General features: G+C 59.8%; 199 protein-coding genes, 7 tRNA genes, 3 rRNA genes, 1 pseudogene and 1 riboswitch (2 of these 211 only partly in view). Of the genes and pseudogenes, 102 read left to right on the forward strand and 108 right to left on the reverse strand.

Annotated elements, in window-relative coordinates:
• The 24 genes from fusA to tyrS form a co-directional block, all read right to left on the reverse strand.
• Positions 1 to 1,099, reverse strand: the 5' portion of a protein-coding gene (gene fusA / locus HU722_RS26620) for an elongation factor G (protein WP_015886136.1). Its footprint begins 1,007 nt before the window's first position; the window shows 1,099 of its 2,106 coding nt (coding positions 1–1,099); its start codon is at positions 1,097 to 1,099; the stop codon falls past the left edge of the window.
• 30 nt (positions 1,100 to 1,129) lie between these two features.
• Positions 1,130 to 1,600: a 30S ribosomal protein S7 gene (rpsG, locus tag HU722_RS26625; protein ID WP_002555493.1), complete on the reverse strand. Its 471-nt coding sequence runs from the start codon at positions 1,598 to 1,600 to the stop codon at positions 1,130 to 1,132.
• 118 nt (positions 1,601 to 1,718) lie between these two features.
• Complete coding sequence (gene rpsL / locus HU722_RS26630) at positions 1,719 to 2,090, reverse strand: 30S ribosomal protein S12 (RefSeq protein WP_002555494.1); 372 nt, start codon at positions 2,088 to 2,090, stop codon at positions 1,719 to 1,721.
• 217 nt (positions 2,091 to 2,307) lie between these two features.
• A complete protein-coding gene (gene rpoC / locus HU722_RS26635; RefSeq protein ID WP_049711295.1) occupies positions 2,308 to 6,507 on the reverse strand; it encodes a DNA-directed RNA polymerase subunit beta' in 4,200 nt (1,399 codons plus the stop codon).
• A 64-nt stretch (positions 6,508 to 6,571) separates the two neighbouring features.
• Positions 6,572 to 10,645 carry a DNA-directed RNA polymerase subunit beta gene (gene rpoB, locus HU722_RS26640; RefSeq protein ID WP_065872588.1) on the reverse strand — a complete coding sequence of 1,358 codons (4,074 nt, stop codon included), beginning with the start codon at positions 10,643 to 10,645 and terminating at the stop codon, positions 6,572 to 6,574.
• 219 nt (positions 10,646 to 10,864) lie between these two features.
• Positions 10,865 to 11,230 carry a 50S ribosomal protein L7/L12 gene (gene rplL, locus HU722_RS26645; protein WP_003176432.1) on the reverse strand — a complete coding sequence of 122 codons (366 nt, stop codon included), beginning with the start codon at positions 11,228 to 11,230 and terminating at the stop codon, positions 10,865 to 10,867.
• A 78-nt stretch (positions 11,231 to 11,308) separates the two neighbouring features.
• Positions 11,309 to 11,809 carry a 50S ribosomal protein L10 gene (rplJ, locus tag HU722_RS26650; protein ID WP_003210095.1) on the reverse strand — a complete coding sequence of 167 codons (501 nt, stop codon included), beginning with the start codon at positions 11,807 to 11,809 and terminating at the stop codon, positions 11,309 to 11,311.
• Positions 11,810 to 12,008: 199 nt separating this feature from the next.
• Positions 12,009 to 12,704: a 50S ribosomal protein L1 gene (gene rplA / locus HU722_RS26655; protein ID WP_003232403.1), complete on the reverse strand. Its 696-nt coding sequence runs from the start codon at positions 12,702 to 12,704 to the stop codon at positions 12,009 to 12,011.
• Entirely contained in the window at positions 12,704 to 13,135 is a 432-nt protein-coding gene (rplK, locus tag HU722_RS26660; RefSeq protein WP_003210097.1) for a 50S ribosomal protein L11, read from the reverse strand. The genes rplA and rplK overlap by 1 nt, the downstream gene beginning before the upstream one ends.
• Before the next feature lie 116 nt (positions 13,136 to 13,251).
• Positions 13,252 to 13,785 (reverse strand): transcription termination/antitermination protein NusG, encoded by a 534-nt coding sequence (gene nusG, locus HU722_RS26665; protein ID WP_003176436.1) that lies wholly within the window; start codon positions 13,783 to 13,785, stop codon positions 13,252 to 13,254.
• A gap of 9 nt (positions 13,786 to 13,794) precedes the next feature.
• Positions 13,795 to 14,163 carry a preprotein translocase subunit SecE gene (secE, locus tag HU722_RS26670; RefSeq protein ID WP_003194658.1) on the reverse strand — a complete coding sequence of 123 codons (369 nt, stop codon included), beginning with the start codon at positions 14,161 to 14,163 and terminating at the stop codon, positions 13,795 to 13,797.
• A gap of 45 nt (positions 14,164 to 14,208) precedes the next feature.
• Positions 14,209 to 14,284: transfer RNA gene (locus HU722_RS26675), tRNA-Trp, on the reverse strand.
• Between the two features lie 159 nt (positions 14,285 to 14,443).
• Positions 14,444 to 14,519, reverse strand: a tRNA-Thr gene (locus HU722_RS26680).
• A 26-nt stretch (positions 14,520 to 14,545) separates the two neighbouring features.
• Positions 14,546 to 14,619, reverse strand: a tRNA-Gly gene (locus HU722_RS26685).
• A gap of 24 nt (positions 14,620 to 14,643) precedes the next feature.
• Positions 14,644 to 14,728 (reverse strand) — tRNA-Tyr (locus HU722_RS26690).
• Positions 14,729 to 14,870: 142 nt separating this feature from the next.
• On the reverse strand, positions 14,871 to 15,317 hold the full coding sequence (locus HU722_RS26695; protein ID WP_186754936.1) for a hypothetical protein: 447 nt from the start codon (positions 15,315 to 15,317) through the stop codon (positions 14,871 to 14,873).
• Positions 15,318 to 15,324: 7 nt separating this feature from the next.
• Positions 15,325 to 16,074, reverse strand: a complete 750-nt coding sequence (locus HU722_RS26700; RefSeq protein WP_186754934.1) for a pantothenate kinase — start codon at positions 16,072 to 16,074, stop codon at positions 15,325 to 15,327.
• A complete protein-coding gene (birA, locus tag HU722_RS26705; RefSeq protein ID WP_065872591.1) occupies positions 16,064 to 17,023 on the reverse strand; it encodes a bifunctional biotin--[acetyl-CoA-carboxylase] ligase/biotin operon repressor BirA in 960 nt (319 codons plus the stop codon). Before birA ends, HU722_RS26700 begins: the two co-directional genes overlap by 11 nt.
• Positions 17,024 to 17,190: 167 nt before the next feature.
• Positions 17,191 to 17,306 (reverse strand): 5S ribosomal RNA (rrf, locus tag HU722_RS26710).
• 156 nt (positions 17,307 to 17,462) lie between these two features.
• Positions 17,463 to 20,354, reverse strand: a 23S ribosomal RNA gene (locus HU722_RS26715).
• A 249-nt stretch (positions 20,355 to 20,603) separates the two neighbouring features.
• Positions 20,604 to 20,679: transfer RNA gene (locus HU722_RS26720), tRNA-Ala, on the reverse strand.
• Between the two features lie 30 nt (positions 20,680 to 20,709).
• Positions 20,710 to 20,786: transfer RNA gene (locus HU722_RS26725), tRNA-Ile, on the reverse strand.
• Positions 20,787 to 20,868: 82 nt separating this feature from the next.
• Positions 20,869 to 22,405: ribosomal RNA gene (locus HU722_RS26730) — 16S ribosomal RNA — on the reverse strand.
• The 16S, 23S and 5S rRNA genes sit together here with 2 tRNA genes alongside, the layout of an rRNA operon.
• Before the next feature lie 553 nt (positions 22,406 to 22,958).
• A complete protein-coding gene (tyrS, locus tag HU722_RS26735) occupies positions 22,959 to 24,158 on the reverse strand; it encodes a tyrosine--tRNA ligase (protein ID WP_065871761.1) in 1,200 nt (399 codons plus the stop codon).
• A 209-nt stretch (positions 24,159 to 24,367) separates the two neighbouring features.
• Between tyrS and HU722_RS26740 the strand changes: the two genes are divergently transcribed.
• Together HU722_RS26740 and HU722_RS26745 are read left to right on the forward strand one after the other, a co-directional pair.
• On the forward strand, positions 24,368 to 25,786 hold the full coding sequence (locus tag HU722_RS26740) for a peptidoglycan DD-metalloendopeptidase family protein (protein WP_065871762.1): 1,419 nt from the start codon (positions 24,368 to 24,370) through the stop codon (positions 25,784 to 25,786).
• 3 nt (positions 25,787 to 25,789) lie between these two features.
• Positions 25,790 to 26,881 (forward strand): anhydro-N-acetylmuramic acid kinase, encoded by a 1,092-nt coding sequence (locus HU722_RS26745; protein ID WP_065891387.1) that lies wholly within the window; start codon positions 25,790 to 25,792, stop codon positions 26,879 to 26,881.
• A 77-nt stretch (positions 26,882 to 26,958) separates the two neighbouring features.
• Here HU722_RS26745 and erpA read toward each other — a convergent pair whose 3' ends face one another.
• Together erpA and argC are read right to left on the reverse strand one after the other, a co-directional pair.
• On the reverse strand, positions 26,959 to 27,309 hold the full coding sequence (gene erpA / locus HU722_RS26750; protein WP_003176443.1) for an iron-sulfur cluster insertion protein ErpA: 351 nt from the start codon (positions 27,307 to 27,309) through the stop codon (positions 26,959 to 26,961).
• 164 nt (positions 27,310 to 27,473) lie between these two features.
• Entirely contained in the window at positions 27,474 to 28,508 is a 1,035-nt protein-coding gene (argC, locus tag HU722_RS26755) for an N-acetyl-gamma-glutamyl-phosphate reductase (protein ID WP_065871764.1), read from the reverse strand.
• 135 nt (positions 28,509 to 28,643) lie between these two features.
• On the opposite strand from argC, the gene hemJ reads away from it, so the two are divergent.
• The 6 genes from hemJ (at position 28,644) to coq7 (ending at position 33,091) form a co-directional block, all read left to right on the forward strand.
• On the forward strand, positions 28,644 to 29,072 hold the full coding sequence (hemJ, locus tag HU722_RS26760) for a protoporphyrinogen oxidase HemJ (RefSeq protein ID WP_065871765.1): 429 nt from the start codon (positions 28,644 to 28,646) through the stop codon (positions 29,070 to 29,072).
• A gap of 24 nt (positions 29,073 to 29,096) precedes the next feature.
• Entirely contained in the window at positions 29,097 to 30,059 is a 963-nt protein-coding gene (locus HU722_RS26765; protein WP_065871766.1) for an NAD(P)H-dependent flavin oxidoreductase, read from the forward strand.
• 69 nt (positions 30,060 to 30,128) lie between these two features.
• Complete coding sequence (locus HU722_RS26770) at positions 30,129 to 31,091, forward strand: DUF805 domain-containing protein (RefSeq protein WP_065871767.1); 963 nt, start codon at positions 30,129 to 30,131, stop codon at positions 31,089 to 31,091.
• A 62-nt stretch (positions 31,092 to 31,153) separates the two neighbouring features.
• On the forward strand, positions 31,154 to 31,942 hold the full coding sequence (locus HU722_RS26775) for an SDR family NAD(P)-dependent oxidoreductase (RefSeq protein WP_065871768.1): 789 nt from the start codon (positions 31,154 to 31,156) through the stop codon (positions 31,940 to 31,942).
• Between the two features lie 46 nt (positions 31,943 to 31,988).
• Positions 31,989 to 32,327, forward strand: a complete 339-nt coding sequence (locus HU722_RS26780) for a histidine triad nucleotide-binding protein (RefSeq protein WP_003194682.1) — start codon at positions 31,989 to 31,991, stop codon at positions 32,325 to 32,327.
• A 116-nt stretch (positions 32,328 to 32,443) separates the two neighbouring features.
• The gene (gene coq7 / locus HU722_RS26785; RefSeq protein ID WP_065871769.1) at positions 32,444 to 33,091 is read left to right on the forward strand and encodes a 2-polyprenyl-3-methyl-6-methoxy-1,4-benzoquinone monooxygenase; all 648 of its coding nucleotides are present in this window, start codon (positions 32,444 to 32,446) and stop codon (positions 33,089 to 33,091) included.
• Between the two features lie 70 nt (positions 33,092 to 33,161).
• On the opposite strand, the gene HU722_RS26790 is transcribed toward coq7, so the two are convergent.
• Positions 33,162 to 33,584, reverse strand: a complete 423-nt coding sequence (locus HU722_RS26790) for an OsmC family protein (RefSeq protein ID WP_005792019.1) — start codon at positions 33,582 to 33,584, stop codon at positions 33,162 to 33,164.
• 246 nt (positions 33,585 to 33,830) lie between these two features.
• On the opposite strand from HU722_RS26790, the gene crp reads away from it, so the two are divergent.
• Positions 33,831 to 34,475 (forward strand): cAMP-activated global transcriptional regulator CRP, encoded by a 645-nt coding sequence (gene crp / locus HU722_RS26795; protein ID WP_065871978.1) that lies wholly within the window; start codon positions 33,831 to 33,833, stop codon positions 34,473 to 34,475.
• Here crp and HU722_RS26800 read toward each other — a convergent pair.
• The 14 genes from HU722_RS26800 to HU722_RS26865 all read right to left on the reverse strand — a co-directional run bounded on the left by HU722_RS26800 (position 34,472) and on the right by HU722_RS26865 (position 49,667).
• Positions 34,472 to 35,167 (reverse strand): lipoate--protein ligase family protein, encoded by a 696-nt coding sequence (locus HU722_RS26800; RefSeq protein WP_065881616.1) that lies wholly within the window; start codon positions 35,165 to 35,167, stop codon positions 34,472 to 34,474. The two genes, crp and HU722_RS26800, sit on opposite strands and share 4 nt — an antisense overlap.
• A 175-nt stretch (positions 35,168 to 35,342) precedes the next feature.
• Positions 35,343 to 36,179, reverse strand: a complete 837-nt coding sequence (trpC, locus tag HU722_RS26805; RefSeq protein ID WP_065871771.1) for an indole-3-glycerol phosphate synthase TrpC — start codon at positions 36,177 to 36,179, stop codon at positions 35,343 to 35,345.
• The gene (trpD, locus tag HU722_RS26810; RefSeq protein WP_049711281.1) at positions 36,176 to 37,225 is read right to left on the reverse strand and encodes an anthranilate phosphoribosyltransferase; all 1,050 of its coding nucleotides are present in this window, start codon (positions 37,223 to 37,225) and stop codon (positions 36,176 to 36,178) included. The genes trpC and trpD overlap by 4 nt, the downstream gene beginning before the upstream one ends.
• 9 nt (positions 37,226 to 37,234) lie before the next feature.
• Positions 37,235 to 37,828: an aminodeoxychorismate/anthranilate synthase component II gene (locus HU722_RS26815; protein WP_049711280.1), complete on the reverse strand. Its 594-nt coding sequence runs from the start codon at positions 37,826 to 37,828 to the stop codon at positions 37,235 to 37,237.
• A gap of 9 nt (positions 37,829 to 37,837) precedes the next feature.
• The gene (gene trpE, locus HU722_RS26820) at positions 37,838 to 39,319 is read right to left on the reverse strand and encodes an anthranilate synthase component I (RefSeq protein ID WP_065871773.1); all 1,482 of its coding nucleotides are present in this window, start codon (positions 39,317 to 39,319) and stop codon (positions 37,838 to 37,840) included.
• Positions 39,320 to 39,389: 70 nt separating this feature from the next.
• Complete coding sequence (locus tag HU722_RS26825) at positions 39,390 to 40,208, reverse strand: phosphoglycolate phosphatase (RefSeq protein WP_065871774.1); 819 nt, start codon at positions 40,206 to 40,208, stop codon at positions 39,390 to 39,392.
• Positions 40,205 to 40,879 carry a ribulose-phosphate 3-epimerase gene (gene rpe / locus HU722_RS26830; protein WP_034101050.1) on the reverse strand — a complete coding sequence of 225 codons (675 nt, stop codon included), beginning with the start codon at positions 40,877 to 40,879 and terminating at the stop codon, positions 40,205 to 40,207. The genes HU722_RS26825 and rpe overlap by 4 nt, the downstream gene beginning before the upstream one ends.
• 84 nt (positions 40,880 to 40,963) lie before the next feature.
• Positions 40,964 to 42,112, reverse strand: a complete 1,149-nt coding sequence (locus tag HU722_RS26835; protein WP_065871775.1) for an iron-containing alcohol dehydrogenase — start codon at positions 42,110 to 42,112, stop codon at positions 40,964 to 40,966.
• A gap of 202 nt (positions 42,113 to 42,314) precedes the next feature.
• Positions 42,315 to 43,139 (reverse strand): ABC transporter permease, encoded by an 825-nt coding sequence (locus HU722_RS26840; protein ID WP_003176462.1) that lies wholly within the window; start codon positions 43,137 to 43,139, stop codon positions 42,315 to 42,317.
• 12 nt (positions 43,140 to 43,151) lie between these two features.
• Positions 43,152 to 44,399 carry an ABC transporter permease gene (locus HU722_RS26845; RefSeq protein ID WP_065880128.1) on the reverse strand — a complete coding sequence of 416 codons (1,248 nt, stop codon included), beginning with the start codon at positions 44,397 to 44,399 and terminating at the stop codon, positions 43,152 to 43,154.
• 213 nt (positions 44,400 to 44,612) lie between these two features.
• Positions 44,613 to 45,653 carry an ABC transporter substrate-binding protein gene (locus HU722_RS26850; protein ID WP_065871778.1) on the reverse strand — a complete coding sequence of 347 codons (1,041 nt, stop codon included), beginning with the start codon at positions 45,651 to 45,653 and terminating at the stop codon, positions 44,613 to 44,615.
• Positions 45,654 to 45,697: 44 nt separating this feature from the next.
• Complete coding sequence (locus HU722_RS26855) at positions 45,698 to 46,810, reverse strand: ABC transporter ATP-binding protein (RefSeq protein WP_065871779.1); 1,113 nt, start codon at positions 46,808 to 46,810, stop codon at positions 45,698 to 45,700.
• Positions 46,811 to 47,024: 214 nt separating this feature from the next.
• Entirely contained in the window at positions 47,025 to 47,654 is a 630-nt protein-coding gene (locus tag HU722_RS26860) for a response regulator (protein WP_049711271.1), read from the reverse strand.
• 18 nt (positions 47,655 to 47,672) lie between these two features.
• On the reverse strand, positions 47,673 to 49,667 hold the full coding sequence (locus HU722_RS26865; RefSeq protein WP_065880131.1) for a PAS domain-containing sensor histidine kinase: 1,995 nt from the start codon (positions 49,665 to 49,667) through the stop codon (positions 47,673 to 47,675).
• Between the two features lie 77 nt (positions 49,668 to 49,744).
• On the opposite strand from HU722_RS26865, the gene HU722_RS26870 reads away from it, so the two are divergent.
• Positions 49,745 to 50,719 (forward strand): alpha/beta hydrolase family protein, encoded by a 975-nt coding sequence (locus tag HU722_RS26870; protein WP_065880132.1) that lies wholly within the window; start codon positions 49,745 to 49,747, stop codon positions 50,717 to 50,719.
• A 140-nt stretch (positions 50,720 to 50,859) separates the two neighbouring features.
• On the opposite strand, the gene HU722_RS26875 is transcribed toward HU722_RS26870, so the two are convergent.
• From HU722_RS26875 to HU722_RS26885, 3 genes are read right to left on the reverse strand one after another with little or no spacing between them, the layout of a single operon-like run.
• Complete coding sequence (locus tag HU722_RS26875; protein WP_065871782.1) at positions 50,860 to 51,627, reverse strand: TerB family tellurite resistance protein; 768 nt, start codon at positions 51,625 to 51,627, stop codon at positions 50,860 to 50,862.
• Between the two features lies 1 nt (position 51,628).
• Positions 51,629 to 52,303, reverse strand: a complete 675-nt coding sequence (gene murU / locus HU722_RS26880; protein ID WP_065871783.1) for an N-acetylmuramate alpha-1-phosphate uridylyltransferase MurU — start codon at positions 52,301 to 52,303, stop codon at positions 51,629 to 51,631.
• Positions 52,300 to 53,325 carry an aminoglycoside phosphotransferase family protein gene (locus HU722_RS26885; protein WP_065880133.1) on the reverse strand — a complete coding sequence of 342 codons (1,026 nt, stop codon included), beginning with the start codon at positions 53,323 to 53,325 and terminating at the stop codon, positions 52,300 to 52,302. Before HU722_RS26885 ends, murU begins: the two co-directional genes overlap by 4 nt.
• 130 nt (positions 53,326 to 53,455) lie before the next feature.
• Between HU722_RS26885 and HU722_RS26890 the strand changes: the two genes are divergently transcribed.
• From HU722_RS26890 to HU722_RS26940, 11 genes are all read left to right on the forward strand, one after another.
• A complete protein-coding gene (locus HU722_RS26890) occupies positions 53,456 to 56,266 on the forward strand; it encodes an LPS-assembly protein LptD (RefSeq protein ID WP_065880134.1) in 2,811 nt (936 codons plus the stop codon).
• Entirely contained in the window at positions 56,241 to 57,581 is a 1,341-nt protein-coding gene (locus HU722_RS26895; RefSeq protein ID WP_065891384.1) for a peptidylprolyl isomerase, read from the forward strand. The genes HU722_RS26890 and HU722_RS26895 overlap by 26 nt, the downstream gene beginning before the upstream one ends.
• Positions 57,578 to 58,567 (forward strand): 4-hydroxythreonine-4-phosphate dehydrogenase PdxA, encoded by a 990-nt coding sequence (pdxA, locus tag HU722_RS26900; protein ID WP_065891383.1) that lies wholly within the window; start codon positions 57,578 to 57,580, stop codon positions 58,565 to 58,567. The genes HU722_RS26895 and pdxA overlap by 4 nt, the downstream gene beginning before the upstream one ends.
• Positions 58,564 to 59,376, forward strand: coding sequence for a 16S rRNA (adenine(1518)-N(6)/adenine(1519)-N(6))-dimethyltransferase RsmA (gene rsmA / locus HU722_RS26905; RefSeq protein WP_065891382.1), 813 nt, complete (start codon positions 58,564 to 58,566; stop codon positions 59,374 to 59,376). The genes pdxA and rsmA overlap by 4 nt, the downstream gene beginning before the upstream one ends.
• A gap of 106 nt (positions 59,377 to 59,482) precedes the next feature.
• Complete coding sequence (apaG, locus tag HU722_RS26910) at positions 59,483 to 59,863, forward strand: Co2+/Mg2+ efflux facilitator ApaG/CorD (protein WP_049711262.1); 381 nt, start codon at positions 59,483 to 59,485, stop codon at positions 59,861 to 59,863.
• A complete protein-coding gene (locus HU722_RS26915; RefSeq protein WP_065871789.1) occupies positions 59,863 to 60,702 on the forward strand; it encodes a symmetrical bis(5'-nucleosyl)-tetraphosphatase in 840 nt (279 codons plus the stop codon). The genes apaG and HU722_RS26915 overlap by 1 nt, the downstream gene beginning before the upstream one ends.
• A 9-nt stretch (positions 60,703 to 60,711) precedes the next feature.
• On the forward strand, positions 60,712 to 61,041 hold the full coding sequence (glpE, locus tag HU722_RS26920) for a thiosulfate sulfurtransferase GlpE (RefSeq protein ID WP_065871790.1): 330 nt from the start codon (positions 60,712 to 60,714) through the stop codon (positions 61,039 to 61,041).
• Positions 61,042 to 61,325: 284 nt separating this feature from the next.
• Positions 61,326 to 63,248, forward strand: a complete 1,923-nt coding sequence (locus tag HU722_RS26925; RefSeq protein WP_003194732.1) for a PrkA family serine protein kinase — start codon at positions 61,326 to 61,328, stop codon at positions 63,246 to 63,248.
• Between the two features lie 113 nt (positions 63,249 to 63,361).
• Positions 63,362 to 64,633, forward strand: coding sequence for a YeaH/YhbH family protein (locus tag HU722_RS26930; protein ID WP_015886179.1), 1,272 nt, complete (start codon positions 63,362 to 63,364; stop codon positions 64,631 to 64,633).
• A complete protein-coding gene (locus HU722_RS26935; RefSeq protein WP_065891381.1) occupies positions 64,630 to 66,195 on the forward strand; it encodes a SpoVR family protein in 1,566 nt (521 codons plus the stop codon). Before HU722_RS26930 ends, HU722_RS26935 begins: the two co-directional genes overlap by 4 nt.
• Before the next feature lie 63 nt (positions 66,196 to 66,258).
• Positions 66,259 to 67,488: a multifunctional CCA addition/repair protein gene (locus HU722_RS26940; RefSeq protein ID WP_065891380.1), complete on the forward strand. Its 1,230-nt coding sequence runs from the start codon at positions 66,259 to 66,261 to the stop codon at positions 67,486 to 67,488.
• A 55-nt stretch (positions 67,489 to 67,543) separates the two neighbouring features.
• Here the strand turns inward: HU722_RS26940 and folK are convergent, their stop codons facing one another.
• A complete protein-coding gene (gene folK / locus HU722_RS26945; protein ID WP_065871794.1) occupies positions 67,544 to 68,062 on the reverse strand; it encodes a 2-amino-4-hydroxy-6-hydroxymethyldihydropteridine diphosphokinase in 519 nt (172 codons plus the stop codon).
• Positions 68,053 to 68,406, reverse strand: coding sequence for a dihydroneopterin aldolase (folB, locus tag HU722_RS26950; RefSeq protein ID WP_032883867.1), 354 nt, complete (start codon positions 68,404 to 68,406; stop codon positions 68,053 to 68,055). The genes folK and folB overlap by 10 nt, the downstream gene beginning before the upstream one ends.
• Before the next feature lie 74 nt (positions 68,407 to 68,480).
• Between folB and plsY the strand changes: the two genes are divergently transcribed.
• Positions 68,481 to 69,050, forward strand: a complete 570-nt coding sequence (plsY, locus tag HU722_RS26955; RefSeq protein WP_065871796.1) for a glycerol-3-phosphate 1-O-acyltransferase PlsY — start codon at positions 68,481 to 68,483, stop codon at positions 69,048 to 69,050.
• Between the two features lie 33 nt (positions 69,051 to 69,083).
• Here plsY and tsaD read toward each other — a convergent pair whose 3' ends face one another.
• Positions 69,084 to 70,109 carry a tRNA (adenosine(37)-N6)-threonylcarbamoyltransferase complex transferase subunit TsaD gene (tsaD, locus tag HU722_RS26960; RefSeq protein ID WP_065871797.1) on the reverse strand — a complete coding sequence of 342 codons (1,026 nt, stop codon included), beginning with the start codon at positions 70,107 to 70,109 and terminating at the stop codon, positions 69,084 to 69,086.
• 202 nt (positions 70,110 to 70,311) lie between these two features.
• Here tsaD and rpsU point away from each other — a divergent pair, with 202 nt between their 5' ends.
• The 14 genes from rpsU to pqqE all read left to right on the forward strand — a co-directional run bounded on the left by rpsU (position 70,312) and on the right by pqqE (position 87,775).
• Complete coding sequence (gene rpsU / locus HU722_RS26965) at positions 70,312 to 70,527, forward strand: 30S ribosomal protein S21 (RefSeq protein WP_002551877.1); 216 nt, start codon at positions 70,312 to 70,314, stop codon at positions 70,525 to 70,527.
• A 446-nt stretch (positions 70,528 to 70,973) separates the two neighbouring features.
• The gene (gene dnaG, locus HU722_RS26970; protein ID WP_065871799.1) at positions 70,974 to 72,944 is read left to right on the forward strand and encodes a DNA primase; all 1,971 of its coding nucleotides are present in this window, start codon (positions 70,974 to 70,976) and stop codon (positions 72,942 to 72,944) included.
• 67 nt (positions 72,945 to 73,011) lie between these two features.
• Positions 73,012 to 74,862 carry an RNA polymerase sigma factor RpoD gene (gene rpoD, locus HU722_RS26975; RefSeq protein WP_065871800.1) on the forward strand — a complete coding sequence of 617 codons (1,851 nt, stop codon included), beginning with the start codon at positions 73,012 to 73,014 and terminating at the stop codon, positions 74,860 to 74,862.
• 122 nt (positions 74,863 to 74,984) lie between these two features.
• Positions 74,985 to 78,728, forward strand: coding sequence for a bifunctional diguanylate cyclase/phosphodiesterase (locus HU722_RS26980; RefSeq protein WP_065891378.1), 3,744 nt, complete (start codon positions 74,985 to 74,987; stop codon positions 78,726 to 78,728).
• Positions 78,729 to 78,743: 15 nt separating this feature from the next.
• Positions 78,744 to 78,820: transfer RNA gene (locus HU722_RS26985), tRNA-Ile, on the forward strand.
• A gap of 86 nt (positions 78,821 to 78,906) precedes the next feature.
• Positions 78,907 to 79,353 carry an Lrp/AsnC family transcriptional regulator gene (locus HU722_RS26990; protein ID WP_010206997.1) on the forward strand — a complete coding sequence of 149 codons (447 nt, stop codon included), beginning with the start codon at positions 78,907 to 78,909 and terminating at the stop codon, positions 79,351 to 79,353.
• 166 nt (positions 79,354 to 79,519) lie between these two features.
• The gene (locus tag HU722_RS26995) at positions 79,520 to 81,202 is read left to right on the forward strand and encodes a flavin monoamine oxidase family protein (RefSeq protein WP_065871979.1); all 1,683 of its coding nucleotides are present in this window, start codon (positions 79,520 to 79,522) and stop codon (positions 81,200 to 81,202) included.
• Between the two features lie 10 nt (positions 81,203 to 81,212).
• Positions 81,213 to 82,007 carry a carbon-nitrogen hydrolase family protein gene (locus tag HU722_RS27000; protein ID WP_065880137.1) on the forward strand — a complete coding sequence of 265 codons (795 nt, stop codon included), beginning with the start codon at positions 81,213 to 81,215 and terminating at the stop codon, positions 82,005 to 82,007.
• 48 nt (positions 82,008 to 82,055) lie between these two features.
• Positions 82,056 to 84,404, forward strand: coding sequence for a pyrroloquinoline quinone biosynthesis protein PqqF (gene pqqF, locus HU722_RS27005; protein ID WP_065891377.1), 2,349 nt, complete (start codon positions 82,056 to 82,058; stop codon positions 84,402 to 84,404).
• A gap of 159 nt (positions 84,405 to 84,563) precedes the next feature.
• Positions 84,564 to 84,638: a pyrroloquinoline quinone precursor peptide PqqA gene (pqqA, locus tag HU722_RS27010; RefSeq protein WP_003194766.1), complete on the forward strand. Its 75-nt coding sequence runs from the start codon at positions 84,564 to 84,566 to the stop codon at positions 84,636 to 84,638.
• 66 nt (positions 84,639 to 84,704) lie between these two features.
• Complete coding sequence (pqqB, locus tag HU722_RS27015; RefSeq protein WP_065871805.1) at positions 84,705 to 85,616, forward strand: pyrroloquinoline quinone biosynthesis protein PqqB; 912 nt, start codon at positions 84,705 to 84,707, stop codon at positions 85,614 to 85,616.
• Positions 85,617 to 85,627: 11 nt separating this feature from the next.
• Entirely contained in the window at positions 85,628 to 86,380 is a 753-nt protein-coding gene (gene pqqC, locus HU722_RS27020) for a pyrroloquinoline-quinone synthase PqqC (protein ID WP_065871806.1), read from the forward strand.
• Positions 86,377 to 86,652 (forward strand): pyrroloquinoline quinone biosynthesis peptide chaperone PqqD, encoded by a 276-nt coding sequence (pqqD, locus tag HU722_RS27025; protein ID WP_046069808.1) that lies wholly within the window; start codon positions 86,377 to 86,379, stop codon positions 86,650 to 86,652. The genes pqqC and pqqD overlap by 4 nt, the downstream gene beginning before the upstream one ends.
• Positions 86,645 to 87,775 (forward strand): pyrroloquinoline quinone biosynthesis protein PqqE, encoded by a 1,131-nt coding sequence (gene pqqE, locus HU722_RS27030; RefSeq protein ID WP_065871807.1) that lies wholly within the window; start codon positions 86,645 to 86,647, stop codon positions 87,773 to 87,775. Before pqqD ends, pqqE begins: the two co-directional genes overlap by 8 nt.
• Positions 87,776 to 87,780: 5 nt before the next feature.
• Here the strand turns inward: pqqE and HU722_RS27035 are convergent, their stop codons facing one another.
• Together HU722_RS27035 and HU722_RS27040 are read right to left on the reverse strand one after the other, a co-directional pair.
• Positions 87,781 to 87,939 (reverse strand): YqaE/Pmp3 family membrane protein, encoded by a 159-nt coding sequence (locus HU722_RS27035; protein WP_049711246.1) that lies wholly within the window; start codon positions 87,937 to 87,939, stop codon positions 87,781 to 87,783.
• A gap of 184 nt (positions 87,940 to 88,123) precedes the next feature.
• Positions 88,124 to 89,392, reverse strand: a complete 1,269-nt coding sequence (locus tag HU722_RS27040; RefSeq protein WP_065871808.1) for an aspartate aminotransferase family protein — start codon at positions 89,390 to 89,392, stop codon at positions 88,124 to 88,126.
• Positions 89,393 to 89,601: 209 nt separating this feature from the next.
• Here HU722_RS27040 and HU722_RS27045 point away from each other — a divergent pair, with 209 nt between their 5' ends.
• Positions 89,602 to 90,501, forward strand: coding sequence for a LysR family transcriptional regulator (locus tag HU722_RS27045; protein WP_065871809.1), 900 nt, complete (start codon positions 89,602 to 89,604; stop codon positions 90,499 to 90,501).
• A gap of 226 nt (positions 90,502 to 90,727) precedes the next feature.
• Here HU722_RS27045 and HU722_RS27050 read toward each other — a convergent pair whose 3' ends face one another.
• From HU722_RS27050 to bioB, 10 genes are all read right to left on the reverse strand, one after another.
• Positions 90,728 to 92,506: an acyl-CoA dehydrogenase C-terminal domain-containing protein gene (locus HU722_RS27050; RefSeq protein WP_065891376.1), complete on the reverse strand. Its 1,779-nt coding sequence runs from the start codon at positions 92,504 to 92,506 to the stop codon at positions 90,728 to 90,730.
• Positions 92,507 to 92,628: 122 nt separating this feature from the next.
• Positions 92,629 to 94,398: an acyl-CoA dehydrogenase C-terminal domain-containing protein gene (locus HU722_RS27055; protein WP_065891375.1), complete on the reverse strand. Its 1,770-nt coding sequence runs from the start codon at positions 94,396 to 94,398 to the stop codon at positions 92,629 to 92,631.
• A 90-nt stretch (positions 94,399 to 94,488) separates the two neighbouring features.
• Positions 94,489 to 95,775, reverse strand: a complete 1,287-nt coding sequence (locus HU722_RS27060; RefSeq protein ID WP_065891374.1) for a GGDEF domain-containing protein — start codon at positions 95,773 to 95,775, stop codon at positions 94,489 to 94,491.
• A gap of 207 nt (positions 95,776 to 95,982) precedes the next feature.
• Entirely contained in the window at positions 95,983 to 97,788 is a 1,806-nt protein-coding gene (locus tag HU722_RS27065) for a phenylacyl-CoA dehydrogenase (RefSeq protein ID WP_065871813.1), read from the reverse strand.
• A 352-nt stretch (positions 97,789 to 98,140) separates the two neighbouring features.
• Positions 98,141 to 98,422, reverse strand: coding sequence for a pyrroloquinoline quinone biosynthesis protein PqqE (locus HU722_RS27070; protein ID WP_065871814.1), 282 nt, complete (start codon positions 98,420 to 98,422; stop codon positions 98,141 to 98,143).
• 106 nt (positions 98,423 to 98,528) lie between these two features.
• The gene (gene bioD / locus HU722_RS27075) at positions 98,529 to 99,209 is read right to left on the reverse strand and encodes a dethiobiotin synthase (protein ID WP_065891373.1); all 681 of its coding nucleotides are present in this window, start codon (positions 99,207 to 99,209) and stop codon (positions 98,529 to 98,531) included.
• Positions 99,206 to 100,018 (reverse strand): malonyl-ACP O-methyltransferase BioC, encoded by an 813-nt coding sequence (gene bioC, locus HU722_RS27080; RefSeq protein ID WP_065871816.1) that lies wholly within the window; start codon positions 100,016 to 100,018, stop codon positions 99,206 to 99,208. The genes bioD and bioC overlap by 4 nt, the downstream gene beginning before the upstream one ends.
• Positions 100,011 to 100,742 (reverse strand): alpha/beta fold hydrolase, encoded by a 732-nt coding sequence (locus HU722_RS27085; protein WP_065871817.1) that lies wholly within the window; start codon positions 100,740 to 100,742, stop codon positions 100,011 to 100,013. The genes bioC and HU722_RS27085 overlap by 8 nt, the downstream gene beginning before the upstream one ends.
• 18 nt (positions 100,743 to 100,760) lie before the next feature.
• Complete coding sequence (gene bioF, locus HU722_RS27090; RefSeq protein ID WP_186752967.1) at positions 100,761 to 101,915, reverse strand: 8-amino-7-oxononanoate synthase; 1,155 nt, start codon at positions 101,913 to 101,915, stop codon at positions 100,761 to 100,763.
• Between the two features lie 75 nt (positions 101,916 to 101,990).
• Positions 101,991 to 103,046 (reverse strand): biotin synthase BioB, encoded by a 1,056-nt coding sequence (gene bioB, locus HU722_RS27095; RefSeq protein ID WP_065871819.1) that lies wholly within the window; start codon positions 103,044 to 103,046, stop codon positions 101,991 to 101,993.
• Between the two features lie 92 nt (positions 103,047 to 103,138).
• Here bioB and HU722_RS27100 point away from each other — a divergent pair, with 92 nt between their 5' ends.
• The 5 genes from HU722_RS27100 (at position 103,139) to rarD (ending at position 108,817) form a co-directional block, all read left to right on the forward strand.
• Entirely contained in the window at positions 103,139 to 103,876 is a 738-nt protein-coding gene (locus HU722_RS27100; protein ID WP_065871820.1) for a ComFC family protein, read from the forward strand.
• Between the two features lie 58 nt (positions 103,877 to 103,934).
• Positions 103,935 to 104,699: a TOBE domain-containing protein gene (locus HU722_RS27105; RefSeq protein ID WP_065880142.1), complete on the forward strand. Its 765-nt coding sequence runs from the start codon at positions 103,935 to 103,937 to the stop codon at positions 104,697 to 104,699.
• Between the two features lie 79 nt (positions 104,700 to 104,778).
• Positions 104,779 to 106,677 carry a PhoX family protein gene (locus HU722_RS27110; protein ID WP_065880143.1) on the forward strand — a complete coding sequence of 633 codons (1,899 nt, stop codon included), beginning with the start codon at positions 104,779 to 104,781 and terminating at the stop codon, positions 106,675 to 106,677.
• 178 nt (positions 106,678 to 106,855) lie between these two features.
• Positions 106,856 to 107,830, forward strand: a complete 975-nt coding sequence (locus tag HU722_RS27115; protein WP_065871823.1) for a serine/threonine protein kinase — start codon at positions 106,856 to 106,858, stop codon at positions 107,828 to 107,830.
• Between the two features lie 102 nt (positions 107,831 to 107,932).
• Positions 107,933 to 108,817: an EamA family transporter RarD gene (gene rarD / locus HU722_RS27120; RefSeq protein WP_065871824.1), complete on the forward strand. Its 885-nt coding sequence runs from the start codon at positions 107,933 to 107,935 to the stop codon at positions 108,815 to 108,817.
• Positions 108,818 to 109,040: 223 nt separating this feature from the next.
• On the opposite strand, the gene HU722_RS27125 is transcribed toward rarD, so the two are convergent.
• A complete protein-coding gene (locus HU722_RS27125) occupies positions 109,041 to 109,553 on the reverse strand; it encodes a glycine cleavage system transcriptional repressor (RefSeq protein WP_065880144.1) in 513 nt (170 codons plus the stop codon).
• 267 nt (positions 109,554 to 109,820) lie between these two features.
• Here HU722_RS27125 and HU722_RS27130 point away from each other — a divergent pair, with 267 nt between their 5' ends.
• The gene (locus HU722_RS27130) at positions 109,821 to 111,998 is read left to right on the forward strand and encodes a malate synthase G (protein WP_065880145.1); all 2,178 of its coding nucleotides are present in this window, start codon (positions 109,821 to 109,823) and stop codon (positions 111,996 to 111,998) included.
• Positions 111,999 to 112,199: 201 nt separating this feature from the next.
• On the opposite strand, the gene HU722_RS27135 is transcribed toward HU722_RS27130, so the two are convergent.
• Entirely contained in the window at positions 112,200 to 112,646 is a 447-nt protein-coding gene (locus HU722_RS27135; protein WP_065871827.1) for a response regulator, read from the reverse strand.
• Between the two features lie 245 nt (positions 112,647 to 112,891).
• Here HU722_RS27135 and HU722_RS27140 point away from each other — a divergent pair, with 245 nt between their 5' ends.
• The 8 genes from HU722_RS27140 (at position 112,892) to HU722_RS27175 (ending at position 121,769) form a co-directional block, all read left to right on the forward strand.
• Entirely contained in the window at positions 112,892 to 114,814 is a 1,923-nt protein-coding gene (locus HU722_RS27140) for a putative nucleotidyltransferase substrate binding domain-containing protein (protein WP_065871828.1), read from the forward strand.
• Complete coding sequence (locus HU722_RS27145) at positions 114,811 to 115,518, forward strand: 3'-5' exonuclease (RefSeq protein WP_065891371.1); 708 nt, start codon at positions 114,811 to 114,813, stop codon at positions 115,516 to 115,518. The genes HU722_RS27140 and HU722_RS27145 overlap by 4 nt, the downstream gene beginning before the upstream one ends.
• 100 nt (positions 115,519 to 115,618) lie before the next feature.
• Positions 115,619 to 116,137 carry an RNA polymerase sigma factor gene (locus HU722_RS27150; protein WP_065871830.1) on the forward strand — a complete coding sequence of 173 codons (519 nt, stop codon included), beginning with the start codon at positions 115,619 to 115,621 and terminating at the stop codon, positions 116,135 to 116,137.
• Entirely contained in the window at positions 116,134 to 117,102 is a 969-nt protein-coding gene (locus tag HU722_RS27155; protein WP_065891370.1) for a FecR domain-containing protein, read from the forward strand. Before HU722_RS27150 ends, HU722_RS27155 begins: the two co-directional genes overlap by 4 nt.
• Before the next feature lie 198 nt (positions 117,103 to 117,300).
• Complete coding sequence (locus tag HU722_RS27160) at positions 117,301 to 119,733, forward strand: TonB-dependent siderophore receptor (RefSeq protein WP_065891369.1); 2,433 nt, start codon at positions 117,301 to 117,303, stop codon at positions 119,731 to 119,733.
• Positions 119,734 to 119,795: 62 nt separating this feature from the next.
• Positions 119,796 to 120,899, forward strand: coding sequence for a PepSY-associated TM helix domain-containing protein (locus HU722_RS27165; RefSeq protein WP_065871833.1), 1,104 nt, complete (start codon positions 119,796 to 119,798; stop codon positions 120,897 to 120,899).
• A complete protein-coding gene (locus HU722_RS27170; RefSeq protein ID WP_065871834.1) occupies positions 120,896 to 121,078 on the forward strand; it encodes a hypothetical protein in 183 nt (60 codons plus the stop codon). The genes HU722_RS27165 and HU722_RS27170 overlap by 4 nt, the downstream gene beginning before the upstream one ends.
• Before the next feature lie 61 nt (positions 121,079 to 121,139).
• Positions 121,140 to 121,769: a glutathione S-transferase family protein gene (locus HU722_RS27175; RefSeq protein WP_065891367.1), complete on the forward strand. Its 630-nt coding sequence runs from the start codon at positions 121,140 to 121,142 to the stop codon at positions 121,767 to 121,769.
• 175 nt (positions 121,770 to 121,944) lie between these two features.
• Here HU722_RS27175 and creD read toward each other — a convergent pair whose 3' ends face one another.
• Genes creD through rloA2 form a run of 4 tightly spaced genes read right to left on the reverse strand, consistent with a single transcriptional unit; the run spans position 121,945 to position 125,987 of the window.
• Complete coding sequence (creD, locus tag HU722_RS27180; RefSeq protein WP_065880148.1) at positions 121,945 to 123,318, reverse strand: cell envelope integrity protein CreD; 1,374 nt, start codon at positions 123,316 to 123,318, stop codon at positions 121,945 to 121,947.
• A gap of 51 nt (positions 123,319 to 123,369) precedes the next feature.
• The gene (creC, locus tag HU722_RS27185; protein ID WP_065891366.1) at positions 123,370 to 124,809 is read right to left on the reverse strand and encodes a two-component system sensor histidine kinase CreC; all 1,440 of its coding nucleotides are present in this window, start codon (positions 124,807 to 124,809) and stop codon (positions 123,370 to 123,372) included.
• The gene (creB, locus tag HU722_RS27190; RefSeq protein ID WP_065871839.1) at positions 124,809 to 125,477 is read right to left on the reverse strand and encodes a two-component system response regulator CreB; all 669 of its coding nucleotides are present in this window, start codon (positions 125,475 to 125,477) and stop codon (positions 124,809 to 124,811) included. The genes creC and creB overlap by 1 nt, the downstream gene beginning before the upstream one ends.
• 9 nt (positions 125,478 to 125,486) lie before the next feature.
• A complete protein-coding gene (gene rloA2, locus HU722_RS27195; protein ID WP_065880150.1) occupies positions 125,487 to 125,987 on the reverse strand; it encodes a retropepsin-like aspartic peptidase RloA2 in 501 nt (166 codons plus the stop codon).
• 173 nt (positions 125,988 to 126,160) lie between these two features.
• On the opposite strand from rloA2, the gene yihG reads away from it, so the two are divergent.
• Entirely contained in the window at positions 126,161 to 127,048 is an 888-nt protein-coding gene (gene yihG, locus HU722_RS27200) for a 1-acylglycerol-3-phosphate O-acyltransferase, YihG family (RefSeq protein WP_065871841.1), read from the forward strand.
• Here the strand turns inward: yihG and HU722_RS27205 are convergent.
• Positions 127,045 to 127,617, reverse strand: coding sequence for a DUF2780 domain-containing protein (locus HU722_RS27205; RefSeq protein ID WP_065871842.1), 573 nt, complete (start codon positions 127,615 to 127,617; stop codon positions 127,045 to 127,047). The two genes, yihG and HU722_RS27205, sit on opposite strands and share 4 nt — an antisense overlap.
• Before the next feature lie 136 nt (positions 127,618 to 127,753).
• Between HU722_RS27205 and HU722_RS27210 the strand changes: the two genes are divergently transcribed.
• The 3 genes from HU722_RS27210 (at position 127,754) to HU722_RS27220 (ending at position 129,351) form a co-directional block, all read left to right on the forward strand.
• Entirely contained in the window at positions 127,754 to 128,212 is a 459-nt protein-coding gene (locus tag HU722_RS27210) for an anti-sigma factor domain-containing protein (RefSeq protein WP_065871843.1), read from the forward strand.
• A 184-nt stretch (positions 128,213 to 128,396) separates the two neighbouring features.
• On the forward strand, positions 128,397 to 128,798 hold the full coding sequence (locus HU722_RS27215) for a DUF3757 domain-containing protein (protein WP_065871844.1): 402 nt from the start codon (positions 128,397 to 128,399) through the stop codon (positions 128,796 to 128,798).
• Positions 128,799 to 128,958: 160 nt separating this feature from the next.
• Positions 128,959 to 129,351: a hypothetical protein gene (locus tag HU722_RS27220; RefSeq protein ID WP_065891365.1), complete on the forward strand. Its 393-nt coding sequence runs from the start codon at positions 128,959 to 128,961 to the stop codon at positions 129,349 to 129,351.
• Between the two features lie 43 nt (positions 129,352 to 129,394).
• Here the strand turns inward: HU722_RS27220 and fdhA are convergent, their stop codons facing one another.
• The 8 genes from fdhA to HU722_RS27260 all read right to left on the reverse strand — a co-directional run bounded on the left by fdhA (position 129,395) and on the right by HU722_RS27260 (position 139,259).
• Positions 129,395 to 130,594 carry a formaldehyde dehydrogenase, glutathione-independent gene (fdhA, locus tag HU722_RS27225; protein ID WP_049711206.1) on the reverse strand — a complete coding sequence of 400 codons (1,200 nt, stop codon included), beginning with the start codon at positions 130,592 to 130,594 and terminating at the stop codon, positions 129,395 to 129,397.
• A 189-nt stretch (positions 130,595 to 130,783) separates the two neighbouring features.
• On the reverse strand, positions 130,784 to 131,641 hold the full coding sequence (gene purU / locus HU722_RS27230) for a formyltetrahydrofolate deformylase (protein ID WP_065871846.1): 858 nt from the start codon (positions 131,639 to 131,641) through the stop codon (positions 130,784 to 130,786).
• A gap of 10 nt (positions 131,642 to 131,651) precedes the next feature.
• The gene (locus tag HU722_RS27235) at positions 131,652 to 132,284 is read right to left on the reverse strand and encodes a sarcosine oxidase subunit gamma (RefSeq protein WP_065891364.1); all 633 of its coding nucleotides are present in this window, start codon (positions 132,282 to 132,284) and stop codon (positions 131,652 to 131,654) included.
• A gap of 122 nt (positions 132,285 to 132,406) precedes the next feature.
• Positions 132,407 to 135,424, reverse strand: a complete 3,018-nt coding sequence (locus HU722_RS27240; protein WP_065891363.1) for a sarcosine oxidase subunit alpha — start codon at positions 135,422 to 135,424, stop codon at positions 132,407 to 132,409.
• On the reverse strand, positions 135,421 to 135,723 hold the full coding sequence (locus HU722_RS27245; protein WP_065880153.1) for a sarcosine oxidase subunit delta: 303 nt from the start codon (positions 135,721 to 135,723) through the stop codon (positions 135,421 to 135,423). Before HU722_RS27245 ends, HU722_RS27240 begins: the two co-directional genes overlap by 4 nt.
• A gap of 15 nt (positions 135,724 to 135,738) precedes the next feature.
• Positions 135,739 to 136,989, reverse strand: a complete 1,251-nt coding sequence (locus HU722_RS27250; RefSeq protein ID WP_010207084.1) for a sarcosine oxidase subunit beta — start codon at positions 136,987 to 136,989, stop codon at positions 135,739 to 135,741.
• A 22-nt stretch (positions 136,990 to 137,011) separates the two neighbouring features.
• Complete coding sequence (glyA, locus tag HU722_RS27255) at positions 137,012 to 138,265, reverse strand: serine hydroxymethyltransferase (protein ID WP_065871850.1); 1,254 nt, start codon at positions 138,263 to 138,265, stop codon at positions 137,012 to 137,014.
• Positions 138,266 to 138,530: 265 nt separating this feature from the next.
• On the reverse strand, positions 138,531 to 139,259 hold the full coding sequence (locus tag HU722_RS27260) for a TraX family protein (protein WP_065880154.1): 729 nt from the start codon (positions 139,257 to 139,259) through the stop codon (positions 138,531 to 138,533).
• A 90-nt stretch (positions 139,260 to 139,349) separates the two neighbouring features.
• Here HU722_RS27260 and HU722_RS27265 point away from each other — a divergent pair, with 90 nt between their 5' ends.
• Both HU722_RS27265 and HU722_RS27270 read left to right on the forward strand, forming a co-directional pair.
• A complete protein-coding gene (locus HU722_RS27265; protein ID WP_058426659.1) occupies positions 139,350 to 140,390 on the forward strand; it encodes a threonine aldolase family protein in 1,041 nt (346 codons plus the stop codon).
• Positions 140,391 to 140,565: 175 nt separating this feature from the next.
• A complete protein-coding gene (locus HU722_RS27270; RefSeq protein WP_065871853.1) occupies positions 140,566 to 140,763 on the forward strand; it encodes a hypothetical protein in 198 nt (65 codons plus the stop codon).
• Between the two features lie 58 nt (positions 140,764 to 140,821).
• Here HU722_RS27270 and HU722_RS27275 read toward each other — a convergent pair whose 3' ends face one another.
• Complete coding sequence (locus tag HU722_RS27275; protein WP_065880155.1) at positions 140,822 to 142,639, reverse strand: flavin monoamine oxidase family protein; 1,818 nt, start codon at positions 142,637 to 142,639, stop codon at positions 140,822 to 140,824.
• Positions 142,640 to 142,922: 283 nt separating this feature from the next.
• Here HU722_RS27275 and HU722_RS27280 point away from each other — a divergent pair, with 283 nt between their 5' ends.
• Together HU722_RS27280 and HU722_RS27285 are read left to right on the forward strand one after the other, a co-directional pair.
• Positions 142,923 to 144,356 carry a purine-cytosine permease family protein gene (locus HU722_RS27280; protein ID WP_175405802.1) on the forward strand — a complete coding sequence of 478 codons (1,434 nt, stop codon included), beginning with the start codon at positions 142,923 to 142,925 and terminating at the stop codon, positions 144,354 to 144,356.
• A 2-nt stretch (positions 144,357 to 144,358) separates the two neighbouring features.
• On the forward strand, positions 144,359 to 145,174 hold the full coding sequence (locus HU722_RS27285; RefSeq protein WP_065871856.1) for a nitrilase family protein: 816 nt from the start codon (positions 144,359 to 144,361) through the stop codon (positions 145,172 to 145,174).
• Between the two features lie 3 nt (positions 145,175 to 145,177).
• On the opposite strand, the gene gbcB is transcribed toward HU722_RS27285, so the two are convergent.
• Entirely contained in the window at positions 145,178 to 146,278 is a 1,101-nt protein-coding gene (gene gbcB, locus HU722_RS27290) for a glycine betaine monooxygenase reductase subunit (RefSeq protein WP_065871857.1), read from the reverse strand.
• A gap of 280 nt (positions 146,279 to 146,558) precedes the next feature.
• Between gbcB and gbca the strand changes: the two genes are divergently transcribed.
• A complete protein-coding gene (gene gbca, locus HU722_RS27295) occupies positions 146,559 to 147,854 on the forward strand; it encodes a glycine betaine monooxygenase oxygenase subunit (RefSeq protein WP_065871858.1) in 1,296 nt (431 codons plus the stop codon).
• Positions 147,855 to 148,761: 907 nt separating this feature from the next.
• Here the strand turns inward: gbca and etfB are convergent.
• The 6 genes from etfB to HU722_RS27325 form a co-directional block, all read right to left on the reverse strand.
• On the reverse strand, positions 148,762 to 149,532 hold the full coding sequence (etfB, locus tag HU722_RS27300) for an electron transfer flavoprotein subunit beta (protein WP_015886252.1): 771 nt from the start codon (positions 149,530 to 149,532) through the stop codon (positions 148,762 to 148,764).
• Positions 149,533 to 149,542: 10 nt separating this feature from the next.
• Complete coding sequence (gene etfA, locus HU722_RS27305) at positions 149,543 to 150,763, reverse strand: electron transfer flavoprotein subunit alpha (RefSeq protein ID WP_065871859.1); 1,221 nt, start codon at positions 150,761 to 150,763, stop codon at positions 149,543 to 149,545.
• Complete coding sequence (gene dgcB / locus HU722_RS27310; RefSeq protein ID WP_065871860.1) at positions 150,763 to 152,718, reverse strand: dimethylglycine demethylation protein DgcB; 1,956 nt, start codon at positions 152,716 to 152,718, stop codon at positions 150,763 to 150,765. Before dgcB ends, etfA begins: the two co-directional genes overlap by 1 nt.
• 158 nt (positions 152,719 to 152,876) lie before the next feature.
• Positions 152,877 to 154,937, reverse strand: coding sequence for a dimethylglycine demethylation protein DgcA (dgcA, locus tag HU722_RS27315; protein WP_065871861.1), 2,061 nt, complete (start codon positions 154,935 to 154,937; stop codon positions 152,877 to 152,879).
• A 15-nt stretch (positions 154,938 to 154,952) separates the two neighbouring features.
• Positions 154,953 to 155,483 (reverse strand): DUF5943 domain-containing protein, encoded by a 531-nt coding sequence (locus HU722_RS27320; RefSeq protein WP_065871862.1) that lies wholly within the window; start codon positions 155,481 to 155,483, stop codon positions 154,953 to 154,955.
• A gap of 55 nt (positions 155,484 to 155,538) precedes the next feature.
• Complete coding sequence (locus HU722_RS27325; RefSeq protein ID WP_010207105.1) at positions 155,539 to 156,516, reverse strand: dipeptidase; 978 nt, start codon at positions 156,514 to 156,516, stop codon at positions 155,539 to 155,541.
• Between the two features lie 219 nt (positions 156,517 to 156,735).
• Between HU722_RS27325 and HU722_RS27330 the strand changes: the two genes are divergently transcribed.
• Genes HU722_RS27330 through HU722_RS27340 form a run of 3 tightly spaced genes read left to right on the forward strand, consistent with a single transcriptional unit; the run spans position 156,736 to position 158,103 of the window.
• A complete protein-coding gene (locus tag HU722_RS27330) occupies positions 156,736 to 157,137 on the forward strand; it encodes a lysozyme inhibitor LprI family protein (protein ID WP_065871863.1) in 402 nt (133 codons plus the stop codon).
• Between the two features lie 39 nt (positions 157,138 to 157,176).
• Entirely contained in the window at positions 157,177 to 157,659 is a 483-nt protein-coding gene (locus HU722_RS27335) for a hypothetical protein (protein WP_065871864.1), read from the forward strand.
• A gap of 27 nt (positions 157,660 to 157,686) precedes the next feature.
• Positions 157,687 to 158,103: a DUF3010 family protein gene (locus HU722_RS27340; protein WP_065871865.1), complete on the forward strand. Its 417-nt coding sequence runs from the start codon at positions 157,687 to 157,689 to the stop codon at positions 158,101 to 158,103.
• 36 nt (positions 158,104 to 158,139) lie between these two features.
• Here HU722_RS27340 and HU722_RS27345 read toward each other — a convergent pair whose 3' ends face one another.
• Positions 158,140 to 159,318: an ATP-binding protein gene (locus HU722_RS27345; RefSeq protein ID WP_065871866.1), complete on the reverse strand. Its 1,179-nt coding sequence runs from the start codon at positions 159,316 to 159,318 to the stop codon at positions 158,140 to 158,142.
• 68 nt (positions 159,319 to 159,386) lie between these two features.
• Positions 159,387 to 160,331, reverse strand: a complete 945-nt coding sequence (locus HU722_RS27350) for a GlxA family transcriptional regulator (RefSeq protein ID WP_065871867.1) — start codon at positions 160,329 to 160,331, stop codon at positions 159,387 to 159,389.
• 194 nt (positions 160,332 to 160,525) lie between these two features.
• Here HU722_RS27350 and HU722_RS27355 point away from each other — a divergent pair, with 194 nt between their 5' ends.
• The 5 genes from HU722_RS27355 to HU722_RS27375 all read left to right on the forward strand — a co-directional run bounded on the left by HU722_RS27355 (position 160,526) and on the right by HU722_RS27375 (position 164,633).
• On the forward strand, positions 160,526 to 161,470 hold the full coding sequence (locus tag HU722_RS27355) for a choline ABC transporter substrate-binding protein (RefSeq protein WP_065871868.1): 945 nt from the start codon (positions 160,526 to 160,528) through the stop codon (positions 161,468 to 161,470).
• 73 nt (positions 161,471 to 161,543) lie between these two features.
• Positions 161,544 to 162,431: a 3-dehydrocarnitine:acetyl-CoA trimethylamine transferase CdhC gene (gene cdhC / locus HU722_RS27360; protein WP_065871869.1), complete on the forward strand. Its 888-nt coding sequence runs from the start codon at positions 161,544 to 161,546 to the stop codon at positions 162,429 to 162,431.
• Between the two features lie 142 nt (positions 162,432 to 162,573).
• A complete protein-coding gene (locus HU722_RS27365; protein WP_065891361.1) occupies positions 162,574 to 163,539 on the forward strand; it encodes an L-carnitine dehydrogenase in 966 nt (321 codons plus the stop codon).
• Between the two features lie 109 nt (positions 163,540 to 163,648).
• Positions 163,649 to 164,122: a thioesterase family protein gene (locus tag HU722_RS27370; RefSeq protein WP_065871871.1), complete on the forward strand. Its 474-nt coding sequence runs from the start codon at positions 163,649 to 163,651 to the stop codon at positions 164,120 to 164,122.
• A 247-nt stretch (positions 164,123 to 164,369) separates the two neighbouring features.
• The gene (locus HU722_RS27375; RefSeq protein ID WP_065871872.1) at positions 164,370 to 164,633 is read left to right on the forward strand and encodes a hypothetical protein; all 264 of its coding nucleotides are present in this window, start codon (positions 164,370 to 164,372) and stop codon (positions 164,631 to 164,633) included.
• A 96-nt stretch (positions 164,634 to 164,729) separates the two neighbouring features.
• Here the strand turns inward: HU722_RS27375 and gbdR are convergent, their stop codons facing one another.
• Both gbdR and HU722_RS27385 read right to left on the reverse strand, forming a co-directional pair.
• Positions 164,730 to 165,833: a choline metabolism transcriptional regulator GbdR gene (gene gbdR, locus HU722_RS27380; protein ID WP_005792167.1), complete on the reverse strand. Its 1,104-nt coding sequence runs from the start codon at positions 165,831 to 165,833 to the stop codon at positions 164,730 to 164,732.
• 560 nt (positions 165,834 to 166,393) lie between these two features.
• Positions 166,394 to 167,770: an L-serine ammonia-lyase gene (locus HU722_RS27385; protein WP_065871873.1), complete on the reverse strand. Its 1,377-nt coding sequence runs from the start codon at positions 167,768 to 167,770 to the stop codon at positions 166,394 to 166,396.
• Positions 167,771 to 168,185: 415 nt separating this feature from the next.
• Here HU722_RS27385 and HU722_RS27390 point away from each other — a divergent pair, with 415 nt between their 5' ends.
• The 3 genes from HU722_RS27390 to choV all read left to right on the forward strand — a co-directional run bounded on the left by HU722_RS27390 (position 168,186) and on the right by choV (position 171,224).
• Positions 168,186 to 169,133, forward strand: coding sequence for a choline ABC transporter substrate-binding protein (locus HU722_RS27390; RefSeq protein WP_065871875.1), 948 nt, complete (start codon positions 168,186 to 168,188; stop codon positions 169,131 to 169,133).
• 70 nt (positions 169,134 to 169,203) lie between these two features.
• Complete coding sequence (choW, locus tag HU722_RS27395) at positions 169,204 to 170,049, forward strand: choline ABC transporter permease subunit (RefSeq protein WP_010207125.1); 846 nt, start codon at positions 169,204 to 169,206, stop codon at positions 170,047 to 170,049.
• Positions 170,046 to 171,224, forward strand: coding sequence for a choline ABC transporter ATP-binding protein (choV, locus tag HU722_RS27400; RefSeq protein ID WP_065871876.1), 1,179 nt, complete (start codon positions 170,046 to 170,048; stop codon positions 171,222 to 171,224). Before choW ends, choV begins: the two co-directional genes overlap by 4 nt.
• 167 nt (positions 171,225 to 171,391) lie before the next feature.
• On the opposite strand, the gene HU722_RS27405 is transcribed toward choV, so the two are convergent.
• Positions 171,392 to 173,326: a BCCT family transporter gene (locus HU722_RS27405; protein WP_225930712.1), complete on the reverse strand. Its 1,935-nt coding sequence runs from the start codon at positions 173,324 to 173,326 to the stop codon at positions 171,392 to 171,394.
• 390 nt (positions 173,327 to 173,716) lie between these two features.
• Between HU722_RS27405 and betI the strand changes: the two genes are divergently transcribed.
• From betI to yccS, 12 genes are all read left to right on the forward strand, one after another.
• Positions 173,717 to 174,310, forward strand: coding sequence for a transcriptional regulator BetI (gene betI, locus HU722_RS27410; RefSeq protein WP_065871878.1), 594 nt, complete (start codon positions 173,717 to 173,719; stop codon positions 174,308 to 174,310).
• Positions 174,311 to 174,420: 110 nt separating this feature from the next.
• Positions 174,421 to 175,893 carry a betaine-aldehyde dehydrogenase gene (gene betB, locus HU722_RS27415; RefSeq protein WP_065871879.1) on the forward strand — a complete coding sequence of 491 codons (1,473 nt, stop codon included), beginning with the start codon at positions 174,421 to 174,423 and terminating at the stop codon, positions 175,891 to 175,893.
• Positions 175,894 to 176,038: 145 nt separating this feature from the next.
• Positions 176,039 to 177,742 carry a choline dehydrogenase gene (gene betA / locus HU722_RS27420; protein WP_065871880.1) on the forward strand — a complete coding sequence of 568 codons (1,704 nt, stop codon included), beginning with the start codon at positions 176,039 to 176,041 and terminating at the stop codon, positions 177,740 to 177,742.
• A 180-nt stretch (positions 177,743 to 177,922) separates the two neighbouring features.
• A complete protein-coding gene (locus HU722_RS27425) occupies positions 177,923 to 179,365 on the forward strand; it encodes a TldD/PmbA family protein (RefSeq protein WP_065871881.1) in 1,443 nt (480 codons plus the stop codon).
• The gene (locus tag HU722_RS27430) at positions 179,365 to 180,681 is read left to right on the forward strand and encodes a TldD/PmbA family protein (protein WP_065871882.1); all 1,317 of its coding nucleotides are present in this window, start codon (positions 179,365 to 179,367) and stop codon (positions 180,679 to 180,681) included. Before HU722_RS27425 ends, HU722_RS27430 begins: the two co-directional genes overlap by 1 nt.
• A gap of 278 nt (positions 180,682 to 180,959) precedes the next feature.
• On the forward strand, positions 180,960 to 182,372 hold the full coding sequence (locus HU722_RS27435) for a hypothetical protein (protein WP_186752966.1): 1,413 nt from the start codon (positions 180,960 to 180,962) through the stop codon (positions 182,370 to 182,372).
• Between the two features lie 54 nt (positions 182,373 to 182,426).
• Positions 182,427 to 183,158 carry a hypothetical protein gene (locus HU722_RS27440; protein ID WP_065880166.1) on the forward strand — a complete coding sequence of 244 codons (732 nt, stop codon included), beginning with the start codon at positions 182,427 to 182,429 and terminating at the stop codon, positions 183,156 to 183,158.
• Between the two features lie 210 nt (positions 183,159 to 183,368).
• Positions 183,369 to 184,217, forward strand: a complete 849-nt coding sequence (locus tag HU722_RS27445) for an alpha/beta fold hydrolase (protein ID WP_065871885.1) — start codon at positions 183,369 to 183,371, stop codon at positions 184,215 to 184,217.
• Between the two features lie 35 nt (positions 184,218 to 184,252).
• Entirely contained in the window at positions 184,253 to 185,680 is a 1,428-nt protein-coding gene (gene mdtD, locus HU722_RS27450; RefSeq protein WP_065871886.1) for a multidrug transporter subunit MdtD, read from the forward strand.
• 130 nt (positions 185,681 to 185,810) lie between these two features.
• Entirely contained in the window at positions 185,811 to 187,148 is a 1,338-nt protein-coding gene (dbpA, locus tag HU722_RS27455) for an ATP-dependent RNA helicase DbpA (protein WP_231982804.1), read from the forward strand.
• Between the two features lie 158 nt (positions 187,149 to 187,306).
• Complete coding sequence (locus HU722_RS27460; protein WP_065871887.1) at positions 187,307 to 188,485, forward strand: BaiN/RdsA family NAD(P)/FAD-dependent oxidoreductase; 1,179 nt, start codon at positions 187,307 to 187,309, stop codon at positions 188,483 to 188,485.
• A gap of 130 nt (positions 188,486 to 188,615) precedes the next feature.
• Positions 188,616 to 190,799, forward strand: a complete 2,184-nt coding sequence (gene yccS / locus HU722_RS27465; protein WP_065871888.1) for a YccS family putative transporter — start codon at positions 188,616 to 188,618, stop codon at positions 190,797 to 190,799.
• Positions 190,800 to 190,831: 32 nt separating this feature from the next.
• Here the strand turns inward: yccS and HU722_RS27470 are convergent, their stop codons facing one another.
• Positions 190,832 to 191,569, reverse strand: coding sequence for a substrate-binding periplasmic protein (locus HU722_RS27470; RefSeq protein WP_065871889.1), 738 nt, complete (start codon positions 191,567 to 191,569; stop codon positions 190,832 to 190,834).
• Positions 191,570 to 191,769: 200 nt separating this feature from the next.
• On the opposite strand from HU722_RS27470, the gene HU722_RS27475 reads away from it, so the two are divergent.
• On the forward strand, positions 191,770 to 192,222 hold the full coding sequence (locus HU722_RS27475; RefSeq protein ID WP_065871890.1) for a GNAT family N-acetyltransferase: 453 nt from the start codon (positions 191,770 to 191,772) through the stop codon (positions 192,220 to 192,222).
• Positions 192,223 to 192,328: 106 nt separating this feature from the next.
• Here HU722_RS27475 and HU722_RS27480 read toward each other — a convergent pair whose 3' ends face one another.
• From HU722_RS27480 to HU722_RS27490, 3 genes are read right to left on the reverse strand one after another with little or no spacing between them, the layout of a single operon-like run.
• Positions 192,329 to 192,625 (reverse strand): winged helix-turn-helix domain-containing protein, encoded by a 297-nt coding sequence (locus HU722_RS27480; RefSeq protein WP_065880167.1) that lies wholly within the window; start codon positions 192,623 to 192,625, stop codon positions 192,329 to 192,331.
• A gap of 19 nt (positions 192,626 to 192,644) precedes the next feature.
• Positions 192,645 to 193,145: a M48 metallopeptidase family protein gene (locus HU722_RS27485; protein ID WP_065871892.1), complete on the reverse strand. Its 501-nt coding sequence runs from the start codon at positions 193,143 to 193,145 to the stop codon at positions 192,645 to 192,647.
• Between the two features lie 42 nt (positions 193,146 to 193,187).
• A complete protein-coding gene (locus tag HU722_RS27490) occupies positions 193,188 to 195,293 on the reverse strand; it encodes a putative bifunctional diguanylate cyclase/phosphodiesterase (protein ID WP_065871893.1) in 2,106 nt (701 codons plus the stop codon).
• A gap of 312 nt (positions 195,294 to 195,605) precedes the next feature.
• Here HU722_RS27490 and HU722_RS27495 point away from each other — a divergent pair, with 312 nt between their 5' ends.
• Both HU722_RS27495 and HU722_RS27500 read left to right on the forward strand, forming a co-directional pair.
• A complete protein-coding gene (locus HU722_RS27495) occupies positions 195,606 to 196,271 on the forward strand; it encodes a polysaccharide lyase family 7 protein (protein ID WP_065871894.1) in 666 nt (221 codons plus the stop codon).
• 85 nt (positions 196,272 to 196,356) lie between these two features.
• Positions 196,357 to 196,479 (forward strand): annotated as a pseudogene (locus tag HU722_RS27500) (fructose-bisphosphate aldolase); the annotation flags it as partial.
• 59 nt (positions 196,480 to 196,538) lie between these two features.
• On the opposite strand, the gene fba reads toward HU722_RS27500, so the two are convergent.
• From fba to tkt, 6 genes are all read right to left on the reverse strand, one after another.
• Entirely contained in the window at positions 196,539 to 197,603 is a 1,065-nt protein-coding gene (fba, locus tag HU722_RS27505) for a class II fructose-bisphosphate aldolase (RefSeq protein WP_053128086.1), read from the reverse strand.
• A gap of 272 nt (positions 197,604 to 197,875) precedes the next feature.
• Positions 197,876 to 198,208, reverse strand: coding sequence for an MliC family protein (locus HU722_RS27510; protein ID WP_065871895.1), 333 nt, complete (start codon positions 198,206 to 198,208; stop codon positions 197,876 to 197,878).
• Positions 198,209 to 198,268: 60 nt separating this feature from the next.
• Positions 198,269 to 198,496 carry a hypothetical protein gene (locus HU722_RS27515; protein WP_065871896.1) on the reverse strand — a complete coding sequence of 76 codons (228 nt, stop codon included), beginning with the start codon at positions 198,494 to 198,496 and terminating at the stop codon, positions 198,269 to 198,271.
• Positions 198,497 to 198,525: 29 nt separating this feature from the next.
• Positions 198,526 to 199,689: a phosphoglycerate kinase gene (locus HU722_RS27520; protein WP_065871897.1), complete on the reverse strand. Its 1,164-nt coding sequence runs from the start codon at positions 199,687 to 199,689 to the stop codon at positions 198,526 to 198,528.
• Between the two features lie 17 nt (positions 199,690 to 199,706).
• Entirely contained in the window at positions 199,707 to 200,762 is a 1,056-nt protein-coding gene (epd, locus tag HU722_RS27525) for an erythrose-4-phosphate dehydrogenase (protein ID WP_065871898.1), read from the reverse strand.
• A 138-nt stretch (positions 200,763 to 200,900) separates the two neighbouring features.
• A complete protein-coding gene (gene tkt / locus HU722_RS27530) occupies positions 200,901 to 202,898 on the reverse strand; it encodes a transketolase (RefSeq protein WP_065871899.1) in 1,998 nt (665 codons plus the stop codon).
• Between the two features lie 259 nt (positions 202,899 to 203,157).
• On the opposite strand from tkt, the gene HU722_RS27535 reads away from it, so the two are divergent.
• From HU722_RS27535 to HU722_RS27555, 5 genes are all read left to right on the forward strand, one after another.
• Positions 203,158 to 204,153 carry an ArsR/SmtB family transcription factor gene (locus HU722_RS27535; protein WP_065871900.1) on the forward strand — a complete coding sequence of 332 codons (996 nt, stop codon included), beginning with the start codon at positions 203,158 to 203,160 and terminating at the stop codon, positions 204,151 to 204,153.
• A gap of 18 nt (positions 204,154 to 204,171) precedes the next feature.
• Positions 204,172 to 205,362: a methionine adenosyltransferase gene (metK, locus tag HU722_RS27540; protein ID WP_049711157.1), complete on the forward strand. Its 1,191-nt coding sequence runs from the start codon at positions 204,172 to 204,174 to the stop codon at positions 205,360 to 205,362.
• Between the two features lie 222 nt (positions 205,363 to 205,584).
• Positions 205,585 to 205,935, forward strand: a complete 351-nt coding sequence (locus HU722_RS27545) for a hypothetical protein (RefSeq protein ID WP_065871901.1) — start codon at positions 205,585 to 205,587, stop codon at positions 205,933 to 205,935.
• A 95-nt stretch (positions 205,936 to 206,030) separates the two neighbouring features.
• Complete coding sequence (gene ligB, locus HU722_RS27550; RefSeq protein ID WP_065871902.1) at positions 206,031 to 207,695, forward strand: NAD-dependent DNA ligase LigB; 1,665 nt, start codon at positions 206,031 to 206,033, stop codon at positions 207,693 to 207,695.
• A gap of 39 nt (positions 207,696 to 207,734) precedes the next feature.
• The gene (locus HU722_RS27555) at positions 207,735 to 208,130 is read left to right on the forward strand and encodes a DUF1090 domain-containing protein (RefSeq protein ID WP_065871903.1); all 396 of its coding nucleotides are present in this window, start codon (positions 207,735 to 207,737) and stop codon (positions 208,128 to 208,130) included.
• Positions 208,131 to 208,136: 6 nt separating this feature from the next.
• Here the strand turns inward: HU722_RS27555 and HU722_RS27560 are convergent, their stop codons facing one another.
• Positions 208,137 to 208,586 carry a c-type cytochrome gene (locus HU722_RS27560; protein ID WP_065871904.1) on the reverse strand — a complete coding sequence of 150 codons (450 nt, stop codon included), beginning with the start codon at positions 208,584 to 208,586 and terminating at the stop codon, positions 208,137 to 208,139.
• Positions 208,587 to 208,715: 129 nt separating this feature from the next.
• Here HU722_RS27560 and mltA point away from each other — a divergent pair, with 129 nt between their 5' ends.
• Positions 208,716 to 209,900 carry a murein transglycosylase A gene (gene mltA / locus HU722_RS27565; RefSeq protein WP_065871905.1) on the forward strand — a complete coding sequence of 395 codons (1,185 nt, stop codon included), beginning with the start codon at positions 208,716 to 208,718 and terminating at the stop codon, positions 209,898 to 209,900.
• A gap of 72 nt (positions 209,901 to 209,972) precedes the next feature.
• On the opposite strand, the gene HU722_RS27570 is transcribed toward mltA, so the two are convergent.
• Complete coding sequence (locus HU722_RS27570) at positions 209,973 to 210,359, reverse strand: MAPEG family protein (RefSeq protein WP_065871906.1); 387 nt, start codon at positions 210,357 to 210,359, stop codon at positions 209,973 to 209,975.
• Positions 210,360 to 210,551: 192 nt separating this feature from the next.
• Here HU722_RS27570 and HU722_RS27575 point away from each other — a divergent pair, with 192 nt between their 5' ends.
• A complete protein-coding gene (locus tag HU722_RS27575) occupies positions 210,552 to 211,811 on the forward strand; it encodes a cation:proton antiporter (RefSeq protein ID WP_065871907.1) in 1,260 nt (419 codons plus the stop codon).
• Here the strand turns inward: HU722_RS27575 and HU722_RS27580 are convergent.
• The 3 genes from HU722_RS27580 to HU722_RS27590 form a co-directional block, all read right to left on the reverse strand.
• Positions 211,805 to 212,692, reverse strand: coding sequence for a formate/nitrite transporter family protein (locus HU722_RS27580; RefSeq protein ID WP_065871908.1), 888 nt, complete (start codon positions 212,690 to 212,692; stop codon positions 211,805 to 211,807). The two genes, HU722_RS27575 and HU722_RS27580, sit on opposite strands and share 7 nt — an antisense overlap.
• Before the next feature lie 71 nt (positions 212,693 to 212,763).
• A complete protein-coding gene (locus tag HU722_RS27585) occupies positions 212,764 to 214,695 on the reverse strand; it encodes a patatin-like phospholipase family protein (RefSeq protein WP_065871909.1) in 1,932 nt (643 codons plus the stop codon).
• Between the two features lie 99 nt (positions 214,696 to 214,794).
• Complete coding sequence (locus tag HU722_RS27590; protein ID WP_065871910.1) at positions 214,795 to 215,199, reverse strand: acyl-CoA thioesterase; 405 nt, start codon at positions 215,197 to 215,199, stop codon at positions 214,795 to 214,797.
• 198 nt (positions 215,200 to 215,397) lie between these two features.
• A riboswitch (S-adenosyl-L-homocysteine riboswitch) is annotated at positions 215,398 to 215,504 on the forward strand.
• A 21-nt stretch (positions 215,505 to 215,525) separates the two neighbouring features.
• On the opposite strand from HU722_RS27590, the gene ahcY reads away from it, so the two are divergent.
• From ahcY to rhlE2, 5 genes are all read left to right on the forward strand, one after another.
• Positions 215,526 to 216,935, forward strand: coding sequence for an adenosylhomocysteinase (gene ahcY / locus HU722_RS27595; protein ID WP_049711147.1), 1,410 nt, complete (start codon positions 215,526 to 215,528; stop codon positions 216,933 to 216,935).
• A 126-nt stretch (positions 216,936 to 217,061) separates the two neighbouring features.
• Entirely contained in the window at positions 217,062 to 217,907 is an 846-nt protein-coding gene (gene metF, locus HU722_RS27600; protein WP_065871912.1) for a methylenetetrahydrofolate reductase [NAD(P)H], read from the forward strand.
• Positions 217,908 to 217,989: 82 nt separating this feature from the next.
• Positions 217,990 to 219,072, forward strand: a complete 1,083-nt coding sequence (locus HU722_RS27605) for a hypothetical protein (RefSeq protein WP_065880172.1) — start codon at positions 217,990 to 217,992, stop codon at positions 219,070 to 219,072.
• Positions 219,073 to 219,135: 63 nt separating this feature from the next.
• A complete protein-coding gene (locus tag HU722_RS27610; protein ID WP_065871914.1) occupies positions 219,136 to 219,927 on the forward strand; it encodes a substrate-binding periplasmic protein in 792 nt (263 codons plus the stop codon).
• A gap of 221 nt (positions 219,928 to 220,148) precedes the next feature.
• Positions 220,149 to 222,035 carry an RNA helicase RhlE2 gene (gene rhlE2, locus HU722_RS27615; RefSeq protein WP_065871915.1) on the forward strand — a complete coding sequence of 629 codons (1,887 nt, stop codon included), beginning with the start codon at positions 220,149 to 220,151 and terminating at the stop codon, positions 222,033 to 222,035.
• A gap of 369 nt (positions 222,036 to 222,404) precedes the next feature.
• Here rhlE2 and HU722_RS27620 read toward each other — a convergent pair whose 3' ends face one another.
• Together HU722_RS27620 and HU722_RS27625 are read right to left on the reverse strand one after the other, a co-directional pair.
• Positions 222,405 to 222,983, reverse strand: a complete 579-nt coding sequence (locus HU722_RS27620) for a YceI family protein (RefSeq protein ID WP_049711142.1) — start codon at positions 222,981 to 222,983, stop codon at positions 222,405 to 222,407.
• 32 nt (positions 222,984 to 223,015) lie between these two features.
• Positions 223,016 to 223,567 carry a cytochrome b gene (locus HU722_RS27625; RefSeq protein ID WP_065871916.1) on the reverse strand — a complete coding sequence of 184 codons (552 nt, stop codon included), beginning with the start codon at positions 223,565 to 223,567 and terminating at the stop codon, positions 223,016 to 223,018.
• Positions 223,568 to 223,840: 273 nt separating this feature from the next.
• On the opposite strand from HU722_RS27625, the gene HU722_RS27630 reads away from it, so the two are divergent.
• Together HU722_RS27630 and HU722_RS27635 are read left to right on the forward strand one after the other, a co-directional pair.
• A complete protein-coding gene (locus HU722_RS27630) occupies positions 223,841 to 225,247 on the forward strand; it encodes an adenosylmethionine--8-amino-7-oxononanoate transaminase (RefSeq protein ID WP_065871917.1) in 1,407 nt (468 codons plus the stop codon).
• A 30-nt stretch (positions 225,248 to 225,277) separates the two neighbouring features.
• Positions 225,278 to 225,997, forward strand: coding sequence for a 16S rRNA (uracil(1498)-N(3))-methyltransferase (locus HU722_RS27635; protein ID WP_065871918.1), 720 nt, complete (start codon positions 225,278 to 225,280; stop codon positions 225,995 to 225,997).
• A gap of 84 nt (positions 225,998 to 226,081) precedes the next feature.
• Here HU722_RS27635 and HU722_RS27640 read toward each other — a convergent pair whose 3' ends face one another.
• The 3 genes from HU722_RS27640 to HU722_RS27650 are packed head-to-tail and all read right to left on the reverse strand — an operon-like array spanning position 226,082 to position 228,593.
• A complete protein-coding gene (locus tag HU722_RS27640; protein WP_065871919.1) occupies positions 226,082 to 226,984 on the reverse strand; it encodes a transporter substrate-binding domain-containing protein in 903 nt (300 codons plus the stop codon).
• 24 nt (positions 226,985 to 227,008) lie between these two features.
• Positions 227,009 to 227,359 (reverse strand): RidA family protein, encoded by a 351-nt coding sequence (locus HU722_RS27645; RefSeq protein WP_065871920.1) that lies wholly within the window; start codon positions 227,357 to 227,359, stop codon positions 227,009 to 227,011.
• Positions 227,360 to 227,369: 10 nt separating this feature from the next.
• Entirely contained in the window at positions 227,370 to 228,593 is a 1,224-nt protein-coding gene (locus tag HU722_RS27650; RefSeq protein WP_065871921.1) for a D-amino acid dehydrogenase, read from the reverse strand.
• A 108-nt stretch (positions 228,594 to 228,701) separates the two neighbouring features.
• On the opposite strand from HU722_RS27650, the gene HU722_RS27655 reads away from it, so the two are divergent.
• Entirely contained in the window at positions 228,702 to 229,604 is a 903-nt protein-coding gene (locus HU722_RS27655) for a LysR family transcriptional regulator (protein WP_065871922.1), read from the forward strand.
• A 111-nt stretch (positions 229,605 to 229,715) separates the two neighbouring features.
• On the opposite strand, the gene trhA is transcribed toward HU722_RS27655, so the two are convergent.
• A complete protein-coding gene (gene trhA, locus HU722_RS27660; protein ID WP_065891358.1) occupies positions 229,716 to 230,333 on the reverse strand; it encodes a PAQR family membrane homeostasis protein TrhA in 618 nt (205 codons plus the stop codon).
• 145 nt (positions 230,334 to 230,478) lie between these two features.
• Here trhA and HU722_RS27665 point away from each other — a divergent pair, with 145 nt between their 5' ends.
• On the forward strand, positions 230,479 to 230,686 hold the start of the coding sequence (locus HU722_RS27665; RefSeq protein ID WP_065880177.1) for a LysR family transcriptional regulator. It continues 725 nt past the right edge of the window; 208 of the gene's 933 nt are visible here — the first part of the coding sequence; the start codon lies at positions 230,479 to 230,481; its stop codon lies off the right edge, out of view.

Below are 230,686 nucleotides of genomic sequence, written 5' to 3' on the forward strand. Positions count from 1 at the left end.
TTTGCACCATACGACCCACGCGCTCTTTCTTGCCTTTAACCGAGTTGATCACGCCGTCGCCGGAGTTCAACACGCCCGAGTAAACGCGGACGAAGGTCAAGGTACCCACGAATGGGTCAGTGGCAATTTTAAATGCCAGAGCGGAGAACGGTTCTGCGTCGTCTGCATGACGCTCCAGCTCGATAGTCTCGTCATCCGGGTCAGTACCCTTGATGGCAGGAATATCAACTGGTGCCGGCAGGTAGTCGATCACAGCATCGAGAACCAGGGGAACACCCTTGTTCTTGAACGAGGAACCGCAAACAGCCAAGACGATCTCACCAGCGATAGTACGCTGACGGAGAGCGGCCTTGATTTCCACGTTGGTGAGTTCTTCACCTTCGAGGTACTTGTTCATCAGCTCTTCGTTGGCTTCGGCCGCAGCTTCAACCATGTTGTTGCGCCATTCGTCAGCCAGTTCCTGCAGTTCAGCAGGGATAGGCTTGCGAACAGGAACCATACCTTTGTCAGCGTCGTTCCAGTAAACAGCTTCCATGGTCAGCAGATCGATCTGGCCTTGGAAATTGTCTTCGGAACCGATAGCCAACTGGATTGGCACCGGGGTGTGACCCAGACGCTGCTTGATCTGACCGATCACGCGCAGGAAGTTCGCACCAGCACGGTCCATCTTGTTTACGTAAACAAGACGTGGAACGCCGTATTTGTTGGCTTGACGCCATACGGTTTCCGACTGAGGCTCAACGCCCGAGGTACCGCAGAACACAACGACAGCGCCGTCGAGTACGCGCAGGGAACGTTCAACTTCAATGGTGAAGTCTACGTGGCCCGGGGTATCGATTACGTTGAAGCGGTGCTCATCTTTGTACTGCTTCTCGGAACCTTTCCAGAAGGCGGTAATAGCAGCAGAAGTAATGGTAATACCACGCTCCTGCTCCTGAACCATCCAGTCTGTGGTCGCGGCGCCGTCATGCACCTCGCCCATCTTGTGACTTTTGCCGGTGTAAAACAGTACGCGCTCGGTGGTGGTGGTTTTACCAGCATCCACGTGAGCAACGATACCGATGTTACGGTAACGGCTAATCGGAGTAGTACGAGCCATAAAGCCCTCGCAAAATTAGTGAAGCTAAGATTAGAAGCGGTAGTGCGAGAAAGCTTTGTTAGCTTCAGCCATACGGTGCACGTCTTCACGCTTCTTAACAGCAGCACCTTTACCTTCAGCAGCGTCCAACAGTTCGCCAGCCAAACGCAGGGCCATAGACTTCTCGCCGCGCTTACGGGCGAAGTCTACCAACCAGCGCATTGCCAGAGCGTTACGACGGGACGGACGAACTTCAACCGGAACCTGGTAAGTAGCACCGCCTACACGGCGCGACTTCACTTCGACCAGCGGAGCGATGGCGTCGAGAGCTTTCTCGAAGATTTCCAGGGGGTCGCTGTTCTTGCGTTCTTTAACCTTTTCCAGCGCGCCATAAACGATACGCTCGGCAACGGCTTTCTTGCCGCTTTCCATCACGTGGTTCATGAACTTGGCCAGAATTTGGCTTCCGTATTTTGGATCGTCAAGCACTTCGCGCTTGGCTGCTACGCGTCTTCTTGGCATGGATAAGCCCTCAAACGGTCTTCAGGTTCGCTCGGAATTAGCGCCCTTTCGGGACGGCTCCGACCTTACTCTTATCGACTCAGAAAATAAGATGATTCAGTTTTACAAAAAGCCGCTACTACTTAGGCTTCTTGGTACCGTACTTCGAACGACCCTGGTTACGACCTTTAACGCCGGAAGTATCCAAGGAGCCGCGTACGGTGTGGTAACGAACACCTGGCAAGTCTTTTACACGACCGCCGCGGATCAGTACCACGCTGTGCTCTTGCAGGTTGTGACCTTCACCACCGATGTACGAGGAAACCTCGAAACCGTTGGTCAGGCGCACACGGCATACTTTACGCAGTGCCGAGTTAGGTTTTTTCGGCGTAGTGGTATACACGCGAGTGCATACGCCACGACGTTGCGGGCAGTTCTGCAGCGCAGGCACGTCGGATTTCTCGACGATACGCTTACGCGGCTGACGTACCAGCTGGTTGATAGTTGCCATCTACTAGCTCCACTGTTGTCTTGCGACGCTATTGTCTTGCAAGAAAAGCAAAATGGCAGGAACGAATTCCCGCCAAATTTAGGGGTACAAGAGTCTAAAGAGGATCTTGTCCCCAGTCAAGGCAAGGCCCCGACATCCCCGCTCATCGAACCGGGGCAAAACTGCCTCGATCCGACGAATGGGGGCTGCCAGGGCCCAGACTTATTTATCGCAGAACTCAGTTACCGCTAGAGTTCAGCGCTTCGGTCAGTGCAGCTTCCACTTCACTGGCACTCACGCGCAGCGGCTTGTCAGCATCACGGCGGCGCTTGCGCTCGCTGTGGTAAGCCAAACCGGTACCAGCTGGGATCAAACGACCCACAACCACGTTTTCTTTCAGGCCGCGCAGGTAATCGCGCTTGCCGGTTACCGCTGCTTCGGTCAGTACGCGAGTGGTCTCCTGGAAGGAGGCCGCCGAGATGAACGACTCAGTGGACAACGACGCCTTGGTGATACCCAGCAACACACGAGTGAACTTGGAAACGAATTTCTCGTCGCCAGCCAGACGCTCGTTCTCTACCAGCACGTGAGTCAGTTCCATCTGGTCGCCCTTGATGAAACTGGAATCGCCGGATTCAGCGATTTCAACTTTACGCAGCATCTGACGCAGGATGGTCTCGATGTGCTTATCGTTGATCTTCACGCCTTGCAGGCGATAAACGTCCTGGATCTCGTTAACGATGTACTTGGCCAGCGCACTCACACCCAGCAGACGCAGGATGTCGTGTGGATCGCTCGGGCCGTCGGAGATAACTTCGCCGCGGTTTACCTGTTCGCCTTCGAAGACGTTCAGGTGACGCCACTTCGGAATCAGCTCTTCGTACGGATCGCTACCGTCGTTCGGGGTAATGACCAGACGGCGCTTGCCTTTGGTCTCTTTACCGAACGCGATGGTGCCGCTGACTTCAGCCAGAATCGACGCTTCTTTCGGACGACGTGCTTCGAACAAGTCGGCAACACGCGGCAGACCACCGGTGATGTCACGGGTCTTCGAAGTTTCTTGCGGGATACGCGCGATAACATCACCGATCGCGATCTTCGCACCATCCGCTACACCGACCAGGGCGTTGGCTGGCAGGAAGTACTGAGCGATTACGTCAGTGCCTGGCAGCAACAGATCCTTGCCGTTGTCATCGACCATCTTAACGGCAGGACGGATGTCTTTACCGGCAGCTGGACGATCTTTCGCGTCGAGTACTTCAATGTTGGTCATACCGGTCAATTCGTCAGTCTGACGCTTGATCGTGATGCCTTCTTCCATGCCCACGTAGGTCACGGTACCTTTCATTTCGGTAACGATTGGGTGAGTGTGCGGATCCCACTTGGCCACGATTGCGCCAGCGTCGACCTTGTCACCTTCTTTAACCGAAATCACAGCACCGTACGGCAGCTTGTAACGCTCACGCTCACGACCGTAGTCATCAGCGATTGCCAGCTCACCGGAACGGGACACAGCAACCAGGCAGCCATCCACTCGCTCAACGTGTTTCAGGTTGTGCAGACGGACAGTACCGCCATTCTTCACCTGAACGCTGTCAGCTGCGGAGGTCCGGCTTGCCGCACCACCGATGTGGAACGTACGCATGGTCAGCTGGGTACCCGGCTCACCGATGGACTGGGCAGCGATAACGCCGACCGCTTCACCGATGTTCACCTGGTGACCACGAGCCAAGTCACGGCCGTAGCACTTGGCGCAGATGCCATAGCGGGTTTCGCAGCTGATCGGCGAGCGAACGATCACTTCGTCGATGCTGTTGAGTTCGATGAACTCGACCCACTTTTCATCCACCAGGGTACCAGCAGGAACGATAACTTCCTCGGTACCTGGCTTGAATACGTCACGGGCAATGACTCGGCCCAGTACGCGCTCACCCAACGGTTCTACAACGTCGCCGCCTTCGATGTGCGGAGTCATCAGCAGACCGTGTTCGGTACCGCAGTCAACTTCAGTCACAACCAAGTCTTGCGCAACGTCTACCAGACGACGAGTCAGGTAACCGGAGTTAGCGGTTTTCAACGCGGTATCCGCCAGACCTTTACGAGCACCGTGAGTCGAGATGAAGTACTGAAGTACGCTCAAACCTTCACGGAAGTTCGCAGTAATCGGCGTTTCAATGATGGAACCGTCCGGCTTGGCCATCAGGCCACGCATACCGGCGAGCTGACGGATCTGCGCAGCAGAACCCCGTGCGCCCGAGTCGGCCATCATGTACATCGAGTTGAACGACTCTTGATCGACTTCTACGCCATGACGGTCGATAACCTTCTCTTTCGAGAGGTTAGCCATCATCGCCTTCGACACTTCGTCGTTGGCCTTGGACCAAAGGTCGATCACTTTGTTGTACTTCTCGCCCTGTGTTACCAGGCCCGAGGCGTACTGGCTTTCGATCTCTTTCACTTCATCGGTTGCAGCCGCGATGATGCGAGCTTTTTCATCAGGGATAACGAAGTCGTTAACACCGATGGAAACGCCGGAGATGGTCGAATACGCAAAACCGGTGTACATCAACTGGTCAGCGAAGATCACGGTCTCTTTCAAACCAACCACGCGGTAGCACTGGTTGATCAGCTTGGAGATCGCCTTTTTCTTCATCGGCAGGTTGACGACGTCGTACGACAGACCTTTTGGCACAACTTGATACAACAGCGCACGGCCGACAGTGGTGTCGACGATACGAGTGCCGCTCACGCTGCCGCCGTCACGGTCGTTCACGGTTTCGTTGATCCGCACTTTAACCTTGGCGTGCAGTGCGGCTTCGCCGGCACGAAACACACGGTCAACTTCTTGCAAGTCAGCGAACACACGACCTTCGCCTTTGGCGTTGATCGCTTCACGGGTCATGTAGTACAGACCCAATACAACGTCCTGCGACGGAACGATGATTGGCTCACCGTTGGCTGGCGAAAGAATGTTGTTGGTCGACATCATCAACGCACGCGCTTCCAACTGGGCTTCCAGTGTCAGCGGTACGTGCACGGCCATTTGGTCGCCGTCGAAGTCGGCGTTGTACGCAGCACAGACCAGAGGGTGCAGCTGGATAGCCTTACCTTCGATCAGTACCGGTTCAAACGCCTGAATACCCAGACGGTGAAGGGTCGGTGCACGGTTGAGGAGAACCGGGTGTTCGCGAATCACTTCAGCGAGAACGTCCCAAACCTCTGGCAGTTCGCGCTCGACCATTTTCTTGGCCGCTTTGATGGTGGTCGCGAGACCGCGCATTTCCAGCTTGCCGAAGATGAATGGCTTGAACAGCTCAAGTGCCATCTTCTTAGGCAGACCGCACTGATGCAGACGCAGGGTCGGGCCTACGGTAATTACCGAACGACCGGAGTAGTCAACACGCTTACCGAGCAAGTTCTGACGGAAACGACCTTGCTTACCCTTGATCATGTCAGCCAGGGATTTCAGAGGACGCTTGTTCGAACCGGTGATAGCGCGGCCACGACGACCGTTGTCGAGCAAGGCATCGACAGCTTCTTGCAACATACGCTTTTCGTTGCGCACGATGATGTCCGGAGCGGACAGATCGAGCAGGCGCTTCAAGCGGTTGTTACGGTTGATCACGCGGCGGTACAGGTCGTTGAGGTCGGACGTCGCGAAACGACCACCGTCCAACGGTACCAGCGGACGCAGGTCTGGCGGCAGAACCGGCAGAACGGTCAGCACCATCCACTCTGGCAAGTTGCCGGAACCCTGGAAGGCTTCCATCAACTTCAGACGCTTGGACAGCTTCTTGATTTTGGTTTCGGAGTTGGTTTGCGGAATTTCTTCACGCAGACGGCCAATCTCGTGTTCCAGGTCGATAGCGTGCAGCAGCTCACGGACAGCTTCGGCACCCATGCGGGCATCGAAATCGTCGCCGAACTCTTCCAGCGCTTCGAAGTACTGTTCGTCGTTCAGCAGCTGACCTTTTTCAAGGGTGGTCATGCCTGGGTCGATAACGACGTAGCTCTCGAAGTAGAGAACGCGTTCGATATCACGCAGGGTCATGTCCATCAGCAAGCCGATACGGGACGGCAGCGATTTCAGGAACCAGATGTGGGCAACCGGCGAAGCCAGTTCGATGTGCGCCATGCGCTCACGACGAACCTTGGCCAGTGCGACTTCAACGCCGCACTTCTCGCAGATCACACCACGGTGCTTCAAGCGCTTGTACTTACCGCACAGACACTCGTAATCCTTAACCGGGCCAAAGATCTTGGCGCAGAACAGGCCGTCACGTTCAGGTTTGAACGTACGGTAGTTAATGGTTTCCGGCTTTTTAACTTCACCGAACGACCACGAACGGATCATCTCAGGCGATGCCAATCCAATACGGATGGCGTCGAACTCTTCGACTTGACCCTGGTTTTTCAGCAAATTCAGTAGGTCTTTCAAGGCCTTTCCTCCTGGCGGAGCAGAGAGCGGGCTAAACAGCCCCGCTCTCGATTCGCGTCACGTGTTATTCGGTTTCCAGATCGATATCGATGCCGAGGGAACGAATTTCTTTGATCAACACGTTGAAAGACTCGGGCATGCCCGGCTCCATACGGTGATCGCCGTCCACGATGTTTTTGTACATCTTGGTCCGACCGTTCACATCGTCCGACTTCACTGTGAGCATTTCTTGCAGAGTGTAAGCAGCACCGTATGCTTCCAGTGCCCAGACCTCCATCTCCCCGAAACGCTGACCACCGAACTGAGCCTTACCACCCAGCGGCTGCTGGGTAACCAGGCTGTACGAACCGGTAGAACGAGCGTGCATCTTGTCGTCTACCAAGTGGTTCAGCTTCAGCATGTACATGTAGCCAACAGTAACCGGGCGCTCAAACTTGTTGCCGGTACGGCCGTCGAACAGCTGCATCTGGCCGCTTTCTGGCAGGTCTGCCAGTTTAAGCATGGCCTTGATTTCGCTTTCCTTGGCACCGTCGAACACCGGGGTAGCCATTGGAACGCCGCCGCGCAGGTTCTTCGCCAGATCCAGGATTTCCTGGTCAGTGAAGGTGTCCAGCTCTTCGTTGCGACCGCCAATCTCGTTGTAGATCTCGTGCAGGAACTTCCGCAGGTCCGCGACCTTGCGCTGCTCTTCGATCATACGGTTGATCTTCTCGCCCAGACCTTTGGCCGCAAGGCCCAGGTGGGTTTCAAGGATCTGACCAACGTTCATACGCGAAGGTACGCCCAACGGGTTGAGGACGACGTCGACCGGGGTGCCATTGGCATCGTGCGGCATGTCTTCAACCGGCATGATCACGGAGACCACACCTTTGTTACCGTGACGACCGGCCATCTTGTCGCCCGGCTGGATGCGGCGACGGATTGCCAGGTAAACCTTGACGATTTTCAGCACGCCTGGAGCCAGGTCATCGCCCTGCTGCAGTTTGCGCTTCTTGTCTTCGAACTTGTCGTCCAGCAGACGGCGACGATCAACGATGTAAGCCTGGGCTTTCTCGAGCTGCTCGTTCAGAGCGTCTTCAGCCATGCGCAGTTTGAACCACTGGCCATGCTCGAGACCGTCGAGGATTTCGTCGGTGATGTCCTGACCTTTCTTCAGACCTGCGCCGCCTTCAGCCTTGTGGCCTACCAGGGCGGAACGCAGACGTTCGAAGGTCGCGCCTTCAACGATACGGAACTCTTCGTTCAGGTCCTTGCGGATCTCGTCGAGCTGGGTCTTCTCGATGGACAGTGCACGAGCATCACGCTCAACGCCATCACGGGTGAAGACCTGTACGTCGATCACGGTGCCCTTGGTACCGGTAGGTACGCGCAGGGAGGTGTCTTTAACGTCGCTGGCTTTTTCACCGAAGATGGCACGCAGCAGCTTCTCTTCCGGAGTCAGTTGGGTCTCGCCTTTCGGAGTGACCTTACCGACCAGGATGTCGCCTGCGCCTACTTCAGCACCTACATAAACGATACCGGCTTCGTCCAGCTTGTTCAGTGCAGCTTCACCCACGTTCGGGATGTCTGCAGTGATTTCCTCTGGCCCAAGCTTGGTGTCACGCGCCACACAGGTCAGTTCCTGAATGTGGATCGTGGTGAAGCGATCTTCCTGAACCACACGCTCGGACAGGCAGATGGAGTCTTCGAAGTTGTAACCGTTCCAGGCCATGAACGCGATGCGCATGTTCTGACCCAGTGCCAGCTCACCCATATCGGTGGAAGGACCGTCTGCCATGATGTCACTGCGCTGAACCCGATCACCCTTGCTCACCAGCGGACGCTGGTTGATGCAGGTGTTCTGGTTGGAGCGGGTGTACTTGGTCAGGTTGTAGATGTCTACGCCGGCTTCGCCAGTTTCAACTTCGTCATCGGCAACACGAACCACGATACGACTGGCATCAACGGAGTCGATCACGCCGCCACGACGAGCCACGACGCAAACGCCGGAGTCACGAGCTACGTTACGCTCCATGCCGGTACCTACCAGCGGCTTGTCAGCACGCAGGGTGGGTACAGCTTGACGCTGCATGTTGGAACCCATCAACGCACGGTTGGCGTCATCGTGTTCCAGGAACGGGATCAGCGACGCGGCAACCGAAACTACCTGCTTCGGCGATACGTCCATCAAGGTGACGTCTTCCGGCGCCTTGACGGTGAACTCGTTCAAGTGACGAACAGCGACCAGTTCGTCGATCAGCATTTTCTTGTCGTTCATCGTGGCCGAAGCCTGAGCGATCACGTGATCAGCTTCTTCGATGGCGGACAGGAACACGATCTCGTCGGTGACCAGTGCGTCTTTCACCACGCGGTACGGGCTCTCAAGGAAGCCGTACTGGTTGGTGCGCGCATAGGCAGCCAGGGAGTTGATCAGACCGATGTTCGGACCTTCCGGCGTTTCGATCGGGCAAACACGACCGTAGTGCGTCGGGTGTACGTCACGAACTTCAAAGCCAGCACGCTCACGGGTCAGACCGCCCGGGCCCAGTGCAGAGACACGGCGCTTGTGGGTGATCTCGGAAAGCGGGTTGTTCTGGTCCATGAACTGCGAGAGCTGGCTGGAACCGAAGAACTCTTTCACCGCCGCAGCCACTGGCTTGGCGTTGATCAGGTCTTGCGGCATCAAGCCTTCGCTTTCGGCCATCGACAGACGCTCTTTGACCGCACGCTCAACACGCACCAGGCCAACGCGGAACTGGTTCTCGGCCATTTCGCCTACGCAGCGAACACGACGGTTACCCAGGTGGTCGATGTCATCGACGATGCCTTTGCCGTTACGGATGTCGACCAGAGTCTTCAGGACCGCAACGATGTCTTCTTTGCACAACACGCCCGAACCTTCGATCTCGGTACGACCGATACGACGGTTGAACTTCATCCGGCCGACCGCAGACAGGTCATAGCGCTCAGGGCTGAAGAACAGGTTGTTGAACAGAGTCTCGGCAGCGTCTTTGGTTGGCGGCTCGCCAGGACGCATCATGCGATAGATCTCGACCAGCGCTTCCAATTGGTTGCTGGTGGAGTCGATCTTCAGGGTGTCGGAGATGAACGGACCGCAGTCGATGTCGTTGGTGTACAGGGTCTCGATGCGAACGACCTGAGCCTTGGCGATTTTGGCCAGGATCTCGGTGTTCAGCTCGGTGTTGCACTCAGCCAGGATTTCGCCTGTCGCCGGGTGAACGATGACCTTGGCGGTAGTGCGGCCCAGGACGTAGTCCAGCGGCACTTCCAACTCTTTGAGACCGGCTTTTTCGATCTGGTTGATGTGGCGCGCGGTAATACGGCGGCCGGCTTCAACAATGACCTTGCCCTTTTCATCCTGGATGTCCAGAACGGCAATTTCACCACGCAGACGCGATGCGATCAGCTCCAGCTTGAGGGTTTCATCCTTCAGGCTGAATACGTTGGTGGTGTAGAAGGCGTCCAGCACTTGCTCAGTGGTATAGCCAAGCGCGCGCAGCAGTACCGAAGCCGGCAGCTTACGACGACGGTCGATACGCACAAACACGCAGTCTTTCGGGTCGAACTCGAAGTCCAACCACGAACCACGGTACGGAATGATCCGCGCGGAGTACAGGAGCTTACCGGAGCTGTGCGTCTTGCCGCGGTCGTGGTCAAAGAACACGCCCGGGGAACGGTGCAGTTGGGAAACGATTACACGCTCGGTACCGTTGATAACGAAGGTACCGTTTTCAGTCATCAGTGGGATTTCGCCCATGTAGACTTCTTGCTCTTTGATGTCCTTGATCGCTTTGTTCGACGATTCTTTGTCGAAAATGATCAGGCGGACTTTTACCCGCAAAGGTACGGCGTACGTAACACCGCGCAACACGCATTCTTTGACATCAAATGCCGGTTCGCCCAGGCGATAACCGACGTACTCCAGCGCAGCATTGCCGGAGTAGCTGATGATCGGGAAAACGGATTTGAAGGCCGCATGCAGGCCCACGTCGCGGAACTGATCTTTGGTCGCTCCCGCCTGCAAGAATTCACGATACGAATCCAGCTGGATAGCCAGAAGGTACGGGACATCCATGACGTCCGGCAACTTGCTAAAGTCCTTGCGGATACGTTTTTTCTCAGTATATGAGTAAGCCATCAGCGTTCCCCAGCTTGGTCACCTGCTTGTTTGGCCCTCCCGACGGGAGCAGCCAGAAAATCTTGCAAACCCCATGGTTTGCACCACCGCATCGGGTGGCTACAGCGCGTTCATGGCGGCGACCGAGTCGACAGCCAAGAACGGAAAAAGGCCGGTGGCAAGAGCCACCAGCCATCAGCCTTCAGCTTGACGCGTGGGCTGGAGACGCAAGGTCGATGCTTACTTCAGCTCGACTTTAGCGCCTGCTTCTTCCAGAGTAGCTTTGGCTTTGTCAGCGGCGTCTTTCGACACTGCTTCCAGAACCTGGGCAGGAGCGCCGTCAACTACAGCCTTGGCTTCTTTCAGGCCCAGACCGGTCAGTTCACGTACTGCCTTGATCACGTTTACTTTCTTCTCGCCAGCTTCCAGCAGCATAACGTTGAATTCGGTTTGCTCTTCAGCAGCAACAGCAGCAACAGCTGGGCCAGCGGAAGCAGCGGCAGCGGAAACGCCGAATTTTTCTTCGAAAGCTTTGATCAGCTCAACAACCTGCAGAACCGACATTTCAGCTACGGCGTTGAGGATATCGTCTTGGGAGATAGACATTGCTGTATTTCCTGAATTGGGGGACGGCCTACGCGGCCATCGAAATAAACAAAAATACGCGAGAGAATTTGCTCAGCCTTAGGCTGCGGCAGCTTCTTTTTGCTCGCGAACTGCGGCCAGAGTACGAGCCAACTTGCTGGTAGCGCCTTGAATCACGCTCATCAGCTGAGAAATAGCTTCGTTACGGGTCGGCAGTGTTGCCAGTACGTCGATTTGGTTAGCTGCGAGGAACTTGCCCTCGAACGCAGCTGCCTTGATCTCGAACTTGTCCTGACCCTTGGCGAACTCTTTGAACAAACGGGCAGCAGCGCCAGGATGTTCCTTGGAGAAAGCAATCAGGGTCGGGCCTGTGAACACGTCGTTGAGAACACTGTATTCAGTGTCAGCAACAGCGCGCTTGAGCAGGGTGTTACGTACAACACGTACGTATACGCCAGCTTCACGAGCCTCTTTACGGAGTCCGGTCATAGCGCTTACTGTCACACCACGGGCATCAGCCACGACAGCGGACAGAGCAGCTTTGGCAGCCTCGTTGACTTCAGCGACGATGGCCTTCTTGTCTTCGAGATTAATTGCCACGGGTTTAACTCCTGCTTGTTACCGTTTCATCTGGCCGGAGCCGGATGTCGTTTTGGTGTCTGATTCGGTAAGGAACCGGGAGCACCATCTGCGTAGGCTTGTGGTTTAAGACTTGCGTCGCCTACGGTCTTGGATAGCCCCCGCCAGGCAGGGACCCCAATTTTTTCAATTGGCGCAATCGCTCGCGCCAATCTGTGTCTTATACGTCCAACGAGCCTTGGTCGATGACCAGACCTGGGCCCATAGTGGTGCTCAGGGTAACGCGCTTGACGTAGATACCTTTCGAGGAAGCTGGCTTGATACGCTTCAGATCAGCGATCAGGGCTTCAACGTTTTCCTTCAGCTTGACGGCATCGAAGCCGACTTTGCCAACGGAGGTGTGAATGATGCCGTTTTTGTCGGTGCGATAACGAACCTGACCAGCCTTGGCGTTTTTAACCGCGGTAGCTACGTCTGGGGTTACGGTGCCGACTTTCGGGTTAGGCATCAGGCCACGTGGACCCAGGATCTGACCCAACTGACCTACAACGCGCATTGCATCCGGGGAAGCAATAACTACGTCGTAGTTCAGGTCGCCGCCTTTCATTTCGGCAGCGAGGTCGTCCATGCCAACGCGATCGGCGCCGGCGGCCAGAGCAGCTTCAGCTGCCGGGCCTTGGGTGAAGACAGCTACACGTACAGTCTTGCCAGTACCGTGTGGCAGCACAGTTGCGCTACGAACGACCTGGTCGGATTTACGTGGGTCAACACCCAGGTTTACAGCAACGTCAACGGACTCGCTGAACTTGACAGTCGACAGCTCGGTCAGCAGGGCAGCAGCGTCTACAAAGTTGTAGGCCTTGCCTGCTTCGATTTTGCCGGCGATAGCCTTTTGGCGCTTGGTCAGCTTAGCCATTACACACCCTCCACGTTAAGGCCCATGCTACGAGCAGAACCGGCGATGGTACGCACGGCTGCATCCATATCAGCTGCAGTCAGATCCGCGTTTTTGGTTTTCGCGATTTCTTCCAGCTGAGCACGAGTCACGGTGCCAACCTTAACGGTGTTCGGACGAGCGGAACCGCTAGTCAGACCAGCAGCTTTCTTCAACAAAACCGAAGCCGGGGTCGACTTGGTTTCGAAAGTGAAGCTACGGTCGCTGTATACAGTGATGATCACTGGAGTCGGCAGACCTGGCTCAATACCCTGAGTACGGGCGTTGAAGGCCTTGCAGAATTCCATGATGTTCACGCCGTGCTGACCCAGAGCTGGACCGACGGGTGGGCTAGGGTTGGCCTGAGCGGCCTTCACTTGCAGCTTGATGTAAGCGGTAATCTTCTTGGCCATGAGGCACTCCAATTACGGGTTCGAACGCCTCTAAAGGCTCCCCGGTTACTTGCGCGTTTATCCCAGTGACGACAAAACCCCACAGCCTAGGCTGTGGGGTTGGGATGCTTGCTCAGCTAGACCTTCTCGACCTGGCTGAACTCCAGCTCTACCGGAGTAGAACGACCGAAAATAAGCACTGCCACTTGGATCCGGCTCTTTTCGTAGTTAACTTCTTCGACAGTACCGTTGAAATCAGCAAACGGACCATCTGTGACACGAACAACCTCACCCGGCTCGAAAAGCGTCTTCGGCTTAGGCTTGTCGCTACCATCAGCAACACGACGCAGAATTGCTTCTGCTTCTTTATCGGTGATAGGAGCAGGCTTATCAGCGGTACCGCCGATGAAACCCATGACACGAGGAGTGTCCTTGACCAAGTGCCAAGTACCTTCATTCATGTCCATCTGTACCAGCACGTAGCCAGGGAAGAACTTGCGTTCGCTTTTGCGCTTCTGACCATTCCGCATTTCAACCACTTCTTCAGTGGGAACCAGAATTTCGCCGAAGCCATCTTCCATGCCTGCCAGCTTTACGCGCTCTAGCAAAGAGCGCATAACATGCTTCTCGTAACCCGAGTAAGCATGCACAACGTACCAACGCTTAGCCACGGGACACCCTTAGCCAACAATCAAGGAAACAAGCCAGCCGAGCAGGGAATCAAGCCCCCACAACAGCAACGCCATAACCAGAACAACAGCCACAACAATCAACGTAGTCTGCGTGGTTTCTTGGCGAGTCGGCCAAACGACTTTACGTATTTCGGTGCGAGCTTCCTTTACCAGGACCGCGAAAGACTTGCCTTTGGCAGTCTGCAGGCCTACAAAGGCAGCTACAGCAGCAAGGGCAAGCAAAGCGAGCACACGGTACAGGATCGGCGAAGCAGAATAGTACTGATTGCCAACAACGCCTACGACCACCAAGGCGACTACGGCGAGCCACTTGACCAGATCGAAACGAGAGCTTTGAGCTTCAGCCTTAGGAGTCATCTATGAAGATCCTGTGAAAAGAAAGCCAGATACACCACGTGAATCTGGCAGGTCAGGAGGGAATCGAACCCCCAACCTACGGTTTTGGAGACCGTCGCTCTGCCAATTGAGCTACTGACCTAAAACAAAATCAGGCCGACCATTATGCAGGCCTGAAAAAGACTTTACAACAACCAACCTCTAGAGACTTGAAATCACCTGGCAACACCAGGCACAACACCATCAAGCCGAGATTAACTGTTAAAACAAAGGCAGATATTTTCATATCTGCCTTGTTATATGGAGCTCTTGAGCGGATTTGAACCGCTGACCTCACCCTTACCAAGGGTGTGCTCTACCAACTGAGCTACAAGAGCAAAACACCGTGCACAACCTGCAAACTTGGAGCGGGTAGCGGGAATCGAACCCGCATCATCAGCTTGGAAGGCTGAGGTTCTACCACTAAACTATACCCGCGGAGCTTGCAGCTCACGCTAAAAATGGTGGAGGGGGAAGGATTCGAACCTTCGAAGTCGTAGACGTCAGATTTACAGTCTGATCCCTTTGGCCGCTCGGGAACCCCTCCTAAGCGAGCCGGCATTCTACATCACGCCGACCTTCTGTCAAGCATTTTCTCATTAAAAATATGAGGTTAGCTGCGTTGACCTTCGCTTCGCACTGCTGACCTAAAAGGTCTTCACTGCGAAGCGGGCGCCATTCTATGCAAACTATTCGAGAGTTGCAACGCCTTCGCACAACATTATTTTATGTTTTAACTCATTGAATTCCTTGGCAAGGTTTTCAAAGGGCAGGTCGTCAGCCAGGCGTCGGCTTTCAGGGGCAACGCGGAGCCAGTAGCCGGAAGCATCAGCAGTATTCAGCAATTGGACCTTGACGTTTATATCCAGGCTTGTGAGGCGCTGCTCAACGAGTTGCGCCTGGCGTTGATCCGCAAATCCGCCGATGTACAGGCACGTATTTTGTGCCTCAGGCGCTCTTGCTCGCTCCCTGCGCATTACGGTGTCAGAGGATTCACTCAATAGCCGAATATCCTGCTGCGCCCCCTTGTAGAGACTTAGAGGAGTGACATCTTTAGCGCGCAACGGTGCTTCTTGCTGATGCCAAACGTAGTAGAAGGCGTTGAGAACAAGTAAAAGCAAAAACAGCCAACGCATAATCACCTCAGGACAAAGGGCACGCCATCGCCAAACCGACAAAAACCAGATCAGGAACGAGCCGGGCCTGTGGCACCGCATCCGATACCAGATCAGCATCCCCGCCGGTCAGGAACACAGTGAAGTCATCACCCCAGTAGCTTCGCGCCAGTTCCAACTGAGTCAGGACAAACCCTCTCAACATCAACGTACAGCCGCGCTCTACCGCCTCCACAGTCGTACGACCTGGCGAGAGATACTCCAGCGCCCTTTCAGCAGCCGCGTCGTCGTAACGAATCTTGCGCGTGTGAGTCCGCAACTGACTGCGCATTAGAGGCATGCCGGGACATATAAAGCCGCCCAGATGCTCACCATCCGCCGTAATAAAATCTGCTGTTGCCGCGGTGCCAAAATCGAGCACCAGGCAAGCGCCGCGCGCCAGCTTGAATCCACCAAGCATCGCTAACCAGCGATCAAGACCCAGACGCTCGAAATCTTCGTAGCCGTTACGCACTCCGGCCATTTCTCGTGCGGGAGCAGCGCAGGAAACAGCAACGCCGAAAGTCTCATACAGAGCCGCGACTAGTTTGCTTGTTTCTTCCAAGGCACGAACGCTCACCAATCGGCAGCGTGTCAGCAATAATCCAGAAAGCGCGAGCAGGCTTTCAATCAATGCCAGATCCGAACCCACAACACCCTCCGCCGAGGTACTCGCCCTATCCGAATCAAGCACTCGCCATTTAATAAAGCTATTCCCACAGTCGAGCTCAAGAATCATCACGCAGCCTCAGGCTTAACTCACCACCACTGTATATTTTCTCAACACCATCAACGCTCAGGCGCAATGCTCCCTGACGATCTACACCCAATACAATCCCGTCAACCTGGTTAACGCCGGCAATGAGGGATACTGACCGCCCCTGCCATGCGTGATTTTGCTCCCACTCTTCTTGAAGCGCGACAAAACCGTGTGCCCTGTGTCGATCAAGGTAGTTTTGCAACTGCTGGCCCAATCGCGCCGCCAGAGCGTTGCGATCGATAGGAGAGCCCGTCTCGAGCTGCACCGAAGTCCATAGCTGATCGACCTCGTCAGCTCTCTGCATATTCACGTTTATACCTATTCCGAGAACAACGTGACAGATATCAGCAGGGTCTCCTACCAACTCCAGCAAAATCCCGGCAATCTTCTTCTGCCCTACCAAGACATCATTTGGCCACTTCAGTGCCGCCCCCTGCACACCTGACTCGCGCAAGGCCTGCATGACCGCCAGGCCCACCACCAGGCTTAGGCCCTCCAACTGCCGCAAACCAGCCTCGATGCGCAATACGAGGCTGTAATACACATTCTGTGCAAACGGGCTGACCCACTTTCGCCCCCTTCTGCCTCTTCCCGCCGTCTGCTGCTCCGCAAGCACCAAGAACGGAGCCGCGCATCCAGCATCAACAAGACGCAAGGCTTCGGCATTCGTGGAATCAAGGGAGTCAGAGATATGTACGGGCCACGTCAAGGAAGGCGCATTCCGCGCAATGTCCTCAGCACTCAAGAAAACCAGGGGCGACGCCAATTGATACCCCTTACCACGAACCTTATGGATGGGCAGATTCAATTCAGCCTCGAGGTGCTGGAGCTGCTTCCAGACCGCACTGCGACTAACGCCCAGGGCAGCGCCAAGTGCTTCTCCGGAGTGGAATCGGCCATCTTTCAGAAGCTTTAACAACGTCAGCATGCAGGTATCGCCTCACAATGAGGCACGCATGATAGCCATGCGCACGGTCATTGCATAGAAAGGCCGAGCGTTAGCACTGAAGGCCGCCGAGATGAGCTCTTTGCACTTTTCACCCGCCCAAAACAAAACCCCTGTTCGCGTTAGCAAACAGGGGTTCTGGAATTTAATCTTGACGATGACCTACTCTCACATGGGGAAACCCCACACTACCATCGGCGATGCATCGTTTCACTACTGAGTTCGGGATGGGATCAGGTGGTTCCAATGCTCTATGGTCGTCAAGAAATTCGGGTACTGAGTCGTGACCAGATGGCCTCGCTTCAGCAAATTGGGTATGTGACAGCTTTCGGTGTTTTCGTGAGATCGAACTTTCGGTTCTATCGTCTTCACACACCGCAATCTGATGCTCTTTCGAGTAGTCAAATTGCTTGGGTGTTATATGGTCAAGCCTCACGGGCAATTAGTATTGGTTAGCTCAACGCCTCACAGCGCTTACACACCCAACCTATCAACGTCGTAGTCTTCGACGGCCCTTCAGGGGACTCAAGGTCCCAGTGAGATCTCATCTTGAGGCTAGTTTCCCGCTTAGATGCTTTCAGCGGTTATCTATTCCGAACATAGCTACCCGGCAATGCCACTGGCGTGACAACCGGAACACCAGAGGTTCGTCCACTCCGGTCCTCTCGTACTAGGAGCAGCCCCTCTCAAATCTCAAACGTCCACGGCAGATAGGGACCGAACTGTCTCACGACGTTCTAAACCCAGCTCGCGTACCACTTTAAATGGCGAACAGCCATACCCTTGGGACCGGCTTCAGCCCCAGGATGTGATGAGCCGACATCGAGGTGCCAAACACCGCCGTCGATATGAACTCTTGGGCGGTATCAGCCTGTTATCCCCGGAGTACCTTTTATCCGTTGAGCGATGGCCCTTCCATACAGAACCACCGGATCACTAAGACCTACTTTCGTACCTGCTCGACGTGTCTGTCTCGCAGTCAAGCGCGCTTTTGCCTTTATACTCTACGACCGATTTCCGACCGGTCTGAGCGCACCTTCGTACTCCTCCGTTACTCTTTAGGAGGAGACCGCCCCAGTCAAACTACCCACCATACACTGTCCTCGATCCGGATAACGGACCTGAGTTAGAACCTCAAAGTTGCCAGGGTGGTATTTCAAGGTTGGCTCCACGCAGACTGGCGTCCACGCTTCAAAGCCTCCCACCTATCCTACACAAGCAAATTCAAAGTCCAGTGCAAAGCTATAGTAAAGGTTCACGGGGTCTTTCCGTCTAGCCGCGGATACACTGCATCTTCACAGCGATTTCAATTTCACTGAGTCTCGGGTGGAGACAGCGCCGCCATCGTTACGCCATTCGTGCAGGTCGGAACTTACCCGACAAGGAATTTCGCTACCTTAGGACCGTTATAGTTACGGCCGCCGTTTACCGGGGCTTCGATCAAGAGCTTCGCGTTAGCTAACCCCATCAATTAACCTTCCGGCACCGGGCAGGCGTCACACCCTATACGTCCACTTTCGTGTTTGCAGAGTGCTGTGTTTTTAATAAACAGTCGCAGCGGCCTGGTATCTTCGACCGGCATGAGCTTACGGAGCAAGTCCTTCACCCTCACCGGCGCACCTTCTCCCGAAGTTACGGTGCCATTTTGCCTAGTTCCTTCACCCGAGTTCTCTCAAGCGCCTTGGTATTCTCTACCCAACCACCTGTGTCGGTTTGGGGTACGGTTCCTGGTTACCTGAAGCTTAGAAGCTTTTCTTGGAAGCATGGCATCAACCACTTCGCTAACTAAAAGTTAGCTCGTCATCAGCTCTCGGCCTTAAGATCCCGGATTTACCTAAGATCTCAGCCTACCACCTTAAACTTGGACAACCAACGCCAAGCTGGCCTAGCCTTCTCCGTCCCTCCATCGCAATAACCAGAAGTACAGGAATATTAACCTGTTTTCCATCGACTACGCTTTTCAGCCTCGCCTTAGGGACCGACTAACCCTGCGTCGATTAACGTTGCGCAGGAAACCTTGGTCTTTCGGCGTGGGTGTTTTTCACACCCATTGTCGTTACTCATGTCAGCATTCGCACTTCTGATACCTCCAGCAAGCTTCTCAACTCACCTTCACAGGCTTACAGAACGCTCCTCTACCGCATCACTTACGTGATACCCGTAGCTTCGGTGTATGGTTTGAGCCCCGTTACATCTTCCGCGCAGGCCGACTCGACTAGTGAGCTATTACGCTTTCTTTAAAGGGTGGCTGCTTCTAAGCCAACCTCCTAGCTGTCTAAGCCTTCCCACATCGTTTCCCACTTAACCATAACTTTGGGACCTTAGCTGACGGTCTGGGTTGTTTCCCTTTTCACGACGGACGTTAGCACCCGCCGTGTGTCTCCCATGCTCGGCACTTGTAGGTATTCGGAGTTTGCATCGGTTTGGTAAGTCGGGATGACCCCCTAGCCGAAACAGTGCTCTACCCCCTACAGTGATACATGAGGCGCTACCTAAATAGCTTTCGAGGAGAACCAGCTATCTCCGAGCTTGATTAGCCTTTCACTCCGATCCACAGGTCATCCGCTAACTTTTCAACGGTAGTCGGTTCGGTCCTCCAGTTAGTGTTACCCAACCTTCAACCTGCCCATGGATAGATCGCCCGGTTTCGGGTCTATTCCCAGCGACTAGACGCCCTATTAAGACTCGCTTTCGCTACGCCTCCCCTATTCGGTTAAGCTCGCCACTGAAAATAAGTCGCTGACCCATTATACAAAAGGTACGCAGTCACCCAACAAAGTGGGCTCCCACTGCTTGTACGCATACGGTTTCAGGATCTATTTCACTCCCCTCTCCGGGGTTCTTTTCGCCTTTCCCTCACGGTACTAGTTCACTATCGGTCAGTCAGTAGTATTTAGCCTTGGAGGATGGTCCCCCCATATTCAGACAAAGTTTCTCGTGCTCCGTCCTACTCGATTTCATGACTAAGAGATTTTCGCGTACAGGGCTATCACCCACTATGGCCGCACTTTCCAGAGCGTTCCGCTAATCTCAAAGCCACTTAAGGGCTAGTCCCCGTTCGCTCGCCACTACTAAGGGAATCTCGGTTGATTTCTTTTCCTCAGGGTACTTAGATGTTTCAGTTCCCCTGGTTCGCTCCATACACCTATGTATTCAGTGTAAGGTAACCATCTTATGATGGCTGGGTTCCCCCATTCAGACATCTCCGGATCAAAGTCTGTTTGCCGACTCCCCGAAGCTTTTCGCAGGCTACCACGTCTTTCATCGCCTCTGACTGCCAAGGCATCCACCGTATGCGCTTCTTCACTTGACCATATAACCCCAAGCAATCTGGTTATACTGTGAAGACAACATTCGCCGAAAATTCGATAATACTCAAAACTGAGTAACTCACAAATTTTACCTTAGCCTGATCCGTTACCAGTGAAAGTAACGTTCAGTCTATCTTTCTATCACATACCCAAATTTTTAAAGAACGATCTAATCAAAGACTAGAAATCAACATTCACCATCATAACGATGGAATGCTCATTTCTAAGCTTTCATAACGTAGAAGCAGTAGTGGTGGAGCCAAACGGGATCGAACCGTTGACCTCCTGCGTGCAAGGCAGGCGCTCTCCCAGCTGAGCTATGGCCCCGTATTTCTACAGGCGTTTCCCACACAAAATTGGTGGGTCTGGGCAGATTCGAACTGCCGACCTCACCCTTATCAGGGGTGCGCTCTAACCAACTGAGCTACAGACCCAATTTCGGGCTGCTTCTTATCGTCTTCTTCAATGAATCAAGCAATTCGTGTGGGAACTTATGGAGCAGCTGATGTCGTCGATTAAGGAGGTGATCCAGCCGCAGGTTCCCCTACGGCTACCTTGTTACGACTTCACCCCAGTCATGAATCACACCGTGGTAACCGTCCTCCCGAAGGTTAGACTAGCTACTTCTGGTGCAACCCACTCCCATGGTGTGACGGGCGGTGTGTACAAGGCCCGGGAACGTATTCACCGCGACATTCTGATTCGCGATTACTAGCGATTCCGACTTCACGCAGTCGAGTTGCAGACTGCGATCCGGACTACGATCGGTTTTCTGGGATTAGCTCCACCTCGCGGCTTGGCAACCCTCTGTACCGACCATTGTAGCACGTGTGTAGCCCAGGCCGTAAGGGCCATGATGACTTGACGTCATCCCCACCTTCCTCCGGTTTGTCACCGGCAGTCTCCTTAGAGTGCCCACCATGACGTGCTGGTAACTAAGGACAAGGGTTGCGCTCGTTACGGGACTTAACCCAACATCTCACGACACGAGCTGACGACAGCCATGCAGCACCTGTCTCAATGTTCCCGAAGGCACCAATCTATCTCTAGAAAGTTCATTGGATGTCAAGGCCTGGTAAGGTTCTTCGCGTTGCTTCGAATTAAACCACATGCTCCACCGCTTGTGCGGGCCCCCGTCAATTCATTTGAGTTTTAACCTTGCGGCCGTACTCCCCAGGCGGTCAACTTAATGCGTTAGCTGCGCCACTAAAAGCTCAAGGCTTCCAACGGCTAGTTGACATCGTTTACGGCGTGGACTACCAGGGTATCTAATCCTGTTTGCTCCCCACGCTTTCGCACCTCAGTGTCAGTATTAGTCCAGGTGGTCGCCTTCGCCACTGGTGTTCCTTCCTATATCTACGCATTTCACCGCTACACAGGAAATTCCACCACCCTCTACCATACTCTAGTCAGTCAGTTTTGAATGCAGTTCCCAGGTTGAGCCCGGGGATTTCACATCCAACTTAACAAACCACCTACGCGCGCTTTACGCCCAGTAATTCCGATTAACGCTTGCACCCTCTGTATTACCGCGGCTGCTGGCACAGAGTTAGCCGGTGCTTATTCTGTCGGTAACGTCAAAACAATCACGTATTAGGTAACTGCCCTTCCTCCCAACTTAAAGTGCTTTACAATCCGAAGACCTTCTTCACACACGCGGCATGGCTGGATCAGGCTTTCGCCCATTGTCCAATATTCCCCACTGCTGCCTCCCGTAGGAGTCTGGACCGTGTCTCAGTTCCAGTGTGACTGATCATCCTCTCAGACCAGTTACGGATCGTCGCCTTGGTGAGCCATTACCTCACCAACTAGCTAATCCGACCTAGGCTCATCTGATAGCGCAAGGCCCGAAGGTCCCCTGCTTTCTCCCGTAGGACGTATGCGGTATTAGCGTCCGTTTCCGAACGTTATCCCCCACTACCAGGCAGATTCCTAGGCATTACTCACCCGTCCGCCGCTCTCAAGAGAAGCAAGCTTCTCTCTACCGCTCGACTTGCATGTGTTAGGCCTGCCGCCAGCGTTCAATCTGAGCCATGATCAAACTCTTCAGTTCAAACATCTTTGGGTTTTTAAGAAACCCTAAACTTGGCTCAGCAATCGTTGGTTACATCTTTGATTTCTCGCGGAGTAACTTGTGATGCTGATAATCTTGTTGACTATCAGTCTGACTCCACAAGCACCCACACGAATTGCTTGATTCAGTTGTTAAAGAGCGGTTGGTTAAGATCTTTCGTCTCAACCGAGGCGCGCATTCTACAGCAGCCTCATTTGCTGTCAAGTGATTATTTTCAGAAGTTTTCGAAGAATTCTTCAACAACTTCAACCACTTGCGCTTCCGATCTCTCGTTAGCGGGAGGCGAATTCTACAGCGTTACACGCTGCTGTCAACACCTCTTTTTCTCCGCTTTCGACCGAGAGGATCGAAACGTTAATAGAGCCAAACAACACTGCTCTACCAACTCCTTCTGGGCTTCGATGAACTGAAGCAACTCGCTGCCGAATCTCGCATAACTCTTTGTTTACCAAGGAGTTTTCCGTTTCGACTGCGCCGGAAGTGGGGCGAATTATAGACAGATATAAATCGCCGTCAACACTTAATTTCAGGTTTATTCGGATTTAAGCGTAATACGCGCAAATGCCTTCTTTCCAGCCTGGCAAACGTGGGTAGCGCCCAGCTCGTATATAAAGGTGCGATCTACAACCTCACCATCTATACGCACACCACCTGAACCCAACAGATCACGCGCAACCGCCGAGTTCTTCACCAAGCCCACCTTGTTAAGGACAGCAGCGATCGGCATCGCCTCGGCTGCGGACAGCTCAATCTCAGGCAGATCATCCGGCAGCTCGCCATCCTTCATACGGTTACCCGCCGCACGGTGAGCATTGGCCGCAGCCTCTTCACCATGGAAGCGCGCAACGATCTCTTCCGCCAGCTTGATTTTCACGTCACGCGGGTTAGCGCCCGCCTCTACCTCAGCACGCAGCGCGTTGATCTCGTCCATCGAGCGGAAGCTCAGCAACTCGAAGTAGCGCCACATCAGCGCATCAGGAATCGAAACCAGCTTGCCGTACATCACACCCGGCGCTTCCTGGATACCGACATAGTTACCCAGGGACTTGGACATCTTCTTGACGCCATCCAACCCCTCCAGCAACGGCATGGTCAGAATGCACTGAGCCTCCTGCCCATACGCACGCTGCAGTTCACGCCCCATCAAGAGGTTGAATTTCTGATCAGTACCACCCAGCTCAACATCAGCACGTAACGCTACCGAGTCGTAGCCCTGAACCAGCGGATAGAGGAACTCATGAATAGCGATCGGTTGGTTGGTGGAGTAACGCTTGTCGAAGTCATCACGCTCAAGCATGCGCGCAACGGTGTACTGGGAGGTCAAGCGAATGAAGTCCGCCGGCCCCATCTGATCCATCCAAGTGGAATTGAACGCCACCTCGGTCTTGGCCGGATCAAGAATCTTGAATACTTGTGTCTTGTAGGTCTCGGCGTTATCGAGTACCTGTTCACGGGTCAACGGCGGGCGCGTGGCACTCTTGCCACTTGGGTCACCGATCATCCCGGTGAAATCACCTATAAGGAAGATGACCTGATGCCCCAGCTCCTGGAACTGACGCAGCTTATTAATAAGCACGGTGTGACCCAGGTGCAGATCCGGCGCGGTCGGATCAAAGCCAGCCTTAATACGCAGGGGCTGACCACGCTTGAGCTTTTCGATCAGCTCAGCTTCGACCAACAGTTCTTCCGCACCACGTTTTATCAGCGCTAGCTGCTCTTCAACCGACTTCATAACAGACCCGCAAGGCTCAGATTCAAAAGGGAACCAACCATACAAGATCAGGGACTAATTACAAGTTTTGCCCTGCGAACGGACACCGTTCAGCAAGCCCAGCGTTCGCGAGCTTGCGCCACAGATGATTTGGTTATATTTTATACAGTTATTTCATCTTCATCATGTCATTCATCTTTTCCATTTCATCTTCAAAGTCAAAATTACCTATGACCACTGAACCGTCTAAAGCGCCGCCGCTTTACCCGAAGACCCACTTGCTCGCCGCAAGTGGCATCGCCGCCCTTCTCAGCCTGGCACTCCTGGTATTCCCTTCCAGTGACGTAGAAGCCAAACGAACATCCCTGAGCCTTGACCTGGAAAGTCCAGTTGAACAACTGACACAAGATCAAGACGCTTCCGACGCGCAACAAGCCACAAATGCACCCGCCGACTCACCGTTCGCCCAGATAGAAAACAGCCCGGAAGACACACAGCAAGCTGCCGCGACGCAGTCTGCGCCGACTGTTGAGGTGGCCAAGAGTCCTCAGCACCGCGAAGTCATCGTGGGTAAGGGCGATACACTTTCGACACTGTTCGAGAAAGTCGGCCTGCCTGCCGCTACCGTCAACGACGTACTGGCAAGCGACAAACAAGCCAAGCAATTCACCCAGCTCAAACGCGGTCAAAAACTTGAATTCGAACTGACCCCCGACGGCCAGCTCAACAACCTCCACAGTACCGTCAGCGACCTTGAAAGCATCACGCTGACCAAAGGCGCCAAGGGCTTTGCCTTCAACCGCATCACCACCAAACCGGTGATGCGCTCCGCTTACGTTCACGGCGTGATCAACAGCTCCCTGTCGCAATCTGCCGCCCGCGCCGGACTGTCCCACAGCATGACCATGGACATGGCCAGTGTGTTTGGCTACGACATCGACTTCGCACAGGACATCCGTCAAGGCGACGAATTTGATGTGATCTACGAGCAGAAAGTCGCCAACGGCAAAGTGGTCGGCACTGGCAACATCCTCTCCGCACGCTTCACCAACCGCGGCAAGACCTACACCGCCGTGCGCTACACCAACAAGCAAGGCAATAGCAGCTACTACACCGCCGACGGCAATAGCATGCGCAAGGCCTTCATCCGTACTCCGGTAGACTTCGCTCGCATTAGCTCGCGTTTCTCCATGGGTCGCAAGCATCCAATTCTGAACAAAATCCGCGCCCACAAAGGCGTCGACTATGCCGCGCCACGTGGCACGCCGATCAAGGCAGCAGGCGACGGCAAAGTGCTGCTGGCCGGCCGTCGTGGTGGCTACGGCAATACCGTGATCATCCAGCACGGCAACACCTACCGTACGCTGTATGGCCACATGCAAGGCTTTGCCAAGGGTGTGCAAACCGGCGGCACCGTGAAGCAAGGCCAAGTGATCGGCTATATCGGTACCACTGGCCTCTCTACCGGGCCGCACTTGCACTATGAGTTCCAAGTCAATGGCGTACACGTCGACCCGCTCGGCCAGAAGCTGCCGATGGCCGACCCGATCGCCAAGGCCGAGCGTGCACGCTTCATGCAACAGAGCCAGCCATTGATGGCACGCATGGACCAGGAGCGCTCCACCCTGTTGGCTTCGGCGAAGCGTTAAGGTATGGCGCTCTATTTAGGCGTGATGTCCGGGACCAGCCTCGATGGACTGGACATTGCCTTGATCGAGCAAGATCCGGCGATCAAGCTGATCGCCACGCACTACATTCCCATGCCGGAAACCCTGCGCGCGGAGTTGCTTGCTCTGTGCGCCAGCGGCCCAGATGAGATCGCCCGTTCAGCCATTGCCCAACAGAACTGGGTGAGTCTTGCTGCTCAAGGCATTCACACGCTGCTCGATCAACAAAACCTCAAGCCTCAGGACATTCGCGCAATTGGCAGCCATGGCCAGACCATCCGCCATGAACCCGCCCGGGGCTTCACCGTGCAAATCGGCAACCCAGCCCTGCTCACCGAGCTGACGGGTATCACCGTGGTCAGCGACTTCCGCAGTCGTGATGTTGCCGCCGGCGGCCAGGGCGCCCCGCTGGTGCCTGCATTCCATGAAGCACTGTTCGGTGAACACACCGGTAACCGCGCGGTATTGAATGTGGGAGGTTTCAGCAATCTCAGCCTGATCGAGACCGGCAAACCTGTAGCCGGCTTCGACTGCGGCCCAGGCAATGTCCTGCTGGATGCATGGATACACCAACAACGCGGCGAACACTTTGATCGTGATGGACAGTGGGCGGCGAGCGGCAAAGTAGAGCCTCAACTACTCAACGACTTGCTCAGTGACCCATTCTTCGTGACCAAGGGCCCTAAAAGCACCGGGCGCGAAGTGTTCAACCTGGGATGGCTGCACCAACACCTCGGCCACTTACCCGCTTTCGAGCCTGAGGATGTGCAGGCCACGCTGCTGGAGCTGACCGCCCTGACCATTGTCGATTCCCTACAGTCCGCCCAGCCCCAGACAGAAACGCTGCTGGTGTGTGGTGGCGGCGCTCACAACGCCACGCTGATGAGTCGGCTGGCCGCGTTGTTGCCATCAACCCAGGTCAGCAGCACCGCCACCTACGGCGTGGACCCCGACTGGGTAGAAGCCATGGCCTTCGCCTGGCTGGCCCATTGCTGCCTTGAAGGCATTGCCGCCAACCGCCCCAGCGTCACCGGTGCACGCGGGCTTCGGGTACTGGGCGCGATCTACCCTGCCTGACCGCTTCCAGGATCCGCAGACAGCAAAACGCCGCTTGGCCTATCACAGCCAAGCGGCGTTTTTGCATGCCCTGTCGATCAGATCGAGAACGAAGACCCGCAACCACAGGTGGTGGTAGCGTTAGGGTTCTTGATCACGAAACGCGAACCTTCCAGACCTTCCTGATAATCCACCTCGGCGCCTGCCAAATATTGGAAGCTCATCGGGTCCACGACCAAACTCACGCCTTCGCGCTCAACGATGGTGTCATCATCGGCTACATCTTCATCGAAGGTAAAACCGTACTGAAACCCTGAACAACCGCCGCCCGTAACAAATACGCGCAGCTTCAAGCGATCATTACCCTCTTCATCGACCAGGCTCTTCACCTTGTGCGCAGCACCGTGGGTGAATTGCAAAGCCGTGGGGGTGAAGGATTCAACGCTCATGCTGATAATCTCCCGGCGTACCGCCGCCATATGCGTAATGGCGGGCATTATCCGCTTCTCCTAGAAAAGCGGTCAACTATTGTTACGGTATATCAATCTGCGCTGCCGCCATTAAAAACACAAAAGGCCCGATCACGGGCCTTTTGCTTAACCGCTGAACAGCGTTAAGGCAGCATGCCTGCGTGGGACAAGCCCAGCTTCTCATCCAGGCCAAACAAGATGTTCATGTTCTGCACCGCCTGGCCCGACGCGCCCTTGACCAGGTTATCGATCACCGACAGCACCACGACCAGATCGCCATCCTGCGGACGATGCACGGCAATCCGGCACACATTGGCGCCGCGCACGCTGCGGGTTTCCGGATGGCTGCCGGCGGGCATAACGTCGACGAACGGTTCGTTGGCATAACGTTTTTCGAACAGCGCCTGCAGGTCTACCGAGCGATCAACCACCGTTGCGTACAACGTAGAGTGAATGCCGCGAATCATCGGCGTCAGGTGCGGTACGAACGTCAGGCCCACGTCTTTACCGGCCGCGCGACGCAGCCCCTGGCGGATTTCCGGCAAGTGACGATGCCCTTTTACCGCATAGGCCTTCATGCTTTCCGCCGTCTCGGAGTAAAGCGAACCGACCGCCGCGCCACGACCAGCGCCGCTCACGCCCGACTTGCAGTCTGCGATCAAGCGCGAAGCGTCCGCCAACCCAGCTTCCAGCAATGGCAGGAAACCCAGCTGAGTCGCTGTCGGATAGCAACCCGGTACCGCGATTAAACGCGCTTGCTTGATCTGCTCACGATTGACTTCCGGCAGGCCATAGACAGCCTCTTTCAGCAATTCCGGCGCACCGTGAGGCTGGCCATACCACTTGGCCCACTCATCAGCGTCCTGCAAACGGAAATCCGCCGACAGATCGATCACCTTGGTGCCCGCGGCCAGCAGCTCACCGGCCAAGGCATGGGCAACACCATGAGGGGTGGCGAAGAACACCACGTCGCAGGCACCCAGGGTCTTGATGTCCGGAACGCTGAACGCCAGGCCATCGTAATGGCCTCGCAGGTTCGGATACATGTCGGCCACGGCCAGGCCGGCCTCGGATCGGGAGGTGATGACCACCACCTCAGCTTGCGGATGTTGAGCCAACAGACGCAGCAATTCGACACCGGTGTAACCCGTGCCGCCGACGATACCGACCTTGACCATAAACCTGCCCTCAACGAACCACTGGAAAGCCGTCGATAATAGGGGCCGTATCGTCCTGCGACAACCGTCAACGTGACGTACGGGCGCATGAGCCACTACTATCTTCAGTTACCGTGAACCTGGGAATAACTAGAAATGCTCTATCTATGGATCAAAGCCTTCCACATTGTCAGCATCGTCTGCTGGTTTGCCGGGCTGTTCTACCTGCCACGCCTGTTCGTCTACCACGCCCAAAGCGAGGACACCGTCAGCAAGGAACGCTTCAGCGTCATGGAGCGCAAGTTGTATCGCGGCATCATGGGACCGGCGATGGTGGCCAGCCTGGTATTCGGTATCTGGCTGATCGCCCTTAACCCTGGCATCTTTCAATCGGGCGCCTGGATCCACGCCAAGCTGACGCTGGTGGTGTTGCTGATCGGCTACCACCATATGTGCGGTGCGCAGGTAAAACGTTTCGCCCGTGGCGAAAACACCCGCAGCCATGTCTTTTATCGCTGGTTCAACGAAGTACCCGTTCTGATATTGCTGGCTATCGTAATTTTGGTCGTGGTCAAACCGTTCTAACTTCAATTACCCGGGGTACCTCCAATGTCGCTGCCCGCTCTGCTTGAACAACGTCTGCGCCTGCCCGTCGTGGTTGCGCCGATGTTTCTGATTTCCAACCCGCAACTGGTCCTGGCGTGCTGTCGCAATGGGGTGGTCGGGAGCTTCCCGGCGCTTAACCAACGCGAAAGCAGCGGGTTCAAGGCATGGCTGGAGGAAATCGAAGCGGGCCTGGCAGCGCTGGACAATCCTGCGCCCTACGCCGTCAACCTGATCGTGCACAACAGCAACCCGCGCCTGGAGGCAGACCTGGCGATCTGCGTTGAACACAAAGTGCCGATCGTCATTACCAGCCTGGGCGCTGTGAAGGAATTGGTAGACGCCGTGCACAGCTACGGTGGCCTGGTGTTCCACGACGTCACCACTCGGCGCCACGCTGAGAAAGCGGCCGAAGCCGGCGTGGATGGCCTGATCGCCGTAGCTGCAGGTGCCGGCGGCCATGCTGGCACTTGGAGCCCCTTCGCACTGATCGCCGAGATTCGCCAGTTCTTCGACAAAACACTACTGCTGGCCGGCTGCCTCAACCACGGGCACGAGATGCTCGCCGCCCAACTGCTCGGCGCCGACCTGGCCTATTTCGGCACTCGCTTTATCGGTACCACCGAAAGCCATGCCCCGGATGCCTATAAAGAGATGCTGCTCACATCGCGCGCCGCCGACATCGTGCACACTCCTGCTGTCTCCGGCGTCCCCGCCAGCTTTATGCGCCAGAGCCTGGAAAACGCCGGTTTCGACCTCGCAGCCCTGCAAGGCAAAGGCGAAGTCAATTTCGGCTCCAAGCTCAAACCGTTGAGCGACGAGGCTAAAGCATGGAAGACTGTATGGTCTGCCGGCCAAGGCGTCGGTGAAATTGATGATTTGCCAAGCGTCGATGAACTGGTTGCGCGCCTCGATGCCGAATACCGCAAGGCACGCGAACAGGCCGCTCAACTGCGCTGGCCACGCTGACCCAACCGCAAGTCCCGCCAATTGAGCGGGCCTGCACCACCTCCCTGAACAAGTGACAAGGAAGCCCGCATGAGCGACAACCGTTTCAAGATTGTGTTTGATGGGGCCTTGCTCCCGGGTGTCGAAAGCACCACGGCCAAACTGAACCTGGCCGAGCTGTTCAAGAGCGAAGTTGAAGCCATCGAGAAGCTCTTCACCGGCCGCCCGGTTGCGCTCAAACGTGACCTGTCGCGCCCGGATGCGGAAACCTACCTCACCGCGCTGAAAAACGCCGGGGTCGACGCACGCATCGAAGCCGAACAACCCGTAGCCTTCAGCCTCGCCGAAACCCATGAGACGGATTCCGGCGCTTCCGACTTCTCCCGCCCGGCCGCTTCACCCTATGCACCGCCGCGCGCTGCCGTAGGTGAAAACCTGCCGGAGTATTCCACTCTTAAAGTCTTCACTATCCACGGGCGCATCGGGCGACTGCGGTATCTCGCCTGGACCCTGGTGTTGACCCTAGCGATGCTGGTCGCGGGTGGCATCATCAGCACCGTCAGCTTTGCGGTAGCCACCGCCTCGCCAACCGCAGGTACCATCCTTGGGGTGTTGCTGGGTCTCGCGTTGTTTGTTGCGCTTGTGTGGGTCAGTGTACAAATCGGTGTGCAGCGCCTGCACGATCTGGGGTGGTCAGGCTGGCTGTATTTCCTCAACCTGGTACCGCTGGTGAACAGCGTCTTCCCGATCCTGTTGCTGGTATTGCCAGGGAATGCAGGCGCCAATCAATACGGCGCGCCACCACCCCGCAACTCCACGGCGGTAAAAGTCCTGGCCACGCTGTGGTTGGCGTTTATCCCAGTCATGCTCGCCATCGTGGTGACCCTGGGCATGAACGGTTACCTGAACCAACTCGAAGCCAACATGGACAGCAGCTACGAAAGCAGCTCCATCACCGCCGATGAAGATGCCGACCAAGCCACGGCCGTAGAAGAAGACGAAGCGCAAAGTGCTGACGAAGCGGGCGAACCTGTAGACTCTCCAGAACAGTAAAGAAACGCCCCGGCCTGTGATGCCTTTGTCACAGGCGCGGCGGTGTTGCGATGGAGAAAGGCATGACCCGTTACGCTCTGATCACCGGCGCCTCCAGCGGCATCGGCCTGGCCTTGGCCGAAGCGCTGGCCCGTCGCGGCCGCAGCTTGATTCTGGTGGCCCGCCAGCGTGATCAGTTGGAAAGCATTGCAATCGAATTGACTCAACGCTTCGGTGTCGAGGTGCTGTTCCGGGCCTGCGACCTGGGCGAGCCACTGCGCTTGTCCGGGTTCCTGCTGGAGCTTGAAGAAGGCGAACGGCAGATCGACTTGCTGGTGAACTGCGCCGGCATCGGCACCAGCGGCCCCTTCCTGGCTCAGGACTGGATGACCGAGCAGGACCTCATGGAGGTCAACATCCTGGCCCTGACCCGTATGTGCCATGCCCTCGGTAACACCATGGCCCTGCAAGGCGGCGGGCAGATTCTCAATGTGGCGTCCGTCGCGGCATTCCAGCCAGGCCCGTGGATGAGCACCTACTACGCCAGCAAAGCCTACGTACTGCACTTTTCCGAAGGTCTGCGCGAAGAATTGAAGACCTGCGGCATCAAGGTCTCGGTCCTCTGCCCCGGCCCGACACGCACCGCATTCTTCGGCACCGCGCAAATGGACACCGCCAAGCTCGACGGCAGCCAACAACTGATGAGCCCCGAAGAAGTGGCGCTTTATACCGTGCGCGCCCTGGAAAAGAACAAAGCCATCATCATTCCCGGCCGACGCAACCGCTGGATCGCCTTCAGCCCACGTTTCAGCCCCCGATGGCTGACCCGCAAGATCGCCGGCGCCATTAACAAGGCCTATTGCCCGCGCTGACCGGCTGAGTACACTCACCCTGCACATTCATAATGGAGAAACAGCTGTGGATACTCTGTTCACCAAGATCATCAACAGAGAAATACCCGCGAAGATTATCTACGAGGATGACCAGGTCCTGGCCTTCCACGATATTGCACCGCAGGCACCCGTGCATTTTCTGGTCATTCCTAAGAAACCTATCCGCACGTTGAACGACCTGACTGAAGACGACAAAGCCCTAGCAGGCCATATTCTGTTCACCGCCCAGCGCCTGGCCGTTGAGCAAGGCTGCGAAAAAGGTTTTCGTGTGGTGATGAACTGCAACGAAGACGGCGGGCAGACCGTTTATCACATCCATATGCACGTGCTGGGTCAGCGCCAGATGAACTGGCCGCCGGGCTGATCGGCCCTCGAGCAAGGGTCGTGCCCCAGGCTGCGACCCCATGCCCTTGACGCGGCGCAAACGCTTCCCCCTCTCTTGCGGTAAACTGGCCGCCGAGATTCTTCCCGGAGGTCAGCATGACTACCCAACGTCACTACTCGCCGATTGACCGTTTGTTGCTGCAAGCCGACACGGCCATGCGCACGCTGCTGCCATTCAGCGGCCAACCGTATCGCCCCTCGCCCGCCATCGTGCGCCCCGACGCCCAGATGAGTGAGACCGAGACCCGCCACGTCGCCGGCCTGATGCGCATCAACCACACCGGTGAAGTCTGTGCCCAGGCGCTGTACCAGGGCCAGGCGCTGACCGCCAAGTTGCCGCAGGTACGCGCCGCCATGGAACATGCCGCCGAAGAGGAAATCGATCACCTGGCCTGGTGCGAGCAGCGCATTCGCCAACTCGGCAGCCATCCCAGCGTGCTGAACCCGCTGTTTTATGGCTTGTCGTTTGGTATCGGCGCTGCTGCCGGGCTGATCAGCGACAAGGTCAGCCTGGGTTTTGTCGCGGCGACCGAGCGTCAGGTGTGCAAGCACCTGGATGAGCATCTGGAACAACTGCCGGCGGAAGACGAAAAGTCCCGGGCGATTCTTGAGCAGATGCGTATCGATGAAGAACACCACGCCGAAAGCGCACTGGATGCTGGCGGTTTCCGCTTCCCGGCGCCGGTAAGGTTAGGCATGAGCCTCTTGGCCAAGGTCATGACCAAAAGCACCTATCGTATCTAAGCGTATAAAATCCAGGCCAAAAAAAGGGCGCCGTCACAGCGCCCTTTCTTTTTGCCTGCCGATTGAGCGATCAGCCCAATTCGATGATTTCGTAATCATGGGTGATGGCCACACCGGCCGCGCCGAGCATGATCGACGCCGAGCAGTACTTCTCAGCCGACAGCTCGATAGCACGCTTGACCTGGGCTTCCTTCAACGCCCGGCCCTTCACCACGAAATGCATATGGATCTTGGTGAATACCTTGGGATCTTCGGTGGCGCGCTCGGCTTCCAGGAAGGCTTCGCAGCTTTCCACGGCCTGGCGAGACTTTTTCAGAATGCTGACCACGTCGAAATTGCTGCAACCGCCTACACCGAGCAGGAGCATTTCCATCGGGCGTACGCCCAGGTTACGGCCACCGGCTTCCGGCGGGCCGTCCATGACCACCACGTGGCCACTGCCCGACTCACCGAGGAACATGGCTTCGCCCGCCCATTGGATGCGTGCCTTCATCGCCCAGACTCCACTGCTAAAAAAGGGTCGCCAGCTTAGCACAGGGCCCGCACGCGTCAGCGTTTCACGCAAAAGCGATCAATAGCAGGGTTTGCGCTGAAAATGAGCTAATCGAGACAGGATGTGTCTGTTAAGCTGGCGCCAAATGAGTGGCGCATCGCCACCATTTATACAACGTGTATCAATGCCGATACCGACGAATACAACAACTCCAACTACCTCGCGCAGTTTTTTCGGGATACAACCATGGTTGCCCTTACTCCCATATCCAAGATCAAGAATCTCGACAAACTGTTGATGCACTGCCAGCGCCGTCGCCATCCGGCCAAGCACAACATCATCTGCGCCGGCGAACGTTCAGAAACACTGTTCTTCATTATCAAAGGCTCGGTCACCATTCTGATCGAGGATGAAGACGGCCGCGAAATGATCATCGCCTACCTGAACACCGGAGATTTTTTTGGGGAGCTGGGGCTGTTCGAACAAGCCGGCAAGGAACAGAAACGCAGCGCCTGGGTGCGTGCCAAGATCGAGTGCGAAGTGGCTGAGATCAGCTACGCCAAATTCCGCGAACTGGCCCAGCAGGATCCCGACATCCTCTACGCCCTCAGCGGGCAGATTGCCCAGCGCCTGCGTGACACCACGCGCAAGGTCGGCGACCTGGCATTCTTTGATGTCACCGGCCGAGTAGCGCGCTGCCTGCTGGAGTTGTGCAAACAGCCCGACGCCATGACTCACCCCGACGGCATGCAGATCAAGGTCACACGCCAGGAAATCGGGCGCATTGTCGGCTGTTCACGGGAGATGGTCGGTCGCGTGCTCAAGGACTTGGAAGAGCGCAGTCTGGTGCACGTCAAAGGCAAGACGATGGTGGTGTTCGGCACCCGTTAACCCGGCAGGACGCTGGCCAGCATTTGACGATACAAGGTATCCAGCCGGCTGATCGCATCCGGTGCTGGGAAGGCTTCGTGCAGAGCGATATGGCTGTCGGCGCGAACCCGCTGCTCGAGACCGCAGGCTTCGTTGAAGCGGTTGACCGCCGCGATCAACGCATCCCGGTCGTTATCCAGCAACAAGGCACCGTGCACCAACCCCACCGGGCGGCCACCGCTTTGGCGCCAGCGCTGCGCGGTGCCGACCATTTTGCGGCCGTTAAGGTTGACGTTGTAGCGACCGTCGCAAAATGCCCCGTCGATTTCGCCGACAGAGGCGTCGCCACCCAGCTCGATCAGCAAGTCGCAGATCGGCTGGCATAAACGCAAGTAGCCGGTTTCGATGCGGTTCTGATCGCCCTCGCTGCGCGGTGGCGCGTAGACCAGGGCGATATTGACCGTGGCACTTGATTGCGGCACCGGCTCACCACCGGTCTCGCGTAGCAATACAGGCCAACCGGCGGCGGCCGAAACCTGGCTGGCGGTTTCGAACGCCGGCAGCCGACTTAAACGACGTGGCATCACCAAGGCTTGATCGCTGGGTTGCCAGAACAGCAGGCCGAATTCCTGCTCACCAGCGCAAACGGCTGCCAGCAAGGCTTGCTCGGCGGCCAGCCCAGCTTCAACAGTCATCGACACCGGCTTAGCCATCAAACACCTATATCCCTAGGTAAACACAAAACCAGATGTGGGAGCCGGGCTTGCCCGCGATGCAGGCACCTCGGTCCTTCAGTTACTCCGAGGTGATGCTATCGCAGGCAAGCCAGCTCCCACACAAGCCCGCTCCCACATTTAGACCGCACTTCAAATCCTGACCGTGTTCACGTCAGTCTAATGTCGAACCACTGACCGCCACACCACGCTCCGGGAAGAACAGACGCTGCAACTCCGCCCCAGGGTTCTCGGCACGCATGAAGGTCTCACCCACCAGGAACGAATACACACCACTGATCTCCATCAACTCCACATCAGCACGGTTGGCGATGCCACTCTCGGTGATCACCAATCGGTCGCGCGGAATTCGCGGCAGCAGGTCCAGTGTGTTTTCCAGGCTGACTTCGAAGGTGTGCAGGTTACGGTTGTTGACGCCCACCAGCGGTGTGTCGAGGGTTTTAAGTGCGCGTTCCAGCTCATCGCCGTCGTGCACTTCCACCAACACATCCAGGCCGACGCTTTTGGCCACGGCCGCCAGTTCGGCCATCTTCACGTCATCCAGGGCGGAAACGATCAGCAACACGCAGTCAGCGCCCAACGCACGGGCTTCGACGATCTGGTACGGGTCGACCATGAAGTCCTTGCGGATCACCGGCAACTTGCACGCGGCGCGGGCTTGCTGCAGGAACAGGTCGGAACCCTGGAAGTAGTCGATATCGGTCAGTACTGACAGGCAGGTGGCCCCGCCCTTCTCATAGCTCTTGGCAATGTCTTCAGGAATGAAGATCTCGCGAATCACGCCCTTGCTGGGCGAAGCCTTTTTGATTTCAGCAATGACGGCGGGCTGCTTTTCCCTGGCCTGCTTGATAAGCGCATTGGCGAAGCCACGCGGCGCATCAGCGATCTTTGCCTGAGCTTCCAGTTCGGCGAGGCTCACTCGGGCGCGGCGCTCGGCGACTTCTTCAGCCTTGCGCGCCAGGATCTTTTCCAGAACGGTTGGCACACTCATCCTTCATTCTCCATCTTGAATACCGCGGTGAATGCTCCCAGCTCTTCCAGCTTCTCGCGAGCCAGGCCGGTGTGCAGCGCATCGTGGGCCAAGGCGACCCCTTCCTTAAGACTATAGGCATGGTCGGCTGCATAAAGTGCCGCGCCAGCATTCAAAACAATCATCTCAGCGGCTTTTTGACCATTCTCGGTCTTGCGACGCCCCAAGGCATCGCGGATCAGCTCGAGGGACGCCGCCGGGCTTTCCACTGCCAGGCCGTGCAGGCTCTGGCTCTTCATGCCCAAATCTTCCGGCTCGACCCAGTACTCTGTGACTTGGTCATCTTTGAGCTCCGCCACGAAGGTCGGTGCCGCCAGGCTGAATTCGTCCAGGCCATCCTTGGAATGCACCACCAGCACATGCTTGCTGCCCATGCGCTGCAACACTTCCGCCAACGGCCGGCACAGCGCCTGGCTGAATACGCCCACCACCTGGTGCTTCACACCGGCCGGATTCGTAAGCGGGCCGAGCATGTTGAACAGGGTGCGCAGGCCGAGGTCCTTGCGCGGGCCAGCAGCGTGTTTCATTGCGCCATGGTGGGATTGGGCAAACATGAAGCCGATGCCGACGTTATCGATGCAGCGCGCCACTTGGACCGGCGTCAGGTTCAGGTAGATGCCGGCAGCTTCCAGCAAGTCGGCACTGCCGCTCTTGCCAGACACTGCACGGTTGCCGTGCTTGGCCACGGTGCATCCGGCCGCCGCGACCACAAACGATGCGGCCGTCGACACGTTGAAGATGTTGGCACCATCACCGCCGGTGCCGACCACGTCGACCACGCCGTCGAGGGTCTTGAGCTCAACCTTGTCCGCCAGCTCGCGCATCACCGACACGGCGCCGACGATCTCGTCGATGCTCTCGCTCTTCATACGCATTGCCATCATGAAGGCGCCGATCTGCGCATCGGTGCATTGACCGGTCATGATCTCGCGCATCACATCGCTCATTTCAGCGGTGCTCAGGTCCAGATGGCCGACGATACGGCTCAGGGCAGTCTTGATATCCATGGAAAGTCCTTAGCGCGTGCCGCCGCTCTGCTTGAGAAAATTAGCGAACAGCTCGTAGCCCTGCTCGGTCAGGATCGACTCGGGGTGAAATTGCACCCCTTCGATATTCAGTGTCTTGTGGCGCAGGCCCATGATCTCGTCGACCGAGCCGTCTTCCAGCTGGGTCCAGGCGGTCAGTTCCAGGCACTCCGGCAGGGTTTCACGCTTGACCACCAACGAGTGGTAGCGGGTTACCGTCACCGGCAGGTTCAGCCCGTGAAACACACCCACGTCATTATGGAACACCGGGCTGGTCTTGCCGTGCATCACCTGGCGCGCGCGCACCACGTCACCGCCAAACGCCTGGCCGATGGACTGGTGGCCCAGGCACACGCCCAGGATCGGCAGCTTGCCGGCGAAATACTTGATCGCTTCGAGGGAAATACCCGCTTCGGTCGGCGTGCAGGGGCCTGGCGACACCACGATGCGCTCCGGATTCAGCGCAGCGATTTCAGCCACGGTCAGTTCGTCGTTGCGCACTACCTTGACCTCGGCACCGAGCTCACCCAGGTACTGCACAACGTTGTAGGTAAAGGAGTCGTAGTTATCAATCATCAGTAACATGGGGAAACCTCAAGAATTGGGGGTCTGTTCAGCCAGCGCAACGGCGCGGAACATCGCGCGGCGCTTGTTCAGGGTTTCTTCCCATTCGAGGGCCGGCACCGAGTCGGCGACAATCCCGCCACCGGCCTGCACGTGCAGCTCCCCGTCCTTGATCACGGCCGTGCGGATTGCAATGGCCGTGTCCATGTTGCCGTTCCAGGCGAAATACCCCACGGCGCCGCCGTAGACACCGCGCTTGACCGGCTCCAACTCGTCGATGATTTCCATCGCACGGATCTTCGGCGCGCCCGACAAGGTGCCCGCCGGCAGGATCGCGCGCAGTGCGTCCATCGCCGTCAAGCCGGCTTTCAGCTCGCCGGTGACGTTGGACACAATGTGCATCACGTTGGAATAACGCTCGATCACCATCTTCTCAGTGAGCTTGACCGAACCGATTTCCGAGACGCGCCCGGTGTCGTTACGGCCCAGGTCGATGAGCATCAGGTGCTCGGCAATTTCCTTGTCGTCGCTCAGCAGGTCTTCTTCCAGCGCCAAATCCGCCTCTTCAGTCGCGCCACGTGGGCGCGTCCCGGCGATCGGGCGCACGGTGATCAGGTTGTCTTCGACGCGCACCAGCACCTCCGGCGAACTGCCCACCACGTGGAAGTCACCAAAGTTGAAAAAGTACATGTACGGCGTCGGGTTAAAGCAGCGCAATGCGCGATACAGATCGATCGGCGCGGCCTTGAAGTCGATGGACATGCGTTGCGACGGCACCACCTGCATGCAGTCACCGGCGAGGATGTATTCCTTGATGGTATCGACGGCGCGCTCGTAGTCATCCTGGGTAAAGCTGGAGCGGAAAACCGGGTCGGCTGCCGGTGGACGACTGAGGTCCAGGCCGCGACGCGGGGTGATCGGCTGGCGCAGTTTTTCCAGCAGCGCTTCGAGGCTGGCCAGGCCGCTCTCGAAAGCGTCGGCCTGGGCCGGGTCGGCGAGCACAATCGCGTGCATTTTGCCGGCGAGGTTGTCGAACACCACCACCGCGTCGGAGACCATTAGCAGAATGTCCGGGACACCCAATGGATCCGGGTTCGGGCACTTGCCCAGGCGTTTTTCCACGTAACGCACACAGTCGTAACCGAAGTAACCCACCAGGCCACCGTTGAAACGCGGCAGACCCGGGATGGTCGGCACGTTGTAACGCGCTTTGAACGCCTCGACGAACGCCAGCGGGTCTTCTACATCGTGGCTTTCGATCTCGACGCCATCATGGGTAATGCTCACATGATGGTCGTGCACACGCAGCACGGTGCGGCACGGCAGGCCGATGATCGAGTAACGGCCCCACTTCTCGCCGCCCTGTACGGACTCGAGCAAGTAGGAATTGGGCTCGTCGGCCAGTTTCAGGTAGATCGACAGCGGCGTGTCGAAGTCGGCCAGCGTTTCGCAGGCCAGGGGAATGCGGTTGTAGCCGGCAGCGGCCAAACGCAGGAATTCTTCGCGGGTCATGATGTGCCTCGTGGCTTGAGGGTCTAACAGTCAGGTATGCAAACGTGCCGCATAGCGCGGCCAGGATCAGTCAGGCGCGCCAACGCCAGCGGGCCAGGGCCTTGATGACTTTCATCCAGAGTTTGCGAGTGACCACCACGATGGAATTTCCAGAAGGGGACGGATCGGTATCGGGCAACGTTATCTCAGCGCCCGCTCCCAAGCAACCGGGGATTAACAGGCGCAGGTCATCAATTACCAATGAAGGCGACTCTTCGGCAATCGGCCGGCCATGGTTGTAGCCGTAACTGAGGGCCACACACTGCACGCCCGCGGCCTTTGCCGCCAGCACATCACTGCGCGAATCACCCACAAACAGCGACTGCGAGGCCGGGATATTGGCCATTTTCATCACGAAAAAGAGCGCCGCCGGGTCGGGTTTTTTCTGCGGCAAGGTATCGCCACCGATGATCCAGCGGAAATACCGGCCGATTTTCATCTGGTCCAACAGCGGCGCGACGAAGCGTTCCGGCTTGTTGGTGATGAGGGCCATTTCCACGCCCTGCTTGCTCAGCCACTTGAGGGTGTCACGCACGCCGGGGTAAACCACGGTCAGTTCGTGGCCGTCTTCATAGGCGGCGTTGAACAGTTCCAGGGCGTGTTCGGCCTCCACCTCATCCACCCCTTGGGCATCAATGTTGTCGGCCAACGCCCGGCGCACCAGCATCTGCGCGCCGTTGCCCACCCACTCGCGCACCGACTCGATCCCGGCGGGCTTGCGTCCCAGCTTGAGCAGCATCTCGTCCACCGCCGCCGCCAGGTCGGGCACCGAGTCGATCAAGGTACCGTCCAGATCGAACATCACCAGCCGTGGCAATTTGCCGGGGAACAGTTGCTCAAAGCCACTCACGGACGTGCCAGCGCCAATTCGGCGCGCATCTTGGCGATGACTTCCTGGTAGTCCGGCGCGTTGAAGATCGCCGAGCCGGCCACAAAGGTGTCGGCGCCAGCCGCTGCGATTTCGCGGATGTTATTGACGTTGACCCCGCCGTCGATTTCCAGGCGGATGTCACGGCCAGAAGCGTCGATCAACGCACGGGCTTCGCGCAGTTTGTCGAGGGTGCCGGGGATGAACTTCTGCCCGCCGAAGCCTGGGTTGACGCTCATCAGCAGGACCATGTCGACCTTGTCCATCACGTATTTGAGCACGTCCAGCGGGGTGGCCGGGTTGAACACCAGGCCCGCCTTGCAGCCGCCTTCGCGGATCAGTTGCAAGGTACGGTCGACGTGCAGCGAGGCTTCCGGGTGGAAAGTGATGTAGGTCGCGCCGGCTTCCACGAAGTCACCGATGATGCGGTCCACCGGGCTGACCATCAGGTGTGCATCAATGGGTGCAGTGATGCCGTACTTGCGCAGCGCGGCGCAGACCATCGGGCCGATGGTCAGGTTGGGCACGTAGTGGTTGTCCATGACATCGAAGTGTACGAAGTCGGCACCGGCGGCCAACACCTTGTCCACTTCCTCACCCAGGCGGGCGAAATCGGCGGAGAGAATCGATGGAGCAATGACGAAGGGCTGCATGACGCACCTTTTTTGAGCTAAATCACGATGGCGCGCATTGTATACCTCATGCTTTGCCGCGCGCACCGTGACCTGGCTCAATGGCTAGTACGCGGCCCGATAGATTTTCTCGATATCGGTTGCGCTGAGCTTGCGCGGGTTGTTGCGCATCAGCCGTTCAATCCCCGCCGCTTCAACAGCCATGGCCGGGATGGCGTCCTCAGGCACCCCGAAACTGTGGAGCCCCGCCGGGATCTCGACAGCGGCACACAGCCGCGTCATTGCCTCGACGGCTTGGTCGGCGGCATCGTTGACGCTCAACCCCGTGACATTCACGCCCATGGCCTGGGCAATGTCCTGCATGCGCTCCACGCAGGCCAACTTGTTCCAGTGCATGACATAGGGCAGCAACAGCGCGTTGCTCACGCCATGGGCGATATTGAAACGTCCACCCAGCGGGTACGCCAATGCATGCACCGCGCCGACCCCGGCATTCCCAAAGGCCATGCCCGCCATCAGGCTGGCGGTGGCCATGTCGTCGCGGGCCTGCAGGTTGGCCGGGTTGGCGTAGGCCTTGGGCAACGCGTTGGCAATCAGCTTGATGGCGCCAATGGCCAATGCATCGGTAATCGGCGAGGCGTTCAGCGACAGGTAGGATTCAATGGCATGCACCAGCGCATCCACGCCGCTGGCGGCGGTGACACTGCGCGGGCAGGTCAGGGTCATTTGCGGGCTGATCAGCGCCACATCCGGCAGTAGATAATCGCTGACGATGCCCTTTTTCAGCTGCGCGACCTTGTCGGAGAGGATCGCCACATTGGTGACTTCCGAGCCGGTGCCGGCTGTGGTGGGAATCGCGATCAGCGGCGGCCCCTTGCGCGGTACCTGGTCGACGCCGAACAAGTCCGCCAGGGCGCCGTGGTAGCCGGCATAGGCGGCCACGCTTTTGGCAATGTCGATGGCACTGCCGCCGCCCAGGCCGATCAAGCCGTCATGCCCGCCGTCGCGGTAGACGCGCATGCAATCTTCGACAATGGCGATTTCCGGGTCCGGCAGCACGCGGTCGAAGATTTCATAGCTGCGTTCGCCCAGGTGTTCGAGTGCCAACGCCACGGTGCCGGACTTGACCAGTGCGGCGTCGGTGACGATCAGCGGGTTATCCACATCCAGGCGCGTGAGCTCAAAGGCCAGTTGTTCGATGGCGCCCGCGCCGGTCAGCAGTTTATGGGCGATCTTGAATGAGGAAGTACTCATGTGCGCGGCCTCTTATTCGGAAATGGGCTGGGACAAGAGTAGCTGATTGAGGCTGGTTGTCTTGCATTCAGCAACTGAATAGACACAGAACCAATGTGGGAGCGGGCTTGCTCGCGAATGCGGTCTGTCGGTCACTAAATGTTTAGCTGACACACCGCGTTCGCGAGCAAGCCCGCTCCCACATTTTGATTTCTGTGTGGCATCAGACCTGCGCAGTGCGCAGTTTCTCGCTTCGCCCACGCAGCCATTCCAGGGTCAGCAACAGCAACACCGAGAAGGCAATCAGCAAGGTCGCCGCCGCCGCAATCGTCGGACTGAGGTTTTCGCGGATGCCGCTGAACATCTGGCGCGGCAGGGTCGCTTGCTCGGGGCCGGCGAGAAACAGCGTGACCACCACCTCATCAAACGAAGTAGCGAAAGCAAACAGCGCCCCGGAAATCACCCCTGGTGCGATCAATGGCAAGGTCACCCGGCGAAACGCGGTCAATGGCGAAGCACCGAGACTGGCCGCCGCCCGCACCAGGTTATGGTTGAACCCCTGCAAGGTCGCCGACACGGTGATGATCACAAATGGCACGCCCAACACCGCGTGCACCACGATCAGCGAGAAAAAGCTGTTGCCCAGGCCCAGTGGCGCAAAGAACAGGTAACTGGCCACGCCAATGATCACCACCGGCACCACCATCGGCGAAATCACCAGCGCCATAACCAGCGCCTTACCGGGGAAATTCCCACGGGTCAGGCCAATCGCTGCCAAGGTGCCGAACACCATGGCCAGCACCGTGGCCGCTGGCGCAACGATGATGCTGTTCTTGAGTGCACGCATCCACTCGGCCGAGGCGAAGAAGTCGTGGTACCACTGCAGCGAGAAGCCTTGCAGCGGGTACACCAGGAAACTGCCGCTGTTGAACGACAGCGGGATGATCACCAGCACCGGCAGTATCAAAAACAACAGGATCAAGCCGCAGAGGATCCGCAAGCTGTAGAACCAGACCCGCTCAACGGGCGACATATAAGGGCTCAGCATCGCAAGGTCTCCTTAGCTCAGGCGCAGGCGACTGGCGCCCACCAGCCGGTTGTAGATCAGGTACAGCACCACGGTCGCCAGCAGCAGCAAGCCGCCCAACGCCGTCGCCATGCCCCAGTTAATGCTGGTGTTGGTGTAGAACGCCACGAAGTAGCTGACCATCTGGTCGTTCGGGCTGCCGAGCAGCGCCGGAGTGATGTAGTAACCAATTGCCAGGATGAACACCAACAGGCAACCGGCGCCCACGCCGGCGTAGGTCTGCGGGAAGTACACGCGCCAGAAGCTGGCGAACGGATGGCAGCCCAGGGAAATCGCTGCACGCATATAAGTGGGCGAAATACCCTTCATCACGCTGTAGATCGGCAAGATCATGAACGGCAGCAGGATGTGCACCATGGAGATGTAGACCCCGGTGCGGTTGAATACCAGTTCCAGAGGTGTGTCGATCAGGCCCATGCCTATCAGTGCACTGTTGATCAGGCCGCCGGATTGCAGCAGTACGATCCATGCCGCTACCCGCACCAGGATCGAGGTCCAGAACGGCAGCAACACCAGGATCATCAGCAAGTTGCTTTTACGCGCCGGCAAATTGGCCAGCAAATAGGCCAAGGGATAAGCCAGCAGCAGGCAGATGGTGGTGATCACCAGACCCATCCAGAAGGTGCGCGCAAAAATGTCCAGGTAGATCGCTTGGTCTGGCGTGGCCGGCGCCACTTCGCCGAGGTCATCGATACGGTGATCGACGGCCGCCAACAAATAGAACGGCGTCAGGCTGCTGGTGTTACGCCGGATCGCCTGCCAGTACGCCGGGTCGCCCCAGCGTTCGTCGAGGTTTTCCAACGCTTCTTTATAAGAGGCCGGCGTTTCGCTGAACGGCAGCGCCCGCGCGGTTTTGGTCAGCAGGCTGCGGTAGCCGGCCAGTTCCATGTTCAGGCGCTTGGACAGATCGCCCAGGGTCTGGTTTTTGCGCGCTTCGCCCAGGTCTTCACTGAGGGCCTGGTACACCGGCTCGCCCGGCAGGCCGCGACCATCCCAGGCCGTCACCGCCACCACGGTGCGCGGCAGACCGCCCACCACTTCCGGGTTGCCCACGCTTTTGTAGAGCAGCGCAACGATCGGCACCAGGAACACCAGCAGCAAAAACAGCACCAGCGGCGCAATCAAGGCCTGGGCCTTCCAGCGGTTAAGCCGCTCGGCACGCGCAAGGCGCTGCTTGAGGGTGGGGCTGTTGACCTCGTTCGAGGGAACGGCGATGGCCATGGCTGACTCCGAAAATCTGAAAAAAGACTACACCTATGGCTGGGCTCTGATTTGTAGTGAACGGGCTTGCCCCGCGCTGGCGGCGAAGCAGCCCCTATTACAGTCACCGCTTTCCGTCAGACAGAATGCAGTGCCTGGTTTGGGGCTGCTTCGCAGCCCAGCGCGGGGCAAGCCCGCTCACTACAACAAGCCTATCCACCACAGCAGGCGGTGTTACTTGGCAGCCCAGGAATTGAAGCGCTGCTCGAGCTGCTCACCGTTATCCGCCCAGAAGCTCACGTCGATCTGCACCTGGTTGGCGATGTTCTCCGGGGTGGTCGGCATATCCTTGAGGATGTCCTTGGCCAGCAACGGCACGGCTTGGGTGTTGGCCGGGCCGTAGGCGATGTTTTCCGAGTAGATCTTCTGCTGCTGCGGTTGCACCGAGAACGCGATGAATTTCTTCGCTGCTTCGGCACGGTCCTTGGCCAGGCCTTTAGGAATGGCCCATGCGTCGAAGTCGTAGATGCCGCCGTTCCACACCACTTTCAGGTTGCTTTCTTTTTGCACAGCGGCGATGCGGCCGTTGTAGGCCGAGCTCATCACTACGTCACCCGAGGCCAGGTATTGCGGCGGTTGTGCACCCGCTTCCCACCACTGGATCGACGGTTTGAGTTCGTCGAGTTTCTTGAACGCACGGTCCTGGCCATCTTTGCCGGCCAACACTTTGTAGACGTCCTTCGGCGCGACGCCGTCGGCCATCAAAGCGAATTCCAGGGTGTACTTGGCGCCTTTACGCAGGCCACGCTTGCCGGGGAATTTCTTTGTGTCCCAGAAATCCGCCCAACTGGTTGGCGCGGAGGTCAGTTTGTCAGCGTTGTAGGCCAGCACGGTCGACCATACGAAAAAGCCCACGCCGCAAGGCTGAATGGCGCCCTTCACGTAGTCGGCGGTATTGCCGAACAGTTTCGGGTCCAGCGGTTCGAACATGTCCTCGTCGCAGCCACGGGACAGCTCCGGGGATTCCACTTCCACCAGGTCCCAGGACACGCTCTTGGTGTCGACCATGGCTTTGACCTTAGCCATTTCACCGTTGTACTCACCGGCGACGATCTTGCCGTTGCCCGCGCTCTCCCACGGTGCGTAGAAAGCCTTGACCTGAGCGGCCTTATTCGCGCCACCAAAGGACACGACGGTCAGGTCCGGGCCTGCCATGGCCTGTGTCGCGCCCATCAAGCTCAAGGCCAGGGCTGAATATTTAAGGGATCTCAACATTGTTGTTCTCTCCACGTGCAGGGTTGGTGAAGCCATGGGGGCGATCAATTCGCCTCTAGAAGTGGGTCGAGTGCGCGAACGTGCTCGACTTGCCAGCCAATCGGTACCACGTCGCCGACCGCCAATGCTGGGTCCAGCTCGGCAATCGGTTGTTTCACAAAAAAATCGGCTTTGCCGCAGACTTCCAGGCGCACACGCACGTGGTCGCCCAGGTAGATGAATTCCGCCACCCGCCCAGAGAAGCGGTTGACGCAACTTTCGCTGGAACCATTGAGGCTGACGCGTTCCGGGCGCACCGACAGGGTCACCGGGCCGCCGATCTGGCCGACGTTGACCGCCAGTGCCTCGACCTTCTCGCCACGTGCCAGCTCCACCACGCAGCGCTCGCCGGTGTGGCTGTGCAGGCGACCATTGAGGCGGTTGTTCTCGCCGATGAAGTTGGCAACAAAGGTGTTCTTCGGTTCTTCGTACAAGGTGCGCGGCGCGGCGATCTGCTGGATTTCGCCCTGGTGGAACACCGCCACGCGGTCGGACATGGTCAGCGCTTCGCCTTGGTCGTGGGTCACGTACACCACGGTCACGCCGAGGCGCTGGTGCAGGTGCTTGATCTCCATCTGCATGTGTTCGCGCAGTTGCTTGTCGAGGGCGCCGAGAGGTTCGTCCATCAGTACCAGCTGCGGCTCGAACACCAACGCACGGGCCAGGGCCACGCGCTGTTGCTGGCCGCCGGAGAGTTGCGCCGGGTAGCGCTGGGCGAAGGCGTCGAGCTGGACCATGCTCAGCACGCGTTTGACCCGCTCACTGATATCGGTCTTGCTCAAGCCGCGCACCGACAGCGGGAACGCCAGGTTCTCGGCGACGGTCATGTGCGGGAACAGCGCGTAGTTCTGGAACACCATGCCGATGTCGCGCTTGTGCGGCGGCACGTTGTTGATGGAGCGACCGGCCAGCTGGATCTCGCCTGCCGTCGGCGTTTCAAAGCCGGCCAGCATCATCAGGCTGGTGGTCTTGCCCGAACCGGAAGGCCCGAGCAAGGTGAGGAACTCGCCCTTGCGAATCTCCAGGTTGAGGTCTTTGACGATCAGGTTCTCGCCGTCGTAGCTCTTCTGCACGCCACGAAAGCTGACCAGCACATCATTTGAATCCACCTCGCTCATACCCGCACCTTTGTATTTTGGACTGCTGTGAGACAAGCGTAGTCCAGGCGCGAGCCCCCGGAAATCGGGGGCCAGGAGAGAATCGCATCAGCCGGATGGAAGGTTTGGGGTAGGGATCGCCCTACACCGATGGCGGGGATGGGACAGTGCAACGGCGCCATGCGCCGGGAATGGGTTCAGCGCCTCTCACCGGTAGTCGCAAACAGGCATGTCATCACAACAACTTGTGCTCCATGGCGTACTTCACCAGTTCAGCCAGCGAAGTGATATGGAGTTTTTGCATCAACCGCGCCTTGTGGGTGCTGATGGTCTTGCTGCTCAACGCCAACTGCTGGGCGATATCGTTGACGTTGGCGCCCTGGGCCAAGCGTTCGAATACCGAGAACTCGCGCTCCGACAGCAGCGAGTGCAGCGGCCGGGTATCGGTGAGGCCGACTTCGAAAACCATGCGGTCGGCCAGGTCCGGGTCGATATAACGCCCACCGGCCGCCACCTTGCGAATCGCCGTGAGCAACAGCGCCGGATCGCTGTCCTTGGTGGCATAACCCGCGGCGCCGACCTTCAAGGCACGGGCGGCCATTTGCGCTTCGTCGTGCATCGACAGCACGAGGATCGCCGGCGGATTGTTCAGCGCACGGATGCGAGCAATCGCCTCCAAGCCGTTGACGCCAGGCATTGAGATATCCAGCAACACCACTTCACACGGCACATGGCGCAAGGTCTCCAGCAGTTGCTCGCCATTGCTCGCTTCGCCAACGACCAACAGGTCTTTGGCCAGGCCGATCAATTGCTTGATGCCTTCACGAACGATGGTGTGGTCTTCAGCTACCAGTACGCGGATCACAGGGACTTCCTCTTGGTGTTATGCATCCAACGGCACCGTGACACTCAGGGTGGTGCCCTCCCCCAATTCGCTGTCCAGGCTCAGTTGCCCGCCCATGATCAGCACCCGCTCGCGCATGCCCACCAGGCCAAACGACACCGGGCGCCCCTGGGCCTGGACGAAACCGACGCCATCGTCGCTGATGGTCAGCCGCAAATCGGTGCCCTCGACGGCGAGGGTCAGCTCCACAGTATGCGCCTGGGCATGACGCATCACATTGGTCAGCGCCTCCTGCAGGATCCGGAATAGGCCAATGGCCTTGGCATCGCTGAGGGCCGGCAGGTTATCCGGGACTTGTACCAGGCAGGGAATTTGCGTGCGGGCTTCGAAGCGCCGGGCCTGCCATTCGATGGCCGAGGCAATGCCGGCATCGAGAATCGGCGGGCGCAGCGCCGTCGCCACATCGCGCACCAGTTGGAATAGCTGCGCGATCAGGCGCTTCATGCTGTTCAAGCGATCATGCAAACCAGGGTCGAGTTGCGCATAGCTCAGCTCGCACATTGAGGTCTCGAGCTTGAGCACCGTGAGCATTTGCCCAAGTTCGTCGTGCACCTCACGGGCGATGCGCGCCTTTTCTTCTTCGCGCACGGTTTCCAGGTGGGCGGACAGCTCGCGCAATTGCGCTTCACTTTGCAGCAAGGCCGCCAGGGTACGGCGTAGCTCAGTGACATCGTTGAGGTAGACCACCAGGTATTCGGCCTCGGCAAAACGCAGGAAGCTCAAGGACACGTTGGTCGGCAGGATGCTGCCGTCTGCACGCAGGCAATCGGTGGCGAAATTCTGCGGACCGTCTTCGCTGGCCCGCGCGCGCTTCCACAGGTTGAGCCAGCGGTCCATATGCAGGCTTGGATCAAGGTCGACCAACGGCCGCTCGATCAACGCACCGGGGCCGTAGCCGAGCATGCTTTCGGCCGCCCGATTGGCGTAGCGCACATGGCTGTCCCAGTTGACCCAGAGGATGCCGACAGTGCTTTGGTCGATGGAAAACTGCGTCAAGCGCAAGGCTTCGGCACCGGCGGCGCGGGCCGCGCTTTCTTCGCGGGCGGCCAGCAAGCCGTGTTCCAGCACCCGCTGCTGGCGACGCTGCCAGAACACAGTGGCCAGGCTGGCGAGCAACAACAAGCTCAGCAACAGGCTTAGGTTTTGCCACAGTCCTGGGGATTCTGTGAGGTGTGGGTATTTGGGTTGCAGCCAGCGGCTGTGCAGTTGGTCCAGGTCGCGGGCTGGGATGGCGCGCAAGGCGCTTTCCATGATGCTGGCCAACTCTGGCCATTCCCGCCGCGTAGCCACCCGCAGCAATTGCGGCAGGCCAATATCGCCCACCACCGCCAGCCCGGCGAATTCCGCTTCGCCGGACAAACGGCTCAATTGCGCTTCGTCCACCACCGCGTAGCGTGCCTGCTGGCTCACCAGCAACTGCAGAGCCTGGCGCTCCATGGGCACGCCTTGCAGGTTGAGGCCGGGATAGGTGCTGCGCAGGTAATCGGCCACGGCGCTGGGCATGCGCACGGCGACGCGGGATTGCTCATCGAGTTTTTCCAACTCCACGGCCCCACCGCCATCGCGGATACCGACAATGTGCTGCGGCACGCGCATATAAGGGTCGGTGAACAACCACAGACGCAAACCGGCAGGGGTTTGTTGCAGGCCGGGGGCGATGTCCACTTCGCCGTCGCGTACGGCGGCCTCCAACTGCTCCTGATTGGGGAAGTTACGCCACGTCAGCTCGATGTTCAGCGCCTTGGCCAACCCTTGCATCAACTCGACATTGGCCCCGGACAGCCGCTGCAAACGCCGATCGTATTGCGCGTAAGGTGCCTGCAACACCAGGCCCACCCGCAGCTCCGGGTGTTGGGCCAGCCATTCGCGTTGCTGCACATCAAGCTGCGCCTGGGGAACGGCGGGCGCAGGGGCGGCGTTTGCCATCAAGGCAAGGCACAAACAGCCGATAACCAGCAGACAGCGAAAACCCATGATCCACGTCTCACATCACTGACAAACACTGACCAACCCATTAGGCTGCTGGAATCACTTCTGGCCGGGAATTAACGATGCCCTTTTTCCACCGTTCGGCACTGCCAGCATTGTGCCTGTCGCTGCTTTTTACCAGTGCCTTTTCTGTACAGGCCGCTGACGCCCCTGAGCCTGCCGCAGAAAAACCCGTCGAGCGCCAGCCTTTGCCTGAGCGCAGCCTCGCAGAAGCCAGCGCCCTGGAACGCAAAATCCCGCAACAGGAGCAGCAACAATTGCAGGCAGGCAGCGATTCATTCCTCGCCCTGTGGAAACCGGCCAACAGTGCCGAACCCGAAGGCGTGGTGATTATCGTACCGGGCGCCGGCGAGAATGCTGACTGGCCGCAAGCGATCAGTCCGTTGCGGCACAAATTGCCGGATGCCAACTGGGGTAGCCTCAGCCTGTCGTTGCCGGACGTGAGCGTGGATACCCTGCCGCCGCGCGTGATGGAAGCGCCCAAGGCCACCGTCGATACCAGCAGCAAGGAAGCGAGCACCGCCGACAAACCCATCGAACAGGCTGCCAGCGCTGAGGCCGAGGGCACTGACCCGGCAGTGGTTCCTGGGTCCGATGAGCAGGACAAAACCGATGCTTCGCGCATTTTTGCCCGCATCGACGCTGCCGTGGCCTTCGCCCAGACCCAGAGCGCGCGCAGTGTGGTGCTGGTCGGCCATGGCACCGGCGCCTGGTGGGCGGCGCGTTATTTGAGCGAGAAGCAGCCGTCCCAAGTGCAGAAGTTCGTCATGGTCGCGGCGCAGACGCCAACCGGGCGCCATCCGGACATCCAGCAGCTGGCCCCCGGCCTGAAGCTGCCGACCGCCGATGTGTTCTATCAAGATGACCCGCAGTTACGCAAAAACGCCCTGGCCCGCGCCCAGGCGGCCAAGCGTTTGAAGAATGACGGTTATAAACAGGTGTCGTTGACAGCCTTGCCCGGCAACAGCGCGGCTGAGCAGGAGCAGTTGTATCGACGGATTCGCGGGTGGTTGAGCCCGCAGGCGACAGCTGACTGAAACCGGATTGGCAACCCGGTCGAAATGTGGGAGCTGGCTTGCCTGCGATGGCGGGCTATCAGTGCCAAAGGCTTTGCTGACCCGCCGCTATCGCAGGCAAGCCAGCGCCCACAGTAGATCGGTTTTTCACGCAAAAATAATCAGCGAAAATCCCGCCGTTCGCGAATCAATGCATAGGCATTGTGCAGTTCGCGCGTGCGCTCGGTGGCTTCATGCACTTGCGCAGCGCTCGCGCCACTGCCGGCAACCTTGTCCGGGTGATGGCGGCTGAGCAGGCGGCGATAAGCGCGCTTGATCACCGACGGTTCGGTGGTGGCCGTCACACCCAGCAAGCGCAGCGCGTCCTGATAGGTGGGCCCACGACTGACCAGCGGCTTACGCTCCGGTGTGTAGTCGGCGGCCAGCGCCTGGAGCTGTTGCGGCGTCCAGCCCAGCCATTTGCCCCACAGGTCGATCAAGTCACGCTCGGCGTCATCCGCCTTGCCATCTGCCCAGACCATGCGCCAGCACGCGCGCAATACCCCTTCCGCCGCATGGGGTTGCGCCTTGAGCACACGCAAATAGCGGCGCACCCGATCGGAGCCGGCCTTGCCACGATTGAACGCTGCGATGGCACGACGCTGGGCTGACTCGGTCATGTCCAGCGAGCGCATCTCCTGACGCGCCTGTTGAATATGTCCGTCCACCACTCGCCCATTGCTCTTGGCCAAACGCCCCAGCAACACAAACAACAGCTCGTCATTACGCAACGCCGGGCGCCCGCCCAGTCGCTCGCGCAACTGCGCCCAGCTTTGCAGTTGCAGGCGACGGTCCAGCGCCTGCCCCAACAGCGCACCCAACAAGGCCCCCGGAATACTGGCTATGGCAAAGCCAGCCCCCGCGCCGATCAGCGTCCCTGGCCACAGCATGTTACTGCCCCGCTGTCAGCAGGGTTTCGACTTGCGCCAGGCGCTCCAGCGTGCCGACATCAATCCAGCGTCCCGCCATGTGTTCCCCCGTTACCAGACCTTTAGCCATGGCCGCCCGCAACAGCGGCGCCAGCTTGAAGGCACCCGCACTGCAACCCGCGAACAGCTTGGGGTCGAGCACTGAAATGCCACTGAAGGTCAGGTTATCGGCACCGGCCGCAGCATCATGAAGCAAACCTTGATCAAGGTAGAAATCGCCACCTGAAGGGTGATGCGCCGGGTTGTCGACCATCACCAGATGGGCCAGGCCCTTGAGCGGTCGCTTGAGTTGGGTGAAGTCGTAGTCGGTCCAGATATCGCCATTGACCACCAGGAAGGGTTCGTCGCCCAACAACGGCAATGCCTGGAAAATCCCACCGCCGGTTTCCAGCGGCTCGCCCTCGGGGGAGTAACGGATGCGCAAGCCAAACTGCGCGCCGTCCCCCAGATAATGTTCAATCTGCTGGCCGAGCCAGGCATGGTTTATCACGATGTCAGTGAAGCCGGCCTTGGCCAACGCCTCCAAGTGATACTCGATCAGACGCTTGCCGCCGGCCTGCACCAGCGGCTTGGGCGTGTGCAACGTGAGCGGACGCATCCGCTCACCTTTGCCTGCGGCCAGGATCATCGCCTTCATACGCTTGCCTCGGCAGGTGGGCGCAGGCTGGCCAGCAATTCACCCAGTTCGCTCAACTCCGGGCGATCCGCCAATACCGCTTCTATATAAGCAAAGAAGCGCGGCACGTCGGCCAGGTAGCGTGGCTTGCCGTCGCGATGGCAGATGCGTGCGAAAATACCGATCACCTTGAGGTGGCGCTGCACGCCCATCAGGTCGCTGGCACACAGGAAGTCGTCGAAATCGGCCTGCACCGGGATGCCCAGTCGTCCCGCGCGCTCCCAATAGCCGCGCTGCCATTCCCGCACGCGGGCCTGGGGCCAACTGAGGAAGGCGTCCTTGAACAGGCAGGTGATGTCGTAGGTCACCGGGCCGTAGACCGCGTCCTGAAAATCCAGCACGCCGGGGTTCGGCTCGCTGATCATCAGGTTGCGTGGCATATAGTCGCGGTGCACCAGCACCTTCGGCTGCGCCAGGGCACTGTTGATCAGGTGGTCACTGACGCGCTGCCAGAGCGCCCGCTGTTGCGTATCGAGTTCGATACCCAGATGGCGACGCACGTACCACTCCGGGAACAATTCGAGCTCACGGCGCAGCAGAGCAACGTCATAGCTTGGCAATGGCGCGTCCATCGGCAACTGCTGGAAAGCCAGCAAGGCATCGATGGCTTCAGCAAACAAGGGGTCGGCGTTTTTGTCGTCAATCACGTCCAGATAGGTTTTTCTGCCCAGGTCATTGAGCAAAAGAAAGCCTCGCGGCAAATCTTCTGCATAAATTTTTGGAACATTTATCCCTGACTTCGCCAGCAAATGTGCGATATCGACGAAAGGTTTGCAGTTTTCCTGGGGGGGGGGCGCATCCATTACCACGAATGTATGACCGCCACCTTCCCAACGGAAATAGCGCCTGAAACTCGCGTCGCTGCTGGCCGCGGTCAATGTGGCCGGGGGTACGGCACCCCAGCCTTGAGCGTTGAAAAGGATCGGCAACTGCTCATCCAGCCAGACTTGCAGCTGTTGTAAACGTAGATCTTGCTCGGGCATTACAAGGGTCTCCGACGGCGCTAGCCGTCAAGCGGGGCATGCTTTATTATCACGCATCTTTTTCAGACCATCGAGAGGCGTGCGGCCCAAACCGCGGGCAGATGGCACGCAGGAAGCCCGGACTAATAAGATGGCATTGAAATCCCCCGCGTTTCGTAGAAAATTTCCGTTGCTGGTAACCGGCAGTCTGCTGGCCTTGCAACCCTTCGCCACCTCATTCGTGGTCGCCGCGGAACAGTATGACTGCTCAGTCTCTGCTTCGGGTGCCTGGGATTGCGCGCCGAAAACCGCCGCAGCCCCTCTGCCACCACGCCCGGTGCATGACGGCGCAGCCGTCAGCTCCGCCAACAGCACGGCGCAAGCCGATGCTGGCGGCAAAGCCGAGGCCGTGCCGCAGACCGCACTGGTCACCGATTCCAAGGGCCGTGGCCTGCGCTCGCGCAGCGCCGACTACAGCCACCTGGACTGGGTACCGCGCGACAAACTGACCGCCGCACAGTTGGCCGAAACCGGCCCGTACTGCGGCGGTGCGTACATCGAGCCGATTCGTCCTGGCATGAACGACAAGACGAACAAGAGCGATGCGCCCACCTTCATCGGTGCCAAAGCCTCGCGTTACGAGCAGGAGTCGCAAGTCGCGACCCTGGCCGGTGACGTCGTCATGCGCCAAGGCAGCATGCAGCTGGAGTCCGAAGAAGCCAGCCTGTACCAGGCCGAGAACCGTGGCGAGCTGAATGGCAAAGTCCGTCTGCGCGACAACGGTGCACTGATCGTCGGCGACCATGCCGAAGTGCAACTCGACACCGGCGCCGCCCAGATCGACAACGCCGAATACGTGCTGCACAAGTCACGTATCCGCGGTAACGCGCTGTACGCCAAGCGTGCCGAAAACGCGATCATCCGTCTCAAGGACGGTACGTACACGACGTGCGAGCCAGACAGCAACGCCTGGCAGCTGCGAGGCAACAACATCACGTTGAACCCGGCCACCGGCTTCGGTACGGCTACCAACGCGACGCTGCGGATCAAGAACATCCCGATCCTGTACACCCCTTACATCTATTTCCCGATCGACGACCGTCGTCAATCCGGCTTCCTGCCACCGAGCTTCAGCAGCGGCAGCGAAACCGGCTTTACCCTGGTTACGCCGTACTACTTCAACCTGGCGCCAAACTACGACGCCACGTTGTACCCGCAATACATGACCAAGCGCGGCATGATGATGGAAGGCGAATTCCGCTACCTCACCAAGTCCAGCGAAGGTCAGTTCGGCGGTGCGTACCTGAACGACGACAACGACGAGCGCAAGCGTCAGACCGATTACGAAAAAACCCGCTACATGCTCAACTGGCAACACCAGGGCGGGTTGGATTCGCGTGTAATGACCCAGGTCGACTACACAACGATCAGCGATCCTTACTACTTCCAGGACCTCAAGTCCTACCAGGAAGGTGTCGAGAGTCGCGACTACGTCAACCAGCAGGGCTCCGTGACGTATCGCGGCGACACCTTCCAGGCTCGCTTGAACCTGCAGGCCTACCAGCTGGCGACGATTTCCCAGGTCACCCCGTATGACCGCCTGCCGCAGATCACCTTCAACGGTACCCTGCCGTACCACCCAGGTGGCCTGAACTTCAGCTACGAGACCGAAGCCGTACGCTTCGACCGCGACCTGGAAAACGGCAACTTCACCAATGAAAACGGGGACATCGAGCGTCGCCTGGACACCTACGTCCGTGGCCTGACCCGTGCCAACGGTACCCGCCTGAACGTGGCGCCGGCCGTTGAATACCCGATGAACTGGACCTACGGTTTCGTCACGCCGAAGCTCAAGTACGTGTACACCAAGTACGACCTGGACCTGGACAACATCGGCAAGAACCAGATCGTTGCGGATCAAGCTGCAGCAACCGCAGCCAACCCGTACGCGGGCGGCACGTTCAAAAGCTCCCAGGACCGTGCGGTTCCGATCGCCAGCGTAGACAGCGGCCTGTACTTCGACCGCAATACCAACTGGTTCGGCAAAGATTATCGCCAGACCCTCGAGCCGCGTGCGTTCTACCTGTATGTGCCGAACAAGGACCAGGCTGATATCCCGGTCTTCGACACCAGCGAGTACTCGTTCAGCTACGCGTCGTTGTTCCGCGACAACCGTTTCAGCGGCTCCGACCGTATCGGCGACGAGAACAAGCTGTCCCTGGGCTTGACCAGCCGCTGGATCGAAGACAACGGCTTCGAACGTCAGCGCGTAGCCATTGGCCAGGCGCTGTACTTCAAGGATCGTGAAGTTCAACTGCCGGGCATCCTGGCCGCTGACCGTGCCGATGCACAATCGGACGTATCGCCAGTCGCCCTGGACTACGAGTTCCGCTTCAACCGCGATTGGCGTGCCACTGCCGACTACAACTGGGACACCGAGGAACACAGTCCTCGTTCCGGCAGCGCGATGCTTCACTACCAGCCGGAAGACAACCCGAACAAGATCATCAACGTCGGTTATCGCTATCGTAACGACCAAGTCGTCTACAACCAGCTGACCGGCAAATGGCAGTTCGGTGGTGACTACGGCCAGCCAGGCGACGCGAACTACGTGAAGGATTACTACAAAATCCAACAACACGACTTCTCGATGATGTGGCCGATCATTCCTCAGTGGAACCTGATCACCCGCTGGCAGTATGACTACGCTCGCAACCGTACCCTGGAAGCCTTCGGTGGTTTCGAGTACGACAACTGCTGCTGGAAACTGCGCCTCATCAACCGTTACTGGGTTTCCAACGACGAATACAGCCAGATCGCCCCGCTTAACGAAAAGGGTGACCACGGGCTCTTCCTGCAAATCGTCCTCAAAGGACTCGGCGGCCTGACCGGCGCCAAGGTAGAGAGCTTCCTCGACAAAGGCATTGAAGGTTATCGTGAACGTGAAAACCAAGCTTTCTGATTGTCTGCGCCCGCTAGTGCTGGGCGCGCTGTTCCTGGGGACCGCATCGGCGCACGCTGCGGTTCAACAGCTGGATAAGGTAGTGGCCATCGTCGATAACGACGTGATCATGCAGAGCCAACTGGACCAACGCGTCAAGGAAGTCCAGCAAACCATCGCCAAACGTGGCGGTGGCGTGCCACCGACCAGCGTCCTGGACCAACAGGTTCTGGAACGCCTGATCGTCGAAAACCTGCAATTGCAGATCGGTGATCGCTCCGGCATCCGTATTTCGGACGAAGAACTGAACCAGGCGGTAGGCACCATTGCCCAGCGCAACAACATGAGCATTGACCAGTTCCGTGCAGCTTTGGCCCACGACGGTTTGTCCTATGAGGACGCCCGTGACCAGATCCGCCGTGAAATGATCATCAGCCGTGTGCGCCAGCGCCGTGTTGCCGAGCGGGTTCAGGTGTCGGAGCAGGAAGTGAAGAACTTCCTGGCGTCGGACCTGGGCAAGATGCAGCTTTCCGAAGAACTGCACCTGGCCAACATCCTGATCCCTACCCCGGACAGCGCCAACTCTGAGCAGCTCAATGCAGCCGCAGCTAAAACCCAGGCTATTTATGAGCGCTTGAAGGCCGGTGCCGACTTCGCCCAAATGGCGATTGCTCAGTCCGGCAGCGACAACGCCCTCGAAGGCGGTGACATGGGCTGGCGTAAAGCCGCTCAATTGCCGCCGCCGTTCGACCGCGAGCTGAGCGCCATGGAAGTGGGTGGCATTACTCAGCCAGCCCGCACCCCAGGCGGCTTTATCATTCTCAAGTTGCTGGAAAAACGCGGCGGCGAGACCTCGCTGAAAGACGAAGTACACGTTCGTCACATCCTGGTCAAACCAAGCGAAATCCGCACCGAAGCGCAAACCAAGGAACTGGCCCAGAAGATCTATGACCGCATCGAAAGCGGTGAAGACTTTGCCACCCTGGCCAAAAGCTTCTCGGAAGACCCGGGTTCTGCCCTCAACGGCGGCGACCTGAACTGGATCGACCCGAAAGCCTTGGTGCCAGAGTTCCAGCAAGTGATGGCCGATACTCCGCAAGGTGTGCTGTCCAAGCCGTTCAAGACCCAATATGGCTGGCATGTGCTGGAAGTCCTTGGCCGTCGCGCCACCGACAACACCAACCAGGCCCGCGAGCAACAAGCACTGAACGTATTGCGTAACCGCAAATACGACGAAGAGCTGCAAACCTGGCTGCGTCAGATCCGCGATGAAGCCTACGTTGAGAACAAGCTGCCAGGCGCCGAGCAAACAGGCACCGACCAGGCTACTCAGTGAAACCCCAGCGTTTCGCGGTGACACCCGGCGAGCCGGCCGGCATTGGTCCTGACCTGTGCCTGCTGCTCGCCTCGCAATCCCAGCCACACCCCCTGATCGCCATTACCAGCCGTGACCTGCTCCTCGAGCGGGCCGCGCAGCTGGGTGTGGCCGTCAATGTGCTGGACGTGGCGCCGGGTTACTGGCCCGACCTGCCCGCTCCCGCCGGCAGCCTGTATGTGTGGGACACCCCGCTGCAGGCCAAGGTAGTGGCCGGGCAACTGGACAAGGCCAATGCGGCGTTCGTGCTGGAAACCCTGACTCGCGCAGGGCAAGGCTGCATCGACGGCGACTTCGCCGGCATGATCACCGCCCCAGTGCACAAGGGCGTGATCAATGAGTCTGGCATCGCCTTTTCCGGCCATACCGAATTCCTTGCCGAGCTGACCCACACCGCTCAAGTCGTCATGATGCTGGCCACGCGCGGCCTGCGAGTCGCCCTGGTGACCACGCACCTGCCCCTGCGTGAGATTGCGGACGCCATCACTGCCGAACGTTTGGAGCGTGTGACGCGCATCCTGCATGCCGACCTGCAACAGAAATTCGGCATTGCCCAGCCGCGCATCCTGGTCTGTGGGCTCAACCCCCACGCGGGTGAAGGCGGCCACTTGGGCCATGAAGAAATCGACATCATCGAACCAACCCTGGAGCGTCTGCGCCAAGAAGGCATGGACCTGCGTGGCCCACTGCCTGCGGACACTCTGTTTACCCCCAAATATCTGGAGCACTGCGATGCAGTGCTGGCGATGTACCACGACCAGGGGCTGCCGGTGCTTAAATACAAAGGCTTCGGCGCCGCCGTCAACGTGACACTGGGCCTGCCGATCATCCGGACGTCCGTCGACCATGGCACCGCCCTGGACCTGGCGGGCAGCGGCAAGATCGATACCGGCAGCCTGCACGTGGCCCTGGAAACCGCCTATCAGATGGCCGAGACCCGTATATGACCGAGCATTACCAACACCGGGCGCGTAAGCGCTTCGGGCAAAACTTCCTGCACGACGCTGGCGTGATCGACCGTATCCTGCGCTCTATCCATGCCAAGCCCGAAGACCGCCTACTGGAAATCGGCCCGGGCCAGGGCGCACTGACCAAAGGCCTGCTTAACAGTGGCGGCCAACTGGATGTGGTTGAGTTGGACAAGGACCTGATCCCGATCCTCAACCAGCAGTTCGCCGACAAGCCCAACTTCAACCTGCATCAGGGCGATGCACTGAAGTTCGACTTCAACAGCCTCAACGCAGCGCCCAATAGCCTGCGGGTGGTGGGCAACCTGCCATACAACATCTCCACGCCGCTGATCTTCCACCTGCTGAACAACGCCGGGATCATCCGCGACATGCACTTCATGCTGCAAAAGGAAGTGGTCGAGCGCCTGGCTGCAGGGCCTGGTGGTGGTGATTGGGGTCGTTTGTCAATCATGGTTCAGTACCACTGCCGCGTCGAACACCTGTTCAACGTCGGGCCCGGCGCGTTCAACCCACCGCCGAAGGTCGACTCGGCCATCGTGCGCCTGGTGCCTCACGCCGTGCTGCCCCACCCGGCCAAGGATCACAAATTGCTGGAGCGAGTCGTGCGCGAAGCGTTCAACCAGCGCCGCAAAACCTTGCGCAATACACTCAAGAACCTGCTGAGCACCGCTGAAATCGAAGCTGCTGGCGTCGACGGCAGCCTGCGCCCCGAGCAACTGGACCTGGCGGCGTTCGTGCGCCTGGCCGACCAGCTTGCCATCCAGCCTGCGCCAGCCGCGGACTGAAGCCGGCCGTACCTGGGCCAGACACCATGTCTGGCCTAGTGCCCCGTTCTTGGCCTAGACTGACCCGCATCTGCTGTCCTCCGCTTTTGCTTTTAAGGCCTCTTGCATGTCCGATCCTCGCTACCAGATCGACGTCAGCGTCGTCACCCGCTTCCTGGCGGATCAATCGCAACCTGAACAAAACCGCTTCGCCTTTGCCTACACCATCACGGTGAAAAACAACGGGCTGGTGCCGGCCAAGCTGCTGTCCCGCCACTGGGTGATCACCGACGGTGACGGCCAGGTCGAAGAAGTACGCGGCGCAGGCGTGGTAGGCCAGCAACCGCTGATCGACATCGGCGCGAGCCACACCTACAGCAGCGGCACGGTGATGACCTCCAAAGTCGGCACCATGCAGGGCTCCTATCAGATGAAGGCCACCGACGGTAAATTGTTCGACGCCATCATCCCGCCCTTCCGCCTCGCCGTGCCCGGAGCCCTGCACTGATGGCGACCTACGCGGTCGGAGACCTGCAAGGGTGCCTGGAGCCCCTCAAGTGCCTGCTTGACCGCGTAGCCTTCGACCCAGCGAAAGATCGCCTGTGGCTGGTCGGCGACTTGGTCAATCGCGGTCCCGAGTCCCTGGCGACGTTGCGCTACTTATATAGCCTGCGCGATTCCTTGGTGTGCGTACTGGGCAACCACGACCTGCACCTGCTCGCGGCCGGCCGTAACATTGAGCGTCTGAAAAAGGGCGATACCCTGCGGGAAATCCTCGAAGCACCGGATCGCACCGAGTTGCTCGACTGGCTTCGCCGGCAAAAAATCCTGCATTACGACGAAGGCCGCAATATGGCCTTGGTCCATGCTGGCATCCCGCCCCAGTGGACACTGAAGAAAGCGCTCAAGTGCGCCGCGGAAGTCGAAAGCGCCCTGGCCGATGACAACCTGTACACCGCCTACCTCGACGGCATGTACGGCAACGAGCCAGTGAAGTGGGACAACGATCTCACCGGCGTTGCGCGCCTGCGGGTGATCACAAACTACTTCACGCGCATGCGCTTCTGCACCGCCGAGGGCAAGCTGGACCTCAAAAGCAAGGAAGGCGCCGACACCGCATTGCCAGGCTACAAACCCTGGTTCGCGCACAAGGACCGCAAGGCCCGCGACACCCAGATCATTTTCGGTCACTGGGCGGCCCTTGAGGGCAAATGCGATGAGCCCGGCGTGTTCGCCCTAGACACCGGTTGCGTGTGGGGCGGCGCCATGACCCTGATGAATATCGATACCGGCGAGCGCCAGAGCTGCCAGTGCGAATCGCCCCAACCTATCACCGCCAAGCCCTAGGAGCCCGCCATGAGCGAATTCAAACGTATCCCTCCCGAACAAGCCCAGGCCCTGCGCGAAAAAGGCGCCGTAGTGGTCGACATCCGTGACCAGCCGACTTATCTGGCGGCCCACATCCGCGGCGCCCAGCACCTGGACAACGTCAACATCGCCGATTTTATCCGTGCCGCCGACCTCGACGCGCCCGTGATCGTGGCGTGCTACCACGGCAACTCCAGCCAGAGTGCAGCAGCCTATCTGATCAGCCAGGGCTTCTCCGACGTCTATAGCCTGGACGGTGGCTTTGAACTGTGGCGCGCGACTTATCCTGCGGAAATTTCTTCAGGCAATTCGCAATAATTTTTTTCAAACCCCGCTACCCCGCGTGACGCTTGGGCTCGCGCCGTTTCTGACGAACGGCGCAGCCAAACTAATTGCGCATCGCGCCTTGACCTCTCCGATTCCGAACTATCCTTAAGCGCAGGCCATCCGAATCAGGGGAGAGCCGGTACACCGGCGTGCGGGTCATCGGTAGTGTTTCAGGGTGTTTGGGGGGAAAACAGTCATTGGCGTCTGCCAATGTCTGCCAGCATCGACTGATTGATCCGGCGTCGGCTCCACGTATCGAGCGAGGTGACGACGTCATGAGTATCTTTAGCCACTTCCAACAACGCTTCGCGTCCACACAGCAAGAAGAACTCACGCTGCAAGAGTATCTCGAGCTGTGCAAACAGGACCGCAGCACCTACGCGTCTGCCGCCGAACGCCTGCTACTGGCAATTGGCGAGCCGGAGCTGGTGGAAACCGCCAACAACTCGCGGCTGTCGCGAATATTCTCCAACAAGGTGATCCGCCGCTATCCGGCCTTTGAAGACTTCCACGGCATGGAAGAATGCATTGACCAGATCGTCTCCTACTTCCGCCACGCCGCCCAGGGCCTGGAAGAGAAGAAACAGATCCTCTACCTGCTGGGCCCCGTCGGCGGCGGTAAGTCGTCCCTGGCCGAAAAGCTCAAACAACTGATCGAGAAGGTGCCTTTCTACGCCATCAAGGGATCACCGGTCTTCGAATCGCCCCTGGGCCTGTTCAACGCCACGGAAGATGGCGCAATCCTCGAAGAAGACTTCGGCATCCCGCGCCGTTACCTCAACACCATCATGTCGCCTTGGGCCACCAAGCGCCTGGCCGAATTCGGTGGTGACATCAGCCAATTCCGCGTGGTGAAACTCTACCCGTCCATCCTCAACCAGATCGGCGTGGCGAAGACCGAACCGGGTGACGAGAACAACCAGGACATCTCGGCACTGGTGGGTAAGGTCGATATCCGTAAACTCGAAGAATTCCCGCAGAACGACGCCGACGCCTACAGCTATTCAGGCGCACTGTGCCGGGCCAACCAGGGCCTGATGGAGTTCGTGGAGATGTTCAAGGCACCGATCAAGGTGCTGCACCCCCTGCTCACCGCCACCCAGGAAGGCAACTACAACAGCACCGAAGGGCTGGGCGCGATTCCGTTCACCGGGATCCTGCTGGCCCACTCCAACGAATCGGAATGGCACACCTTCCGTAACAATAAGAACAACGAAGCCTTCATCGACAGGATCTACATCGTCAAGGTGCCGTACTGCCTGCGCGTCAGCGATGAAATCAAGATTTACGACAAACTGCTGTTCAACAGCTCCCTGGCCAAGGCCCATTGCGCACCCGACACCCTGAAGATGCTCGCCCAGTTCACTGTGCTGTCGCGCCTCAAGGAACCGGAGAACTCGAATATCTATTCGAAGATGCGCGTGTACGACGGCGAAAACCTCAAGGACACCGATCCCAAGGCCAAGTCGATCCAGGAATACCGCGACACGGCGGGTGTGGACGAGGGCATGAACGGCCTGTCGACGCGCTTCGCGTTCAAGATCCTGTCCAAGGTTTTCAACTTTGACCCCCACGAAATCGCTGCCAACCCGGTGCACCTGCTTTACGTGCTGGAACAGCAGATCGAACAGGAGCAATTCCAGGCGGAAACCCGCGAGCGCTACCTGCGCTTCCTCAAGGAGTACCTGGCGCCGCGCTACATCGAATTCATCGGCAAGGAAATCCAGACCGCGTACCTGGAGTCCTACAGCGAGTACGGCCAGAACATTTTCGACCGCTACGTGCTGTACGCCGACTTCTGGATCCAGGACCAAGAATACCGCGACCCGGAAACCGGCGAGATCCTCAACCGCGTCGCCCTCAACGAGGAGCTTGAGAAAATTGAAAAACCGGCCGGCATCAGCAATCCGAAGGATTTCCGCAACGAAATCGTCAACTTCGTGCTGCGCGCCCGGGCCAACAACAATGGCAAGAACCCGACCTGGCTCAGCTACGAGAAGCTGCGGGTGGTCATCGAGAAGAAAATGTTCTCCAACACAGAGGATCTGCTGCCGGTCATCAGCTTCAACGCCAAGGCCAGCAAGGAGGATCAGCAAAAGCACAACGACTTCGTCACACGAATGGTCGAGCGCGGCTACACCGACAAACAGGTACGGCTGCTCTCCGAGTGGTACCTGCGGGTTCGCAAATCGCAGTAAGGCAGCGACAGGCGTGCGCTGCCGGGCCCCAGGCCTGGCAGCTGACCGCTTGTCTCTAAGCTTCCAGCTCGCGGCTTGAAGCTTGTAACGTGAAGCTGCCCGGAGGGCTCCCCATGAGCTATGTGATCGACCGACGCCTCAATGGCAAGAACAAGAGCACGGTAAACCGCCAGCGTTTCCTGCGGCGTTACCGTGACCACATCAAAAAGGCCGTCGAGGAGGCTGTCAGCCGCCGCTCCATCACGGATATGGAGCATGGCGAGCAAATCAGCATCCCCGGACGGGACATCGACGAACCAGTGCTGCACCACGGCCGGGGCGGCAAACAAACCGTCGTGCATCCGGGCAACAAGGAATTCACCACCGGTGAGCACATCCAGCGCCCACAAGGCGGTGGCGGCGGTAAAGGCCCTGGCAAGGCGGGCAATTCCGGCGAAGGCATGGATGAGTTCGTGTTCCAGATTACCCAGGAAGAATTTCTCGAATTCATGTTCGAGGACCTGGAGCTGCCTAATCTGGTCAAGCGCAACTTGACCGGCACCGACACCTTCAAGACCGTGCGCGCCGGGATCAGCAACGAGGGCAACCCTTCCCGCATCAATATCATCCGTACCCTGCGCTCGGCCCATGCGCGGCGCATCGCCCTGTCAGGCAGCAGCCGCGCCAAACTGAGGGATGCCAAGGAAGAGCTGGCGCGACTGAAGCGTGAAGAACCGGACAACTTCGGCGATATCCAGGAAATAGAGGCGGAAATCGAGAAACTCAGCGCACGTATTCACCGCGTACCATTTCTCGACACCTTCGACTTGAAATACAACTTGCTGGTCAAACAACCCAACCCCAGTTCCAAGGCGGTGATGTTCTGCCTGATGGACGTGTCCGGTTCCATGACCCAGGCCACCAAGGACATCGCCAAACGCTTCTTTATCCTGCTTTACCTGTTTCTCAAACGGAACTACGACAAGATCGACGTAGTGTTCATCCGCCATCACACCAGCGCTCGGGAAGTTGACGAAGAGGAGTTTTTCTACTCGCGGGAAACCGGCGGCACTATCGTCTCCAGTGCCTTGAAGCTGATGCAGGAGATCATGGCCGAGCGCTACCCCGCCAATGAGTGGAACATCTACGCGGCCCAGGCTTCGGACGGTGACAACTGGAACGACGACTCGCCCATCTGCCGCGACATCCTGATCAACCAGATCATGCCATTCGTGCAGTACTACACTTACGTTGAAATCACCCCCCGTGAGCATCAGGCCCTGTGGTTCGAATACGAGCGCATCGGCGAAGCCTTTGCCGACACATTCGCCCAGCAGCAACTGGTCTCGGCCGGCGATATCTACCCGGTCTTCCGTGAACTCTTCCAGCGCAGGTTAGTGACATGACCGCCAAAAAAGAGCATAAGCGCCAACCCATATCCACGGGGTCCGAGTGGACCTTTGAACTGATCCAGGCCTATGACCGCGAAATCAGCCGCATCGCGGCGGGTTATGCCCTGGACACCTACCCCAACCAGATCGAAGTGATCACCGCCGAACAGATGATGGATGCGTATGCCTCTGTCGGCATGCCGTTGGGGTATCACCATTGGTCCTACGGCAAACACTTCCTCAGCACTGAAAAGTCTTACACCCGAGGCCAAATGGGCCTTGCGTACGAGATCGTGATCAACTCCGACCCGTGCATCGCCTACCTGATGGAAGAGAACACCATCTGCATGCAGGCGCTGGTGGTTGCGCACGCCTGCTATGGGCATAACAGTTTCTTCAAGGGTAACTACCTGTTCCGCACCTGGACCGATGCCAGTTCGATCATCGATTACCTGGTATTTGCCAAGCAGTACATCATGCAATGCGAGGAGCGCCACGGCATTGATGCGGTGGAAGACTTGCTCGACTCCTGCCATGCGCTGATGAACTACGGGGTCGACCGCTACAAACGCCCCTACCCGATTTCCGCCGAAGAAGAACGCCTGCGCCAGAAGGAACGCGAGGAACACCTGCAAAAGCAGATCAACGACCTGTGGCGCACTATTCCAAAACGTGCCGGTAAAAACAGCGACAAGGACAATGCGCGCTTCCCCGCCGAACCTCAGGAAAACATCCTGTACTTTCTGGAAAAACACGCACCACTGCTGGAACCGTGGCAACGGGAAATCGTGCGCATCGTGCGCAAGATCGCCCAGTACTTTTATCCACAGCGCCAGACCCAAGTGATGAACGAAGGCTGGGCGACGTTCTGGCACTACACGCTAATGAACGACCTGTACGACGAAGGCCTGGTCACTGACGGTTTCATGATGGAGTTCCTCACCTCCCACACCAGCGTGGTGTTCCAGCCGGGGTTCGACAGCCCGTACTACAGCGGTATCAACCCCTACGCACTGGGCTTCGCCATGTACCGCGATATCCGGCGTATGTGCGAACACCCTACCGAAGAAGACCGCCACTGGTTCCCGGAAATCGCTGGCACCGATTGGTTGTCCACCATCAAGTTCGCCATGAGCAGTTTCAAGGACGAGAGTTTTATCCTGCAGTACCTGTCACCCCAAGTGATTCGGGACCTCAAGCTGTTCAGCATCATGGATGACGACCTCAAGGATGACCTGCTGGTACCGGCCATCCACGACGAGCCCGGCTACCGCACCATCCGCGAAACGCTGGCGGCGCAGTACAACCTGGGCAACCGCGAGCCGAACGTGCAGATCTACAGCATCGATGTGCGCGGCGACCGCTCGTTGACCTTGCGCCATCAGCAGCATGACCGCAAACCCCTGGGCGAATCCACCGAGGAAGTACTCAAGCACCTGCACCGCCTATGGGGCTTCGACATTCATTTAGAAACCCTGCAGGGCGACCAAGTGATGAAGACTCACCATGTACCGCCGCGCAGCGAGCATGGCGACAACGACTACGGCCGACTGGACCTGGCCGTCGTTCATCTCTGAAACAGCAAAGCCTCCATTGGCCAGGCACAGGCGGTATCCTGTGCTGCTAATGGAGGCTTTTTCATGAAAATCTATAAAGTCGGCGGTGCCGTGCGTGACCGCCTGCTGGGCATCAAGGTCACCGATGTTGACCGCGTCGTCGTGGGGGCGACCACCGAAGAGATGCTGGCCAAAGGTTTCAAACCCGTCGGCGCTGACTTTCCCGTGTTCCTCGACCCGAAAAATGGCGATGAATACGCCCTCGCCCGTACCGAGCGCAAGAGTGGCCGGGGTTATGGCGGTTTTGTGTTTCACGCCAGCCCCGAGGTGACCCTGGAAGAAGACCTGATCCGTCGCGACCTGACCATCAACGCCATGGCGGAAGACGATGATGGTAATTTGACCGACCCTTATCATGGCCAGCATGATCTTGAAGCGCGCATCCTGCGCCACGTTTCCCCGGCGTTCGCCGAAGATCCGCTACGAGTGCTCCGCGTTGCGCGCTTTGCTGCACGTTACGCGCACCTGGGTTTTACGGTCGCCCCGGAAACACTGGCGCTGATGCGTCAACTCAGCGAATCCGGCGAACTGGAAGCCCTGACACCTGAGCGCAGTTGGAAAGAAATCTCCCGAGCGCTGATGGAAGACCAACCTCAAGTGTTTATTCAAATACTGCGCGACTGCGATGCATTGAAAACCTTGATGCCCGAGGTCGATGCACTGTTCGGCGTACCTCAACCCGAAGCCCATCACCCTGAAATCGACACCGGCATCCACACCTTGAGCGTGCTGCAACAAGCCGCCGTGCACAAACAGCCGCTGACCGTGCGCTGGGCCTGCCTACTGCATGACTTGGGCAAGGGTCTGACGCCGGCGGATAAGTTGCCGCAGCATATTGCTCACGAACACACCGGCTTGAAGCTGATCAAGACTGTCAATGAACGCTTCAAAGTACCGAAGGACTGCCAGGAGCTGGCGCTGCTGGTGGGCCAATATCACACCCACGGCCATCGGGCGCTGGAGTTGAAAGCCTCGACGTTGCTGGAATTGCTGCACAGTTTCGATGTGTACCGTCGGCCGCAGCGCTTTGAAGAATTTGTGGTCGCCTGCGAGATGGATGCCCGAGGCCGAAAAGGCCTGGAGCAGCGAAGTTATCCACAGGCGGATTATTTGCGCGGGGCGGCGAAGGTGGCGCGCGAAGTGGCCGTCGCGCCCTTGCTGGAGAAGGGCTTCAAAGGCCCGGAACTGGGTGAGGCGCTGAAGCGCGAAAGGCTTAAGGCGTTGAAGGCCTACAAAGAACAGCCCATTCTCTAGACGCTGCCCATCCGTGGCGAGGGCGCTTGCTCCCTCGCCACAGGAAGCTCGGCGCCTATAAGAGTGCGTCTGGGGTGAGTTGCTGGCCTTGCCATTCAAACCCGACAGGCGCGAGCACCTGGTCAATTTGCGCATTGCGCCATAACTCAGCCAGGGTCTTGTCCACCTCAGGGTGCACGCGCTCTGGCGCCATCAACGACAGCGGCCATAGCACAAACGCGTTTTTCAGGATCTCTGCACGCGGCAGGACCAAGCCATCGAAGTTACCCACCAGCTCGCCATACAGCAGCACATCGATATCCAGCGGCAGGCCCTTGCGGTCCGGCGCATAGCGGCCATTGTCGGCTTCGATGAATTTCAACCGGCGATCCAGTTCCATCAGCGGCAGGTCGGTGTAGGCCGATACCACCAGATTGAAAAACGGACCGCTCTTGATGCCCACCGGCTGGCTTTCGAACACTGGCGAGCAGCGCACATCCGTCAAAAAGCTCGCCAGCGCGTCAAGGCCGGCGCGTAGATGGGATTCGCGCTCGATATTGCTGCCTAGGCCAAGGTATACCTGAGTTAGCGACATCCGCGCTCGATCTCCACGCCCACGCCCTTGGCAGCCGGCACGGCGCCGGGCTTGGTCAACTTGAGGTGCAGCCAGGGAATCTGGAACTCACTCATCAGCACTTGCGCCAGGCGTTCGGCAAAGGTTTCCACCAACTGGTACTGGGATTGTTCGGCAAACGCCTGGATGCGCGCGGAGACGCTGGCGTAATCCAGTGCCAAGGTCAGGTCGTCACCGGCGGCGGCCGGGCGGTTATCCCAGGCGAAGCTCAGGTCCAGGCGCAGGCATTGGCGGATTCCGCGTTCCCAGTCGTAGGCCCCGATGACGGTGTCGACTTCCAGGCCTTCGATAAACACTCTGTCCAAGCACTCTTCTCCGCAGCACGACAAGGGCGCAATGCCCCGTTAGAATCAGGGCGTCCTCGCCCGGAATAGTTAGCATGTTTTGGTCACTGGCGATCCTCGCCTACCTGCTCGGCTCGCTGTCCTTCGCCATTTTGCTCAGCCGCCTGACGGGAAACCCCGATCCGCGAATGAGTGGCTCAGGCAATGCCGGCGCCACCAATATGTTGCGCCTGGCCGGTAAGAAACTCGCCGTACTCACGCTGCTGGGCGACGTGTGCAAGGGCTTGCTGCCCGTGCTGATCGCCAGCCTCGCCGGCCTTACCCTGCAACAACAGGCCTGGATCGGTGTATGCGCCGTCCTCGGCCATCTGTTTCCACTGTACTTCCGCTTTCGCGGTGGCAAAGGCGTCGCAACGGCAGCCGGCATGCTGCTGGGGATTTACCCACCGGCGGCATTGCTGGCCGTACTTGCCTGGCTCCTGACGTTCTACCTGACCCGCACCAGCTCACTCGCCGCGCTGATCGCCACCCCGCTCACCCTGCCGCTATTGGCCTGGCAAGAACCGGCGGCGTTGTTGCCGATGAGCGCACTGACACTGCTGATCGTCTGGCGCCACCGGGGCAATTTACGCGACCTGTTTGCCGGGCGCGAACGGCATTTTTAAATACGTCCGATGAGCCCGGCTCACGTTGCGGCCCTAGAGCGGCGACAACTGCTCCATCGGCCAGCGCGCCTGCACGCTGATCGCCAGGCTTTCGTGCTGACCCGCCTGCAAGCGTTGGCAACCGGCATAGGCGATCATCGCGCCATTGTCGGTGCAGAACTCTGGCCGCGCGTAGAACACGTCGCCCTTCATCTCACCGAGCATTTTTTCCAGTGACGTGCGTAAAGCCTTGTTGGCACTGACGCCGCCTGCGATTACCAGGCGCTTCATGCCCGCCTGTTTCAGGGCGCGCTTGCACTTGATGGTCAAAGTCTCTACCACGGCCTGCTGGAACGCCAGCGCGATGTCGCAACGGGCTTGCTCACTGTCGTCCCCGGCGCTGACGCTTTGCTGCCAGGTGTTCAGCGCAGAGGTTTTCAAACCACTGAAACTGAACATCAGGCCAGGCCGATCGCACATCGGGCGTGGGAAGGTATAACGGCCGGCAACACCTTTTTCGGCAAGACGGGCGATTTCCGGACCACCAGGATAATTGAGGCCCATCATCTTCGCAGTTTTGTCGAACGCTTCACCGGCGGCGTCATCCAGGGATTCACCCAAAAGGGTGTATTGGCCGATTCCATCCACCTGAACCAGCTGCGTATGGCCGCCGGAAACCAACAAAGCGACGAACGGGAACTCTGGTGGTGTTTTTTCCAGCATGGGCGCCAATAAATGGCCTTCCATGTGGTGCACACCAAGGGCTGGAATGCCCCAGGCAAAAGCCAGCGCCTGGGCGCAAGAGGCCCCAACCAGCAGGGCTCCGACCAATCCGGGGCCAGCAGTGTAGGCGATCGCGTCGATCTCGGTCGGCACGCAGCCGGCCTCATCCAGCACCTGGCGAATCAGGGGCAGCATGCGTTTGACGTGATCACGGCTGGCCAGCTCCGGCACCACGCCGCCATAGGCGCGGTGCAGGTCGATCTGACTGAACAGCGCATCGGCCAAGAGCCCGCGTTCACTGTCGTAAAGTGCGACACCGGTTTCGTCGCAGGAGGTTTCAAGTCCCAGTACTAGCATGGGTTTGCGCCTTGTAGAGGCTAGATTCGAAGGCGCGCATAATAGTCGCCACTCCCCCTCCCGACTAGCGGTTTTCGATCAGAGGCTTTGCATTCCGGGCAATGAGGGGTTAACATCCGCAACCCTTAAAAACCGACGACCTCAGCCGCGAATTTTTTGCGACGAGAACGTTGATCCCGGTAATGAAAGAAGGTAGCTCTGGATGCCAGCCGTCAAAGTTAAAGAGAACGAACCCTTCGACGTAGCTCTGCGTCGTTTCAAGCGCTCCTGCGAAAAAGCCGGTGTACTGGCTGAAGTTCGTAGCCGCGAATTTTACGAGAAGCCAACTTCTGAGCGTAAGCGTAAAGCAGCAGCCGCTGTTAAGCGTCACGCCAAGAAAGTTCAGCGCGAACAGCGCCGCGCCGTTCGTCTGTACTAATACACAGACGTCCGTAGCAAGCTTCTGCCAAGCCCGGCCCTCAGCCGGGCTAATGGCATTTGCGGATATCGCTTGATGCTTCACTGTTGACGCCGCACATGCGACCGAGACAACTGCTTCACACGTCAGGACTGGCTCTTTTGCCAGCGGTGCACGTCTCTTCTGACGAGCCTAACAAGGCTACTGACGCGCACACTTATTATTCAAGCAGGCGATCAACTGTATCGACTGTGCCCGACAATGCGCTTCCGAGGCCCGCCATTGGCCAAGACCGGAGGCCGGGGCAACATTTCCATGCCGAAAACCTGATTGAAATTAACGTCAGTGAACCATCGGCAGATACACTTCCTGAAAGCCCAAGCAGACAACCGATGATCGAGCCAGACGATACGTGCGCTTGAGCACTTAGCGGGCCCTCATTTACACGCAGTGATGACGAGAACGCCATGGCCGGGCTGATTCCCCAGAGCTTTATTGACGACCTTCTGAACCGCACCGACATCGTCGATGTTGTCAGCTCGCGCGTGCAGCTGAAAAAAGCCGGCAAGAACTACACCGCCTGCTGCCCGTTCCACAAAGAGAAAACCCCATCGTTCAGCGTCAGCCCCGACAAACAGTTCTACTACTGCTTCGGTTGCGGCGCAGGCGGTAACGCTCTGGGCTTTCTCATGGACCACGACAACCTGGATTTCCCCCAGGCGATCGAGGACCTGGCGAAAGCCGCCGGCATGGAAATCCCTCGCGAAGAAAGCGGCCGACCGCACAAACCGCGGCAACCCACCGATTCGCCGCTGTACCCGCTGCTGACCGCCGCTGCCGACTTTTACCGTCAGGCACTTAAAAGCCATCCGCAGCGCAAGGCCGCCGTCGATTACCTCAAGGGCCGCGGCCTCACCGGTGAAATCGCCCGTGACTTCGGCCTCGGCTTCGCCCCGCCCGGCTGGGACAACCTGTACAAGCACCTGAGCAGCGATACCCTCCAGCAAAAAGCCATGATCGACGCCGGCCTGCTGGTTGAAAACGCCGAAACCGGCAAACGCTATGACCGCTTTCGCGACCGCGTGATGTTCCCGATCCGCGACAGCCGTGGCCGCATCATCGCCTTTGGTGGTCGAGTACTGGGAGATGACAAGCCCAAGTACCTGAACTCCCCGGAAACCGCGGTATTCCACAAAGGCCAGGAACTCTACGGCCTGTTCGAGGCGCGCAAGAACAACCGCAACCTCGATGAGATCATCGTGGTTGAAGGCTATATGGACGTGATCGCGCTCGCCCAACAGGGCCTGCGCAACGCCGTGGCCACACTCGGCACCGCCACCAGCGAAGAACACATGAAACGCCTGTTCCGCGTGGTGCCCAGCGTACTGTTCTGCTTTGACGGCGATCAGGCCGGCCGCAACGCCGCCTGGCGCGCGCTTGAGGCAACGCTGTCGAGCCTGCAGGATGGGCGTCGCGCACGCTTCCTGTTCCTGCCTGAAGGCGAAGACCCGGACACCTTGGTGCGCTCCGAAGGCACCGACGCGTTCCGCGCGCGCATCAATCAACATGCACAGCCCCTGGCAGACTATTTTTTCCAGCAACTGACCGAAGAGGCCGACCCGCGCTCCCTCGAAGGCAAGGCACACATGGCCACCCTCGCGGCGCCGTTGATCGATAAAGTCCCAGGCGCCAACCTGAAATCACTGATGCGCATGCGCCTGCTGGAAATTACTGGGCTGAGCGGCGAAGCCGTCAGCCAGCTGGTGCACAACGCACCGCAGGAGGCGCCGCCGGCCTATGACCCAGGCATGGATTACGACGCCATGCCCGACTACGCCGACTTCCACCAACCGCAGGAGGCCTACACGCCCCAGCAGGAGTGGACACCGAAGAAGCCCGGCGCCGGCGGCAAGAAATGGGACAACAAACCCTGGAGCAAGAACGGCAAGCGCGGCGATCGCGATGAGGCCTTCGCCCCGCGAACGCCTGTGGCCGTTGAAGCGCCAACGCTCATTGCGTTGCGTACGCTCATCCATCACCCGCAACTGGCGGGCAAGGTCGAGAGCGCCGACCATTTTGCCAATGCGAGCAACACCTATGCTCAGGTTCTGATCGCCTTGATCGAGGCGGTACAGAAAAATCCTAAGCTAAACTCAATTCAGCTGATGGCTCGCTGGCATGGCACCGAGCAAGGCCGCCTATTGAAAGCCCTCGCGGAAAAGGAGTGGCTAATTGACGGCGATAACCTTGAACAACAGTTTTTAGACACCATTACTAGGTTATCCGCGGGTCAGCACACGCAGACCCTCGATGAACTCATCAAGAGAGCAAGGCAGCCTGGATTATCGGCTGAAGAGCAAATTCAGATAGCAAAACAGATGCGCGACCTCTTAAAACAGAATGTTTCCGCATCAAACCCGACCTCAGCTGGCGTGTGAGGTCATAGCTCGGGTATAATCCTCGGCTTGTTTTTTGCCCGCCAAGACCTTCAGTGGATAGGGTGTTATGTCCGGAAAAGCGCAACAGCAGTCTCGTATCAAAGAGTTGATCGTTCTCGGTCGTGAGCAGGGTTACCTGACTTACGCGGAGGTCAACGACCACCTGCCTGAGGATATTTCAGATCCAGAGCAGGTGGAAGACATCATCCGCATGATTAACGACATGGGGATCAACGTATTCGAAGCTGCGCCAGATAAGGATTCTCTTATGCTGGCGGACGCCGATACCGACGAGGCTGCAGCTGAAGAAGCTGCTGCCGCGCTGGCTGCTGTGGAGACCGATATCGGTCGTACCACCGACCCTGTGCGCATGTATATGCGTGAAATGGGTACCGTCGAGCTGCTGACACGCGAAGGCGAAATCGAAATCGCCAAGCGTATCGAAGAGGGCATCCGTGAAGTGATGGGCGCAATCGCGCACTTCCCTGGCACGGTTGACCATATTCTCTCCGAGTACACCCGCGTCACCACCGAAGGTGGTCGCCTGTCCGACGTGCTGAGTGGCTACATCGACCCGGACGACGGCATTGCGCCGCCTGCCGCCGAAGTGCCGCCGCCTGTCGACCCGAAAGCGGTGAAAGCCGACGACGATTCCGAAGACGACGATGCTGAAGCCAGCAGCGACGACGAAGATGAAGTTGAAAGCGGTCCGGATCCGATCGTGGCTGCCCAGCGTTTCGGTGCGGTTTCCGATCAAATGGAAATCACCCGCAAGGCGCTGAAAAAGCACGGTCGCGGCAATAAGCTGGTCATTGCCGAGCTGGTGGCGCTGGCCGAACTGTTCATGCCGATCAAGCTGGTACCGAAGCAATTCGAAGGCCTGGTTGAGCGTGTTCGCAGTGCCCTTGAGCGTCTGCGTGCACAAGAGCGTGCGATCATGCAGCTCTGTGTCCGTGATGCGCGCATGCCGCGTGCCGACTTCCTGCGCCAGTTCCCGGGCAACGAAGTTGACGAAAGCTGGTCCGACGGCCTCGCCAAAGGCAAAGGCAAATACGCCGAAGCCATTGGTCGCCTGCAGCCGGACATCATTCGCTGCCAGCAAAAGCTGATCGCACTGCAGACCGAAACCGGTCTGACGATTGCCGAGATCAAGGACATCAACCGTCGCATGTCGATCGGTGAGGCCAAGGCCCGCCGCGCGAAGAAAGAGATGGTCGAAGCGAACTTGCGTCTGGTGATTTCCATCGCCAAGAAGTACACCAACCGTGGCCTGCAATTCCTCGACTTGATCCAGGAAGGCAACATCGGCTTGATGAAGGCTGTGGACAAGTTTGAATACCGTCGTGGCTACAAATTCTCGACTTATGCCACCTGGTGGATCCGTCAGGCGATCACTCGCTCGATCGCCGACCAGGCCCGCACCATCCGTATTCCGGTGCACATGATCGAGACCATCAACAAGCTGAACCGCATTTCCCGGCAGATGTTGCAGGAAATGGGTCGTGAACCGACCCCGGAAGAGCTGGGCGAACGCATGGAAATGCCTGAGGACAAAATCCGCAAGGTATTGAAGATCGCTAAAGAGCCGATCTCCATGGAAACGCCGATTGGTGATGACGAAGACTCCCATCTGGGTGACTTCATCGAAGACTCGACTATGCAGTCGCCAATCGATGTCGCCACCGTTGAGAGCCTTAAAGAAGCGACTCGTGACGTACTCTCCGGCCTCACTGCTCGTGAAGCCAAGGTACTGCGCATGCGTTTCGGCATCGACATGAATACCGACCACACCCTTGAGGAAGTCGGTAAGCAGTTTGACGTGACCCGTGAACGGATCCGTCAGATCGAAGCCAAGGCGCTGCGCAAGTTGCGCCACCCGACGCGAAGCGAGCATCTACGCTCCTTCCTCGACGAGTGATACCAGAACCCCCGGCCCAGGCCGGGGGTTTTGTTTTGTATCGATAAAACCTTCCGCAACACCCCTCCCCCCGTAATGCCCGTCTACACTCGAAACATTCCCCGTGCCATAACGAGACCGTTATGCCCAGACTGCCGGCTGTGTTTTTACTGTGGCTGCTGACCTGGACCGCAACGGCTGGCGCGTTGAGTCTCAGCGATGATGAGCGCGGCTGGCTGGCGGACCATCAGGAGTTGCGCCTGGGAGTGGACGCGTCATGGCCACCCTTTGAATACCGTGACGAAGATGGCCGCTACCAAGGCCTGGCGGCGGATTACGTGCGCCTGATCCAGGATCGCCTCGGCGTGCGAGTCAAGTTGATCGAGCCGGCGAACTGGGGCGCCGTGCTGGAGCTGGCCCGGAACAACCAAATCGACCTGCTGCCTGGCATCATGTCCACGCCGGAACGCCAGAGCTACATGGCGTTTACCCGCCCGTACCTTGATTTCCCCATCGTCATCCTGGCCCACGAAGGCGGCGCGAAACCACGCACCCTTAAGGACCTCTACGGATTGAAGATTGCCGTGGTGGAAAACTACGCGCCCCATGAGTTGCTCCGCACCCACCATCCCGACCTCAATCTGGTGGCCATGCCGAATGTCAGCTCGACCCTGCAAGCCTTGGCCACCGATGAGGTGGATGCGGTGGTCGGCGACCTGGCCTCAAGTGTCTGGAACCTGCGCCAACTCAAGCTCGACGGTTTGTACGTCAGCGGTGAAACGCCCTACCGCTACCAACTGGCGATGGGCGTACCGCGCGACAACAAAGTACTGGTGGGCATCCTCGATAAGGTACTGGCCGACCTCAGCCCGGAAGAAACCGATGCGATCCAACAACATTGGGTTGGCAGCCTTACCGATCACCGCACCTTCTGGAGGGATCTGCTGACTTACGGCCTGCCTGCGGTACTGTTGCTGAGTACCGTGCTGGCCGTGGTGATTCGGATCAACCGCCGGCTCAGTTCGGAAATTTCCCGCCGCGGCGCCCTCGAACAGGAACTGCGCAGCAGCGAATATCACTACCGCGGCTTGGTGGAAAGCCTGTCCGCCATCGCCTGGGAAGCCAGTATCACCGATTTCACCTACAGCTATGTTTCGCCCCACGCGGAGGAATTACTGGGTTATCCGCGTGCCCACTGGCTGATCCCGGGGTTCTGGCGCAACATCATTCACCCCGCCGACCTGACCCGCACCGAGGCCTACTGCTACCGGGAAACCCGCGCCAATCGCGACCACAGCATCGACTACCGGGTGATCACCGCCGACGGGCGCTGCTTATGGGTGCGCGACATCGTCAGCCTGATTGAGCACGGCCATGAGCCCGTACTGCGCGGCTTGATGATCGATATCAGCGAGGCCAAGCGCACTGAAGAAGCCTTGCAACTGTCCGAGCAAAAATTTGCCTCGGTGTTCCAGCAATGCCCAGACATGCTAGTGATCGCACGGCTGTCTGATGGCTGCTTGCTGGAGGTGAACAAGGCGTTCGAAGACCAGATTGGCCTGACGGCGCAACAGGTCGTCGGCAAAACCGCCACCGAACTGAATATCTGGGGCATCCAGGGTGTCGGCCCCGACCTGCTGCAACAGGTGCAGACCACCAGCATCCGCAATCTCGAAATGCCCTTTCTGCGCAGCAATGGCCAAGCCTTCACCGGGCTGATTTCCGCCGAGCCGTTCCAATTGGACACCACCGAGGCCATCGTGGTGGCGGTGCGAGACATCACTCAACTCAAGGAAACCCAGCAACAACTGCAAACCTCCGAAGAGAAATTCGCCAAGGCCTTCCACGCCTCCCCCGACGGCTTGCTGCTGAGCCGACAGCATGATGGACTGTTGATTGAAGTGAACGATGGTTTCAGCCGAATCACGGGGTTCACTAGCGCAACATCCCTCGACCAATCAACCCTGGACCTGGGCATCTGGGTCGACCTCAACGAACGCAAACACATGCTGGAACTGATGCAGCGCGATGGCTTTGTGCGTGATTTCATCTGCCATATTCGTCGCAACGATGGGCAGATTCGCCTGTGCGAATTGTCCAGCCGCCCGCTGCCTATCGGCGACGACGACTGCATGCTGACCATTGCGCGGGACATCACCGAACGCCAACTGATGCAGGAAAAACTGCAACAGGCCGCCACGGTGTTCGAGAGCACGGCCGAAGGCGTCTTGATCACTGATATCCGGCAGAACATCAGCGCCGTCAACCGCGCCTTCACCGAGATAACCGGCTACAGCGAGGCCGAAGCCCTTGGCCATACGCCGCGCCTGCTCGCCTCCGGCCTGCATGACAGCGCCTTCTACGCGGCGATGTGGCACCAACTGACAACTCAAGGGCATTGGCAGGGCGAGATCTCCAACCGACGCAAGAACGGCGAGCTGTACCCCAGCTGGCTGACGATCAGCGCAGTGCGTAATCGCGATCAGTTGATCACGCACTTCGTCGCGGTGTTTGCCGACATCTCCAGCCTCAAACTGGCCCAGGCCCGCCTAGATTACCAGGCGCATCACGATCCATTGACCGGCCTGCCCAACCGCACTTTGTTCGAAAACCGACTGCAGGCCGCCCTCAATGGGCATCAAGAAACCGGCAAACAGGGCGCCGTACTGTTTCTCGATCTGGACCGCTTCAAACACATCAACGACAGCCTCGGCCACCCGATCGGCGACTTGCTGCTCAAGGACATCGCGGTGCGCCTCAAGGAACAACTGCGCGACATCGACACCGTTGCTCGCCTGGGCGGCGACGAATTCATCATCCTGCTCCCCGGCTTGCAGCACCCCAGCGATGCCCAATACCTGGCCAATAAACTGCTGGCCTGCTTCACCCCACCCTTCCAGGCAGGTGAACACGAGTTCTTCATCAGCGCCAGCATCGGCACCAGCCTGTACCCGCAGGACGGTACCGACGTCGCGACGCTGGTCAAAAATGCCGACGCTGCGATGTACCGCTCCAAGGCCAAGGGACGTAACCGGGTCGAAAGCTATACCCGCGACCTGACTGCGCAGGCCAACGAACGCGTGGCACTCGAACATGAACTGCGCCGCGCCATCGAGCGCGATGAACTGACCCTGTACTACCAGCCAAAACTGAGCCTGAATACTCAAGCACTGATCGGCGCCGAAGCGCTGATCCGCTGGCGCCATCCCACCTTTGGCGACGTGCCGCCCGAACACTTCATTGCCCTCGCCGAAGAGAACGGCATGATCCTGCAGATCGGTGACTGGGTGCTGGAACAGGCCTGCCGACAAATGCATGCCTGGCAAGGCACTTTCGACGAATTCGGCCCCCTGTCGGTCAACCTGGCCGGCGCCCAACTGCGTCACCCCGGCTTGCTGGCTCGCATCGAACAGCTATTGCGCGACTACCGGCTCGACCCAGGCTGCCTGCAACTGGAGATCACCGAGAACTTCATCATGAGCCAGGCCGAAGAAGCGCTGGAGGTACTGCACCAGCTCAAAGACTTGGGCGTACAACTGGCCATCGATGATTTTGGCACCGGCTATTCATCCCTCAGCTACCTCAAACGCCTGCCGCTGGACTTCCTCAAGATCGATCAATCCTTCGTCCGCGGCCTGCCCGACGACCCCCACGACGCAGCGATCGTGCGCGCCATTATCGCCCTGGGCCACAGCATGCAATTCACCATCATCGCCGAAGGCGTGGAGAACCCCGCACAGCAAGCCTTCCTGGCTGCCGAAGGCTGCGAACAGATGCAAGGCTACATCGTCAGCCTGCCGCTACCGCCCGAGCTTTTTGCCGCGACTTTTCTTCGTATGAGCATTGAGGATTTTTCGGATAGCACAGCGGGGAAACCATCGCTATAATCCGCGACCTACTGAGGGCCTATAGCTCAGTTGGTTAGAGCAGGGGACTCATAATCCCTTGGTCGTAGGTTCGAGTCCTACTGGGCCCACCAAACTAGAAAGCCGCGCAATGCGCGGCTTTTGTGTGTCTGGAAGACTGTAATATGCTCCCATCGCCGCCCTTATCGGAGCCCCCCCCTTGCCCGCCCTAGATGAAATCGACCGCCAGCTAATAGCCGCCCTGCAAATCAACGCGCGCGAAAGCGTGGCCATGCTTGCCCGGCAGCTCGGCATCGCGCGCACCACGGTAACGTCGCGCCTGGCGCGCCTGGAGAAAACCCAGGTGATCACCGGTTATGGTGTGCGTCTCGGCCAGCGGGTGGTGGATGGTGGTTTGCAGGCGTATGTTGGCATCACCGTGCAGGCACGCTCGGGTAAAGAAGTGTTACGCAGGCTGAGTGCCATGGCGCAGGTGCAACAATTGTGCGCGGTCAGTGGCGAGTTCGATTACGTGGCCTGGCTTCGCACTGACTCGCCGGAGCAGTTGGACCAATTACTCGACCAGATCGGCAGTGTGGACGGCGTGGAGAAAACCACGACCTCAATCATCTTGAGTAACAAATTGGATCGCGGACAGCCAATTTGACCACCAACTTCGTCATTATGACTAAAAACAATCCAATCCGACGACACTTTGCGTCTTATTAACGAACGCTACGCTCCCTAAACTGGCTGCCATCTTTTCCTATACTCAGCGGGCCACGTCCGCCCAGTCGCCAGTAAGGTCAGCCATGAGCATTCCGTCCAGCACCATCAGCAAGACCAATCGCCACCCTGCAGACGGTAAGAAACCCATCACCATCTTTGGCCCGGATTTTCCGTTTGCCTTTGATGACTGGATCGAGCACCCGGCCGGCCTGGGCAGCATTCCCGTCGCCAACCATGGCGCCGAAGTGGCGATCGTCGGCGCAGGGATCGCTGGCCTGGTTGCCGCCTACGAACTGATGAAACTGGGTCTCAAGCCGGTGGTGTATGAAGCTTCGAAAATGGGCGGCCGCCTGCGCTCCCAAGCCTTCGAAGGCGCCGAAGGCATCATCGCCGAGCTGGGTGGCATGCGCTTCCCGGTGTCGTCCACCGCGTTCTACCACTACGTGGACAAACTCGGCCTGGAAACCAAACCCTTCCCCAACCCGCTGACCCCAGCCTCCGGCAGCACGGTGATTGACCTGGAAGGCCAGACTCACTACGCACAAAAACTGTCCGATCTTCCTGCACTGTTTCAAGAAGTCGCCGACGCCTGGGCCGACGCCTTGGAAGCCGGCTCGCAGTTCGGCGATATCCAGCAAGCCATCCGCGACCGTGACGTGCCACGCCTCAAAGCGCTTTGGAATAAGCTGGTACCACTGTGGGACGACCGCACCTTCTACGACTTCGTTGCCACTTCCAAGGCTTTCGCCAAGTTGTCGTTTCACCATCGCGAAGTATTCGGCCAGGTCGGTTTCGGCACTGGCGGCTGGGATTCGGACTTCCCCAACTCGATGCTGGAAATCTTCCGCGTGGTGATGACCAACTGCGACGATCACCAACACTTGGTCGTCGGCGGCGTGGCCCAGGTGCCGATGGGCATTTGGCGTCATGTGCCAGAGCGTTGCGCCCACTGGCCGGCCGGCACCAGCCTCAGTTCGTTGCACCGTGGTGCGCCGCGGGCCGGGGTGAAACGCATCGCACACGCCGCCGATGGCCGCTTTGCCGTCACCGACAATTACGGTGACACCCGCGAATACGCCGCCGTGCTCACCACGTGCCAAAGCTGGCTGCTGACCACCCAGATCGAATGCGACGAAACCCTGTTCTCGCAAAAGATGTGGATGGCCCTGGACCGCACCCGCTACATGCAGTCATCAAAAACTTTCGTGATGGTTGACCGCCCGTTCTGGAAAGACAAAGACCCGGAAACCGGCCGCGACCTGATGAGCATGACCCTCACGGATCGCCTGACCCGTGGCACTTATCTGTTCGACAATGGTGACGATAAGCCGGGTGTGATTTGCCTGTCTTACTCGTGGATGAGCGATGCGCTGAAGATGCTGCCGCAGCCCATCGATAAACGCGTGAAACTGGCCCTCGACGCGCTGAACAAGATCTACCCGAAAGTCGACATCAAGGCGCGCATCATCGGCGACCCGATCACGGTGTCCTGGGAAGCCGACCCGCATTTCCTCGGTGCCTTCAAAGGTGCATTGCCCGGCCACTATCGCTATAACCAGCGTATGTATGCGCACTTCATGCAGAAGGACATGCCCGCCGAGCAACGTGGGATTTTTATCGCAGGTGACGACGTTTCCTGGACCCCGGCCTGGGTCGAAGGCGCAGTGCAAACCTCATTGAACGCGGTATGGGGCATCATGACCCACTTCGGCGGCAGTACTCATCCGGAGAACCCAGGGCCGGGTGATGTGTTCGACGAAATCGGGCCGATCGCCCTGGCCGAATAAGGAGCTGAGCATGCGCGTTGCCCTGTACCAATGCCCACCACTGCCGCTGGACGTGGCCGGCAACCTCAAGCGCCTGCACCAACTGGCGCATGAAGCGTCCGGCGCCGATGTACTGGTGCTGCCGGAGATGTTTCTCAGCGGCTACAACATCGGCGCTGAAGCGGTGGGCGCGTTAGCTGAAGCGCAAGACGGGCCGTCCGCACAGGCGATTGCCGAACTGGCCAAAGCCGCCGGGCTGGCAATCTTGTACGGTTACCCGGAACGTGCCGAGGACGGCCAGATCTACAACGCCGTGCAGTTGATCGACGCCCACGGCCAGCGCCTGTGCAACTACCGCAAGACGCATCTGTTTGGCGATTTGGACCACTCGATGTTCAGTGCCGGCGACGACGATTTCCCGCTGGTGGAATTGAATGGGTGGAAGCTCGGCTTCCTGATCTGCTACGACCTGGAGTTCCCGGAAAACACCCGGCGCCTGGCCCTTGCTGGTGCCGAGTTGATACTGGTGCCCACCGCCAATATGGTGCCGTTCGACTTTGTGGCCGATGTCACCGTGCGGGCGCGGGCCTTCGAGAACCAATGTTATGTGGCCTACGCCAATTACTGCGGGCACGAAGGCGAGATCCAGTACTGCGGGCAAAGCAGCATCGCGGCACCGAACGGCGAGCGTATAGCCCAGGCTGGCCTGGATGAAGCCTTGATTGTCGGTACGCTGGAGCGCCAATCGATCATCAATGCGCGCGCTGCCAATCACTATCTGCAAGATCGCCGCCCCGAGTTGTACGGCGCGCTGTACAAGCCCTGACTCAACGGGTTTGTTAGCATAGGCGCTTCCCTCGTTTCGGAAGTGCCCATGCCTGCGCCGGCCCACCTTCATCACCTTCACCTGACCCTGGCCAATGGCTTGCGGGTCTCCTTGCGTCATGCGAAGCGTTTGAAGCGTTGCGCCGCCGTCCTGCAGGTGTCAGCTGGCAGCCATGACGTGCCGTTAGCGTGGCCGGGGTTGGCGCACTTTCTGGAACATTTGTTGTTTCTCGGTACCGAGCATTTTCCCACGAACGAAGGGTTGATAGCCTACGTGCAACGTCATGGGGGCCAAGTCAATGCGAGCACCCGTGAGCGCTCCACGGCGTTCTTCTTTGAGCTGCCGGCGTCAACGTTTACCAGTGGCCTGGAGCGCTTGGCCGACATGCTGTCCCATCCACGCCTGGCGCTGGAGGATCAACTGCGCGAGCGCGAGGTGCTGCATGCCGAGTTCGTCGCCTGGTCCCAGGATGCAGGGGCGCAGCAGCAGATCGCGTTGCTGGAAGGCCTGGCCGCGGACCATCCGCTGCGGGGTTTTCATGCAGGCAACCGTGACAGCTTGCCGGTGGAGCGTGAGGCATTCCAGCAGGCATTGCGGGAATTCCACGCGCATTTCTATCAGAGCGGGCAGATGACGCTGAGCTTGGCCGGCCCACTGTCGCTGGATGAACTGCAATGCCTGGCACAGCAGTTCAGTGAACAACTGACCTCAGGACCTCTACGCCCACAATCTGCGCCACCGGCTTTGATGCAGGGTGAAGCGCGCAGCTATCAGCACATCGCCAATGACCACCTGCACCACGTCATCACGTGTGACGCGCCGCGTGAAGCACTGGATTTTCTCTGTGCCTGGCTGAATGCCTCGGCCCCCGGCGGATTGCTGGCTGAACTGAAAGCGCGGCAACTGGCGAGAGCACTGCAGGCGTCGGTGCTTTATCACTTCGCCGGGCAAGCTGTGCTGGATATCGACTTCACGCTTAGCGCCCAAGATAAGTCGGCTACGCAGATAGAGGCGTTGCTGCACGATTGGCTGAGCTTTTTCGCACAGAGCGATTGGACTTCACTACGGGAAGAGTTCGCGCTGTTGGCCGTTCGTCAACAACAGGTCCAAGGCGCGCTGGCATTGGCCAGACACGACAGCCAGGCGCTTTCGGAACAGGATGTCGTCGCCCTCAAGGCCATGCTTGATTCGCTGCGCCTGCCACCTTCCGCGCACACTTGGCAACTGCCGCCGAACAACCCGTTCCTACGACCATCAGTCAAGGAAGAACGCGCCGGCCTGATTCGCGGCCAGACCAGCGCCCACCGGGGGTTGCGCACCTTCGCCCAGGATCGCTCCCGCGGGCGTCGGGAGGTGTCGGCATTGAACTTCAGCCAGGCGCTGGCGGACGACAGTGGTGAAGGTGCCCTGTATGTGCAATGGCAGTCGGCCCCCACCGGCCTGGAGAGCGCATTGCAGGCGTTGTGTGAAAATGCGCGTCAGGCGGGTGTCGAATTGTCGTTCGAAAGCCTGGGCAATGACGCGCTGGTAAAAATGATAGGGCTGCTGGAACCCATACCCGCCGTGCTGGAGGTTTTGGCGCAGAGTCTGACTCAACCGCAAGAGGCGCAACCTGCCTCACCGCCGATGATCGCCATTCGAGAGTTGCTAAAGGCCCTGCCCGCTTGCTGCTCCGCCAGCACTCCTCGTTCTGAATCGTGGGCCACCGCACGTTGGAAAGGCCTGGGGATGGGTTTCCCCGCGACGTATGAATCCGCAATCAAAACAGCAGCGGCCCGCTTGCCAGGGCAGCCTGCGAGCCTCGATCAAGTACTCCCGTCCCTCAGCGGTCAACGCGTGTGGCATGAGGTGAAAATCGGCTCTGACGAAGCTGCGTTGCTGTTGTTTTGCCCAACACCCAGCCAATCCCTGGCAGACGAAGCCGCGTGGCGACTGCTCGGCCATCTGCTCCAAGGGCCGTTCTACCAAAAGCTGCGGGTAGAACTGCAAATCGGCTACGCCGTGTTCAGCGGCATCCGACAGATAAACGGCCAGACCGCCCTGCTATTCGGCGTACAGTCCCCCAGCGTTTCCCTGGAAGGCATCGCAGATCACCTGCAAACCTTCCTGGCGCAACTGCCAGCACTGATCAATGGCTGCGACGACCTCGGCAACCTGGATCTGGCGCAACAGTTTTCAGCCCAGGCACTGCCCAACGCTCAGGCTGCCGACCTGCTCTGGCATGCCCATCTGGCTGGCCATTCGTCGGGTTACCTGGAGCAGCTTCAATCCAGGATCCAAGCCTGTTCCCGCGAAATGCTGCAGCACGCCGCCCAGCAATTGAACGACGCCACAGGCGGCTGGCGCTGCGTCGCCAACGGCGCGCGCATCTCGGCGACCTGGCAAGCGGCAGACTGATCATTGCCGCCCCTGCAAAAGGCTTTTTCCACCAAGACAGCGCTAACTTGAAAATAATTGCGTAACATTCCCACGCACACCTCTGAACATCTCCGACTGGAGGTGGACTATATGTATTACTTGGTAGTGAACGTCCCATCCCTTCGTAGGAGTAAGAACATGACTTGGTCCAAACCTGCTTACACTGATCTGCGCATCGGTTTCGAAGTCACCATGTACTTCGCCAGCCGTTAATCCGCTGGGTAATACAACGCCTCGGTTCGCCCGGGGCGTTTTTGTTTTGAGCTTGATGGAGCGACCATGTTTGTCCAGATCTTAGGTTCCGCCGCCGGCGGTGGTTTCCCGCAGTGGAACTGCAACTGCGTGAACTGCGCTGGTTTCCGCGATGGCAGCCTGCGGGCGCAAGCGCGTACCCAGTCATCCATTGCGATCTCCGACGATGGCGTGAACTGGGTGCTGTGCAATGCCTCGCCGGATATCCGCGCGCAACTCCAGGGTTTCGCGCCGATGCAACCGGGCCGCGGCCTGCGTGACACCGGCATCAGCGCGATCATCCTGATGGACAGCCAGATCGACCACACCACCGGCCTGTTGAGCCTGCGCGAGGGTTGTCCGCACCAGGTGTGGTGCACCGACATGGTCCATGAAGACCTGAGCACCGGCTTCCCGCTGTTCACCATGCTGACCCACTGGAACGGCGGCCTGGCCTGGAACCGCATCGAGCTGGACGCCAGCTTCAGCATCCCGGCCTGCCCCAACCTGCGTTTCACCCCGCTGCCACTGCGCAGCGCCGCACCGCCTTATTCGCCGCACCGTTTCGACCCCCACCCCGGTGACAATATCGGCCTGATCGTCGAAGACCTGCGCACCGGCGGCAAACTGTTCTACGCCCCAGGGCTGGGCAAGGTCGACGCGCCACTGCTGGAAATCATGGCCGGCAGCGACTGCCTGTTGGTGGACGGCACGATGTGGGATGACGATGAAATGCAGCGCCGTGGTGTTGGCACCCGCACCGGCCGCGAGATGGGCCACCTGGCACAGAACGGCCCCGGTGGCATGCTCGAGGTGCTGGAGCAATTGCCCGAGCAGCGCAAGGTGCTTATCCATATCAACAACACCAACCCGATCCTCGATGAAGACTCCCCCGAGCGAGCGGAATTGGTGCGGCGCAATGTCGAAGTGGCCTACGACGGCATGAGCATTGAATTGTAGGAGCAGACAATATGACTGACGCACCGCTAACGCCCGCCGAATTTGAAGCAGCCCTGCGCGCCAAGGGCGCCTTCTACCATATCCATCACCCGTACCACGTGGCGATGTATGAAGGGCGCGCCACTCGCGAGCAGATCCAAGGCTGGGTCGCCAACCGTTTCTACTATCAGGTGAACATCCCGCTGAAGGACGCCGCGATCCTGGCCAACTGCCCGGACCGTGAAATCCGTCGCGAGTGGATCCAGCGCCTGCTCGACCACGATGGCGCACCGGGTGAGGACGGCGGTATCGAAGCCTGGCTGCGCCTGGGCCAAGCAGTCGGCCTCGACCCGGACCAACTGCGCTCCCAGGAACTGGTGTTGCCCGGCGTGCGTTTTGCGGTGGATGCCTACGTCAACTTCGCCCGCCGTGCCAGTTGGCAGGAGGCCGCCAGCAGTTCATTGACTGAGCTGTTTGCGCCGCAGATCCACCAGTCGCGCCTCGACAGTTGGCCACAGCATTACCCGTGGATCGACCCTGCCGGTTATGAGTATTTCCGCACCCGCCTGGGCCAGGCCCGGCGCGACGTGGAGCACGGCTTGGCGATCACCCTGCAGCACTACACCACCCGTGAAGGCCAAGCGCGCATGCTGGAAATTCTCCAGTTCAAACTGGACATCCTGTGGAGCATGCTGGATGCCATGAGCATGGCCTATGAACTGAAACGCCCGCCGTATCACAGCGTCACCGAGCAGCGGGTGTGGCATAAAGGGATCGCCCTATGAGCTTTGATCGCAGCAAAAAACCCACCTGGCGCCAGGGCTATCGTTACCAGTACGAGCCTGCGCAAAAAGGCCATGTGCTGCTGTATCCCGAGGGCATGATCAAGCTCAACGACAGCGCCGCACTGATTGGTGGTTTGATCGACGGCGAGCGCGACGTGGCCGCGATCATCGCCGAGCTGGATAAACAATTCCCCGGCGTGCCCGAGCTCGGCGAAGACATTGAGCAATTCATGGAGGTCGCCCGTGCTGAGCACTGGATCACCCTTGCCTGAGAAGCCAGCCATCGGCCTGCCGCTGTGGCTGCTGGCTGAACTGACCTACCGCTGCCCGTTGCAGTGCCCGTACTGCTCCAACCCGCTGGATTTTGCCGAGCAGGGCAAGGAGCTGAGTACCGAGCAGTGGATCAAGGTGTTTCGTGAGGCTCGCGAGATGGGTGCCGCACAACTGGGGTTTTCCGGCGGTGAGCCGCTGGTGCGCCAGGACCTCGCCGAACTGATCGCCGAGGCGCGCAAGTTGGGTTTCTACACCAACCTGATCACTTCCGGCATCGGCTTGACCGAGCAGAAGATCAGCGATTTCAAGAAGGCTGGCCTGGACCATATCCAGATCAGTTTCCAGGCCAGCGACGAACAGGTGAACAACCTGCTGGCCGGCTCAAAAAAAGCTTTCGCGCAAAAATTGGAAATGGCCCGTGCGGTGAAAGCCCACGGCTACCCGATGGTGCTGAACTTCGTCACCCATCGGCACAATATCGACAAGATCGACCGCATCATCGAGTTGTGCATTGCGCTTGAAGCGGACTTTGTCGAACTCGCCACCTGCCAGTTCTACGGCTGGGCGCAGCTCAATCGTGTGGGGTTGCTGCCGACCCGGGAACAGCTGGTGCGCGCCGAACGCATCACCAATGAATACCGCGCCAAGCTGGAAGCCGAAGGCCACCCCTGCAAGCTGATCTTCGTCACCCCGGATTACTATGAGGAGCGCCCTAAAGCATGCATGAATGGCTGGGGCAGTATCTTTCTGACAGTCACGCCAGACGGCACCGCCCTACCCTGCCACGGCGCCCGACAGATGCCGGTGCAATTTCCCAATGTGCGTGACCACAGCATGCAGCACATCTGGTACGACTCGTTTGGCTTCAACCGCTTTCGCGGCTACGACTGGATGCCCGAGCCGTGCCGTTCCTGCGATGAAAAGGAAAAGGACTTTGGCGGATGCCGTTGCCAGGCCTTCATGCTCACGGGGGATGCGAGCAATGCCGACCCGGTGTGCAGCAAGTCTGATCAGCACGGCATCATCCTGCAGGCGCGGGAAGAAGCCGAACACGCCACCCAGACCATCGAGCAGCTGGCCTTTCGCAATGAGCGCAACTCACGGCTCATCGCAAAAGGCTGACGGCCTCAGCGCTTGGCGATGATGTACACCGCGTGGATAACGCCAGGGAAGTAACCGCACAGGGTCAGCAGGATGTTCAGCCAGAACGCGCCGCCGAGACCCACTTGCAGGAACACACCCAGTGGCGGCAGCAGAATGGCGATGATGATACGAATGATGTCCATGGGTAAGCTCCAAAAAATCGGCTCGTGCGAGCCGTGTAGCTAATCGACCTTGGGCGTTCGTGAGGGTTCAGTGGATTCTGGCGTTGAGCCATCTTGAAATGAAGAACCAAAAAAATGCCCCCAGCCAAAATAATCAGGCCGGAGGCGCCGCGTATGCCGCGAGACGGTTCAGGAAAATAGGGGGTTAAACGGCGATGCCCTTGCGGCATTGCAGTTGCGCGGTGCGCACGCGGGAGAAGGCGCGGGCCAGACGCAGGAGCATTTCGTCGATGTTGCTTTTGCTCACGGTTAAAGCAGGAGTGAATCGCAGGCAGTTGGGTTGTGGGGCGTTAAGGATCAGCCCTTCGTGCAGTGCTGCTTTTACGACAGCATCTGCGCAATCATCCGACAACATCAGCCCCCACATCAGGCCATCGCCGCGCAGTTGTCCATGGTCGTAGCGGTAGGCCAGGCGGGCGAGGCCTTCGCCGAGATAGACGCCGGACTCACGCACTTGCTCCAGAAAACCGTGTTGCAGCACCGTATCGAGCACCGCCAACCCCGCCGAGGCCATTAGCGCATTGCCATGATGGGTGCCTTCCAGCTCGCCCACTTCAAAACAGCACGCTTTGCCGCGTGCCAGCAGCGCTGCGAGGGGGACGCCGCCGCCCAGGCCTTTGCCAAGGGTGATGATGTCGGCGCGGACGCCGTATTGCTGTTCGGCGAGCAACGTGCCGCAGCGGCCAATGCCGGTTTGCACTTCGTCGAGAATCAGCAGGATCCCCAGTTCGCGACACAAACGTTCTACACCTTTGAGATAGTGCTCCGTCGCGGGAATCACCCCGGCTTCGCCCTGGATCGGCTCGAGCATGATCGCGACGGTTTGCGCGTCGACTGCGGCGTGCAGGGCTGGCAAGTCGTTGAAGGGGACATGGCTGAAGCCCGGCAACTGCGGTTCGAAACGGTTTTCTAAGGCACCCGCCGAGGCCGACATTGCCGCGAAGCTGCGACCGTGACAGGCACTGCTGGCGCTGATGATGCGGTAGGCACCGCCGCGATACAGCTGGCCCCACTTGCGCGCCAGTTTGATCGCGGCTTCGCAGGCTTCCGCACCACTGTTGAGCAGGTACGCCTGATCGCTGCCGGTGCGATGGCACAGGCGGTCGACGAGGTTGAGTTGGGCACGGTTGTGCAGGCCGTTGCCAGGGTTGATCAGTGTCTGAGTCTGGTCGGCCAGCGCTTTGATCAACACTTGCGGGCTGTGGCCGAGGCTGTTGGCGGCGCTGCCCTGGCTGAAATCCAGATAGGCACGGTCGTCGCTGTCCCACAACCAGGAGCCTTGGCCGCGCACAAATACTTGAGGCGGCCGGGCCACCGTGGGCATCAGAGCGGCGCTGGAAAGACTGTCGCGCGGGGCGTCGAGGATCAGGTCGTCCAGGCTCGGCACGGGGCGGCGCAGAGTGAACAGGTTCACAAGCCACCCCCTTTGGCAACCGGACCTTGGTCGGTACTCGCCGTGTAACCTGGTTGAAGATTGTTAGCCTTGCCTATGTAAACGCCATCAACATAAACACTGTTCATTGCCCGATCCGGCCCTGTAAGCCCTGCGAATAGGCGCTAGACTAGGCGGCTCGGGGGCCACCGGCCATTTCGTTTTTTCAGCTTTTTCGATAAGTAAGCCTTATGGATTTCAAGCAACTGCGTTATTTCGTCGCGGTGTATGAGGAAGGCCACGTAGGCCGTGCTGCGGAACGCCTGTCGATCTCCCAACCGGCACTGTCCCAGCAGATTCGCCAGTTGGAACAGAACCTCGATGTGAGCCTGTTCGAGCGCAGCAGCAAGCGGCTATTACCGACACTGGCGGCGCACACGCTGTACAACCATGCCCTGCCGCTGATTGATGGCTTGCAACAGGCGGTCGAGGCGTTGCGTAACTTCAAGGGCCAGGCAATGCGCACGTTGGCTATCGGTGTGCTGCAAACCGTGCACACCAGCCTGGTGCCGCAGATGCTCGAGCGCGTGCGCAAGGCCCAGCCGCACTTGGTGGTGCAGATCTACGAGTTGACCGGGATTGAAATTGAACGGCGCCTGCTCAACGGTTCGCTGGACATCGGTATCAGCTACCTGCCGCCCCGCCAGCCGGGGTTGCACGGCGTGTTGTTGTATGAAGACGAATTGAAGGTGGTCCTCCCGGAGGATCATCCCCTGCGGGAATTCAAGAAGGTTTCGCTGAAACAGGCGGCGGAGTTACCCATGTTGCTGCTGGGCGAGGAGTTCCAGGTGAGGCAGATCTGGCAGGGCCAACTGGCCAACCTCGGCCGTCGCCCGCAAGTGCAGGCCGAGCTCAATACCATGGTGGGGATTCTCGACAGCTTGCCTCACACAAAGCTTGCGACAGTACTGCCAGGGCGTTCCCAGGACGAACACAACAGCCAGTCGCTGTTGTGGAAACCCTTGAGTGAACCCAGGGTGCCGCTGAAAGTGGGCTTGGTGTGTCGCGACGTGCAACGTCAGCAAGCGACAATGGCGTTACTGCGCACCTTGCTGGAAGACGTGATGAATGCACCGCAGGCACCGGCATGACTTTTTCGCAGGCAAAAGAAAACCCCGCCGAAGCGGGGCTTTGCAGACTGTTTCCCTGACATCCATTTCACTCCGCCGTCCTGGCAGAATCCTACGTGTCCGTGTTGTTGCTTTGCGCTTCCTGCGCGACGTCCATGTGAAGTAGATTATCCGTGGATCCAATATGGCGATAGAGGACGAATAGCAGCACGTCATGTAAGAGAATGCTTACACGCCCTCCATTCCCTTAGAACAGGGCTTCATCCAGCAGAAACAGCGATTCGCTGCCGGCTTTTACCGACGCACTCAGCGAATGGATACGTGGCAACAGGCGCGCAAAGTAGAAGCGCGCAGTGCCCATCTTGCTGGCGTAGAAGTCTTCTTCAGACTCCTTGCCCAGCGCCGCCTTGGCCATGCGCGCCCACATATAGGCGTAGGCCATGTATCCAAATGCATGCAAATACTCAACGGACGCCGCGCCGATTTCATTCGGGTCTGTCTTGGCGCGATCCAGGACCCAGGCGGTCAGTTCATCCAGGTTATCCACCGCCGCGCTCAGCGGTGTGGTGAATTCAGCCAGCTCGGCACCGGCCGAGGCAATGAACGCGCGGATCTCATCGGCAAACAAGGTGTAGAACGCCCCGCCGCTGCCGACGATCTTGCGCCCCATCAGGTCCAGCGCCTGGATGCCGTTGGTGCCTTCGTAGATCTGGGTGATGCGCACATCGCGCACCAGTTGCTCCTGGCCCCACTCGCGAATGTAGCCGTGGCCGCCAAACACCTGCTGGCCGAACACCGTGGTTTCCAGGCCCAGGTCGCTCAAGAACGCCTTGGCCACTGGGGTCAGCAACGCCACCAGGTTATCCGCACGTTCGCGGGCCGCGGCATCGTCGCTGAACTTGGCGATATCTAGTTGCGTCGCCACGTAGGTGGAGAAGGCACGCCCGCCTTCATTCGCAGCCTTCATGGTCAGCAGCATGCGGCGCACGTCCGGGTGCACGATGATCGGGTCAGCCGCTTTGTCCTTGGCCTGCGCGCCGGTCGGCGCACGGCTTTGCAGGCGGTCACGCGCGTATTCAATGGCATTCTGGTAAGAGCGCTCGCCGGATGCCAGGCCCTGGATACCCACACCCAAACGCTCGTAGTTCATCATGGTGAACATCGCCGCCAGACCACGGTTCGGTTCGCCCACCAGAAAACCCACGGCTTCGTCGAAATTCATCACACAGGTCGCGGACGCCTGGATCCCCATCTTATGCTCGATCGAGCCACAGCTCACCGGGTTGCGTGCGCCCAGGCTGCCGTCGGCATTCACCATGAACTTCGGCACCAGGAACAGCGAAATGCCCTTGGGACCGGCCGGCGCATCCGGCAGTTTGGCCAGCACCAGGTGAATGATGTTGTCGGTGAGGTCGTGTTCGCCACCGGTGATAAAGATCTTGGTGCCGCTGACTTTGTAGGAACCGTCCGCCTGCGGCTCCGCCTTGGTACGGATCATCCCCAAGTCGGTACCGGCATGGGATTCGGTCAGGCACATGGAGCCTGCCCATTCACCGGAATACATCTTCGGCAGGTAGGCGGCCTTGAGTGCTTCGCCGGCGTGCGTGGCAATCGACACGCAGGCGCCGGAGGTCAGCATCGGGTACAAACCGAATGCCAGGCTTGACGAGTTGATCATCTCTTCGACCTGGGCTGACACGGCCTTGGGCATGCCCATGCCACCGAAGGCAGGGTCGCCGCCTACGCCAACCCAACCGCCTTCGGCGTAGGTTTTGTAGGCCTGCGGGAAACCGTCCGGCGTAAACACCGCGGTGTTGTCCCAGCGGCAACCTTGTTCATCGCCACCGCGGCTGAGCGGGGCGATGGATTTGGCGGTGACCTTGCCGGCTTCTTCGAGGATGGCCTCCACGGTTTCGGCGTCAACGGTGTCTGCCAATGCCGGCAATTGGGCCCACGTGTCGGCGACCTCAAAGACTTCGTTGAGGACGAAGCGCATATCACGCAGCGGCGCTTTGTAATCAGCCATGGCAAACCTCGTAAGAACGTGAAAAGTGATTCGGTAGGATCGGTTTTACAGGCTCCGAGTGTACCCGAACAACTTTTCAGACACATAGGGTCCACTTGTGACTGATAGGTATTTTTAAGTCATCACAGCGCAAATGCCTCCGCAGGCAGACTCATCAGGCATTCGCTGCCCGCCTCCACCGCCGCGCGGTGCGTGGCAGTACGCGGCAGCAGGCGCTTGAAGTAGAAGTCGCAAGTGGCCAGCTTGGCCTTGGCGAAATCAGCGTCTTGCTGGTCAAGGGCAGCAATCGCCATGCGCAGCCACAGGTAAGCGAGCACCACGTAGCCGCTGTACATCAAGTAATCCACTGCCGCCGCACCGACTTCATCGGGGTTCTTCATCGCGGCCATACCGACCTGGGTGGTCAGTTCGCCCCATTCCCCGTTCAGTTGATTGAGCTGCGCTACATAGGCCCTGAGTTGCGGATGCTCGGCATGCGCGGCGCAGAACTTGTGCACGATTTTGGTAAACCCGCGCAGCAACTTGCCCTGGCTGCCCAGCACCTTGCGCCCCAGCAAGTCGAGGGCCTGGATGCCGTTGGTGCCTTCATAGATCGGCGCAATCCGCGCATCGCGGGCCAGTTGCTCCATGCCCCATTCGCGGATGTAACCGTGGCCGCCGAAGACCTGCATGCCGTGGTTGGTCACCTCCAACCCGGTATCGGTCATAAAGGCTTTGCAGATGGGCGTGAGGAACGCCAACAGGTCTTCGGCGTCCTGGCGCTGGGCGGCGTCGCTGCTCAGGTGTGCGGTGTCGAGCAATTGCGCGGTGAAGTAGGTCAGCGCGCGGTTGCCTTCGTTGAAGGCTTTCATGGTCAGCAACATGCGGCGCACATCGGGGTGCACGATGATAGGGTCGGCGGCTTTTTCCGGAGCCTTGGCGCCGGTCAGCGAGCGCATTTGCAAGCGATCGTTGGCGTACTTGATCGCCCCCTGGAAGCTTGCCTCGCCATTGCACAGGCCCTGCATGCCGGTGCCCAGGCGCGCATGGTTCATCATGGTGAACATGCAGTTGAGGCCTTTGTTCGCCTCGCCGATCAGGAAACCTCTGGCACCGTCGAAATTCAGCACACAGGTGGCCGAGGCCTTGATGCCCATCTTGTGTTCGATGGAGCCGCAGTGCACCGCGTTGCGCTCGCCGGAATCGGCATGGAACTTGGGCACGATAAACAGCGAGATGCCCTTGGTGCCCGCCGGCGCATCCGGCAGCTTGGCCAGCACCAAGTGGATAATGTTGGCACTCATGTCGTGTTCGCCGGCCGAGATGAAGATCTTGCTGCCGGTAACCGCATAGCTACCGTCCGCCTGGGGCACGGCGCGAGTCTTGATCAGGCCCAGGTCGGTGCCGCAGTGGGCTTCGGTGAGGCACATGGTGCCGGTCCATTCGCCGGCGGTGAGTTTGTTCAGGAACGTATCTTTTTGCTCGGCGGTGCCATGGGCATGGATCGCCGACATTGCGCCGTGGGTCAGCCCTGGGTACATGCCCCAGGAGGTGTTGCTGGAGCCGATCATTTCGCTGAGCACCAGGCCCAGCGACTGCGGCAAGCCTTGGCCGCCAAACGCCGGGTCCGCCGCCACACCGTGCCAGCCACCTTCCACGTACTGGGCGAAGGCTTCCTTGAAGCCCTTCGGCGTGGTGACGACGCCATTGTCGAAATGGCAGCCTTCTTCATCACCGCTGCGGTTGAGCGGCGACAGCACGTTCTCGCAAAATTTGGCGCCTTCTTCGAGGATCGCATTGACCATGTCCGGGCTGGCGTCGGTTGCTCCCAACGCGGCGTAGTGGCCGTGGAAATCAAATACGTTGTCAATCAGAAAGCGCATGTCGCGCAGGGGAGCTTTGTAGTCAGGCATGGCGATGTCTCCGGCAGCAGATGGTTTAAACCTACTGCCGGCCACGGCCCTCGACAATCACTGTAGGGCTGCTGAATACAGCACCATCACTCAACCGGCAGCGCTTTCCCGCACCGCGCCACGGCGGGTCTGGCCAGCCGCGACCACACAGTTACGCCCGGCGCCCTTGGCAGCGTACAGCGCCTGGTCGGCAGACTTGAGGACTTCCTCCGGTGTGCGCTGCTCAGCCTGGCGTTCGGCCACGCCGATACTGATGGTCACCGAAACACTCGAGGCGCCACTGCCCGCCCGCCGCTGACGGCCTTGGTGGTCGTCTTGAGGGCGGTCCAGGTTGCGTAATTTGATAGCGTAATCGGCGATGATTACGCGGATTTCTTCCAGGTGCGGCAAGCATTCCTCCACCGTCTTGCCGGCGAACACCACGGCAAACTCTTCACCGCCATACCGGTAGGCGCGCCCGCCGCCGTTGACCTTGGACAGCTTGCTTGCCACCAGGCGCAGCACCTGGTCGCCGACGTCATGGCCATGGGTGTCGTTGAAGCGCTTGAAGTGGTCGACGTCACTCATCGCCAGCACATAGTTGCGCCCCAATCGCTGCATACGCTCGTTCAGCGCACGTCGTCCCGGCAAGCCGGTCAGCTCATCGCGGAAGGCCATTTGATAGGCCTCGTGGGCGACGCCAGCGGCGATCATCAGCATCACCTGGCTGCACATGATATTCAGGGTGAACGGCAGGATGAACGTCTGCGGCAACATCCAGAACAACCCCAGCAAACCCACCAGTTGCGCGGCGTGCAGCGGGCGCGGCTGGTACCAGTACTGTGCGGCCAGGGTCAGGAAGCCGATCAGGAACATCGGATACGACAATTGGATCAGGCTCATCCAGGCGCCATGCAGCACGGGCCAGCGAATCTCCGCCAGCCAGTTCAGCACCGCCACGGGGAAACTCTGCTCGAGTGCCAGCGCCACACTGCCTATCGCCAGCAACACAGCGCCACGGGCGACGAAATCACGGAACAGGTGGGTCTTCTCCTGCCACAGCGCGTAAATGCTGAACAACAACGGCAGCAACAAGCAGCACAGGTGAAACACCACGGCCGCGTCTTCGCGCACGCGGCCGTGGTCGCGGTAGAAGTCGGTCTGGGTATCGAGCAGGAAGTAGGCGATATACACCGTGATCATCAGGAACAGTTCACGCTGACGGCGGTACACCGCGCAGTACGAACCGCCGAGCAACAGCACCAAGGTCGGCAACACATTGAACAGTGACGTGAAGAAAACGCTGAGGTCTTTGATATATGCAGCCGAGAGCCCGGCCAGCAACAGCAGTAACGAAGGGAGGAAATGACTGAAACTGACAGCGGACACGCGCGACAAGGGTAAAACTCCGACCCGCAAAAAATAATGGCAATGTGCCTCTACCCGGACAGTTAAGCACAACCCGTCGTGCATGTATCACATTGCCATCACTGTAACGGCAGCCGGCAGCAATCCCTGAGTGCTGTGCTGCGGTTTTTTATCGCGCACAAAAAAGCCGCTGCTCCTGTCACGGAGCAGCGGCTGTGGAAGTGAACCCGGTGAGGCTTAGTAAGCCAGGCCGAAGTCTTCTTCTTTCATGTCCATCAGGTTGTTGGCGCCCGACAGCATGGTGGCTTTATGGGTCTGGGTACGCGGCAGGATTCGCTGGAAGTAGAAGCGCGCGGTCTGCAGCTTGGCGGTGTAGAACGCCTCTTCGGTGGTGCCGGCAGCCAGTTTTTCGGCAGCCAGGCGCGCCATGTCGGCCCAGAAGTAAGCCAGGCACGCATAACCGGAGTACATCAGGTAGTCCACCGAGGCAGCACCCACTTCTTCACGGTCTTTCATCGCGGCCATGCCAACCTTCATGGTCAACTCGCCCCACTCTTTGTTCAGCGCGGCCAGCGGAGTAACAAACTCCTGAACGGCCTCGTTGCCTTCGTTGGCCTGGCAGAACTTATGCACGATCTTGGTGAAGCCCTTGAGCGCTTCGCCCTGGGTCATCAGCACTTTACGGCCGAGCAGGTCCAGCGCCTGGATACCGGTGGTGCCTTCGTACAGCATCGAAATGCGGCTGTCGCGAACGTTCTGCTCCATGCCCCACTCGGCGATGAAGCCGTGGCCGCCGTAGATCTGTACGCCGTGGTTGGCAGACTCAAAACCGACTTCGGTCATGAACGCCTTGGCGATCGGGGTCATGAAGGCCAGCAGGCCGTCAGCCTGTTTCTTGGCTTCGTCGTCGGTGCCGTATTTGACGATGTCCACTTGCTTGGCGGTGAAGTACACCATCGCACGGTTGCCTTCGGCGAAGGCTTTCATGGTCAGCAGCATGCGGCGCACGTCTGGGTGCACGATGATCGGGTCAGCGGCCTTTTCCGGCGCTTTCGGGCCAGTCAGCGAGCGCATTTGCAGACGGTCGCGGGCGTATTTCAGGCCGCCCTGGAAGCCGATCTCGGCGTGGGCCAGGCCTTGCAGCGCGGTGCCCAGGCGAGCGGTGTTCATAAAGGTGAACATGCAGTTCAGACCTTTATTCGCCGGGCCGATCAGGAAACCGGTGGCCGCGTCAAAGTTCATCACGCAGGTGGCGTTGCCGTGGATACCCATCTTGTGTTCCAGGGAGCCACAGGTCACTGCGTTGCGCTCACCCACCGAACCATCGGCGTTTGGCATGAATTTCGGCACGATGAACAGCGAGATGCCTTTGGTGCCAGCCGGTGCGTCCGGCAGGCGGGCCAGTACGATGTGGACGATGTTGTCGGCCATGTCGTGTTCACCGGCCGAGATGAAGATCTTGGTGCCGGAGACTTTGTAGGAACCGTCAGCCTGAGGCTCGGCCTTGGTGCGCAGCATGCCCAGGTCGGTGCCGCAGTGTGGCTCGGTCAGGCACATGGTGCCGGTCCATTCACCCGACACCAGTTTGGTCAGGTAGGCCTCTTGCTGCTCAGGGGTGCCGTGCTCGGAAATGGTGTTCATCGCACCGTGGGATAGGCCCGGGTACATGCCCCACGACCAGTTGGCTTCGCCAACCATTTCGCTGACTGCCAGGCCCAGGGACTCCGGCAGGCCTTGGCCACCGTGCTCCACGTCGTGGGCCAGGCTTGGCCAGCCGCCTTCAACGAATTGTTTGTAGGCTTCTTTGAAACCAGCAGGGGTCTTAACGCCTGACTCACTCCAGGTGCACCCTTCGATGTCGCCCACGCGGTTCAGCGGTGCCAGCACTTGCTCACAGAACTTGGCGCCTTCTTCAAGGATGGCGTCAACCATGTCCGGGGTAGCGTCCTGGCAAGCCGGCAGGCTCTGATAGTGCGCTTCATAGCCGAGCAGTTCGTCACGAACGAAGCGAATATCACGCAAGGGGGCCTTGTAGTCAGGCATAGCGATAAACCTCTGCTGATGTATCTGGAATGAACAACCGCGTGGATGTGTTGTGGCGGTCAAACAGGTGTTTGAAACATACGTTTACCACCTAGGGATGTCAAGCGTCGTCCGGATGCCGTTTGTCATGACGTGGGTCAATGGCGCGCACGGCAACGCTTGCGGCAAGACGCCACATGATTAGAAGAGAGTAGAAGTTCAAAAGGAGAACGCAGGGCAAATGTGGGAGCTGGCTTGCCTGCGATACAGGCGCCGCGGTGTATCAGGATAACTGGGTAGATGCTATCGCAGCGATGCGGCGACCCGACAAGCCAGCTCCCACATAAGAGCCGGCATACCTTGCTAGAGGGAGTTAAGCGTAGGTATCGATCAACGTGCCGAGCATTTCATCCGAAGCCTTGGCGACTTTTACGCCGAGCTCGACTTGGAACTTGCCTTGGGCCATCTCCACCATGTTGCTGGCCGAGTTGGACGGCTGGGCGCGGTCGTTGGCTTGCAGACGGTCGCTTTGCGCATCCGATGGCTGGGTCGTCGCGGCGCTGGCAATCTTGCCCGCAGCCTGGTCGACACGGTTCTGCCCGGCCTGAATAGTGCTCAGCCCCGAGTAAAACGCGCTGCTTCCAGAGATTTCCATGGCGTAAGCCTGCCTTTAGAGAATCGTGAGCGGTGATTGAAGCAGAGTTGCCCACAAAACGCCCGACAAAAACCCTAATGGCATAATGCCTTAGCGATAGCCAAAATCAGTCAAGCAGGTCTAATTGCAGGTACTCCGCCACCGCTTCAGCACCCGCATGCTTAAGTTTCGGCACACGGCCCAGGCATGGCGCAGGCAACCGCTCTGCCAGGGTGGCGAGGTTTTCTTCCAGACGGGAGGTCTTGGGGTCGATGATATTCGCCACCCACCCGGCCAACTGCAAACCGTCTCGCGCGATGGCTTCGGCGGTAAGCAAGGCATGGCTGATGCACCCTAGCCGCACGCCCACCACCAGGATCACGGGCAGTTTGAGCGCCATGGCCAAGTCCGACAAATTCGCCTGATCGGCCAATGGCACACGCCATCCGCCGGCGCCTTCGATCAGGGTGAAATCCGCTTGCCTGGCCAGAACCTGCTGCATAGGTTTGAGCAAAGAGTGAACGGTGAGCGAGACACCCGCCTCCCGCGCCGCCAGATGGGGCGCGATGGCCGGCTCGAATGCCACCGGGTTGACCTCGGCATAACTCAGGGGCAATGAGCATTCGGCCAACAGTGCCAATGCATCGGCGTTGCGCAAGCCTTTGGGGGTGACCTGGCAGCCGGAGGCTACCGGTTTGCCGGCGGCGGTGCTTCTGCCGGCTTGTCGGGCTGCATGGAGCAGGCCTGCAGCGATGGTGGTCTTGCCGACATCGGTGTCGGTGCCGGTGATGAAGTAAGCGGCGGTCATAGCGGTTTCTCCAGTACGGCATACACCACTTGGTAAGTCGCCGGCAGGCCCTGGGCCTGACGGAACTGCTCATAAGCTTGCACCAGTGCAACAATCCGCGCACGCCCCGTCAAGCCTCCCGGCCGGCCGGGGTTGAGGTTGTGCGCGCCCAACGCTTTCAGCTCGTGGGTCAGGCTGCGTACGTCCGGGTAGTGCAACACATGGGGGCGGCGCTCCAGGCTCACTACTCGCAGGCCACTGGCCGCGCACCGCTGCTGATAAGCCTCGAAGGTGCGAAAGCGGTTGACGTGGACCAAGCCATCCGCGGCGCGCCAGCTTTCGCGCAGTTCTTCCAGGGTGCCCACGCAAAGACTGGCAAACGCCAACACCCCCCCCGGTCGCAGCACACGATAGGCCTCACTGAGCACCGCCTCGAAGTTCGCGCACCATTGCACCGCCAGACTGGAGAAGATCAGCCCGCAACTGGCGTCTTGCAGCGGTAAACGCTCGGCGTCCCCCGCAATGAAATGTCCGGCGCCACCCAACGGCCGCGCGTGCTTGAGCATGCCTTCGGCGATATCCAGCGCCACGCCTTGGCTGGCGGGCAACCGTTCACTCAACACACGGCTGAAATAACCGGTGCCGCAGCCCATGTCCAGCCAGCGTTGAGGCGCAATGCCTGCTGGCAGACGCGTCAGCAATTGGCTGCCCACCGCCCGCTGCAACTCGGCAACGCTATCGTAACTGGCCGCCGCACGGGAAAAGGAGGCCGCCACCTGGCGCTTGTTCGGCAAGCCACCCGGCAACGGGGCGTGGGATAAATCAGTCATCGACGCACTCATGCAAAAAGGCCTGGATGGCCCCCGCTACACCGTGGGGGTCTTCCAGAAGAAAAGCGTGGCCGGCCTGTTCAATCAGGCCGATTTCAACATCGGGGAGCAGGGCCAGCAGGGCGCTGGCGGCTTCGGCCGGTACCAGTTCATCCATACCGGCAAACAGGTGCAACTGCGGGCCACGGAAAGCCAGCAAAGCGTCGCGCGTATCGAGTTGGGCGAGCAACTCAAGCCCGGGCATCAACACACTCGAAGGCGTGTTCGGCGCACCACTGACCAGCAGGCGCGACAGCCCGCGTGGATCTTCCGCGCCCTTTGCGCACAACAGGCCGAAGCGTTTGAGGGTGACTTGGGAGTCGGCATGGCAGCCGGCGAGGAAGGCGTCAAAGGTCTCGGCGGGCATCGCGCTCGGCCAGCCGTCATGGGCAACGAAACAGGGGTTGCTGGCCAGGGTCAGCAGGCCGCAGCAGCGCTCTGCGCGTCGCGCCGCCAGCTCCGAAGCCAGCATGCCACCCAGCGACCAACCGCCCAGCCAGGCGTTGTCCGGCAGCGTGGCGTCGAGTTCGTCGAGCCATTCATTCAGGTCACTGGCGTCCAGCGCCGGCAACGGCTCGATCTGCACCCGCAGGTGCTCGTCCAGGCCTTGCAAGGCGGCGGCCAAAGGCTCCAGCGGCGATACGCCAAGGCCCCAGCCGGGCAGTAATATCAGTCGATCACGCATGGCTGGGCTCCGAGGCGCCTAACAAGTGGAAACACTCTCCAATGCATTTAACAATAGCCGCACCTGCGCCTCGCTGTGGCCTGCCGTCAAAGTCACGCGCAAACGCGCGCTGCCGGCCGGCACGGTAGGTGGGCGGATCGCGGTCACCATCAAGCCGCGTTCGCGCAGCATGTGCGACAGGCGCATGGCTTTGGCACTGTCGCCAATCAGGATCGGCTGGATCGGCGTAAAGCTGTCCATCAAGTCCAGGCCGAGCTGCTCCGCGCCCTGGCGGAACTGGCGAATGAGGTTGTTGAGGTGCTCGCGCCGCCAGTGCTCGGTACGCAACAGCTCCAGGCTTTTCAAGGTGGCGCAGGCCAGGGCGGGCGGTTGGCTGGTGGTGTAGATGTAGGGCCGGGCGAATTGGATCAGGCTTTCGATCAGTTCTTCGCTGCCAGCCACAAAGGCCCCCGCCGTACCGAAGGCCTTGCCGAGGGTGCCGACCAGCACCGGCACGTCGTCCTGGCTGAGGCCGAAATGCTCGGCGATCCCGCCGCCGTGGGCGCCCAAAGGGCCGAAACCGTGGGCGTCGTCCACCATCAGCCAGGCGCCTTTGGCCTTGGTTGCACGGGCCAGCGCGGGCAAATCCGCTAGGTCGCCGTCCATGCTGAACACACCGTCGGTGACCACCAGCGTATTACCGGTCGCCTTCTCCAGGCGCTTGGCCAGGCTGTCAGCGTCGTTGTGCAGGTAGCGATTGAAGCGCGCACCGGACAGCAGGCCCGCATCCAGCAACGATGCATGGTTGAGCCGGTCTTCCAGCACCGTGTCGCCCTGCCCCACCAACGCCGTGACCGCACCGAGGTTGGCCATGTAGCCGGTGGTAAACAGCAAGGCGCGTGGGCGACCGGTCAGGTCCGCCAGGGCTTCTTCCAGTTCATGGTGCGGCGTGGCATGCCCGACCACCAAGTGCGAAGCGCCACCGCCGACACCCCAACGGGATGCACCGGCGCGCCAGGCTTCGATCACCTGCGGGTGATTGGCCAGGCCCAGGTAATCGTTATTGCAGAACGCCAACAACGGCTGGCCGTCCACCACCACTTCCGGGCCTTGGGGGCTACCCAGCAGCGGGCGTTGGCGATAGAGGTGTTCGGCACGGCGGGCAGCGAGGCGCGCGGCGAGATCGAAAGACATGCAGGCCTCGGATATATCTGGATGAACACAGTTTCAATGTGGGAGCTGGCTTGCATTCCAATAGAGAGATAGGCGTCAAACCACCGCGTTATAGAACTGCTCGCTGCTCTTCTGCTCCACCAACGCCTGCTCGATCGCGGCCTGATGCACCTCATCCGCGTGCTCTTCCCGCGCTTCCGGCAGGATGCCCAGGCGCGAGAACAGTTGCATGTCCTTGTCAGCCTGTGGGTTAGCGGTGGTCAGCAATTTGTCGCCGTAGAAGATCGAGTTGGCCCCGGCAAAAAACGCCAACGCCTGCATCTGCTCGTTCATCGCCTCACGGCCGGCCGACAGGCGCACGTGGGATTGCGGCATCAGGATGCGCGCCACGGCCAGCATGCGGATGAAGTCGAACGGGTCGATATCCTCGGCATTTTCCAGCGGCGTACCGGCGACCTTCACCAGCATGTTGATCGGCACCGACTCAGGATGCTCCGGCAGGTTGGCCAGTTGGATCAGCAAGTTGGCGCGGTCGTCGAGGGACTCGCCCATGCCAAGGATGCCACCGGAGCAGATCTTCATCCCCGAGTCACGCACATAGGCCAGGGTTTGCAGGCGCTCGCCATAGGTGCGGGTAGTGATAATGCTGCCGTAGAACTCCGGCGAGGTATCGAGGTTGTGGTTGTAGTAGTCGAGGCCAGCCTGGGCCAGGGCCTCGGTCTGGTCCTGGTCCAAGCGGCCGAGGGTCATGCAGGTTTCCAGGCCCATGGCCTTCACGCCTTTGACCATCTGCAGCACGTAGGGCATGTCTTTGGCCGACGGGTGTTTCCAGGCGGCGCCCATGCAGAAACGCGTCGAGCCGATGGCTTTGGCGCGAGCGGCCTCTTCCAGCACCTTCTGCACTTCCATCAGCTTTTCTTTTTCGAGGCCCGTGTTGTAGTGGCCCGACTGCGGACAATATTTGCAATCTTCCGGGCAGGCACCGGTTTTGATCGAGAGCAGCGTCGACACTTGCACACGGTTGGCGTCGAAATGCGCGCGGTGCACGGTCTGCGCCTGGAACAGCAGGTCATTGAACGGCTGCACGAACAGCGCTTTGACTTCGGCGAGGGACCAATCGTGACGCAAAGTGGCGGTGGTGCTGGCGCTCATGGGCGATTCCTTGATTATGCTTTGGCAAACGCTGTGGGAAGGGCAATACCCACAGGTACGACACGGATGCTCGGCATATTTAAGGAAGATTCATGCACTGTCAACCAGAGTACAAACACCAGGTTTACATCTGGTTAAAAACCGTACAAATCTGTTTAATCTGCGATGAAGCGACGGAATCAACCCATTGTGTGTGCAACGTCTGCGAAACCGAGCTGCCCTGGCTGCTGGAGCACTGCGACGTGTGCGCCCTGCCGCTACCGATGGAGGGTTTAATATGCGGCCAGTGCCAGAAACAACCACCGGCCTTTAAACAGGTGATCGCCCCCTGGTCCTACAGCTTTCCCATCGACAGCCTGATCAGCCGCTTCAAACACCAGGCGCGCTGGCCCTTCGGGCAGATGCTTGCACGACTATTGGCGCAACACCTGCAACACCGCCTGGACAACACTGAACTCACACGCCCGGATTGTTTGCTGCCGGTGCCCATGGCGCGCAAACGCCTGCGCGAGCGCGGCTATAACCAGGCCTTGATGCTGACGCGTTGGCTCAGCAGCGACCTGAACCTCCCCCACGATGAACATCTGTTGTTACGCCCTCATGATACGGTCGCCCAGCAAGCCCTCGACGCCAAGACCCGTAAACGCAACCTGCTCGGCGCCTTTGCCCTGGCACCCGGCGCCCAGGTGCAAGGCCGGCACTTTGCCTTGGTGGACGACGTACTCACCACCGGCGCCACCGCCCACAGCCTGGCGCAGCTGTTGATGAATGCCGGCGCGCGCCAGGTCGATGTGTACTGCCTGGCGCGCACGCCCAAACCAGGCAGTTGACTTGACTCCAGCCAACCTTGCCCGCAACGTTCGGCCCATCTCATCGAAGCGTACCCACATGTCTCTGCCAGCGTCCCTCAGCCAGCACATCATCCGTCGCCCACAGCGCATTGCCTTGCTGGCGCATATCGCCGAGCAAGGCTCCATCACTCGCGCGGCGAAAAGCGCTGGTTTGAGTTACAAGGCGGCATGGGATGCCATCGACGAGTTGAACAACCTTGCGCAAAAACCGCTGGTGGAACGCAGCGTCGGCGGCAAGGGCGGCGGCGGCGCCAAGCTGACAGCCGAGGGTGAGCGCGTATTGCGTCTTTACCAACGCCTGCAAGTGTTACAGGCCGAAGTGCTGGGCTCTGATGAAGCCGCCAGTGACTTCAACCTGCTCGGCCGCCTGATGCTGCGCACCAGCGCGCGTAATCAACTGCATGGCCAAGTCGTCGCCATCGAGCATCATGGCCGCAATGATCTGGTGCGCCTGCAACTGGCTGGCGGGCTGTCCCTGGATGCGCAAATCACCCACGACAGCACGCAGCGCCTGGAGCTGGAAACTGGCGTGGAGGTGGTCGCACTGATCAAGGCGGGCTGGTTGGAATTGCTGGCACCCGAGGACTCTGCAACAACTGGACACAATTGCATGGGCGGCACCGTCGACGCCATTCTCGAGGCCGACGACGGCCCCAGCGAAGTCCGCATCGTGCTGCCCAACGGCCAGGTTCTATGCGCCCTGGCGCAACTCGACACGCTCAACGCCATCGGCGCCGCCAGAGGCCAGGCGATCCAGGTACAGTTCGCGCCGAGCAATGTGCTGCTGGGAACACCGGTGTAAGTCGCCACCTTCTTTTAACTGCAACAATTTCGTCACGCCCGCTCCTTAAGGTGTCTGCAAAAACCGCAGGGAGCCTGAGATGAGCCTATTAGAAGAAAACCAAGCCACCGACCTCGAACAGATGGTCGGCCTCACCCGCCGCCGCTTTATCGGCGCCGGCGCTTTGTGCGGTGCCGCGATGTTCCTGGGCGGCAACCTGCTGACCCGTAGCGCCCTGGCCGTCAACGCCGCCACCGCCAGCCCGCTGCTGGGTTTTACCAGCATCGCCGCCGCGACCAGCGACGCTATCACGTTGCCGCCGGGCTACAGCGCTTCGGTGTTGATCAGTTGGGGCCAGCCGCTGAGCAAGAGCGCGCCGGCGTTCGACCCGTCCGGCAACGGCACGGCCAACGCTCAGGAACAGCAGTTCGGTGACAACAACGACGGCATGAGCCTGTTCGCCTTCCCCGGCGACGACAACCGCGCACTGATGGCGATCAACAACGAATACACCAACTACCGCTACCTCTTTGCCCACGGCGGCGCGCCGCAATCGGCCGAAGATGTGCGCAAGGCGCAGGCCAGCGAAGGCGTGTCGGTGATCGAAGTGCGGCGCAAGGGTGACACCTGGCAGTTCGTCCAGGACTCACGCTACAACCGGCGCATCCACGGCAACTCGCCGATCCGCCTGAGCGGCCCCGCCGCCGGTCACGAATGGCTGAAAACCAGCGCCGACAAATCCGGCAAGAAAGCCCTTGGTACATTCCAGAACTGCGCCAACGGTAAAACCCCGTGGGGCACTTATCTGACCTGTGAAGAGAACTTCACCGACTGCTTTGGCAGCAGCAACCCACAGCAAACGTTTGATGCCGGGCAGAAACGCTACGGCGCCGTCGCCGCCAGCAAAGACATCAACTGGCACCAGCACGACCCGCGCTTTGACCTGGCCAAGAACCCCAACGAGCTCAATCGCCATGGCTGGGTCGTGGAAATCGACCCGTTCGACCCGCAATCCACCCCAGCCAAGCGCACCGCGCTGGGCCGCTTCAAACACGAGAACGCCGCCCTCGCTGAAACCCGCGACGGCCGCGCCGTGGTGTACATGGGCGACGACGAGCGCGGTGAGTTCATCTATAAGTTCGTCAGCCGCGACAAGATCAACCACAAAAACCCCAAGGCCAACAAAGACCTGCTCGACCACGGCACCCTGTACGTGGCGATCTTCGACGCGGGCGACGGCAATGCCGACCACCCCAAAGGCAAGGGCCAGTGGGTCGAGCTGACCCATGGCAAAAACGGCATCGACGCCAGCAGCGGTTTCAACAGCCAGGCCGAAGTGCTGATCCACGCACGCCTCGCCGCCAGTGTGGTGAAAGCCACGCGCATGGACCGCCCGGAATGGATCGTGGTCAGCCCCACCGATGGCCAGGTCTATTGCACCCTCACCAACAACGCCAAGCGCGGTGAAGACGGCCAGCCCGTCGGCGGCCCCAACCCCCGTGAGAAAAACGTCTACGGCCAGATCCTGCGCTGGAAAGCCGACGCCGATAACCACGCCAGCATGGCATTTACTTGGGACCTGTTTGTGGTGGCCGGCAACCCTGGCGTTCACGCCGGCACGCCGAAGGGCGGTTCGTCGAATATCAACCCGCAAAATATGTTCAACAGCCCTGATGGCTTGGGTTTCGACAAGGCCGGGCGGCTGTGGATTCTGACCGATGGCGACTACAGCAACGCGGGTGATTTCGCGGGGATGGGCAATAACCAGATGCTCTGCGCTGACCCGACCACCGGGGAAATCCGTCGTTTCATGGTTGGCCCTGTGGCCTGTGAAGTAACGGGCATCAGCTTCTCGCCGGATCAGAAAACGTTGTTTGTGGGGATTCAGCATCCGGGTGAGACCGGCGGCTCCACCTGGCCGGAGCACCTGCCGAATGGCAAGCCGCGTTCGTCAGTGATGGCGATTCGACGGGATGACGGCGGTATCGTCGGCGCCTGATAGGGCCTCATCGCAGACAAGCCAGCTCCCACACTTGACCGCGTTGTCATGACTGACACGGACCAAATGTGGGAGCTGGCTTGCCTGCGATGGCGTCTGCACTGCCGCCCCCTATCTCAAGCCGTGTGCGTTACCATACCCGGCCGGACGCGGCGACCTGCTGCGCGCAGGAGTTCGCATGGCCCATCCGTTTGAAACACTCACCCCCGACCTGGTGCTCGACGCTGTCGAAAGTATCGGCTTCCTCAGCGATGCGCGCATTCTCGCGCTCAACAGCTACGAAAACCGCGTCTACCAAGTGGGCATCGAAGACTCAGAACCGTTGATCGCCAAGTTCTATCGCCCACAGCGTTGGACGAACGAGGCGATCCTTGAAGAACACCGTTTCACCTTCGAACTGGCCGAATGCGAAGTGCCGGTGGTGGCACCACTGATCCACAATGGCGAAAGCCTGTTCGAACACGCCGGTTTCCGCTTCACCTTGTTCCCACGCCGTGGCGGCCGTGCGCCGGAGCCAGGCAATCTGGATCAGCTGTATCGCCTTGGGCAACTGCTTGGCCGTTTGCATGCGGTGGGTTCCACCCGCCCGTTCGAACACCGTGAAGCCTTGGGCGTGAAGAACTTCGGTCACGATTCCCTCACCACGCTGTTGGAAGGCAACTTCATTCCCAAGAGCCTGCTGCCGGCCTACGAGTCCGTGGCCCGCGACCTGCTCAAACGCGTGGAAGAGGTGTACACGGCCACGCCGCACAAGAACATCCGCATGCACGGCGATTGCCATCCCGGCAACATGATGTGCCGTGACGAGATGTTCCATATTGTCGACCTGGATGACTGCCGCATGGGCCCGGCGGTGCAGGACCTGTGGATGATGCTCGCCGGAGACCGTCAGGAATGTCTGGGACAGTTGTCGGAATTGATGGACGGCTATCAGGAATTCCATGACTTCGATCCGCGCGAACTGGCGTTGATCGAACCGTTGCGCGCCCTGCGCCTGATGCACTACAGCGCCTGGCTGGCACGGCGCTGGGATGACCCGGCGTTTCCCCACAGTTTTCCTTGGTTTGGCAGTGAGCGCTATTGGGGCGACCAGGTGCTGGCATTGCGCGAACAACTCTCGGCCCTGAACGAAGAACCCCTGAAACTCTTCTGACGGCTTCTCTGTGGGAGCCGGGCTCCCACAGAAAGCAGATCCCAATGCCTGAGAAATATCCCTACAATTGCGCTTTGTTAGCTGCCTAAGCAAGGATTCCGCATGCAAGCCGCCAACCCCCGCAAGGGATACATTCTAGGCCTGAGCGCCTATGTCATCTGGGGTCTGTTCCCGCTCTACTTCAAAGCCATCGCCAGCGTACCCGCCGCCGAGATCATCGTGCACCGCGTGCTGTGGTCAGCGCTGTTCGGCGGTTTGCTGCTGATGGTGTGGAAACACCCCGGCTGGTTCCGCGAACTGCGTGACAACCCCAAGCGCCTGGCGATCCTGGCCCTCAGCGGTTCGCTGATTGCGGCCAACTGGCTGACGTATGTGTGGTCGGTGAATACGGGGCGCATGCTGGAAGCGAGCCTGGGTTACTACATCAACCCGCTGGTCAATGTGCTGCTGGGCATGCTGATCCTGGGTGAACGCCTGCGCCGTCTGCAATGGGTCGCCGTCGGGCTGGCTGCAGCGGGTGTGGCGCAACAGGTGTGGCAGGTGGGCAGCTTGCCGTGGGTGTCGCTGGTGCTGGCGTTAACCTTTGGCTTTTACGGATTGATCCGTAAACAGGCGCCGGTGAAAGCATTGCCGGGGCTGGTGGTAGAAACCTGGATGCTGGTGCCCATTGCTCTCGCATGGCTGCTGTTCAACCCAACGGCCCACAGTGCGCAGCTGGCGTTTTGGAGCACCTCAGAAGCCTGGTGGCTGGTAGCTGCGGGCCCGGTGACGCTGATCCCGCTGGTGTGTTTCAACGCCGCCGCACGGCATTTGCCTTACACCGCGCTGGGCTTCCTGCAGTATGTGGCGCCGACGCTGGTGCTGCTGGAAGCCGTGCTGCTGTTCGGCGAACACCTGGCGCCGAGCACGTTGACTGCCTTCGCCTTCATCTGGGCGGGCCTGGTGGTGTACAGCGTGGATATCTGGCTGAGCGTGCGCAAACGCTGATCAAATAACGTACAAACCTCTGCAAGGCACGGTCGGCGTGACTTGCAGACACCCATCCCAAGGTTATCCACAACCTGATCCCCGCCATTTGTGCACAACCCCTTGAAACTGCTCGTTTTTTACTCAGTTTACGGAGAAGCCCGGCCGGTCTGGCCTGGCGCCGGGTCTCTACAGGTTATCCACAGGCCCATGCAAGATTTCCATGCATAACCTCGTGGAAAGATTATTCCTCGTGGTGCAGCTCCACCATCAGGTCATCCGCCAGGGTTTCCAGGGATAACTGCAATACATCCAGGGATAATGCTGTCGGCACCTGCAACAGCGCCTCGGCAGTGAACAACGGGTCACCGCTCATGGGAGCCGGGCGAACGTCAGTGCTCAGACTCGCCAGGTTGACCCCCTGCTGGCTCAGCAGCGCCGTGATCTCGCGCACGATGCCCGAACGGTCGTTACCCACCAGCGTCATCACAATCGATTTGGATGCTGAAGCCTGGCCAGTGCTGCCCTCACCCACCAGCACGCGAATGCCGTGTGTGGATAAATCCTCGAGCGCGCCCACCAATGCCTGACGGCTCTCCGCCGGCACACTGACTCGCAGGATCCCGGCAAACTGCCCGGCCATGTGCGCCATGCGGCTTTCGAGCCAGTTGCCGCCGTGGGCGGCGATGTTCTGCGCAATGCGTTCAACCAGCCCGGGTTTGTCGGCGGCGATAATTGTGAGTACAAGATGGTCCATGGCAAAGCCCTCTGGAATTCAATCTACAAGGTGGACCCGGAAGCCCTTGAAAACAAATCGTGTACCATTTTTATATTTATCTGGAACAATCCAATAGTTTTTTGAGAACATCCGATTCTCCGCTGTGACCGTACGACCAAAGTGGGTCGCTAAACGACGTATTTAGTCTAATTTTCACAACCGCAAGTCATCATGTAGTATGCCCAACCGTGCACTACATAATGAAAATCTGAAAAAGCGCATTAGCTCCGCAGAGTGAGGCAAGCAATGACTGAACACGTTCAAGTCGGTGGCCTGCAGGTCGCCAAAGTCCTGTTCGACTTCGTGAACAACGAAGCCATTCCCGGTACGGGCATCACTGCCGACCAGTTCTGGGCCGGTGCCGACAAGGTCATCCATGACCTGGCACCGAAGAACAAAGCCCTACTCGCCAAACGCGACGATTTCCAGGCGCGCATCGATACCTGGCACCAGACCCACGCCGGCCAGGCTCACGACCCGGTGGCCTACAAAGCCTTCCTGCAAGACATCGGATACCTGCTGCCAGAAGCTGCAGACTTCCAGGCCACAACCCAAAACGTCGATGACGAAATCGCCCGCATGGCCGGCCCGCAGTTGGTCGTGCCGGTGATGAACGCGCGCTTCGCACTAAACGCCTCGAATGCGCGCTGGGGTTCGTTGTATGACGCGCTGTATGGCACCGACGCCATCAGTGAAGCCGATGGCGCCGAGAAGGGCCAGGGCTACAACAAAGTGCGCGGCGACAAGGTCATCGCCTTCGCCCGCGCTTTCCTCGATGAGGCCGCCCCGCTCAGCGCCGGCAGCCACGCCGAGTCCACCGGCTACAAGATTGCCGATGGCAAGCTGATCGTCAGCCTCAAGGGCGGCAGCAACAGCGGCCTGCGTGACGACGCGCAGTTGGTCGGTTTCCAGGGCCCTGCGGCCGAGCCGATTGCGATCCTGCTGAAACACAACGGCCTGCACTTCGAAATCCAGATCGACGCCAGCACCCCGGTCGGCCAGACCGATGCCGCCGGCGTCAAAGACGTGCTGATGGAAGCCGCGCTGACCACCATCATGGACTGCGAAGACTCCGTTGCCGCCGTCGATGCCGATGACAAAGTGGTGATCTACCGTAACTGGCTCGGCCTGATGAAGGGCGACCTGGCCGAAGAAGTGGCCAAGGGCGGCAAGACCTTTACCCGCACCATGAACGCCGACCGCGTCTACACCGGCGTGGATGGCCAAGACGTGACCCTGCACGGCCGTTCGCTGTTGTTCGTGCGCAACGTGGGTCACCTGATGACCATCGACGCGATCCTCGACAAAGACGGCAACGAAGTGCCGGAAGGCATTCTTGACGGCCTGCTCACCAGCCTCGCGGCGATCCACAGCCTCAACGGCAACAGCAGCCGCAAGAACAGCCGCACCGGTTCCGTCTACATCGTTAAACCGAAAATGCACGGCCCCGAAGAAGCGGCGTTCACCAACGAGCTGTTCGGGCGCATCGAAGACGTGCTGAACCTGCCGCGCAACACGCTGAAAGTCGGGATCATGGACGAGGAACGCCGCACCACGGTCAACCTCAAGGCCTGTATCAAGGCGGCCAGCGAGCGTGTGGTGTTTATCAACACCGGCTTCCTCGACCGTACCGGCGATGAAATCCACACCTCCATGGAAGCCGGCGCGATGGTGCGCAAGGCCGCGATGAAGGCGGAAAAATGGATCGGCGCCTACGAGAACTGGAACGTCGATATCGGCCTGAGCACCGGCCTGCAAGGTCGCGCGCAGATCGGTAAAGGCATGTGGGCCATGCCCGACCTGATGGCCGCGATGCTCGAACAGAAAATCGCCCACCCACTGGCCGGTGCCAACACTGCCTGGGTGCCGTCGCCAACGGCAGCCGCATTGCACGCGTTGCACTACCACAAGGTCGACGTTTTCGCCCGCCAGGCCGAGCTGGCCAAGCGCGAGCGCGCCTCGGTGGACGACATCCTGACGATTCCTCTGGCCAGCAATACCGATTGGTCCGACGAAGAAATCCGCAACGAGCTGGACAACAATGCCCAAGGCATCCTTGGCTATGTCGTGCGCTGGATCGACCAGGGCGTCGGCTGCTCGAAAGTGCCGGACATCAACGATGTGGGCCTGATGGAAGACCGCGCCACCCTGCGCATCTCCAGCCAGCACATCGCTAACTGGCTGCGCCACGGCATCGTCACTCAGGATCAGGTGATGGAAAGCCTCAAGCGCATGGCGCCGGTGGTGGACCGTCAGAATGCGGGGGACAAGTTGTACCGTCCGTTGGCGCCGGATTTCGATAGCAATATCGCGTTCCAGGCGGCGGTGGAGTTGGTGGTTGAAGGGACCAAGCAGCCAAATGGGTATACCGAGCCGGTGTTGCATCGTCGGCGGCGGGAGTTCAAGGCCAGGAATGGTCTGTAATTAATCGCGGATATGAAAAGCCTTGGTCGTAAGATCAGGGCTTTTTTCAAAACGGCCAAATCAATAATGGCTCAGTACTCATGACAAACTCCTGTTCATAGGGTTTCGAGGCACGGTCATCACACAATGCTCTCCAGACCACTGAACAAAAATTCCCTCTTAACGCCTACGGTCATAAATGACAGTCTCGACCAACGGTCCCTACTGCCCCATCCCCAACTCCCGCTTCACTAATTTCGCCAACTTCACGCTATCAATCGGCTTCAGCAAAAAGTCCACCACACTCAAATGCATCGCATCGATCACATCCGGCGCTTCCGCGTCCCCCGACATGATGATGATCGGCAAAGCCGCGCGAGTGGATTCGCGTACCTGCCTGATCAGCTCCAGGCCGCTGCTCGGCTGCATGCGCAGATCGGTGATCAACAATCCAATGGAGCTGCTGGACTTCAATAAATCCCACGCCGCCTCACCACTGTCGGCAGTCATGCAGCGAATACCGTCCAGCCCCAGGATCTCCGCCAACAATTCACGCGCGTCCTTGTCGTCGTCAACAATCAAAACGCGTTGTGGCGGTAAATCAGGCTCCAGCATCACGGCGCTCAGCGCCTCGCGCTCGGCATCGCTTAAAATATCGTGGTCGGACATACGGTTCTCAGCAGTTCTCATCAATCCCCTCCGCTCAGACGTCAGACATCACAGGAGGGTCGAACAATGTGCACTTCGTCGGAAAGTTTGACTAGTGGGCGTTCTACGGGGTTTGGACGATAGTCATGTAAGGTTTTTCCCTAGGTTTGTGCGGTCTGTATCGACCTAGACTTACGTCCAATGGGCACCCGCCGCGCGGGAGTCGACCATGAGGGACGATAACGACAAAAAACGCGGCCACTGTTATGAGTAAAGCTGATGCCTTCGCCCAGGCGGGGAAAACTGCTGTGTTGCAGAACATTCACGGCACCCTGCAGTTCTTGCAACGCTTTCCGCCCTTCAACCAGATGGAAAACGCACACCTGGCGTTTTTGGTGGAACAGTGCCAGCTGCGCTTTTACGGCCCCGGCGACAGCATCCTTAAACCGTCGGGCGGGCCGGTTGAACATTTTTATATCGTCAAGCAGGGCAGGGTCGTGGGTGAGCGCCCGGACAGCGCAGAAACCACTTTTGAAATCGCGACGGGCGAGTGCTTTCCCCTCGCGGCACTGTTAGGTGAACGGGCAACCCGCACCGAGCACAAGGCGGCCGAAGACACCTTCTGCCTGCAACTGAACAAACCGGCGTTTATCAAACTGTTCGCGCTTTCCAGCCCGTTTCGCGACTTCGCCCTGCGTGGCGTCAGCAGCCTGTTGGACACGGTTAATCAACAGGTTCAACAAAAAGCCGTGGAAACCCTCGGCACTCAATACTCACTGAACACCCGCCTCGGCGAATTGGCCATGCGCCACCCTGTGATGTGCAGCCCAACCACGCCGCTGCGCGAGGCGGTGACGCTGATGCACGAACAACAGGTGGGCAGCATTGTGATCGTCGATGAGGGCCAGGCGCCCCTGGGAATTTTCACCCTGCGCGACCTGCGCCAAGTGGTGGCCGATGGCACCAGCGACTTCACCCAGGGCATCGAAGGCCACATGACCCAGGCGCCCTTCTTCTTGACCCCGGACCACAGCGCCTTCGACGCCGCCATCGCCATGACCGAACGGCATATCGCCCACGTGTGCCTGGTCAAAGACCAACGCCTGTGTGGCGTGGTGTCCGAGCGCGATCTGTTTTCCCTGCAACGGGTGGACCTGGTGCACCTGGCGCGCACCATCCGTAACGCGCCACGCGTGGAAAACCTGGTGGCGATTCGCGGCGAGATCGGCCAGTTGGTCGAACGCATGCTGGCCCATGGCGCGTCGTCTACCCAGATCACCCACATCATTACGCTGCTTAACGATCACACCGTATGCCGGGTGATCGAACTCACGCTGGCTGAAAAAGGCGACCCCGGCGTGCCATTCAGTTGGTTGTGTTTTGGCAGCGAAGGTCGTCGCGAGCAGACGCTGTACACCGACCAGGACAACGGCATTCTGTTCGATGCCAAGGACACCGCCGAAGCGGCGCAGATCCGTGGATTGCTGTTGCCGCTGGCACAGCAGATCAACCAGAGCCTGGCGTTGTGCGGGTTCAGCCTGTGCAAGGGCAACATCATGGCCGGCAATCCAGAGCTTTGCCTGTCGCGGGCGGAATGGGCGCGGCGGTTTGCAGCCTTCATTCGCGAGGCGACGCCGGAGAACCTGCTGGGCTCCAGCATTTATTTCGACCTGCGCGTGGTGTGGGGTGATGAGCGCGGTTGCGAGCAATTGCGCCAGGGCATTCTTGACCAGGTCGCGGATAACCGCTTGTTTCAACGCATGCTGGCTGAGAACGCGTTGCGCCAGCGGCCGCCTGTGGGACGTTTCCGCGAGTTTGTGCTGACGCGTAAAGGCGGCGAAAAAGCCACCCTCGACCTCAAGGTGCAAGGCCTGACGCCGTTTGTCGACGGCGCGCGCCTGCTGGCCCTGGCCAACGGCATCCACGCCAATAACACCCTGGAGCGCTTGCGCCAACTGGTGGTCAAGGAAGTGATCGAGCCCCTGGACGGCGCCGCCTATGAAGAGGCCTACCACTTCATCCAGCAAACCCGCATGCAGCAGCACCAACTGCAAACCCGCGAGAACCAGCCGTACTCCAACCGCGTCGACCCGGACAGCCTCAACCACCTGGACCGGCGCATCCTGCGTGAGTCCTTGCGCCAGGCTCAACGCCTGCAAAGCAGCCTGACATTGCGGTATCAGCTGTGAGCCTGTTCAACTGGCTGCGTACGAAAAAGCCTGGGCTGGATACCGCGCAACAAAAACGCCTGGAGCAACTGCGCAAGCCCACCGCGCTGGGCGACGGCTCCTTGCGCAGTCAGCGCTGGGTGGTGGTGGACCTGGAAACCAGCGGCCTGAACCTCAACCGTGATCAGGTGCTGTCCATCGGTGCGGTGGTGATCGAAGACGGCGCGGTGGACTTTTCTCAATTGTTCGAGCGCACGCTGCAACGCGCCGACACCAAGCTCAGCCCCAGCGTATTGATTCACGGCCTCGGCCCCAGTGCCATTGCTGCCGGCAGCGACCCGGCCGAGGCGTTGCTGGACTTCATGGCGTTTGTCGGCGACAGCCCATTGTTGGCCTTCCACGCACCGTTCGATCAACACATGTTGTGTCGGGCGCTCAAGGACAGCCTGGGTTACCGCCTGACGCATCCGTTTCTTGATGTTGCCGACATTGCCCCGCTGCTGTGCCCCGAGGCGCATATACGCGAAGCCGGGCTGGACGACTGGATCAACCACTTCAACCTGCACGTGGGCGAGCGCCATCATGCCAGCGCCGATGCCCTGGCCACGGCGGAGCTGATGCTCATCCTGTTCAGCCGCGCACGCCAGCAACAGATCGACACCCCCCACACGCTGCAAGAGCGCTTGAGCCAATGGAAGCGGCGTAAACACGCGCCATCGTTTTAATACCATCTCCCGACAGACGCCAATTGCACCCACCCCACGGCTCTGACACAATCGCGAATAATTCTCGTTAGTTTAAACCTCTTGTTTATTCGGTGATGCCTTGTCGTCGGTCCAGAACCCACACAGTGAGCTTGTTGGCGCGTTGTATCGCGACCATCGTGGCTGGCTGCTGGCTTGGCTTCGACGCAACGTGGCCTGCCCAAGCCGCGCCGAAGACCTGAGCCAGGACACGTTCATGCGCTTGCTGGGCCGTGACGAGCTGCGCGAACCCCGCGAACCTCGGGCGTTCCTGGTCGCCATCGCCAAGGGCTTGCTGTTCGACTACTTCCGCCGCGCCGCGCTGGAACAGGCCTACCTCACCGAACTGATGCTGATCCCGGAAAGCGAGCACCCCTCGCCGGAAGAGCAGCAACTGATCCTCGAAGACCTCAAGGCCATCGACCGCCTGCTCGGCAAGCTGTCGAGCAAGGCCCGCGCCGCCTTCCTCTATAACCGCCTCGACGGCATGGGCCATGCAGAAATCGCCCAGCGCCTTGGCGTGTCCGTGCCGCGGGTGCGCCAGTACCTGGCCCAGGGTATTCGCCAGTGCTACATCGCCCTGTATGGCGAGCCGCTGTGACAATGATCAGTTCCAGACCCGTCTCGGCCCGCGTGCTGGATGCCGCGATTGCCTGGCAACTGTCCCTCGATTCGGGTGATGGCAGCCTGGTTGAGCGCGAAGAATTCGATAAATGGCTGGCCAGCAACGAAGAACACGCCCGCGCCTGGCGCCAACTGGGCATGCTCGACCAGCGTTTCAGCGCCGCTTCGGGCCCGGCGCGGGTGGCGTTGTTGCAATCGCGGGAAGGCATTCGCCAGCGCGTGCGCAAGTTGGGCAGCGGCTTGGCGAGCATTGCACTGGTCATTGGCGTGGCGTTGTTTGCCGGTGAGCGCTATGTGCCGATCCACTATTGGCTGGCCGACCAACGTACCGCCACCGGTGAGCAGCGCACGCTGAAGCTGGCGGACGGTACGCTGATCAACCTCAATACCCACAGTGCTATCGACGTGCGTTTTGATCAGAAACGCCGGCTGATTGTGTTGCAGGAAGGCGAGATCCTCGTCGAGACCGGCCACAACGATGCGCGCCCGTTCTATGTACAAACCCGCGACGGCAGCCTGCGGGCGCTGGGCACGCGGTTTATCGTCAAGCGTGAAGACGACGCCACGCGCTTGAGCGTGTTGCAGTCCGCCGTGGCCGCACAGCCTGAGGCACTGCACCAGGAACAGATCTTCAAGGAAGGCCAGCAAGTGCTGATGCGCAGCGACGGCCTCGGCCCGCTGCTGGCTGTCACCCCCGCCACCGACGCCTGGACCCGCGGCATGCTGGTGGTCGACAACGCCCGCCTGGGGGATGTGGTCGAGGAGCTCGGCCGCTACCGCACCGGTTACCTGGGTGTGGATAAAGATGTGGCCGACTTGCGTATCACCGGCAGTTTCCCGTTGCACGACACCACGCTGGCGCTGAATGCGCTGCTGCCGACGTTGCCGGTGCAGATTGAGCAGCACACGCCGTGGTGGGTGACGGTGAAGGGCAAGCCTTAGGTTCGCGGTGCCCGTGCTATCGCTATCGCAGGCAAGCCAGCTCCCACCGTTGAAATGCATTCCAAGGTGGGAGCTGGCTTGCCTGCGATGAGGCCCTCAAGAACACCCTGGAAAAATATTTTCACCTCGCCCTATCACTTTTCGATTCTCGTTCGGCACCTAGGCAATTGAGAAATATTTCCATTCAGGAGCCGCCCTATGTCCCGCACCCTAGACACCTTGTTGCGCCCCAGCCTGTTAGCCGCGGCCATCGCCCTCAGCGCCCCGCTGACCAGCACTGTGCTGATCGCCGCCGAGCAGGCGTCCAGCGTGCGTGCTTACAACCTGCCGGCGGCGCCACTGGCCAGCACCCTGAACCAGATCGCCAGCCAGGGCGGCCTGGCGCTGACCCTCAGCCCGGCGCTCGCCGCCGGCAAGACCTCGGCACCGGTCCAGGGCCAGTTCGATGCGCCGGGTGCGCTGCGTGAAGCGTTGCGTGGGACGGGGTTGCAACTGGAGCAGAGCAGCGCGGGGACTTACACCTTGGTGGCGATTCCGGAGGGCGTGATGGCGCTGCCGGTCACCAACATCACTGGCCAAGACGGCAGCCAGGAAAGTGCCTGGGGCCCGGTGCAAGGCTATCTGGCCACGCGCACTGCCGCCGGCACCAAGACCGACACTGCGCTGGTTGAAGCGCCGCGCTCGATCTCTGTCGCCACCCGCGAGCAGATGCAGGACCGCAACGTGCAGAACCTGGATGACGCCGTCAAATACATGCCGGGCATCGTGTCTGCCAGCTACGGCAGCGACACCCGCTACGATTGGATGCGCGTGCGCGGTTTCGAACCGACCCAGTTCCTCGACGGCCTGCCGCTGCCACGCGGTGTGTACGCCAACCCGAAAGCCGAAACCTGGAACCTCGACCGCCTTGCCCTGCTGCGCGGCCCGGCCTCATCGGTGTACGGCCAGACGCCACCGGGCGGCCTGCTGGACATGGTCAGCCGGCGTCCCAGCGAAGAGTCCAGTCATGCCATCCAAGTGCAATACGGCAGTGACAACTACCGCCAGATCAACTTCGCCAGCACCGGCAAGATCGATGATGAAGGCCAGTTCCTGTATGGCGTCAGCGGTGTGGTACGCGATGCGGGCACCCAAGTCGACCACATCGACAACAAGCGCTACAACATTGCGCCGAGCCTGACCTGGAACATCGACACCGACACCAAGCTGACACTGCTCTCGCAGTTCACGCGTGACGATACTGGCGCCACCAGTCAGTTCCTGCCGATCGTGGGCACCAAGATCAAATCGCCATTGGGCGACGTATCACATCACAAGAACCTGGGCGATCCAGATTACGAGTTCTACGACCGCACTTACTACGCGCTGGGCTATGCCTTCGAGCATCGCTTCAACGATACCTGGCAGTTCAAGCAGAACCTGCGTTACACCAAGTCGGAGTTGTCGTTCCAGCAACTGACCGTGGGTTCCTATGCCTTCGCTCCAGTGGATGCAGCGGGCAACATGGATCGCCTCTCGACCAACGTCGACGAGAACATCGGACAGTTCGCGGTGGATAACAACTTCCAGGCCGACTTCGCCACCGGTGATGTCACCCACACCCTGTTGCTGGGACTGGACCACCAGCGGACCGACACCTCGTACCTGTCGATCTTCGGGGGTGCCGGGCGTGTCAATATCTTCAACCCGGTCAATACCACGCCGGTAGTGCGCCCGGCGCGCTCCGATGCGTTCTACGACTACAACCAGAAAACCGTGCAGACCGGCCTCTACGTGCAAGACCAGATGGCCCTCAACAACTGGCGCCTGACCCTCGGTGGTCGTGAAGACTGGGTGCACCAAGGCACCACGTACTTCAACAAACAAGACGCGACCAACACAGACCGCAACAAAAACTTCAGCGGCAACGCGGCAGTCAGCTATGTGTTCGATTCGGGCTTCGTGCCATACCTGTCCTACGCCGAATCCTTCCAGCCAGCAAGCAACGCCAGCGCCGACCCGGTCAAGTCGTATAAGCCCACCGAAGGTAAGCAATGGGAACTGGGAATCAAGTATCAGCCACCTGGCTCCAATACGTTGCTGAGTGCGGCGATCTATAGCCTCACGCAGAAAAACGTACTGGTCACCAGCACCGGAACGAGCGGCACCCCGATCACCGATCAGACCGGCGAAGTGAAAGTCAAAGGCCTGGAACTGGAAGCCGTTTCTGACGTGACCGAGAACCTCAAGGTTATCGCGGCGTACACCCTGGCCAAATCCGAAGTGCAAAAAGGCGACTTCAAGGGCAACCGCCTGCAACTGATGCCCAACCAGCAGGCTTCGCTTTGGACCGACTACACCTGGCACACCGGCGTACTCGACGGCTTCGGTATTGGCTTCGGCGCCCGCTACACCGGCAACACCTATGGCGACCAAGGCAACACCTGGCTGGGTAAGGCCAACGCCTACACCGTGTTCGACGGTGCGGTGCATTACGATTTGGGCCGCCTCGACAACAGCCTCAAAGGTGCATCGGTCAAACTCAACGCCACCAACCTATTTAACAAGGACTACATCTCCACCTGTGACGGTTCCTACTGCTACTTCGGCGACCAACGCAGCGTAGTCGCCAGCGCCACCTACCAGTGGTAATCGGCTGAGCCAACAACCAGGCCGCTCCCTTGAGCGGCTTGGGTGTGTCTGAAGGTTAGAAAATGAAAAGCAAAACCATCCGCCGCTGGTCCTTCATCCACACTTGGACCAGCCTGATCTGCACGGTATTCCTGCTGCTGCTCGCCCTGACTGGCCTGCCGCTGGTGTTTCACCATGAGATCGACCACCTGCTGGGCAATGAGCCTGAACTGGCGCAGATGCCCGCCGATACGCCACGGCTCAACCTCGAGCAGCTTGTGGCTAAAGCTCAGGCTCATCGCCCCGGCGAAGCCATGCAGTACCTGGCCTGGGACGAAGACGACCAGAACGGCGTGATCGCAATCATGGCCGCTACCGCCGGCACCGAACCCAACTCGTCGCACACTTTCATGCTGGATGCGCGCACCGGTGAAGCGGTGGAAACCCCGGCGGCCAACGGTGGGTTCACCCTGTTCCTGTTGCGTTTGCATGTGGATATGTTTGCCGGTCTGCCAGGCAAGTTGCTGCTGGCGTTCATGGGCATTCTGTTTGTGCTGGCGATTATCTCCGGCACGGTGCTGTACCTGCCGTTCATGCGCCGCCTGACATTCGCCACCGTGCGCCAGGACAAGTCCACCCGTCTGCGTTGGCTCGACTTGCATAACCTGATCGGTGTGGTCACGTTGACCTGGGCACTGGTGGTGGGCGTGACCGGCGTGATCAGCGCCTGCGCCGACCTGATCATCGCCGCCTGGCGCCAGGACAGCCTCAGCGCGATGATCGAGCCCTATAAAAGCGCGCCCCCCCTGACCCAACGCGCCCCGGCCACCGAGTTACTGACCATCGCAGCAAAGGCTGCGCCAGGCATGCAGCCGGACTTTATCGCCTTCCCCGGCACGCGCTTTTCCAGTGAGCACCACTACGCGGTGTTCATGAAGGGCAGCACCCACCTGACGTCGCACTTGCTCACACCGGTGCTGATCGACGCCAGTACCCTGGCCGTCACCGCCATCGCCGAACGGCCGTGGTACATGGACGCCATGGGCATGTCCCAACCGCTGCACTTTGGCGACTACGGCGGCATGCCGATGAAAATCCTCTGGGCCGTCTTGGATGTGCTGACCATCATCGTGCTGGTGAGCGGGATTTATTTGTGGATCGTGCGGCGCAAGGCGGGCAAGGCATGAAGCCGCGCCGGTCGAATTTCTGGAAGGTGTTTGGCATTCCCCTGGGGATTGGCGTGCTCAGCGCCGCCGGGTTGTTTGCGGCGTTGCTCGGGGATGGGATTTGGGATTCGCTCGGTTGGGTGGGTTTAGGGGTGCCAGCAGTTATAGGCGTGTACGCGTTGTTCAAACGGCGCGGCTAAGGGCCTCGCCAGCCGTCTTGCAACCCTCTAGGCTAGCCACTGCCCATCTTGAGGAATGCCCATGTCCGCTCCCAGCATGACCCTGTTCCACAACCCCGCTTCACCGTTCGTGCGCAAGGTCCGTGTGCTGCTGGCCGAAACCGGCCAGCAAGATCGCGTGACCCTGCACGGGTGCATGCCGACCCCGGTCAACCCGGACGCCCACGTGGTGCAAGGCAACCCGGTGGGCAAGATCCCGGCCCTGCGCCTGGCCGACGGCACGGTGCTGCACGACAGCCGGGTGATCCTTGATTACTTCGACCACCAGCACGTCGGCAACCCGCTGATCCCTCGCGACGGCTCGGCCCGCTGGCGCCGCCTGACCCTGGCTTCGATGGCCGACGGCATCATGGATGCCGCCGTGCTGGTGCGTTACGAGACCGCGCTGCGCCCAGCGGAAAAACACTGGGACCAATGGCTCGATGAGCAGCGCAACAAGATCCGTCGCAGCCTCGCTGAGTTAGAAGCGGATGCGATCGCCGAACTGACCAGCCACTTCGACATCGCCGCCATCAGCGTGGCCTGCGCCTTGGGTTACCTGGATTTCCGTCATCCGGATATGCAATGGCGCTCGGATAACCCGCAGCTTGCCGCGTGGTACGCCGAAGTCAGCCAGCGGCCTTCGATGCTGGACACCCAGCCGCCCATCTAAGATTCACCGTCATTCCCCTGTGGGAGCGGGCTTGCTCGCGAATGCGGTGGCTCAGTTGAAACATCTGTGGCTGACATACCGCCTTCGCGAGCAAGCCCGCTCCCACATTGTGCGGCGGCGTTATTGAGGAAGTCGACCATCCTCGCCTTCATTTGCTGGTCCTCTCGCAACCCGATCATTGCACTGCCTCCAGGTCAAACTGCAGTGGCTCGGCCGCTTTGCGCTTGCCCACGCCATACCAATCCAGTTTGCGCGTCAGCACCATCACCGTGCCCAACAAGCCGAACAGCAGCAACGACCCCATCAGCAACGCATAATCTTCGGCACTCAACAGCCCGTACAACAAGCCATACAACGCCGCCAACCCCGCCGAGAAACCCAACCCATGGGCCACGCTGCGCAGCACATGGCACACGTAGAAACCAATCAACAACACACAGGCACTGGCGGAGATGAGGTAGGCCATGGCGAAGCCTATGTGCTCGGACAACGACAACAGCAGCAGGTAGAAAAACGCCAGCGCAAAGCCCACCAAGGCGTACTGGATCGGGTGCACCGCCAGGCTCTTGAGCACTTCGAACAGGAAGAAACCGGCAAAGGTCAGGGCGATAAACAGCAACGCGTATTTGATCGCACGGTCGCTCTTGAGGTACTGGTCCACCGGGTCGATGAAGTTGACGCCGAAGCTGCGGTTGTTGAAGTCGTCACAGCCTTGCCCGTCCAGGCAGGTCTGCAGGGCTTGCTCGAGGTTGGTGGAGAAGAATGAAGTCTGCCAGTTGGCGCTAAAGCCTTTGTCGCTGATCTCGCGTTGCGCCGGCAGGAAGTTGCCGATAAAGCTTGGGTGCGGCCAGTTGGACGCGAGTGACACTTGGCTGGTCTTGCCCACCGGCACCACTTGCAGTTGCTCGGTGCCTTGCAGGCGTAGGTCAAAGGCGAAATCCACCACGTAGGGCTTTTTAGTGTCCTGCTCCGGCAGCGCCACGTGCACGCCCTCACCGAGCCAGTCGACCTGGGAGCCCGGTTCGAACTCCAGCTGCTGGCTGCCCAGCTCAAGCTTCAATGCGTTTTCAATGCCGCGAATATCGCTGATACCCACCGCCAGAAATGCCGGTTCAAAACGGTAATCGGCAAAGTTCTCGGTGATCCCCAACTGCGCAGGCAGCTCGAAACGCCCGCTGACGCGGTTATCGGCATGGAACAGCCGCGCCTGGTAGATGCCCCGCGCACGCAGTTCGGTCTGCACTTTGCCGTCGAGCTCAAAACGATCCGGCAGGAAATACAGACGACCACGCTCTTCGCGGGTGACTTCGTAGCGCTTGTTGAGCTTTTCATTGAGCTTCCACTCGCGCACGGTCTTGCGATACGGCACCACCATCACCGGGCCGGTGAGACGCTGGGCATAGCTGGAGCTGCGGGCGATGTCCATCAGTACGCCGTCGCGCAATTGCTGGCGGTCACTGATGATGCCGTTGATCATCAGCAACGGAATCAGCAACAGCAGGATCAGTAGCGCAATCGCGCCAAGTTTGAAAAGCAGGCTGCGGTTCATGGGTCTCTCCCTGTTTTGATGGGGAGAGTCTGGGCAGCCTGTGTGGGGGATTTATGTGGGCAATGTGGAGACTGTGTGGAGATGCAGCACCACTTGCACGCCGCCTTGCACATTGCCGATCTGCAACGCGCCGCCGTGCAGCTTCATCACTTCCTCGACAAAGTTGAGGCCCAGGCCGGTGCTTTTGCGCCCGCTGGCCGGGCGTGGCAGTGAGTAGAAACGCTCGCTCAAGCGTGGCAGCGCGTAGTCGGGAATCGGCGCGGCCTGGTTGAACAGACTCACCTGCACGTCGTTGTGACGCGTCTGCGCGCTGAATTTCAACTGGCCACCGGGCGGTGTGAAGTCCAGGGCGTTGTCCAGCAGATTGCCCAAGGCCTGACGCAGCAGGAAGGGCTCGCCACACACCTGCACATCCGCCGCAATCGTCTGTTCAACGCACAATTGGGCGCCTTCAATGCGCGCGCATTGGGCCTTGATGACCTCATCGACCATCGCGGCCAACGGGATACTCGCCTGCTCTTCCAGGCCTTGGCGTTGCTCGACTTGCGCCAGGTTCAGCAAGCGCTCGATCAACTGCTGCAGGCGCGCACTTTCGCTGTCGATGTTGCCGACAAAACGCTGTTGTTGTTCGCGGGTCATATCGCCCTGCAACAACTCCGCCGCGCCGCGTATCGCCGCCAACGGGCTTTTCAATTCGTGGGTCAGGGTGTGCACGTAATGTTCGACATAGGCCTTGCCCTCCAACTGCGTACGCATGTGCTCCACGGCAGTGGATAACTGCTTGAGTTCGCCGCCCCTATAATGCGGCAACTCGGCACGCCGGCCTTCGCTGACCGCTTCGGCATAAGCCGTCAACCGGCGCAGCGCGGCGCTCAACCACCACGACAGCAGTGCGCCCAGCAGCAGACCCAGAATCACCAGGCCCGCGCCGTACCACAGCAGGCGCCGCTCGGTGCGGTCGACATAGGGCTGCAATGAGCTGTTCGGTTTGGCCACGGTGACCACGCCGATGATCTGGCCGTTGTCACGGATCGGCGCGCCCACGTGCATCACCGATGAGGTGGCGTCATCCGCTGCGCTGCGAGTGGACCGGGCGCCGTATTCACCGCGCAGGGTCAGGTACACGTCGTTCCACTTGGAATAGTCCTGGCCCACCGCGTCGCCCGTGGAGTCGAGCAACACGGTGCCCTTGGCGTCGGTCACATAGATGCGGTGGTTGACCTGGTTTTTCGGCAGACCCCAGATGGTCGCGCCCGGCTGGCGACTGCCGTAGGCCTTGAGCAAGGCCGGCCAGTGGCTTTGGCCGAGGGTGCCGTTCTTGACGTCATCGCGCAGTATCTCGGCCAGCAGGTTGGCGGTGTCCACCAGGGTTTCTTCGGTGGACTGGCGCACACCGGGGCGGATTTCCTTCATGACAGTGCTGAGCACGAAGTAGCCGGTGAGGCCGATAAACAGCGCATACACCAGGAAAATTCGCAGCCCCAGGCGCATCAGCTATTGCTCGGGCTGTAGCTGTAGCCGAGGCCGCGATGGGTCTGGATCGGCTCGGCATCGGCAGCCACGCTGCGCAATTTGCTGCGCAGACTTTTGATATGGCTGTCGATATTGCGCTCGTAGCCGGCATCCGCCGCCACACCGACCGCGTCCAATAATTGCTCGCGGCTGAAGACACGCTCAGGTTGTTCCAGCAAGCTCTGCAGCAGGCGGAATTCATGGCGCGTCAGGCTCAAGGGCTGGCCGCGATAAGCAATCTGCATGCGTTCCAGATCAACCTGGAACACCGTGGGCGCAGCCCCTGGGCCAATCCGCTTGAGGATCGCCCTGACCCGCGCGGTCACCTCCCGAGGGCTGAAGGGCTTGACCACATAATCGTCGGCGCCGATCTCCAGCCCCACCACGCGGTCGATCTCGCCATCCCGCGCGCTGAGAAACATCACCGGTACTTCACTGAAGCGACGCAGTTGCTTGCAGGTTTCGAACCCCGTGATGTCCGGCAGGCCGATGTCGAGGATGACTAGGTCAGCCGGCGTCTGGCGCTGGTGGGCCAGCGCCTCCTGGCCAAGGCTCAGCCAGGTGGTGGTAAAGCCCTCGCCTTGCAGGGCGAATATCAGCGTGTCGGCTATCGCCGCTTCGTCTTCGACAATCAGGATATGCGCCATGGTGTTCCGTCAGCAGTCCGGTTTGTCAGCAGTGTAACGACGGGCCGGATTTACCGCAGCGCCGAATTCACGCAGGGCCTTGGCACCGATCAGCAACGGGTAGTTGAAGCTGCTGCGGTCGGTGAGGTTAACCTCGACGGTACGCTTGACGTTGCCCAGGCACATTTCCAAGTCGATCACCGGGCGCTTGGCCACGCTGGCTTCATCCTTGTCCTCGTCTTCGTCGGCGCGGCTCTTGATCTTGCTGATGCGCGAGACTTTGTGTTCGTAGACTTTGTTGGAGGCATCCTTGCCGCCGAGGCGGAAGCGCACCCAGTCGTCGCCATCACGGGTGAAGGTTTCGATATCACGCGCCGACAGCGAGGCGGTCAACGCGCCGGTGTCCATCTTGGCCTTGAAGGTTTCGCCGATCTCCGGCAATTGGATGTATTCGTAGCGACCGTAAAGGGTCGGTTCGGCGGCCATGACAGGCAGGGCAGCCAGGGCGAGGGAGGCAAGGAGCAGTTTCACGAAGTGATTTCCTCGGAAAGAAGTAGGCGGATTCTAGACCGCAAAGGCAGCACTTAGTTAGCTCGTCCCAGCATACCCGGCACATTGTGAAACATTCGTCCGGCCATTTGCGATTTGGCCTCTAGACTCAAGCTGCTTATCATGACCCGCCCACACGATTGCAAGAGTTGCTTATGCGCCGCCTGCTCACCGGCTGTTTTGTCTCATTGCTGTTATTGCTCAACACCCTGGTCCTGATCGGCCCGCTGATGGTGTTTGCCCTGCTCAAGGTGGCGGCCCCTGGTCGCGCTCGTGACGCCATGTCGTGGGCGGTCATGTGGATCGCCGAAACCTGGGCCGAGATCGACAAGCTGATCTTCGCGCTGTGCATCCCGACCCAATGGGACATTCGCGGTGGCGCAGACCTGCGCGGTGATACCTCCTACCTGGTCATCAGCAACCACCAATCCTGGGTGGATATTCCGGCGCTGATCCAAGCCCTCAACCGTCGCACGCCGTTCTTCAAATTCTTCCTGAAAAAAGAGCTGATCTGGGTGCCCTTCCTCGGCCTGGCCTGGTGGGCGCTGGATTATCCGTTCATGAAGCGCTACACCAAGGCATTCCTCGCCAAGCACCCGGAACTGGCCGGGCAGGATTTAAAGATCACCAAAGAGGCTTGCGAGCTGTTCAAGCGCCAGCCAGTGACGGTGGTCAATTATCTGGAAGGCACGCGGTTCACCGAAGCCAAGCGTAGGCAACAGGATTCGCCGTTTACCCGGCTACTCAAACCCAAGGCGGGTGGCGTGGCGTTTGTGCTGGCAGCCCTGGGAGAACAGCTGGATGCGGTACTCGACGTGACGGTTGTCTATCCGCAGCAAAAAATCCCTGGGTTCTGGGATTTGATCAGTGGCGCAGTGCCAAAGGTGATCATCGATATCCGTACCCGTGAGCTGGACCCGGCATTGTGGCAAGGGGATTACGAGAACGATCCGGCCTTTCGCCAGACCGTCCAGAACTGGGTAAACCAGCTCTGGAAGGAGAAGGATGCGCGCATCGAACAACTGCGCGCACAAAGTCGTTAGCTGCCAGTACCCCACGCCTGGGCCAACTTGCCCAGCAAGGAACTGTTGGCACCCTGCCCGCCGAGGTATTGCAGGATTACCGGCGCAAACTGGCTAACCATGCCGCTGTCCATGCCCAGGGCGCTGAACGCGGTGTTCAGGTCATTGGTGTTCTTCACGTTACCCAGCAGGCCGTCGAGGCCACTGGTCTTGCTGCCACCGGCCTGGCCGAGCATCCCGCTCAAGGCCCCGAGGCTGCCCAATGCGTTGTTGCCCGACAACTGGTCGAGGCCCGGCACACTATTGCCCAGTTGCGAGTAGTCATTCCCGCTCAGCTTGTTCTTGGCCAGGCCCAGCATGGCGCCAGTGCCGCCGACCGCTTGTTCGGGGGTGATGTTCAGTTGAGAGGTCAATGCACTCAGCAAACCGGCCGTCTCGGAAGACGGTGCGGCAGCGGCAGCCTTGTTGTTGCCACCCTGCATACCGGAAATGGCATTGGCCGCGTCGCCAAGGCTGAAACCTGCGGCGAGCACCGGGCCGGCTGCCAGGGTCATCAGGCAGGAAAGGGCGAAACCGCGTGAAATCTTCATCGAAACAACCTCTGGGTGTAGGGGTGAAAGCAGGCGTTTGACTGGGCATCCAGCCCATTGTTCCGGGCCGGCCGAGGAACCCAATGGCAGGGTGGCAGTCCATGGAATGAATTCAAAAAATGCCAGGAACAGCCGTATGAGCGCCAGCCGCCCCCAAGTGATTGAACAAAAACCCCCGTTCTGGAGCCGCCCGCGCGTGTTCATCGGCGTGTGCGTGGCCATCGTCACCGGGCTCGGCGGCGCGCTCTACACTCAGGACACCGTCAAATCCGCCGCGACCCTGGTGACCACCACCCAGCAGCCAGCAGCGCAGGTCATGGCGCACAAGGATTACCTCGAAGTTGAACCCATTGCCGCGGCGGCGCCTGAACCCGACCGAAGCCTGGAACTGTGGGCCATGCCAGAAGACGGCGCACCGGTTTCCCTGGGGCTGTTACCGGAAGATGGCAAGGGCATCATTGGATTGAACCCACGCCAGCAAGCCAGCATTCGCAAGCCAGTGGAATTGATGGTGAGCTCGGAGACCAAGGGTGGATCGTTGAGCAAGCAGCCAACCGGCCCGACGGTGTACCAAGGCGCTCTGGCCAATCGCTGACACGCAAACCATGTAGTGCGTCATCCAGGCTGATCACCTGTACGCGCGTCGTTTTTTCATATCTGGCAATAAAAAACCGCACCTTAATCTCGATTTCTTCTAAATCACTGTCACTTCTAACAGTAGCTGCCGCCCGCACACCACCTGCAGCATAGGGCCTTCCACGCCCCACAGGAGGTGGGCTATGAAAAGTGCACTGCTTGCAGGCGTGTTAGCCATGGTGTCACTGATGGACAGTACCCACGCGGCGACTTCCACCTGCCCGCCGATCCAAGACATCAAACAAACGGAGATGGCCAATGGAGGTTACCGCTATGAAGCGTCATATCCCGATGGTCGCACCTGGGTAGGCGCAAACCCGCAGGCGACAGCGTCGTACCTTATTGATTCGACGTTTCACGATGCCCGCTACGATGCAACCGACCAATCCGTCACCTGCACCTACAAAGGGCCAATGAACAACGACGCGAGCTTTTCGGTCACGCTCAAACCTGTCTTCCATTGGAACCTTCTCCCGATAGGCGATTGGAAAGGCACGTATTGCGAAGCCATGGAAGTTGCCAAGTGCTCATTTACGCATCGGTGAAAAACGCTACCGAGACATTCCTACAGTTACCGCCCACAAACCCACAGTCAGCGGACCAGGTTGTGGCGGAACTCATCCATCCAGACAGCCCACTCAAGGCAGCCTTCCCATTCACTTTCAACGGAGAGGCTCGGCCACAAAACAAGGAGCTGTAACGATCATGATCGGATTGATACCCAATTTTTATGCTGTCTTCAGCGCAATCAACAACCTGCATTCTCGCACGCGAGACCAGGCCTCACCGCACCAGGCCACGGGCCTCGACCAATGCCCGGCCACTCGCGACCTTCAATCCAAACCCTATACAGACCCTGACCTTCCGGCGCCCTATGGCAAGGGTTGTCAGTACACTGCCACGACCAACGACAAGGCGTGGACAGGGCAAACGGCAGCCACCAAGGACGACTATCTGGACCCGGAATACGCGCTCAAGGCCGAGGAGTTCAGTGAGCGCAACGGCAAGGTCTATTGCGACTACGGTGGCAAGCGCCTGATCAAAAACGGTGAGGTGGCCGATCCCTATCTGCGACTTTCAACCATCAGTGACCCATAAAAAATGGCGACCTCCGGGTCGCCATTTTTTTCAGCCTTGAACGTTATGCCGCGCTGAACAGCTTATGCGGATCAATCACAAACTTCTTCGGCACACCCGCATCGAACTCGCCATACCCGCGTGGCGCGTCATCCAGGCTGATCACCTGCACGCCCACGATCTCGGCAATGTTGATGCGGTCCCACATGATCGCCTGCATAAGAGCGCGGTTGTACTTCATCACCGGGGTCTGGCCGGTGTGGAAGCTGTGGGATTTGGCCCAGCCCAAGCCGAAGCGAATGCTCAGGCTGCCCATTTTCGCAGCGGCATCCACGGCGCCCGGGTCTTCAGTTACGTAGAGGCCCGGGATACCGATCTTGCCCGCCACGCGCACTACGCCCATCAGCGAGTTGAGTACGGTGGCCGGGGCTTCCGCCTTGACGCCTTCATGGCCGTGGCCGCGCGCTTCGAAGCCTACGGCGTCGACGGCGCAATCCACTTCCGGCTCACCCAGCAGCGCAGCGATCTGTTCGTGCAGCGGAGTGTCCGTGGACAGGTCGGCAATCTCGAACCCTTGTGCCTTGGCGTGGGCCAGGCGGATTGGGTTGACGTCGCCGATGATCACCACCGCAGCGCCCAACAGGCGTGCAGAAGCGGCAGCGGCCAGGCCGACCGGACCAGCGCCGGCGATGTAGACGGTGCTGCCAGGGCCAACACCGGCAGTGACGGCGCCGTGGTAGCCGGTCGGGAGGATGTCGGAGAGGCACGTCAGGTCGCGGATTTTCTCCATGGCCTTGTCGCGGTCCGGCAGTTTCAGCAGGTTGAAGTCGGCGTACGGCACCAGCACGTATTCAGCCTGGCCGCCGGTCCAGTCGCCCATGTCGACGTAGCCGTAGGCGCCACCGGCACGGGCCGGGTTGACGGTCAGGCACACGCCGGTGTGTTGTTCTTTGCATGAGCGGCAACGGCCGCACGCGACGTTGAAGGGAACGGAAACCAGGTCGCCGATCTTCAGGTTCTCGACGTCGCTGCCCTTCTCGATCACTTCACCGGTAATTTCATGACCAAGCACCAGGCCGGTCTGGGCAGTGGTACGGCCGCGCACCATGTGTTGGTCGGAGCCGCAGATATTGGTGGAGACCACGCGCAGAATGACGCCGTGCTCAATCTTCCTGCCACGGGGGTCCTGCATTTTGGGATAGTCGATTTTCTGTACTTCGACCTTGCCGTTGCCGAGATACACGACACCACGATTACCAGACATGCTTTCACCTCGCTGTTGTTTTTATGGAACCGCGTTGCCCGTTGGGTGGGCAGCGCGTTTAAGTGCTCGGGTACAGATGCTGTTTTTGCGTTGCTAGTGAGGGCCTCATCGCGGGCAAGCCCGGCTCCCACATTTGATTGGGTTTACATACTCCCAATGTGGGAGCTGGCTTGCCTGCGATAGCGTCAGTCAGAGCACCACAGTTCTATTGGCGTTCAAGAACACCCTTCGCTCAATGTGATACCCCACTGCACGGGCCAGTGTCAGCCCTTCAATATCACGCCCCTTGGCAATCAAGTCCTCGGGGTAGTGACTGTGATCCACCACCTCCACACCCTGGGCAATGATCGGGCCTTCATCCAGGTCGTTGTTGATGTAATGCGCCGTGGCGCCAACCAATTTCACGCCCTTGTTGTACGCCTGGTGATACGGCTTGGCGCCCTTGAACCCCGGCAACAACGAGTGATGGATATTGATGGCCTTGCCATCCAGCTTGCGGCACAACTCCGGTGACAGCACTTGCATGTAGCGCGCAAGGATCACCAATTCGGCGCCGGTGTCTTCCACCACCTGCCACACCTGACGCTCCTGGGACGGTTTGTCGTTGGGGTCGAGGGGGAAATGGTAGTAGGGAATCTGGTGCCAGTCGGCCAAAGGTTGCAGATCGGGGTGATTGGACACCACCGCCACCACGTCCATCGACAGTTGACCGATACGCTGGCGGTACAGCAGGTCGTTCAGGCAGTGATCGGCCTTTGAGACCATGATTACTACTTTTGGCCGGTAGTTCGGCGCCGTCAGCTCGAAGATCATGCCAAAGGCTTCACCGCGAGAGGCCAGGCCATCGCGAAAACCTTGCTCGTCAAAACCGTCGGGCTGGCGAAATTCGACGCGAATAAAAAATCGCCCGGAAAGCCGATCATCGAACGAGTGGTGCTCGGTAACGTAGCAGCCCTGCTCGAACAGGTAGCGGGTGACCGCGTCCACCGTGCCGAGCACGCTGGGGCAGTCGGCGGTCAAAATCCATGTATCAGGTGCGCGGCTCATGGGTCACTCCTCAGGCTTGGACGCTCAGACCGAATTCAGCCGAGGCATCCTGCAACCACAACCACCAGTAATCCGAGAAGCTGCGACGAATCAGCAGCTCCCAGGTGTCTTCAGCGGTGTGGCGGATCACCAGTTGCGACTTGGCGAACACCGTGCCCACTGCCTTGCCCACCGGGAAATTGTTGGGGTGCACGTCGTAGCTGGTGGACTTCATCAGCACCTCGCGCACGTTCGGGCCGCTGAGCTCAAGGATCTGCTGGCCGCCGCTGACGTTGACGATCTGGATATGCAGGTCACCCAGGGCGGCACGCAGGTTTTGCTCGGCGGCGAATTCTTCACCGCTTGGCACGATCAAAAGCCACTCATCCGGACCGAGCCATTGCAGGCTGGTTTCGCCTTTGACGATCACCGTCAAAGCGGCTGGCAGCTCAATACCGAGAGCCTTGTGCACGCCGGCGGCAAAAGCAGCGTCATGGCCGTCGCCGCGGATAGTCAGGTGGCCGAGAAGTTTCTTTTCACGCACGGTCACACCGGCGTTCTTGCGGCCCTTGCCGACCAAGCTGGCGAGGTCGGCATGGTGCAGCGACGACTCGGCCTTGGCGCCGGTAGTGGGGCGTTGTTGGTAAACGTTGGCTGCTGTCATAAAGCACCTTTCCTGAATTCTGTTGTGCGGCTACTGACGTCATCGGGGGCAAGCCCCCTCCCACATTCTTGAAGGGTGAATGCATTCAAGTGTGGAAGCTGGCTTGCCTGCGATGCCGTCGATCAGATGTTCTGACGATCGCCTTTCGGGTCGAAGAACACCGAAGACACAATCTCCGCCTCGATCACACTGCCATCCGCCTGCGGTGAGAAGACCCGCTCGCCGACGCGCTTCAAGCCGCCCTTCACCACGCCCATGGCAAACGAATAACCCAGGGAGTTGTGCGCATAACTTGAGGTGACGTGACCCACCATCTTCATCGGAATCGACTGCTTCGGATCGAACACCAGCTGCGCGCCTTCCGGCAGCCAAACGGTCGGATCGATCGGTTTGAGCCCAACCAGCTGCTTACGCTCTTCACGCACGCAGTCTTCACGGTTCATGCCGCGCCAGCCGATCCACGAGAATGGCTTGGTGCGGCCTACGCACCAGCCCATGTTCAGGTCGTCCGGGGTCATCGAACCGTCGGTGTCTTGGCCGACGATGATGAAGCCCTTCTCGGCCCGCAGTACGTGCATGGTTTCGGTGCCGTACGGGGTCAGGTTGTACTTCTTGCCGGCCTCGACGATTTTTTCCAGCACGCCCATGGCGTAGTCGGCCTGCACGTTGACTTCGTACGACAGCTCACCGGTAAACGAAATCCGGAACACGCGAGCCGGTACCCCGCCGACCAGGCCTTCCTTCCAGGTCATGAACGGGAAGCCGTCCTTGTCCAGGTCGATGTCGGTCACTTCGGCCAGCAGCTTGCGGCTGTTGGGGCCGGACAGGGTCATGGTGGCCCAGTGGTCGGTGACCGAGGTGAAGTACACCTTGAGGTCTGGCCACTCGGTCTGTTGGTAGATTTCCAGCCATTGCAGCACACGGGCGGCGCCGCCAGTGGTGGTGGTCATCAGGAAGTGGTTGTCGGCGAGACAGGCGGTTACGCCGTCGTCGAAGACCATGCCGTCTTCCTTGCACATCAGGCCATAGCGCGCCTTGCCCACATCGAGCTTGGTCCAGGCGTTGGAGTAGATGCGGTTGAGGAACTCGCGGGCATCCGGGCCCTGGATATCGATCTTGCCGAGGGTCGACGCATCGAGCAGACCAACGCTGTCGCGCACGGCCAGGCATTCACGTTTTACTGCGGCGTGCAGGTCTTCACCATTGCGCGGGAAATACCAGGGGCGTTTCCACTGGCCGACGTCCTCAAACTCGGCGCCGTTTTTCACGTGCCAGGCTTGCAGCGCGGTGTAGCGCACCGGCTCGAAGATGTGCCCACAGTGACGGCCCGCCACCGCGCCGAACGTCACCGGCGTGTAGTTCGGGCGGAACATGGTGGTGCCCATCTGCGGGATGGTCACGTTCAGCGAGCGCGCGGCAATCGCCAGGCCGTTGACGTTACCCAGCTTGCCCTGGTCGGTGCCGAAGCCCAGCGCGGTGTAGCGTTTGACGTGCTCAACCGACTCGAAACCTTCGCGGGTCGCCAGTTCGATGGCGGCGGCAGTCACGTCGTTTTGCAGGTCGACAAATTGCTTTGGCGCCCGTGCGGTGGGTTTGTCGTGCGGCACTTGGTAAACAGCCAGCGTCGGTTCTTCCAGGCGGCTCAGAGCTTTTGGCAGTGTGCCTTCCACCGGCGCAAAACCGGCTTCGCTGGCCGCGCGCACGCCGCCTTCAAAACCATCCGCCAGGGAATCGCCAAGGCCGTAGACACCGTTGATACCGCCGACGCACACGCGTTTCTGCGGTGCTTCGCCCGGTACAAAACCGAGGATATCTTCACGCCAGGTCGGCTTGCCGCCCAGGTGTGAGGCCAGGTGGACCACCGGGCTGTAGCCGCCGGAGCTGGCCACCAGGTCGCAGTCCAGCCATTCGCCTGGGCTGGTGACTTTGTGTGCTTTCAGATCAATCGCGGCCACGCGGGCAGCGGTCACATGCTTGCTGCCACGGGCTTCGATCACGGCGCTGCCGGTGAGGATGCGAATGCCTTTGGCACGGGCTTCTTCAACCAGCGCGCCGCGTGGGTTATGGCGCACATCGGCCACGGCCACCACTTGCAGGCCGGCGTCGAGCCAGTCCAGCGCAACGCGATAGGCGTGGTCGTTGTTGGTCGACAGCACCAGTTTCTTGCCCGGTGCCACGCCGTAGCGGCGCACGTAGGTGGAAACTGCGCCGGCCAGCATGTTGCCCGGCACGTCGTTGTTGCCGTACACCAATGGACGCTCGCACGCACCGGTCGCGAGGACGACACGCTTGGCACGCACACGGTGAATACGCTGACGCACCACGCCAATCGGCGCACGGTCACCGAGGTGGTCGGTGAGGCGTTCGTGGATGGTCAGGAAGTTATGGTCGTGATAACCGTTGACGGTAGCGCGGGGCAGCAGCACCACGTCCGGCAGGGCTTTGAGTTCAGCGATCACGCTGGCAACCCAATCAGTAGCGGGTTTGCCATCGAGGCTTTCACGCGAGTCGAGCAGCGAACCACCGAACTCTTCCTGCTCATCGGCGATGATCACACGTGCACCGCTGCGCGCAGCAGCCAGTGCAGCGGCCAAACCCGCAGGGCCTGCGCCGACCACCAGCACGTCGCAGTGACGGTTGAAGTTGTCGTAGGTGTCCGGGTCGTTCTCGGTCGGCGAGCGGCCAAGGCCAGCCGCCTTACGGATGTACTTCTCGTACGTCATCCAGAACGATTGCGGGTACATGAAGGTTTTGTAGTAGAAACCCGGTGGCATCAGCTTGCCGCCGACCTTGCCGAGAATGCCCATCACGTCGGTATTCACGTTTGGCCAGCCGTTGGTGCTGGTGGCGACCAAACCTTGGTACAGCGCTTGTTGCGTGGCGCGCACGTTGGGAATCTGGGTGGCTTCGGTGGCGCCGATCTGCAGCACCGCGTTCGGCTCTTCGGCGCCCGCGGCAAAGATGCCGCGTGGGCGCGAATACTTGAAGCTGCGGCCGATGATGTCGACGCCGTTGGCGAGCAAGGCCGCGGCCAGTGTGTCGCCTTCAAAGCCTTTGTAGCTCTGGCCGTTGAAGGTAAACGTGAGGACTTTATTGCGGTCGATCCGGCCACCGTTGGACAGGCGATTGGTCTGGCTCATACCTTCTCTCCAGCAGCCTTGGCGGTGAATTGCGGCTTGGTGCCGATCTTGTAGGTTTCAAGAATTTCGTAGGTCACGGTGTCGCGTGTGGCGTTGAAATACTGGCGGCAACCGGCGGCGTGAATCCACAGCTCGTGGTGCAGGCCGCGCGGGTTGTCACGGAAGAACATGTAGTCGCCCCACTCTTCATCGGTGCAGGCGTTCGGGTCCAGCGGGCGCGGGATGTGCGCTTGGCCGGACGCGTGGAATTCCTCTTCGGAGCGCAGTTCGCCACAGTGAGGACAGAAGATATGCAACATAGGGAATTTCTCCTGTTAGTGGGCGACGGCCGCAGCGCCGTGTTCGTCGATCAACGCACCGTTGTGGAAACGGTCGATGGAAAAAGGTGCAGCCAACGGGTGCATTTCACCCTTGGCGAGGCTGGCGGCAAACACGTTGCCTGAGCCCGGAGTCGCTTTAAAACCACCGGTGCCCCAACCGCAGTTGAAGAACATGTTCGGAACCGGTGTCTTGGAGATGATCGGGCACGCATCCGGCGTGGTGTCGACGATGCCGCCCCACTGGCGGTTCATGCGCACGCGGGACAGCACTGGGAACATCTCGACGATGGCCTGGATGGTGTGCTCGATCACCGGGTACGAACCGCGCTGGCCGTAGCCGTTGTAGCCGTCGATACCGGCGCCGATCACCAGGTCGCCCTTGTCGGACTGGCTGATGTAACCGTGCACGGCATTGGACATGATCACGCTGTCGATAATCGGCTTGATCGGCTCCGACACCAACGCTTGCAGCGGATGGGATTCGATCGGCAGGCGGAAACCGGCCAGCGAGGCCATGTGCCCAGAGTTACCGGCCGTGACCACACCGACGCGCTTGGCGCCGATAAAGCCCTTGTTGGTTTCCACGCCAATGCACACGCCGTTTTCCTTACGGAAGCCGATCACTTCGGTCTGCTGGATCAAGTCCACACCGAGCGCGTCAGCCGCGCGGGCGAAGCCCCAGGCCACGGCATCGTGGCGGGCCACGCCGCCGCGACGTTGCACGGTGGCGCCGAGGACCGGGTAGCGGGTGTTTTTCGAGCAGTCGAGGTACGGGATCTCGTCCGCTACCTGTTTGGCGTTGAGCAGCTCGCCGTCCACGCCGTTGAGGCGGTTGGCGCTGACGCGGCGCTCGGAATCACGGATGTCTTGCAGGGTGTGGCACAGGTTGTACACGCCGCGCTGCGAGAACATCACGTTGTAGTTCAGGTCCTGGGACAGGCCTTCCCACAGTTTCATCGCGTGTTCGTAAAGGTGCGCCGACTCGTCCCACAGGTAGTTGGAACGCACGATGGTGGTGTTGCGCGCGGTGTTACCGCCGCCCAGCCAGCCTTTCTCGACCACGGCCACGTTGGTGATGCCGTGCTCCTTGGCCAGGTAGTAAGCGGTCGCCAGACCATGCCCGCCGCCGCCGACGATGACTACGTCGTAGACCTTTTTAGGGGTCGGCGTGCGCCACATCTTCTGCCAGTTTTCGTGGTGGCTGAGTGAGTGCTTGAAGAGGCCGAAGCCTGAGTAGCGTTGCATAGTCATTACTCCAAAACCGCGCTCAGCGATAAACCGGGAAATCAGCGCACAGGGCAGACACGTGCTTGGCCACGTTGGCCTCGACATCGGCGTCGCCGAGGTTGTCGAGGATGTCGCAGATCCAGCCCGCCAGTTCGATGCACTGCGGCACTTTGAAACCGCGCGTGGTCACCGCCGGGGTGCCGATGCGCAGGCCCGAGGTCACGAACGGCGACTGCGGGTCATTCGGCACGGCGTTCTTGTTGACGGTGATGTGGGCGCGTCCGAGAGCAGCGTCTGCCTCTTTACCGGTGAGGCCCTGACGGATCAGGCTGACGAGGAACAGGTGGTTGTCGGTGCCGCCGGACACTACGTCGTAGCCGCGCTTGATGAACACCTCGGCCATGGCCTGGGCGTTGTCGATCACCTGTTGCTGGTAGACCTTGAAGCCAGGCTCCTGGGCTTCCTTGAAGCACACGGCCTTGCCGGCGATGACGTGCATCAGCGGGCCGCCCTGGGCGCCGGGGAATACAGCGGCGTTGAGTTTCTTTTCAATGGCTTCGTTGGCCTTGGCCAGGATCAGGCCGCCACGCGGACCGCGCAGGGTCTTGTGGGTAGTGGTGGTGACCACATCGGCGTACGGCAGCGGGTTCGGGTACAGGCCGGCGGCAACCAGGCCGGCGACGTGGGCCATGTCGACAAACAACAGCGCGCCGACTTTGTCGGCAATCGCGCGAAAGCGTGGGAAATCCAGGGTCTTGGAGTAGGCGGAAAAACCGGCCACCACCATCTTCGGCTGGTGTTCCACGGCCAGGCGTTCGACTTCGTCGTAGTCGATCAGGCCGGTGTCGGTGTTGATGCCGTATTGCACCGCGTTGTACAGCTTGCCTGAGGACGACACTTTGGCGCCGTGGGTCAGGTGGCCGCCATGGGCCAGGCTCATGCCGAGGATGGTGTCACCGGCGTTCAGCAGGGCCAGGTACACCGCGCTGTTGGCGGACGAGCCGGAGTGCGGCTGCACGTTGGCGTAATCGGCACCGAACAGCTGCTTGGCGCGCTCGATGGCCAGGGTTTCGACCTTGTCCACGTGCTCGCAGCCACCGTAGTAGCGCTTGCCCGGGTAGCCTTCGGCGTATTTGTTGGTGAGGCCGCTGCCCTGGGCTTCCATCACGCGCTTGCTGGTGTAGTTCTCCGACGCGATCAGCTCGATATGATCTTCCTGACGCTGCTCCTCGGCATTCATGGCCGCCAGCAGTGCGTCGTCATATCCCTGGATCTGGTCTTGTTTGCTGAACATCGCGTCTCTCCCAGCCTTTCGTATTGTTGAGGCCCGTGCAGAGCCCTTTGATGCGATGGTAGGGCTGACGCCAGCAGGTCAAATGCCTACGGACGCCACGCAAAGGTGCGTTTACGACATGGCGTGAACAACACCGAAACAAATGTGGGAATGGGTTTGTGTGGGAGCTGGCTTGCCTGCGATGCAGACACCTCGGTCTATAAGCAGAACCGACGTAATGCCATCGCAGCGGTTCGACGATTCGACAAGCCAGCTCCCACAAGGGTTACGCGATGATCTTGCGAACGAGCAGCAGCAGGAGGAAATGCAGGGGGTAGAGGGCGTAAGCCCAACGGCGCATGGCCGGGGGCGCGACATCTTTGGCATGTCGCAACAGGACTAATCCCGCCAATGGCGCGATCAGGCAGGCGGCCAACCCCATCAACGCGACAGGCGTGCCGCTATTGAGCAATACCTGCCATTGATTGGCGGCCACACACACCAACCCCGGCAACACGCTTAAATACCAGGGCCGGCGAAACACCAACAGCATCGCCAGCGGCAGCAACACACCAAAAAAACCGAACATCAGGTGCGTGGAAAATACAGCGCCGATTACGACGGCAATCAACGCCAATCCTCGATCAAAAAGCGCCTTCTGCTGCCATCCTCGCGCAACCAGCAACCCCAACGCCAAGGTTGGCAGCACGTTCAACGTATCGGCATCATCGATAAACATCCGATACGGCACTTCGCTGATCACGCTGAACAGCAACAACCATCCCAGATACCGCCACTGGCCCGTGACAGGCGCGATTCTCGTCCGATGCAAATTCGCCGCAATCGCCAGGCAAAACCACGGAAACGCCAGGCGCCCCGGCACATACAAGCCATCCAGGTTCAAACCGACATAACGCAGGTGGTCCAGCACCATGCTCAACAGCGCCAGCCACTTGAGCAAATCCAAGGCGCCATCACGGACGCGTCCGACAGGAATCGTTTCAGTACCGTGCATAATTCCCCAGTGACTTTGCATTTACAGTGCGTGCGCACCCGCGACAATCTTGGTTACAGTGCGCACCAACATCGACCATAGGAATGGGCCATGACCGACAAGAGCCAACAATTCGCCAGTGACAACTATTCCGGCATCTGCCCGGAAGCCTGGGCCGCCATGGAACAAGCCAACCAAGGCCATCAGCGCGCCTACGGCGATGATGAATGGACCCACCGCGCCGCCGACGGTTTCCGCAACTTGTTCGAAACCGACTGCGAAGTGTTCTTCGCCTTCAACGGTACAGCGGCCAACTCCCTGGCGCTGTCCTCTTTGTGCCAGAGCTACCATAGCGTGATTTGCTCGGAAACCGCCCACGTCGAGACCGACGAATGCGGCGCGCCGGAGTTTTTCTCCAACGGCTCCAAGCTGCTCACCGCACGCACCGAAAACGGCAAACTGACCCCGGAGTCGATCCGCGAGATCGCCCTCAAGCGCCAGGACATCCACTACCCCAAGCCGCGCGTGGTCACGCTTACCCAGGCCACTGAAGTCGGCAGCGTGTACACCCCGGAAGAAATCCGCGCCATCAGCGCCACCTGCAAGGAACTGGGCCTGAACCTGCACATGGACGGCGCGCGTTTCTCCAACGCCTGCGCCTTCCTCGGCTGCTCGCCAGCGGACCTGACCTGGAAGGCCGGCGTAGATGTGCTGTGCTTTGGCGGTACCAAAAACGGCATGGCGGTGGGCGAAGCGATCCTGTTCTTCAACCACAAACTGGCGGAAGACTTCGACTATCGCTGCAAACAAGCGGGCCAGCTGGCCTCGAAAATGCGCTTCCTCTCCGCCCCCTGGGTAGGCCTGCTGGAAAACGACGCCTGGCTCAAACACGCCCGTCACGCCAACCACTGCGCACAACTGCTGAGCAGCCTGGTGGCGGATATTCCTGGCGTTGAGCTGATGTTCCCTGTGCAGGCCAATGGCGTATTCCTGCAACTCTCGGAACCGGCGATTGCCGCGTTGACCGCCAAGGGCTGGCGCTTCTACACCTTTATCGGCAAAGGCGGCGCACGCTTCATGTGTGCGTGGGATACCGAGGAAGAACGTGTAAGAGAATTGGCGGCGGATATTCGGAAAGTGATGGAGGCCTGAAACCACGGGGCTTTCAGCAGCGTTTCAGAGACTGTTTGTACGTATTTCTGACAGTATCTATCTACCCCCTTCCTTGAGTAGGATCTCGTCACCCCGAACAGACGGACGCGTTTTTCGGGGCTGACTGCCTGCCGAACAATCGGCTGGAAATGGAAATCCTATAGAGGGCAACATCATGGAAATTCAATGCTACACCACTGATTCTCAGCTGCGTGCCGACGTCGATGCTACATTCGTCAGCCTGGACGACCTCAGGAAGCTGGCCAACGTCGGCGACACCATCATCGAGCCGTCCAGAACCTTTACCGTGACTGGAAAAGAGTTCGAAATGACAGCATCCGGCGGATACATCATCAACCTTTTCGTGCGCTAACCACTAACGCCCGCGCCGCAGACTCATGACCTGCGACGCGGGACTGATGTGATTTCGCTCACAAGGCCTTCGGCTGAAGCGCTTGCCAATCATCAATGGGGCCGCGGTTTGTGAGAAAGGTCCCACCGTTGAATTTCAACGCCAGCTTATTGACGGCATTCAAGGCCGTCGTCACCGCTCCTTCTGCCCAGCCTCCCGTGAACGAAACGTCGTCACCCGCCAGAATGAACCCATCGGGTTTCGGACCCTGCACACCGTTCATAAACTGAGAAAACAGCAAGCGCTGGTACTCGTACTGGCCCGGCAGATTCATTTTGAACGCGCACAGGAAAAACGGCTGCTCCTCCCAGTTGATTTCGACAAAGGGGTTGGTCATGCCGAACTCAGCCGCCAGGTTCAACTGATGAGGGGCATACACGCTGTCCAGCAAGCTTGTGCACACCTGCACGTGGGACGGCTGCGGCGCACTGCGATCCCCCAGGAATTTGAGGCTGTCGTCATTCCAGGTATAAGACAAAAACATACCGCTCCCCCTGTAAGGCCCGAGGCCTTGACTGTAGTCCAGCAGGTAGGTGCCACGGGTGATGCGATCCGACAGGGTCACGCTCATCTTGTGTTGAAAATCTGCTTCCACATCAGTCCAGAAGGGCCGCTGGGTTTGCGCGAAGATTTTGGCGGATTGCATGTAGTGCGTGTACATCACCGCTTCCCATTCCTTTGGGGATAACAGGTCATTCATTTGATTGAAGCGGGCGGCCCCATCCATGTAGCGGAATTTGTCGAGGATCCGCTTGTGAGGGGTGTAGACCACGGCAGGAAAAGTGTATTGACGATCGTCTCCCAGATTATGGTCGTACACCCATACGTCGAACTCGCCATCCGGGCGACGTATAATCTGCCGCACCTCCTGCTTTAAAGGCTGGGCAATGACTTGGGTCGTCAGGCCTTGGACAGTGGTGCCCGCAGGCCAATGCGCCATGGCGTCACCAAAGGTATCCGGGGCGCGACTCCATAACCGTGTTGGCAGCTCGCTGGAACCGTCGAACATCAACTTATGGTTGGTATCCAGCCCGGTATACAGCACCCGCAGCACCTCCAGGAAACAATTGGGATAGTCGGTGTTCCAACCGCCGGTGCCGAAGCCGATCTGGCCGAACAGATCAATGTCTTCGCGACTCCACCCCGCCTGCTCGACCATCGCGGCAAAAAAACTGAGGTTGTCCCAACCCGCATCCAGGATTGCGTTCCACAAGGTCTTGATCTTGGCCTGATCAATGCTGCCCTCGGACATTGCCGCTTCCATCTCGGTGAACTTGATCGGGTCCTGCTCAAGGAACACCTCGAACAACAACCGCTCAATCTCGGCGTATTCCGGCGGCAGGTTATTGCCTTCGTAATAGGTCTGTTTTTGCTGGTAGTCGACTACCGTACTGGAGGTTGCCGCCGAACCAGGGTTGGGAAAATCCGCCGAGTTGGCCGTCATGCCGACCTTCTCGAAATAGTGCATCAACGCCTTGCCTGACACAGGAAAGCGCATCGCCCCCATTTCACAGATCACACTGTTCGCCGGATCTTGCGGATCACCCGCCACGTAGGAATACAGCCGCCCACCAATACGATCACTGGCCTCTACCACCACAGGGTGTAAACCCATGCGCATGGCTTCATAGGCCGCCACCATTCCCGCAACGCCTGCGCCGACGATCAACACCTTGCTGCCATACGCCAGGCTGGAAACCTGCGCCAACGGAGTGCCGTTACTCACGGCGGTATCAAGGAACCGACGGTAATGAAAAGGAAAGTCAGGAACCAGTGCACTGACATCGTTGGCAAGCAAGCGCGCAGCGCCTTTACTTCGGGAGGGAATAGCAGACATGGCAATCATCCTTGGTGTGCAAACAGGACGTCCACCTACTGCTTCACTGCGAAAGGTGACTACGACGAATGTGTTCTTCAGCGTAGTGACTCGTAGGAAATGTCTCTATATCCGTTGGAAATAAAAAAGTGAATCAGTAAGGCAAACCTTATTCCAGAGGGTTTTGCGCACTCAGTTCAGAGATTCATAAAGTGATTATTTGAAAATGCCGATTCAATTGTTTTTTTGCTTACAAGACTCTGCGCAACTCACTCAATAAAAACAGACCGTGATACCTATGAACATGCCCTCCGACCGATCGGCTGCTCCCGCCTCCAGCACGCTGAAAATCGAAACCCGCTCCATCGACTACGTGCCGCGCAATGAACGCCACGGCAAGGTGTGGCATCAGGCGCCGTTCTGGTTCACCGGCAACTTCGTGCTCACCACCATGGTCACCGGGTTTACCGGCGCAGCCTTGGGGCTGAGCCTGATGTACGCGATCCTGGCGATCGTAATCGGCGTGTGCCTGGGCACGTTCGCCATGGCGTTCCACGCCAACCAGGGACCGCGCATGGGCTTGCCGCAGATGATCCAGTCGCGCGCCCAGTTCGGCCTGCGTGGCGCCATCGTGCCGTTTGTCGCAGTGGTCTTCGTGTACATCGGTTTCAACGTGTTCAACGTCATCCTGGCCACCGACGCCATCAATACTGTGCTGCCCGGCCACCGCGCGCCCTGGTATGCATTGATGATCATCCTTGCGGTGGTGATCGCCGTCATCGGCCACGACCTCCTGCACACCGTGCAACGCTGGCTGACCTACGTGATGATCAGTGTCTTCGCGGTCCTGACCGTCGCGGCCTTGCTGCACCTGCAGGCCGATTCAGCCGTGGCCGACGCACATTTTTCCTGGTCGGCCTTCCTGATCCAATTGTCAGCCGCTGCGGGCTATCAGATCAGCTACGCCGTGTATGTCTCGGATTACTCGCGCTACCTGCCCCACAGCACGCCGTCGCGCAGTGTCATCCTCTGGACCTACCTGGGGGCTGCGGGCTCGGCGCTGTGGTTGATGTCGTTGGGCGCATTCCTGGCCTCGGCGCTGCCCTCACCCGACGCCATTGGCAGTGTCCAGGCCGTGGGCAACCAACTGTTGCCTGGGTTTGGCACCTTTACCGTGCTGATTGCCGTGCCGGCGCTGGTCGGCATCATGGCCGTCAACTGTTATGGCGCGATGCTCACCGGGATCAGCGCCATTGACGGTTTTGTCCCGATCAAACCCAGGATCAAGAGCCGCATCGTCGGGATCAGCCTGGTGGCCGCAATCATTTTCGTGATTGCCTTGAGCATCCCTGAGAGCTACCTGAGCAGCTTCAACACCTTCGTGCTCTTGATGCTGTATTTCCTGGTGCCCTGGACGGCCGTCAACCTCGCAGACTTCTACGTCGTACGAAAAGGGCACTACGCAATCAGCGACATATTCAACCCGGCCGGCATCTATGGGCGTTGGTCGGGTGCCGGGCTCACCGCGTACTTCCTCGGTTTAGCCGCTATGATTCCTTTTATGGCTCTGGATTTTTACCAAGGCCCCATCAGCACGATGTTGGGCGGCGCCGATATTGCGTTCGTGATAGGCCTGGCAGTCTCGGCGCTGGTTTACTGCGTGATGACTCGCCACCTCGACCACGCTGCCGAGTCGCTGGCCATGCAGGCCAGCGAACATCAATTAGAAGGAGACTAGTCATGGAGACGCTACGCGTCGTTTGCCATCAACTGGCGCCGCGTATCGGCGAGGCCGACTACAACCGCGCGCTGACCGAACGCTCGATCCGCGCGGCCGCCAACCTCAACGCCCACGTAGTTGTCCTACCAGAGCTGATCCAAAGCGGTTACGTATTCACCGACCAGGACGAAGCTCACACGGTCTCCGAGACACTTGACGGCCCGACCCTTAGCCTGTGGAAAAGCCTGGCGCTTGAGCTGGGAATCATCATCGTCGCAGGGTTCTGCGAGCGCCTGAGCGCGGGACGCGTTGCCAACAGTGCCGCACTGGTCGAACCCACCGGGCGGCTGACGGTATACCGCAAGGCGCATTTGTGGGACCGCGAGAAGCTGATATTCACCCCCGGCGACTCGCCGCCGCCAGTGGTCGACACCGCCGTCGGACGGATCGGCGTGATGATCTGCTACGACCTGGAACTGCCCGAGTGGGTACGTCTGCCAGCGCTGGCCGGCGCGGACCTGCTTTGCGCGCCGGTGAACTGGCCAGAAGGCGCGCGGCCTGCAGGTGAAAGGCCGGCAGAGATCGTGCGGGTCCAGGCCAACGCGGCAGTCAACCGCATGTTCATCGCCGCGTGCGACCGCTATGGCGAGGAACGCGGCGTCAACTGGGTGGGCGGCTCGGTCATCGTCGACGCTGACGGCTACCCATTGGCCGGCGCGACCTCCCATCCGGAGGAACACCAGCTAGTGGCTGACTTGCCACTGGCGCAGGCCCGGGACAAGTCAATCAGCGGCCACAATCACGTTCATCAGGACCGTCGGCCTGGGCTGTATTGAGCATCAGAACTCAATGCGCACATCCCCCTTCGGCACACTGCAGCACGACAGGATGTAGCCTTCGGCTTCGTCTTCCTCGGTGATCCCGCCGTTGTGGTCCATCTCGACCTCGCCACCCAGCTTCATCACCTTGCACGTTCCGCAGATGCCCATGCCGCAGGCTTTCGGGATCAACAGCCCAAGCTTGGCCGCCGCCGCGTGCACGGTTTCGCCCGGTGCCACGCGAATGCTCTTACCCGACGCGATGAACTCCACTTGGTGCAGATCCGCCAGATCGATTTCCGGCGCGTCGGCGGCTTGTTCGGCTTGTTCCACCGCATCCGCACGGGCTTCCGCTGGCGTCGCGCCGAAGGATTCCTCGTGGTAACGCGCCATGTCGAAACCCGCAGCTTCCAGCAGGCGTTTCACCGCGTTCATGTACGGCGTAGGGCCGCAGCAGAACACTTCGCGCTCCAGGAAGTCCGGCACCATCAGTTCGAGCATCTTGTGGTTCAGGTAACCGCGATACCCCGCCCAAGGCTCACCCAACCCATGTTTCTCGCAGATCAGGTGCAGGCTGAAGTTGTCGATCCGCGATGCCATGTGCTCCAGCTCGCGGTGGTAGATGATGTCTTTGGGCGAACGGGCGCTGTGGATAAACGTCATGTCGACGTTGGCGTTGGTGTCATAGAACCAGCGCGCCATGGACATCACCGGCGTGATGCCGACGCCGCCGCTGAGGTACAACACTTTCGGGCTCGGGAAGTCGATGGCGTTGAACAAACCGACCGGCCCGTGCACCGCCAACTCTTGCCCTTCATGAAGGGTATCGTGCAGCCAGTTGGAAACCTTGCCGCCCGGCACACGCTTGATGGTCACCGAAAAGCTGTAAGGCACCGACGGTGAACTGGAAATAGTATAGGAGCGCATGATCGGCTGGCCTTCGATTTCCAGCTCCAGGGTGACGAACTGCCCTGGCTTGAAAAAGAACAGGATCGGCTGGTCGGCCATGAAACAGAAGGTGCGCACGTCCCAGGTTTCCTGGATGACTTTGACGCAACGGACAATGTGCCGACCATTGGCCCAGGTCTGGGTGGTTACCGGATTCAGGAAATTACTGGACATGTTGTTCTCCACCGCCGACGTCGGCCTTATGGTGGCGATTCTGCGTAACGCGAGAACCACCCATTTACCTATCTGCGACATTCACATACTTATCGCGACCAGCCCCCAACGACCTAGGCTTGCGCGTCGGGATCAGGTTGGGCCATGTCGCCCATGGATAAGGTTCGGCGCATCGGCGGCCCCACACTCGCTCCCAACACAGACGCTTTCTTTACGCCTTGCTGCAAACCTGATTAGCCACTTATCTCGGCCACACAGAATGGCCATGAGGACCCACACGATGGACGTCACCGCAACCTTAAGCTTGGGCGATCCGCTGGAACCCGCACGCAAGGCCACCGCGCAGATGCTGCAAGAGCGCGAGCGCACCTTTTCACTGCCACAGCCGTTCTACTCTGATGAACGGCTGTTTGATATCGACATGCAGGAGATCTTCCAGAAAGAGTGGTTGATTGCCGGCATGACCTGCGAGATCCCCACCAAGGGCAACTACCTGACCCTGCAAGTGGGCAAGAACCCGATCATCGTGATCCGTGGCGCCGACGGCGTGGTGCATGCGTTCCACAACGTGTGCCGCCACCGTGGTTCACGTTTGTGCACCAGCGACAAGGGCAAGGTTGCCAAACTGGTCTGCCATTACCACCAGTGGACCTACGAACTGGACGGCCGCCTGCTGTTCGCCGGCACCGAGATGGGCGCCGACTTCGACATGAAGCAATACGGCCTCAAGCCGGTGAACGTAAAGACCGCCGGCGGCTACATCTTCATCAGCCTGGCCGAGAACCCGCCGGCCATCGATGACTTCCTGTCGACGCTGAGCCATTACATGGAACCCTACGACATGGAAAACACCAAGGTGGCCATTCAGACCACCTTGTTCGAAAAAGCCAACTGGAAACTGGTACTGGAAAACAACCGCGAGTGCTACCACTGCAACGCGTCGCACCCGGAACTGCTGAAAACCCTGCTGGAATGGGACGACGTCACCGACCCGCGCGCCGACCAGGCCTTCAAGGACCACGTGGCCGCCTCCGCTGCCGCCTGGGATGCCGAGAAAATCCCTTACGCACACGCCAGCTTTGGCCTGCGCAACCGCATCGTGCGCATGCCGCTGCTCAAGGGCACCGTGTCGATGACCCTGGATGGCAAACAGGGCTGCGCCAAACTCATGGGCCGCATCAAGAACCCGGACCTGGGCTCGATGCGCATCCTGCACCTGCCGCATTCGTGGAACCACTGCATGGGCGACCACATCATCGTGTTCACCGTGTGGCCGATCAGCGCCCAGGAAACCATGGTCACCACCAAGTGGATCGTGCACAAGGACGCCGTGGAAGGTGTGGACTACGACGTGGACCGCATGCGCCAGGTGTGGGACGCCACCAACGACCAGGACCGTCGCCTGGCCGAAGAGAACCAGCGCGGGATCAACTCCACCGCCTACCAGCCCGGCCCGTACTCCAAAACCTACGAGTTCGGTGTGGTGAACTTCGTTGACTGGTACAGCGAGCGCATGTTGAGCAACCTGGGCGCGGCGCCGGCGCCTTACCTCAAAGGCGTTGCCGCCCACGAGTAATTGACACCCACAGATCAAACGGTGGGAGCGGGCTTGCTCGTTCCCACCGTTGAATGTCTTAACTGTTCAAAATTTGAGCAAGCCTCGCTAGCGCCTGTAGATACCCGCCCTCCAGCCTTTACCCAACAACTTATCCACAGAGCCACCCACAGCAATTGTGGGCAAGTACGTCTCCCGCCTAAAATTAAATGAAGAAAATCCGTGACTTATTCAAGCCAGCGGTTTTCACCCGCTCCTGATCACTTATTGATCAACTCACTGAAAGCCACGAATCACGTGCCCTGTAGCGGTAGGCGAACACCTTATCCACAGAAGCACCAACAGACTTTGGGGGCAACTTTGACAGCGCTGTGGAAAACCACCTCAAACCTTCATAAATCGCGGTATGCAGGGATTTTATTTGCGTAAAAGCTTAAATCGATCAGACTTTGATCAATCTCATGAACGCCTTTAATCATAAGGGCTGTGGCCGATAGCGAACACCTTATCCACAGAAGCGCCAACAGAGTATGGGGGCAAGTCTGATGTGTTAAATGGCGGAGTGCAGGGAAAAACCCAAGCAAAAACGGCCAGTTAGCTTGGTTGTTTTTCGTACAGAGGGCTGGAGGGCTTGATTGACAGGGGCTGTGGACAACCGCGAACAGGTTATCCACAGACGGGTCAACAGGGATTGTGGGTAAGCCCAAGGGACGTTAAGAAGTGGGCGCTGGCTTCCCTGCTATAGCCCTTGGAATCTACACATCCTTGTGGTGAGCGGGCTTGCCCCGCGCTGGGGGGCGAAGCCGCCCCAAACTAGGCGACTTGGTTTTATCTGAAACTCAGCGGCGTATTTATTGGGGCGGCTTCGCCACCCAGCGCGGGCAAGCCCGCTCACTACAGGTACAGATACGCCAGCGCCCACAGGGGATCAGCGTACGACGCCTTCCTCAACCAACAACTTGAGAATGGCCTCGGCACCCGCTTCCGGGCTAAGGCCCTTGAGCACTTGCCCACCGCCGCCGCTGGCCTTGGCCGTGGCGGCTTTCATACGATCGGCGCCGCTCTTGGCCTTGATCACCTTGAGCCGCTTGGGGCGAGGCTTGGCCGGTTGCAGCACGGCCCCTGTGTATAACGCGTCCTGCTCGACTTCAACTTCGTGAGCCGCCAGTTCACCGCGCTGCGCCGGGCCATACGCACTTTGCCGAGGCTTGGGCGCGGCGTTATCCACGGTCGCCAGAAATGGCAAACGCACCTTCAACCGGCGCCGCTGGCCGCGTGGCAGGGCTTGCAGCACATGGGCCACGCCCGCTTCGATCGATTCAACCTGCGCCAGCCCGACTATCAGCGGCCAGCCCAACTGCTCGGCCAGCAAGAACGGCAACATGCCCGAGCCTTCACCGGTTTCGGCCTGGCTGCCGGTGAGCACCACCTGGGCACCGGCATCGCGCAAGTATTCACTGAGTACCGGCAACGCATCGCTGCCAGCCGGTTGCTCCAGTACATGTAACTCTGGCAAGCCCATGCCCAGGTAACTACGCAGGGTCGGTTCGGCGATGTTGCCGGCATGCAGCACCTGCAACTTATCCCCAGCCATCTGCAAACCCAGTTCGACAGCGCGGGCGTCCTGCTCCGCACGGCGCGGGCGCCCGGAGGTAGGGTGGGCGCCGATGGAAACCAAACTGATTACATTCGTGGTCATGGCCATATCCTTAAGCCGCATCGCGCTTGGCGCCGTTGCGGTAGGCCTCGACCGCATCGATCAAGGCTTGCAGTATCGCGTTACTTTCGCCAATGACCGAGAGGTCGGCCCGCTTGATCATGTCGCAGCCGGGGTCTAGGTTGATCGCCACCACCTTGTCGCAGGCACCGATGCCTTGCAGGTGCTGGATGGCCCCGGAAATACCCACGGCCACATACACCCGCGCGGTGACCCAGGTGCCGCTGGCGCCGACCTGGCGATCACGCGCCATAAAGCCGTCGTCCACGGCCACCCGCGAGGCGCCCTCGGTGGCACCCAATGCGGCGGCGGTCTGGTGGAAAAGCGTCCAGTCCTTCACGCCATTGCCGCCGGAGAAAATGAATTCCGCCTCGGCCATGGGAATCGCCGCCGGGTCAACCGCCACCGCGCCAAGATCTTCAATGCGCGGCAAGCTGCGCGCCAGGGCTGTGGATAACTCCACGGGCAACACTTCATGCCGGGTTTCGCTGACCGGTTCAGCGCACTCCACGGCCGCCAGGATCAGGCGCGCCAACGGCCGGGCCAAGTCTTCCTGGCCAGCCCCGGCGCGGCCGATGCACTCGTCGCCCTTGATCTGCCAGACCCGCGTGGCCGGGCGTTCCTTGAGGCTGGCGGCAAAGCGTCGGCCCAGTTCGCCACCACCGCTGCGGCTGTCCGGCAGCAACCAGTGGCGCGGGTTGAACTGGTTATCCACAGCGCGCAAACCTTGCACCCGTTGCTCCGGTGAATAACCGTCGAATTCGTGACCTTCCAGCACCAGCAGGCGGTCGACGCCCGCCGTGGCAAACGCATTTTCCTTGTGCTCGCCAAACACCACCGCCAACACCGCGCCATCGCTGCCAGCGAGTTGCCGCGCCAGGCCCAGCAGGTCGCGGTCGTGGCTGCTCAGGCGACCGCCGACCATGTCCGGCACCACGTTGATGTAGAACGCCGGCGCCGGCACCTGATGCAGTGGCAACTGCACTTCCACCGCTGCCGTACGCTTGGCCGCACCGCCCTGCTGGGCGCCGCTGCGGTCGATACGCTTGATGCCGTTGGGACCGATAAAACCAACACCGTGGACGTTCTTGCGGATGACGCCGTTAGGCCCCATCCAACTGTGTTGCACCGGCTGCATCGCCGCGTGCAGCGGGTGCAGACGGTTGCGGGCGATCCATTCGGCCCGTGGGTCGCGGCGGATAATGTCGCTCATCAATGCACCTCCGCAGACTTTTGTTGGACAGGGCGTTTAGTCGGCGAAGTGGCAGGCGCGGCGTCTTCCAATAAAGCGTCGGCCACCAATTCGGCGATGTCCTTGATCAATGGGCGCGGCTCGACTACACCTTCGAGCATTGCCGTGCACTGCGGGCAGCCCACAGCCACCAGCTCGGCGCCGGTTTCGCGGATGTCTTCCATGCGCATGTCCGGAATCCGTTGCTTGCCGGGAATGTCGGTGATCGGCGCACCGCCGCCGCCACCGCAGCAGCGTGAACGGAAGCCCGAACGTTGCATCTCTTTGACCTCAATGCCCAACGCCCGCAGCACTTGGCGCGGCGCCTCGTACTCGCCGTTGTAGCGGCCCAGGTAGCATGGGTCGTGGTAGGTCACGCTGTTGCCTTTGTGTTGGCCCAGGTTCAACGCGCCCTCGCCGATCAACTCGGCCATGAACGTACTGTGGTGTTGCACGAGGTAGTTGCCGTTAAAGGCGCCGTACTCGTTTTTCAGCACATGGAAACTGTGCGGGTCGCAGGTAACGATGCGCTTGAAGCTGTACTTGGCCAGGGTCTGGATATTGCGCGTGGCCAGCAACTGGAAGGTCGCTTCATCACCCAGGCGCCGCGCCACGTCGCCGCTGTCGCGTTCTTCCAGGCCAAGCACGGCAAAGTCGACGTTGGCCGCTTTGAGTACTTTGACGAACGCTCGCAGGGTACGTTGGTTGCGCATGTCGAAGGCACCGTCGCCAACCCAGAACAGTACCTCGGCGCTGCCCTTTTCGCTGAGCAGCGGCAGGTTCAGATCCGCCGCCCAGTTCAGGCGACCGCCCGGTGCAAAGCCGCCCGGGTTATCGGTGGCGATCAGGTTCTCGAGGACTTCGGCGCCCTTGTTCGGAGTCGCGCCTTTTTCCAGGGTGAGGTAGCGGCGCATGTCGACGATGGCGTCCACGTGCTCGATCATCATCGGGCACTCCTCCACGCAGGCGCGGCAGGTGGTGCAGGACCACAGGGTTTCGGCGTCCACCAGGCCGTTGACGATGGGCTGGTGCGGGTTGCCGCTGTGCTCGCCTACCGGTTTGCCTGGATAGGGGCTGCCGGCGAACTTGGCATCAGTGCCGCCAGCCAGGCCGACCACCATATCCTGGATCAGCTTTTTAGGGTTCAGCGGCTGGCCGGCGGCGAAGGCCGGGCACGCGGCTTCGCACTTGCCGCACTGCACGCAGGCGTCAAATCCGAGCAGTTGGTTCCAGGTGAAATCCTTGGGTTTTTCCACGCCCAGCGGCGCGGTTTTATCGCCGAGGTCCAGCGGCTTCAAACCGGTGGAACGGCCACCGCCAAAGCGCTCGGCGCGGCGGTGCCAGGCCAGGTGCAGGGCACCGGCGAAGGCGTGCTTCATCGGGCCGCCCCATGTCATGCCGAAAAACATTTCCGACACGCCCCACAGCACGCCCACACTGAGCAGCGCAGCCAACAGCCAGCCGCCGAAGTCGGCCGGCAGGATCCCGGCCACCGGCAGCGTCACCAGGAAAAAGCTCACCGAAAACGCCATCAGGCTTTTCGGCAGGCGCATCCAAGGGCCTTTCGACAGGCGTGACGGCGGGTTACGGCGGCGCAGATAGACAAACGTGGCGCCGACAAACATCAGCACCGAGGCCAACAGCAGGGCATAGCCGAGGATGCGGTTATGCAGGCCGAAACCGTGCACCAGAATCGCCAGCAGCGCTGACAGCACAAAGCCCAACGCCGTGGCGACGTGGGTGTTGGCGATGTATTTGTCGCGGGCAACCACGTGGTGTAAGTCGACCACGTAGCGCTTGGGCATGGCCAGCAGGCCACCGAGCAGGTCGACTTTGGAGGCGCGGCCACGGCGCCACATGTTCACCCGGCGCAGGGCGCCGAGGACGGCAAGGCCAAGGGCTGCGAATAATAAAATGGGAAGCAAGGTGTTCAACATGGTGAAGCTCCCAAAGACCATACAGGTCTACTGTGAAACTGGCCCCCAATGTGGGAGCGGGCTTGCTCGCGAAAGCGGTGGGTCAGCCACCGGATGTATCGACTGACACACCGCCTTCGCGAGCAAGCCCGCTCCCACATTGGGCCGAGTTCACCTCGTCAGAAATCCTTGCACAGGCGCAGGGCGTCGTAGATCGCAGCGTGGGTATTTCGCTGCGCCACACAATCACCAATGCGGAACAGCAAGTAGCCCTCGCCCGCCTCGCTCAGGCACGGCTGCGGCTGGATCGCGAACAAGGCTTCAACGTCGATCTGGCCCTTGTTGCGCGATCCGTCCTTGAGCCCGTAGTAAAGGGCTTCATCCGGACGCACGCCGTTTTCCACCACCACCTGGTCCACCACCCGCTCCTCTTTGGCACCGGTGTATTCGTTCTCCAGCACCGCCACCAGCTTGTCGCCTTCGCGGTAGACCTTTTCCAGCATCATGTCGCCGGTCATGATCACTTCCTTGGGGTACATGCTGCGGTAGTAGGTCGGGAATGACGTACCGCCGATGGCCACACCGGGCTTGATATCGTCAGTGACGATCTCGACCTGGCAGCCTTTGTCCGCCAGGAAATCCGCCACCGACATGCCGGTGAATTCGCAAATGGTGTCGTACACCAGCACGTTCTTGCCCGGCGCAACCTTGCCGTCGAGCACGTCCCAGCTACTCACTACCAAGCCTTCGGCGGCGCCCCAGTGTTCGTTCTGTTCGATAAACGGATGCCCGCCCACCGCCAGCACCACCACGTCCGGGCGCAGGTCGAGGATGGTCTCGGCATCAGCGGCCACGCCCAGGCGCAAGTCGACTTTCAAGCGTGCCAACTCCAGCTGGAACCAGCGGGTGATACCGGCGATCTGGTCACGTTGCGGCGCTTTCGAGGCGGTAGTGATCTGCCCGCCGATAAATTCTTTCTTTTCCAACAGGGTCACATCGTGGCCACGTTCAGCGGCGACGCGCGCGGCTTCCATCCCTGCCGGGCCGGCACCCACGACCACGACTTTGCGCTTGGGCCCGGTGGACTTCTCGATGATGTGCGGCACGCCCATGTATTCACGGGAGGTCGCGGCGTTCTGGATGCACAGCACATCCAGGCCCTGGTACTGGCGGTCGATGCAGTAGTTGGCGCCGACGCACTGCTTGATCTGGTCGATCTGGCCCATCTTGATCTTGGCGATCAGGTGCGGGTCGGCGATGTGCGCACGGGTCATGCCGACCATGTCCACATAACCGCCTTCGAGGATGCGCGTGGCCTGGTTCGGGTCCTTGATGTTCTGCGCGTGCAGCACCGGGACCTTGACCACTTCCTTGATCCCGGCGGCCAAGTGCAGGAACGGCTCCGGTGGATAACTCATGTTGGGGATAACGTTGGCCAGGGTGTTGTGGGTGTCGCACCCCGAACCCACTACGCCGATAAAATCAAGCATGCCGGTGTCGTCGTAATACTTGGCGATCTGCTTCATGTCCTCATGGGACAAGCCGTCCGGGTGGAACTCGTCACCGCACAGGCGCATGCCCACGCAGAAGTCGTCACCGACCTCGGCACGCACGGCTTTCAGGACTTCCAGGCCGAACTTCATGCGCCCTTCAAAGGTGCCACCCCATTCGTCGGTACGTTTGTTGACCCGTGGGCTCCAGAACTGGTCGATCATGTGCTGGTGCACGGCGGACAGTTCCACGCCGTCGAGGCCACCGGCCTTGGCACGACGCGCGGCCTGGGCGTAGTTGCCGATCACGCGCCAGATTTCTTCCGGTTCGATGGTCTTGCAGGTAGCGCGGTGCACCGGCTCACGCACGCCGGACGGCGACATCAGGGTCGGCCAGTTAAAACCGTCCCAACGCGAGCGACGGCCCATGTGGGTAATCTGGATCATGATCTTGGCGCCATGCTTGTGCATGGCGTCAGCCAGGTTCTGGAAGTGCGGGATGATGCGGTCGGTGGACAGATTGACCGAGCTCCACCACTCCTGCGGGCTGTCGATGGCCACCACTGAGGAGCCACCGCAGATCGCCAGGCCGATGCCGCCCTTGGCTTTCTCTTCGTAATATTTCACATAGCGGTCAGTCGTCATCCCGCCGTCGGTGGCATACACCTCGGCGTGGGCGGTACTGAGCACGCGGTTGCGGATGGTCAGTTTGCCGATTTGAATCGGCGCAAACATTGCTTCGAAAGCCATGGCACGGTCCTCGGCTTACAACGGCTTGACGGTGAACAGGCCGTCATCGTGGCCCTCTTCGGAGCCTCCGTAGACTTGTTCGGCGACGGTACGGATTTGGCTGCCACGCGCCTGCAGAATCTGGTCCATGGCACCGGCAAACCAGCCGGTGAACATGTAGTCGACCTTGCGCCCGACCTTGCCGTACACGTAGACAAACGCCGAGTGTTCAAGCGTGACGCTGGCAGTGCCTTTGTCGAGGTCGATGTCCTGGATCTTGAACAGGCCCCAGCCACGCTGCGACAGGCGCTTCATGTAGTGTTCGAACACTGCGACGCCTTCCAGGCCGTGGCATTCGGCTTCTTTTTCACACCAGTGCCAGGCGGACTTGTAGCCGGCTTTGTAAAGGATGTCGGCGTAGGCGTCAGCGCCGAGGACTTCTTCGATACCCATGTGGTTGTTGACGAAGAAATGGCGTGGCACGTACAGCATCGGCAGGGCGTCGGAGGTCCAGACACCGGTTTCGCTGTCGACTTCGATAGGCAATTGCGGGGCGATCTTGGCCATGGAAACTTAACTCCAGAAAATTCGTTGTGTTGATGTTCCGCGACAGTGCGGTGGCTTATTCGCCCCAGACGTCCTTGAGGACGTTGACCCAGTTCTCACCCATGATCTTGCGCACCACACGCTCAGGGTGACCGCGCTTGAGCAGGGTCTCGGTGAGGTTGGGAAACTCGCCCACAGTGCGGATGCCCAGCGGGTTGATGATCTTGCCGAAGCTGGTCAGGCGGCGCGCGTAACCCTTGTCATGGGTCAGCATTTCGAAGAAATCCTGGCCATGGCCCTGGGTGAAGTCGGTGCCGATGCCGATGGCGTCTTCGCCGACGATGTTCATGGTGTATTCGATGGCTTCGGCGTAATCGTCGATGGTCGAATCGATGCCCTTGGCCAGGAATGGCGCGAACATGGTCACGCCGACAAAACCACCGTGGTCGGCAATGAACTTGAGTTCTTCATCGGACTTGTTGCGCGGGTGCTCTTTAAGGCCCGACGGCAGGCAGTGGGAGTAGCACACCGGCTTTTTCGATTCGAGGATGACTTCTTCGCTGGTCTTGGAGCCCACGTGGGACAGGTCGCACATGATCCCGACGCGGTTCATCTCGGCCACGATTTCGCGACCAAAGCCCGACAGGCCGCCATCGCGCTCGTAGCAACCGGTGCCCACCAGGTTCTGGGTGTTGTAGCACATCTGCACTACGCCGACGCCGAGCTGCTTGAAGATTTCCACATAGCCAAGCTGGTCTTCAAAGGCATGGGCGTTCTGGAAGCCGAAGATGATGCCGGTCTTGCCCTGCTCCTTGGCTTTGCGGATATCGGCGGTGGTTTTCACCGGTATCACCAGGTCGCTGTTCTCACGGATCAGGGTCTGGCTGGCCACGATGTTGTTAATGGTGGCCTGGAAGCCTTCCCACACCGACACCGTGCAGTTGGCAGCGGTGAGGCCACCTTTGCGCATGTCCTCGAACAGGTCGCGGTTCCACTTGGCAATAATCAACCCGTCGATAACGATGCTGTCGGCGTGCAATTCGGCTGGGCTCATCAGGCGTCCCCTTATTGGCGATTCATGCGCCGAATCGTCTGCCGGCGCTTTGGGGCCAGCATATGCCCAGGGGCCGACAGAGCCGGGTGCAAAAACGACAGGGGAATTGCCGAAAGCGTCAATCCACGACAAAGGCTGTTAAGAGGTGTCTGACTGGCGGCTGTTATTTGTCTTACGCTTGGGCCAGAATTCAGCCATTACCTGATATGAGACGGCGCAATGAAATCGATTTTCCTGGCTTTGGCACTCATCGCAACCGGCGTCCACGCCGCCGAAGACACCGACAGCACGCCGTGCGACGGCATCGAAAACGACAAGCAAACCCTGGAATGCGCCACTTACAATAAAACCACCGCCGATCAGTTGCTCAAGGATAACTATCAGGGCCTGTTGGAACGCATGGCTTCGACCTACGGCAGCGACAAGACCAAGCTGGCGGACATTACCGCTCGTCTGAAGGATGCCCAACAGAAGTGGGAAAAGTTACGCGACGCCGATTGCGCCGTGGACACCTTTCCGGCGGTGAACGGCACCAAGGCGTACGCGATTGCGCAGAATGACTGCCTGGCGCGGATGAGTGATGAGCGGTCGGAGTTTTTGGAGTCGATTGGGCAGGAATAAGCAGGCTTTATCGTTTAACACCCTTGAAAAGGACTTCACATGTACTACCCACGCGAAGCGCAACGGGACTTCCTGTTCACGCGCGCCACGCTGCTGTTTTTCTTCATGCTCGTACTCTGCCTGATGCTATTTCTGTCCAAGGACCGGGGCGCACCCTACGCCTTGATCAAAGCGGCGCCCGTAGAAACAATGGGGCAGATCACCCAGCTTGAAAGTGTTGGCCCCCGAGCCTCTAGCACCAACGTTTATTACACGTTCACCCATGACGGCCAACGCGAAGAAGGCATGGTGAACAACAGCAGCTACGTTGACGACCCAGGCTACGTAGTGGGCGGCCCGGTGCCAGTGGTGTATTCGAAGTGGTTTCCGACAGTGCATAACATCAAGGCAAACCTCAAATCGAGCTCGCCCAATTTCTACATCATGAGCGCAAGTGCTGGCCTGATGATTTTATGCTTGATGCTAATGTTCTGGACGGTGCACCGGATCTACCAGCACAAAGAAGAAGATCGGCATTACTGACACCCTCTCATCCCCATAGGCTTGAACATGACTATCTGCGGCATCGAAATCAAAGGCAGCGAAGCCATCATCGCCGTCGCCGCCCTGGACAACCAGGTGTTGACTCACATCGCTCTGGCCACGAAAAAAATCGCCCTTGAAGACGACGATGAAGCGGCCAACGTCAAAGCCTTCGCCGCTCAGGTGAAGGCGTTTGTGCAGTCAAATGCTATCGAACGTATCGCGATCAAGAAGCGCAGCAAGAAAGGCGAATTCGCCGGTGGCCCGACCACGTTCAAGATTGAAGGGGTATTTCAGTTGCTGGACGGTGTTGAGGTGACGCTGTTGTCGCCGCAGACCATCAATGCACAGAACAAGAAGCACACCTTTGACTTGCCGGTGACGCTGAACAAATATCAGTATGAGGCGTACAAGGCGGCGTGTTCGGCACTGGTCAAGAAGTAAGCCACACTAAAAATCCACATTTGATCTCTGTGTTCTTCAGGCAGCTGTACGGCGCCGGTGCTGCAGCCAATCCCCGAAGGATTTGTCTTCCAGCGCATAGCCCCCCCGGCTCGACTTCCATACCAGCTCTTTATCGCGCAAGGCCTCGATACAGGCCTGAATGGTCTGGGTGCCCGGCACTACGTCGCTGCCCATGTCTTCCAACGCCTTGCTGACGGCCGTGATGGTGCTGTCGGTAAACGGCGCGAACGGTTCGTTGTTCTGGGAGCGCTCCACCATCACTTCCAGCACCGCACGCTGGGGAATGGTGAGGGCGTTCCAGGCACTTTCGAATTCGGTCCAAACGCCGGCGCGCAGCAGTTCGGCGCGACTGTGCAGCAGTTGGCCGAGATTGCTCGCCTCCCCCAGTTCCAATGCCACTTCACCAATAATGGTGCGCAACATTTCCGGGCGACGGCCCACCAGCTCGAACGCTTCATCGATGTCGGCCGCATTGAACTGGTTGGTCTTGGCCAGAAGGCCGTTGAGGTACACGGTGTAGGCCTGTGTGAATGCTTTGCCCAGCAGTGGAAATGGCGTGATGCTGGACCCGAAGAACGGCTGGCTTTTACCTAATACCAGATGGGCAAGCTTGTCGCGATTTGACCCCGTGAACACCAGGCGCAACCCGCTGCCCTCGCCTTCACGACCTTGGTTGAGCTGGTCTCGGGCGGCCTTGAGGGCAAACATCGCGTTAACACCCGCTTCGGTGGTGAGCGCGTGCTGGGCTTCGTCGATCACCAGCACGACGGTTTTCTCGGCAGCGCTGTGAAGCAGCTCCAGCGCTTGCGTCAGTGTCGCGCCTGCAGGCAATTGCGGCTTGGTGAAATCCCAGGACAAGGTGCGTAGGAAGCTGAGCTTTTCAATGCCGATATTCTTGGCCAGTTTGCGGATGCCCTTTTCAAAGGGCACCAGGGCACCGGCAATGGCGCTGGAGATCAGGTCGGCGGGGTCTTTTTCCTTGTCGGCCCACAGGTCGACATACACCGCCAGCCAACCACGCGCCTGGCATTCAGGTACAAGGTCCTCACGCAAAAAAGTACTTTTGCCCGTGCGACGCGGCGCCGCGAGAAACAGGCCAGAGGTGAAATCCTGAATACCAGCCCCCACTAGGCCATCGGCAATGCTGCTTGCCAGGTCGGGGCGGCGGAACACAAAGCCGCTGTTCTTGGACATGCTTTTATACTCAATTATGGAAAGGGCTATAAATTATAGTCACGAGTATAATTGACTATAATCAGCCGTCAAACCACCTCCCGTCGCCGATCCTCCCTTGGGCATTTCGCAAACCGTGCCCGATAACTCCGCGTGAAATACGACGGTGATTCAAACCCGCAGGCAATACTCACTTCCAGCACACTCAGATCGCTCTGGCGCAGCAACTGCCGGGCTTTTTCCAGGCGCAGGCCGAGGTAGAAGTTGCTCGGGGTGTCGTTCAAATGCAGGCGAAACAGGCGCTCCAGCTGACGCCGCGTTACGTTGATCGCGTCGGCCAGCGCCAATGTGCTCAGGGGCGGCTCGGTGTGTTGCTCCATCTCGCCGATCACTTGCACCAGTTTTTTGTTGTTGATGCCGTAGCGCGTGGCGATCTGCATGCGCTGGTGGTCTTTGCGTGGGCGGATACGGCCGAGCACGAATTGTTCGGAAACCTGGATCGCCAGCTCCGAGCCATGAGCCTGGGCGATCAGGTCGAGCATCAGGTCGATGGACGCGGTGCCGCCGGCGCAGGTGATACGGCGACGGTCGATTTCGAAGAGTTCCTGGGTCACTGTGAGCTGCGGGTAGGATTCCTTGAACGCGTCGATGGCTTCCCAGTGCAGCGTCAGGCGGTGACCGTCGAGCAAACCTGCTTCGGCGAGCACGCAGGCGCCGGTGTCGATGGCGCCGAGGGTCACGCCGTCATGGTCGAGGCGGCGCAGCCAGTGTTCCAGCGCGGGCGTGGCGAACTGCAAGGGTTCAAAGCCCGCCACCACCAACAACGTCGCGCCTTTTTTCAGCGGTTCCAACGCGGCGTCGGCGTTGACCGACATGCCATTGCTCGCCAGCACCGCGCCGCCGTCCGCGCTCAATATGTGCCAGCGGTACAACTCGCCGCGAAAGCGGTTGGCCACTCGCAGCGGCTCCAGCGCGGAGATAAACCCGATGGCCGAAAAACCCGGCATCAGCAGAAAGTAGAAATCCTGGGACATGGTGGCGCTCTCGTAGTACGGGCAGCGTGCTCACTGTGATACGCCAGTTCAACGGGCCATTCAAGAGCACAGGTCGCTGCAGTGCAAGAGCGGGTCGCCGCCGTGCGTTTTGTCGCCCCCAAAGCTACGTAACGTGATCCCACGGCGCACAAAGACGCCGGCCCCCACAATAACGACCTGCCGAGGGATCCACCATGAACCGACTGATCCGCCGCTGCGTGCTCGCACTCAGCGCCAGCGCCATCTTGAGCACCCACGTAATGGCCGCCGATGCGGCGTCCTGCCAGAACGTGCGCATGGGTGTGGTGAACTGGACCGACGTAATCGCCACCAGCGCCATGACCCAAGTGTTGCTCGACGGCCTCGGCTACAAGACCAAACAGACCAGCGCCTCTCAGCAAATCATCTTTGCCGGCATCCGCGACCAGCGCCTGGATATGTTCCTGGGCTACTGGAACCCGCTGATGACCCAGACCATCACCCCATTCGTCGACGCCAAGCAGGTCAAGGTCCTCGACAAACCGAGCCTGGAAGACGCGCGCGCCACCCTCGCCGTGCCGACCTACCTGGCGGACAAGGGCCTGAAAACCTTCGCCGACATCGCCAAATTCGAAAAAGAGCTGGGCGGCAAGATCTACGGCATCGAGCCCGGCTCAGGCGCCAACACGCAGATCAAGGCAATGATCGCCAAGAACCAGTTCGGCCTGGGCAAGTTCCAACTGGTGGAATCCAGTGAAGCCGGCATGCTCGCCGCCGTCGACCGGGCGGTACGCCGCAAGGAGGCCGTGGTGTTCTTTGGCTGGGCGCCGCACCCGATGAACGTCAACGTCGCCATGACTTACCTCACCGGCAGCGACGACGCCCTGGGCCCGAACGAAGGCATGGCGACCGTGTGGACCGTGACCGCACCCACCTACGCCGAGCAGTGCCCCAACGTGCACAAACTGCTGACCAACCTCACCTTCACCGCCGCCGACGAGAGCCGGATGATGCAGCCGTTGCTGGATCACAAGGACGCCCTCGAATCCGCCAAACAGTGGCTCAAGGATCACCCGCAAGACCAGGCTCGTTGGCTGGAAGGTGTGACCACCTTCGATGGCAAACCGGCTGCGGCCAACCTGCAATTGACCAGCAAGTAACCCCTATTCAATTACCGTTTCGCAGCTACAAGCGGCTGCGAACGGCACCACTACGCCTGTAAGGAACCGCCCCATGAACCATGACGTCATCATCACCTGCGCACTCACCGGTGCTGGCGACACGACCAGCAGAAGCCCGCACGTGCCGGTCACCCCTAAACAAATCGCCGCCGCTGCGGTGGAAGCCGCCAAGGCCGGCGCCACCGTGGTCCACTGCCACGTGCGCGACCCCGAGACCGGCAAGTTCAGCCGTGACGTGGCCCTGTACCGCGAAGTGATGGAACGCATCCGTGAGGCCGACATCGACATCATCGTCAACCTCACCGCCGGCATGGGCGGCGACCTGGAGATCGGCGGCGGCGAGCACCCGATGGAGTTCGGCCCCAACACCGACCTGGTCGGCCCGCTGACCCGCCTGGCCCATGTGGAAGAGCTGCTGCCGGAAATCTGCACCCTGGACTGCGGCACCCTGAACTTCGGCGATGGCGACACCATTTACGTGTCCACCCCGGCGCAACTAAGGGCTGGCGCCAAGCGCATCCAAGAGCTGGGCGTTAAGCCCGAACTGGAAATTTTCGACACCGGTCACCTGTGGTTTGCCAAACAGATGATCAAGGAAGGCCTGCTCGACAACCCCCTGTTCCAGCTGTGCCTGGGCATTCCCTGGGGCGCGCCGGCCGACACCACCACCATGAAAGCCATGGTCGACAACCTGCCCGCCGACGCGGTGTGGGCCGGTTTCGGCATCGGTCGCATGCAAATGCCAATGGCCGCGCAAGCGGTGCTGCTGGGCGGCAACGTGAGGGTAGGCCTGGAAGACAACCTGTGGCTGGACAAAGGCGTGCTCGCCACCAACGGGCAACTGGTGGAGCGCGCGAGTGAAATCCTCAGCCGGTTGGGTGCTCGGGTCATGACCCCGGCGGAGGGCCGAATCAAGATGGGCCTGACCAAACGCGGCTGACTCCCAAACACCACAAAACCCTGTGGGAGCCGGGCTTGCCCGCGATTGCGGTACGTCAGCCGTCAAATACATCAACTGACACACCGCTATCGCAGGCAAGCCAGCTCCCACAGGTGATCACCGAACTCTTTAGGAATTTCCCATGCGTTTTATCACTGACATCAAAACCTTCGCCGCCCTCGGCAGCGGCGTTATCGGCAGCGGCTGGGTGTCCCGCGCCCTGGCCCACGGCCTGGATGTAATCGCCTGGGACCCGGCGCCCGGTGCCGAAGCCGCCCTGCGCAAGCGCGTCGCCAACGCCTGGGGCGCCCTTGAGAAACAAGGCCTGGCACCGGGCGCGTCCCAGGACCGCCTGCGCTTTGTCGACACTATCGAAGTGTGCGTGAAAGACGCCGACTTCATCCAGGAAAGCGCCCCGGAACGCCTGGAGCTGAAGCTGGCGTTACACAGCAAGATCAGCGCGGCAGCCAAGCCGAATGCGTTGATTGGTTCGAGTACCTCCGGCCTGTTGCCAAGCGAGTTCTACGAGAGCTCGACTCACCCTGAGCGTTGCGTGGTCGGCCACCCGTTCAACCCGGTTTACCTGTTGCCGCTGGTGGAAGTCGTCGGCGGCAAGAACACTGCGCCTGAGGCCGTTCAGGCGGCAATCAAGGTGTATGAATCCCTCGGCATGCGGCCCTTGCATGTGCGCAAGGAAGTGCCTGGGTTTATCGCCGACCGCCTGCTGGAAGCGCTGTGGCGTGAGGCGCTGCACCTGGTCAATGACGGCGTGGCCACCACGGGCGAAATCGATGACGCCATCCGCTTTGGCGCGGGGCTACGATGGTCGTTCATGGGCACCTTCCTGACCTACACCCTGGCGGGTGGCGATGCCGGCATGCGGCACTTCATGGCGCAGTTCGGCCCGGCGTTGCAACTGCCGTGGACTTACCTACCGGCGCCGGAACTGACCGACAAGCTGATTGACGATGTGGTCGATGGCACCAGCGATCAGCTGGGTAAACACAGCATTTCTGCGCTGGAGCGCTATCGTGATGATTGCCTGCTGGCGGTGCTGGACGCGGTGAAAACCACTAAGGCCAAGCACGGCATGAGCTTCGCCGAATAACCAATGTGGGAGCTGGCTTGCCTGCGATAGCGATGTAAGCCTCACCACCGCTATCGCAGGCAAGCCAGCTCCCACATTTTTGACCGCGTACATCTTCGGAATTTATGTGATGCCTGCTCTGATGACCTACACGACCAAAATCCAGCCTGACTGGGTGGATTACAACGGCCACCTGCGCGATGCGTTCTACTTGCTGATCTTCAGCTACGCCACCGACGCGCTGATGGACACCCTGGGGCTTACCAGTGAAAACCGCGAAGCCAGCGGTCACTCACTGTTCACCCTGGAGTTGCACCTGAACTACCTGCACGAAGTGAAGCTCGGCGCCGACGTCGAGGTACGCACGCAACTGATCGCCCACGACGCCAAGCGCCTGCACCTCTATCACAGCCTGCATTCAGCCGGGGATGAGAAAGAGCTGGCCGGCAACGAACAGATGTTGCTGCATGTCGACCTCGCCGGTCCGCGCTCGACGCCGTTCACCGAGGCCACGCTGGCGCGGCTCTCATCCCTCATCGCGGCACAGGGCGAGCTGCCCAGGCCTGCCCTGCTCGGCCGCGTCATCGGTTTGCCGGGCCGATAAAAAAGCCCCGACCAGCCGTGACTGGATCGGGGCGCAAGTGCCTTGTGTGAGCGGTACATCTCGAGGGTGACCAAACCGTCAAGCTGTGTGCCTGGGTTCAGTGTGCCGGTAAGTGCCTTCGCTGCATGACCCGAAAACGACACATTCATAGCCATACGAGGCATTCGCGCATTCTGCCCTTGCCGACTGTTTGAGCGACTACCAGAATCAAGGTCGAACCCCGCTTCACTCACCAGGATTAAACGTCATGATGCACGCGGATTTGATTGACCAGGATGACCTGCTGGGCCAACTGCGCTCGCTGGGTTTCGAAGTGTCCAGTGGTGCCACCGCCGAGCAGGCCTGCGAGTGTGCGGTGCGCGGCTTGAGCCCGGCGCGGGCCAAGGCACTCAAGGGCATGGTTGAGCAGATGTACACCGGCAGCGCGACGATCTTGCCGGCGGTGCGGCAGGCGATCGACAAGCAGTTGTTGCCGGCTTTGGTGCAGTTCAAGCAGAACTCGGGCACCTGATAGTTCGCTATCGCAGGCAAGCCAGCTCCCACATTTGACTGTGTTCACAAATCAAAATGTGGGAGCGGGCTTGCTCGCGAATGCAGGCGACTCGGTCTAGAGCCTTACGCTGGCGAAAGTCGACTCGTTCCTGGCCTGGCTCAACGCCGACATCGGCCCCGACAACGGTGACAACACCAATGCCTGCGGAATCGGCATCATCGCCACCTGTTGGGTGGTGTTGGAGCCAACGCGCTCATCCCGTGGCGGAATGCCGAAGTATTCGCGGTAGCACTTGGAGAAGTGCGGCGTGGATACAAACCCGCATACCGACGCCACTTCGATGATCGACATCGGCGTTTGCTTGAGCAACTGCCGTGCGCGAATCAGGCGCAGCTTGAGGTAGTAGCGCGACGGAGAGCAGTGCAGGTACTTCTGGAACAACCGCTCCAACTGGCGACGGGACACGGCGACGTATACCGCCAGTTCGTCCAGGTCGATCGGTTCTTCCAGGTTGGCTTCCATCAGCGCGACAATTTCCTGCAGCTTCGGCTGGTTGGTGCCCAGCATGTGCTTGAGTGGCACACGCTGGTGATCCTGTTCGTTGCGAATGCGTTCGTAGACAAACATTTCCGAGATCGCGGCCGACAGTTCACGGCCGTGGTCGCGGCTGATCAGGTGCAGCATCATGTCCAGCGGCGCGGTGCCGCCGGAGCTGGTGAAACGGTTGCGGTCGAGGGTGAACAGGCGTGTGCTCATGGCCACGCGGGGGAAGGCTTCCTGCATCGAGGCCAGGCATTCCCAGTGCACGCTGCAATCAAAGCCGTCGAGCAGACCGGCGCAGGCCAGGGCCCAACTGCCAGTGCACACCGCGCCCAGGCGCCGGGACTGGCGCGCCTGGCTTTGCAGCCACGACACATGCTCACGGGTAACCGTGCGCTGGATACCCACGCCGCCGCAGACGATCACCGTGTCCAGGGCCGGGGCTTTGTGCATGGAGGCGTCGGGCGTGATTTGCAGACCGTCGCTGGCCCACACCTGGTTTCCGTCGACACTCAGGGTCGTCCAGCGATACAGCTCGCGGCCGGAGAGCTGGTTGGCCATGCGCAGGGGTTCGACTGCGGACGCCAGGGAAATCAGCGTGAAATTGTCCAGCAGCAAAAAGCCGATGGATTGAGGCGCACGGTTCTGGGGTTGGGCCCCTGAGTTGAACGACGTCATCGCGGTATCTCCTCACACAAAGCGGGTGATGGCCTCAGGCGAGGCTCTTGTTATGGCGCTCTTCATCCCTGCCTGTAAAAAACGGAGCGAGAGGCTTTGAATGGATAGAGCAAATGCCATGCCTAAAATTGAATGGCCGTCCAATAACTCCTAAAAACGACCTCATGACGCGTCTAAATAAGCCCGCGCAGCACGTACGGATATAGCCGGAATTAGTCGTAGGAGCGAACCTGCTCAAGGGCTGTGAGCAGTTCGGTAGCACTTGTGGGAAGGCGCTTTGCGGGTGTGGGAAACGTCTGTCACCACAAGCACGGGTGACAGGTGGTCAGGCGCGGAATCGTTTGGAGGCTACTTATCTGTTTGCGACGCGCTAAAAGGTGGCGTTTTTGGTTCGGGTGTTCACTTGTAGTGAGCGGGCTTGCCCCGCGCTGGGTGGCGAAGCCGCCCTAAAATCAGGCGACTCGGTATTAACTGACACTATGTGGTGCCTTTATTGGGGCGGCTTCGCCACCCAGCGCGGGCGGTGCGACGATTCGACAAGCCCGCTCACTACAAAACCATCAACACTCCACAGCACTCACCGCCAACCCACCCCGCGACGTCTCTTTGTACTTGTCATGCATATCCGCTCCGGTATCGCGCATGGTGCGGATCACCCGGTCCAGCGAGATAAAGTGCTGCCCATCACCGCGCAGCGCCATCTGCGCGGCGTTGATCGCCTTCACCGCGGCAATCGCATTGCGCTCGATGCACGGCACTTGCACCAGCCCGCCCACTGGGTCGCAGGTGAGGCCGAGGTTATGTTCCAGGCCGATTTCGGCCGCGTTGCACAGTTGCTCCGGCGTGGCGCCGAGGATCTCCGCCAGCCCGGCGGCGGCCATCGCGCAGGCCGAGCCTACTTCGCCCTGGCAGCCCACTTCGGCACCGGAGATCGAGGCGTTCTTCTTGCACAGGATCCCCACCGCCGCCGCGCCGAGCAGGTAGTCGACCACGTTGGCTTCGGTAACTTCCTCGCTGAACTTCATAAAGTAGTGCAGCACCGCCGGGATGATCCCCGCCGCGCCGTTGGTGGGGGCGGTGACCATGCGCCCACCGGCGGCGTTTTCCTCGTTCACCGCCAGGGCGAACAGGTTCACCCACTCCATGGCGCTCAAGGTCGAGCCGATCACGTTCGGCTTACCCAACTCTTGCAGGCTGCGATGCAACTTGGCGGCGCGTCGCCGCACGTTCAGGCCGCCAGGCAGGATGCCTTCGTGCTTGAGGCCCTGCTCCACGCAATCCTGCATGGCGCGCCAGAGTTTCATCAGGCCGCTGCGGATTTCTTCTTCAGAGCGCCAAACTTTTTCGTTAGCCAGCATCAACTCGGCAACGCGCAGGTTGTGGGTCTTGCACAACTGCAGCAGCTCCACCGCGCTGGAAAAGTCGTAAGGCAACTCGGTACGGTCCATATCGGCCACGCCGCTTTGCGCCTGGGCTTCATCCACCACAAAACCGCCACCTACTGAATAGTAGGTATCGCGGTGCAGTTCGCCGTTATCGCCGTGCACCACCAGGGTCATGGCGTTGGGATGGAACGGCAGGTTTTCGTCGAGCAGGCGCATGTCCCGCGCCCACACAAACGGCACCGGCAAACGCCCGTCCAGCAACAGGGTGTCGGTCTCGCGCAGGGTGTGGATACGGCCGCCGATTTGCGACGGATCAATTGCGTCCGGCCATTCGCCCATCAGGCCCATGATGGTCGCAGTATCGCTGCCGTGACCGATGCCGGTGGCCGACAAGGATCCGTACAGCTGAACTTCGACGCGGCGAACCTGTTCCAACAGTTCACGTCCACGTAATGCCTGGACGAACAACGCCGCGGCGCGCATGGGGCCGACGGTGTGAGAACTCGAAGGCCCGATGCCGATCTTGAACAGGTCGAAAACGCTGATAGCCATTAACGTGGAACTCCGCAGGTGAGCAGGCCGGACACCAAGGAGCTGCTACGCTCAGATCGCCCAGATGGCGGCATCATCAAGCTTTTACTGGCCGTCACGGCGTCTCACACCGACGCACTCATGCTCACGAGCGTCGCTTGCGTACGATCACTGGTTTTGGCCGTTTTTAACGGTGCAGATGGGCAAAAACTGCAGTTTTGCCTCGTGAAAAATCTGTAAGCGACGTCACCGACACTGGATACGACCATCCCTGTACTGGATACGACGCCCCCTGTAGGCGTCAGATTTTCACTGGTACATGATCAGTCTCGACTCGTTTGCAAGGCACCGTGCCAGAGCTGTTGTCGCACGCACCAACCGCAACACTTATAAAGCGCGGCAGATGCCGCCAGAAAAAACACAGGAGTCTACCCAGATGAAAGGTTCACCCCAGTTGTTGTTGGCCGCCATGCTGAGTTTGCCAGTCGTGGCGCATGCTGCAGAACCGGCACAATGTCAGACCGTCAACTTCTCTGATGTCGGCTGGACCGACATCACCGTCACTACCGCGACTACCAGCGAAATTCTCAAGGGCCTGGGCTACAAGCCACGCACCACGATGATTTCGGTACCGGTGACCTACAAGTCACTGGCCGACGGCAAGAACATGGACATTTTCCTCGGCAACTGGATGCCGACCATGGAAAACGACATCAAGCAGTACCGTGATGCCGGCACCGTGGAAACCGTGCGCGCCAACCTGGAGAACGCCAAATACACCCTCGCGGTCCCGGAAGCGCTGTACAACAAAGGCCTGAAGGACTTCGCCGATATCGCCAAATTCAAGGATGAGCTGGGCGGCAAGATCTACGGTATCGAGCCGGGCAACGACGGTAACCGCACCATCCAGACACTGATCGACAAAGACGCCTTCGGCCTGAAAACCGCCGGTTTCAAAGTGGTCGAGTCCAGCGAAGCCGGCATGCTCTCCCAGGTTGAACGCGCGACCAAGCGCGACCAGGCCATCGTGTTCCTCGGCTGGGAGCCGCACCCGATGAACACCCGTTTCAAGATGAAGTACCTGACCGGGGGTGACGATTCGTTCGGCCCCAACTACGGCCAGGCCACCATCTACACCAACGTTCGCAAGGGCTACACGCAGGAATGCAGCAACGTTGGCCAGTTGCTGAAAAACCTGTCGTTCACCCTGAACATGGAAAGCACCCTGATGGGTAATGTCCTGGACGACAAGATGAAACCCGACGCCGCCGCGAAAGCCTGGCTGAAGAAAAACCCTCAAGTACTCGACACCTGGCTCGCCGGTGTCACCACCGTTGACGGCAAACCTGGGCTCGACGCCGTGAAAGCTTACCTCGCCAAATAGCAACCGCTGACCCCGGGGCGGTGCGCTGCCCCGGGATGTTTTCCCTCTTCGCATGTGGACATTCACTACCATGCTGACTGAACAGAAAATCCCACTAGGCCAGTACATCGCTGCCTTCGTTGAATGGTTGACCCAACACGGTGCCAACTACTTCGACGCGATCGCATCGACACTGGAAACGATGATCCACGGCGTGACGTTCGCGCTGACCTGGTTCAATCCGCTGGCATTGATCGGTCTGATTGCGCTGTTGGCTCACTTTATTCAACGTAAATGGGGACTGACTGTTTTTGTCATCGCCTCGTTCCTGCTGATCCTCAACCTGGGGTACTGGCAGGAAACCATGGAGACCCTGGCGCAAGTGCTGTTCGCCACCCTGGTCTGCGTGGTCATCGGCGTGCCGCTGGGCATTGTTGCCGCGCACAAACCGATGTTCTACACCATGATGCGGCCGGTGCTCGATCTGATGCAGACCGTACCGACCTTCGTCTACCTCATCCCTACCCTGACCCTCTTCGGGCTGGGTGTGGTGCCTGGGCTGATTTCCACGGTGGTATTCGCGATTGCCGCACCGATCCGCCTGACCTACCTGGGTATCCGAGACGTACCGCAAGAGTTGATGGACGCCGGCAAGGCCTTTGGCTGCTCGCGCCGTCAGTTGCTCTCGCGCATTGAACTGCCCCACGCCATGCCGAGCATTGCCGCCGGCATTACCCAATGCATCATGCTGTCGTTGTCGATGGTGGTAATCGCGGCCCTGGTCGGCGCCGACGGCCTCGGCAAACCGGTGGTCAACGCACTCAACACAGCGGACATTGCCCTGGGCTTTGAAGCCGGCCTGGCAATCGTATTGCTGGCGATCATGCTCGACCGCATCTGCAAACAACCCGACGCTAAAGTAGGGGGTGATGCATGAGCATTATCCGATTCGACAATGTCGACGTAATCTTCTCCAAAGACCCACGCGAAGCGCTCAAGCTGCTGGACCAGGGCATGAGCCGTAACGAGATCCTGAAAAAGACCGGGCAGATTGTCGGCGTTGAAAAAGCCAGCCTGGATGTCGAGAAAGGCGAGATCTGCGTGCTGATGGGTCTCTCCGGCTCCGGCAAATCCAGTTTGCTGCGCTGCATCAACGGCCTCAACACCGTGAGCCGTGGCCAATTGTTCGTGGAGCATGAAGGGCGCCAGATCGACATCGCGTCCTGCACGCCCGCCGAGCTGAAAATGATGCGCACCAAACGCATCGCCATGGTGTTCCAGAAGTTCGCCCTGATGCCTTGGCTGACCGTGCGCGAGAACATCAGCTTCGGCCTGGAAATGCAGGGTCGTCCGGAGAAAGACCGGCGCAAGCTGGTGGATGAAAAACTCGAGCTGGTGGGCCTGACCCAGTGGCGCAACAAGAAGCCGGACGAACTCTCCGGCGGCATGCAGCAACGCGTTGGCCTGGCCCGCGCATTGGCAATGGACGCCGATATCCTGCTGATGGACGAACCCTTCTCTGCCCTCGACCCGCTGATCCGCCAAGGCTTGCAGGATGAATTGCTGGAGCTGCAGCGCAAGCTGAGCAAGACCATCGTGTTTGTGAGTCACGACCTTGATGAGGCGCTCAAACTGGGCAGCCGAATCGCGATCATGAAGGATGGCAAGATCATCCAGTACAGCGTGCCGGAAGAGATCGTGCTGAACCCGGCGGACGACTATGTGCGCACGTTTGTCGCGCATACCAACCCGCTGAATGTGTTGTGCGGTCGCAGCCTGATGCGCACGGTGGATAACTGCACCCACGTCAACGGCTCGATCAGCCTGGACCCGGGCGGTGACTCGTGGCTGGACCTGACTGAAGGCAACGTCATCAAGGGCGCACGCCAGAATGGCACGCCGTTGAACCTGCAGAACTGGGCGCCGGGGCAACCGGTGGAAGGTTTGGGTCGAGTGCCGACGCTGGTGGACTCGAACATCGGCATGCGTGATGCACTGCAGATTCGCTATCACACGGGGAATAAGTTGGTGTTGCGGGACAATGACAAGGTGGTGGGGATTCTGGGGGACAGTGAGTTGTATCACGCGCTCTTAGGCAAAAACCTGGGTTAAGCCACACCGCAAAGCAAATGTGGGAGCGGGCTTGCTCGCGAATGCGGTGTGTCAGTCAGCACATCTGCCACTGATACACCGCATTCGCGAGCAAGCCCGCTCCCACATTTTGATCTATGTACGACATAAGAAAGCGGTGCCAGTGAGGGCGCCGCTCGTTTCAACTATCAGCTATAGACCCGGCCAAGGAGTTGCCGATGGCTTTCAAACTGATCGAGCACATCCCGGGTGATCTGTTCCTGGGTGAAGCCCATCAGGTCGTATTCCTGAGGCCCGTTGTGCAGGTAAACCTCGGCGCGGTAGTAACGCGTACGCTCCTCCTCAGGCACATCGTTGGGCGCCGACGAATAAGCATCAAGGCTCACTTCGTAAACAAACGGGTTGCCCTCCTCCATCTCGATCCGCACCCCGATGCACCGCTTGGATTTACCCAGCAACGTCTGCACTTCCAGCCCCTGATCACGCAACGCAATCGCCGCTTCGTCCAGCGCCGGCGTGACGTGCTTGTCCATAAAGCGTTGCACGGTGCCCTGGCTCGGTTGCAGGTCCAGCGCGGTCAAACGCTCGCTGAAACCACGGCGGCCACGCTCGGCCAATTGCGCCTGCTCCTGTTCCATCGCCACGTCCTGGCGCATGGCTTTGTGCAAGCCGAACATAAACAGGATCAGCACCACCGAGAACGGCAGCCCCGCCAGCACCACCATGGTCTGCATGGCTTCGAAGTTGCCGGCAAACAGCAGGCCGATAGTCACCAGGGTGATCACCGCCGACCAGAAGATCCGCAACCAATGCGGCGCGTCTTCGTCCACATTGCCGCCTTTGCAGGAAAGGTTGGCCATCATCACCGCGCCAGAATCCGCCGGGGTCAGGAACAGCACAAAGCCCACAAAGATCGACACCCCGATGACGATTTTCGACGCAGGGTAATGCTCAAGCAGTTGGTAGATAGCCATCGACGGCTGCTCCAACGCCGTCTTGCCCAGTTCCACCGCACCGTGATTCAGCACCAGGTCCAACGCCGAGTTGCCGAAGATCGACAGCCACGCCAGGGTAAAGCCCAGCGGGATCAGCAACACGCCGGCGACCAGTTCACGCACCGTGCGACCACGGGAAATACGCGCGATGAACATGCCCACGAATGGCGCCCAGGAAATCCACCAGGCCCAATAGAACAGCGTCCACAGGCCCATCCAGCGTTCGGTCTTGTCGGCGTCGCCTTCGTACACGTAGAGGTCGAAGGTTTTCAGGATGATGCCGTTGAGGTAGTCACCGGTGTTCTGCACCAGGCCGTTGAGCAAGTGCAGGGTCGGGCCGAACAACAGCACGAAAATCAGCAACCCGCTGAACAGCACGATGTTGAGGTTGGACAGGCGGCGAATGCCGTTCTCCACGCCCGACACAGCAGCGATGGTCGCCACCGTGCTCATCACGATGATCACGATCAACAGGTTGGTGTTGCTGTGCTGCATGCCGAACAGGTTTTCCAACCCGGACGACACTTGCATCGCGCCGATCCCCAGGTTGGTCACCAGGCCGAGCAGGGTCACGAACATACCGAAACCGTCCACCGCGTGGCCGGCCGCGCCTTTCACCCAACGCTCGCCCACCAGCGGGTACAGCGCCGAGCGCAAGGCCAGCGGCTGGTTGTGACGGTAGGCAAAGTACGCCACGGCCAGGCCGACCAGGGCATAGATCGCCCAGCCATGCAGGCCCCAATGCAAGAAAGTCAATTGCAACGCCTGGCGAGCGGCGCCATTGCTGGCCGCTGCGCCTTCAGGCGGGTTGAAGTAGTGGTCGAGCGGCTCCGAAGCGCCGAAATACAGGAGCGAGATGCCGATACCCGACGAGAACAACATGCCGGCCCAGGCGCCGTAGCTGAAGTCCGGGGTGTCGTCCTTGCTGCCCAGTTTCAACTTGCCATAGGACGAAAACGCCAGGCCGACCACAAACACCAGGTAGGCGGCGATGACCACCATGTAATACCAGCCGAAGCTTTTCGACAGCCAGGCCTGGGCGATGCCGAGCATGCGCCCGGCCTCCTGCGGGGCGATGATCAGGATGGCAGTCAACAGCAGAATCAGCGCGGTGGAGGTGTAGAACACCCAACCGTTGACCCTGACCTTTTCCGGCGGGGTCTTTATAAGAGAGGCAGAACTCATGGCGCAGATGCTCCGGGCAGTGCGAGAGAGAAAAACAAGGCAACGGTTATCCCGGAACATCGATTTTTCGGCAGTCGACGGACGGGTGTTATAAAGACACCCCGAAAATCCTTGTGCCCCGCCGAGGCGGTGCCAGGCCCATATATGGCCCGTTTCAGGGGTTTTCGCAGGTGTCAGATGTCGCCGCCCATTTGTAGGAAATACCTGTAGGCAGCGACCATTTGTCGCAGAGCTTATTCTTTGTTGATTGAACGTTCAATCAAAACAAAATAGACTGGCCTTCAAGTCGACGAACGTTCATCGCTCGTCGGCAGGCCTAAGGAGAGGTGCTACATGCCCAAGGTCGGTATGCAACCCATACGCCGCCAGCAGTTGATCGAAGCCACGCTGACGGCGATCGATCAGGTCGGGATGGGAGATGCCAGCATTGCGCTGATCGCCCGTTTGGCCGGCGTCTCGAACGGCATCATCAGTCACTACTTCAAGGACAAGAACGGCCTTATTGCAGCGACGATGCGCTATTTGATGAACGCGCTGATCGAGAACGTCCACGAACGCAGGCTTGCGCTGAAGGACGACAGCCCACGGGCGCACCTTCGGGTGATCATCGAGGGCAACTTCGACGCCAGCCAGGTCAACGGACCGGCAATGAAAACCTGGCTGGCCTTCTGGGCCACCAGCATGCATCACCCGTCATTGCACAGGTTGCAGCGGATCAACGATCAACGTCTGTATTCCAACCTGTGCTGCCAGTTCCGCCGAGTGCTGCCACTGCCGCACGCACGCAAAGCAGCCAGAGGCCTGGCAGCCCTGATCGACGGTTTATGGTTGCGCGGCGCCCTGTCGGGAGACGCTTTCGACACGGAACAGGCGCAACGGATCGCTTACGAATACATGGATTTCCAATTGGCCAAGCAGGTGAGTTAGAGCACACATAACCGCTCAACCCCTGAACTGCTGCCGCTCAGTGTTGCCACACCCTTATGGCTCACTTTTCGGCGGTTAACGCCAACCACTTATGCACTTGCGAGGACTTTATGGCCCGTTTCGAACTGCAAAAACTCTACATTGACGGCGGCTACAGCGACGCTGGCAGCGATGCCACCTTCGAAGCCATCAACCCGGCTAACGGTGAAGTTCTCGCCCAAGTGCAACGCGCAACCAAAGAAGACGTTGAACGTGCCGTGGTCAGCGCCGAAAAAGGCCAGAAAATCTGGGCGGCGATGACCGCCATGGAGCGTTCGCGCATCCTGCGCCGTGCCGTCGACATCCTGCGCGAGCGCAACGATGAACTGGCCGCGCTGGAAACCCTGGACACCGGCAAGTCCTTCTCCGAAACCAAGTACGTCGACATCGTCACCGGCGCTGACGTACTGGAGTATTACGCAGGCCTGGTGCCGGCCATCGAAGGCGAGCAGATCCCACTGCGCGACACGTCGTTCGTCTACACCCGCCGCGAGCCGTTGGGCGTGGTCGCGGGTATCGGCGCGTGGAACTACCCGATCCAGATCGCCCTGTGGAAATCCGCACCGGCCCTGGCCGCCGGTAACGCGATGATCTTCAAGCCCAGCGAAGTCACCTCGCTGACCACCCTGAAACTGGCCGAGATCTACACCGAAGCCGGCGTTCCGGCTGGCGTGTTCAACGTACTGACCGGCAGCGGCCGTGAAGTCGGCACCTGGCTGACCGAGCACCCGCGCATCGAGAAAGTCTCGTTCACCGGCGGCACCGACACCGGCAAGAAAGTCATGGCCAGCGCTTCCAGCTCCTCGCTGAAAGAAGTGACCATGGAACTGGGCGGCAAGTCGCCATTGATCGTGTTCGAAGACGCCGACCTGGATCGCGCGGCTGACATCGCGATGATGGCCAACTTCTACAGCTCCGGTCAGGTCTGCACCAACGGCACTCGCGTGTTTGTACCCAAACACCTGCAGGCGGCGTTCGAAGCCAAGATCGTTGAACGTGTTGCGCGCATCCGCGTTGGCAACCCGGAAGACGACAACACCAACTTCGGCCCGCTGGTCAGCTTTGCCCACATGGAAAGCGTGCTGGGCTACATCGCCAAGGGCAAAGAGCAAGGCGCCCGCCTGCTGTGCGGCGGCGACCGCCTGACCGACGGCGACTTCGCCAAAGGCGCCTTCGTGGCCCCAACGGTGTTCACCGACTGCACCGACGACATGGTCATCGTGCGTGAAGAAATCTTCGGCCCGGTGATGAGCATCCTCACCTACGAGACCGAAGAAGAAGTGATCCGCCGCGCCAACGATACCGACTTCGGCTTGGCTGCCGGCCTGGTGACCAAGGACCTGAACCGCGCCCACCGCGTGATTCATCAACTGGAAGCGGGTATCTGCTGGATCAACGCCTGGGGCGAGTCCGACGCCAAGATGCCAGTGGGTGGCTACAAGCAATCCGGTGTGGGCCGCGAGAACGGGATCAGCTCGCTGAACAACTTCACCCGCATCAAATCGGTACAGGTTGAGCTGGGCGATTACGCCTCGGTGTTCTAAACCCGAGCCTGGTTTTGCCTGCGAGGCCGCCATCGCAGGCAAGCCAGCTCCCACATTTGGAATGCGTTCCCCTGTGGGAGCGGGCTTGCCCGCGATGAGTGCGAAGCCCTCGCCTCTCCTGACCATCTCAATAGAGGGTGCATTTATGTCCCAAGAATACGATTACATCATTGTAGGTGCCGGTTCCGCCGGTAACACCCTGGCGACCCGTCTGACCGAAGACGAAGGCGTCACCGTTCTGCTGCTGGAAGCCGGCGGCCCCGACTACCGTCTTGACTTCCGTACCCAGATGCCAGCCGCCCTGGCCTTCCCGCTGCAAGGCCGCCGCTACAACTGGGCCTACGAGACCGATCCAGAGCCACACATGGACGGCCGTCGCATGGAATGCGGTCGCGGTAAGGGACTGGGTGGTTCTTCGCTGATCAACGGCATGTGCTACATCCGTGGTAACGCCATGGACTACGACAACTGGTCGAAACTGCCAGGTCTGGAAGACTGGACGTACCTGGACTGCCTGCCGTATTTCCGCAAAGCCGAAACCCGTGACATCGGCCCGAACGACTGGCACGGCGGCGATGGCCCGGTCAGCGTGACCACCCCTAAAGCCGGCAACAACCCGCTGTTCCACGCGATGGTTGAGGCTGGCGTACAAGCCGGTTACCCGCGTACCGAAGACTTGAACGGCTACCAGCAAGAAGGCTTTGGCCCGATGGACCGTACCGTGACGCCTAACGGTCGTCGCGCCAGCACCGCGCGCGGTTACCTGGACACGGCTAAAAAGCGTTCGACCCTGACCATCGTCACCCACGCCCTCACCGACAAAGTGTTGTTTGAAGGCAAGCGTGCGGTTGGCGTGCGTTACCTGATCGGCGCAGCCGAAGAGCGCGTTGAAGCCCGCGCTCGCAAGGAAGTGCTGGTGTGCAGCGGCGCAATCGCTTCGCCGCAACTGCTGCAACGCTCCGGCGTTGGCCCGGCCAAACTGCTGGAAAGCCTCGACATCCCGGTGGTACACGACCTGCCGGGCGTCGGCGAAAACCTGCAGGACCACCTTGAGCTGTACCTGCAATATGCGTGCACCCAACCGGTGTCGCTGTACCCGTCGCTGCTCTGGTACAACCAGCCGGCGATCGGTGCCGAATGGCTGTTCAACGGCACAGGCATCGGCGCCAGCAACCAGTTCGAAGCAGGCGGATTCATCCGTTCACGCCCGGAATTCGAATGGCCGAACATCCAGTACCACTTCCTGCCGGTCGCGATTAACTACAACGGCAGCAACGGCGTAAAAGAACACGGTTTCCAAGCGCACATGGGTTCCATGCGTTCGCCAAGCCGCGGCCGCATCCAGTTGAAGTCGAAGAACCCACGGGACTACCCGAGCATCCTCTTCAACTACATGGCTACCGAGCAGGACTGGCAGGAATTCCGCGACGGCATCCGCCTGACCCGTGAAATCATGCAACAGCCGGCGCTGGACCCGTACCGTGGCCGCGAAATCAGCCCGGGCATCGACGTGCAAACCGATGAGCAACTGGACAAGTTCATCCGCGAGCACGCCGAAACCGCGTTCCACCCGTCCTGCTCGTGCAAGATGGGCACCGACGAGATGGCTGTAGTGGATGGCGAAGGCCGCGTGCATGGCATGCAGGGTCTGCGTGTGGTCGATGCGTCGATCATGCCGATCATCACCACCGGCAACCTGAACGCGCCGACGATCATGATCGCCGAGAAAATCGCCGACAAGATCCGTGGCCGCCAGCCGCTGCCGCGCAGCACCGCCGACTACTACGTGGCAGGCGATGCGCCGGTGCGTGGCAAGCCGATGCGTGAAGTGGGCCCGACTGCGCAGTAACTGATACACCGCGGTGCTCCCTTCGCGAGCAAGCCCGCGCCCACATTTGATCGGGTTCACACGGTCAAAATGTGGGAGCGGGCTTGCTCGCGAAGGGGCCCGACCATTCACTGCAAAACCTCTCCTTGATCAGCTACTCTGTCTGCCTGCCCGCGACGAGCCGCCCACAAGGAAGGCCCCATGTTCGACCACCACGCCACACTCAAACAGCATTTCAGTGCCCTGCGCACCACCGCCGAATTTTTCTCCCTGCGTTACGTGCGCGAGTCCGGCCACTACCTGGCCGTACGCAAGAACGTCGCCGAACCACCCCACCTGAACCACGACGAAGGCGCCATGCTCACCGTGCGTCTCAATGGCGTGGAAGCCTACGCCGCGACCCACGACATTTCCCTGCCTGGCCTGCAAGCCGCCCTTGCGCGTGCCGAACAGCAAGCCCGGTTGATCAAGCCCCACGCGCTGCTCGACCTGCGCGACCAGCACGTCTCCAGCGATGTGGCGGACTACCTGTCCCCCGACCTTGACCAACCCTTCCCGTCCTTGAGCGACTGTTACCAACTGCTGGGTGACGAATCCGCCGCCGTGCCCAAGGACGAGCGCCTGGTGAACTGGGAAGTCAGCCTCGGCCTGACCCACGTCGAGCAGATCTACCTCAACAACGCGGGCGCCGAACTGCGTCAGGCCCAGCGCTTCGTGTTCCCCGGCGTCAACGTCACGGCCTATGACGGCAATGACAGCCAGAGCCGCACCCTGGGCGGCAGCAACTTCGGCCAACAAGGCGGCTTTGAGGTGATCAGCCGCTTCGGCCTGATCGGTGCCGCGCCACGCATCGCCGACGAAGCCCTGCAACTGCTGCTCGCACCGAACACCCCCAACGGCCCGCGCGACCTGCTGCTGATGCCCGATCAGATGATCCTGCAGATCCACGAATCCATCGGCCACCCGCTGGAGCTGGACCGCATTCTGGGGGACGAGCGCAATTACGCCGGCACCAGTTTTGTGAAGGCCAGCGACTTCGGCCATCTGCAATACGGCTCCAAATTGCTCAATGTAACGTTCGACCCAGACATCCCCGAGCAACTCGCCAGCTACCGCCATGACGACGACGGCACCCGCGCCAGCAAGCAGTTCCTGATCCGCGAAGGGCGGTTGCTCAAACCGCTGGGCGGGGCGCTGTCGCAATACCGCTCCGGCATGCCAGGCGTGGCCAACAGCCGGGCCAGCAGTTGGAACCGTGCACCCATCGACCGCATGGCCAACCTCAACATCGAAGCTGGCGACAAGAGCCTTGCACAACTAATCGGCGGCATAGAAAACGGCATCCTGATGTCGACCAACCGTTCATGGTCCATCGACGATGCGCGCAATAAATTCCAGTTCGGCTGTGAATGGGGCCAGTTGATCGAAAACGGTGAGCTGAAAGGTGTGGTGAAGAACCCCAACTACCGGGCTATTTCCGCACACTTCTGGCGCAATCTCAGTGCGGTTGGCGATGCCAGCACCTTCAAGGTCCTGGGCACACCGAACTGCGGCAAAGGCGAACCTAACCAGGTGATCCGCGTCGGCCATGCGTCGCCCGCCTGCGTATTCAGTGATGTCGACGTATTTGGGGGAGACGCCTGATGAACAACTTCAAGGCATTGGTGGAGTGGCTCAAGCACGCCATCACCGATCGCGAACAATTCCACCTGGGCTATGCGGATGAAGCGTCCGAGTTCGTACGCTTCAACCACGCCAAGGTGCGCCAGGCCGGCCAGGTGCAACAGGCCAGCGTCAACCTGAAACTGATCAACGACGGCCGCCACGCCGACCTGGGCATCACCCTCGCCGGCGAGCCGGAGTTGGACCGCCAACGCTTGGCCGCTGGCCTGAAACAGCTGCGTGAAACCCTGCCGTTGCTGCCCCAGGATCCGTACCTGTTGCTGAACCACAACGCCTGGCAAAGCAACAACGCACACCCCCGACCGCTGCCGGCACTGGCTCAGGTACTGGAAGAGATCAGCCAGGCCGCGCAAGGCGTCGACCTGGTCGGTTTCTATGCGGCGGGCCCCATCAGCCGAGGCTTCGCCAGTTCGTCGGGCGCCTTCGGCTGGCACCAGGCCAATAGTTTCAACTTCGATTTCAGCCTGTTCCACGCCAATGGCGAAGCGGTGAAAGCCAGCTACGCCGGACACACCTGGGACAGCGCCGAGTTTGCCGCGCGCTTCCAGCAGGCCCGCGAACAGCTTGAGTTCCTCGGCCGCCCACTGCACAAGCTGGCACCTGGACAATACCGCGCTTACCTCGCCCCGGCGGCGATTGAAGAAATCATCAGCCTCATCACCTGGGGCGGGTTTTCCGCCCAGGCCATCGCCAGCAAGGGCAGCTCGCTGCAAAAGCTGTATGCCGGCGAACAGTCCCTGAGCCCGCTGGTGACGGTGGCTGAACAGATCAGCGGTTCCCTGAGCCAGGCGTTTTCCACCGAAGGTTACCCACGCGGCGATGTCACGCTGATCAAGGCGGGGAAAGCCGATGGCCAACTGGTCAACTCACGCAGCGCTGCCGAATACGGCTTGAGCACCAATGGCGCGAGCAGTGATGAATCGCCCAGCGCCTTGCAGATGGCTGCCGGTAGCCTGGCCCAGGCCGATATTCTCAAGCAGTTGGGCACCGGGCTGTACATCAGCAACCTGTGGTACCTGAACTACTCGGACCTGCCGGCGGCACGCCTGACCGGCATGACGCGCTTCGCCACCTTCTGGGTGGAAGACGGCGAGATCAAGGCGCCGGTCAGCACCATGCGCTTTGATGACAGCGTCTACAACCTGCTCGGCTCGCAGTTGGAAGCCCTGACCGCCGATCGGGAACTGCTGTTGTCGGCCAGCACCTATGGCCAGCGCAACACCGCTTCCAATCTGCTGCCGGGCGCCCTGATCAAACGCTTGACCCTGACCCTCTAGACCCATCCCTTGCAGGAACCGGCATCCCGGCTCCTGCAAGGGATTTCTCCTGCATCGAGATATAGGCAAACACCCCTGCATCTCGGAACAGTCTTATTTCAAAATATCCGATCATTCACCTCCGGTAACGCATCACCTCACAGGCAACCGGAACGCATCACTGCCACTGGCCACTGACTGAGCGTCACTCCATCGGTCAGAGAACGCCCATGCACTTAGGAATATCACCGCTCTTCAGCGGCTACTCGTCACAACCCAGTCGCTTTCAGCACGCTCCCATGACTTATCAGCGTTACGCGTCAACTTCAGACACGTCACGGTTTCCGCCAGCGGAAAAAACATTCTTTTCTGATAAAGGCAAACATCAGCCACCCGATGACCTCTGGTCAGGGTTGTATGCAACGTATGAGCATTATCCCTTTATGGGCGCTGACGACCACGATGATTGGGTGGCGGGAATCAAAGCCGCCATGTCGGGACTCGGCCAAAGCCCGTTGAGTGTCTTCGATGAAGTAGCCGCCACCGGACAGGGTTACAACATCACCATGAAGGATGGCTTCAAACTGCATATCTCCCACAAAGAGTTAACGCAGGCAGGAGACTATGCGAAGTTCTCAGGCAATGACGCGGGGATGGTAAAAGACGCACGCTTTATGTTTGCAGTCATGATTAAGCGCAAACACGTCGAAGCCGAACTCGATCAGGAAAAAATTGGCTATCGCATCGACCTGCATAAAAAGAGTTTCGGGGCGACGCTGCAAGCAGCCGACGACGGCATCGGCGGGCATGCGGCCCTGACACTGTTGGGACTCGGCTACCAGCTGCAACACGTGTGGTCTCAGACCGCTGGAAACCAGGTCGCCGTGCCGGCCATGAAAGTGTTCGGGCATAAGCGCGGCATGATAAAGGACGGCGCCATGGAATCGTACGGGCATAAGCAGCCGGTGCCCAAATGGATAGAGAGTTTCATAGTACTCAAGGAGCCGCCCCGCTCACCGCCGCCCCTGGCCCCCACTGCCGCCGTTAAACCGTTCACCTTCGAGCTGGATCCTGAGCCCGATGCCGAGGTTGAGACCGCCAAGGCGCTTCCTGACCTGTCTTCAAAAAGGAACGGACAGAAACCCGATGACCCCTTGCTGGGGTTCCACACACAAAGGCCTTATGGCTTCCAAGGCGAGACAGCCACTCATGCCGATGTCATCAAGCTACTGATGTCCCGATTCGGGCAAAGCCCGACCGATGTCTTTTCACGCGTGACGTTCACAGACAATAGTTACCAAGTCACTTTCAGGGATGGATTTGAACTGCAGCTCTCCCGCGCGGAACTGGAACTTGCCAGTGAGCAGTCGTTATTCCTGGGCAAGGACGAAGGGCTGCTCAAGGATGCACATTTCATCTTCGCTGCGTATATCAAGCGCCAACAACTTCAACCGCCCCGCCCTTCCTTCGGGCTCAGTTTCGAGGCAGCACTGGAGGGCAACCTTCACGGTCGTACCGTCAAAAACATTCTGGAAGGCATGGGCGTCACTCGCTCCATGAAATACGTAGAGCGGGCGGGTGATGCACAGGGCCTGGTGTTGATGATTGGAAGCAACGCCGGCGGGTTATTCCAGGACGGCCTGTTGGCCAAAGTAGGGAAAATACTGCCCGAGCAAGGTGCAACCCAAACACATGGGTACCAACTCGTGTAATCAACGGTTATGCCAAGGTCTCTCAATCCAACATCATTCATGGGCCACTCACTTATGCAGCTCAACATCGCTTCGCCTGTTAACTCAAACTTCGCCATCCCCTACGACAATAGTCGCGTCAATAACCGCCACATGAACAACGGTCAGTACGAGGCTTATTACACTCAAGGAGATGAAAACCCAGCCATCCCACCCCGCTCCGTGACCGATTCGGGTATTCGACCCAAAAATATATGGGGCGACTTCTTTCAAGTCGCCGAGGGAAATTGTGTCACCGTCTCTGCCATCAAAGCGGCAATGGTCAAGTTCGGCAGTCACCCGAGGGGGATTTTCAACCAGGTGACAAAGACCCCTGCAGGCTACAAGATCTTGATGAAAGACAACGTCAGTGTCTCCCTCACCCATGAAGAGCTTAGGCAGGCAGGAGACAAAGCAGGATTCCTCGGCAGGGGCACGGTCTTGCAGCATGCGATTTTTTTGTATGCCGCCAGCGCAAAGCGCGCCCAGCTCGAAAATAATGACGGCCGGGCCGTGCGCAGTTTTGACGCCGCGATGCAGACACTCAACGACGGTGAACACCCTGGCGAAGCGTTAACGCGCCTGGGGCTCAAGCAGCACTTTCGCCGGGGCACGGTGGAGGCATTGAAAAACGGTGCAATCGGCACGCTCGCCGACGCCAGGCATTCGGTTGCCGTCGTTGATGGTCATATGGATCTGTGGGGCATTAGGAGACGACTTGCCAACTCGGATTGGGAAAGCGCCCCGGTTGCATTGATCCTGGTTTGAATATCCCCGCTTGCCTGCTGGGGCGTTGTGTCCGACAGGTAATTTCCTTGCGCCTGGAAGAACCGTCTCATCCTCCGAAAATTGGCCGCTTGCCCGGTTGTTCGCCTCCAGATTCCCCGTTATAACGGTTGGTGGCATCCCGCCAACCACCCCACGTGCCCGCACGTGATGCATGACCTTGCCTGGTAAACGGCAAGCTGGAGCGTTGACATGAACCATGGAAGTTTTGTCATTGAAAAGCTGTTCAAGCACTACAACGTTCATGTTGAGCAGCTAGGAAACGATTCGGAAAAGAAGACCGTACTGATGGTAAACGGTGCGCTGTCCACCACGCGCTCATTTGCGCGCACCAGCAAATGCCTGGCGGAACACTTCAATGTGTTGCTGTTCGACTTGCCATTCTCCGGCTACTCACGCGAGCACAACACTGACCTCGACCTGGTGACCAAGGACGACGAGGTGCAAATCCTGCGCGCCCTGGTCGAGCGCTTCCAGGTCAACCATCTGGTGTCGGCCTCGTGGGGCGGTATCTCCACGCTGCTGACCCTGGCGCACAACCCACCCTCCATCGAAAGCTCGGTAGTGATGGCCCTGGCGCCCAACCTCAACCAAGCCATGCTCGACTATGTGGAGCGTGTACGCGTATTGATCGAGGCCGACGACAAGTCTGCCGTCGGCCACTTGCTCAATGAAACCGTGGGCAAATACCTGTCACCTCGGCTCAAGCGCAACAACCATCGGCACCTGTCGAGCATGGCGACCACCGAATATCGCCAGGCGCGTTTTCATATCCACCAGGTACTGGCTTTGGGTGATGGCAACTACCTGCCGGCACTCAAGCAGATTGAAACACCGGTGCACTTCCTCAACGGCGCGCTGGACGAATACACCCCCGCCGCCGAGGCGCAGCTATTCAAGCACTACGTGGGGCGCAGCAGCTTTGCTGTGGCCGAACATACTGGGCATTTGCTCGACCTCGAATCCAGCGAAGCCGCCGTGGCGGTGCACCGCGAACTGCTGGATTTCCTGGTGGGAAAAGGAGCGACGGATGGCGCATAATCGCCAACACATAGCCTGCTAACAAAAGGTTTTCCATGCCCAACCGCGTTCCGCTTGATGCCAAGACCGCCCGCTGGCTGCCGTGGGTAGTAGCGATTGCCTTCTTCATGCAGTCGCTGGACGGGACGATCCTGAACACCGCACTGCCGGCCATGGCCCGGGACCTCGCGGAAAACCCGCTGCGCATGCAAGGGGTGGTGATCGCCTACATGCTCACCGTCGCCTTGCTGATCCCGGCCTCGGGCTGGATCGCCGACCGCTTCGGCACCAAGAAAATCTTCTTCGGCGCAATCATGCTGTTCAGCATTGGCTCGCTGCTGTGCGCCTTGTCCAGCAGCTTGAGCATGCTGGTGGGCGCACGGGTGATCCAGGGGTTGGGCGGTGCGCTGATGCTGCCGGTGGGACGGTTGGTGGTGTTACGCGCGTACCCCCGCTCCGAACTGGTACGTATTATGGGCTTCATTACCATCCCTGGGCTGCTCGGCCCGTTGCTCGGGCCGACCATGGGCGGCTGGATGGTGCAATACCTGACCTGGCACTGGATCTTCTTGATCAACTTGCCGGTGGGCATGATCGGCTGCTACGCCGTGTGGAAATTTATCCCCGACCTGCGCGGCAGTGAGCGCACGCGATTCGATGGGATCGGCTTCCTGTTGTTTGGCGCCGCGATGGTGCTGATCACCATCGCCATGGAAGGCCTGGGCGAATTGCACCTGCCGCACCTGCGCGTGATGTTGCTGCTGTTCGGCGGGTTTGCCTGCCTCGCGGCGTATTGGCTACGCGCCGGGCATATCGATAACCCGTTGTTTTCGCCGGTGCTGTTCAAGACCCGTACCTTTGCCGTGGGCATTCTCGGTAACCTGTTTGCGCGCCTGGGCAGCGGCGCCCTGCCGTTCCTGGTACCGCTGCTGTTGCAGGTAGCGCTGGGTTATTCGCCGTCGGAAGCCGGGATGAGCATGTTACCCCTGGCGGCGGCGGCGATGTTTGCCAAGTCCGTCGCAAGGCCGCTGATCGAACGCCTGGGCTACCGCATCGTGCTGACCGGCAACACCCTGGCGCTAGGCATCATGCTGGCGAGCATGGGGCTGGTCACTGAAAACACGCCGTACCCGCTGCTGCTGGGGATGCTGGCGGTACTGGGGGCGATCAACTCCCTGCAATTCACCGCAATGAACACCGTCACGTTGATCGACCTTGATGACGCCCAGGCCAGCAGCGGCAACAGTTTGCTGTCGGTGGTGGCGCAACTGTCGCTCAGCCTCGGGGTGGCGTGCGCCGGTGCATTGCTGGGTGGGTTTACGGCCGAAACCGGCAACGATGGTGTGGAAAGCGTACTCGGCGCCTTCCAGCTGACCTTCCTCACCGTGGGCATCATGGCGATGCTGGCGGCGGCGATCTTCCTGCAATTGTCGCCAAAAGACGGCAAACGTGTGGCCAGCCCGGAGCAGCACATCGAGCATTAACAGGCTTCTCGTCTAGAACTTGCAGGGAAATCCCCACGAGGCTGGTACACTGCGCGACATTTTGTTTTGCAGAGCCAGTCCCGTGACTACCATCGCCACCGCTTTTAATACTTTGCCCCTGTCCGCCGCCATGCTGGCTAACCTCGACTCGCTGGGTTATGTCGAGATGACGCAGATCCAGGCGCAAAGCTTGCCGGTGATCCTCAAAGGGCTGGACCTGATTGCCCAGGCCAAGACCGGCAGCGGCAAGACCGCCGCGTTCGGCATCGGCCTGTTGAACCCGATCAACCCGCGCTACTTCGGCTGCCAGGCGCTGGTGATGTGCCCGACCCGTGAGCTGGCCGACCAGGTCGCCAAGGAAATCCGTCGCCTGGCCCGTGCCGAAGACAACATCAAGGTGCTGACCCTGTGCGGCGGCGTGTCCCTCGGCCCACAGATCGCTTCCCTGGAACACGGCGCCCACGTCATCGTCGGCACCCCGGGCCGTATCCAGCAGCACCTGCGCAAGGGTTCGCTGGTACTCGACGGCCTGAACACGCTGATCCTCGACGAAGCCGACCGCATGCTCGACATGGGCTTCTACGACGCCATCGAAGACATCATCAGCAAGACCCCGCCGCGCCGCCAGACCCTGCTGTTCTCGGCCACCTATCCCGTGAGCATCAAGCAGTTGGCCTCGAAATTCATGCGCGCGCCGCAGCAAGTGAAGGCCGAAGCCTTCCACTCCGACGACCAGATCGAGCAGCGTTTCTACGAGATCTCGCCGGAAGAGCGCATGGACGCCGTGACCAAGGTACTGGCGCACTTCCGCCCGGCATCGTGCGTGGCGTTCTGCTTTACCAAGCAGCAAGTGCAGGAAACCGTGGATCACCTGACGTCCAAGGGCATTTCCGCCGTTGGCCTGCATGGCGACCTGGAACAGCGCGACCGTGACCAGGTGCTGGCGATGTTCGCCAACCGCAGTACCTCGGTGCTCGTTGCCACCGACGTGGCCGCCCGTGGCCTGGACATTGACTCGCTGGACATGGTGATCAACGTCGAACTGGCCCGCGACTCGGAAATCCACATCCACCGCGTCGGCCGTACCGGGCGCGCCGGTGAGACCGGCATCGCGATCAGCCTGGTGGCACCGTCCGAAGCGCACCGCGCCCAAGCGATCGAGCAGTTGCAGAAGTCGCCGTTGAACTGGGACCAACTGGACAACCTCAAGCCGCAAAGCGGTGGTCCGTTGCTGCCGGTGATGAGCACCCTGTGCATTGCTGCCGGGCGCAAAGACAAGGTTCGCCCAGGCGACATCCTCGGCGCGCTGACCGGTGATGCTGGCATTCCGGGGGCCCAGGTTGGCAAGATCGCGATCTTTGATTTCCAGGCATTCGTGGCCGTGGAGCGCGGGATCGCCAAGCAGGCATTGCAGCGTTTGAATGACGGCAAGATCAAAGGCCGTTCGTTGCGCGTGCGGATCCTGTAAAGCTCTCAAGCTATATAGAGATCAAAATGTGGGAGCTGGCTTGCCTGCGATAGCGGTGGCACATTCACTGAATAGGTTGAATGGGCCGCCCTCATCTCAGGCAAGCCAGCTCCCACATTTGATTGCATTTCAGATCGATATTTTGTGAGGACATTGCTGTGCGCTCGACCGAAGTTGTGATCATTGGCGCCGGCGCCGCAGGCTTGATGTGCGCACTGACCGCCGCCGGGCGTGGGCGCAAGGTGATGCTGATCGACCATGCAAACAAGGCCGGCAAGAAGATCCTGATGTCCGGCGGTGGCCGCTGCAATTTCACCAATATGTACACCGAGCCGGCCAATTTCCTTTCGCACAACGCGCACTTCTGCAAGTCCGCCCTGGCGCGCTATACCCAGTGGGATTTTATCGGCCTGGTGGCCAAGCACGGCGTGCCGTACCACGAGAAAAAGCTCGGCCAGCTGTTCTGCGATAACAAATCCAGCGACATCCTCGGCATGCTGCTCGACGAGTGCATCCAGACGGGCGTGGAGATGCACCTGGACACCTCGATCCAGGAGATCGCCAAAGTCGACAGTGGTTACCAGTTGCAGACCACGCTGGGTGAGCTGCGCTGCGAGTCGTTGGTGATTGCCACGGGCGGCTTGTCGATTCCAACCCTCGGCGCGACCGGTTTCGGCTATCAAGTCGCCAAACAATTCGGTCATGAGCTGCTACCAACCCGCGCCGGGCTGGTGCCGTTCACCATCACCGACCAGCTCAAGGACTTGTGCGCAGAGCTGTCTGGCACCTCGGTGGATTGCCTGGTCAGCTGCAACGACCAGAGCTTTCGCGAGAACATCCTGTTTACCCACCGCGGCCTGAGCGGGCCGGCGATTTTGCAAATTTCCTCGTACTGGGAGTCCGGCGACACGGTGGAGATCAACCTGCTGCCCGACCACGACGCCCACAGCTGGCTGCAACAGCAACAGACCGAGCGCCCTAACAGCGAGCTGAAAACCCTGCTGGGTGAGATCTTCACCAAGAAGATGGCCAACCTGCTGGCGGAAACCTGGTTTGTGTCCAAGCCGATGAAGCAGTACACCCATGCCGAGATTGCCGATATCGCGCAAAAGCTTGGCAGTTGGCAACTGGTGCCGGCGGGCACCGAGGGCTATCGCACCGCCGAGGTGACGCTGGGTGGGGTGGATACGCGGGAAGTGTCTTCCAAGACCATGGAGTCGCTGAAAAGCCCTGGTTTGTACTTTATTGGTGAAGTGTTGGATGTAACCGGTCACCTGGGTGGCTTTAACTTCCAATGGGCGTGGGCCTCAGGTTACGCGGCCGCACAGTACGCCTGACGAAAGGATGTACTCGGTCAAAATGGGGTGTGGCTGGAATAAATTTTGCTGTTAGATGTGATCGCTACGCTTGCCGTGGCGTCCTTGATAGCTCAATTTAACGGCATCGTCCCGGAAGACTCCAGACTTCATGTCATCGACCTCGTTCAAGCAGTCCATGCGGCGCCTGTGGGCGCTGGATAAATTCAGCTACAGCATTCGGGTGTTCATCGCCCTCACCGGCAGCATGGCGTTGTGCTGGTACCAAGATGAAATGACGCTGCTGATCCCGCTGTTCCTGGGGATTATCGCCAGTGCACTGGCCGAGACCGATGACAGTTGGCAGGGCCGCCTCAACGCCCTGGCAGTCACGCTGGTGTGTTTCAGCATCGCCGCACTGTCGGTGGAGCTGCTGTTCCCTTATCCCTGGATCTTCGCGATCTCCCTGGCACTGGCCACCTTCTGCCTGACCATGCTCGGCGCCTTGGGCGAACGTTATGGCGCGATTGCCTCGGCGACATTGATTCTGTCGGTGTACACCATGATCGGTGTGGACCAGCGCGGTGGCGCCGTCTCGGACTTTTGGCATGAGCCGCTGCTGTTGGTGGCCGGCGCCGCCTGGTACGGCGTGCTGTCAGTCCTGTGGCAGGCGCTGTTTTCCAACCAGCCGGTGCAGCAGAGTCTGGCGCGGTTGTTTCGCGAACTGGGGCGTTACCTCAAGCTCAAGTCGTCACTGTTTGAACCGATTCGCCAGTTGGATGTAGAGGCGCGACGCCTGGAACTGGCCCAGCAAAACGGCCGGGTGGTGGCGGCGCTCAATGCGGCGAAGGAAATCATCCTGCACCGCGTGGGCAATGGCCGCCCAGGCTCGAAAGTCAGCCGTTACCTGAAGCTGTACTTCCTCGCCCAGGACATCCACGAACGCGCCAGCTCATCCCACTACCCTTACAACGCGCTGGCCGAAGCCTTCTTCCACAGTGACGTGCTGTTCCGTTGCCAGCGCCTGCTGCGTCAACAGGGCAAGGCCTGCCAGGCCCTCGCCGAGTCGATCCAACTGCGCCAGCCGTTCATCTATGACGACAGCTTCGCCGAAGCGCTGGGCGACTTGAATGCGTCCCTGGAACACCTGCGCATCCAGAGCAACCCCGCCTGGCGCGGCCTGCTGCGGTCGTTGCGCGCCCTCGCGGCCAACCTGTCCACACTCGACCGCCTGCTGGGCGACGCCAGTAACCCCGACAGGCTGGCTGATGCCACCGACAGCAACCTGCTGGACCGTGCGCCGCGCAACCTCAAGGAAATGTGGACGCGGTTGCGCACCCAACTCACGCCAACATCACTGCTGTTCCGCCATGCCTTGCGCCTGTCCCTGGCGTTGACCATTGGCTACGGCACCCTGCATGCCATCCACGCTTCCCAGGGCTACTGGATCATCCTCACCACGCTGTTCGTGTGCCAGCCCAACTACGGCGCGACACGGCGCAAGCTCGGCCAACGGATCATCGGCACCGCCATCGGCCTCACTGTGGCCTGGGCACTGTTCGACCTGTTCCCGAGCCCCCTGGTGCAGTCGATGTTCGCCATCGCCGCCGGCCTGGTGTTCTTTATCAACCGTACGACCCGCTACACGCTGGCCACGGCCGCCATCACCCTGATGGTGCTGTTCTGCTTCAACCAGGTGGGTGATGGTTACGGGCTATTCCTGCCACGCCTGTTCGATACCTTGCTCGGCAGCTTGATTGCGGGCCTGGCGGTATTCCTGTTCCTGCCGGACTGGCAGGGCCGACGCCTGAACAAGGTGCTGGCCAACACCCTGACCTGCAACAGCATCTACCTGCGTCAGATCATGCAGCAATACGCCGCCGGCAAGAGCGACGACCTGGCCTACCGCCTGGCCCGTCGCAATGCGCACAACGCCGATGCGGCGCTGTCCACCACCTTGGCGAACATGCTGATGGAGCCTGGGCACTTCCGGAAGGAGGCGGACGTAGGATTCCGCTTCCTGGTGCTGTCGCACACCTTGCTCAGTTACTTGTCAGGGCTGGGTGCTCATCGCGAAACACAGTTGCCGGCCGAGGTGCGCGAGCATCTGATCGACGGCGCCGGCAATACCTTGGCGGCGAGCATCGATGAAATCGCTACAGGGCTGGCGAACAAACAGCCGATTGCGATTCAAAGCGATGCCGAGGAAGCGTTGGCGGCCGATCTGGAGCAGATGCCGGATGAGATTGATGAAGGGCAGCGGTTGGTGCAAACGCAGTTGGCGTTGATTTGTCGGCAGTTGGGGCCGCTGCGCACGTTGGCGGCGCATCTGATCAAAGATACCAGCGCGGTCTAAACCGCTTGCTCGCGAAGAGGCCCGCGGGAGCCCTACATCCCATGCTGCTTCATCAACCGCGCATAACTCCCATCCGCCTTCATCCTGGCAATTTCCCGATCAAAGCTGGCGACAATCTGCGCATGCTCAGGGTTTTTCAGGCTGACCAGAATATGCAGGCTGTTTTCACTTAGCGGCTTGGGTAAAAACTCCACCGCATCGCGCACCCGTGCCGACTCCCGGGAAAGGAAAAAACGCGCCACATATTCATCCTCCACCGTCATCCGAACCCGCTGCGCCGCGAGCATACGCACGGCCATGGCGAAGTTATGCACTGGGACTTTCTGCAACTGCGCATCCCCATCGAACGCCGCCGAATAGGCATACCCGCGCACCACAGCGATGGGATAGTCGTGCAGCTGCTCTAGGTTCTGGAAATCGATGGGGTCGTCGCGGCGCTTGATGAAACGCACGCGGTTGAGCAGGTACTCGCCGGAGAACTGCCCCAGTTGAGTGCGAGCATCGTCGTACCAGGCGTTGACCAGCACGTCGTAGCGCCCATCGCCCACGCCCATCAACGCACGGGCCCAGGGCACCTGTTCAAAATCACTGGCATAACCCGCACGGGCCAACGCGGTGCTGACGATATCGGTGGCAAGCCCGCCGTTGATCAATGTGGCGTCAGTAAAAGGTGGCCATGCATCCGCTACCAGGCGCAAACGCTGTGCAAATGCAGGCTGGGCCAGCAACAACACTCCAATCAAAGCAACGGCACGAGAGAATCGCGGCATGCTCAAGTCCTAGGCAGGCAGGCGGTGGCCTTAGCTCAGGCAGCGCCTGAGGTTCTAACAGTAGCTCAGATTACACAAAGAAACCGGTGCCGAGCGCACTCAATGATGGCAATTTGATTTCACTCACAAAAATAACGGATTTAGACACACACGGCGGTCGCGCTTACTATCCGGAACAGACATTTATAAGAGAACACGTCATGACAGTTGAATGGGTCTGCAAACATCACGACGACTTGGGCAAGGAGCAGCTTTACGCCATCTTGCGCTTGCGCAACGAGGTCTTTGTCGTGGAGCAAAAATGCCTTTACCAGGATCTTGACGGGCAGGACTTGTCGGGCGACACCCACCACCTGATGGCCTGGCAGGATGATCAACTCGTGGCGTACCTGCGCCTGCTGGACCCGGAGTCCCAGGGCGGCGATGTGGTGATCGGCCGAGTGATTGTGGCGCCCGTGGCGCGCGGCACCGGGCTGGGGCATCGGATGATGGAAGAGACGCTGGAGCGGATTGCCGATATATGGCCGCAGACGCCGATATTTCTGTCAGCCCAGGCGCATTTGCAGGGGTACTACGGGCGGTATGGGTTCGTGGTGGCGGGTGACGAATACCTTGAGGATGATATTCCACACATTGGTATGCGGCGCGCTTGAGGGCCTCATCGCAGGCAAGCCAGCTCCCACACTTGACTGTACTCACACGTCAAAAATGTGGGAACGGGCTTGCCCGCGATAGCGTCAGCCCAGTCGCCGCCGACCTTCAGGGATAACCCAACACCTGCTTGATCACCGCCAGATTCTTCTCGATCCAAACCCGATCAATCGCCCCCCAGTTGCGAATCCGATAGTGCCCCGCATGATTGCGCGCACCGTCTTCCTGCTCGAACTCACACACGATATCCAGATCGGCCAACGCCGCAATCGTATCCTGCGCCGTGCGCCGGGGCATGCCGGTGGCGTCGGTCAGCGCCGGGACGTTGCTCGCCTGCTCACTGTCGATCAAGTAGGCCACATACAGGCGGCGGTAAAAGCTGCTCTTGGTCTTGCTCACATCCATGGTCGGTCACCTTGTGCGGTCAGGGTTTGCCCTGCAGGTCGCGGTACGTGAGGTAGACCCGCAGGTCGAATTCCACCTGATGGTAGCCCGGCATCATGTACTCACAGAGTTTGTAGAACGCCTTGTTGTGGTCCGATTCCTTGAAGTGGGCCAGTTCGTGCACCACGATCATGCGCAGGAACTCTGGCGCGGCCTCCTTGAACAGCGCGGCAATGCGGATCTCTTTCTTGGATTTCAGATTGCCGCCCTGTACCCGCGAGATCGTGGTGTGCAGGCCGAGGGCGCGGTGGGTCAGGTCCAGGCGGTTATCGAACAACACTTTGTCGATGGCCGGCGCATTACGCAGGTGTTCCTGCTTCAAGGCCAACGCGTACGCGTACAGGGCCTTGTCGCTCTGCACGGCGTGGCGTTCAGGGTAACGTTGCTCCAAGTAAGCACCCAACTGGTCCTTGGCGATCAGCTGGCGCACTTGCTCTTGGAGAGCTGTGGGATAAGCCTGGAGGTACTTCAGCGCGGTCATGGGGTCTGCAACAGGGTTCGGATGGGCGCCAGTGTAGCGAATTCAGCGCACGCGAGCGCGCGACCAGTTGGCGACTTCCTCGGCCATCAATGGCTGCGCCGCCAATGGGCCCTGGATAAACGTGCACCCATTGGCCTTGAGCCATTGAGCTTGTTCTTGGGTTTCTACGCCTTCGGCGATCACCAGTACATCGAAATGCCCGCATAGCTCGATAATGCTACGGGCCATCACCGCGTCCCGTGCGGAGCCCGGCAGGCGCGCGACCAATTGCGGGTCGAGCTTGAGGGTGTCGAACGCTAAATCGCGAAGATGCGCCAGGGAACAGTTGCCTAAACCAAAATCGTCCAGCGCAGTGCGCACACCGAGCTGGCGCAGCAACTTCAGTTGCTTGGTCGACTCTTCCAGGTTACTCATCAGGCTGTCTTCACTGATTTCCACCTCCAGCTGGCGCCCCTGCAACCCATGTCGTTCGAGTACCTGCTGCAGTTGGGTCGCCAGGTTGGGCATATTGAACTGGTTACTGCTCAGGCTCACGCTCAGCACCAGCTCATTATCAAAGCTGGCCTGCCATGCCTGAAGCTGGGCGGCGACCTGCTGGTAAATCCAGGCGCTCAGTTGGCTGATCAACCGCGCTTCTTCCAGCAATGGCAAGAACAACCCAGGCGGCACATCGCCAACACTCGGATGCTGCCAGCGCAACAGTGCTTCGACACCGCGCAAACGCCCGTCATCCAGGGACACCTGAGGCTGATACACCAAGATGAAATCCTTGTTGTGTATCGCCGTGCGCACGCTGTCTTCCAGCATCAGGCGCGAACGGGCGCGGCCATTCATTTCCTGGTCGTAATAGCGATATTGCTGACGGCCCGCACGCTTGGCCTCGTACATGGCGATGTCGGCGGCGCGCAGCAGGCCATTCAAGTCCGAGCCGCAATCCGGAAAAGTGGCGATACCAATACTGACGCCGAGCATCACTTCCAGGCCGTCCACCTGATGGCAGATCGACACGCGCTCGATCAGTTTTTCCGCAATCTTCGCCGCCTGTTCTGGGAATTCCAGCTCCAGCAGCGCGGTAAATTCATCGCCGCCCATGCGCCCGAGAATGTCGTAGGAGCGCAGGCAACCTTGCAATTGCTCCGACACCCAACGCAGTACCCGGTCGCCTGCGTCATGCCCAAGGGAGTCGTTGACGCGTTTGAAGCCATCCAGGTCCAGGTACAGCAACACCAGGGCCTGGTCAGTTCGCTCGCTGCGCAGCAGGGTGTTCTCCACTGCCTGGTGGAAACCGCGCCGGTTCAGCAGCCCGGTCAACGGATCCGTAACTGCCTGGAACTCCAGTTGCTGATGCAGGTGGCGCACCTCGGACATGTCCAGCACCGTCACTACCATCGCCTTCTGCTCGGCGGGCAACGGCGCGCAAGACAACGCCACCGGCACCTGCTGGCCACGATTGGTACGCAGGAGCGCATCGTGCAGGCGCCAAGTGTCACTCTGGCGGTAAGCGGCATACATCAGCGAGTCCGGCCAGGTCTGAACATGAGGCTTTTGCAGGAACCCCAGGAATTCCTGGCCCTGCAGTTCGTCCATCGTGGCATTGAGCAAACGTGATATCGCCGGGTTGGCGTACTCGATCACGCCCTCCTCACTCACCACTAGGATGCCTTCAGCGGCGTTGTCCAACACCGAGGCATTAAAGGCGCGAGCGGACTCCAAATCATGACTCAGGCGCTGCAAGGCCCGGCGATTGCGCTGATGCTCCAGTAACGCCTGGACCTTGGGCTTGAGGATGTGCGGGTCAAAGGGTTTGAACAGGTAATCGATGGCGCCGATGGCGTAGCCTTCCTGCACGGCGGCAGGCGACTGGACGTTGGCGCTGAGGAAGATGATCGGCGTCATCCGCGTACGTTGGCTGCCGCGCATCAGGCGGGCCACTTCAAAGCCATCCATGCCGGGCATCATCACATCCAGCAACACCAGGTCGACTTCGTGCGCCAGCAACAACTCCAAGGCCTCTACGCCGGAGCTCGCAGTGACGACCTTCCAATCGTCACGCTGTAAAAGTGCACGCATGCTGATCAGGTTTTCCGGATAGTCATCGACCACCAAGAGAACCGAACTGCCATCGCCGTGGTGTGGAGCGCATTCCATGCTACGAATCTTCCTTAGGAGCTGCTCCGGTCACTTCTGGGAAAAAACCCGGACAAACAATGAGGCCTCACTCTATCCCCGGTTCCGAAAAATCAGAAGTAACCGCAGTGCCATCATTGCGTCAAAGTTCAGGAAGCCGACTAACGGTCAGTGCCTGGAGGCCACGGCCCATGGGAAACATGGCTTTTTGGCATTCCCCTGGCGCCAATAATTTGCCAGCGTTTAATTAACAAGCGGGTGGCGACCGCCTATAAAGAACCTGTCTGGCCCAAGGGCCATAGCCTACACCCCTCTGTAAAAAGGCCTACGCCCATGATTGACCTTTCCACCTGGAACCTGAGCATCCCCGTCGGCTCCCCGCCCGCGACCATCGACACCCCCAAGCTGATGAGCGGCTTCAAAGACCAATACTTCCAGGCCGAAGGCAGCAACGTGCAATTCTGGACCCCCGTCACCGGCACCCGCACGGAAAACGCCGTGTACCCACGCAGCGAACTGCGCGAAACCTACGCCGACGGGCGTCTGCGCAACTGGACCTACCCGGATGCCGACAACTTTTTGCGTGCCACCCTGACGGTCAACCAAGTGCCCTCCACCGGCAAGGTCGTGATTGGGCAGATCCACGCCTATGACAGCCAGAAACCGTTGATCAAGCTGGAGTACCAATTCAAGGAGAAGACCCAGGCCGGCAACATCGTCGCCAAGGTGCGCATGCGCCCGGATGACGGTGAAGGTCGGGTGATTACCGTCGCGTCGAATGTGCCGCTGGAGAAGAGCTTTACCTATGTGATCAATCTCAACAAAGCCGGGCTGCTCAGTGTGTATGCGGCGGATGGAGAGTGGAATGAACGCATTGGTGCGGCGTGGGGGTCAAAGCCGTTGTACTTCAAGGCCGGGGCGTACGTACAGGACAACAGTGGGAATACCAAGGAAGGCGCGCGGGTGACGTTTGCTAAATTGGATATTGATCACGAGTAAGCATCGACTCCTGTCTTGCAGGCCTAGTCCTAACGAGCCCACAGATCATTCGCACGCTTGAATACGCCAATGATCCGTGTGGGAGCCGAACTTTGGCGAGCGCGACCTGAACAACGTAGCCAATACGGCGCGGATTCTGGTGCAGGACGTGAGTGATGCGTTTCGCGTAATCGAATACCGTGGTTTTGATAAGCCCACCGCAGCCTGATCAAATTCCAGGCAAAAAGAAGCCCGCATCACTGCGGGCTTCCTTTTAAACGCCTAGGCTCAATTCACCTTAGCGTTCAACTCACCTTTCAGGTAACGCTGATACATCGCTTCCAACGAAACCGGCTTAATCTTCGAAGCATTCCCCGCCGTGCCAAACGCTTCATAACGCGCGATACACACATCACGCATAGCGGTCACGGTGGCACCGAAGAACTTACGCGGGTCGAACTCGCTTGGGTTGGTGGCCATCAGGCGACGCATCGCACCGGTGGACGCCAGGCGCAGGTCGGTGTCGATGTTGACCTTGCGCACGCCGTACTTGATGCCTTCGACGATCTCTTCAACCGGTACGCCGTAGGTTTCTTTGATGTCGCCGCCGTACTGGTTGATGATCGCCAGCCACTCTTGCGGCACCGAAGAAGAACCGTGCATCACCAGGTGGGTGTTGGGGATGCGTTTGTGGATTTCCTTGATGCGGTCGATGGCCAGCACGTCGCCAGTGGGCGGCTTGGTGAACTTGTAGGCGCCGTGGCTGGTGCCGATGGCGATGGCGAGGGCATCAACTTGGGTCTTCTTGACGAAGTCGGCGGCTTCTTCCGGGTCGGTCAGCATTTGGCTGTGATCCAGCACGCCTTCGGCGCCGATGCCGTCTTCTTCGCCGGCCATGCCGGTTTCAAGCGAACCCAGGCAGCCCAACTCGCCTTCAACCGACACGCCGCAGGCGTGAGCCATGGCGACGGTTTGTTGGGTAACGCGTACGTTGTACTCGTAGTCGGTTGGGGTCTTGCCGTCTTCGCCGAGGGAGCCGTCCATCATCACCGAGCTGAAGCCCAGTTGGATGGAGCGCTGGCACACGTCAGGGCTGGTGCCGTGGTCCTGGTGCATGCACACCGGGATGTGCGGGAATTCTTCGATCGCGGCGAGGATCAGGTGACGCAGGAACGGTGCACCGGCGTATTTGCGCGCACCGGCCGAAGCCTGGACGATCACGGGGGAGTCGGTCTTGTCAGCGGCTTCCATGATGGCGCGCATCTGCTCAAGGTTGTTGACGTTAAAGGCTGGGACGCCGTAGCCGAACTCGGCTGCGTGGTCCAGCATTTGACGCATGCTGATAAGTGCCATTGTGTTGTCTCTCCCGGTCGAGGGTCGTTAATCGTGCAAGCCTGCCGTAGCGGCGGCTGCTATTCAAGTTATTGCGGGTCAGGGTTTGCATGCCTGGCCTGCTGAATCGTTATTGCAGTGTCCGGTTCGCAACTTATGTCACTGTGGAACCGGATTAATGTGCGAGCTGGCTTGCCTGCGATAGCGGTGTATCAGTCAATATTTTTTTTGCTGACCCTCCGCCATCGCGGGCAAGCCCGCTCCCACAGTTGGATCTCATCAAATTTGAGACCTTATTGGGCTTTGCAACCGCGCCCGATCAAATCATCAGTCGCGACCCAGTAAACCAGGCCTTCCTCACCCTTTGTGTGAAACGCCAATTGGTCGTTGGCATACAACACGCCCGAGGCGGCAACGTCCTGTTTGAGGCGGTAGACCTGATCAGAACCGCCGAGGCGTACATCCACCTCACTGCGGGCCTGGTTGGCAAAGCGCCAGTTGACCTCGGCCTTGCTGTCGCAGGTCCAGGTGGTCCACTTATCGGCCGTTTCTGCCTTGTTGAACATATTCATGCTGCTGCAGCCGGCCAACAGGGCCAGGGCTGCCAGGGCGAAAACACCTTTCATTGCCAATCCTCACACGGGGGCCTTGGGCCACCGATGCAGTCGGTTAGTTGATCAGACCCGTCAAGGGCAACCCTGTTCCTGACCGTTGGGCGCGGAGTCGTATTGCTCCAGCCGCTCGTTGCCAAGGCGCTTGTTAATCACCGGCATGGTCTCGGCTTGCCAGTCAGCCTGGTAGCAGCTTTTTTTCGGCTGCGCTCCCGGCTTTCCAGGCTCAGGCGCAGCGCTTGGCGTGCTACCGCAGCCGGCCAGCAGGCCCGCTGCGATCACCAATGCCAACGACTTGATCATGGGAATACTCCTTTTCCGGATCACGCGCCTTAACCTTTGGCTCGGGTTTCCAGCACTTCAACGGCAGGCAGCACTTTGCCTTCGACGAATTCAAGGAATGCGCCGCCACCGGTAGAAATGTAGGAGATCTGGTCAGCAACGCCATATTTATCGATGGCGGCCAGGGTGTCGCCGCCGCCGGCGATGGAAAATGCCGAGCTTTCGGCAATCGCCTTGGCCAGCACTTTGGTGCCGTTGCCGAACTGGTCGAATTCGAACACGCCAACCGGCCCGTTCCACAGGATGGTTTGGGAGGCTTTCAGCAATTCGGCGAAGTTGGCGGCGGTTTGCGGGCCGATATCCAGGATCATATCGTCGTCAGCCACGTCGGCGATGAGCTTGACGGTGGCTTCGGCGCTTTCAGCAAACTCCTTGGCAACCACCACGTCGACCGGCAATGGCACGCTGACTTTGGCGGCAATGGCGCGGGCGGTGTCGAGCAGGTCCGGTTCGTACAGGGACTTGCCCACCGGATGACCGGCGGCAGCCAGGAAGGTGTTGGCAATGCCGCCGCCGACGATCAGTTGGTTGCAGATCTGGCTCAGGCTGTTGAGCACGTCCAGTTTGGTGGACACCTTGGAGCCGGCAACGATGGCAGCCATCGGTTGCGCCGGAGCCCCCAGCGCCTTGCCCAGTGCATCCAGTTCAGCGGCCAGCAACGGGCCAGCAGCGGCGACCTTGGCGAACTTGGCCACGCCGTGGGTCGAGCCTTCGGCGCGGTGGGCAGTGCCGAACGCGTCCATCACGAACACGTCGCACAGCGCAGCGTATTGCTGGGCCAGTTCGTCGCTGTTCTTTTTCTCGCCTTTGTTGAAGCGCACGTTTTCGAACAGCACGATGTCGCCGGCTTTAACGTCGACGCCACCCAGGTAGTCAGCCACCAGCGGTACGTCGCGGCCCAGGGCTTTGCTCAGGTAATCGGCGACAGGCTTGAGGCTGTTTTCCGCGCTGAACTCACCTTCGGTCGGGCGACCCAGGTGGGAGCAAACCATCACGGCCGCGCCTTTTTCCAGGGCCAGCTTGATGGTCGGCAGCGAGGCCAGGATTCGCGCATCGCTGGTGACAACACCGTCCTTGACTGGGACGTTGAGGTCTTCGCGGATCAGTACGCGCTTACCTTGCAGATCGAGGTCGGTCATCTTCAACACGGTCATGGGTCGCAGTTCCTGAATTACTGTTGAGGTTGTTTAGAGGCAATGTGCAGATAATGTTCCGCAACATCCAGCATTCGGTTGGCAAAGCCCCATTCGTTGTCGAACCAGGCCAGGATGTTCACCAGCCTCGGGCCGGAAACGCGGGTCTGGCTGGCATCGACAATCGCCGAATGCGGGTCATGGTTGAAATCACAACTGGCGTGGGGCAACTCGGTGTAGGCCAGCAAACCTTTGAGCGGACCGCTGGTGGCGGCGTCGCGCAGGATTCGGTTGACCTCCGTCGCATCGGTGTCGCTGACGGTCTGCATCGTGATATCCAGACAGGACACGTTCACCGTCGGCACCCGTACGGCTTTGGCCTGGATTCGCCCGGCAAGTTCCGGCAGCAGTCGCTCGATGCCACGCGCCAGGCCTGTAGACACCGGAATCACTGACTGAAACGCAGAACGCGTGCGGCGCAAGTCTTCGTGGTGATAGGCGTCGATCACCGGCTGGTCGTTCATCGCCGAGTGAATCGTGGTGATCGACACGTAATCCAGGCCAATCGCCTGATCCAGCAGGCGCAACAGCGGCACGCTGCAGTTGGTGGTGCAGGAGGCGTTGGACACCAGCAACTCGGCGCCGGTCAGGCAATCCTGGTTGATGCCGTAGACGATGGTGGCATCCACGTCCGCCTCGCTGGCCATCGGCTGGGAAAACAGCACACGCGGTGCGCCGGCGTCGATAAAACGCTGGCCGTCGGCGCGGGTGTGATAGACACCGGAGCATTCCAGCACCAGGTCGACGCCCAGTGCTTTCCAGTCGATGCCTTCGGGGGTGGCACTGCGCAAGACTTGCACGCAGCTGCCATTAATATGGAGACAGTCGTCCTCAACCCGCACTTCGCCGGGGAACCGGCCGTGGGTGGAGTCAAAACGTGTCAGGTATTCGATGCTGGCCATGTCGGCCAGATCGTTGATCGCGACAATTTCAAACCCGGCTGCCGCCCCTCGCTCGAACAGCGCACGCAAGACGCAACGACCAATGCGGCCGTAGCCGTTGAGTGCAACTTTGTAGGGACGCGGTTGAGGCATGGGGTTCTCGATCAATGTGAGTTCGGTGTTGAATGTTCTGACGCCATCGCGGGCAAGCCCGCTCCCACATTAGACCGCGATCCAAATGTGGGAGCGGGCTTGCCCGCGATGGCGCCAGTACAGACAACGCAGACTGACTTAGTCTTCCAGCAGCTCTTCAGCCTGACCCAGGATGTTTTCCAGGGTAAAGCCAAACTCTTCGAACAATGCTGGCGCCGGCGCCGACTCACCGTAGGTGGTCATGCCGATCACGCGGCCTTCCAGGCCCACGTATTTGTACCAGTAGTCGGCGTGCGCCGCTTCGATAGCGATACGCGCGCTGACCTGCAACGGCAATACCGACTGCTTGTAGCCCGCGTCCTGGGCTTCGAACACGCTGGTGCACGGCATGGACACGACGCGTACGTTGCGGCCTTGCTCGGTCAGCTTGTCGTAGGCCTGAACGGTCAGGCCGACTTCGGAACCGGTGGAGATCAGGATCAGCTCCGGCTCGCCAATGCAGTCCTTGAGTACGTAGCCACCACGGCTGATGTCGGCGATCTGCGCATCGGTACGCACTTGGTGTTGCAGGTTCTGACGCGAGAAGATCAGCGCCGAAGGGCCGTCCTTACGCTCGATCGCGTGCTTCCAGGCCACCGCGGATTCGACGGCGTCGGCTGGGCGCCAGCAATCCAGGTTGGGCGTGGTGCGCAGGCTGGTCAGTTGCTCGACCGGCTGGTGCGTCGGGCCATCTTCGCCCAGGCCGATGGAGTCGTGGGTGTAGACATGAATCACGCGCTTCTTCATCAGCGCGGCCATACGCACGGCGTTGCGCGCATATTCCATGAACATCAGGAAAGTCGCGCCGTAAGGCACCAGGCCGCCGTGCAGGGACACGCCGTTCATGATGGCGCTCATGCCGAACTCACGTACGCCGTAGTACATGTAGTTGCCGCTGGCGTCTTCAGCCGAAACACCTTTGCAGCCTTTCCACAGGGTCAGGTTGGAACCGGCCAGGTCGGCGGAACCGCCGAGGAACTCAGGCAGCAGCGGGCCAAAGGCGTTCAGGGTGTTCTGGCTGGCTTTACGGCTGGCGATGGTCTCGCCCTTGGCCGCGACTTCGGCGATGTAGGCCGAGGCTTTTTCCGAGAAGTCGGCAGGCAAGTCACCGGCCAGGCGACGTACCAGTTCGTTGGCCAACTCAGGGAATTCGGCAGAGTAGGCAGCGAAACGCTGGTCCCACTCGGCTTCGGCGGCCAGGCCTTTTTCCTTGGCGTCCCACTCGGCATAGATGTCGGCCGGGATGTCGAACGGGCCGTGGTTCCACTTCAGCGCTTCACGGGTCAGGGCGATTTCCGCGTCACCCAGTGGGGCGCCGTGGCAGTCTTCTTTACCTTGCTTGTTCGGCGAACCGAAACCGATGGTGGTCTTGCAGCAGATCAGGGTCGGCTGCGCGCTCTTGCGGGCGGTGTCGATGGCGATCTTGATCTCTTCCGGATCGTGGCCGTCGACGTTGCGGATCACCTGCCAGTTGTAGGCTTCGAAACGCTTAGGGGTGTCATCGGTGAACCAGCCTTCGACTTCGCCGTCGATGGAGATGCCGTTGTCATCGTAGAAAGCGATCAGTTTGCCCAGGCCCAGGGTGCCGGCCAGGGACGCGACTTCGTGGGAAATGCCTTCCATCATGCAGCCATCACCCAGGAACACGTAGGTGTGGTGGTCAACGATGTCGTGACCAGGGCGGTTGAATTGTGCGCCCAAGACTTTCTCAGCCAGCGCGAAGCCAACGGCATTGGCCAGGCCTTGGCCCAGGGGACCGGTGGTGGTCTCGACGCCTGGGGTGTAGCCGAATTCCGGGTGGCCCGGGGTGCGGCTGTGCAGCTGGCGGAAGCTTTTCAGATCGTCGATGGTGACGTCATAGCCAGTCAGGTGCAGCAGCGAGTAGATCAGCATCGAACCATGGCCGTTGGACAGCACGAAGCGGTCGCGGTCGGCGAACGACGGGTTGCTCGGGTTGTGTTTCAGGTAGTCACGCCAAAGTACCTCGGCGATATCCGCCATGCCCATCGGGGCACCGGGATGGCCGCTGTTGGCTTTTTGCACGGCATCCATGCTGAGGGCACGAATGGCGTTGGCACGCTCACGACGGCTGGGCATCGCTGATCTCCTGAGGTTTGAATATAAAGAAACGGAAAAAAGGACCGGCATTTTCCCTCAGCCACCGCTTGCGGGCAATGACAGATACTCACTTGGGCGGTTTTTCCTGTGCTTTGGGCGCCAATCCCTTGCATAAACCTTTAACCGGTTCGTCTAAAGGTTATAGCGGCTGCTTGTAACCACCACTTATCGACCAATATCAAAACTTTTTGATATTGGCCTTGCGGGGTTATCCACCCATCACTAGACTGCTGGCCTTATGAATCTACCCATGCCCTCACTGCGCCCCGACGACGGCGATGAACTGGCAGCCTTGTGCAAGGCCGCTGGCGATCCGCTGCGTTTGAACGTATTACGCGCGCTGGCCAACGATTCCTTCGGCGTACTGGAACTGGCGCAGATCTTCGCCATTGGCCAGTCCGGCATGAGTCACCACTTGAAGGTATTGGCCCAGGCCGACCTGGTGGCCACCCGCCGTGAAGGTAATGCGATTTTCTACCGCCGCGCCCTGCCCCACACCGAACTGCTCGGTGGCAAGCTGCACGCCGCCCTGCTTGAAGAAGTGGACAGCCTGCTGCTGCCGGGGGATGTGCAGTCCCGCATCGGCCAGGTCCACGGGCAGCGGGCTGCCGCGAGCCAGGATTTTTTCGCACGGGTTGCCGACAAGTTTCGCGCCCAGCAAGACCTGATTGCCGGCCTTGCCCAATATCGCGACAGCGTACTGGCGCTGCTCGACAAGCTGAGCTTCAGTGATGAGGCCACGGCACTCGAAGTCGGCCCAGGCGATGGCGGTTTCCTGCCGGAACTGGCTCGGCGTTTTCACCAGGTCACGGCGCTGGACAACAGCCCGGCGATGCTCGAACTGGCGCGCCAGCTCTGCGAGCGCGAGGCACTGGGCAATGTGCGCCTGCAACTGGCTGATGCATTGAATAGCACAGCGATTAAAGCCGACTGCGTGGTGTTGAACATGGTCTTGCACCATTTCGCCGCCCCCGCCGACGCGCTCAAACAAATGGCCGGGTTGCTGCACCCCGGCGGTAGCCTGTTGGTTACGGATTTATGCAGCCACAACCAGAATTGGGCCAGGGAGGCCTGCGGTGATCTCTGGTTGGGTTTTGAACAGGACGATCTGGCCCGTTGGGCCACCGCTGCGGGACTCGTTCCCGGGGAAAGCCTCTATGTAGGTTTACGTAATGGTTTCCAGATTCAGGTCCGCCATTTTCAGCGGCCGGCTGGCGACACTCACCATCGGTAAAATCAGGAAAACATCGAGATGAGCGAATACTCCCTTTTCACCTCCGAGTCCGTGTCTGAAGGGCATCCGGACAAAATCGCCGACCAGATTTCTGACGCGGTGCTGGACGCCATCATTGCTGAAGACAAGTTCGCCCGTGTGGCGTGCGAGACTCTGGTGAAAACCGGTGTAGCGATCATCGCTGGCGAAGTGACCACCACTGCCTGGGTTGACCTTGAGCAGATCGTTCGTGACGTGATCACCGACATCGGCTACAACAGCTCCGACGTCGGCTTCGACGGCGCGACCTGCGGCGTGATGAACATCATCGGCAAGCAATCCCCGGACATCAACCAGGGTGTCGACCGCGCCAAGCCGGAAGACCAGGGCGCAGGCGACCAGGGCCTGATGTTCGGTTACGCCAGCAACGAAACCGACGTGCTGATGCCAGCACCGATCACCTTCTCGCACCAACTGGTGCAGCGCCAGGCCGAAGCCCGTAAATCCGGCCTGTTGCCGTGGTTGCGTCCGGATGCCAAGTCCCAGGTGACCTGCCGTTATGAAGGCGGCAAAGTCGTCGGTATCGACGCTGTGGTTCTGTCGACCCAGCACAACCCGGACGTGTCCTATGCCGACCTGCGCGAAGGCGTGATGGAGCTGATCGTCAAGCACGTGCTGCCTGCCGAACTGCTGAGCAAGGACACCCAGTTCCACATCAACCCGACTGGCCAGTTCATCATCGGCGGCCCGGTAGGCGACTGCGGCTTGACCGGTCGCAAGATCATCGTCGACAGCTACGGCGGCATGGCCCGTCACGGCGGTGGCGCGTTCTCGGGTAAAGACCCTTCCAAAGTTGACCGTTCGGCCGCCTACGCCGGCCGTTACGTGGCCAAGAACATCGTCGCAGCCGGCCTGGCCGAGCGTTGCGAGATTCAGGTTTCCTACGCCATCGGCGTGGCCCAGCCTACGTCGATCTCGCTGAATACCTTCGGCACCGGCAAGATCGGCGATGACAAGATCGTGAAACTGGTGCGTGAGATCTTCGACCTGCGCCCTTACGCGATCACCACCATGCTCGACCTGCTGCACCCGATGTACCAGGAAACCGCAGCCTATGGCCACTTCGGTCGTACCCCTGCGCAGAAGACTGTCGGCGACGACACCTTCACCACCTTCACCTGGGAAAAAACCGACCGCGCCAACGACCTGCGGACTGCCGCCGGCCTGTAATCGCTCCTGGTACACAAAAGCCCTGCCGGGTTCGCCTGGCGGGGCTTTTTATTGCACGGCAATTCGCGCGACGACCTTCACATTTTTTGGATCCAAACCTTGCAGGCACAATGATGGCGCTCTAGAATCCGCGCCCTCTCGGGCCCTCTACCTTATTTGGATATTGCCCTGCGCCAGCCCGGGATAGACACGTGCGCAGGCAATCGAACATTGAGGTTTTTCATGCGCATCTCCACGCTCGCCCCTGCCGCCCTGCTGCTCAGCCTGTTCGCCCTGCCGGTAAACGCCGCCGACCTGAGCGCACTGAGTGGCGCCCTGGGCGCCCAACTGGGTGGCGGCAATTCCGGCGACTGCCAGAAGCAATCTGCAGACCTGCAAACCAAGATCGATGTCGCCGAAGCCCAAAAGGACAAGCTGAAAGTGAAGGCTTTCAAAGCCGCGCAGGACCAGATCAACAAAGGTTGCAACAAACTCTCTGAAGCCCAGGCCAAAGCCGACGCCAAGCAGCAAAACCAGGAGGCCAAGGCCGATAAGCCCGACGCAGTGAAAGCCCTGGGCGGTCTGTTCAAGTAAATAGAAACACCCAGTAAAAAGCCTCGCACTGTCGGGGCTTTTTTGTGCCCGCGAGGATCATTTAGGCTGGGCACCCTTTCCGAGCAAGGATGCTCATGATGCGTTTATTGTTTGCCCTTTTACTCAGCGCATTACCCTTCTGGGTGTGGGCCGAAGGCTGCCCGGACGAAGCCCGCTCGCAGGTCGGCACCCTGGCCGAACAGATCCGCCAGTGGGATGACAGCTACCACCGGCTTGGCCAATCCCCGGTCGGCGATGAACTCTACGACCAGGCGCGCCAGCGCTTGGCCCACTGGCGTCGGTGCTTTCCCGAACCCACTGCGACGCCCAACAACCCTCTCGCGAGTTCACGCGGAACCCTGCCTCACCCCGTTGCCCACACCGGCCTGGAGAAACTGCTGGATGAACAGGCAGTCGGTATCTGGCTGGGTACACGCGAGGATGTCTGGATTCAACCCAAGGTAGACGGTGTGGCAGTGACTGTGGTGTATCGCCAGGGGCGCCTGAGTCAAGTCATCAGCCGAGGCGATGGCGTCAAGGGCCACGACTGGTCTGCCTCCGCGCGAAAAATCCCCAGCATTGTCCAGCAATTGCCAGAGCCTATCGACGTGGTGCTGCAAGGCGAACTCTATTGGCACCTCGACGACCATGTGCAATCGGCAAGCGGAGGGCTTAATGCCCGCAGCAAGGTGGCCGGGCTGATGAACCGCAAACAATTAAGCGACACCGACGCCGCCGGCATTGGTCTGTTCGTCTGGGCCTGGCCCGAGGGGCCGGCAGGGTTCACCGAGCGCCTGGCCACGCTGGCAAGTTGGGGTTTCACCGATAGCCGGCGATACAGCCAGCCCATCCGCGACATCAACGAAGCCACGCACTGGCGTGCCTATTGGTACAACCACCCTCTACCGTTCGCCAGCGATGGGGTGGTGTTGCACCAGGCGCAGCGCGCACCCGCCGATCGCTGGCAGGTCAGCGCGCCCTACTGGGCGGTTGCCTGGAAGTACCCGGCGGCCAAGGCCTTGGCGCTGGTGCGTAACGTGCAATTCAAGATCGGCCGCACCGGGCGCGTGACCCCCATGCTGGAGTTGGAACCGGTGCGATTGGATGACCGGCAGATCAGCCGGGTGAGCGCGGGCTCATTGAGGCGCTGGCAAGCGCTGGATATCCGCCCCGGTGACCAGGTTTCCATCAGCCTGGCGGGCCAAGTCATCCCTCGGTTGGATGAGGTCATTCTGCGCAACACCACAAGGGCGGAGCTGCCAGTGCCCAACCCAGGAAAATTCCACGCGTTGAGCTGCTGGCAACTGGACCCCGGTTGTGAAGAACAATTGCTGGCACGCCTTACCTGGCTGAGCGGCAACGAGGGCCTCGCTTTGCCACACATAGGCCGCGAGACCTGGAACGTATTAATCCAGGCCGGTCTAATCGCAGGCTTTCTCGATTGGTTGACCCTGGATGCGGCAGAGCTTGCTAACATTGATGGCTTCGGTGATCGCAGCCGCGCGCGCGTCCTCGAAAGCCTTCACAGCGCGCGGCAACGGCCCTTCGCACAATGGCTCAAAGCCTTGGGGGTACCGCCTGCGGCACGTAACAACCTGGAAGGCGACTGGCAGACGCTGGTCGCCAGAGATACCCAAGCCTGGCTGGCCATCGAGGGCATCGGCCCGGGCCGCGCAGCGCAATTGAGCGCCTTTTTCCGCGACCCGCAAGTACAGGCCTTGGCAGACACATTACGCGCGGCCGGCATCGACGGGTTTTAGACCGCAGCCGGCCACCAGATTGCGACCTTGGAGCCCCACATGAAATTTCTAGCACCGCTTGCCCTATTGACCGTCGCAAGCTTCATGACCACTCCGCTGCTGGCTGCGGAGGACGTACCGCAGCTCACCGGCTGCGCCGCCAAGCGCCAAGCCATCAGCACCCAGATCGAACAGGCCAAGGCCCACGGCAACAGTGCGCAACAAGCCGGCCTGGAAAAAGCCCTGAGCGAAGTCACCGCCAACTGCACCGACGCATCCCTGAAGAAGGAGCGGGAAAACAAGGTGCTCGACGCCAAGCATGAGGTCAGCCGCCGTCAGGCCGATCTGGACAAGGCCATGAAAAAAGGCGACGCGGACAAGATCAACAAACGTAAGGACAAGCTCGCCGAGTCCCGCAAGGAACTGCAGGATGCCGTGGAGGAGCTCGACCAGTAAAACCGATCAGTGGTCGCGGAACTGCTTATGGCAGGCGCTGCAGGCATCTTCAACTTTTTGCACCGCTGGCCCCAGGTTGCTCGCCTTGTAAGGCTGCACTTGGCTGGCGGTCACCAATTCACCGGTGGCCGCCTCAAGGTCGCGGGCCAATTGCTGGAATTGCGCCTGTTTCTGCCAGACATCGTCCTTGGCGCTGGTGTGATCTTCTTCGCGCACGCTTGGAAAATGCTTCCACGGCTCGTGGGACAACGCATCCAGTTTGACCGCACCTTCGGCAAATTTCGCGCCGTCGAACGGGAGGCGTCCACGCAACATGCCGCCCAGGTCTTCGCCGGTCTTGAGCATCTGCTTGAAGATCGCCTTGCGTTGGCCCAGCGGCGAATTCGGATCAACGCCGCCACAGGCGGACAGTGTCAGGCAGGCCAGCAGTACAACGGTCAGTCTTTTAAAAGTCATGGTGGCTTCGAGGTCACGGGAAACGGCGGCCAGTATCCTCGCCCCGCCCGCAAAGACCAATAGCCCTATTATTAATAAGGGTTGCCAAAAAGCGCTGCGACGTGGGCAATCGCTTCAGGAATTATTTGTATGAATGTCAGCTTGAAACCCTGGAGCCGCCGCCTGGCGTGGGCTCTACCGATGATCGCGCTACTGGCCGGCTGCGACGCGGGCAAAGAAACAGCCAAGGATGAAACGTCCAAGCCTCACGCCGTCGCCACCTATGTCAGTGCGCCGTGGGAAGCCTTGCCAGCAGTGTCCGACAGCGACCTGCTGGCCGGCTTCGAATCCTGGCGCAGCGCCTGCCAACGCCTCAAGGCCGACCCGGTATGGGGCGCGACCTGTGCGGCAGCCGCCACGGTCCCGAGCAACGCAGTGGCAGTGCGCGGTTTTCTAAAAGAGCGCCTGGATGTGTTCGGTCTGCGCTCGGCCGACAACACCCCGAACGGTTTGATAACCGGCTACTACGAACCGGTCTACCCCGGCAGCCTGACCAAGACCGCCAAAGCCAACGTGCCTGTGTACGGCGTGCCAGACGACCTGATCATCGTCAACCTGGAAAGCATCTACCCCGAGCTCAAGGGCAAGCGTCTGCGGGGTCGCCTGGAAGGTCGCGTACTCAAGCCCTATGACGATGCCAGCGCCATCAACGGCCAGGGTTCAACCGCCAAACCGATTGCCTGGCTGACAGACCCGATGGACCTGCAATTCCTGCAAATCCAGGGCTCGGGCCGGATTCAACTGGCGGGCGGGCGCCAACTTCGTGTCGGTTACGGCGACCAGAATGGCTACCCTTACCGCCCGATCGGTCGCTGGCTGGTGGAGCAAGGCGAGTTGAAGAAAGAAGACGTGACCATGGGTGCCATCAGCGCCTGGGCCAAGGCGCATCCGCAGCGTATTCCGGAACTGCTGGCGAGTAACCCGAGCTATGTGTTCTTCAGCGCCCGCCCCGATAGCAACGAAGGCCCGCGCGGCTCCTTGAACGTGCCACTGACCCCTGGCTACAGCGTAGCGGTGGATCGCAAGGTGATTCCGTTGGGCAGTCTGTTGTGGCTGTCGACCACCAAGCCGGATGGCTCGCCGATCACGAGACCCGTGGCCGCACAGGACACCGGCGGAGCAATCACCGGTGAAGTGCGCGCGGACCTGTTCTGGGGCACCGGCGATGCAGCCGGTGAACTGGCGGGCAATATGAAACAGCAGGGCCAGATCTGGATGCTGTGGCCCAAGGGCGCAGCGTTGCCGCAAGTGCCGGATGCACCTGTCGGAAGCTGACAGACACTGAAGATCAAATGTGGGAGCGGCGGTGCGACTTGCTCGCTCCCACAGCAGGATTCGCGTCAACCGTTAGATCGAGACAAAGAAGAAGCTCGCAATCAACGCCATGCCCACCGCCCACACCACCGAGCGCAGCATCGCCCAGTCCGCCAGGTAGCAAATGATGTACAACAAGCGGCTGGTGATAAACAGCACGGCCAGCACGTTAATGGTCACCAATTCAGCCGTACCGGCCAGGTGCGCGACGATAACCGCCGCCGCAAATGCCGGGGTGACTTCAAAGCTGTTGAGTTGTGCACTGTGGGCTCGCTTGGCAGCCCCGTCGAGCGTCTCGAGGAATGCACGCGGGTCGTGGTTGTGGCGCGGCCGAAACTTTCCGCCGCTGAACTTGGCCACGCCGGTACACAGGTAAGGCAGAAAAATTGCGATCAACACACACCAGAAAGCGACCGTCATGACTCATTCCTTTTTTAGTTTTAAACAGCGATTAGAGTTTTAGCACTGAAAACACCAGGCCGCACCCTACCGCTATGAACCGTAGCGTGTGGAAAGGTTCTATGGCCTTTTACCTCGCAGTTTGCAACATCCCGCCGTCGCGGCGGTCCATCCCCTCACCCACGTTTCCCCCTCAACTTCCAAGGACCCCGGATGCTTGAACTTGTCGCCGCCTTCATTTGCCTCACCAGCCTGCTCACCTATGTGAACTTCCGATTTATCGGCCTGCCGCCCACCATCGGCGTGATGGTCACGGCCCTGATATTTTCCCTGTTCTTGCAAGGCTTGAGCCTGCTCGGCTACCCAGGACTGGAAGAGCGCATCCAGCAGTTGATCGGCCAGATCGACTTTGGCGATTTGCTGATGAACTGGATGCTCTCATTCTTGCTGTTCGCCGGCGCGTTGCACGTCAACCTGAACGACCTACGCAGTTACCGCTGGCCCATCGGCCTGCTGGCGACCTTTGGCGTATTGATCGCCACCGCGGTGATCGGCAGCCTGGCGTATTACATTTTTGCCCTGTTCGGCTGGCACGTCAGTTTCCTCTACTGCCTGCTGTTCGGCGCACTGATCTCGCCCACCGACCCGATTGCGGTGCTCGGTGTGTTGCGTACCGCCAATGCCTCAAAACCGTTGAAAACCACCATCGTCGGCGAATCATTATTCAACGACGGCACTGCAGTGGTGGTCTTCACCGTGCTATTGGGCATCGCACAGCTGGGCGAAACGCCGACCGTGGGCGCCACCGCGATGCTCTTCGCCCATGAAGCCATTGGCGGCGTGGTGTTCGGTGGCCTCATCGGCTACCTGGTGTACCTGATGATCAAGAGCATCGAGCAGCACCAGATTGAGGTAATGCTGACACTCGCCCTGGTGATCGGCGGCTCAGCGATGGCCACCGAGCTACACGTCTCCGCTCCAATTGCGATGGTGGTAGCCGGCCTGATCATCGGCAACCTGGGCCGCCAGTTGGCGATGAACGACATGACCCGCCGCTACCTCGACGGTTTCTGGGAATTGCTCGATGACATGCTCAACGCCCTGCTGTTCGCCTTGATCGGCATGGAGCTGCTGTTGCTGCCCTTCAACTGGCTGCACGTGTTCGCTGCCAGCTTGCTGGCGGTGGCAATCCTGTTGTCACGCCTGTTGACCGTGGCCCCGGCGATCCTGTTGCTGCGGCGCTGGCGCACGGTGCCACGCGGCACCATCCGCATCCTCACCTGGGGTGGTTTGCGCGGCGGAGTTTCCGTGGCACTGGCATTGGCCTTGCCGCTGGGCCCGGAGCGCGACCTGCTGCTGAGCATCACCTACATCGTGGTGCTGTCATCAATCCTGTTGCAGGGTTTGAGCATCGGCAAGCTGGTCAAGCGCGTAACCCGGGACGAGCCCCAGGCTACGCCTGACGCTCACTGATCCTTGTTGATCTGCTGCGGATGCCTAGGGTCCGCAGCTTTCTTGCCCGGCAGGCTGCCTTCGCTGCGAATCTGCGCATGACTGATCAGCGCAAAGATAAAGCTGCCACCAATGATGTTGCCGGCCAGGGTCGGCCCGGCAAACACCAACCAGAAATCCTTCCACGGCAACTCGCCTGCAAATACCAGATACGAGACCTCTGCCGAACCCACGACGATGTGAGTGAAGTCCCCCAGCGCCATGAGATAGGTGATCAGGATAATGATGAACATCTTGGCGCTTTCCATGGAGGGGATCATCCAGACCATGGTGGCGATCATCCAGCCGGAAATGATGCCCTTGGCAAACATCTGGCCGGCATCGTTTTCCATGATCTTGCGCCCAATGTCGAGGAAGGCCATGTCGGTCTTGGTGTCAAAGATCGGCAGGTGCAACATCACGTAAGCCACCAGCAAAGTGCCACACAGGTTGCCCACCAGCACCACGGTCCATAACCGTAACAGGCGTCCCGCGTTGCCGAGGGTGGGCTTGCTCATCACGGGCAGCACGGCGGTCAGCGTGTTTTCGGTGAACAGTTGCTGGCGCGCCAAAATGACCGCCAGGAAGCCCGCGCAGTAGCCGAAGCTGGCAATAACCTTGAATCCTTCGCCGTCCGGCAGGCGCGAATTGAGTAGCCCCATCGCCATCAATGAAAGGCCCATGGTCAGGCCAGCAGCCAACGCCGACCACCACAACGCAGCCACATTACGCTCCAGCTCCTGGTCGCCCTGAGTGCGGATGATTTCATGCAGCACCGCCGCACGGGGCGGCTGGTTTTTGTCGACGTCCTGCTGCTCTTCCTGCGACAGATTAGCGGTTTTGCCTGATTCGTCAGTGGCCATGATTATCCAGAGTCCAAGGGGTGCCTGTAGCTACGACACGCCGCCACAGTGGCTGTTCAGTGGCCAAGCAACTAAACCTGCACACGCCAGGCCTTGGCCATCTCCACAGTGGTCGAACTGGACGCCTTGTCCCAGGGTTTGTTACGCGCTTTGTAGCCGTCACTGAGGGTATCGAGCACCCGGTTGAATTCGGCGGGCGTGTCTGCCCGCGCCAGGTCTTGAGCTGTGCGGTACAACAGCTCCACGTTGGACTCGGGTTGGCCCGGCCGAAACAACGAGGGATAAATGACTTCCCGTGTGAAGTTCTCAGCCTTCATCGCTATATCACGCAGTTTCATCTCGGCGACAGCGCCGCCGATGACGTTGGACATCGGCACCGCATCGCTTGCGATCTGCCTGGCCGCCACTTGCAGCAACTGCTGGAAATTGCGCTGGCCTGCAACATTGAGGCGCCGCGCCAACCAATCGATCTGCTCAGGCCGTTGGGCGAGGGCATCCAGATTACGCAATGCCGTTGATATTTTCGGCGTGAACACCAACACGACCTGTGACTGATTGGCCTCGCCAATCGCGTCATCCAGGGTTTTCAACACCTGCTGCGCGCTCTTTCGAAACATGAGGACATCAGCAGCGGCCGGGTCCTTGTGCAGTGTCGGTTGCACACTGGCGAGCATTTCATCATCCATGGCCAGCACTGCCTCATCCAGCGAATGGAACGCGTGATGCTCAAGTGCCGTGGTGCGACGTTCCAAATGTGCCCCCACCGCTTGACGCGCCTTTGCCTGCAGGTGTTGCTTCTGTTCATCCAGCATAGTGAAGTTGACCGTGCCCGTGAGCAGGCCACGAAAGTCACCTTTTTCGGTCTTGAGGGGCAATGTCACAATCTGATCGGCAAACGCTTCGAGCTTTTTGTCTTGAAAGGCGCCAGCGGCCGAATGCGCAACGCCTGTAATGCGGTCGGCCACACGGCTGAAAAAACTGCCACTGCGCACTGGCGCATCAGTGATGCCAGCCTCGAACTTGACGATCAACGATTCAGATTTGTTCAAGGGGCTATCAGGAAATAACCGTTCCACCACGCCTGGCGCCGGGGTATTGAGCAGCAAGCCGCCGTCTTTGAACGCGGTGGTTTCAGCTGACGCCTGGAAACCATGACCTTGCTCCACCGGGTTCTTGAACAGCACCGGCAGCGCACCCGAAATATGCGCCGCCCTGGCGATGTCCATCTGCGGGGTCAGACTGGCATTGAACATCACCAGCTGCGGGCGGCCGCCAAACATGCCGGTACCGGTGATATTGAGTTGCTTGATCGCAGGAATATGCCGGCTCAACACCTCGAGATCACCAAACGTGGGAGCGCCACCGGCACTCAGTTTGTCAGCAATGTCGATGACTTCGGCGGGCCGGGTTTCCCGAGGGGTTTGCGCGATGTGGCCAAGAATCGACTCGCGCGTCTCTTTGCGGATCAATTCTTCCAGGGGCAAGGCTTCAGTCTGGAAGCGGGGCAGCAAGGTCATCAACAACTGAGAAACAGTGCCGACGGAGCCGGGCAAGTGGCCAGCGAGTTTGCCAAGTGTCGTACTGACCTCCTGCATCCAGGCTGTCACGGCACCTTTGCTGTTCAACAGGCTTGGCAAATTGATGCTGTCCGACAACCTGTCGAACGCCGCAGCCCCCATTCCGCTAGCAATCAGCGCCGCTGAAATCGCACCGGCAGATGAGCCGGAGGTCGATTGGATACCTTGCAGCTGTCCGACGTCCTCAAGTGCCTGCACCACCCCCGAAAAAGCGATGCCCTTGGCCCCACCACCACTGAGCACCAAGCTCGTGACGGGCGGTGCCGATAAAATCACCTCTACCCGTCCCTGGTTATCACGCAGGAGCGTCAGGTTGCGCTCGCCAACGCCCTCCACCAGAGGCGTCTTCTCAGCTTGATGGGGCGGGAAATGACCCTCTTCACCCAATGAGGGATGAATCTGCGCAATCGAATTAAACACTTTCATCCACGGGCTCTCTCTACAGGGTGTGGTCCTGAGTGATGAGCGCGCCGCGCAACGATCCATGCGGAATGATTTGGTAAAGCAAATCAAACCGCGGCGTGGTTATTCGGGAAGGCTGTCGTCCTGAAACTGATCCTTCACGTATTTGATCTCGGTGCGGCCGTGAGGTGCAGGCAACCCATCTTCACCGAGGTTGACGAAGACCATTTTCTCGACCGTCAGGATGCTTTTGCGGGTGATCTTGTTGCGCACTTCACAGGTCAGGGTGATGGAGGTGCGGCCGAACTCGGTGGCGGTGATGCCCAGTTCAATAATGTCGCCCTGGCGCGAGGCGCTGACGAAGTTGATTTCGGAGATGTACTTGGTCACGACGCGCTGATTGCCCAATTGCACAATGGCGTAGATCGCCGCTTCTTCGTCGATCCAGCGCAGCAGGCTGCCGCCGAACAGGGTGCCGTTGGGGTTGAGGTCTTCGGGTTTTACCCATTTGCGGGTGTGGAAGTTCATGGTCACTCCAAAGCGTGTTGCGAAATGATGGGCAACATCATGGCAGAGCCCGCCCCCAAGCTCTATGAGCCATTGCCTATCAACCCCATGAGCGATCTTCATATGGCCGACAGAAAGGCTTGGGAAGTCTGGCGCACACAGCTATAATCGCCTCCGTTTCAAAACGGTCATCTCTGGTTGATACCGTTCTCCCGCCACCTGTCCGAGGGGCGCTGCAGCAGGTTCAACCTGTCAGGCTCGGATGGGGCGTTGTCCGGCCTGGTTTATTCGGCCTGATACTAAACGCACAACGGCGCCCATTCGCACACTACGAATGGAGGCTCTTCATGAGCGCTGTCAACACGCCTGCAGATTTCACCGACTACAAAGTCGCCGACATGTCCCTCGCCGCCTGGGGCCGTCGCGAAACCTTTATCGCCGAATCCGAAATGCCTGCCCTGATGGGCCTGCGTCGCAAGTACGCCGCTGAGCAACCGCTCAAAGGCGCGAAGATCCTCGGCTGCATCCACATGACCATTCAGACTGCCGTGCTGATCGAAACCCTGGTAGCCCTGGGTGCCGAAGTGCGTTGGTCGTCCTGCAACATTTTCTCGACTCAAGACCAGGCCGCTGCCGCTATCGCTGCTGCCGGTATCGCGGTTTACGCCTGGAAAGGCGAGACCGAAGAAGAGTACGAGTGGTGCCTGGAGCAAACCATCCTCAAAGATGGCGCGCCTTGGGATGCCAACATGATCCTCGACGACGGCGGCGACCTGACCGAGCTGCTGCACAAGAAGTACCCGCAGATCCTCGACCGCGTCCACGGCGTGACCGAAGAAACCACCACCGGCGTACACCGCCTGCTGGACATGCTGGCCAAGGGCGAGCTGAAAATCCCTGCCATCAACGTCAACGACTCGGTGACCAAGAGCAAGAACGACAACAAGTACGGCTGCCGTCACAGCCTGAACGATGCCATCAAGCGCGGCACTGACCACCTGCTGTCGGGTAAGCAAGCCCTGGTGATCGGCTACGGTGACGTGGGCAAAGGTTCGTCCCAGTCCCTGCGCCAGGAAGGCATGATCGTTAAAGTCTCCGAAGTTGACCCGATCTGCGCCATGCAAGCCTGCATGGACGGCTTCGAAGTGGTTTCGCCGTTCATCGATGGCGTCAATGACGGCACCGAAGCAAGCATCGACAAAGCCCTGCTGGGCAAAATCGACCTGATCGTGACCACCACCGGCAACGTGAATGTTTGCGACGCAAACATGCTCAAAGCCCTGAAGAAGCGCGCCGTTGTCTGCAACATCGGTCACTTCGACAACGAGATCGACACTGCTTTCATGCGCAAGAACTGGGCATGGGAAGAAGTGAAGCCGCAGGTGCACAAGGTTCACCGTACCGGCGCTGGTGATTTCGACCCGCAGAACGATGACTACCTGATCCTGCTGGCCGAAGGCCGTTTGGTTAACCTGGGTAACGCCACCGGCCACCCAAGCCGCATCATGGACGGCTCGTTCGCCAACCAGGTACTGGCGCAGATCTTCCTGTTCGGCCAGAAGTACGCCGACCTGTCGCCAGCCCAGAAAGCCGAGCGCCTAACCGTGGAAGTACTGCCGAAGAAACTCGACGAAGAAGTGGCCCTGGAAATGGTCCGCGGCTTCGGCGGCGTAGTGACTCAACTGACCAAGACCCAGGCCGATTACATCGGCGTGACCGTTGAAGGTCCGTTCAAGCCGCACGCTTACCGCTACTGAGTCACAGCCCCCTGCTTTGCTGGGGGCGGGCTTGTTGTGGCGAGGGCGCTTGCTCCCTCGCCACATCAAGCTCGCTCCTACAGGGGGGGGGCACCGTCGGCCTTCTGAGTTTCAAAGGGTATTACCATGTCCCAAGACCGTCGCTACAGCTTCGAGTTCTTCCCGACCAAGACCGATGCTGGGCATGAAAAACTGATGGCGACTGCTACGCAGCTGGCCAGCTACAACCCCGACTTCTTTTCCTGCACCTACGGCGCCGGTGGCTCGACCCGTGATCGCACGATCAACACCGTGTTGCAGCTGGAAAGCCAAGTCAAAGTTCCCGCCGCGCCGCACTTGTCGTGCGTGGGCGACAGCAAGAGCGACCTGCGCGGCCTGCTGACCCAATACAAGGCAGCCGGCATCAAGCGCATCGTTGCCCTGCGTGGCGACCTGCCGTCCGGCATGGGCATGGCCAGCGGTGAGCTGCGCTACGCCAATGACCTGGTGAGCTTCATTCGTGAAGAAACCGGCGATCACTTCCATGTCGAAGTGGCGGCTTATCCGGAGATGCACCCGCAGGCACGCAATTTCGAAGACGATCTGCAAAACTTCGTCCGTAAAGCGAACGCCGGTGCCAATAGCGCAATCACCCAGTACTTCTTCAACGCCGACAGCTACTTCTACTTCGTCGAGCGGGTACAGGCCATGGGTGTGAACATCCCGATCGTGCCGGGCATCATGCCGATCACCAACTACAGCAAGCTGGCGCGCTTCTCTGACGCCTGCGGTGCCGAGATTCCACGCTGGGTGCGCAAACAACTGGAAGCCTATGGCGACGACGTCAAGAGCATCCAGGCGTTCGGCGAACAGGTCATCACCAATATGTGTGAAGATTTGTTGCAAGGTGGCGCGCCAGGCTTGCACTTCTATACCCTTAACCAGGCTGAGCCGAGCCTTGCGATCTGGAACAACCTCAAGCTGCCGCGCTGAGGTCGTTTGAGTAGCATCCAGGCCCTCGTTCATACGGGGGCTTTTTTTGTTCAAACATCCTTGGAATGGAAGCCCGCAGTAAATGAATACAGCGTCCCCGACACCTCGCCCGCAGTTGGTTTACCTGGTATTCGGCGCCGAGACCTACCATCAGGAAGCCGTATTCAGCATCGCCAGCGCGCTGTCTCATTTGGGCGGTGCCCAGGACATGCCGCTGGACATTCAGGTGTTCAGCGACAACCCGGCGCCCTACGTGGGCTTGCCGGTGCAGGTCCGCACACTAGACGAAGCCACGCGCAAACAGTGGAGCGAGCCCCACGGCTACCACTTTCGAACCAAGCATGTGCTGCTGCGCCAGGTACTGGAAACGGCGGAACAGGCGCTGTTGATCGACACCGACACGTTTTTCCACGACTCGCCCATGGCGCTGTTCGAACGCGTCGCACCCGGCACCTTGTTGTGCAACGCCTTCCACGCCAAGTACGGCGATAACCGCGAAAGCGTGCTGTATGAAACCCTGGCCAAACACCTCGCAGAACAAGGCGCAGCCGACGATGAGATGTGGCTGCTCAACTCCGGCGTCATGGGCATGGCCCGGCAGGATGCGTACCTCCTTGACCGCTCGATCGCGCTGATGGACGAGCTGTTCCCGATGGCCCGCGGCGCCTACACCTTGGAAGAGTTCTGCCTGTCGGTGGCCGCGTACCGTGCGCTCAACGTACGCCAATGCCCGGACCTGATCCATCATTACTGGAGCCGCAAACAGCTGTTCCGCGCCAAGGTCCTGGCGTGGGTCGCCAAGCACGCCGCCGCCCCCACCAGCGCCGTGGCACTGGCCGATACCCGCAAGGTATCCGCCCACCTGCCACGCCCGCCGCGCCTGCAACGCCAAATGTACAAGCTGATCACCCTGGCTTTGCCCAAGCGTAAGCAGCAGTTCATCCGCGAGATTCTCTACGGCTGCTACGAGCACGAAAACGAATTCGACCAGGCGTGCGGCCCGGTGTGGTGGGACAAGGCCCTGCAAAATCAGGAAGAACGCCAGAAATGCCCGGTCGACGCGCACCAACTGGAGCACTGGTTCGCCAACCCCCTGGTGCGCTTGATACTTGGCAAGCGGCGCTCGGCCATCTACGAACACCTGATGACCTCAGAGGCCAAATAGCAGCGTCCGCAGATGCGTGTGCCAGAGCTTCTCTTTAATGCAGGAGCGTCGTAACCTCAGGGCATGTCCATCATTTTGAAGCTTGCGACCGCTGCCCTTTTTACTTGCCTGAGTCTGGCCGCTTATGGCGAGAAATTGCGCATTGTGACCGAGCCCTGGGCACCCTACGTGTATGAGGAACACGGCAGCATGCAGGGGCTGGACTACGAAACCACAGTCATCGTGTTCCAGCGCCTGGGGGTCGAGGTGCAATGGCAATTCCTGCCCTGGAAGCGTTGCCTGGCGATGCTGGACCAGGGACAGGCCGATGGCGCCTTGGACATTTTCCACAGCCATGAGCGCGACGCCTTGCTGCTCTACCCCAGCGAACCGCTGTCGGAGGTGGAGTTCGTGCTGTTCTACGCCAATGAGCGCCCTCATCCCGCCGAAAGCCTCGAAGCGCTGCGCGGCCTTACCGTCGGTACGTCACCGGGCTACCTGTACGGCGCAGAATTCAGCGATTCGACCCTGTTCAACCGCGAAGCAGCCCCAAGTCATGAGGCCAACTTCGGCAAATTGATGCTCGGGCGCATCGATCTGCTGATTACCGATCGCCGGGTGGGTCAGCATGTGATCAAGGCACTGGGCCTCGAGGGCAAGGTCAGCCAGGCGCCGGCAGTGGTCAGCCGCCAGCAGCAGTACCTCGCCGTGCGCCGTGGCGCGGGCATGGACCTGCTGGTACAACGCTTCGCCGCAGAACTTAAACGCTTCAAACAAGAGCCGGCCTACACCGCCTTGAGTGCAAAATATGGTGGAATCCAAGCGATTACGGGGTCTGTACACACCGTTGAGCAGCAGGAAAGCAGCGCGCAGTGATTGCTCTGTTATACTCCGGCCTTTCCGCCAGGCTTACGCCCGGCCGCTGAGGTCTTGAAAAAGGCACCCAACCCCGCTACTGCGCAGCTTTCAGCCCGCGCGAGCCGGTGGAGTGCCCGCCAGACGCAGCAGGACCGGACGGGATTGCGCTCCCCTAAGCGCCATTCACGCCCGGCAAGATTATCCCTTTGGGCCAAGCCCTAACTAAAACAGGATTACTCATGTCCTTTGCTTCCCTCGGTCTCTCCGAGGCTTTAGTCCGCGCCATCGAGGCAGCGGGCTATACCGAGCCTACTCCGGTGCAACAGCGGGCCATTCCCGCCGTGTTGCAAGGTCGCGACCTGATGGTTGCGGCTCAGACAGGTACTGGTAAAACCGGCGGTTTCGCCCTCCCGATTCTGGAGCGGTTGTTCCCCAACGGTCACCCGGACAAATCCCAGCGTCACGGCCCGCGCCAACCGCGCGTACTGGTCCTGACCCCAACCCGCGAACTCGCCGCCCAGGTGCACGACAGCTTCAAGCTGTATGCCCGCGACCTGAAGTTCGTCAGTGCCTGCATCTTCGGCGGCGTTGGCATGAACCCACAGGTTCAGGCCATGTCCCGTGGTGTGGACGTGCTGGTGGCGTGCCCGGGTCGTTTGCTCGACCTGTGCGGCCAAGGCAGCGTCGATTTGTCCCACGTGGAAATCCTCGTGTTGGACGAAGCCGACCGCATGCTCGACATGGGCTTTGTCCATGACGTGAAAAAAGTCCTCGCCCGCCTGCCGGCCAAACGTCAGAACCTGCTGTTCTCGGCAACGTTCTCCCAGGACATCACCGCCCTGGCCGGCAAGTTGCTGCACAACCCGGAGCGCATCGAAGTCACGCCGCCGAACACCACGGTCGAGCGTATCGAGCAACGCGTATTCCGCCTGGCCGCCAGCCACAAGCGTTCGCTGCTTGCCCACCTGATCACCGCCGGCGCGTGGGAACAGGTGCTGGTGTTCACCCGCACCAAGCACGGCGCCAACCGTCTGGCCGAGTACCTGGACAAGCACGGCCTCACCGCCGTCGCCATCCACGGCAACAAGAGCCAGAACGCGCGCACCAAAGCCCTGGCCGACTTCAAGGCCGGTAGCGTACGCATCCTGGTTGCCACCGATATCGCCGCTCGCGGCCTGGATATCGACCAGTTGCCACACGTGGTCAACTTCGAGCTGCCAAACGTCGACGAAGACTACGTGCACCGTATCGGCCGTACCGGCCGCGCCGGTCGCTCGGGTGAAGCCATTTCCCTGGTTGCACCGGACGAAGAAAAACTGCTGAAAAGCATCGAACGCATGACCAAGCAGAAAATCGCCGACGGCGACCTGATGGGCTTCGATTCCAGCGCCGTGGAGGCTGAAAAGCCTGAAGCGCGCGAGCGCCCAGACGTGCGTAACCCACGCAACCCTCGCGGTCCGAAGGGCGATGGCCCGAACGGCGGCGGCGGTGGCGGTGGTCGTCGCGACAAGGGCAAAGACAAAGGCGGCAAGGAAAAAGCGCCAACCAACGGCCGTGGCGAGCGCCCAGCCCGCGAGCAAAAGCCCCGTGAAGGTACCCCGGCCCGCGAACAGCGCCAGCCGAGCCAGCCGCCACGCGCCGCTGCCGATCGCGCCCCGGACGAGTTCCTTGACGACGATATCGATAACTTCGGTAACCGCGCTGACTACGTACCTCAGGCAAAACCCGCCCAAGGTCGTGGCCGTCGCCCAGGTGCTCCGGCACAGGGCGCAGGTACCGGCGCACCACGTGGCGGCCAGCCTCAGGGCGGTCGTCAGAACGGCCCGCGCAACAGCAGCGGCGGTACCACCGGCACGCCACCTGCCAAGCGCAGCGGCCCGCGCAATGGCGCACCGCGTGACGGTCAAGCCCGTCGCGAAGACTCGCGCAGCAACAACCGCCGCCCAGCCCGTGACGACCAGCCTCGCTCGTCCGAACCAGCCGTGCAGAACCCGCGCGGTGGCCCGGCGCCGAAGATCATCCACAAGGAGTCGAAAGCGGATCGCTTCCCGACACCTGAGCAGTTGGATCAACTGCCAGGCCGCCCTCGTGGTGAAAAACCAGCGCTGCTGACTCGCAACCGCTGATTTTCAAAGCCTCATAAAAAATGCCCTGCATCGAAAGATACGGGGCATTTTTTTGGACGTCACATAAATCGAATGTGCCTTTCTGTGAGAGCTGGCTTGCCTGCGATAACCATAGGTATCTCCACGTCTAGAACGAGCCCTCTGCGTAGCAGCTGTCGAGCCCTGGCGAGGCTGCGTCAGCGGTGTGTCAGACAGGCCGCCAACGCAGCCTCGCCGGGGCTCGACAGCTGCTACGCACTCTCACATTGAAAATGTGTAGATACCTATGCTGCGATAGCGGTATCGCAGGCAAGCCAGCTCTCACACTGACCACATTCCAGGCATAAAAAACCGGATACTGAGATCCGGTTTTTTTTGTGCAGGCAAAAATTACTTCTGCTTAACACCTTCCAGCGAAATTTCCAGGTCTGCCGTCTGGGAAGTCGGACCTGGGCCTTTGATCCCGAAGTCGTTCAGGTTCAGCGTGGTGGTGGCGTTGAAGCCAGCACGTTCGCCGCCCCACGGGTCCTTGCCTTCGCCGTTGAACGTGGCCTTGAAGGTCACAGGCTTGGTCACGCCGTGGAAAGTCAGGTCGCCCGTCACGTCAGCGGTTTTCGCGCCGGTGGACTTAACAGCGGTGGAGACGAACTTGGCGTCGGCGAACTTGGCAACGTCCAGGAAGTCTTTGCTGGCGATGTGCTTGTCACGCTCTGCGTGGTTCGACCACAGGCTGGCGGTTTTCACGTCGACCGCGATTTTGCTGGCCTCTGGCTTGGCGGCATCCCAGCTGAACGTACCGTCCCAATCCTTGAAGGTGCCGTGAATGTAGCTGTAGCCCAGGTGGCTGATTTTCCAGTCGATGAAGGCGTGCTGGCCTTCCTTGTCGATCTTGTAGTCAGCAGCCATCACCTGGCCTGCGGACAGCAGGGCAGTACCGATTGCCAGAGCGGCGAGGGTCTTTTTCAACATGCTTTCTATTCCTTGTGAGTCGAGGTTGAACATCAGGCTTTGCGCCCCAGCATTCGCGTGAGGGTCACATCACGATCGATAAAGTGGTGTTTCAACGCAGCCACGCCATGCAAACCGGCGAAGACCACCAACACCCAAGCGAGGTACAGGTGTACCAAGCCGGCGTTATCTGCCTGGTCCGGTAGCCCGGAAACCACGGCAGGAATCTCAAACAGGCCAAACACCGGGATACCGACACCGTCTGCGGTGGAAATCAGGTAACCGGCGATCATCACGGCAAACAACCCGAGATACAGGAACGCGTGGCCAAACGCGGCACCCATACGCGTCATGCGGCTGTAGCTGGTCAACGGTGGTGGTGGTGGGCTGACCAAGCGCCAGACGATACGCACCAGCATGATTGCGAATAGCGTGATGCCAATGCTCTTGTGCAGGTCCGGTGCCTCTTTGCGCCAGGCGCTGTAGTAGTCGAGGCCGACCATCCACAAGCCCAGAGCGAACAGGCCGAACACCACCAAGGCCACGCCCCAGTGCAAAACGATGCTGACCCAGCCATAGCGGGCCGGTGAATTGCGTAACTGCATGTACTTAATCCCGTAATAGCTGCGCCCAAGACTAGCGATTTACCTATCGAATTAAAGCGGAAAATCCTGCTTTGAAATATCGAGAAATACGATCTTGAGGGTATGAAGAGTAAATTAACAACGGATTAAGGACTATCCAGAAGAAACGTGACAGACCGTCCTGCGTTTACAACCAATTCACAGGTAATGTCTTGTGACACAGCCGCCCATTGCATAGGCTTGCGCGATTGTTTTACCTGCGCCAGCCGCAGGACCGCTTCGAGGAGATAACCGATGGGCTTGAACAACCAGTGGATGCAACGCGACCTTGCGGTGCTTTGGCATCCCTGCACCCAGATGAAAGACCATCAGCAATTGCCGCTGATCCCGATCAAGCGCGGTGAAGGGGTTTGGCTGGAAGACTTCGAAGGCAAGCGCTACCTCGATGCCGTCAGTTCCTGGTGGGTCAATGTGTTCGGCCACGCCAACCCACGCATCAACCAGCGCATCAAAGACCAGGTCGATCAGTTGGAGCACGTGATCCTCGCCGGTTTCAGCCACCAGCCGGTGATCGAGCTGTCCGAACGCCTGGTGCAGATGACGCCTGAAGGCCTGACACGCTGCTTCTATGCCGACAATGGTTCGTCGTGTATCGAAGTCGCGCTGAAAATGAGCTTCCACTATTGGCTCAACCGCGGCCTGCCTGACAAAAAGCGTTTCGTCACCCTGACCAACAGCTACCACGGCGAAACCATCGCCGCGATGTCGGTGGGCGACGTGCCGCTGTTTACCGAGACCTACAAGGCGCTGCTGCTCGACACTATCAAGGTGCCCAGCCCGGATTGCTACCTGCGCCCCGAGGGCATGAGCTGGGAAGAACACTCGCGCAACATGTTCCTGGCCATGGAACAGACCCTGGCGGACAACCACGACACCGTCGCCGCCGTCATCGTCGAACCGCTGATCCAGGGCGCCGGCGGCATGCGCATGTACCACCCGGTGTACCTCAAGCTGCTGCGCGAAGCCTGCGACCGCTACGGCGTGCACCTGATCCACGATGAAATCGCCGTGGGCTTCGGCCGCACCGGAACGATGTTCGCCTGTGAGCAGGCCGGTATCCGTCCGGACTTCCTGTGCTTGTCCAAAGCGCTCACGGGCGGCTACCTGCCGTTGGCCGCCGTGGTCACCACCGATGACGTGTACGACGCCTTCTACGACGACTACCCGACATTGCGCGCGTTCCTGCACTCCCACAGCTACACCGGCAATCCGCTGGCGTGCGCGGCGGCGTTGGCGACGCTGGATATTTTCGAAGAAGACAACGTCATCGAAAACAACAAGGCCCTGGCCCAGCGCATGGCGACCGCCACCGCGCACCTGGTGGACCACCCTCACGTCTCGGAAGTGCGCCAGACCGGCATGGTGCTGGCCATCGAGATGGTCCAGGACAAAGCCACCAAGACCGCCTACCCGTGGCAGGAGCGCCGTGGCTTGAAGGTGTTCGAGCACGCCCTGGAACGTGGCGCCCTGTTGCGACCATTAGGCAGCGTGGTGTATTTCCTGCCGCCGTATGTGATTACGCCGGAGCAGATCGACTTCCTGGCTGACGTCGCCAGTGAAGGGATCGACATCGCCACCAATAGCAACGTCAGTGTCGCTGTGCCAAAAGACTTCCACCCAGGCTTCCGCGATCCAGGTTGATTGCCTAACCCACCTTTCCAGAGAACAGAAATGAGACTGTCCCGCTTTTTCACCGACACCCCGCTGAGCCTCGGCGACCACGAATTACCCGAAGCCCAGGCGCATTACATCAGCCGCGTGCTGCGCATGGGCGAAGGCGATGCCGTGCAACTGTTCGACGGCTCCGGCCAGGAGTTCCTCGGCAGCTTGCTGGAAGTCGGTAAGAAACGCGTCACCGTGCAACTCACCGAGTGCTTCGCTGGCCAGACCGAATCACCGCTGCATATCCACCTGGGCCAGGGCCTGTCCCGGGGCGAGCGTATGGATTGGGCAATTCAGAAAGCCACCGAACTGGGCGTTAATGCGATCACGCCGATTTTCAGCGACCGCTGCGAAGTACGCCTCAAGGATGAACGCGCCGACAAACGCCTGCTGCACTGGCGCCAGGTGGCCATCAGCGCCTGCGAGCAATGTGGTCGCTCAACGGTGCCGGTGATTCACCCGCCACTGTTGCTGGCGGACTGGTTGAAACAGACCGAGGCGGATTTGAAGCTGGTGCTGCACCCGGTGGCCGAGCCGATGGTCAGCCATGCCAAGCCCTCGAGCCTGGCGTTCTTGATCGGGCCTGAGGGAGGGCTGACCGACCAGGAAGTCGAAACCGCGCAAGCGGCCGGCTATCACGCCGCCCGCCTGGGGCCGCGAGTGTTGCGTACCGAAACGGCGCCGGTAGTCGCGCTGAGTGTGGCCCAACAACTCTGGGGCGATTTTTAAACCTCTTCCGTTGCGACCCCAATCAAAACTGTGGGAGCAGGCAAGCCAGCTCCCACATTTGGAATGGGTTACCACGCCATTACATCACTCCACCGGGTCGCTGACTGGCTTGGCAATAATCGCCTTCAGCTCACTGGTCATCGGGAATTCCAGGTTCAAGCCCTTGGGCGGAATGGGGGACTCAAACCAGCGCTGGTAAATCCCGTTGATCTCCCCACTGCGATAAAGGTCGCCAAGTGTCTCGTTGACCACCGCAAGAAACTGCGGGTCGTCCTTGCGCACCATGCAGCTGTAGATTTCCCGCGACTGCTCCTCCCCCACCACCACCCAATTGTGCGGGTCCTTGGCCTTGGCGCGCTCGCCGTAAAGCAACGCGTCATCCATATAGAACGCCGCTGCACGGCCGGTCTCGAGCATCTTGAAGGCTTCGCCATGGTCCTTGGCGCTGATCACGAACATATTGGCCTTGTGCTCGGCGTTGTAGCTTTTGAGGAAACGCTCGTTGGTGGTACCCGCGGTGGTCACCACGTTCTTGCCCGCAAGATCAGCAAAGCCTTGGATGCCACTGTCCTTGGCCGTCAGCAATTGACCCTTCACGTAGATAAACCCGTAGGAAAACGCCACCTGCTTCTGCCGTTCGGCCGTCACCCCGGTAGAACCGCATTCCAGGTCGACAGTGCCGTTCTGCACCAGCGGGATACGGGTTTGGGAGGTCACCAGGTTGTACTTCACATTGAGCGTGCCCTCCCCGATTTTCTGCTGAATGCGCTCGACGATCTTATCTGCCAGCTCCACCGAGTAGCCCATGGGCTTGCCACTGTTATCCCCCACGTAGGAAAACGGCACCGACGCATCGCGATAGCCCAAAGTGATGGACTTGGCGTTAGCGATCTTGCCCAGCGTGCCGTCCAACGGCGCTTGGTTCGCATGGGCTTGTGCGCCCAGCAAAAGCGCCAGGGTGCAGCCGGTCAACAGGATTTTTTTCATTGTTATTCTCCGTTGGTTTTTCGATTATTTACGTACAGCAATCACGCTGATTTCCACCAGCACACTCGGCCGCGCCAGTTCCGCTTGAAGGGTCGTGCGCGTCGGCGCCATGCCCGGTGACAGCCAGGCGGACCACACCTCGTTCATCGGTGCAAAACCGCTGCCGATATCTTTCAAATAGATCGTTGCGTTGAGCAGATGATCCTTATCGCTGCCCGCCTGGGCCAGCAGCGCATCGATCCTGGTCAGCACCTCCTGGGTTTGTGTCGCCACGTCCTTGCCATCACCGGGCACCTGGCCCGAGAGGAACACCAGGTCCTTGAAGGTCACTGCGCCCGAGAGGCGCTCATTGCTGCGGATTCGGGTGATGGTCATCCATACATCCTCATGCGGCGCGGGGCGCAAGGCCCTGCATATCAATGGAAGGCGCGTGTTGCCCAATCAACTCAGCCAGCAACTGGCCGCTGCCGCAGGCCAGGGTAAAACCAAGGGCGCCGTGGCCCAGGTTCAGCCACAGGTTGCGATACACACTGGCACCAATCAGCGGCACGCCAGTGGGGGTGGCCGGGCGCATACCCGCCCACTCCACCGCATGGGCGTAATCGCCAGCCTGCGCAAATGTCTCCAGTGCCTGGCGTTTCATCAGCGCCAGGCGCTTGGGTTCAAGGCTGGCGTCGAAGCCGACGATGTCCACCATGGCCGCCACCCGCAGTTGTTCGCCGATGCGCGCATAGACGATCTTGCGGTCGTAGTCGGTAATGCTCACGTTCGGCGCCTGGTGCTGCGCGCCAATCGGCACACTGAGGCTGTAACCCTTGAGCGGGTACAGCGGCAGCGACACACCCAACTCGGCGCTGCGATAGCCGGCCGCCAGTACCAGATGCTCGACCGGCACCACCTCAGCGCCCAGTTCGATAGCCTGCACCACACCGTCAGCGTGGCGAATGCCGGTGACTTTGCGCCCCAGCAAAAAGCGGCAGCGGCCGGACGCTTCCAGGCGCGCCGCCAAGCGCTGGCAGAAAGCATGACAATCAGCCACCTCCTCATTCGGCGTGTAGATCCCGCCGACAAAACCACCGCCCGCCAGCGCCGGCTCCAGGCGTGCGCAATCGGCGGCCGACAGCACCTGCTGTTGAAGGATATCGGTGACCTTGCTGCGGGCATGCGCAAAGGAGCTGGCGTTGCGGAAGGTGACCAGTTTGCCGTTGCGCCGCCAGTCGAAGCCGTCCAGGTGATCATCCTCGCGCCATTGCTGCAACGTGTCCTGGCTCAGGGAGGCAAGTCGCAGCAGGTGGGCGGCATTGCGTTTGTTCACCGAGCTACGGCATGCACCGAGGAACGCGGCCATCCAGCGCCATTGCTGAGGGTCGAGGCGTGGGCGCAGCTTTAACGGCGAGTCACCGCGCAACAGCCAACCGATGGCCTGAAGCGGCACGCCGGCATCGGCCAGCGGCGCCACGTAGCGATAGGACAACTGCCCGCCATTGGCATAGCTGGTTTCACTGCCCAAGGTCTCGCGTGCGTCGATCACCGTCACCTCGTGGCCCGCACGCACCAGCGCATACGCGCTCGCCAGACCAATCACCCCACCCCCAATGATGTGCACCATTCCCGCCGCCCGCCGCTGAATCAAGAAGCCTCAAGCCTAGGGGCAGGTGACAGGCCACCGACAATGAATAAAGATGGGTCACCTATAAACAAAGGTTATGGACTTGCCATGCGCTTGCGTCATATCGAAATCTTCCAGGCCATCCGCCAGACCGGCTCCGTCAGCGCCGCCGCGCAACTGCTGCATGTGTCGCAACCGGCGGTGACCAAGGTGTTGCAGCACGCCGAATTGCAGCTGGGCTTCCCGCTGTTTCTGCGCGTGCGCGGCAAGTTGCAGCCCACGCCGGAAGCCCTGGCGCTGGAAAGCGAAGTGGAAAAAGTCACAGAAAGCCTGCAAGGCGTGCGGCGCCTGGCCAAGAGTTTGCGCCGTGCACCGGGCCAGAGTGTGCGCATCGGCGCGATCCCGGCGCTGGCATTGTCGCTGCTGCCGCCAGCCATTCTTGAGTGGAAGCGCGATTACCCGGACATGGCCTGTGAGTTGTCCAGCGACCACAGCCGCGAGCTGGTGCAGAAGCTGCTGATGCGTGAGATTGACTTGGCGCTAACCCTCAACTTTTCCGGCCATCCAGGGCTGACCACGCAAGTGCTGGCCAACGGGGTGTTGGTGGCATTGGCGTCCAAAGGCTATTGGTCTGATGCGGAGCTGAGCAGCCCACTGCCCCTGGCTGATCTGGCGGGTACGCCGCTGATAGGTCTTTCCAGCGCCGACCCGCTGGCGGCTAAACTCGACAGCTACCTGGAAAACGTCGATCCGCCGCCAAGGGTGACGATCTCCGTACAAACCTACTCGCTGGCCCGTGCGATGGTGGAATCCGGCGCCGGCCTTACGGTGATCGACCCCTTCACCGCGCTCGGTGCTTCGACCGCCACCACCTGCATCCGCACGCTCACTCCGCCGCTGCCGATCACGCTGTACGCCCTGACCCGCGCCGATGAACCGCCGCCGCATATGTTGGCTAATCTGCTGGAGATTTTCGGCCACCGCGCCCGAGAGCTGCTGGAACGGCTCTAACAGCGTACCGATGATCAAATGTGGGAGCTGGCTTGCCTGCGATGAGGGAGTGTCAGTCACAAGGTTATTGACTGAAACACCGCAATCGCAGGCAAGCCAGCTCCCACAGGGTTACAGCACGTAATGCATGATCGCCACAAAGTGCAGCAGGCTGCCGCCAATCACAAACAAATGCCAGATCCCATGGGAGTGCCGCAGGCGGTCCTCCAACGCAAAAAAGATGATGCCGACGGTGTACAACACCCCGCCCGCCGCCAGCCAGGTAAACCCTGCCGTGCCCAGCGCGGCGATCAGCGGCTTGACCGCCACCAGCACAATCCAGCCCATCACCGCATAAATCACGATCGACAGGATGCGCGCCTCGGAGCGCGGCTTGATCTCTTGCAGGATGCCGATCACCGCCAGCCCCCACACGATGCCGAACAGCGCCCAGCCCCACGGCCCTCTCAAGGTCACCAGACAAAACGGCGTGTAACTGCCGGCGATCAACAGATAGATCGAAAAGTGATCAACCTTCTGCATGATTTCTTTACGGCGGCCCTGCACGCTGTGATACACGGTGGACGCGCTGTACAACACCAGCAGCGTAAAACCATAAATTGCCACGCTCACGATCTTCCAGGGACTGCCATCCAGGCTCGCCACCACCAACATCCACACTGCGCCTACAAACGCCGCGATTGCACCGAGCAAATGGCTCCAGGCGTTGAATCGTTCCCCGTGGTACATCGTTCATCGACCTCCCGTAACCGTTATGGGTTGGCCGCCAAGCGTCCAGCCTTGCGCATAAGAGTGCAAGCGGCTTATGACGTTCCGGGGACGCCGGGCGGTTTTGCGGGCACAATTGTCGGCACTCGAACAAGAGCCCACGGCCATGCTGATCGATGAAGAATTCACCCTCAAAAAGCTCGAAATCTTCCTGGCGTTCATGCGCACCGGCAACCTGGCCCGCGCCGCCGCCGAGCTGCAAACCAGTAACGTCAGCGTGCACCGCGCCATCCACTCCCTGGAAAATGCGCTGCGCTGCCCACTGTTCAAACACGAAGGGCGCAACCTCACCCCGCTGGAAAGCGCCTACGTGT

The organism is Pseudomonas tritici (genome assembly GCF_014268275.3).
GTDB classification, from domain to species: domain Bacteria; phylum Pseudomonadota; class Gammaproteobacteria; order Pseudomonadales; family Pseudomonadaceae; genus Aquipseudomonas; species Aquipseudomonas tritici.

Bases quoted from the DNA above. Each gene is read 5' to 3' on its own strand.
- birA (WP_065872591.1), bottom strand. From the start codon at position 17,023: ATGCTGACGTTGTTAAAGCTTCTGAAAGATGGCCGATTCCACTCCGGA.
- HU722_RS27370 (WP_065871871.1), top strand. From the start codon at position 163,649: ATGCCTGCTCTGATGACCTACACGACCAAAATCCAGCCTGACTGGGTG.
- rplA (WP_003232403.1), bottom strand. From the start codon at position 12,704: ATGGCTAAGCTGACCAAGCGCCAAAAGGCTATCGCCGGCAAAATCGAA.
- HU722_RS26925 (WP_003194732.1), top strand. From the start codon at position 61,326: ATGAGTATCTTTAGCCACTTCCAACAACGCTTCGCGTCCACACAGCAA.
- HU722_RS27105 (WP_065880142.1), top strand. From the start codon at position 103,935: ATGTCTCTGCCAGCGTCCCTCAGCCAGCACATCATCCGTCGCCCACAG.
- HU722_RS27375 (WP_065871872.1), top strand. From the start codon at position 164,370: ATGATGCACGCGGATTTGATTGACCAGGATGACCTGCTGGGCCAACTG.
- HU722_RS27590 (WP_065871910.1), bottom strand. From the start codon at position 215,199: ATGAACTTCCACACCCGCAAATGGGTAAAACCCGAAGACCTCAACCCC.
- HU722_RS26850 (WP_065871778.1), bottom strand. From the start codon at position 45,653: ATGTTGAGATCCCTTAAATATTCAGCCCTGGCCTTGAGCTTGATGGGC.
- HU722_RS27365 (WP_065891361.1), top strand. From the start codon at position 162,574: ATGCGTTTTATCACTGACATCAAAACCTTCGCCGCCCTCGGCAGCGGC.
- betI (WP_065871878.1), top strand. From the start codon at position 173,717: ATGCCCAAGGTCGGTATGCAACCCATACGCCGCCAGCAGTTGATCGAA.
- HU722_RS27250 (WP_010207084.1), bottom strand. From the start codon at position 136,989: ATGCAACGCTACTCAGGCTTCGGCCTCTTCAAGCACTCACTCAGCCAC.
- trpC (WP_065871771.1), bottom strand. From the start codon at position 36,179: ATGAGTGTGCCAACCGTTCTGGAAAAGATCCTGGCGCGCAAGGCTGAA.
- HU722_RS27580 (WP_065871908.1), bottom strand. From the start codon at position 212,692: ATGGCCACTGACGAATCAGGCAAAACCGCTAATCTGTCGCAGGAAGAG.
- HU722_RS26845 (WP_065880128.1), bottom strand. From the start codon at position 44,399: ATGGCCATCGCCGTTCCCTCGAACGAGGTCAACAGCCCCACCCTCAAG.
- HU722_RS27625 (WP_065871916.1), bottom strand. From the start codon at position 223,567: ATGCAGTTACGCAATTCACCGGCCCGCTATGGCTGGGTCAGCATCGTT.
- bioF (WP_186752967.1), bottom strand. From the start codon at position 101,915: ATGTCTTTCGATCTCGCCGCGCGCCTCGCTGCCCGCCGTGCCGAACAC.
- HU722_RS27275 (WP_065880155.1), bottom strand. From the start codon at position 142,639: ATGTCTGCTATTCCCTCCCGAAGTAAAGGCGCTGCGCGCTTGCTTGCC.
- HU722_RS27125 (WP_065880144.1), bottom strand. From the start codon at position 109,553: ATGGACCATCTTGTACTCACAATTATCGCCGCCGACAAACCCGGGCTG.
- hemJ (WP_065871765.1), top strand. From the start codon at position 28,644: ATGCTCTATCTATGGATCAAAGCCTTCCACATTGTCAGCATCGTCTGC.
- rpsL (WP_002555494.1), bottom strand. From the start codon at position 2,090: ATGGCAACTATCAACCAGCTGGTACGTCAGCCGCGTAAGCGTATCGTC.
- HU722_RS27480 (WP_065880167.1), bottom strand. From the start codon at position 192,625: ATGGATGTGAGCAAGACCAAGAGCAGCTTTTACCGCCGCCTGTATGTG.
- HU722_RS27640 (WP_065871919.1), bottom strand. From the start codon at position 226,984: ATGAAAAAAATCCTGTTGACCGGCTGCACCCTGGCGCTTTTGCTGGGC.
- HU722_RS27435 (WP_186752966.1), top strand. From the start codon at position 180,960: ATGACTTATCAGCGTTACGCGTCAACTTCAGACACGTCACGGTTTCCG.
- tkt (WP_065871899.1), bottom strand. From the start codon at position 202,898: ATGCCCAGCCGTCGTGAGCGTGCCAACGCCATTCGTGCCCTCAGCATG.
- HU722_RS27270 (WP_065871853.1), top strand. From the start codon at position 140,566: ATGGAAATTCAATGCTACACCACTGATTCTCAGCTGCGTGCCGACGTC.
- tsaD (WP_065871797.1), bottom strand. From the start codon at position 70,109: ATGCTAGTACTGGGACTTGAAACCTCCTGCGACGAAACCGGTGTCGCA.
- HU722_RS27645 (WP_065871920.1), bottom strand. From the start codon at position 227,359: ATGACCATCACCCGAATCCGCAGCAATGAGCGCCTCTCGGGCGCAGTG.
- rpe (WP_034101050.1), bottom strand. From the start codon at position 40,879: ATGCAGCCCTTCGTCATTGCTCCATCGATTCTCTCCGCCGATTTCGCC.
- HU722_RS27610 (WP_065871914.1), top strand. From the start codon at position 219,136: ATGTCCATCATTTTGAAGCTTGCGACCGCTGCCCTTTTTACTTGCCTG.
- HU722_RS27070 (WP_065871814.1), bottom strand. From the start codon at position 98,422: ATGGAAATCTCTGGAAGCAGCGCGTTTTACTCGGGGCTGAGCACTATT.
- HU722_RS26815 (WP_049711280.1), bottom strand. From the start codon at position 37,828: ATGTTACTGATGATTGATAACTACGACTCCTTTACCTACAACGTTGTG.
- pqqB (WP_065871805.1), top strand. From the start codon at position 84,705: ATGTTTGTCCAGATCTTAGGTTCCGCCGCCGGCGGTGGTTTCCCGCAG.
- HU722_RS27160 (WP_065891369.1), top strand. From the start codon at position 117,301: ATGTCCCGCACCCTAGACACCTTGTTGCGCCCCAGCCTGTTAGCCGCG.
- rarD (WP_065871824.1), top strand. From the start codon at position 107,933: ATGCAAGCCGCCAACCCCCGCAAGGGATACATTCTAGGCCTGAGCGCC.
- HU722_RS27205 (WP_065871842.1), bottom strand. From the start codon at position 127,617: ATGAAGATTTCACGCGGTTTCGCCCTTTCCTGCCTGATGACCCTGGCA.
- etfB (WP_015886252.1), bottom strand. From the start codon at position 149,532: ATGACCACGAATGTAATCAGTTTGGTTTCCATCGGCGCCCACCCTACC.
- HU722_RS27470 (WP_065871889.1), bottom strand. From the start codon at position 191,569: ATGCCGCGATTCTCTCGTGCCGTTGCTTTGATTGGAGTGTTGTTGCTG.
- HU722_RS27170 (WP_065871834.1), top strand. From the start codon at position 120,896: ATGAAGCCGCGCCGGTCGAATTTCTGGAAGGTGTTTGGCATTCCCCTG.
- HU722_RS27355 (WP_065871868.1), top strand. From the start codon at position 160,526: ATGAACCGACTGATCCGCCGCTGCGTGCTCGCACTCAGCGCCAGCGCC.
- creD (WP_065880148.1), bottom strand. From the start codon at position 123,318: ATGAACCGCAGCCTGCTTTTCAAACTTGGCGCGATTGCGCTACTGATC.
- HU722_RS26885 (WP_065880133.1), bottom strand. From the start codon at position 53,325: ATGCCCGAGCAAGATCTACGTTTACAACAGCTGCAAGTCTGGCTGGAT.
- dgcB (WP_065871860.1), bottom strand. From the start codon at position 152,718: ATGTTGAACACCTTGCTTCCCATTTTATTATTCGCAGCCCTTGGCCTT.
- HU722_RS26840 (WP_003176462.1), bottom strand. From the start codon at position 43,139: ATGCTGAGCCCTTATATGTCGCCCGTTGAGCGGGTCTGGTTCTACAGC.
- HU722_RS27620 (WP_049711142.1), bottom strand. From the start codon at position 222,983: ATGTTGAAAAAGACCCTCGCCGCTCTGGCAATCGGTACTGCCCTGCTG.
- fdhA (WP_049711206.1), bottom strand. From the start codon at position 130,594: ATGTCTGGTAATCGTGGTGTCGTGTATCTCGGCAACGGCAAGGTCGAA.
- HU722_RS26835 (WP_065871775.1), bottom strand. From the start codon at position 42,112: ATGAGTACTTCCTCATTCAAGATCGCCCATAAACTGCTGACCGGCGCG.
- cdhC (WP_065871869.1), top strand. From the start codon at position 161,544: ATGAACCATGACGTCATCATCACCTGCGCACTCACCGGTGCTGGCGAC.
- purU (WP_065871846.1), bottom strand. From the start codon at position 131,641: ATGAGCCGCGCACCTGATACATGGATTTTGACCGCCGACTGCCCCAGC.
- HU722_RS27560 (WP_065871904.1), bottom strand. From the start codon at position 208,586: ATGACTTTTAAAAGACTGACCGTTGTACTGCTGGCCTGCCTGACACTG.
- rsmA (WP_065891382.1), top strand. From the start codon at position 58,564: ATGACCGAGCATTACCAACACCGGGCGCGTAAGCGCTTCGGGCAAAAC.
- HU722_RS26740 (WP_065871762.1), top strand. From the start codon at position 24,368: ATGACCACTGAACCGTCTAAAGCGCCGCCGCTTTACCCGAAGACCCAC.
- yihG (WP_065871841.1), top strand. From the start codon at position 126,161: ATGCGCCGCCTGCTCACCGGCTGTTTTGTCTCATTGCTGTTATTGCTC.
- HU722_RS26875 (WP_065871782.1), bottom strand. From the start codon at position 51,627: ATGCTGTGGCCAGGGACGCTGATCGGCGCGGGGGCTGGCTTTGCCATA.
- HU722_RS26700 (WP_186754934.1), bottom strand. From the start codon at position 16,074: ATGATTCTTGAGCTCGACTGTGGGAATAGCTTTATTAAATGGCGAGTG.
- HU722_RS27520 (WP_065871897.1), bottom strand. From the start codon at position 199,689: ATGACCGTGTTGAAGATGACCGACCTCGATCTGCAAGGTAAGCGCGTA.
- bioC (WP_065871816.1), bottom strand. From the start codon at position 100,018: ATGACTGATTTATCCCACGCCCCGTTGCCGGGTGGCTTGCCGAACAAG.
- HU722_RS27335 (WP_065871864.1), top strand. From the start codon at position 157,177: ATGTACTACCCACGCGAAGCGCAACGGGACTTCCTGTTCACGCGCGCC.
- rpsG (WP_002555493.1), bottom strand. From the start codon at position 1,600: ATGCCAAGAAGACGCGTAGCAGCCAAGCGCGAAGTGCTTGACGATCCA.
- HU722_RS26800 (WP_065881616.1), bottom strand. From the start codon at position 35,167: ATGGCTAAGCCGGTGTCGATGACTGTTGAAGCTGGGCTGGCCGCCGAG.
- HU722_RS26935 (WP_065891381.1), top strand. From the start codon at position 64,630: ATGACCGCCAAAAAAGAGCATAAGCGCCAACCCATATCCACGGGGTCC.
- gbdR (WP_005792167.1), bottom strand. From the start codon at position 165,833: ATGACGTCGTTCAACTCAGGGGCCCAACCCCAGAACCGTGCGCCTCAA.
- HU722_RS27430 (WP_065871882.1), top strand. From the start codon at position 179,365: ATGAACAACTTCAAGGCATTGGTGGAGTGGCTCAAGCACGCCATCACC.
- HU722_RS27605 (WP_065880172.1), top strand. From the start codon at position 217,990: ATGAATACAGCGTCCCCGACACCTCGCCCGCAGTTGGTTTACCTGGTA.
- erpA (WP_003176443.1), bottom strand. From the start codon at position 27,309: ATGAGCGTTGAATCCTTCACCCCCACGGCTTTGCAATTCACCCACGGT.
- dnaG (WP_065871799.1), top strand. From the start codon at position 70,974: ATGGCCGGGCTGATTCCCCAGAGCTTTATTGACGACCTTCTGAACCGC.
- HU722_RS26930 (WP_015886179.1), top strand. From the start codon at position 63,362: ATGAGCTATGTGATCGACCGACGCCTCAATGGCAAGAACAAGAGCACG.
- yccS (WP_065871888.1), top strand. From the start codon at position 188,616: ATGTCATCGACCTCGTTCAAGCAGTCCATGCGGCGCCTGTGGGCGCTG.
- HU722_RS27265 (WP_058426659.1), top strand. From the start codon at position 139,350: ATGACCGACAAGAGCCAACAATTCGCCAGTGACAACTATTCCGGCATC.
- HU722_RS27100 (WP_065871820.1), top strand. From the start codon at position 103,139: ATGCACTGTCAACCAGAGTACAAACACCAGGTTTACATCTGGTTAAAA.
- rhlE2 (WP_065871915.1), top strand. From the start codon at position 220,149: ATGTCCTTTGCTTCCCTCGGTCTCTCCGAGGCTTTAGTCCGCGCCATC.
- crp (WP_065871978.1), top strand. From the start codon at position 33,831: ATGGTTGCCCTTACTCCCATATCCAAGATCAAGAATCTCGACAAACTG.
- gbca (WP_065871858.1), top strand. From the start codon at position 146,559: ATGGACGTCACCGCAACCTTAAGCTTGGGCGATCCGCTGGAACCCGCA.
- HU722_RS27655 (WP_065871922.1), top strand. From the start codon at position 228,702: ATGCGCTTGCGTCATATCGAAATCTTCCAGGCCATCCGCCAGACCGGC.
- HU722_RS27000 (WP_065880137.1), top strand. From the start codon at position 81,213: ATGCGCGTTGCCCTGTACCAATGCCCACCACTGCCGCTGGACGTGGCC.
- betB (WP_065871879.1), top strand. From the start codon at position 174,421: ATGGCCCGTTTCGAACTGCAAAAACTCTACATTGACGGCGGCTACAGC.
- mltA (WP_065871905.1), top strand. From the start codon at position 208,716: ATGAATGTCAGCTTGAAACCCTGGAGCCGCCGCCTGGCGTGGGCTCTA.
- HU722_RS27320 (WP_065871862.1), bottom strand. From the start codon at position 155,483: ATGGCCAAGATCGCCCCGCAATTGCCTATCGAAGTCGACAGCGAAACC.
- HU722_RS27240 (WP_065891363.1), bottom strand. From the start codon at position 135,424: ATGAGCCAGACCAATCGCCTGTCCAACGGTGGCCGGATCGACCGCAAT.
- glyA (WP_065871850.1), bottom strand. From the start codon at position 138,265: ATGTTCAGCAAACAAGACCAGATCCAGGGATATGACGACGCACTGCTG.
- HU722_RS27245 (WP_065880153.1), bottom strand. From the start codon at position 135,723: ATGTTGCATATCTTCTGTCCTCACTGTGGCGAACTGCGCTCCGAAGAG.
- HU722_RS27510 (WP_065871895.1), bottom strand. From the start codon at position 198,208: ATGAAAGGTGTTTTCGCCCTGGCAGCCCTGGCCCTGTTGGCCGGCTGC.
- rpoD (WP_065871800.1), top strand. From the start codon at position 73,012: ATGTCCGGAAAAGCGCAACAGCAGTCTCGTATCAAAGAGTTGATCGTT.
- HU722_RS26890 (WP_065880134.1), top strand. From the start codon at position 53,456: ATGGCATTGAAATCCCCCGCGTTTCGTAGAAAATTTCCGTTGCTGGTA.
- apaG (WP_049711262.1), top strand. From the start codon at position 59,483: ATGTCCGATCCTCGCTACCAGATCGACGTCAGCGTCGTCACCCGCTTC.
- HU722_RS27585 (WP_065871909.1), bottom strand. From the start codon at position 214,695: ATGAAAGTGTTTAATTCGATTGCGCAGATTCATCCCTCATTGGGTGAA.
- etfA (WP_065871859.1), bottom strand. From the start codon at position 150,763: ATGAGCGACATTATCCGCCGCGACCCACGGGCCGAATGGATCGCCCGC.
- HU722_RS27545 (WP_065871901.1), top strand. From the start codon at position 205,585: ATGCGCATCTCCACGCTCGCCCCTGCCGCCCTGCTGCTCAGCCTGTTC.
- HU722_RS27650 (WP_065871921.1), bottom strand. From the start codon at position 228,593: ATGGTGCACATCATTGGGGGTGGGGTGATTGGTCTGGCGAGCGCGTAT.
- rpsU (WP_002551877.1), top strand. From the start codon at position 70,312: ATGCCAGCCGTCAAAGTTAAAGAGAACGAACCCTTCGACGTAGCTCTG.
- ahcY (WP_049711147.1), top strand. From the start codon at position 215,526: ATGAGCGCTGTCAACACGCCTGCAGATTTCACCGACTACAAAGTCGCC.
- HU722_RS27165 (WP_065871833.1), top strand. From the start codon at position 119,796: ATGAAAAGCAAAACCATCCGCCGCTGGTCCTTCATCCACACTTGGACC.
- plsY (WP_065871796.1), top strand. From the start codon at position 68,481: ATGTTTTGGTCACTGGCGATCCTCGCCTACCTGCTCGGCTCGCTGTCC.
- folK (WP_065871794.1), bottom strand. From the start codon at position 68,062: ATGTCGCTAACTCAGGTATACCTTGGCCTAGGCAGCAATATCGAGCGC.
- HU722_RS26770 (WP_065871767.1), top strand. From the start codon at position 30,129: ATGAGCGACAACCGTTTCAAGATTGTGTTTGATGGGGCCTTGCTCCCG.
- rplK (WP_003210097.1), bottom strand. From the start codon at position 13,135: ATGGCCAAGAAGATTACCGCTTACATCAAGCTGCAAGTGAAGGCCGCT.
- HU722_RS27330 (WP_065871863.1), top strand. From the start codon at position 156,736: ATGAAATCGATTTTCCTGGCTTTGGCACTCATCGCAACCGGCGTCCAC.
- HU722_RS26745 (WP_065891387.1), top strand. From the start codon at position 25,790: ATGGCGCTCTATTTAGGCGTGATGTCCGGGACCAGCCTCGATGGACTG.
- bioB (WP_065871819.1), bottom strand. From the start codon at position 103,046: ATGAGCGCCAGCACCACCGCCACTTTGCGTCACGATTGGTCCCTCGCC.
- HU722_RS27235 (WP_065891364.1), bottom strand. From the start codon at position 132,284: ATGACAGCAGCCAACGTTTACCAACAACGCCCCACTACCGGCGCCAAG.
- HU722_RS27140 (WP_065871828.1), top strand. From the start codon at position 112,892: ATGAGTAAAGCTGATGCCTTCGCCCAGGCGGGGAAAACTGCTGTGTTG.
- creC (WP_065891366.1), bottom strand. From the start codon at position 124,809: ATGCGCCTGGGGCTGCGAATTTTCCTGGTGTATGCGCTGTTTATCGGC.
- HU722_RS27135 (WP_065871827.1), bottom strand. From the start codon at position 112,646: ATGTCCGACCACGATATTTTAAGCGATGCCGAGCGCGAGGCGCTGAGC.
- HU722_RS26695 (WP_186754936.1), bottom strand. From the start codon at position 15,317: ATGCGTTGGCTGTTTTTGCTTTTACTTGTTCTCAACGCCTTCTACTAC.
- choW (WP_010207125.1), top strand. From the start codon at position 169,204: ATGCTGACTGAACAGAAAATCCCACTAGGCCAGTACATCGCTGCCTTC.
- dgcA (WP_065871861.1), bottom strand. From the start codon at position 154,937: ATGGCTTTCGAAGCAATGTTTGCGCCGATTCAAATCGGCAAACTGACC.
- mdtD (WP_065871886.1), top strand. From the start codon at position 184,253: ATGCCCAACCGCGTTCCGCTTGATGCCAAGACCGCCCGCTGGCTGCCG.
- HU722_RS27130 (WP_065880145.1), top strand. From the start codon at position 109,821: ATGACTGAACACGTTCAAGTCGGTGGCCTGCAGGTCGCCAAAGTCCTG.
- pqqF (WP_065891377.1), top strand. From the start codon at position 82,056: ATGCCTGCGCCGGCCCACCTTCATCACCTTCACCTGACCCTGGCCAAT.
- HU722_RS27260 (WP_065880154.1), bottom strand. From the start codon at position 139,259: ATGCACGGTACTGAAACGATTCCTGTCGGACGCGTCCGTGATGGCGCC.
- HU722_RS27495 (WP_065871894.1), top strand. From the start codon at position 195,606: ATGATTGACCTTTCCACCTGGAACCTGAGCATCCCCGTCGGCTCCCCG.
- HU722_RS27630 (WP_065871917.1), top strand. From the start codon at position 223,841: ATGGGCTTGAACAACCAGTGGATGCAACGCGACCTTGCGGTGCTTTGG.
- betA (WP_065871880.1), top strand. From the start codon at position 176,039: ATGTCCCAAGAATACGATTACATCATTGTAGGTGCCGGTTCCGCCGGT.
- HU722_RS27425 (WP_065871881.1), top strand. From the start codon at position 177,923: ATGTTCGACCACCACGCCACACTCAAACAGCATTTCAGTGCCCTGCGC.
- choV (WP_065871876.1), top strand. From the start codon at position 170,046: ATGAGCATTATCCGATTCGACAATGTCGACGTAATCTTCTCCAAAGAC.
- HU722_RS27340 (WP_065871865.1), top strand. From the start codon at position 157,687: ATGACTATCTGCGGCATCGAAATCAAAGGCAGCGAAGCCATCATCGCC.
- HU722_RS27045 (WP_065871809.1), top strand. From the start codon at position 89,602: ATGGATTTCAAGCAACTGCGTTATTTCGTCGCGGTGTATGAGGAAGGC.
- HU722_RS27055 (WP_065891375.1), bottom strand. From the start codon at position 94,398: ATGCCTGACTACAAAGCTCCCCTGCGCGACATGCGCTTTCTGATTGAC.
- HU722_RS27110 (WP_065880143.1), top strand. From the start codon at position 104,779: ATGAGCCTATTAGAAGAAAACCAAGCCACCGACCTCGAACAGATGGTC.
- HU722_RS26870 (WP_065880132.1), top strand. From the start codon at position 49,745: ATGCCCTTTTTCCACCGTTCGGCACTGCCAGCATTGTGCCTGTCGCTG.
- HU722_RS27390 (WP_065871875.1), top strand. From the start codon at position 168,186: ATGAAAGGTTCACCCCAGTTGTTGTTGGCCGCCATGCTGAGTTTGCCA.
- HU722_RS27285 (WP_065871856.1), top strand. From the start codon at position 144,359: ATGGAGACGCTACGCGTCGTTTGCCATCAACTGGCGCCGCGTATCGGC.
- argC (WP_065871764.1), bottom strand. From the start codon at position 28,508: ATGGTCAAGGTCGGTATCGTCGGCGGCACGGGTTACACCGGTGTCGAA.
- HU722_RS27085 (WP_065871817.1), bottom strand. From the start codon at position 100,742: ATGCGTGATCGACTGATATTACTGCCCGGCTGGGGCCTTGGCGTATCG.
- HU722_RS27325 (WP_010207105.1), bottom strand. From the start codon at position 156,516: ATGAGCCCAGCCGAATTGCACGCCGACAGCATCGTTATCGACGGGTTG.
- HU722_RS27220 (WP_065891365.1), top strand. From the start codon at position 128,959: ATGATCGGATTGATACCCAATTTTTATGCTGTCTTCAGCGCAATCAAC.
- dbpA (WP_231982804.1), top strand. From the start codon at position 185,811: ATGCTGGCTAACCTCGACTCGCTGGGTTATGTCGAGATGACGCAGATC.
- HU722_RS27490 (WP_065871893.1), bottom strand. From the start codon at position 195,293: ATGGAATGCGCTCCACACCACGGCGATGGCAGTTCGGTTCTCTTGGTG.
- tyrS (WP_065871761.1), bottom strand. From the start codon at position 24,158: ATGAAGTCGGTTGAAGAGCAGCTAGCGCTGATAAAACGTGGTGCGGAA.
- epd (WP_065871898.1), bottom strand. From the start codon at position 200,762: ATGCCTCAACCGCGTCCCTACAAAGTTGCACTCAACGGCTACGGCCGC.
- HU722_RS26940 (WP_065891380.1), top strand. From the start codon at position 66,259: ATGAAAATCTATAAAGTCGGCGGTGCCGTGCGTGACCGCCTGCTGGGC.
- HU722_RS27385 (WP_065871873.1), bottom strand. From the start codon at position 167,770: ATGGCTATCAGCGTTTTCGACCTGTTCAAGATCGGCATCGGGCCTTCG.
- secE (WP_003194658.1), bottom strand. From the start codon at position 14,163: ATGACTCCTAAGGCTGAAGCTCAAAGCTCTCGTTTCGATCTGGTCAAG.
- HU722_RS27345 (WP_065871866.1), bottom strand. From the start codon at position 159,318: ATGTCCAAGAACAGCGGCTTTGTGTTCCGCCGCCCCGACCTGGCAAGC.
- rpoB (WP_065872588.1), bottom strand. From the start codon at position 10,645: ATGGCTTACTCATATACTGAGAAAAAACGTATCCGCAAGGACTTTAGC.
- HU722_RS26775 (WP_065871768.1), top strand. From the start codon at position 31,154: ATGACCCGTTACGCTCTGATCACCGGCGCCTCCAGCGGCATCGGCCTG.
- metK (WP_049711157.1), top strand. From the start codon at position 204,172: ATGAGCGAATACTCCCTTTTCACCTCCGAGTCCGTGTCTGAAGGGCAT.
- HU722_RS27485 (WP_065871892.1), bottom strand. From the start codon at position 193,145: ATGACCGCGCTGAAGTACCTCCAGGCTTATCCCACAGCTCTCCAAGAG.
- HU722_RS26765 (WP_065871766.1), top strand. From the start codon at position 29,097: ATGTCGCTGCCCGCTCTGCTTGAACAACGTCTGCGCCTGCCCGTCGTG.
- HU722_RS27210 (WP_065871843.1), top strand. From the start codon at position 127,754: ATGAGCGCCAGCCGCCCCCAAGTGATTGAACAAAAACCCCCGTTCTGG.
- creB (WP_065871839.1), bottom strand. From the start codon at position 125,477: ATGGCGCATATCCTGATTGTCGAAGACGAAGCGGCGATAGCCGACACG.
- glpE (WP_065871790.1), top strand. From the start codon at position 60,712: ATGAGCGAATTCAAACGTATCCCTCCCGAACAAGCCCAGGCCCTGCGC.
- HU722_RS27050 (WP_065891376.1), bottom strand. From the start codon at position 92,506: ATGGCTGATTACAAAGCGCCGCTGCGTGATATGCGCTTCGTCCTCAAC.
- HU722_RS27280 (WP_175405802.1), top strand. From the start codon at position 142,923: ATGCCCTCCGACCGATCGGCTGCTCCCGCCTCCAGCACGCTGAAAATC.
- HU722_RS26855 (WP_065871779.1), bottom strand. From the start codon at position 46,810: ATGAGCGAGGTGGATTCAAATGATGTGCTGGTCAGCTTTCGTGGCGTG.
- HU722_RS27350 (WP_065871867.1), bottom strand. From the start codon at position 160,331: ATGTCCCAGGATTTCTACTTTCTGCTGATGCCGGGTTTTTCGGCCATC.
- trhA (WP_065891358.1), bottom strand. From the start codon at position 230,333: ATGTACCACGGGGAACGATTCAACGCCTGGAGCCATTTGCTCGGTGCA.
- HU722_RS27115 (WP_065871823.1), top strand. From the start codon at position 106,856: ATGGCCCATCCGTTTGAAACACTCACCCCCGACCTGGTGCTCGACGCT.
- coq7 (WP_065871769.1), top strand. From the start codon at position 32,444: ATGACTACCCAACGTCACTACTCGCCGATTGACCGTTTGTTGCTGCAA.
- HU722_RS26980 (WP_065891378.1), top strand. From the start codon at position 74,985: ATGCCCAGACTGCCGGCTGTGTTTTTACTGTGGCTGCTGACCTGGACC.
- HU722_RS27215 (WP_065871844.1), top strand. From the start codon at position 128,397: ATGAAAAGTGCACTGCTTGCAGGCGTGTTAGCCATGGTGTCACTGATG.
- bioD (WP_065891373.1), bottom strand. From the start codon at position 99,209: ATGACCGCCGCTTACTTCATCACCGGCACCGACACCGATGTCGGCAAG.
- HU722_RS27555 (WP_065871903.1), top strand. From the start codon at position 207,735: ATGAAATTTCTAGCACCGCTTGCCCTATTGACCGTCGCAAGCTTCATG.
- HU722_RS27035 (WP_049711246.1), bottom strand. From the start codon at position 87,939: ATGGACATCATTCGTATCATCATCGCCATTCTGCTGCCGCCACTGGGT.
- ligB (WP_065871902.1), top strand. From the start codon at position 206,031: ATGATGCGTTTATTGTTTGCCCTTTTACTCAGCGCATTACCCTTCTGG.
- rplL (WP_003176432.1), bottom strand. From the start codon at position 11,230: ATGTCTATCTCCCAAGACGATATCCTCAACGCCGTAGCTGAAATGTCG.
- HU722_RS27635 (WP_065871918.1), top strand. From the start codon at position 225,278: ATGAGACTGTCCCGCTTTTTCACCGACACCCCGCTGAGCCTCGGCGAC.
- HU722_RS27575 (WP_065871907.1), top strand. From the start codon at position 210,552: ATGCTTGAACTTGTCGCCGCCTTCATTTGCCTCACCAGCCTGCTCACC.
- pqqC (WP_065871806.1), top strand. From the start codon at position 85,628: ATGACTGACGCACCGCTAACGCCCGCCGAATTTGAAGCAGCCCTGCGC.
- HU722_RS26865 (WP_065880131.1), bottom strand. From the start codon at position 49,667: ATGGGTTTTCGCTGTCTGCTGGTTATCGGCTGTTTGTGCCTTGCCTTG.
- HU722_RS26915 (WP_065871789.1), top strand. From the start codon at position 59,863: ATGGCGACCTACGCGGTCGGAGACCTGCAAGGGTGCCTGGAGCCCCTC.
- HU722_RS27535 (WP_065871900.1), top strand. From the start codon at position 203,158: ATGAATCTACCCATGCCCTCACTGCGCCCCGACGACGGCGATGAACTG.
- HU722_RS27065 (WP_065871813.1), bottom strand. From the start codon at position 97,788: ATGCCTGACTACAAGGCCCCCTTGCGTGATATTCGCTTCGTTCGTGAC.
- pqqD (WP_046069808.1), top strand. From the start codon at position 86,377: ATGAGCTTTGATCGCAGCAAAAAACCCACCTGGCGCCAGGGCTATCGT.
- murU (WP_065871783.1), bottom strand. From the start codon at position 52,303: ATGAAGGCGATGATCCTGGCCGCAGGCAAAGGTGAGCGGATGCGTCCG.
- trpE (WP_065871773.1), bottom strand. From the start codon at position 39,319: ATGACCCGCGAAGAATTCCTGCGTTTGGCCGCTGCCGGCTACAACCGC.
- HU722_RS27175 (WP_065891367.1), top strand. From the start codon at position 121,140: ATGTCCGCTCCCAGCATGACCCTGTTCCACAACCCCGCTTCACCGTTC.
- HU722_RS27475 (WP_065871890.1), top strand. From the start codon at position 191,770: ATGACAGTTGAATGGGTCTGCAAACATCACGACGACTTGGGCAAGGAG.
- HU722_RS27570 (WP_065871906.1), bottom strand. From the start codon at position 210,359: ATGACGGTCGCTTTCTGGTGTGTGTTGATCGCAATTTTTCTGCCTTAC.
- gbcB (WP_065871857.1), bottom strand. From the start codon at position 146,278: ATGTCCAGTAATTTCCTGAATCCGGTAACCACCCAGACCTGGGCCAAT.
- HU722_RS27440 (WP_065880166.1), top strand. From the start codon at position 182,427: ATGCAGCTCAACATCGCTTCGCCTGTTAACTCAAACTTCGCCATCCCC.
- HU722_RS26790 (WP_005792019.1), bottom strand. From the start codon at position 33,584: ATGAAGGCACGCATCCAATGGGCGGGCGAAGCCATGTTCCTCGGTGAG.
- trpD (WP_049711281.1), bottom strand. From the start codon at position 37,225: ATGGATATCAAGACTGCCCTGAGCCGTATCGTCGGCCATCTGGACCTG.
- HU722_RS27445 (WP_065871885.1), top strand. From the start codon at position 183,369: ATGAACCATGGAAGTTTTGTCATTGAAAAGCTGTTCAAGCACTACAAC.
- metF (WP_065871912.1), top strand. From the start codon at position 217,062: ATGTCCCAAGACCGTCGCTACAGCTTCGAGTTCTTCCCGACCAAGACC.
- fba (WP_053128086.1), bottom strand. From the start codon at position 197,603: ATGGCACTTATCAGCATGCGTCAAATGCTGGACCACGCAGCCGAGTTC.
- HU722_RS27515 (WP_065871896.1), bottom strand. From the start codon at position 198,496: ATGATCAAGTCGTTGGCATTGGTGATCGCAGCGGGCCTGCTGGCCGGC.